Origin of the sequence: Bacillus sp. A01H, assembly GCF_045277205.1 — a bacterium.
Taxonomy (GTDB): Bacteria; Bacillota; Bacilli; order Bacillales; family Bacillaceae_G; genus Bacillus_A; species Bacillus_A paranthracis.
Genome location: NZ_CP117702.1, coordinates 3537920 through 3768605 on the forward strand (window position 1 = coordinate 3537920; position 230686 = coordinate 3768605).

Consider the following 230686-nt stretch of genomic DNA (forward strand, 5'->3'; position numbering starts at 1 on the left):
CGCACACTTAAATTAATGGGACAACAGCAACAAATTATGAAGGATGTTTCTAAACAATTAAACAGTAGCGAAGCTGATATTCCAGTAAAGGTAGCACAGCTTCTAACTTCTCAAAAAGAAACCGAAAAAGCTATGCAAACAATGAATGAAAAATTATTATATGCAGAGGCAAACGAACTACTTCAACAACCTACCAAAATACATGCTGGCATACTTATTTCTAAAGTGTTTACAAATCGTTCTATGCAAGAAATCGCAAAGCTATCCACTATTATTACAGAACAACAAGAGCATGCCATTACATATTTCGTTATTGAAAACGAGGACAAATTACAATGTATTCTTGCTTGTGGAAAAACAGTCACGCTTGATATGAATGCTCTTTTAAAAGATGCACTTCCTGCAATTGAAGGAAAAGGTGGCGGAAATAAAAAAAGTGCTCGTGGCGGTGGGAAAGCGATTATGACTGGGGATGAGTTTTTAAATCAACTTGTTTCTTCTTTACAGTCAGCAGTGTAAAACATGTTATGAAGGATAGCGAACGGCTATCCTTCCACTATATTTACAGACCTATATTTTGTTTCAAACCTTGATAACTCCCTGCATTTACAAAACCTTCACTTATAAGATTGATAAAAGTTTCCGAAAAACCATAATAACTTAAATCTTTAATTGGCACCATTTGCACATCATGAATCGGATTATGATCAAACTCGTTAGAAGGTAGCATAATTTCACCTTCAATCCTTTCAAGCAAAAACGTTATATGTAATAAAGACGGGCGTGCATCTGGTTTATCACAAACATAGAGTAGCTTCTGAATGTTAACTTCTAACCCTGTCTCTTCTCTCTTCTCTCATTTCTCGAATCATTGCTTCCTCTAACATTTCACCATTCTCCACTCTTCCTCCAGGTAAAGACCAATTCCGATTAGCAATTTTTTGCTTTACTAGCAATACTTTTTCATCTTCAATTAAAATTCCAGTAACACGAACTTGCATTACATTTTCCATATGTAATCTCCTCTTCCCATTATATTTACAAATTAATCCTTCCATAAAAAGAACGTACGTTTTATAATTAAAGAAAAATATGGAAGAAAGAAGTTGTTACATTCATGCGTCCACCTTTAACAAAGTCTATATCACTTGAAGATTTCCAAAACTATTATTGGTTAAAAGAAGAACTGCAAACATTTTGTCGTGAGCATGGGTTGCCAGCTAGTGGCTCTAAGATTGAAATAGCCAATCGTATCTCCCATTATTTACATACTGGTAAAATATTAAAAAACAGCTCTGGTCCAAAAGCGAGTAAAACTTCCCTCTCTTATAAAGACCTTTCTCTTCAAACGATTATTACTAACAATCACCGCTGTAGCGAAGATGTTCGTGCTTTTTTTAAAGAAAAAATCGGAACAAAATTCCGCTTTACAGTAGCTCTTCAAAAGTTTTTTAAAGAGAATATTGGAAAAACATATGAAGATGCGATAACGTTTTGGTATGAAGAAAACGAACGAAAAAAAGACCCTACATATAAAACAACTATCAGCGCGCAGTTTGAATACAATCGCTTTACTCGTGACTTTTTCGAAGATCCAAATAACAAAGGAAAATCAAAAGCTGATGCTATCGCTGCTTGGAACGAAATAAAAGCAAAGCCTGGTAGCAATGCTTATGTTCCTCAAAAAGTAGAGAACTAGTTCCTTGCTAGTCTTCTACTTTCTCAAATAATAGTGCAAGCCCTATTCCGCCCCCTATTCCTAACGTCGCGATTCCGTATTTCATACGTTCTCGTTTCGCCTGATAAAACAAGCGCGTTACAAGCATAGCCCCAGATGCACCGTACGGATGACCGAGCGCAATTGCACCACCATTTACATTTAATTTTTCATACGGAATTTGTAATTCCTTTGCACAAGCTACAACTTTTGAAGCAAATGCTTCATTTATTTCAAAATAATCAATGTCCTCTACTTTCATATTCCTTTCGTTTAGTAATTTGTTCACCGCAAATATTGGACCAGTCCCCGGAAGGTTGGGATCCACTCCAACTACAGCACTACAAACAAAACGAAGAATAGGCTTGTATCCTAATTTTCGAGCTTGCCGCTCTTCCATTACAAGAACTGCACACGCCCCGTCGTTTACACCACATGAATTCCCTGCCGTTACTGTACCATTTTGTAGAAATGCGGGTTTAGTTCTTTTAATCATTCGTTCATAATTCATTTCTGGCTTTATAGACTCATCTAACAATCCATTAAAAGACAATATTTCATCATGTATATATCCTTTTTCTAACGCTTGCAGTGTTCGTTTGTAGCTGAGGCAAGCATACTCGTCTTGCATTTCTCTCGTGATGTTATAACGTTCTGCAACATATTCAGCCGCTACTCCCATATTAGGATCACCAATTGTTTCTGGTGAAAATCGCGCTCTATTTTGAAATGGTGATGTACTTGTACTCTCTACTCCTCCTGCAATATAACAATTACCGGCCCCGCCTTGAATAAAATGACATGCGGTGCGGATCGCTTCCAATCCGGCACCACATTGCCGGTCAATCGTTACACCAGGAATACGATATCCAAGTCCTGCTTCTAAAGCAGATAATCTTGCAACATTCCCTCCTGGCCCAACAACATTCCCTAATATGACCTCGTCTATTTCTCTCTCAATTCCTTTACTTAAAAATGTAAGAAGAGGTGCTGCTAATTGCTGAACTTCATACCCTTTTAACATCCCATTCTTCTTACCAATAGGTGTCCTTTTTGCTTCTACAATAACTGCTCTATTCATATATTTTCTCCTGGTTTTCAATCATATCTTTTGCTTCCATACGAGCGATTTTCCCGCTATTTGTATAAGGTATTTCATCTACAAAATACCATTCTTTCGGTATTTTAAAAGAGGATAATCGTTGTAAGCAAAAACTTTTTAATTGTTGCTTCGTAGCACTTCCTTTTACGATGGCGACAGGTTTTTCACCCCAGTAACTATCTTCCACACCAATTACAACTATTTCATCAACAGCTGGATGTTCATGTAATACGCTTTCTATTTCTTCTGGGAAAATATTAATTCCTCCAAATAAAATCATATTCTTCTCTCTACCGACAATATAAATAAATCCTTCTTCATCTTCATAACCTACATCTCGCACTGTCATCCAGCCATCTGCATTCAACTCCCGTGCTAAAACCCCATCTATTATGTATCCCATAAAAAACTGATCACTTTTCACATAAACAGTTCCTATCTCACCTTTCTGTACTTCTTTTCCTGCCTCATTACATACTCGAACTTGCACATTGTGACAAGGTTTCCCTACTGAATTTGGCCTTCTTTCGCTCTCTTCATCAACTAATGCTGTTACAAAACTCAGTTCCGATGCACCGTAAAATTCATATCTTTTCGCATAAGGAAATATACTCTTTATTTTTTCTTTCGCTTCAGCTTCCCACTTCGCTCCTGACGAAATTATTTTCATTTCATTTTCTATTACTCTATTTTCTTTATATAAAGATTCCAGCATTGTTGGTACGGTGTACATGACCGAAATATTTTCAGTTTCTAACTTATCTAACACTTGATTTGGAATAAACTTCCTCATAATATGTACGGTTTGACCTATATATAATGCACTTATTGCACCGTATAAGAAAAGAGAGTGAACGAGCGCTCCAGCTATTAAAATAGAGTCTTCTTTTTTCATATGAAAGTCATGTATATTACAATTAAAACTATGAACCCACGATTGTTGCGCACGTAAAAATGCCTTTGCCTTTCCTGTTGATCCTGATGTAAATCCCATATAAAAAGGAGCATCTTGTAAACTTTCTACAATGTGCTCTGTAGGAAGATAGTTCTCTATTATTTGTTTCCATTTATCAATTTCAATTATTCTTCCTTCTTCATCGGAAATATCATTTAATTTATATCGTTCCGCAATAATCATATCTGAATTACTGATTGCTAGTCTTTCCTTTAGCTCATCCTTTTTCCATTTTATATCTAATGGCACACAAACCCATCCGGCCATAGCGGCACCTGCAAATAGTTGTAAAAACTCCATGCGATTTTCTAATACAATTGCTACTCTTTTACTCTTCGATTCTGTTGCGTGCAACCAATTCGCTACTTTACATACTGACTCGTACCAATCTTCATATGTTAAAACTCTATCATTTTCCTTAATTGCTATTTTATTTGGTTGTAAAGAGGCATGCTTTTTATATTCTTTTGTAATACCCATATGAGACGTCCTTTCTTTCCAAAATAATAAAAAGAAACACGCAACGAACGTGTTTCTTCTCTTTCTTATCCCGCATTTGTATATTTGCTTCTCTTTAGAGTAGGCGTAATAATATATTTCAATGAACGGTGTAATTTTGTTACAAGAACTGCTGCTATAATCGCTTTTATGCAATCACCTGGTAAAAACACAACACTCACTTTCATCGTTTCCCATACAGAAATATCCATTACGAAAGCTTGCACAAGGATACCAAATACATAAACTACGAAAATACCACCAATTATATTAATACATAATACTTTTATAATAGAAACTTCACGTAAACGCTCAATTAAATAGCCAATGACAAACGCTCCAACGATATAACCAAGTAAATATCCTGCACTTGGCCCAACAAATACACTAAGGCCACCGCGTCCACCAGCAAGTAATGGTGCTCCTACTCCTACAATAAGTAAGAAAATAAGCTGACTTAATGCACCTAGACGTGATCCTAACAACCCACCGGCAAGCATAACACCGAGTGATTGCAATGTAATTGGAACTGGTGTAATAGAAAGAGCAATCGGAGGTATTAACCCTAACACTCCCATAATAGAACTAAATAAAGCGACGAAAACTAAGTTTTTTGTATTCATATTTGCTTCTCCCATTTGTAAACTTAAAATATTTTTTAGGTAACATATTATAGGAGTTATATTATCTTTCTATCTAGCATTTGTCAACTTATTTTTAAATTAGGTTTACAAATATAAATTCCATTATTTCTCTTTATGCAAATGCTCAAGTTCTTTCCGAAGCGCTTGTTTTAAAAACTTCCCAACAGATGTTTTCGGTATTTCTTCCATAAATACAATATCGTCTGGTAACCACCACTTCGCAAACTGTGGTTTTAAAAACTCATATATTTCCTCTTTCGTAACTGTACTATTTTTCTTTTGAACGACGCAGGCAACAGGGCGCTCTTGCCACTGCGGATGAGGAACAGCAACGACAGCTGCTTCAAATATAGCATCATGTGCCATTAAAGCATTTTCAAGGTCTACTGAAGAAATCCACTCGCCTCCGCTTTTAATCACATCTTTCGTACGGTCAACAATTTTTACGCAGCCTTCCTCGTCCACTGTGACAACATCACCAGTATATAACCAACCATCACGAAAACCTTCGACCGTACGCTCATCGTTATAATAGCTTGCAGCGATCCATGGTGCTCGTAAACATAGCTCGCCCATCTCCGTACTATCCCACTTCACTTCACCATTTGTACCGACTACTTTCATTTCTACACCAGGGACAAGATACCCTTGCTTTGATCTAATTTCTAATTGCTCTTCATACGATAATTCTGTTTCATAACTTTTTAAACGTGCAAGTGTTACGAGTGGGCTTGTTTCGGTCATACCATATGCATGGATGAAAGGAACATTGTGTTTCTGTTCAAATGCTTTAATAACACTTTTCGGTGCGGCTGCACCACCACATAGTATTCTCGTCATACTAGATAAATCATAACTATTATTTTCTAACTCTTGTAATACACCAAGCCAAATTGTCGGCACACCGGCAGCTAACGTCACTTTTTCAGATTGAATCATTTCTAATAAAATTTTCGGCGTAAACATCGGTCCTGGAAGAACTTGTTTTGATCCAAACCAAGTAGCAGCGAAAGGAAGTCCCCAAGCATTCACATGGAACATCGGTACAATTGCCATCGCCGCGTCACTTTCCGATAAAGCAGCTGTATCCGCTAAACCGAGTGCCATACAATGCAGTACAGTACTACGATGCGTATATACAACACCTTTTGGATTTCCTGTAGTCGCTGACGTATAGCACATACCAGCAGGTGTATTTTCATCAATATCTTTTACAAATTGGAAATTTGGATCGCCTTCTTCTAATAGCTTTTCATAATGATATACAGGTTCTAGCGTAGTATTTGGAAGTCCATCTTTATCAGTCATAATAATGTAGGCTTGTACAGTTGATAATTCAGATTGAATTTTTTCAACAAGTGGTACAAGATCTTCATCAATAAGTAGAATTCGATCTTCTGCGTGCTGAATAATGTATGAAATATGTTGAGGAGATAAACGAATATTAATTGTGTGTAAAACGGAAGCAATACCAGGAATAGCAAAATACGCTTCCACATGTCGATGATGATTCCACGCTAACGTTCCTATACGCTCGCCTTCTTTAATTCCTAATTTTTTTAACGCACTGGAAAGCCTTCTCGTTCTTTCACCTAACTGCTTATACGTTAATGTCGTAACTGTGTCATGTGTCCGTGAAACAATTTCTTTCTTCGAAAACAGTTTTTCTGCTCTTTCCATCATAGAACTAATTGTTAGCGGTACATTCATCATCATATTGGTTACATCCCCCTTTAAAGCGTTTTCATTTTTTGTTTATTATAACAGACTTCCACAAATAATCACGATATTTTTCTGTATTTTCTGAATTATTTCTTTGGAAATAATTCAGAAAATACTAAGAGAAAACACATTAAAACTCCTTCTTACGATATATAAATACCGAAATAACAAAAGAAAAGATATATATAATAACGCCAAATATTGTATATAGAATGGAAACGTATACAGATAAATTTAAATTTGATATTGGAAATTGTTCTATTAGATAGCCAATTACACTTTGTAATCCAAAATAAGTTACAAGTCCCCCGCATGCGCCTCCAATTGTAATAGCATCAGATTTTTCTGCTCCAAAAATATAGAGGAGTGGATAGGCTATTGCTCCGGCATTAAGGATGATAAACGTCCCTAAAGAAACACTCTTAAATATCCCATCATCAATTGGTGTATCTGAAACGAAACTATGTATATAAAATATGCCATACGACAATAAAGTACCAATAATTACAACTAAAAAATAGAAAAGGTAATGACTTTGTACAATGTTATTTCTAGTAACCGGTAAAGTAAGTACATATTTTTCATAACCTGACTTACTCTCATATTTAATAACTTCAAGTGCAGGAATTGCAGCAAAAAAGATAATAAACGTAGCAATTAAACGGTACATTGAAGCATTACCAAAATAAAAAACAAATCCCGATCCTAATATCGCTATTCCCATGAACGTAAAGAAAGTTCGATACACTAGATAATAGTTTGTCAATAATAAACCTCTCATTTATTTTTCACTCCTCGTTAATAAGACACTCATTTCTTCTATCGAAATGGTTCTATGTGCAATCCCATTTGGTAGTTTATGCACATCTGATACAAGTACATTGAAATAAGAGCCATTATTCTTTTTCACCACAACTATATCTTTGTTGATTAAAGTTAGTTGTTCCTCATCAACATCTGCAATGGCATAATTGTTCAAAACCTTATTCTTTTCTTCATTCAATAAAATTTCTCCATCTTTTATAATGATAAGATGGCTAGCTATTTTTTCTACATCACTCATAATATGAGAAGAAAGTAGTATACCACCATTACTTTTACTCACAAAACTTTTTAATTCCTCTAACACCTCTTCTCTAGATGAAGGATCGAGACCACCCGTCGCTTCATCTAGGATTAATAATTTTGCATTATGCGATAACGCAACAGCTATAGTTAGTTTCATTGACATTCCACGCGAGAATTTACCTACTTTCTCATTAGTAGGTAAAGAAAAAGTATGAACTAATCGATAAAAATTATCTTGATCCCAAGATTCAAACATCTTTTCAAAAACTTTGTTTAGTTGCTTTATCGTAAGATGAGCCGGTAGATTCATAGCATCAAATACGACTCCTATCTTTTCCTTAATCTTGGCATCTTTATTTATATTTTCTTCACCAAATATTTTTACTGTACCACTATCTTTAGAAATTAATTCTAGTACTGTTTTAAAGGTTGTTGATTTCCCAGCTCCATTGTTACCAATGAATCCAACAATTGATCCAGACGGCACATTGAAAGAAACATCTCTTAAAACAACTTTGTTTCCAAATGATTTACTTAAATTTTCAATTTCTAGAAGATTTGACATCATTACACTCCTATCTTAACTTTTCATAAAAATATGTTTTCTCCTATTAAAAATTATCCACTTTTTCTCTCACTTTCTTTTTCAGTTTAAAAATAAGACGATTACTATATTCTTTATTTTCTACTAAAATTCGATACGCCTCTAATACTCCTAACACACGAACAAAAAGATAAACTCCGATAGCAATAAGTACAACACAGTAAGGGTAATACTGCACTAATTCCCCTGAAGTGATATGCTTTTTCTCAAACAAAAACGGGATTGCGCCTGCAGCTATAAAACAAAATCCAACGATCATTACTGCAGCATACTTTTTCTTAATAATCGCATATCTCTTTGTGAATTCTTTTAGAAAGTTTTGATCAAATAATAGTTCTTCCTTTTTCAATACATTGTATCGACTCTCTTCTATCGTTACAGGTACCATCATCGCTCCAATTCCAAGAACAGCAACAATAATGACAAGGAATGTCGACATTGTTGCATTTTCTTTAAATAATAAATACGGTATTGTAGATAAAATGAGTAAACTAAATCCTAGCGCTATATATTTAGAAATTTTTTGTCCATACGCTATATACCCTTCTGCCATTTCCTTGCTTACGTAATAACCATTTTCCTTTTCGTTACTTTGTTCAGCATTTTCTTTTAATAAGTAATCAAGAGATACTTCGAATACATTTCCAATCATTATTAATTTTTCAGTTTCAGGAAACCCTTGACCATTTTCCCATTTACTAACTGCTTGCCTTGTTGTGTTTAATTTCTCAGCTAATGCTTCTTGAGAAAGACCCTTTTCTTTTCTTAATTTAAAAAGCTTCTCACCAAATCCCATATGTGTGTCCCCCTTCGTTTTCTTAACTAAATTGTATGTAAACATAGCCCTTATCTCTATCTTCCTGCGGTTGCACTTTGTCAACTTACGGTTGCGATTATGTTATATAGCGGTTTTCTATAAGATTTAGCTAGTTTTCTTCTATGATTATAGCGTTTATAAAACACCCCACCTCAATAACCAATTATAACAATCAAAGGTAATTATTGTTATAAAAAATAAAAAACTCCTTTATTTATAAAGGAGTTTTCGATATGAAATATTCTAAGATGAGCTAATTTTTCTTTCTCATACTAATTCACAATTTCTTCTATACATTTTTGTACGTTGTGCAACGATTCATAAGCATCCCACACAGTATATGTTGTCATCTCTTTATATAAGGCATATTCATATATATGTAAATATTTCTCCTATTAACTTCCCTAATAAAAACACTTTTTAATAATCATAACGGCTTCTGCTTAAACTTTTCATAATGTCGTACTTTTAATAAAAGGACATTTCCGCAATCTGTACAAATATAAGCATCTACTGGTGAAGATGTGAACATCGTCTCCTTTTTCCGTATTTGTGCATAACCGACAAACTCACCTTCTCCTATGTTATGAGAACCACAATTAGAGCATGTCTGCACATTTTTCTGTTTCATGAGAGCACCACCTTTAATCTGTTTCCACTCCCTTCGACAGTCCACTTCCATTTCCCTTCCAAAAAACTTCATATTCTCTTACATTTCAACAGGAATATCAGAACAAACATCGTATATGTACTATGAAATATATTTACTGACGGAGGAATTATATGAGTACAATTATGACGCCCCATACAGCACAAGAAATAGAAAACGCAGAAATAAATATGCTTTCTTCTAGATTAGAGGCACTACAAGCGATAAAAGAAAATCCAATGCAAGTACAAATAGAACAATTCGGAAGTGCCACCGCCTTTTCATCAAAAGTAATTGCTGGTCCTGCTTTTAATACGATAAAAGGTATTACAAATACAACTCAGATAGATGAAATCATCTCTTATTATCAATCACTACAAATCCCTTGTCGTTTTGAAATTACGCCAGCGCAAGGTACAGCTGAACTATTTCAATACTTATCTGAAAAAGGTTTTTATCAATCTAGCTTCCATACCGCTTTATATAGTACACCACGAGAAGATCCGTCCCTTCTTCCTTCTAACATTTCAGTTCGCAAATTAAAAGAAAATGAGTTTGATGTTTTTGCAGACATATATGTACGTGGATTTAACATGCCATCCTTTACAAAAGATGGTGTGCGCCAAAATAACGAAATTCTCTACGATAAACCAGGATGGCATTTTTTCATAGCTGAAGTTCAAAACATTCCTGCTGGCATTGGTGTCCTGTATATAAATAAGGGTGTCGCATCATTAGCTGCTTCTGCTACTTTGCCAGAATTTCAGCGTAAAGGCTGTCATACTGCCTTAATTCAAAAACGAATTGAGACAGCTATTGAATCCAATTGTCATTTAATAGTCGGACAAGCAAGATTCGGTAGCAGCAGTCAAAATAATATGGAACGTGCCCATATGAAGATCGCTTATACAAAATCAATCTGGACCGCCAAAAACATATAATTAACATTCTTTCTCTTCTCATTACAACTTTATACACTTTATGACAATTCCTTTTCAACTCTATTAATCATTTGAATATTCAAACTAAATCTGTTACGCTATTGCTAGATACATCATTCAACTTGCAATATGAAAAGAGCATTCTAATCAAACTACAAGGAGGAGAAATGTATGACTAAACATGATCATGGTTTAAAAGAAAAAGTAGAAGGTGCTATTGATAAAGTAAAAGGTGAAGTAAAAGAAGTTGTCGGGAAAGTAACTGATAATAAGAAATTACAAGCTGAAGGAAAATGGGATAAGGTAAAAGGCACTGCTAAAGATACTGTCGGTAATGTAAAAAAGAAAGTTAATGAATATAAAGAGAATAAAGAAAATAAATAAAAAACGAAAATGTAGGGTTGTGCAAGTAGTAAGTTACTAGATTTGAGAAAAGAGAAATTGCACCCATAAAAAATCATTTTAAAACGACAAATAGATGCCTCAAGGCATCTATTTGTCTATAAATAACTATTTTAATTACCCAACCCTTAAGCTTTTCCTTACTAACATTTTCTAACATAATGCTTTGCTACAGTAAAGGCTTACTTTGTGAAATTTGGTTTTAGATCACCTGTATACGGTTCATGCTCAACAAAGATTTTTATATCTTTTCCATTCGCATCTTTCCCCATTCTTGTATACGTAAATTTTTCTTTATTTAATTCTGTAAGTTCAAGAACTGCACCGTATTTATTATTTCCTAACGAAACGTGAGCTCTTATTTTATTACCATGTACAACATCAAAGAAACCGTAGTCTCCACGACTTTCTCCAGTATTCACATTGAAAAATTCGTATTTATTTGTATTTTTATCGTATTTTGCTAGACTGATTAAGTTTGAGTTATATTTTGTTACATCATTACCTTGGTCGTCTAATACCACCGTTCCGTTCCATAGTGTACTAGATAAAATTTCATCTCCATCAACATCTTTAACTATTTTACCTGTCGAACTTTCTAAATTTTTATCAGGCCGCGTGAAAGAAAGTTCTTTTTCATGGTACGGAATATGTTCAACAAACACCTCTACATCGTTCCCTTTTGTATCTTTCCCCATTCTTTTATATGTAAATTTCTCCTTATCTAATTGCGTTAATTCAACAACTGCTTGATAATTTTGCGTCTCAGAAATTAGTACTCTTTTCTTTCCATCATTCGTTATAAAAAAGGTACCGCTATCATTACGACTCTCTCCTGTACTTGCATTAAAAAATTCATACCTTGCCGTTTTAGCATCATACTTTGCAAGCCCGATGAAATTTTGATTTTCTTTCGTTACATCATTATGATCTTTGTCATAGACTTTTGTCCCTTGCCAGTTTGTTTCACCAAGTATACTAGCTAGTTGTTGCCCCTTCGTCTTTTGAGTTTGCTTAGTTTCTTGTATTGCATTGTATAAAAATTGTGCATACTGTTCACGCGTCACATCCATATTTGGAGCAAAATTTCCTCCGCCTACTCCTTTTGCAATATTATTTGTTTGAACAGCACTAATTGCATTGCTTGCCCATGAGTTCGTTGAAACGTCATTAAAAGTGTGATCACTCTTTGCCTTTAAATGAAAAGCATTTGTAAGAACTTGTGCCATTTCTGCACGCGTTAAGGAAGCCTTCGGTCTAAAATTCCCATGCTCGTCACCCTTAAAAACGCCCATTTCTGTTAAAGACAAAATCTCCTTTATATAACTTGTCGAATCTTCACTTACGTCTCCATATGGGTTCTGATAATTTTTGTCTTCTGCCAAATTAAAATAACGATATAGTAAAGCTGCAACTTGTTCGCGTGTCACGTTATCTCCAAAACCAAATCTTCCATCATCATAGCCGAAAATGATTTTCTCGTCTGTTAATTGCTGAATCGCCTCATATGCCCAGTGCCCCTTTGGAACATCTTTGAATACCCCAGTATGATTCGTGTTTGGTGTAACTACTTCTGCTTTCACCTCTCCAGTCGTTTCACTTAATAGACTTCCACCTAAAACTGCTGATATGATACATGTTTTTAAAATTGTTTTATTCATAGCTTCCCAATCCCTTCCTTCATTTAACAAATAATTACACCACTTTTCTTTCAAAAGAAGATTCTATGTGCGCAATTTATGTTATAAATTTTGATTACAGCTAATGGAATACAAAGTGTTACACATCCAAATTTCTTATTTGTAGTATCAATAGCTGCTATATATAGGAATTATAAATAGGAACTATAAATTGCCCATAAACAAATTATTAAAAAAAGATAAAATTAAGATAATATATTTTTAATCTCAATTTTTTTATAAAAAACGTTCCTTTTGGCAAAAAAGATGGCTTGAAATTAAAAGTTCATTCTATTTTTTTGTTTATGTTATCATGATAAAAGAAAGAATATTCCGAAATAAAAAACCCTGAATTTGGGCAGAAATGAGGAAAAGAAATTGAATATTGAGCAACAATTATATGATGTGGTGAAACAGTTAATTGAACAAAGATATCCAAACGATTGGGGTGGAGCCGCAGCGATTCGTGTAGAAGATGGAACAATTTATACAAGCGTTGCTCCGGATGTAATAAATGCTTCAACTGAACTTTGTATGGAAACAGGTGCAATTTTAGAAGCTCATAAATTTCAAAAGAAAGTTACACATTCTATTTGTCTTGCGAGAGAAAATGAGCATTCTGAATTAAAGGTACTCTCGCCTTGTGGTGTATGCCAAGAACGTTTATTTTATTGGGGACCAAAAGTACAGTGTGCGATTACAAATGCTAAACAAGATATTATTTTTAAACCTTTAAAAGAGTTGCAACCATATCATTGGACAGAAGCATATCATGATGAAATGGCAAAAGAATGGAGTACGAGATAGAGGAATAAGTTTCATTATTTCCCTGATGACAATAAAAAAATGTCACGGCCTTTTCCAAATAAAACATCGAAAAAGGCCGTGACATAACACTTATTTTATAATTGACGAAAGCTTACTTCCCTTCATTTTTCTCTAACACATACAAATCTTCTTCAATATTAGATAGTTTCTCTGTTACAAGCTTTCTTGCCTCTCCAATTGCTTGATTGTATGCAAATGGTCCAACTAATTTAATCATTTCTTCTATTAAACGCTCTGCTTGGAAACGTCCAATTTCATCTAAATCTTCTTCAACGAAAAATTGCTGAATTTGTGCTACAAGCTCTTCTTTTTTATCATTTGGTATTTTTATATTCATCATCGTTTATTACTCCTCTATATGTAAGATAGTATGTTTCTTAACTCTACCATAGAAAAACGCTTTCCAGGACAACTTTTTGTAACGCCTTCTAGCTCCCTATGACCGAGTATATTTTCTTTCTTTATAGCAAACCGATTCATAAACATTTTACATAAAGAATATAATGCATTCATTTGTGCGGTAGTTGGATCATATTTATCAAAATTACCCGTCATACATATTCCAATTGTATCTCTATTATGATCTTTCGCATGTGCTCCAATATGTAAACCACGTCCTTCGACTACAGTTCCATCTTCTTCAATAAAATAATTGTAACCGATCCCGCTCCACCCTCTTACTTTTTGATGAAATTCATGTGTTTTATACACATCCCATCCATCTTCGGATGTATGGTGAATAATCAGTTTGTTTACTTTTTCTAAAGGAACTAATTCATCTTGAAATGCTAAATTTACACATTTAATTTCCATTTGAATATCCCCCTTAAAAATCAATCATCATAATTGTTTTATCATCTGGTCGTATTCTCTTTTCCCCTTCTAACTCTTCAATAATTGCTACATATTCATTTATACTATTCTTTCTTATATATGCAACAGTTTGTTCGAGTGGCCAATCTGGGTGGAATAATCCGTCTGAACAAATAAAAATCCCACTCACTTCATCTACATGTAATTCCCCATGCTGCAAATAATGAATTGCTTCTTTCATTCCATTCGCAACGGAATATCCCCCCTTCACATTTGCAAGATAACGATTGTATTTTAACTGTTCTCGCACATCTTGAAAAACATGTTCTTCTGGTACAGATAACCCTTTTTTACGATCTTCTTCTCTTTTCTTTTTTGCTCGTTTACTAATTCCTTCAACCGTATCTTTCGTTAATACTTGCATCGTTCCTTTTCGAAATATTGCGACAATCATACAGTCCCCTAACTGTGCGTATTCAATTTTCTCACCAACTATTTGGACTGCCGCGATACATGTGCACCACAAATGCTCTTTCTTTCTCGTATCTACTCCATATGCTAACATTTTTCTTTGCAATGCTTCATTTGCTTTTGCAACTGCAACTTGTAAACTATGATTTTCGCGGAATGAATTAAAATAACTTGCAAATAAATGTGAAGCGATGTATGCTCCATTATGTCCCTTTTCATCACGAAATGGGACAAGTGGTGTTGCACCGTCACATACACCATAAATCTTTTTTTCTTCATTACAAAAATAAGAATCCTCACATTCTTGCTTCAACGGGCTTTTCTGTTGATATGTTTTTATCTTCACAACTGTATCCCCTTTCAAATGGTAAAATACTCAAATTCTTTTGATTAATCTAATTTTCCGAAATAAACTGTTTTTACCCAAAACTTTCAATATCATATATAATCTTGAAATAATATGAATTTTTCAGTGAAGGACGGGAAAGAGATGGTCAGATTTCTTGGTGTTATTATTGGTTCTATTATTATTGCGATTGCCTTTAATCTTTTCCTTATCCCCCACAAAATTTTAAGTAGTGGAATTGGCGGAATTGCTATTATTTTAGGGATTGTAACTCCTGTAAACACAGGTATTATTAACTTTGTATTAAACTTACCTATCCTTATTTTAGGATACATAGGTCTTGGAAAAAAAGTCATTTTTAACACGATTGTCTCTGTTATTGTATTATCTGTTGCATTATACTATGTTCCAGTGAAAGTCGTAGCAACAGATCCACTTTTATCATCTATCTTTGGTGGTGTTATTGCCGGAGCTGGTATCGGTCTTGTTTTTAACTGTAATGGATCAACTGGTGGATTTGATATTATCGGTATGTTGTTATCTCGCAAAAGAGATATTAAACTTGGCGGATTCCTTATTATTTTAAATGCAGTCGTTGTAATCATTGCAGGATTCTTCTTCACTTGGGATGTTGCTCTTACAAGCTTACTTTCGATTTATGTAACTGGTAAAGTTATTGATGCTATTCATACGAAACATCGGAAGGTTACACTTATGATTGTAACAAATGAAGCAGAAAAAATGAAAAAACAACTTCTTTCAACTGTTGTACGTGGCATTACATTACTTGATGGCGAAGGTGCTTATTCTAGCGAAAAGAAACGTGTACTTATGACAGTCATTTCTCGTGAAGAATTAGCAAGTATGAAATTAACAATTTCTGAAATTGACCCTCATGCATTTGTTAACATTACAGAAACGGTTGAAGTATTAGGATTGTTTAGAAAAGGTTAAAAAACTAGGTGGATTTCCACCTAGTTTTTATTTTCCATAAATTCAATTCGATTTCCGAACGGATCTGACACATAAAATCGAATTACATCTGGTCGTGCATGATCATCTATTACTTCAATGCCTTGCTGTATTAACGCTTGTTTAAATTCATCTATGTTTAAAACATAAAAAGCCGGATGTGCCTTTTTAGCTGGGGTAAAGTTTTGCTCAACTCCGATATGAATCTCTTGATTTCCACACTTAAACCAGCACCCACCGCGCTTCTTTAATTCCTCTGGCTTTGGGATTTCCTCCATACCAATTTTATTACTATAAAACTCTCGCGCTTCTTCTTCACACCCTACAGGCGCAGCTACTTGTACATGATCGATCCCTTGAATATAAGTTCTCATTTTCTCTCCCCCTCTTCTACCCTAATGTTATAAGGAAAACCTACTCCTGTAACTTACAAATGATTTATAAAACAATATAAGCTCCCCTTATTACCACCCTATACGTACTTTTCCAAAATAAAGAAAACAAAATTTATTATATAACTTCCATTTTTTATAGAAATACACGTTACATCTATATTATAGTTATGAATAGACAAATCTTTTTAGATGCTATTTGTACGGAGGAACTATTATGAGTCGTAAAAAATATTCATCAACTCAAAAAAAACGTCATCCGAACATTTCTAGACGTTTGCGAAACCATATACAAGATCGTTCATTAGCAGAAATGTACGCATCTCTGTTCGAACACAACCCTGATGGTATTATTTCATTAAATTTAGAGGGAATTATTATACACACTAATCCTTCTGCTGAAAGAATACTAGGTTACACTTCTTCAGAATTAGAGCGAAAAAGCATTACCTCGATTTTAGAAGCTCATATTTCTGAGCAAGTATTACAAAATATAAAGAATACGGAAGCGGATAATCAACAAGAGTATATTTTATCTATTTATCATAAAGATGGATTCTTATTAGATGTCGTGACAAAACTAGTTCCTATTTTTGTCCAAAATCGTCTAACTGGCGTATATGCCATTATGAAGCCTCTTGAAAAATCAGAAAGAATTGAGAAAAAGCTGAAAGAAAGTGAGAAGAGATTACGCACATTAGTAAACTCCATGCCTGCGTTTGTTATATTTAAAGATCATGAAGGGCGCTGGCTTGAGGCAAATGACTACGCACTTTCTTGCTTCAATTTCCATCATGTACCTTACCACGGAAAAAAAGATAGTGAACTCATTCAATATAATGAAGCGTACCGAGAAGCTTTTTTACATTGTGAAGAAGTCGATGAATTAGCATGGCAACAAAGACAAATTCTTCATGGTGAAGAATTTATTATTCATAGAGATGATTTCGACCTAATCTTAAGTATATCGAAAGTTCCTCTCTATCACCCTGACGGCTCCCGTAAAGGTCTTATCGTAATGGGAAGAGATATTACTGAGCTAAAGGAAACGGAAAAGTTATTACGAAAATCTGAAAAGCTCGCAGTAGTCGGACAACTGACAGCTGGAATTGCTCATGAAATTCGAAATCCACTCACTTCTCTAAAAGGTTTTCTAACATTGCTACTCCCTGAAATAAATGAGGAGCAGAAGTGGTATATCGATGTTATGTTAAGTGAAATTTCACAGATGGAATCTATCACGAGTCAATTTATGGCGATGTCTAAACCACAAGTATTAGCAATCCAAACTTGTAACATACAAACTTTAATTGAAGAGGTAGTTACATTTATTTTACCAACCGCAATTATGCATAGCGTTCATATCATTATGGATCATTTTGATTACGTATATGACATTCAATGTGACGGTAACCAATTAAAACAAGTTTTTATAAATATATTAAAAAATGCGATTGAAGCAATGCCAAATGGCGGAAATATTTTCATCCAAACAAAACCATTAGAGGGTAATTTCATCTTAATACGGATCATCGATGAAGGTTGCGGTATCCCAGAAGATCGTATCTCCCGTTTAGGCGAACCTTTTTATAGTTTAAAAGAAAAAGGCACAGGGCTAGGATTAATGATGTGTTACAAAATAATTGAAGAACATCATGGTAAATTACACATTTCAAGTGAATTAAATAAAGGTACGGTCGTTGATATTCACCTACCACTTTCTTCACCTCACCTTGCAATCCAGTCTTAAATAATAAAAGAAGCATCTGCTAACGATTAGCAGATGCTTCTTTTATTATTTATACTTATAGAACTGTTTTTCCATACCATTCTTTTGCTTTTTCTACTTCACCCATCGTTAATTGATGTCCTCTATTTTCCCAATGCATTGTTACATTAGCGTTTGCATTTTCTAATAGTAGCTTCAATTCCTCTGACTCAGAAGATGAACAAATTGGATCATTTGTCCCAGCAGCAATAAACACGGATTTCCCAGCTAAATTAGGCAATTGTGTTCCTCTTCTAGGCACCATTGGGTGATGAAGCACAGCACCTTTTAACGCATTTTCGTAGTGGAATAATAAGCTTGCCGCAATGTTTGCTCCATTTGAATAACCGATAGCTACAATGTTATTTCTATCAAATTCATATGTTTTTGCAGCTTCGTCTAAAAACTCATTTAATTCCTTCGTACGGAAAATAAGATCCTCTTCATCAAAAATACCTTCTGCTAATCGACGGAAGAAACGTGGCATCCCATTCTCTAATACATTTCCACGGACACTTAATACTGAAGCTTCCGGATCCATTATTTCTGCAAGTGGTAATAAATCTAATTCATTACCTCCTGTACCATGAAGTAATAGCAATACTGGTTTTGACGTATCTTTTCCTTTTTGAAAAACATGTTTCATCATAATCCTTTTCCCCTTTCAATCACTTTAATCTAAATTTCTCACTTCAAATGGTAAAAGCGTTTGTTCAATCTGTTTTCTATGTTTTTCATATTGTTCCGGTAACTTTAATTCCTCACCCATCGTCTCTAACGATTCATCATGAGCGAAACCAGGGGGATCTGTTGCAATTTCAAATAAAATTTCACCGTGTTCTCTAAAATAAATTGCGTTAAAATAATTTCGATCTTGTACAGGAGTTACGTGGTATCCAAAACGGGACACATGCTCTTTCCAGTCTAGCTGATCAGCATCGTCACTCGCTCTCCAAGCAATATGATGAACTGTACCAACACCCATTTGACCGCGTCCGATTGTCGATAATTTCAAATCAATAATATTGCCAATATTAGCAGAAGAACGGAATCGAACAAATTCACCCTCTTCTCCAATTTTCTCAAGACCCATGATATGTTCTAACAGTTCAGCAGTTTTTTGAGGCTGCGCTGATAAAAGAACTGCACCGCCAAATCCTTTAATTGCTACTTCTGGCGTAACTTCCCCAAAAGTCCAATTATTTAATTCGCCTTCTTCTCTTTCTACTAATTCTATATGCAAACCATGTGGATCATCAAATTCTAAGTACTGTTCCCCAAATCGAGTCATTTTTGTATACGAAACATCGAATTTTTCTAATCTATTTTCCCAAAACTCCATTGCCCCTTTTGGTACAACATAAGAAGTGATTCCTACTTGACCGTCACCAATAACTCCTTGACGAGCACCTGCCCATGGGAAAAACGTAATAATTGTTCCCGGTTTTCCTCCTTCATTACCAAAATAAAGATGGTACGTACCTGGATCATCAAAATTCACTGTTTGTTTCACTAAACGTAAACCTAACACACCAGCGTAAAAATCTACATTTTCTTGTGGATGCCCTACAATCGCTGTAATATGGTGGATGCCCATTGTTTTCTTTTCCATTTCTTCCACTCCTTTTTTATTCCATTATAAAAATTGCTTTACATTAAGATTCATTATTCATTTTGTCCATACTGACTAGTAAAATCCGTCATGATAATTTTATCTCGAATTCGAGATATTGATTTTAAAATTACACATTAACTTCCAGTTCCTTAAATTATCTCAAATTCGAGATAATTATTAAAAAAATATTTAATCCATTTGAAATCTTTATTCAAAGTACAAATTAACTCGAACTCAAATTTATTATAAGTTACTTACTTTTAGTTGTCAACAAGTTCCTTATTTTCATTTTAAATAAAAAGAGAGTAAACGCCAGTTTCGTTTACTCTCTTCGCTGATCATTTCGTTTCTTCTTCCAGCACTGCTTCCATCTCATTAAATTCACGATGAATTGCTTTAACTGGTTCTTTCGTTAATAAACTTATAACAATCACAGCTAATAAGCTACAGAAGAATCCAGGTACCATTTCATACATAGTCGCTTTTAAACTTGGAATTTGTACCCAAGTAATTACAACTACTGCACCAACAATCATTCCAGCAAGAACGCCCCATTTGTTCGTTCTCTTCCAATATAAACTTAATAAAATGGCAGGTCCGAATGCTGAACCAAATCCTGCCCAAGCATAACCGACGAGTGTTAAAATTGTATCACTTGGATGATACGCTAAAACAACTGCGATCATAGCTACTACTAAAACTGACAGTCTACCGATAAATACAAGTTCTTTATCACTTGCGTTACGACGGAAAAATGTTTTATAGAAATCTTCCGTTACTGCACTTGAAATAACAAGTAATTGCGAGGAAATACTACTCATAATCGAAGCCAAAATAGCTGATAATAAAAATCCAGTAATGTACGGATGGAATAAAATATTTGAGAATGTTACAAAGACCATTTCCGGATCTTGTAATGTCGCATTATTTTTAGCGTAATAAGCAATACCAACTAGACCAGTAAGCATTGCACCTATAATTGAAATCGTCATCCAACCGATACCGATTCTACGAGAAGTTTTCAAATCTTTAATAGAGGTAATTGCCATAAAGCGGACAATAATATGTGGTTGACCAAAATACCCAAGACCCCATGCTAAAAAGGAAATAATACCAAGAATTGTGGTCCCTTTAAACATATCTAAATGCGATGCATCAACTTGCTTAATCGTATTGAATGTTTCTGTTACACCACCGACATCTGTAAAAGCAACAATTGGTACTAATACGAGAGCAATAAACATAATACACCCTTGCACAAAGTCGGTCCAACTTACTGCTAAAAAACCACCGAATAGTGTATAAGCAACTACGACACCAACAGTTACAAATAAACCAATTTTATAATCAAGGTTAAAAGAATTTTCAAACAAACGTCCACCTGATACTAAACCAGCCGACGCATAAAATGTGAAAAATACTAAAATAACGATAGCGGAGACAAAACGAAGTATTTTCGTACGATCTTTAAATCGATTCTCTAAAAAGTCTGGAATCGTAATTGAATCATTAGCCACTTCTGTATACGTTCGCAAACGCGGGGCAAGAATTAAATAGTTTACATAAGCACCTATTAATAAACCTATCGCAATCCACACACTTGATAACCCTGTCGCATACATCGCACCAGGTAATCCCATTAGCATCCAACCACTCATGTCAGAAGCACCAGCTGATAAAGCTGTAACTGCTGGACCGAGTCCCCTTCCGCCTAACATATAATCTGATAAATCGGATGTCTTCTTATAAGACCAATAACCGATATACAACATACCTGCCATATAAATAGCAAGCGAAACCATAATCTCAATCTTCACCAAATCTCTCCCTTAGTTACATAAGCCATTCAAAATTTCGAAAAATGACTTTTTCTATTTTCTTGTTTTCGCTTATGGTTCCCTACCTTAACAAACATTTTTTGTTCTTTCAAGTGAACAGGTGTTTTTTACTGCATGTGAAAACCTTCATAAACGCCTTTATCCCAGTGGATTACCCGGTTTTTAAAAGAAATTAAAGTAAAAATATTCAGAAAACAAAAACACTTTTCCACTTCTTATTTTCATTTATTTATCCGACAAATTTCCAAAAGAAAAAGCCATACAAATGCATGGCTTTTAGCTTATTGGCATCGTAATTTTCTCTTTCTCTACGTAAACTTTACGAAATTTTATATAGCAGCCAATACGCCAAGGTACTATATAACAAACCGCAAGAGTGTAGAAAAGAATGCCGATTGACTTTGGATCTAAACCTTGTAAATGTCTTCTAAAATAAGCACGTAAAAGAACGATAACTAAAAATGTAGCAATAAAAGCAATACTTTTTTTCGCATAAATTTGACCATCTTCTCTCACTTCATACCCACTTAAAATAATAAGTGGAATTGACAATAACAGTCCAATCCCAGCAGCTATCCCAATTTGCCAACCAGCAAGTTGTATCGGTGCAGCATATAAAGAAAAACCTGGTAATAAAAAGAATAATGGCAATAATAGTCGTCTTCCTTTATTTTTAATTGGCCGATTCATAGAACGCATACGTCTAAATATAACGAGCCCTATGACGAGTAAAAAAATTGTAATACTGTACGAACCTTGCTGCAAGTGAATCTCTCCCTAAAAATAGTCATTTTTAAAATCTTTTCCCATTATACTCCTAATATTTCCTAAATAATATGATTATCCCTTCGAAAAATCTTACATTTTCAATATACTTTTAGGTTTGATTTATTATAGGAAATAATTCCAAAAGAGGCACCACCCGCCCCACCTCATCTTTAAATACAATATGCTCCCTCGTTAAATGACGCGGACTCTTTACTCCCGCTGCTGCTGCTAACGAAAACAAACTATATCTCATACTAATAATATAATTCATAACTCGCCACTTCTTCTCATACGGATCTAACGCTTTTTGATAGTGCGGATTCGTCGTGGCCACACCAGATGGACATTGGCCAGAGTTACATTGAAGCGCCATAATACAACCGCTTGCCATCATAAAACCACGTGCCGAGTTTACAGCATCTGCACCAATCGCTAAAGCAATTGCCACTTTATCTGGTGTAATTAATTTCCCCGAGGCAAACACTTTGAATTTATCACGAACACCATACTGATTCGCTGTATCAATACATGTCAGTAACGCTGGAATAAGCGGCATCCCCATACTATCTGCCATCGATTTATATGTTGCTCCTGATCCACCTTCTGAACCGTCAATTGTAATAAAATCCGGATAGATATTTAACTCTTTCATCGTTTTAAATAAATCTTCCAACGGCTCCTGCTGTCCAATTACAATTTTCATACCGATTGGTTTCCCGCCAGTTTCTTGCAAACGCTGAATAAAATAAAGTGTATCTGCCGCATTGTTCAAAAATGAAAATCGATTCGGAGAATTAATCGTTTCTCCTACTCGTACATTCCGAACAGAAGCAATTTTCTCATTTACTTTTTGCCCCTCTAAATGACCACCACGTATTTTCGCACCTTGCCCAAATTTCAATTCAAATGCTTTAATATTACTTTCTTTCACTTTCTCCATAAATTTCTCCATTGAAAAATTCCCGTCCTCATCACGGTATCCAAATAGTCCTGGACCAATTTGCGCAACGATATTCGCCCCTGTATGTAAATGTTCTGGAATAACGCCACCTTCACCAGTATTAATCCACGATCCGCCTGCCATTTTCGCTCCAAAGCCGCTCGCTAAAATATAATTTTCGCCAATCGCACCGTAAGAAGTTGCTGATGCCCCAAACATGCCATACAGTTTCCACGGATATTTACGATTTTCGCCGACGATAATTGCATCGTCTTCTTCGTATAACCAAAGATTCGTTGTATCCGCTGTCAATTTTTCTCTCCTTGAAAATAATCCTTCTTTATGAATCACATACTTTTTCCCTTCACGTTCTTGCGTTACGTTCACACTTAATTCTTCTGTTAATACCGGAAACAACGTATTAGCAATATAATAACCAGATGCTTCAAAATCTCGTTTCGACCCAAAACCAAGTATTTCAGAGCGATACTTCGCTAAAAACATAACACTTTGAAAGTCGTAACGTGAAAAAGGTTTTCCATCTGTATCGTGATCAAACCAATATTGCCGGAATTCCGGCCCTATCTTTTCCAGTAAGTAACGCATTCTTCCTAAGTATGGATGTAGTTTTAAAATAGAATGATGCGTCCGTTTTTTTATAAAAAATGTGATAATAAAAAAGACGATTAAAAGCAACATTAATAATATTAATATACTAATAATAACGAGTAGCGTTTCACTCATCTCGCTTCCCCCTATGAAATTCCATAATAAAAGGAGAACACTCCATGTGTTCTCCTTTTATCTTTATTCAAATTAATGTAGCAAGATGCTCTTTCGCGTCATATTCAACTAAACTTTCAGCATGTTTAATTCGATGAACAAAATCTGGATTAGCAATTAACGGTCTTCCGAATGCAGCTACGTCAATTGTTCCTTCTTGCAACGCTTCTTCAGCTTCTTTCGGATTCAAATTACCAACCCCAACAATCGTACCATCCCAATATTTTCTTACTAATTGATGAAAATTCTTTCCGTCAGCAATCACTTGCGTATAATTCATCGTTGAAGGATGAATCATCGTTAATCCAACTTCTTTAAACATATTTACAAATGTTTCAATTGCCAGCTCAGGGTTTTCCCACATATAAGTAGGATTATCCCCTTTAAAAGCAGAGAAACGAAGAAGTGTTTTATCAGCTCCAACTGCTTCTATTACAGCCTCAGTTACTTCTTTCATAAACGTTAATCTTTGCTTTAAGTCACCGCCATATTTATCAGTACGCTTATTAGCAAACTCATAAGTAAATTGATCAATTAAATATCCGTGTGCACCGTGAATTTCTACCCCATCAAACCCAGCTTCAATCGCATTTTTTGCAGCTTGTGCGTATTGACTGATAACTTCTTGTATTTCTTCTAATGTCATTGCTTCTGGTGTATCGAATGGTTTGCGAAAACGTGGAACATTCCCTTCTGCAGCGATGGCAGAAGGCGCTTGGGGCATTTGCCCACCAATTATTTCATGATGACTCATACGACCAACATGCCATATTTGAGCAATAATTGTCCCGCCTTCTTTATGTACTGCCTCTGTAACAGGTTTCCATGAATCAATTTGTTCTTGCGTATAAATCCCTGGTACTCCTGGGTTTCCTTTTGCTCTTGCGCTAATAACGATTCCTTCTGTAATAATTAATCCAACTCCGTCAGCAGCACGCTTTCTATAGTACTCCACTACATCAGCACCAACTACTCCAGTTTCATTGTCTGCAAAGCATCTTGTCATCGGTGCCATTGCTATGCGATTACGAAGAGACCAAGCTCCGACTTGAATCTGATCAAACAACTTCGTTTCTTCAATATTTTCAAAAGATCCCCAAGCGTTTACATTTGTTCCTTCATAAATACTTGCCGCTTTCTTGTTCGAACTTGTCATGTTTCTTCCCCCTAAAAAAATTCTTACTACAATCGCATCATACTTACTTTTAGATAGTAACGTCAATTTATACGACTTTTCTATAAAACATTCGAATATCCCAAAAACAGAATGCTATAAATAAACTAAAAAGGTTTCCTTAGTAGGAAACCTTTTTTAGTTGATCATATATGGCTGTCAATTTCTTCATCTCTTTAATATAAAGAATCCCTTATCAATAGAAGTGAAAATGGTTCAGTATTCTTCTAAAAATAATAACTTATATACCTAAAACAATGAAAGCCCTACCTCTCTTTCATCCTTACGGCTCCTCGTCCGTGCCAGTGTGAATCAGGATTGCAAAAATCAAGTAACTATTTTATCGAAGTATTGAATTAAACTTCGAACATTCGTAAAAGAATTAAAAAATAAAAATGGATTTGATTGTAGTAATAACAAAAGAGGTTAATGCTCTAAAAGTGGTTTGAAAGAGTTGAATGTCTTTGAAATGATTGATTGTCTATAATTATGTTCCCAAAAAATTCAAAACCTTTTTTGGGATACCATATATTATTTGTAATGAACCTTAACAAAAGCTTTTTATTTGATTTTCTGTGATACCTTCAATTAATCCCAGTTCACTAATCAAAAATTCATGTGCGTTATCTAACATTTTCTTTTCGCTTGCATTAAGTGCCTTTTCTTTCTGTATACGCATTAAATCACGCACAACTTCAGCACCTTCTTGCATTTTACCCGTTTTTATTTTATCAGTGTTCAATTTATATCTTTGTTTTCCACGTAAGTAATCTATCTGATTCTCCATGTTGAAAAATATTTATTATGTGTATTAATGCCGTGATATCCGTTACTGGTCGTATATTTGAACTCAATATTTTCCCTTCAGGAATCATTATTTCCATATTACTAGCCGACATTTTTATAACATAATACTGTTGTTTTTTTCCTGCGATTTCCTTCTCTTCTATGGCTTTAATTATACCTGCTCCTTGCATTGGATAAACAATGTTATCGCCAATTTGAAACAAATAATCCACCTCCATATATGGTAACCTTCTCAAATTTAACACACTTTTAGTTTTTTAGAAAAGTTTTTATTTTATCACAAAAATATTTTACACGTCAACACTTCAGAAGCAAGAAATTAAATTCACACAATACACTATAAAAACCGCAATTTTATTAACGGTTCCACACACATTCATTCTCTTTTAACATAAAAACACATCACTACATTTGAGTAGTAATGTGTTTTTGATAAAGCGTAAATAAAAATCTACTTTTCCGTCTATATACTAACCTGCTTACTAACTGTCTCCCTCGCCAAAAGAAAACTCATAATCACTTGCGCAGCTACTCGGCTCGTCATATCTCTGAAATCAAGGGTTGGATCAATTTCTACAATATCCATCCCTTGAACGAGAGGTTCTTTACCAAGAAATTCAATCGCATCCAGTAAAGTCGCACTATCCATTCCGCCAGGACCAATCGCTGGACAACCTGGCGCAAATGCTTGATCTAGTACATCCATATCAAGAGAAATATAAATAGAAGTCACGCCTTGCTTTCTTAATACTTCGATACTTTTCGTCATAATATCTTTTATTTCTCGCTCTCGTACATCTTTCATTGTATACACTGTCACGCCATGTCCTTTTGCATATTCATGGTACGCTCGTGCATTTGAAAAATTACGAATACCGATTTGAACGAGTTGTTTTCCTGTAATAACACCATTTTCTAGTAAACTACGGAACGGTGTACCATTTGACGGACCACCATCTTCTAAATTGCGCAAATCATGATGGGCATCAAATTGAATAATACCGACCTTCCCTTTACTATTTGCAAATCCTGTTATACTCGGAAAACTAATCGAGTGATCCCCACCAAGAACGATTGGTATCATGTTCGGATTTACTTTCGTTACATGACCAACTGTTTTCGCAATTCGGTTATGACTTTCTTTTATATCCGTCACATGCATCGTAATATCGCCGCAATCATATAAGACACTTTCTTTCATATCATGTTCTTCTGTAATTGCGTACGTGCTATATGCATCTAACATCGCACGAATTGTTTTTGGAGCAAAACTTGCTCCTGAATGACTAATAGACGGTTTAGAAAGGGGTGCTCCAATTAAGGCCGCACCGAATATTTCCACGCCTTCCTCCCAATCTTTGATCATTTCACTCCATTTTGTCACTTCACGATCGATAAACTTGGCATTTTTCTTTAAATAGTGGCCGTGCTCCACGATTGTTCACCTCTTGTATATGCGATATTACCATTCTTCCATACTGTATTTACATGACTTACGCCGTAATGATACGGTACGTAAGCATAATTGTAAGCATCCCATAGCACTAGATCTGCCTTGCGACCTACTCTAATTTTCCCAGCTACGTCACCACGATTAATTGCGTAAGAAGAGTTAACTGTTACGGCATTCCAAACTTCTTCTGGTGTCATTTTCAACTTCAGCATTGCGATGCTCATAATAAGCTGAATGTTTTCCGTTGGACAGCTGCCTGGGTTAAAGTCTGTAGCTAAAGCTACCGCAACACCTTCATCGATCATTTTACGACCGCGAGCAAAGCTTTCTTTATTTAAATAGAAAGTTGTTCCTGGTAATAAAGTGGCTACTGTATTAGAGTTTGCAAGCATTTCAATTCCTTTATCAGAAGCACCAACTAAATGGTCCGCTGATGCTGCACCAATTTCAGCTGCCGCTTCCGCACCACCAAGAGGATCAATTTCATCCGCATGAATTTTCACATCAAAGCCAAGCTCTTTCGCTTTTAATAAAAACTCTTTCGACTCTTCAACAGAGAACACGCCTGTTTCGCAGAAAATATCAACAAATTCAGCTAATTGCTTCTCTTTCATTTCTGGCAGTAAGTCTAACATCCATTGTAAAAATTCTTTCGATCTACCTTTATACTCTTTCGGAACTGCATGAGCACCTAAAAATGTAGAAACTAAATCGATTGGATGCTCTTTTTGTAATTGTGCAGTTGCCTCTAATTGTTTCCATTCCGTCTCATCATCCAATCCGTAACCACTCTTCGCTTCTACAGTTGTAACTCCGAAAGATAGCATACGGTCTAAATGAAATTTCGCTTTTTGAACAAGTTCTTCCTTCGACGCTTTTTTCGTTGCATTTACAGTTGAAAGAATACCTCCGCCTTGTTCTAAAATTTCTAAGTACGGCACTCCTTGCAATTTTAATGCGATTTCATTTTCACGAGATCCACCAAATACAAGGTGAGTATGCGGATCAACAAGACCAGGAGAAACCATTTTCCCGCCGCAATCAATTACTTCTTTCGCTTGTAATCCTTTCGCTTCTTCTGCTGTTCCAACGAAAGTAATTACGCCGTTTTCAATCCCAACCACACCGTTTTCGATAACAGGAAGCGTGTTCATCGCTTCCCGTCTTAACAAGCCATCTTCTTGATCCATTGTTAGTAATTGACCGATATTGATTAGTAAAGTGTCCAGCATGTTTTCTCCTCCTTATTTCATCATTGGAATGTTAACGCCTTTTTCTTTCGCAGTTTCCACAGCTAAGTCATATCCTGCATCCACGTGACGAACAACACCCATACCAGGGTCAGAAGTTAATACGCGCTCAATACGTTTTGCCGCTGCTTCTGTTCCATCTGCAACGATAACCATTCCAGCGTGAAGTGAATAACCCATACCAACGCCGCCACCGTGGTGAACAGATACCCAGCTTGCACCGTTTACACTGTTAATTAATGCATTCAAAATTGGCCAGTCAGCTACTGCATCACTACCATCTTTCATCGCTTCTGTTTCACGGTTTGGAGATGCTACTGATCCGCAATCTAAATGGTCACGACCGATAACGATTGGTGCTGATAATTCACCATTTGCAACCATTTCATTAATGATGCGACCAAATTTCGCGCGCTCACCGTAACCAAGCCAACAAATACGTGACGGAAGACCTTGGAACTCAACTTGCTGACGAGCCATACGGATCCAGTTACATAAATGCTCATTATCAGCAAACTCACGTAAAATTACTTCGTCTGTTTTATAAATATCTTCTGGGTCACCAGAAAGCGCTACCCAGCGGAATGGTCCTTTTCCTTCGCAGAATAATGGACGGATAAATGCTGGAACGAATCCTGGGAAATCGAATGCATTTTTCAAACCTTCATCAAAAGCAACTTGGCGAATGTTATTTCCGTAATCAAATGTAATTGCGCCTTTTGCTTGCATAGCAAGCATTGCTTCTACATGTTTTGTCATGCTTTCTTTTGATAATTGTACGTAGCGCTCCGGATCTTCTTCACGAAGTTTTGCTGCTTCTTCTAATGTGTAACCTACTGGAATATAACCGTTTAATGGATCATGAGCAGATGTTTGATCTGTAACTAAATCTGGCGTAATATTACGCTTCACTAGCTCTGGTAAAATCTCTGCCGCATTTCCTAATAAACCAATAGAAATCGGTTCTTTCTTCTCTTTATACTCGTTCGCAACCGTTAATGCTTCTTCTAATGATTCTGTATACATATCACAGTATCTCTTTTCAATACGGCGATCGATACTGCGCTTATCAACATCAATAGCGATAACAACACCGCCATTCATCGTTACAGCAAGAGGTTGTGCACCGCCCATACCACCTAAACCAGCAGTAAGTGTTAATGTACCTTTTAATGAACCACCGAAATGTTGGCGTGCCGCTTCACCAAACGTTTCATATGTCCCTTGTAAAATACCTTGTGTTCCAATGTAAATCCAGCTACCTGCTGTCATTTGTCCATACATCATAAGACCTTTTTTCTCTAGTTCACGGAAGTGATCCCAGTTCGCCCACTTCGGTACTAAGTTTGAGTTCGCTAAAAGAACGCGAGGTGCATCTTCATGTGATTTAAAGATTGCAACTGGTTTTCCTGATTGAACAAGTAATGTTTCATCGCTTTCTAACGTTTTTAATGAATCTACAATTGCATTGTAGCTTTCCCAGTTACGAGCTGCACGGCCGATTCCACCATATACAACTAATTCTTCTGGCTTTTCAGCAACTTCCGGATCTAAATTGTTCATTAACATACGAAGTGCAGCTTCTTGCACCCACCCTTTCGTTTGTAACTCAGTACCTCTTGGTGCGCGAATTGTTTGTTTAACTTTTTCCATTTCACTCTCTCCCTTTTCTCATTTTATAGTGCTGCGTTTACATCTAATCTTTCTTTTATCGAATAATTCGTTTTTAACCAATACGCAATATTTTCAATATCCGTTGAGAATATACGGTCATTAGTAATAGAAGGTACTTGTTGACGACCTTGATGATAGAAGCTCTTCGTCACTGTACTCATGTTTTCAATACCGCGATATTCTGCTGCTTGCATCGCACAAATCATCTCAATTGAAAGAACACGTCTTACATTTTGAATAATTTGATGTGCATGGCGTGAAGCAATTGTTCCCATACTTACGTGATCTTCTTGGTTAGCTGATGACGGGATTGAATCAACACTCGCCGGATGTGCTAACGTTTTATTTTCAGAAACTAGTGACGCTGCAGCATATTGCATAATCATTGCACCAGACTGAAGTCCTGGTTCTGGACTTAAAAATGGTGGTAAATCGTTTAACTGTGGATTTACTAAGCGTTCAATACGGCGCTCTGAAATATTTGCAAGTTCTGCCATTCCAACTTTTAAGAAGTCCATCGCAAATGCAATTGGTTGACCGTGGAAATTACCACCTGAAATTACTTTTTCTCCGCCATCAAAAATAAGTGGATTATCTGTCGCGGCATTCATTTCAATTTCTAATTTTTCTTTCACATAATTTAAAACTTGCCAAGAAGCACCGTGTACTTGCGGAATACAGCGAAGTGAATAGGCATCCTGCACACGTAGTTCTCCTTGTTTCGTTGTTAATTTACTATCATGAAGGATGTCACGAATTCTGCTTGCTACTTCTACTTGCTCTTTATAACCACGTGCTTTATGAACATTTTCATCAAATGCATCAATAATGCCTTGTAAACCTTCAATTGTCATAGATGCAATTAATTCAGCTTGATAAGCCGTTGCTTCTGCTTCTATATAAGAAAGAACTCCTTGCGCTGTCATCGCCTGCGTACCATTAATTAACGCCAGACCTTCTTTCGCTTCAAGTTCAATTGGCTCAAGACCTTCTTCTGTAAGAGCGACCATTGCATGAACGCGTTTTCCTTTATAGAACACTTCACCTTCGCCTAATAATACGAGCGCAAGATGAGATAAAGGTGCTAAATCGCCACTCGCACCAAGTGAGCCTTGTTGTGGAACAACTGGGTGAATTTTACGATTTACAAACTCAAGAAGCATATTTACAACGAGCGGTCTAACACCAGATACTCCTTTAAGCATCGTGTTTGCTCGTAAAATTAACATACCGCGTGATACTTCTTCAGGGAATGGCTCGCCTATCCCACATGCATGTGACTGAATTAAATTATGTTGAAGTGCCTTTACATCATCTTTTTGAATTAGCACATCACTAAACTTTCCAAATCCAGTTGTAATACCGTAAACAACTTTTCCGTCCTCTACAATTTTCTCAACTACTTCGCGGCACTCCGCCACCTTTTGCATACTAGTTGGACAAGCTGTTACACCTTCTCCTTCAAGTAACAACCTCTTCATTTCTTCAATTGTCAATGTGTGTCCTGTTAACGTAATCATTGTTTTTCCTCCTTAAAAAGGCAAAAGGGGACCTTATCTTTTTAAGACAGACTTCTGTCCTAAAAAAGTAAGGCCCCCTTCTAACTAATAGACTATGGGCAAATCATATGTGATTAATTCCTAAACCAATCGCCTCATGCTCAGATCCTTTTACAGGTGCACCAATCGTTCCATATAATGCAACAGCAACCCATTCGCCCTCTTTTTTTCCGTCGTACGGTGTACCGCGCACAATCGCAAAGCGAAGTCCTACTGTACGAAGAACGTCTGCTAACTGAATTTGACCTCTCGTCACTCCGTACAAAGCTTCCATAATTGCGTGATAAAGTGCATGTGTTTCTCTGTAAACGTCTGTTTCAATAACTTGGTTGCTCTTAGCCGCTGTTTCCATTGCTGCGACAACCTTTTGCGAATTCATCGAACCCACTTTCCCCGTACAATACTTCCACCCTTTTGGGATAGATAATACAGGGCTTTCATTCTCATCCGCAAGTGCCAACAGCATGGCCATACGACCAATTCGATGTGTTCCTTGAAGAAGCATGTGACTCTCTCATTTCTTTTAATTATTTGAATATTTCTTAATTTAAGAATATATGAAAACGGTTAAATCGTCAATAGTTTAAACTCACATTCAAACAATTTTTTCATCCCCTCCATTTGTGTACACAAATGATTTACACAAATTTTTCAGGCGTGTTATAGTCTCACTAACCGATACAAAGGGGAGAGATTTCAGTGACAAAGCGAAAAAACATTCATTTTCGAATTGAAGAAAAATTACTTGAAAGGTTTGAAGCTGCACTCCATTACGAAGGCTTAAAGAAAACCGACGTATTAACGCACGCAATTCAGCAATTTTGCACGAAGGTGGAATGCGAAAAGATGAATGATGTAAAACGCCAGTACAATGTAAGCCACCATTTACAAATACGTATTGATACGCATAAACATTACGAAGAAAAACAAGTGAATTTAGATGAAGTCGTCATGGATCATTTACAACTTCAAGGAGACGAGAAAATATTAGAGGTTGGGTGCGCTAACGGAAAATTTCTTTCCTTTTTGCAAGCGAATGGCCATAAAGGTCAATTAACAGGTTTTGATCAATCAGAAGCCATGCTCTCTGAAGCCACTAAAACAAATACTTTAATTGAATGGAGACTAGGTGACGCTGAAAAACTTCCTTTTGAAGCCAATTGCTACGACTGGATCGTCGCAAGACATATGTTATATCATATGAAAGATGTTGAAAGAACTATCCAAGGGTTCCATAAAGTAATACGTCCTGGTGGCTCACTTTTAGCTACTACAAATTCTGACGTTACATTACCTCGTATAGTTGAAATGTGTAATCGCATGTTAGACGCATTTGATTTACCGAAAACAACATCTTCAGTCACGCCATTTTGTTTGGAAAATGGTAAAGAGATATTACAGTCTGTTTTTTCAACTGTTGAAGAAGCAGTTATTCATAATGCTCTCGTTTTTCATCATGCTACTCCAATTGTAAACTATATTTCTAGCATGTTTCCGTCGCTAAATATACCTGATAATACACATCTTCACGCCGAAATGAAGGAATGGCTAAAAGAAGAAGTAGAAAATGAATTGGCAATTCATAACGGTATATGGCGCGATCCGAAAACGTTAGCCATTTATCGATGTCAAAAAGAAAAAAGCTAGCAAATGCTAGCTTTTATACATTCTCAGGCAAAAGCTCCTCCATCATCACATTCCCCTTACCACTGTAAAAATTTATATTGTGTTCGTTCGCTATCCCAAAATAAGAGGCAATCGCTATTCCAAATGGTACAAATGCATGCCCCTGCGCTGTAATAATGTTTGAATGTTCCACAACTTCTTCATACACAAAATTTTCTACTGGAAAACAATCTAATTTTCTATAATCCATAGTTACTGTATACGAGTTTTCTTTGAATAAGCCTGCTTTTGCTAGTGCATACGGTCCCGCACAAATAGCAGCTACTAATTTTTCTTGTTCGTGAAACTGACGGATGACTGAAAAGAGTCCTTCTGCATCCTTCATATGTATCGCATCTCCGCCTGGAATAATAATCCCCTCATATTCTTCTACACGTACTTCACTTAATTCTATATGCGGTTGCACTTGCAAACCTGTTTCACTTATAATCAATTCTTTCGTTAAACTCGCTGTAATAATTTCATATTTATTTTTCAACAATGCCGTTGCTACTGTTATTTCAAACTCCGCAAATGTTGGGTATACAAATAAAAGTATTTTTTTCATATCCCTCTCTCCTTTAACCAATCCATAAAATATCCCTCTAATTCTTCCGCTGTTAATCTATTCGTGTCCACATAAGTTACAGGAAATTGTTTATACCAGTCTTTTTCAGTTTCTACTAATTTAAATTGCTCCTCAAATGTACTTCTGTTTCTTGTTCTATCATTATTTTTTCTATTATATAAATTACTTTCCGAGCCATCTAAATAAAAAATAGCATCTGAACGACATTCTCTTAATTTATATAATTCATCTCTTAATGCAGTTTCTATATCCCACTCTTCTCCTATAATCTTTGGATAAAAGAGCGTAAAAAACTCAATATCTTCTGGCCCGCGATCAAAAATTACAACTGAATCTTTTACATTTTGAAACTCCTTTATTTTTGCTTCCATAAACATTTTTTGATTTAGAATAAACCCTTCTTTTAAATTTATATCCAAATTTAATACTCTTCGCTTTTCTACAATTGGATAAGGGTTTTCATATATAACTGAAAACCCACATTACTCTAACCTTTTAGCCAATGTCGTTTTTCCGCTTGCCATCGGTCCTTGGAGTGAAATTACATATGCCATTCCTCTCATTCCCTTGCGCTTTAGTAAAACTATAATATACAGAATCTTGAAAACTATCAACAAAATATATATCATCTTGTTTCTTATTCTTATCTAACATATAATAAAAAATAGAGATTATGACGGACGCATTAATAATGTAAGCTTGGAAATCCAAGCTTACATTATTTTTTGCTTTCCCTTTTCAAATAAAAAGAGTATACTAGATTAGAACGTATGTTCTTAATGATTACATACAGTAAGGAGATAAGACAATGGTATACGATACAAAAGCAATTTCTTGGAACGAGTCTTTAAAACAACTTCAACGCCGCTATACAAACAAACAAGTTGACCGAAAAGAATTTGAGGATATTGAACTGATGGAATTCTTCCGCGATAACGACTACATTTCTTTACCTACACATATAAGCGGCCTATCAACAGCACGTTTTACTTCTTACTCTATTTTCACAACTGAAGATAAAGATCGTAAAGTTGGCACATTAATCATTGAATATGTAGAAGATGATAATAATAATTTATGTGTGGAACAACTATACTTCGTTTAAATGATAACGCTTGGTCAAAATGACCAAGCGTTCTTGCTTTCTATCAATCTCACTGTTTATAATATAAATAAAAGAAAACCGCAATCATTAAGGGGGGATACTCTTGCTCGAAGGATGGTTCAGTTGGTTTATTGTACTGTGGACTGTTATTTTATTAGGACTTATGTCTATCGGTGGATACTTTATGTTCAGAAAATTTTTAAAACGACTACCAAAAGAAGATGGTATGTCCATTTTAGATTGGGAAGAGCACTATATTAATAAAACGAGGCATTTATGGGATGACGAACAAAAACAATTGTTAGAAGAGCTCGTAAGTCCTGTTCCAGAGCTATTTCGCGATGTTGCTAAATCAAAAATTGCTGGCAAAATCGGTGAACTAGCCTTACAAGAAAAAGCCTCTCAAATTACACAAGATTTAATTATTAAAGGGTATATTATTGCTACACCGAAGCGTGATCATAAATTTTTAGTAAAAAAACTACAAGAAAAAAAGATTGATTATTCTCATTATCAATCTTTACTAACAAAATCTACCTCATAAAAAAAGATTGCTAACTTATAGCAATCTTTTTTAACTTACAGTTACTGATTTTACTGCTGTTAATTTAGCCTCCGCCAAGTCTATTTGTAATCCAACCGCACTTGTATAAATTGTATCTCCAGTACCTGTAATATTTACTTGTGTAGATGTCGTATTTGGTGCAATAGAACCTGTTGCATTTACATTTGTAATATCAAACTCAGCTCTTGCATTTGCAGTTGTAGTCGTTCCAGAAAAATTCCGATCTGCAAAACTACCAATTGTATTTAAATTTCCATTAATATCATTTACTTGCCCTCTAAAAAAGTTCCCTATTGGATTATTTGGTCCTGTTAATGTCACAGAGTTCAATTGAAAATTATCACCTGTAAAATTCGGATCACCATTTACCGCCATTACAAAAGCTCTTGCTGTCACCGTCCCTGTAGCTGGTGTAAAAAATCCTGAAATGGTTTGTGGTGTACCGGATAATAAAAAACCTGGAAATAAACTCACATTTCTCATCGGATATGAGGAATCACGATATACAACAATCAACGACCATCCTGCACCATAACCAACTGGCTGACGCGTAGGTAATCTTGTCACACTATATCTTCCTGCTGCTCGATTCGGTAAACCTTGCAGTAAAGGTGTAACGTCTGCTGCTCGATTATAAACATTGGCTATAAAAGGGAGATTTGTCCCTTCTGATGACCATGCTGAATTAATTGTCACTTGTGTACTCGTTCCATCAGGCGTAACTAAATTTGGAGGATTCGCATCAACAACAGCAGTTGTAACAGCCGTATCCAATCCACCTGACCAAACAAGTAACGCAAAATCTACAACCGCCGTAGCTGGAACGATAGTAGTTGATGGATTTAATTCAGCCCATGAGCCATCTAATGTCCAATCATTTGTTGTACCTCCAAATGTATTCGGGTCCGTCGATGAAGGAACTCCTCCAAAAGTAGAATCTGTATTTAATGTTATAAGTGCATTGTAAGCAAAGTTTGTATTTGCAGTACCGCGCATTCCCATCGTATTACCCGTATGCATCATAAATAAGTTATCGTTTTTACCGTAAGCTTGAACAAAAGCCAATAGAATTCACTCCTATTAGGATAAAAAATTTTATTAAAGTTTTCAATTTTTTAACTCACTATTACTGATTTTGTAGCAGTTAAACGTGCCTCCGCTAAATCTATTTGTAAACCGACAGCACCAGCGTAAAGATAATCAAATGTATTTGGGATATTCACGGTAGTAGAAGTAGAACCGGCTGTTAACACGCCATTTGCGGGTACATTTGTCACATCAAACTCTGCACGCCGATTAGTCGCAGAAGTACCAATTGGCATATTTCTATCCCCAAAACTTCCGACTGTATTTAAATTTCCCAAATAATTATTTACTTGTGAAGCAAAAAAGTTATTTATTAAATTATTAGGTCCTGAAAGTCCCGTACCGTTTAAGTTAAATCTATCACCTGTCGCATCAGTATCACCATTAATTGCCATTGTAAATACACGAGCATTAACCGGCGCTACAGCTGGAGTGATAAAATTTGAAATCGTTGCTGTCTCACCCAATGTAGAAATGAGTAAACCAGTATATAAACTAACATTCCTAATAGGATATGAATTATCGCGATATACAACAACCAATGCCCATCCTACGCCTGTCCCTTGCGTCGGAGGATTTGCCGTGGGAACCCTTTCTACAAAATAATCCCCCGCTGCTCGATTTGAAAGCCCTTGTAGAATATTTGTTACATTTGCAGCACGTGTATAAATGGTACCTTGAAATGTTCCGCTTGATCTCGTCTCTCCCCATGCAGGAACACTCGTAATTGTATGAGTGACCCCATCCGGTGTTTGTAAAGTAGGTATATTGTTATTTACCACCGTTTCTGTCACAGTTGCACTCAATGTTCCTTGCCATACTAGCATTGCAAAGTCTACAGTTGCTGTTGCTGGTACATCTGTTACTGAAGGATTAAGTCTTGCCCAAGAACCATTTAATGTCCAATCATTTGTCGTTCCCGCAAAAGTTAATGGATCTACCGAAGAAGGAACTCCTGCAAAACTTAAATTTGTATCTCTTGTTATTAATGCATTGTATTGATACGCCGTCGCTGTTGTAATACCACGCATGCCAACTGTATTCCCTGTGTGTACCATAAATAAAGAGTCCGTTTTCGTATATGTTTGTACAAAAGCCAACAATTCCACTCCCCTTCCATATAAGATAAATATTTATTCGCTATTTCATTTAATGCAAACAAGTAAAAAAAGTTCCATTTGTATATGCACAGACTAATTTGGGCAAAAAAAAAGCCTTTGCCTATTCCTATTCATTTAAATTTGAATAGGATGCAATGACGAGCTCATTTTATACTAATATTTACACATAGTATTGTTTCTAGATTATTAAATAATGCTATTTGTAAATATTCCATGCCTTGACCGGATTTAAATTTATACAGAAAGGACGAATCTAATGGCAATAGCAACAATAGGAAGTCGTTTAACCTATACAATCGTTGTCCAAAATACCGGAACACTTCCTGCCCAAAACGTTACATTTACAGACCCCATACCCGCTGGCACTACTTTCGTTCCAAACAGCGTTACAGTTGATGGCGTTGCAACAGCTGGAAATCCTGCTACTGGTATTCCCATTAGCAACATTCCTGTTGGCGGCTCTGTTACAATTACCTTTCAAGTAGATGTTACAAGTGTCCCTACCCCACCAGTTGCAAGTAACGTAGCATCATTTGGATACGAATTTCAACCTGCACCTAACGCACCCACTATCACACGTACGACAACAAGCAATATTGTTAATACAGATATTTTCACAGCTAATGTCGCATTAACAAAAGCAGTAGATAAAACAATTGCTACTATCGGTGATACGATTACGTATACAATTACGGCCACAAATCAAGCCACATTAGCTGCTAATAATGTTATCATTACAGACACGCCTCCTGCCGGCACATCGTTCGTACCGGGTAGCGTTACAGTTAATGGTACTTCTACTACAGATAATCCTGCTACTGGAATAAATGTAGGAACGATTGCTGCAAACGGGAATGCTACAATTACGTTTCAAGTTCAAGTTCAAGTTAATACTCTCCCTACACCTAACCCTATTCCAAATAGTGCAACTTCAAGCTTTCAATATAATCCACCAAACCAACCACCAATTAACAGAAACTCTACAAGTAATATAGTTGAAACACAAATTAATGCTACTATCATAAATCCAACTAAAAGTGCAAACCAACAAATTGTGAATATTGGTGACATCATTACGTATACGATTACTGTTCCAAATAACGGTAATATTTCAGCGACAAATGTTTCCATCACCGACCCTATCCCTACTGGCACTACTTTTATTCCAAACAGTGTTACAGTTAATGGAACGGCACAATCTGGCGTAACTCCAACAAATATTCCGCTAGGTACAATTCCTGCTGGTCAAACTACAACTGTCACATTTCAAGTCCAAGTCACTTCCCTCCCAGCTAACGGAACGATTACTAACGAAGCAAATGTAACATTTACGTCGCAACCGAATCCGGCTGAACCCTCAACAACCACTACGATAACACCACCTCCAACAACTACTTCTGTACGAACTGCAATTGTAAATCCAACAAAAACTGCTAGTCCACAAATTGCTGATATCGGTGATATTATTACGTATACGATTACTGTACCAAATACAGGAAACATCGCTGCAACGAACGTTATTGTAACTGATCCAATTCCAAGTAGCACTACATTTATTCCGAATAGCGTCACAATTAACGGTACTTCACAACCTGGCGTAAACCCTTCTGGTGGTATACAAATTGGAACAATCGCAGCTGGTAATACTGTCACTGTCACTTTCCAAGTTCAAGTTACCGCTCTCCCAGAGAATGGCCTAATCCGAAATATCGGAACCACAACATTTACGTATCAACCAGATCCTACAAAACCAGCTATTACAACAACAAACCCTACACCACCTACTACTACTCCTGTTAACACCGCTATTACAAACCCTGTTAAAACGGCGGATAAAACTACTGTTGATATTGGTGATGTTATTACGTATACGATTACTTTCACTAATGATGGTACGATCCCTGCTACAAATGTAGTTTTTACTGATACCATTCCTACTGGTACAACATTCATTCCGAATAGCGTAATCTTAAATAATGTACCGGTTCCAAATTCAAATCCCGCACTAGGAATCCCGGTTGGAACAATTAATCCCGGTGAAACCAAAACACTATCTTTCCAAGTTCTTGTTACACAAATTCCAGCTGGCGGTGTTATTGCAAACGAAGCTTCAACGACATATACGTACCAGCCAGATCCAACAAGACCGCCGGTTACCACAACCGAACCGACAGCACCTACTACAGTCTCTGTTAATACCGCTACAGTTAACCCTACAAAATCTGCTAATCGTACTTTCGTTGATATTGGTGATGTTATTACGTATACAATTAGTTTACAAAATAACGGCACTGTTCCCTCAACAAATATTGTACTAACAGATCCAATTCCAAACGGTACAACATTTATTCCAAATAGCGTCACGATTGATGGTATCTCACAACCTAACAGTAATCCTGAAAACGGTATATCGATTGGTACTTTAAATCCAAATCAAGCAAAAACAATTACATTCCAAGTTCAAGTTACAAGTGTCCCGCCAAATGGAATTATAGAAAACCAAGGCAGTGTGTTATTTAATTATATTGTTAATCCAAATGAGCCTCCTGTTACAACAACTACCCCAACTCCTAAAACAGAAACTCAAGTTGGGACCGTTATTACAGCGCCTACAAAATCTGCCGACAAACAAGTTGCTGATTTAGGAGATACGATTACCTACACGGTCACATTTACAAATAACGGGACCGTTCCGGCTACAAATGTAGTCGTTACAGACCCTACACCTAACGGAACTATTTTCGTTCCAAATAGTGTTACAATCGATGGCATTACAACGCCAGGAGCAGCCCCATCACTTGGTATACCACTTGGTACCATTTCTGTCGGAGAAACGAAAACAATCACGTATCAAGTTGTCGTTACAAACTTACCACCTGATGGAATAATTAGAAACCAAGCATCCTTCACTTACCAATATCAACCGAACCCAAGTGAGCCTCCTGTCACAACAACTACCACCACTCCAAGTGTAAACATTCCAATTAATAATCCTAATCCAACGACTACAAAATCTGCTGATCGACAAGTTGTTGATATAGGGGATACGATTACTTTTACTGTAACATTCCAAAATAGAGGGACCGTCCCCGCTACAAATGTTATTATAAAAGATACACTTCCATCTGGTGTTTCTTTCGTTCCAGGTAGCGTTGTCGTAAATGGCACATCACAACTTGGAGAAAACCCTGAAATTGGTATACCCGTCGGCACTGTAAATCCCGGTCAAAGTATTACAGTTACGTTCCAAGGTGTAGTAAATAGTATCCCGCCCGGAGGAGTTATTAGAAATCAAGCAAATGTTACATTCACATACGAGCCAAATCCAAATGAACCTCCCGTTACGACAACTATTACAACTCCTGAAACAGAAACAGCAGTTAATACCGCTACACTAAATCCACAAAAAACAGCAGATCGCTCCTTCGTTGCATTAAATGATGTCATTACCTATACTCTCTCATTTCAAAACACCGGTACTGTTCCTGCTACGAATATAACAGTAATAGATTCTATCCCTGCCGGTACTGTATTTATTCCAGATAGTGTTACGATTAATGGGATTCCTCAAGCAGGAACAAATCCATCATCAGGAATTTCACTTGGAACTTTAGCGCCATCCGAACGCGCAACGATTACTTTCCAAGTACGAGTAATAAACATCCCTGCTAGCGGCGAAATCCGAAATCAAGGTAGTGCAACATTTAATTATCAACCGGATCCAAATTTACCTCCAGTCACAAAAACAGAAACAACTCCTGAAACAACAACTCCTATCCAAACTGTAGTCATAAGTCCAACAAAAACAGCAAACCTTACGTTTGCAGAAATTGGCGATATTGTAACTTATACTGTCACATTTACAAACCAAGGAACTATACCTGCTACTGGTGTAACAATTACAGATTCTTTACCACCGGGTACAACTTTTATTACGAATAGTGTTACTGTAAACAATGTCGCTCAACCCGGCGTAAGTCCAGTCACAGGAATTCCTGTTGGAACAGTTAATACCGGCGAGACAGTTACTGTTACATTCCAGATTCAAATAAACGCTATTCCTCCTAATGGAAAAATAGAAAATACAGCAAGTGTTACCTACACTTCTCAGCCTAATCCTAGCGAACCTCCTATTACAACAACAGAAACGACTCCTACCGTAACTTTACCTGTTCGTACCGCTAACCCGAACCCGCAAAAAACAGTGGATCGTGAGTTTGCAAGTATTGGTGATACGCTCACTTATACAATCACCCTTCAAAATACTGGTAATATACCTGCAACTAATGTCATTATTACAGATTCTATCCCTACTGGAACTACATTTATCCCTGGTAGCGTTACGATTAATGGCATTCCACAACCTAATTTGCCCCCTGAAACAGGAATCCCAGTTGGCACATTAAACCCTAGACAAGTAGTGACTGTTACTTTAGAAGTACAAATAACAGCTTTACCACCAAATGGCATTATCTCAAATGAAGCAAATGTCACTTACACATCTCAACCAGATCCGACACTCCCGCCTATTACAACAACCACACCGACTCCAATCGCAGAAACAATTGTACAAAATGCAGAATTAGAGTCAACAAAAACAGTAGATTTGCCAATCGCTAACATTGGCGATGCACTCACTTATACAATTACCCTTGAAAACACTGGAAATATTCCTATGACAAATGTATCTGTCATTGATCAACCACCAGTAGGCACACAATTTATTGTAGATTCTGTTACAGTAAATGGCCTTTCACAACCAGGTGTTGATCCAAGCATTGGGATACTCATTGGTACAATACAACCAAATCAAATAATAACCATTACGTTCCAAGTAACGATTACGAATATACCGCCTAACGGGGTTGTTACAAATGTCGGTTCAGTCAGCTTTACATCTCAGCCTAATCCAAATGAACCTCCTATTACGGAAACAGAGACAACACCACCAGTTAATACTGAAATCATTAATAGTATTATTAATCCATCGAAAACGGCTGATCGAAACAACGTTGATATAGACGATATCATTACGTACACCGTTACATTCCAAAACTTACAAACTGTTCAACTAACAAATATCATTTTTACAGATTCGATTCCAGTTGGTACGACTTTCATTCCAAATAGTGTAACAATTAATGGTATCCCAACTAGTGATGTTGATCCAGCTCTTGGCATTCCTCTTGGCACATTAAATCCTAGTCAATCAGTTGTTGTAACTTTTCAAGTTCGCGTTGTTTCCATACCACCTAACGGAATTATTATAAATGAAGCTACTATCACCTACACATTCCAACCTAATCCTGGAGAACCTCCAGTAACAGTGACTACTCCAACGCCTCCTACTACTACCAATGTCAACACGGCAACAACAAACCCTACAAAATCCGCTGATAAAGTATTTGCTTTATTAGGTGACACAATCACCTATACAATCTCCTTACAAAATACAGGAACTGTCCCTGCAACAAATGTACTTGTAACCGATCCTATTCCAGCTGGTACTACTTTCATTCCGAATAGTGTTACGATAAACGGCGTCACGCAACCAGGTATCGTTCCTAGTTCCGGAATTCTTATCGGTACATTAGAACCTAACACTTCAGCCGTCGTAACTTTCCAAGTTCAAGTAACTTCGATACCACCGACAGGCTTTATCGAAAATGAAGGGATCGTTTCATTCCAATATCAGCCAGATCCTACTAGACCACCTGTATCTGTTACTACGCCTACACCTACTACAAAGACGCAAGTAAGTGAAGTTACTATTAATCCTAACAAACAAGGTAACCCTCAAACTATTAATCTTGGTGATACTGTCACATATACAATTACGTTCCAAAATGTCGGGAATATTAATGCGACAGATGTTATTATTACAGACCCTACTCCATCTGGTACTACTTTCATTCCGAATAGCGTTACGATTAATGGCGTCACGCAACCTGGAACAAATCCAAATAATGGTGTAAACGTTGGGACTGTAACTCCAGGACAAATTGTTACATTAACTTATCAAGTTACTGTAACTGAACTCCCACCAGACGGTATTATTAAAAACACTGCAACTGTCACTTACACATTCCAGCCAAACCCTAGCGAACCCCCTATTACTATTACAGATCCTACTCCAACTGTTGAAGTATCCGTTATTACACCTACACCTAACCCAAATAAACTAGCCGACAAACAAATTGTAGATATAAATGAAATCATAACGTATACTGTAACCTTCCAAAATCGCGGATCAGTCCCTGCAACTTCCGTTATCATTACTGATCCGTTAGCAAATGGGTTAACGTTTCTTCCAGGTACTGTTGTAATAAATGGCATTTCAGATCTTGGAGCAAATCCTGTTGTAGGTATACCTGTTGGAACAGTCAATCCAAACGATACAATTACTGTTCAATTCCAAGCAAGAGTCACAAGTGTACCACCTGGTGGTATTATTCGAAATCAAGCAACTGTTACTTTCACATATGAACCAGGTCCTGGTGAACCTCCTATTACAATTACAGACCCTACTCCAATTAACACAACGAATGTAACTACAGCTATATTAAATCCGAAAAAAACAGCCACGCCGGAAACAGTTACTTTAGGTGATATCATTACGTATACGATTTCTCTCCAAAATACAGGTACCATTCCTGCTAATCATATACTTGTAACTGATACAATTCCTATCGGTACTTCGTTCATCCAAAATAGTGTAACAATTAACAACGTGCCGCAACCAACTGCAAATCCATCAGCAGGCATCCCAATTTCAACACTTGCTCCTTCTGAATCCGCAACGATTTCTTTCCGTGTCCTAGTTACTTCAATTCCACCAAGCGGAGAAATTCAAAACCAAGGTAACGTTTCCTTCCAGTACCAACCCGATCCTACTAAACCACCTGTATCCGTTACTACGCCTACACCTACTACAATTACTCCTGTAAACGTTAGGACTATTAACCCGATAAAAACCGCTGATAAATCCATCGTTTCAGTAGGTGATACGATTACATTTACTATCACATTCCAAAATGAAGGTACGATTCCTGTCACTGACATTTCTGTTACAGACTCACTTCCTGTCGGCACATCATTCGTTCCAAATAGTGTCACAATTAATAACATTCCCGTTCCAAACGCAAATCCATCCACAGGCATTCCAGTCGGAACTCTTAATCCAACAGAATCCGTAACTATTTCATTCAAAGTACAGGTTATTACACTTCCAGCTAATAGAATGATTACAAATATCGCATCCATTACGTATACTTCTCAACCCGACCCTACTAGACCACCTATCACAACAACGACTACAACACCACCAATTACGATAGAAGTAAACCCTAATGAGCCAAACACATTTATTAAGACCGCAAATGTAAATAGCGCCCATCTCGGTGATTTCATCACATATACACTTACCTTTACTAACAATGGCACCATCCCAGTAAATAACGTACTCATTACCGACCCACTTCCTCCTGAAGTTACTTTCTATCCAAATTCAGTAACAGTAAATGGAGTAGCACGTCCCGGAACTAGCCCAACTATCGGTATTCTTATCAATACTGTTAATCCAAGTGAATCCGTTGTTGTTCGTTTTATCGTTCAAGTAACAGCAGAGCCACGAAATGGTCTCATTCAAAATACCGCCCGCATTCGCTATACACTCAGACCAGATCCTACTAAACCACCGACTTTCGTTGATGAAACTTCAGAGCCAAACATTATTCCGTTTATCGGTCCGTTCGTCTCACCAAATTTAAATTGTTTCTTTAATGGGGAACGTTTTATCCGGCGCGGTTGGAATAGAAGATGTTAGCAATATAAAATAAAAAGACAGCGTCAAAAAACGCTGTCTTTTTATTTTATACATATACAGTTTTTAAGTTAATTTCATATCTTTTTCATTATAAAAACCATCTTCTTTTTCCATTTCCTTCTGTAATTTCGTAAAGGAACGGTACATGGCAATTCTCCATGACACAATCATCGCAAATGCCAGCAAGAAGAACATCCCACTAAGTTGTCCCAAATCAAGCGATTGGCTTAAATATGTTTTAAATACAATACGCACGACAAGTAATCCGATTAAAATAAAGACAAATGCTTTCGAACGCTTCAAATAAATCTCTTGTCCTCTAATCTCAAATTTAGATGTTTTAATAAGAAAAATAGAGAAAAACAAACCGACGCCAATTGCTTCTAACATTTCTGCTGGAGTTAATCGAAATTCAGGAAAAACATACATCAACGCTCCCGTACTCATAAAAAATGGTGGAAGTATAATTTTTTTCAATGTTGCAGGTTTCTTAGCTGCTTTTAAACGAATAAACATCGCACCAACAGCCATACAAACAGCAACGATACTGGATAAAACAACTATGTTCATATTTTCTCATCCTTTTTTGTGGCTATATGCAAAATATACTTTCATTATATGCTTTTCCGTTAGTATTTCCAACATTTTCACAGAATAATACTAAAAACCCGTAAAACCACCAAATAAACTTGAGAAATATACGATAATTTTTGTCATCCAGTTAAAGTATAAGAAGATACCCATGATAATCATAATGTATCCCCCGATTTTCATGAACTTCATACTGTTTCTTTTAATCCAAGACATTTTCGTAATAAAGAATGATAGTACGAAGAACGGGATAGCGAATCCAAGTATGTATGCAATCATATAAATCATTGCTGATTCTGGATTTGTTGCTGCTAATCCGATTACAGACACTAAAATAGGTCCTGTACAAGGCGTCCACCCTGCAGCAAATGCCAACCCAATTAAAACAGATCCAAAATAACCACTCGGACGATTTTTAAACGTAAATTTACGATCTTGCATTAAAAACTTCGGCTTAAACACACCGACAATAATAAGACCGAACACGATGATAAATATACCACCTAACTGTCTAATTAAATCTTTATAATTTGTAAAGATGCCTCCAATAAAACTTGTACCAAATCCAATTGCAATAAATATAATTGAAAATCCAAGTAAGAAAAACGCTGTATGTATCATACTTCTTTTGCGAAGCATTGCATTTTCTTCTTTCAACTCAGAAACCGACATACCTGTTATGTACGATAAAAATGCCGGATAAAGCGGTAAGCAACATGGGGAAATAAATGATAAAAACCCAGCACCAAACGCTAAAAAAATACTAATATCTTGCATTATTCCACTCCTCTCCTTACATATTGTAGCAAAAACATATAAAAATACTATGAACAATTCGTGAAATCACTTTTCCAACGTGATAATAAGAAAAACTACCCTTTCACACTTTTTCTGAAAAAACGTTTTCATTTCCTTCTATTTATATAGAAAAATCTCAATTACACTACAAAACCTCTCTAATGTTATTAACATAACAAAGGTAATATAGTTTCTCAAATGATTAGCATGTTATTCGTACGTTTATATACATATTGATTAAAAAATATTTTTTTCAAATGCTGTCTTTATACAATACAAACTTGATTTTACAATACTTCTATTATTACTAATTTCAAGATTATGCATAAATATCATACTTTTATTATTATTCTATAAAATGTCACACTTTTCTTTTATTTGACCCTTCATTTTTAATTTTGTATACTTCCCTCTAGTTATATATGTCCGTTACGGAACAATTTCATATAGATGGGAGGAATATTTCATGCTTCGTTATTCTCTTTTAGTTTTATTAGGAGCGTGTAGTTATGGAATTTTAGCTATTTTCGTTAAACTTGCATATGCAGAAGGATTTTCACTTGGAGAGGTAATTGGCAGCCAATATTTGTTCGGTTGGATTATTTTGCTTGCTATTACACTTCTATTTTCTAGACATCGTGTTCCATTAAAACAAGCTTTAATTTTATTCGTTGCAGGTACATCTGCAAGTTTCACTGGAATTTTTTATTATGCTTCATTAAAAACTGTACCAGCATCTATCGCCATTATACTTTTATTCCAATTCGTTTGGGTCGGAATTATTATTGAAGCAGTCGCAACAAAAACTTTACCTTCAAGAGAAAAAGTTATTTCTGTTATTTTCTTACTTGCAGGTACATTTTTATCAAGTGGTTTACTAGAAAAATCAGCAGGTGATTTCGATACGACTGGAATTATATTAGGCCTATTATCTGCTGTTACATTTGCAACATACATTTTCGTGAGCGGAAAAGTTGCTGTTGAAGTACCTTCATTACCACGCGGTGTTCTTTTAATGGCTGGTGCTTTAACTTTAGTAATGATCGTATTCCCTCCAACATTTATTTTTAACGGTGCAATTTCTGAAGGACTTTGGAAATACGGTTTAGGTTTAGGAACATTCAGTATCGTCATTCCTTCTATCGCCTTTACAATTGGTATTCCAAAGATTGGTTCTGGCTTAGCGACTATTCTTGGCGCTGCGGAACTACCAGTTACAACAATTATGTCTGTATTCGTTTTAAAAGAAGCTGTACTATCTTCACAATGGTTCGGTGTATCACTTATTTTAATCGGGATTGCAATCCCGCAAATTGCTTATGCAATGCGTGGACGTTATCGTAAACATCATACACACAAAAAATTGGCAGCATAAACGAGAGGGGATTTTCATTTGAGAATCCTCTCTTTTAATATTGTATACTTAATGTAAATACTTTATTTAAGAAAGAAGGCATTATAAGTGGCAGCAAATCTAGAGCAATTAACTGAGACGCTAATTTCTATTCGTCGAAATTTACATGAGCATCCAGAACTATCATACGAAGAATTTGAAACGACGAAAGCTATAAAGAATTGGTTGGAAGAGAAAAACATTACGATTATAAATTCTAATTTAGAAACGGGCGTTATTGCTGAAATTTCGGGGAATCGTAACGGACCGCTTATAGCAATCCGTGCTGATATTGATGCCCTTCCTATTCAGGAAGAAACAAATTTATCCTACGCTTCAAAAATCCATGGAAAAATGCACGCTTGTGGGCATGATTTTCATACAGCTGCTATTATAGGGGCTGCTTATTTGCTAAAAGAAAAAGAATCTTCTCTTAGCGGAACTGTACGCTTTATATTCCAGCCAGCTGAAGAAAGTAGTAATGGTGCTTGCAACGTCATCGAAGCCGGGCATTTACGTGGTGTACAAGCTATTTTCGGTATGCATAATAAACCTGATTTACCAGTAGGTACAATCGGTATTAAAGATGGTCCACTGATGGCCGGAGTTGATCGATTTGAAATTGAAATTCACGGAGTTGGTACACATGCAGCTGTACCAGATGCTGGGGTAGACCCTATTGTCGCATCTTCTCAAATTGTGATGGCACTACAAACTATTGTAAGCCGAAATATAAGTTCTTCACATAATGCCGTCGTTAGTGTCACAAACATCCACTCAGGAAATACGTGGAACGTTATTCCTGAAAAAGCAATATTAGAAGGTACTGTTCGTACTTTCCAAGCTGAAACACGCGAAAAAATTCCAGCCTTAATGGAACGTATCATTAAGGGCGTTTCTGATGCACTAGGTGTAAAAACAGAATTCCATTTTCATTCAGGTCCTCCTGCTGTCCATAATGATGAAAGTCTTACTCATTTATGTACACAAACTGCACAGGAAATGTCACTAGACGTGATTACCCCTACTCCTTCCATGGCTGGCGAAGATTTCTCTTTTTATCAACAACACATACCAGGATCATTCGTCTTTATGGGAACGAGTGGTACACATGAATGGCATCATCCAAGCTTTACAGTAGATGAGCGAGCGTTACCTATAAGTGCAGAATACTTCGCTTTGTTAGCTGAAAGGGCACTTAAACATTTTTCCTAAAAAAGGAGCCGTTAAGAAATGCTGAACTGTATCCCGAATCATGGACACTAAAAAAAAGCCCCATGATTCGGGGTTTTTGTGTATTTTTATCAAAAAACCTCGTTATAATGGAATCAACGATAGAAATGAGGTACGGAGAATGAGTAAAATTATTTTTAACGAGATTCAAATGAAACAGCTAGAAAAAAATAAAAATGTATTAAAAGCGTCGGAACGTTCGATTAGCTATTGTCCTGATTTCAAAATAAGAGCGGTAAAAGAAAATCAACAAGGAAAAGGTCCTAGCCAAATCTTTTTAGAGAATGGGTTTGACTTAGCTGTGATTGGTGAGAAGAAACCAAAACAATGCTTGAAACGCTGGCGAAGAACCTTTGAACAATTTGGTGAAGAGGGCTTTTATACAGAACGCCGCGGGAAAGGAAGTACGGGACGCCCTTCGGAAAAAGCTCTCTCTTCTGATGAAAAATTAAAAAAAGCGGAAGCACGTATTGCGTTTTTAGAAGCGGAATTGACATTCCTAAAAAAGTTAGACGAACTCGAAAGGCAGGCGTTACAGAAGAAGCGTTAACACCACGAGAAACATACGCACTGATTGAACAAACCATACGTCGCTTCCAATTCCCACGTATGGTGCGTTACCTTTGTACACTGGCTGGGGTAAGTCGGAGTGGATACTATGCGTGGCTTCATCAGTCAGATAAACATCTAGAAAAAGAACGTAATGATGAAACAGATTATGAATGGATCCAAGAAATTTTTAATCGAAAAGGAAAAATATGTGGTGGTCGTTCTATCAAAATGATGTTGGAAAAGACAAAAGGAATTTGTATGAATCTCAAGCGTATTTACCGTATTATGCGTAAATATAATCTTGTGACAAAGATTCGCCGAGCAAACCCTTATAAACACATCGCAAAAGCGACACAAGAACATAAAACATGTCCGAACCTTTTAAATCGCCAATTCAATCAAGAAGAGCCTGAAAAAAGTATGTTAACCGATATTACCTATTTATTTTATGGACAAGGAAAGAAGGCTTATTTATCATGTGTAAAAGACAGTACAACACGAGAGATTTTAGCCTATCATGTCTCCTCTTCTTTACAAATGGATATCGTCTATCAAACATTAGATAACTTGAAAGAGAGATTAGGAGAAGTCATCCATCCTGAAGCGCTTCTACATTCAGACCAAGGTATTCATTATACACACCCTGAATTTCAGAAACGTGTAAGAGAAATGGGGATCAAACAATCTATGTCCCGTAGGGGCAATTGTTTAGACAACGCACCAATGGAATCCTTCTTTGGTCATATGAAAGATGAATTAGATTACAAAGATTGTCAAACCTTTGAATCCCTTGAGCTCAACATAAAGGATTATATGGAGGAGTATAATTATAATCGTTATCAGTGGACATTAAAAAAGATGGCTCCGATCGAATATCGGAACCATCTTTTAAGTGCTTGATTTTTCAGGGCTTTTTTATTAAACTGTCCATTTTATAGGGTACAGTTCATGCTTAACGGCTCCTTTTTTTAAGTTAAATCACGTTTTAAAAATACTGTATAGGAAATGATTAAAAATACAAATAAATACAGTAATAACATACATGATGCAAACGGGAACGTTACTCCATCAATAAAGCTTCCATTCTTTGCAATACTATATAAATCTGTGTTTGCTGGCAATAAATATTTCGCCCAATCATATCTAGTTGCTGCTAGTAATGCGATGTTTCCTGATAAAGCGAGAAATAGTGAAATACCAATCGCGCCTCCGCTAGATCTTGTTAGCACAGAAATCATAAATGCAAACGCTGCGTACACAATCGTCGGCAACCACGATAAAATATAATACTTACTAGCTTCTACAAAAATATTTTGTTTTATAATATTTCCATCTTGGAAAATAAACTCGCTCCATGCAGGCTGCTGGAATTTATAAATAACAAGCCCACATAAAATGGAAAAAATCATATTAAATATAAACAATAACGCTGCAAATATGACAATTGCTAAAAACTTAGCTGTCAAAATTTTAAAGCGACTCGCTGGTCGTATTGTTAAAAATTTATATGTTCCCCAGCTATATTCATTCGCAAAAATTGTACTTGCATACACGAGGATAAACGGAAGTAATATTGGAAATACGATAAAGCCTGTATCTCTCATGAAAGAAATTGGAGAACTACTTGCCGGTGCTGTATCTGTATCTAAATGCTTCATCTTAAGCTGATATTCCTTTACAAGCTCATCCCCAGATCGTTCCGCTAAAATTGCTCCTTTTTCCATGCCTAGCTTTTTCTCAATTTCTACAGTTCGTTCTGTATAATCAGCTTTCCATCCTTTTGTTTCCGGCTCCAAATACTTTACAGTAACCCATCCTAATCCGATTATTAATACTGCAATAACTGCAAATGGAATAATCGTTCGCTTTCGCTTAAATATTTTATACAATTCGTTATACACTAAATTAAACAATATCTTTTCCCCCTGTTAATTCTAAAAATTGCTCTTCTAACGTTTTTCTCTCTTCATATACACGATACACTTGAATGTTTTTCTCAAGCAATGTACGAATAACATTTGGGATTTCTTCATCTTTTACATGAATAAGTAAATCATTACCTTTTATTAAAACATCTTGGTCTAACATTTCTGCCGCTTTATTCGCATCATCTACGCGTATACGGATTGTCTCCATCTCTTCACTTTGATTATGCTGAATATTTTGCGTCGCGACATATTCTCCGTGCTGAATAATGATAACTCTATCACACATTAATTCAACTTCCGAAAGTAAGTGACTAGATACCAGTACCGCTTTTCCTTGTTCATGTGCAATTTTCTTTATGTACATTCTCATTTCATGTATTCCACTAGGGTCTAATCCATTCGTTGGTTCGTCTAATATTAATACATCTGGATCATGAATAAGCGCTTGGGCAATTCCTAAACGTTGTCTCATGCCGAGTGAATATGCTTTTACTTTGCGATCAATGACTTGTCCCATACCTAGCAGTTTCACTACTTCATCGATACGTTCTTCTGTAACGTTACCATTCATGCGTCCGAAATATGTTAAATTCTCATAGCCACTCAAAAACGGATAAAATTCCGGTGTCTCAATTACCGCTCCAATTTTCGAGGCAGTACTTTCAAATTGCTGTTTTACAGATTGACCATCAATCCAAACTTCGCCCTCTGTCATACGAATCATGCCGACCATCATTCTCATTAAAGTCGTTTTTCCAGCACCATTTGGTCCAAGCAAACCAACTACTTCACCTTTTTTAACTTCGAAACTAATATTTTCTACAAGTGTCTTTGAACCGATTCGCTTCGTTAACTGCTCAACCTTTACAATCGATTGTTCATTTGTCATGCTATACAACCTTTCCTTCCCATTCTTTGTCAGGTCTTTACACTGTAACATGATTATTTTTATGTGTAAAATGGAAAAAGGCATGATTTCTCATACCTTTTCTTTAAACTGAAATGAATTTTCACCTTGTAAACTTTGAACAAATCGAATACATTGCACCATCGATAATAGAAGAATAACAATCATAATTATACTCACTACTACTATTGCATATATTGTAATCGGTGCACTATTTATCCTTTGTATTCCTGTTATTTTCATAAAGATAATCGTAAATAATTTTAAAAATAACATCCCATTAACTAATCCAAAAACAAACGCTGCTCCATAAATAAATAATTGCTCCTGACATAATAAACATAGTACATCATTTCTCTTCCTATTCTCTGCTACATAAGATTTAATTTCTTCTTTCCTCGCTTGCAAAAGAGAATAAGTCATTTTATATGTAATAAACGTACATATGAAAATGACTACGATAAACAACGTGTAAAAACACATTTGAAATAAAAGTGTAGTCCCTAATTCCCCAGCAACTACTTCATTAAATTGTAGCGATATCATAAAAAACAAAATCATAATACTCATAGCAATCCACATAAATTGCTTCATCCTTTTGGTAGCAAATGTTCTTATATTTTTTCTCGCTAACCGACATAAAGACATAAAATTCTTCCCCTACCTTATTACATACGCATTCTATACTACTAGTGTATAAAAATATGACATTTTAAACATCGCACTACAATCGGAATTTTCTCTAAGTCTTTAGTCCTAGAAAACAAAAATGAACATGTTTATCTCTTTCGTATAGAACTAAAAAAACACTAAAGCGGAAATGCAATTACATTTCCGCTTTAGTGTTTAACGAGGTGTATTTTTCAATAACTTAATTAATCTCATCCTCAACTTCTATTCTTTTCTTCTCTCTTGCAATTTTTAAAAACTCTAAAAGCTCTGGATTGCTATTCATTTTTTTGTAAGCGACTGACATTTCTGCAACAAAATTAGAATCATATAGCTCTTTATATACAACTTCCGTTTTATATAATTTATTTGCCGATACCGGTATGACTGTAATTCCAATCCCTGCTGCTACAAGTCCCATAACTGTTTGATATTCCGTTGCTTCTTGCACAATACGCGGGCTAAATCCAACTTCTCTACAAAGGGATAAAATTGTATCATACAAAGCTGGCCATACTGGTCTCGTAATAAATACAAACGGTTCATCCCGTAAATCTTCTATATGTATTTCATCTTTCTCTGCAAGTGGATGAGCCTTCGGTAAACATAACGTACAAGATAGTTTTTGAATTGGCTCTAATTCTAATAATTGTGTCGGGATTGGTGGACGCAAAAATCCAATATCAATACGATTATCATGAAGTGCATGCACTTGATCTGGAGTAGATAATTCATGTAATGCAACAGACACCCTCGGAAATTTCTTTCTATACTCCCTTACGATAGATGGTAAAATATCATATATCGCCGCACCTACAAAACCAATTGAAAGTGAGCCCACTTCTCCCCTTTGGGCACTTTGTGCAATTTCTACAGCTTTTTCAATTTGTTCAAACGCTTTTTTTACTTCTTTCAAAAACATTTCTCCAGCTTCTGTTAATTCAACCTTTCTCTTCGTTCTTGAAAATAACATAACTCCCATTTCTTTTTCTAATTGCTGAATTTGTTGACTAAGCGGTGGTTGTGTCATTTGTAAACGAGCAGCTGCTCGTCCAAAGTGTAACTCCTCTGCCACTACAACAAAATATTGCAAATGCCGTAATTCCATTTTGGACACCCTTTTCCATTTCAATTAATACGTCTAATATATTAATAACATATAATTTATATATTAGACAAATTTTTTGAATGAACGTATAGTAGAAATTGTTAATTCTTTTTTACAATTTTTATGTAAAAAAAGAAAGAGGTGGTTACTGTATGAAATGGTGGAAATTAAGCGGACAAATTTTACTATTATTTTGTTTCGCTTGGACAGGTGAATGGATTGCAAAACAGGCACACCTCCCAGTTCCAGGAAGTATTATCGGTATTTTTTTATTATTAATCTCATTAAAATTTAACCTAGTGAAAAAAGAGTGGATACAAGACGGTGCAGACTTTTTATTAAAAGAACTTATTTTATTTTTCATTCCTTCTGCAGTCGCTGTCATACGCTACAAAGATACACTATCACAATATGGAATCGATCTCATCTTAATTATTATGATTAGTACACTTTGTGTCACTCTCGTTACAGGACTCTTAACAGAATTGCTACTAAAGCGGAAAGGATCCGTGCAATGATCGGCTTTCTTTGTTTACTATTAACACTATTCACATATTGGATATCGAAGAAAATGTATCAACGCTGGAATTGGAGCTTACTTTCTCCTCTTCTCGTATGTCCTATTATTTTAATCGCGTTATTACTCGGACTAGACACATCTTATGAAACGTATGAAACTGGAGGCCACTGGTTAACAGAATTATTAAAACCTGCAACAGTTGCTTTTGCATGGCCAATCTATAAATACTTTGATTTACTTAAGAAACATGGAATGGCTATTTTACTTAATGTCATTGTCGGTTCGTTTCTATCAGTTATTACTTCAGCACTACTAGCAAATTATTTTCAAATTGATTCATCGTTAGAGCATAGTTTAGCACCTCATATTGTAACGACGCCAATTGCAATGGCCATTTCAGAAATGATTGGTGGTATGTCACAATTAACAGCAGTATTTGTTGTTTTAACTGCGTTAACAGGAGCATTGCTCGGACCTTCTCTCATTCGTATATGCCGTATTAAAACAGCAATTGCAAAAGGTATTATGTTAGGAACGAGCGCAAATGGAACTGGTACATCAAAAGCATTCGAAATCGGTCCTGTAGAAGGAACGATTGCAAGTTTATCTATGCTTTTAACTGCAGGAGCTAGTTTAGTTATCGTTCCGCTTTTCTTATCGTGGATACATTGAAAAAGCAAGTGTTTACACACTTGCTTTTTTATTTATGTATTTGTTTAAAATCTCATAATCCTCCGGGAAAGATAACGTTAATTCCTTCATTTCATCTATCCTCTTCCAAGCAATTTCATGTATTAACTCATCAGGATCTTGGATTTTCATACTACCGCCTATTCTTTTTACGACATAATAATGAACGTATACAGGAACCCCATATGTAATCGCTTCTTTTTCGTATATTTTACTTACAACTTCCACATTGTAGCCTGTTTCTTCCCAAACCTCTCGGATACAACATTCCTCTAATGTTTCTCCTTTTTCAAGTCCTCCACTTGGGACGGACCACCTTTTTTCTTCATCCTTTTGTCCTTGTAATAACATTAAAACTTCATTTCTTTCATTTACACATACTGCTGCGCAACCTATCCATCTTTCCATATACACCCCTCCCCTACTACTATTCGTCTCCTTTTGTATTTTCTCCTTGAAAAAAAGGAAAAAAGGAAAACAATGACGAAATTTTACATCAACTTCATAGGCAGTTCCTTCTTAGAAATTAAAAACGGAAGGATGAAAGCATGATTTTTAAATATGTTGTGGAATGTGTCTTTTGTGAAGAAAATCGAAAACCTCGCCAAGCTATCGTCACAGTTCCTGCTACTACTCAGCTACTAGCCATTGAAAAAGTGCGTGCAGAATGTAAACGTCGTTTCGGAAAAGCTTTATTATTACAAACTGAAATTAAAGAAGAAATAGTTTTTGAACAAAAAGAAAGCTGACCATAAATTGGTCAGCTTTCATATCCGATCATATTTTCACATGAAGATTAGGGGCATCCTCTTTAAGGATCGGGATTTTCCCATTATGTACGTTCCATAATGGTCATCGAACAATATATTTCTATACAATTAAATATTGAATAGAATAGGGCAAAACTTGTTCGCATTTTTAGAAAAGGGATAGGGATATAATTCAAGTAGTACTTCGAATACTCGAACTTTACACTCATTATATTAAAGCAAATCCTTTTATATGGGAAATATGAATTACTTACATAATTCATTCGTAAAACATATTAGTTTGCTATATTATTTTTATCCCATTAATAACATACATCCAGCGAAAACTGGTGTCATAATCATTGAAAACTTCAAAAGCATACGTGGTGCATAATTTGTAAACTTCGCACCGATATAAGCTCCTAGCATCGTCCCAATTAATACTTGCAATAATAATATATAATCTAGATACCCTTCTGAACTATACCCTAACCCACCCCCAATCGCAATGGGCAATATAACAAGCATTGTTGTTCCTACAGATTGCTGAATCGTCAATCCTAATAGAACCATTAATCCAAGTTGAATAAATGGTGCAGAACCAATCCCAAATGAACCAGCCATCATTCCAGTGACTAATCCAAGACATATACATTTCATTATGTTCTCTTTCGAAAAATCTTTAATCTCTGCTAAAAGTAACTCTTCCCTATTTTGAAACTTAATTAATTTAATAAACATAAAAATTGCAGATAAAAATAGCATCCCAGCTGTAAACCAATGAAGAAGATGTCCTGGTATAAGTGAACCAATTTTTGAACCGATATAAGAACCAAGCGCTCCACATCCCCCAACAATCCCGCCTATAGTAAGTACTACATTTCCTTCACGATAATGACTTATAACCCCAGATAATGTCGTAAATGCCATAGCAGTTAAAGACGTTGCAAGTGCAACGTGAATAGGAATATGGAATACTAAAGTGAGTATCGCGATAATAAACCCGGCTCCCCCAGCTCCAACAAACCCTAATAAAATCCCCATTACTAACATCGTTATAATAATTGCCACATACTCTCCCTCCAGTAAGGCAATTATCCACCATATTCTTTCTTCTACACAAATAAAAAGCATCCATCTAGGATACTTTTTATTTCAATACTATGTACTTAATCTTGATTAATCAAAATAACCGCGGGACCAGCGACTACTACTCCAGCTACTTCGATTTTTTCAAATTCCTTTACTGTAATAGATATAACGCCTTCTCTTTCCATCAATTCTTTACTCAGGACATCAGTCGGTATAGCTTTCACCGTCTTACCTCCTTTTCATTTATACAATATGCAAAAAACAACTTAACGCATCTATATATATGCATCACCTCCGCTTTCATTCCTTATTCCCTTCAAAACCCTTCTCTCCCTTCCATAACGTATTGAAAAATAAAAAAAGCACTCGCAATCGCGAATGCTTTTTCATTATTTACTTTCTATTACTTTTAACATTCTATTAATAAATGCTGCCGATTCTCCACGCGTTGCAGAACCTTTCGGCATAAATTCATTATTTTCATTTCCTTTTACAATACCTAATCCATAAACACGTTGTACAGCTTGTTTATCATATGCTAAATCTTGATCTGAAAATGGTAACGAGACTAAGTTACCTTTAATTTTTTTATATTGCAGTGCACGGTCAATCATGATAACAGCTTCATCTCGTTTAATCGTATCGTTTGGAGCAAATATACCATTTCCTCTACCACTTATTATCCCAGCACTTGCTGCACGATTAATACCATCTATTAGCGATGGATGTGCTGTATTTAAGTCATTAAAATTCGATGATCCTTCAGGTAGCTGCAATGATCTTGATATTAAATTTGCAAATTCACCACGTGTCACAAGGCGCTCTGGCCAATAAGAACCTTTTCCATCTCCAACCATAATACCGCGCTTATCTAATTCACGAATGTCTGCTTCATACCAACCACCCGTTATATCATCTTTATGGTTCGCATCATAATAAACTTTCGTTCCTTGCAAGAATGGTTCCCACCCATTATTTTTAATCATAATGGCTGGACAAATCTTCCCACTCCAAAATTGATGTTTTTTCACATTTTCTAAAGGAATATTTAATTCTCCCATTAAATAAGCTGCTAGTTTACGAGCATTTTCAACAGCTTTATTATAATCACCATCTTCGTTTACAGCAATTTCAATCGCAATTGATTCTCGATTCCCAGTTCCTTCAGCTCCATCTCCAGCATGCCAAGCATTTTCATTTAGTGGGAGATGCTGATAAATCTCTTTATCATCTACCGTAAAGTGCCACGACGCTGAACGATCTTCCGTTCCCGTTGCTTGGTTATATAAATATATCGCATGGTTTCTAGCATTTGCCCCAACATTATAATTATCGGTCTCATGAATCGTAATATACTTCGGGTTCATCGCATAACCTGGACGAATATTTTCATTTCCTTTTGGTACAATCATTTCTTTTAAAGGTACACCATAAATATCCGTTGTTTTCTCTTCTATTGGCGCAGCATACATAGCTGCTGCACGTTTTGTACGTGTTGGTGCTGCATCTTGTATAAGTGAAGCTTTTGTTCCTTCAAATTTTGCTGAAGGTGAATGAATCCATTTCATCTCATTATTTATTTTTACTTGAAACCATTCTCCCGCCTGTCCAATTGCTTGAATAGTTTGCGGCTCCAGTACATTTTCTTCTTTGTATGAAGTAAATGGTTGAGAGTAAGTAGAGCTTTCTTCATTAATAACTAACTTTTCACTTAATAACGGGTGAATTTCTTTAACCTCTACATTTCCATCACTATTTTGTATCCATCCCGTTCCCGATGAAGTTTGAACATAGTAAGCGTTTCCTTTTCTCTTCTCAGCTTTTACGACTTGATTCGAAATACGAATCCCTGTCTCTTTTTGAAAATTACTAGAATCGTATAAAGGTACTTCTCTCACTATATGTACAAGAAACTCACCTTGCACTTCACTTCTTACTCCTTTATCTTCCCCTCGACCATCTTCATCTTTCATATGGTTTTCAATACTTTTTAAAGCTTGTTCTTCAGATGAAACTGTAACAGTTTTTCCAAGTTCATTAGCATAGGAATAATTTGGAATCGTTACCATACTAAATACAATTGATGCAGCTAAAACATTATGAAATCCTTTTTTCATCATACTACTTAACACGCATATCATTAAATTCGTGTTAAAATTCCCCTCCTCAACCAAAATATAGATTATCTACTAAACTATTAAGCAACATAACCATTTACAATATAACAGACTCATTCCAATTCGTATAGATAGGAATGACTACTATTTGCCTACATTTACTATATTGGAATATAAAAAAGAAGCTATAATATATAGCTTCTCTCTACGGTTCTTTAATCGGTATGCACCTTATATTCCAAAACTTTACCATCTCTATCAAATTGTAAAACAAGATGTTCACTATCTATGGGAATAAAGCCACGTTCAGTTCCAAGATAGTACGAAGTGATAACCCCGTTTTCTTCATTTCTCGTTTCAGTAGGCATTCCTAATAATTGTGTAATTTCTTCATTTGATTTTCCTGTTAATTTATATTTTTGCAATAGATCATCTACCATATGTACCCGTTTATCTTCAGCGTGTAACCACCGATCTTGGTTAAACTTGGAAGTGTACGTATTCATACTTAATTGTGCAGTACATACTACTAACGGAATAAGTGCTACTATTAATACTCCCGACATTTGCTTCTTTTCTTCATTACGATTTTTAGCAACATATAAGATCGACTTTTGAATCATAACTAATAAAACAAATGGCATGACTATTATAAAAATGCTCGTTACACTTAATGACGTATGAGCCATACCAATAATAAACATAAGAGCAAGATACATGAGTATATACAAACAAATATAAACATACAAAATACCCCTTAATATAGCACTCAGAAAGCCCACCTCTTTTTAATTCATTATATAATTCATTCGATTAATGGTTTCTCGAAGTTTTTCTAACTCTTGACCTGTATATATTACTTTCCCCGTTAAGAATTCATTTCTGAAAAACGATACAAGTTGCTCTCTATCTTTTAATCTCGCCGTTTTTTCTTCAGAAAGATCTAACACTTCTTTCCCATTCTCATTATAAAAATATACAATCGGATTTATGTTTTCCTTTACAATATCAACTTGCATTTCTTTCAAACAATTGTATAGAATATGAGATAGTTTCTTCGCTCTATATACTGGGTTCCCTTCATTTTTCACTTGTATCGTTAATGAATCTTCACCTGTAATATATTCAAACGTCTCTTCTTTCTCTATCTCTTGTTGATACTTGCCAATTTCATCAATCATAAATGAATATGTACTAGCATTTTCTTTCGTTAAGCCATGAATTAATTTCCCTGTCCATTCTTTCGTTTCAAGTACATACATACCCGTTTTACTTAAAACAAGATGATGAATTCGAAAATCATTTCTTCCATGCTGATTTCTCATAAAAACATTCGGCATAATATGAAATTCATTATCTAGTATTATGCCTTGCTCTACGAAGCCACGCTTCATATACTGTAATGTTTCGTGTGTACTCACTTCGGCTCCATTTTTCGTATACTCTCGCAAATCTGCAATTAACTTTTGAAACATATGTATTTCGTTACTATGTTTTTCTTGCATTTCACTGCGTTCTTTACTATGTTGCACAGCTAATTGATTTTTCATCATGCGCATATTTTCAAGTTCTCTCGCTGCACTTATTTGTAAATCATTGTATTTTTTCTGTTCTATATTTTTTAATGTATTTTGCTGCTCTTTATGTTCTGTAACCGTAGCTGCAATTTCATTTTCGTACGTTTCAATTGCTTGTTTTTTTTCAAATTCCGCTTGCTGACTCTCTGATTCTAACTGTTTATTTTTATAAAACAGCACGAATACTGCAGCTAATAATAATAAAATTACACCTATTAGCACATATTCCATATTTTTTCTCCTTTATTGCATTTTCAATTATTTTTATAAACATCCATTATATTATACTATGCTTTTAATATACACTTTGTAAAAATTACATATTTATAATAAAAGGCATCTCAAGCGAGATACCTTTTACGTTCATTTTATTGTACACTATACTGAATATAACTCGGATCATAGTATATCCATTCGCTTTCACCTAAAGCAAGCCAACTATCTTGTTCGTCCAAAACTTCATATGATTCTCCTCTATTTAGCTGACGGATTACATTTGACTGTAAAGATGGTCCACCCCATAACTTTACATTATCGCCATTAATTACAGTAACACCATAGACTGCAGTAGCACTACTGGGCCGGTAAACATTTCCACCACCATTTGTTCCATTTCCTTGCAAAGCTTCTAATGAAACCGCTTCTGTGACGACGTTTATACTATAGACATAAAGAGCAAACATATTTTATAACCAAAGTAAAAAAGCCTTGTAATTACAAGGCTTTTTGTAAACTTCCTTTATTTTGTAGTAAGTACATATTATAATACAATCCTTGTTCACTCAGTAATTCTTGATGTGTCCCTCTCTCTACTATCTCTCCATCGTGCATAACAAAAATTTGATCTGCATCTTGTATGGTAGATAATCTGTGTGCAATCGCTATCGTAGTCCGTCCTTTTCGCATTTGCTGTAACGCTGTTTGGATTGCATCTTCAGTTTCTGTATCAATATTTGCTGTTGCTTCATCTAATACTAACACTTTCGGATTCGTTGCTATCGTTCTAGCGAAAGCAATTAATTGTCGTTGACCACTAGAAAATGCAGCTCCTCTTTCTACTACTTCCGTTTCATACTGCTCTGGTAATTTTTCAATAAACGTATTCGCTTGCACAAATTGTGCCGCTTCTTTTACTTCTTCATCCGTAATTTCTTCATTATACATACGAATATTTTGCTTTACATTTCCCGCAAATAAAAATGCATCTTGCAATACAAGTCCTATTTTCTTTCTAATTTCTTGTTCTTCAAATTTCTCTAACTCTACACCATCTATTACAATATTTCCGGACTTAATATTATAGAATCTCAGTAATAAATTCATAATGGTACTCTTTCCGCTACCAGTGTGCCCAACGAAAGCAACCGTTTGCCCTTGTTTCACGTGAAAAGATACATTTTTTAAAACATCACGTTTTCCATCGTACGAAAAAGTAACATTTTTAAATTCAATATCTCCATTAATAACTTGAGGATTTCCATCCCCTTTTTGAACTGGCGCTAAATCTTTCTCATCCATTAAATGAAATACACGTGATGATGAAACCAGTGCCTGTTGGAAAAATGATAATTTCATCATCATCTCATTTACAGGCTGGAAGAAACGATGGATATAGTTAACAAACGCATATAAAACGCCTACTTCAACAGGACTCTTCAAAGCATCAATTCCAAATAAACCAAGTACTAACGCAATAGCTACAATATGAACTAAATCAGTTGCTGGACGTAAAAGCAATGCATCTAACTTTAATGTACGTCGCCCTGCACTATAATGTTTATTATTCACTTCTTCAAATTCTTTTCTCATGCGCTTTTCTTGTCTGAACACTTGAACAATATTCATCCCTTGAATGGACTCGTTTAACTTTGCATTTAACACACTTAATTGATTACGGACTTCTAAATAAAAAGCTGCACTTTTCCGGCGATATAATACCATAATCGCAAACATGATCGGAATTAATACGAGAGAAAATAGCGCTAATTTTACATTTAATAAAAACATCGCTACTAAAATCCCTACTAAAAATACGATATTTTTAACAAATGTTGATAATACACTGACATAAAAGTCTTTAATTGCTTCTGTATCATTCGTTATGCGCGATACAAGCGTACCAATCGGCGTACGATCAAAGAAACTTAATGACAACTTTTGAACATGCTCATATACTTCAACACGCATATCTTGAACAATTTTAAAAGCGATATTTTGAAAATATAACAAGTCTAAATAAGTAAATAATACTTTTAATAAGTGAGCAACAATATACACTACAAATAGAGTAACAAGTGCTGATTGATCAAAGTTACGTGGTACTAAGTGTTCATCAAGGAATTGTTTAATTAAAAAAGGACCCATCATTTCTGTTACAGTTGCACCAACTAGAAATAAAAATGCTAATGCTAACAGTCCTTTATATGGCCTCATATAAGACAGTAATCTTCTTAAATCGCTCTGTTTTTTCTCAGCCATCATACGCCTCCTTTCTCGACTAATGCTTCTAACTGCTGGCTCTCATACATTTCTTTATACCAACCATGTTCTTTCATTAGTTGTTCATGTGTACCTCGTTGTACAATTTTACCTTCATCCACAACAAGAATAAGATTGGCATGCTGAATTGCACTTAAACGATGGGCAGTAATAATTGTCGTTTTCCCTGCTCTCTCCCTCTTTAAAGCATTTAAAATCGTTTCTTCTGTTTTTGCATCTACCGCTGATAAACAATCATCTAAAATTAATATTTCAGCATCCGTTAATAAAGCACGCGCAATAGAAATTCTCTGTTTTTGACCTCCAGATAAAGAAACGCCTCTTTCCCCAACTACTGTTTCATACCCCTCTGAAAATTGAAGGATGTCATTGTGAATACAAGCAATCTCTGCAGCACGGGTAATTTCATTATATGTAGCATCCGCCTTTCCAAAGGCAATATTCTCCCCAATACTCGCTGAAAATAAAAAATGATCTTGCGGCACATATGAAATAGCAGAACGGACACCGTAAAGTGTTACATCGCGAATATCCCGCTCTCCAACTTTTAATTCACCATTAAAATGATCATACTCACGAATTAAACATTTTAATAAAGTCGTTTTCCCTGCACCTGTACGTCCTACAATCCCTAACGTTTCCCCTTTCTTCAAATCAAAATGAATATCTGTTAAATGTAACAGTTCATTTTTCTTATACGAAAACGAATCGACCGCAAATGAAACATCACCGCTCGCTACTGTATGCACAGCATTTTCTCTATTTACTACATCTGATTTTTGTGAGAGAATTTTTTCTACACGGTCATACGAAGCACGCCCACGCTCCATAATATTAAACAGCCATCCAAACGCTAACATCGGCCAAACGAGGGTACCTAAATACGTCGTAAATGTAACGAGATTACCTACTGTTAATTCACCTCTCACAACTAATACTGACCCGTAACATACTGCGATTAAAAATGAAAATCCTACGATAAGAGCGATTGTTGGATCAAATAACGAATCGATACGTGCAACTAACATATTTTTATGTACGACATCTTCTGATTTTTTTCGGAACGCTTGCAAATCTTCTTTTTCTTGTCCAAGCGATCGAATTACCTTCATCCCACTCATACTCTCTTGCACTTTATCATTGATTTCCGAAAACGATTGCTGTGCTTTATGAAACCTTTTATGTAATAAAGTGCCGTAATAATTTGTCGATATTGCTACAATCGGCATTGGAATTAAGCTTAACAATGTTAACTTCCAACTAATTGTAAAACCCATTGCTACGAGTACACATCCTCCAACAGCCAATGAATCAACAAGTGTTAAAACACCCGCCCCAGCAGTTTGCTGAATTGCTTGAATATCGTTGGTCGCGTGCGCCATTAAATCACCTGTGCGATTTGACTGATAGAAAGATGGACTCATCTTTGTAAAATGTTCATACAAATTTTTCCGTAATTGGCGAGCTAATTTTAATGAAGATCCGAAAATCATAATACGCCACACGTAACGTAATATGTACATCGTAATACCTACGAGTACTAAGAGTACAACCCATTTTAGTAACTTATCAGTCGTTAATGTTCCCTCATTAATTTCATCTACAACAATCCCAATCACTTTTGGTGCTACAAGTTCTAAAAGTGCAACGCCAAATAATAAAATAATTCCGGTTATGTACGCTCGTTTTTCTTGTTTAAAAAACCACGCTAAATTCATAAACACTTTCATATTTTTCCCCCTCTCTTAAAATGAGCGATGTTTTCAGTTTACCAAAAATACAGAATTTTTAAAAGTTTTAAACTCTGTCCATATCAAAAAGAAAAGACACTCTTAGCGAGTGTCTTTTAGCGCTTATTTCATTTGTTGCTTATTCATCGCGCTCATCATTTGATTGATTTTCTTTTGGGAAGGTTTTTGTCCCATTTGCATCATCATCATTTTTAACATTTGTTCGTTAATTGGTGGATTTTTTTGTAAGTAATTCATCATGTATTTGCGGGCAATGAAAAATCCTAACGCCACGCCTGCTACTAGTGCTACTACGCCCACTAGAATACCTAACCAAATTGGCATATATTTTCCTCCTTCATGTTGTCTACCTTACAGTGTACTAAAACCTTTTCAATAAGACAAGATACAATTCGACATTTTTACACATATGTTCGTACTTGTTTTAGAGGATTCAGCCATCCGTACTTTGTATTTTCATAATCCATAGCTAAAAATGTTAATTCACACTTCCGAAGCACCTCAAAGAAAGTCGTTTCCATAGAAACATTTCCAGAGGTATTCATGCGAATATAGTGTGGTTTCACCATTATTTCGCCATATTCCGCCCCTGTATAAAGTGTATGTGTATGATGTGTTCGATCATATTTACCAAGAACGCGCAAAGCTTGTTCTAATTTATGATGAATTTTCATTACTTGTAATGGCATCGTTATATACATCATTTGTTTATATAACACTTTTTTCTCCGAAAGGGACCCAGATTCTGAAAATCGAGCAAATAAATCAAAAAACAAATATTCACGACCAAAGTAAGCTTTCGCAATATCCTCTTGAATTAAATACAATTCATACGTTTTCATCTTTCGCCTCCCAATCTGGACAACCTTTTCTCTTCATTATATAGAAGAAATTTTGCAATGATTGTCTGACTGCGGAGAGAGAAAAAACTTTTTCTGTCGAAAAAACTCATTTACATAGAAAAACCTCTCCATGCCGGAGAGATTTTTCTAAAATCATTAAAGCATTTCTTTTACTTTACGAACAACGTTCTCTACAGTAAATCCATACTCTTCCATAATCTTCTCACCAGGAGCAGAAGCACCGAATGTATCGATACCTAACACATCTCCTTCAAGACCTACGTAACGGTGCCATCCGAATGTAGCACCCATTTCGATTGCGAAACGTTTTGTTACTGCTTTTGGTAATACAGATTCTTTGTACTCAGCAGTTTGAGCTTCAAAGCGATCCATAGATGGCATGCTGACAACAGATGCGTCAACACCGTCTACTGCTAATGCTTTTTGAGCTTCAACAGCTAGACTTACTTCTGATCCAGTTGCAAGTAAGATTACATCAGCTGTTTCTTTCTTGCTTGCAGAAACTACATATGCACCTTTTGCTACTTTTTCATACGTATCGTCTTTTGCACCTTCTAATGTTGGAAGATCTTGACGAGTTAATACTAAAGCAGTTGGTTTGTTTGTAGATTCAAGAGCTAGTCTCCAAGCTGCAACAGATTCGTTACCATCAGCTGGACGGATAACAGATACATTTGGCATCGCACGTAGCGCTGCTAATTGCTCGATTGGTTCATGTGTTGGACCATCTTCACCAACAGCGATACTGTCGTGTGTGAATACATATGTTACCGGCAATTGCATTAATGCTGCAAGACGAATTGCTGGACGTAAGTAGTCAGAGAATACGAAGAACGTACCACCGTAAGTTTTTAAACCACCATGTAGTGCAATACCGTTCATTGCTGCACCCATTGCGAACTCACGTACACCGTACCAAATGTTCTTACCGCTGTAATCATCTCTTGTAAAGTCTTTTTCGTTATTCATGTATGTTTTGTTAGAACCAGCAAGGTCAGCTGATCCACCGAAGAATGATGGTACAGATTCTGCAATTGCATTAATTACAGCACCAGAAGAATTACGAGTTGCTGCTTTTGATCCTAATTCATAAGTTGGTAAGTTTTGCTCCCAACCTTCTGGAAGTTGACCGTTCATTGCTGCTTGCAGTTCGTTTGCTAATTCTGGGTATGCTTGTGCATATTCACCTAGCATCGTGTTCCACTCAGCTTGCGCAGTTTCACCAACATCTTGTACTGTTTTACGGAAGTTGTCATATACTTCTTCTGCTACATGGAAGTCTTGCTCAGCAGTCCAAGCGTATGCTTCTTTCGTTAACTTTGTTTCTTCTACACCAAGTGGAGAACCATGTGAAGCTGATTTTCCTGATTTGTTTGGAGAACCGAAACCAATTGTCGTTCTTACTTCAATTAGCGTTGGGCGTTTTTCGTCAGCTTTCGCTTCTTCGATTGCTTTCGCGATAGCTTCAATATCGTTTCCATCCTCAACACGGATTACTTGCCATCCGTATGCTTTGTAACGATCTTCTACACTTTCAGAGAATGAACGATTTAAATCGCCATCTAATGAAATATCGTTTGAATCGTAAAGCACAACAAGACGACCTAATTGTAAATGAGCAGCTAATGAAGATGCTTCAGCAGAAACGCCTTCCATTAAATCTCCATCACCACAAATAGCGTATGTATAATGATCTACTACATTATACGCATCACGGTTATATTTAGCAGCTAAATGTCTTTCTGCCATTGCCATACCTACAGCAGTTGCAATACCTTGTCCAAGTGGACCAGTCGTTGCATCTACACCAGCTGTATGACCGTACTCAGGATGTCCTGGAGTTTTGCTTCCCCATTGACGGAAGTTCTTTAAGTCATCCATTGTTACATCATAACCAGATAGGTGAAGTAGGCTGTATAATAACATTGAACCATGACCTGCAGATAATACGAAACGATCACGGTTAAACCACGTTGGGTTATTTGGATTGTGTTTCATAAATTGAGTCCATAATGTATAAGCCATTGGTGCTGCACCCATTGGCATTCCTGGGTGACCAGAGTTTGCTTTTTCAATCGCATCGATGGATAATGTGCGAATCGTGTTGATAGAAAGTTGTTCGATTGAATGTGACATGCTATTCTTCCCTTCGCTTATATTAGTAAACGTTTTATACATTTATATGATAGCTTCCCACGCAAGATTATACAACATGTATCGACAAATATGTTGATGTTTTTTTGATTTTTTATAAAAAAATCAATGTTTTCGGGAATGTATGGGTATTCAATATGACATACTTTTTCATTATTTTTATTTTGAAAAGAAAGGGAATTATCTGTATATTTATACAGATATACAAAATTCTTCAATACTAACTTTTTTAACCCACTTGTGAACTACCCCCACTTAACATGATTATTATCTACTTTCATTGTTAACCAAACTTTACCTCTTATAAGACTGATTATATCAGGAGTCAAATAAATAGGAAAACCAAATGTTTGGCTACGCCAAACCGAAATTCATCTTTCACACGCCCCAGGAAGGAGATTTCTTTCGGATAATGCGTTAAAAATACAAAAAAGCATCTAAATTCGATGCTTTTCAAATCAGTTAAACAATCCGTTTCCGAATCGAACTTGAAATAAAATCAATGATAATGACCATTAAAATGATGCCCAATAAAATAATTCCCACACGAGACCAATTACGTGAACTCAGTGCAAAAATTAGGGGCGTACCAATACCACCTGCTCCAATAACACCTAAAATGGCAGCGGATCGTACATTAATTTCGAACCTGTATAATGTATACGATAGAAAATCTGGTAATACTTGTGGCAATACTGCATACCAAAGTATTTGGAACCGGTTTGCGCCTGTAGCTATTAACGCCTCTGTCGGCCCCTTATCTATATTTTCAATTCCTTCTGAATATAATTTCCCTAACATTCCAATAGAGTGTAATCCTAAAGCTAGGACGCCGGCAAAAGAGCCTGGTCCAACAGCCTTTATAAATAAAAGGGCCATAACTAATTCAGGAAATGTACGTACAAAACTAAGTACAAATTTCCCAGTTCCTGAAGTTAGTTTTCCACTGCTCATATTCGTCGCCGCCCAAAAAGCAAATGGAACAGATAAAAAGGCAGAAATAAATGTACCTAATATTGCTATTGCCAACGTATCAATTAAACCATGTAATAAATCTTCACCATCTGGCAAAGATACATACGCCCAATCTGGATTCAATACACCTGTCATAATTGCTTTTGTAATTTCTCCTGCCGTATCCTTAATTCCTTCTAGCGGTACTCCTGAAAAAGCCCATACGTAAACAAATATAAGTGCTATAAAAATAAACAAGCGATACACACTCGGTTTCTTCGGTTTTGGTACGATTATCGTCGTTTTACTCATTATAATTTCTCCCGCAACAATGTACTTACATGATCAATTAACAATACAACAACAAGGGTATAGATAATAATAGATGCAGTTTGCTGATATTGTAAAAATCCAAGTGTACGATCATAGTATAATCCAATACCACCTGCTCCTACTAAACCTAAAACAGCTGCTGCACGTACGTTCACCTCAAATGTATACAGAACATAAGAGACAAAATGCGCTTTCACTTGCGGAATTACTCCATAAACAATCCATTGCACTTTATTTGCTCCTACTGCTGTCATCGCCTCTAAAGGACCTGGATCAATTGATTCAATTGACTCATACAACAATTTCGCCACGAGCCCCATCGAGAAAAAAGTAAGAGCCAGAATACCTGGAAGTGGCCCGATTCCAAAAATCGCTACGAAAATTGCCGCTAATAATAAATCTGGTATCGTTCGGATAAAATTTAAAATCAATCGAGCTGGACTGTACAAAAATGCACTAGTAAACACATTGCTTGCCGCAAACAGTGCCAGTGGAATAGCTAAAATCGCTCCTAAAGTCGTCCCGATAATCGCCATACGTATTGTATCTAACATTGCTGTTGTAATAACTTGAAAATAACTCCAATCTGGCGGCACCATCCCTTTTAACAAATCCATCATATTAGGAAAACCAACTACTAGTTTTGACAATGATGCATCGACCTGTACACTACTTCCCCACAACAGTAAAATGACTAGAACAGCCGTTAACATATGTTTCAACTTACTCGGTGGCTTCGGTATCGATTTCGAATATATCGTCACGTCATTCATTTAACTGCCACCTCTAACAATTCACTTTTCTGTACTACGTCACCATAAATTTCAGCAAACTTTTCATCCGTTGCCTCTTCTACTAAACCATCAAAAACAATTTCTCCTGCATGTAATCCAATAATGCGCGTCGCATATTGCCTAGCTAAATCAATAGAATGTAAGTTTACAATTGTTGTAATTCCAAAATCTTCATTAATTTTCTTCAAATCATCTAATACTTGCTTTGTTGTTAGCGGATCTAACGATGCAACAGGTTCATCTGCCAATATGATTTTTGCTTCTTGCGCCAACGCTCTAGCAATCGATACACGTTGCTGTTGTCCTCCTGATAATTCATCAGCACGCGCATATGCTTTTTCTAAAATATTTACTCTTTTTAACGATTGAAAAGCAAGCTCCAAATCTTCTTTCGGAAATAGACCTAACGTTGTACGCAACGTCGAATGATACCCAACACGGCCAGCTAATACGTTCTTTAATACTGTTGATCGCTTTACAAGGTTAAAACTTTGAAAAATCATACCAATATCCCGGCGCATGCGGCGTAATCCTTTTCCTTTCGCAGCCGTAATAGACTCACCTTCAATCATGATTTCTCCTTCTGTAATCTCATGAAGACGATTTACCGATCTTAGAAGTGTAGACTTTCCAGCTCCGGAAAGCCCTACCATTACAACAAACTCACCTTTTTGAATTTTCAAGTTTATATTATTCAATCCTTTTGTACCATTTGGATACACTTTGGAAACATTTCGAAACTCTATCACACATCTTACCTACCTTCTATGTATTCAAAACGGCAAACTAACTGAAAACATACCTTTCCAGCTAGTTGCCATTTCCATATGTATTATTGCGTTTTTACTTTCTTTCCATATTCACGAACGATATCAAATTTACTATCATCAGATTTAACATATCCTTCATGTGAATATACTTCTTTAATGATTTTGTGACCTTCCTCATTCTTTCCAATTTCAATGAAAGCATCCTGTAATTTCTTGCTCCACTCTTCATCTAAATCAGAACGTACCGAAATCGTATCGTTTGGAATTTTCTCCGTAAATTTCACTATTTTCGTTTGATCGAATATATTCGGATAATCTTTTTTTACAATATTACGAGCATCTTGGAATACAACAGCTGCATCTACGTCACCATTTAAAAGAGCAATAAGCGACTGATCGTGACCTTTTAATGTAACAGGTTTCACATCTTTTAACGGATCAACGCCCTCTTTTAATAGTACAGCCGCAGGCCACACATATCCCGCTGATGACGTTACATCTTGATAGCCAATTTTTTTACCTTTTAAATCTTTTACACTATTAATATTTGAATCTTTCTTAACAACAAACTCAGATTTATAAAAGTCTACTAAGTCCTTTGTAGGAGCTCCCGTTTCATCATCTACGCCAAAACGTTGCGCTTGTAAAATTACGTTTGCTGCCTTTTTCTCATGTGCTAACACATACGCTGTTGGGGGTAAAAATCCCACATCTACTTGCTTAGATGCCATCGCTTCTACAATTGTATTATAATTCGTTGAAATACTAACTTTTACTGGAATATTTAACTTATCACTTAATAGCTTCTCAAGTGGTTTTGCCTTCGCCTCTAACGTATCTGCATTTTGAGAAGGAACAAATTGAACATTTAAAGTCTTCGGTACATACCCTTTTTTCGTATCTTCATTTTTACTTGCGCTTGATTCCTTCGTTCCACAGCCACTTAACAAACCCGCTGCTAATACAACTGTTGTGCTCATTGCAAAAACTTTTTTCAACATGTTAATGCCTCCATTTTTCATTGTTATAAAATAACCTTTCATAAACATGAAGAAATATATCACACATTTTTACAAATAATTGATTATTTACAGAATCTTTACACATTCTATACACTCACATTAAAATTCTCTCCATATATTTGATATGCTTAATCAGTAGATAATAATAGAAAAGGTGAATGATATTGAATCAAAATCAAATTGTAACTTTAAACATCCTATTAACAAGTGATATACATGGTACTGTTTATCCAATTCACTACCAAGATAACTCTCCAGCAGAAATTGGTTTAGCTAAGATTTCTACTCTTATAAAAAAAGAACGGTCCCAAAATAAAAACGTTCTTTTAATTGATAACGGTGACTTCATACAAGGAACACCATTTACTTACCATTACGCTACATATGAAAAAGATAAGAAAAACCCAATGTCATTAATAGCAAACTATTTACGTTATGACGCTGCAGTGATTGGGAATCATGAATTTAATTATGGAATGGATGTATTAAACAATGCTATTTCTACTGCAAACTCCCCATATTTATCAGCAAATATTTTAGACAAAAGCAGTAAAAAACCTTATTTCGGGAAACCATATATAATAAAACATATTGAAGCAAATATAAAAATTGCTATTTTAGGGGTGACAACGCATTATATTCCAAATTGGGAACAACCCCATCACATTAAAGACTTGCAATTTGAAGATGCGTTAGAAACAACAAAAAATTGGGTTTCTTACATTCACGAACATGAGAAACCAGATTTACTAGTCGTAGCGTATCATGGGGGATTTGAACGCGATTTACAAACTGGAGAACCGACTGAAGTTTTAACAGGCGAAAACCAAGGGTATGCTATGTGTCATGAAATTGAGGGCATAGATATTTTATTAACAGGCCATCAGCACCGAGAAATGGCTCAAACAGTGGGTAATGATGTAACAATTTTACAGACTGGATGTAACGGACATTCAGTTGGAAAAGTAACTGTAACATTTGAAAAAATGAAACAAGAGTGGGTAAAAAAAGAGAGTTATTCCGAACTATTGACTGTGCAAGAAATCGAGGCAGATCCAGATGTTCTTTACTTGGTAACTGATTATGAAGAGAAAACACAAAAATGGCTTGATCAACCTATTGGAACCATCCACGGTGACATGCAAATTTCAGATGCTATGCAAACTCGTTTGCAAGACCATCCTTTTATTGAATTCATAAATAAAATACAGATGGATATGGCTAATGTTTCTATTTCTTGTACAAGCTTATTCCATAATACATCTCCAGGTTTCCCGACATATGTAACAATGCGTGACATCGTTTCTAATTATATTTATCCAAATACATTAAAAGTAATTAGAATAACTGGAGCTGATATAAAAGATGCTCTCGAACTCTCTGCTTCTTATTTCACATTAAAAGAAGATGGAACCATCATCGTAAACCCTAGCTACATAGAACCAAAACCGCAACACTATAATTACGATATGTGGGAAGGAATTTCGTACGTATTAAACATTTCCAAACCAATTGGCGACAGAGTAGAATCTTTACAGCATAAAGGCACTCCTCTTAATATGAGTGAAGAATATGATGTCGTTATGAATAATTATCGCGCGAGCGGCGGAGGGAACTTCTTTATGTTTCAAAATAAGCCCGTAATAAAAGATATACCAACAGATATGTCTGAACTTATCGCTAACTATATATTGAAGCATAAAAAGATAGAAGCAACAGTTAATAACAACTGGAAAGTTATTAAATAAATAAAAAAAGATGGGCTTCGCCCATCTTTTAGTTTAATTTTGCATTATCTTGCTTTTTTAAAGCTTTTAATTTCGCCGGTGTAACATCAGTACCTTGTTCGTTAACGACTTTAATTCCTTTTAGTTCGTTTAACATATTTTGACGAAATCCTTTTAAATATTGTTCACGTAGCGATTGACGCTCACGTTGTTCTTCTTCAGTTAAACCTTCAGCTTTTGCTTTTTTCGCTAAGAAGTTAATGCGTTCAACGAGTTCGTGACTAAGCATCTCGAATCCCCCTTCTACTCAAAACTGATTATTATCATACAATAGTTACTCTTCTTTATCAAGCAATTGCTTTGTATACTCTACATATCTACGATGTACCGTCGCTTTTGAAACATTATGACCAAAGCCACGTAGTGTTGCTGCAATTTCTTCGAAAGTAAGTTCACTCTTACGCAAACGTACAATTTCCTCAATTGGCACTTCTTTCTTCTCTCGTCCTACACTTAAATGACGATTCTTTAAATTATTTTCTGGACGATAGCCTTTTTCTACTGCTCGTTGCATACCACGTTTAATTTTTAAATTATGAATCTTTCTTTGATACTCTTCAACAATACCAATAATATCTAATACCATTGAATCAGAATCCGACAATTGCAATTCACCATTATGTGTATGCGTATATACTTTTATTCCTTCTTTATGTAAACAGTGCATTAACGCAATCTTTGCATTCCCCCTACCAAGGCGCGTTTCATCTTGTATAAGTAGCACATCAATTTGTTCGTCTCGAATTGTATCTAGCACTTCTAATATGCCATCACGTTCAATTGTATAGCCACTAGCCTGCTCTTCAATCACCTTAGTAACATTCATTTGATAGCGCTCCGCTAAATGCAATAATTCATCTTTTTGACGTAATAATGATGTTTCTTGCGCTTCTTTTGTTGTACTCACACGCGCATAAATAATTGCATTCATTATGAACCCCTCTTTCTCACTATAATTTCCCTTTAGTGTAACATAAATTCGCCTTTTGTTCGAACTTATGTTTGTAGAATGTTTTTTCACATGTTATACTTATTAATAAGAAAAATGAAAGAAAACGAGGTGTTAGAAAACATGGAAAAGTTAACGAAACGCCAGCAAGACATTCTCGACTTTATTAAGCTAAAAGTACAAGAAAAAGGATATCCACCTTCCGTACGTGAAATTGGCCAAGCAGTCGGCCTCGCTTCTAGTTCTACAGTGCACGGACATTTATCAAGATTAGAAGAAAAAGGATACATTCGACGCGATCCAACAAAACCACGCGCAATTGAAATTTTAGGTGAAGACCGAATGGATACAGAAACACAATCTGTTATTCAAGTTCCAATTGTCGGGAAAGTTACTGCTGGATTACCAATTACAGCAGTCGAAAGCGTTGAGGAACACTTCCCTCTTCCAGCTAGTATTGTCGCAGGAGCAGATCAAGTGTTTATGTTACGTATTTCTGGAGATAGTATGATTGAAGCTGGTATTTTCGATGGAGATTTAGTTGTTGTTCGCCAACAACAGTCTGCATATAATGGTGAAATTGTAGTCGCTTTAACAGAAGATAATGAAGCAACTGTTAAACGTTTCTATAAAGAAAAAGACCATTTCCGTCTACAACCGGAAAACTCTTCATTAGAACCTATTATTTTAAAGCAAGTGTCAGTTATCGGTAAAGTAATTGGCGTATATCGTGATTTACATTAAGAATAAAAAAGAAGATAATTACCTTATTTATATAAGGTAATTATCTTCTTTTTTGTATTTTGATAGATTTTCACACATTCTATTTCTTACGAACGCGTTTCAATCGTCACATCGCCCGCAGCTGTTTTACCGCTAATCTTTTTACTCCCATTACCAATCGTTACGTCTTTATTTTCTTCATTAAAAATTGTTACATCCCCGGCAGCACTTTGCCCAGTAATTACCGCATCTTTTGGTTTTTCCGATAAAGTAATATTTACATCTCCCGCAGTTGAACTTGCTTCTAGATTGTACTTAGAATCATGATCTAGAATATTTATTTCCCCACTGGTCGTTTTTGCAGTCACTTTCCCTATTACTTTTTTAAAGTTTACTTCACCAGCTTTTGTAGATCCCTCCACATTCTTAGCCGTTACATGTTTCAAATCCACTTCTCCAGTAAGTGTTCTAGCACTTACACGGTCACTTTTCACATCACTTATTTCAATTTGTCCAGCAGATGAATTTACTTTTACATCTTGGTAAGAGCGTTCAGGCACAAGGAGAGTCAATGTAGACGTTTGAAACCTAAAATCGTAAAAAGAAAAATCAAATGAAGCACCTTTTTCTCTTTCCCCAATGATTTTTAATGTGTCACCATCTTCAGTAATATGAATCTCTTGTTTACGCGCATCTCCTAATTGCTTTACATAAAAAGAAGCGTCAGGAGATTTTTGGACAACAATATCCCCGACATCTAACTTAACTTCTATATTTTTTAGTGTTTCGTTTTTAATTATATCTTCTTTGTTTCCTTTTTCTGCAGTTTGCACTGCTTTTTCATATGTTTGTGAAATTCCTATTACTCCAATAATGATACAAGCGATCGCTACTAACAATATTTTTTTCATCATCTACTCCCCTTTTATCATTTTGAAGTTCCATATGACATAACGTACACATAACCTTTTAAACCACTTCGTACTATAATAAGCGATAATACATAACAACAAACCTATCCCAACAAATGTTATACTTACGAATACATCTAACCATATAAATGTACCCATAAATACTTTTCCAATAACGAAAAATGGTGTCACTACACTAACAATCCCACCGACCCAAAAAGAGAATATAAAAGCGATAATTGCAACTAACGGGCCTAATACAATAATGAAATTAAACAAACTAAGTCCAATCGCTGCCATGACAGCTCTTGTCACATTTGAAGTTGACGGATCTTTTTTCATTTCATCAAATCGATACATCGCAAGTAATTCTTTTGCAATTACTTTCGGAGAGCCAAGACCCTTTATTATTTCCGATTCAGTTTTCCCCTCTTCTATCCCAAACTGAAAATGCTCTTCATAATCAAATAAAATATCTTTCCTCTCTTCGTCCGGTAACTTTCTAAGATGACTTGATAATTCATTAAGAAACTGTTCTTTACTCATCCCATTCCACCCCTTCAATAATTTCTTGTACACCTTTCGCAAAATCACGCCACTCTGTTACTAACAAATTCAGTTGCGTTTCCCCTTGCTCAGTTAGTTGATAATATTTGCGAGGTGGTCCTTCCGTAGATTCTTTTAAATACGTTTGAAAATATCCTTCCTTCGTTAAACGGCGTAATAAAGGATATACTGACCCTTCCGATATTAAAAATTTATTTGAGATTTGCTGAACAAGTTCATAGCCGTAACAATCCTTACGTTTCACAAGTGCCAGTACACATAGTTCTAACACACCTTTTTTAAACTGAACGTTCAAGGACAATCCCCCTTTCTCATTTCAGTACTGTTCAATACACAGTACCTTCCTTATCCATAATATACCACTTAGTATTGTTTATTGCAAGGTACTATATTTTTAAACACTCCAACTTTAGTATGAAACATATCCAATACCGAACACAACATATCATTCAATTTTTTATATCCATAGATATTACGCATGTTACTTTTACTTATCCACCCTTTTGGAACACAAAACAATTCGAATTTCACCACGTTACATTAAAGATATGGAATAGAAATTTAAATACCGTCATAATTTTTTCAGACATCTATTCAATTCATTTCAACTAACACCTATATTGCCAACAAATAAAAAAGCCCTGATACCGTAGTATCAGGGCTCCTCACCTCTTAGTAAAGAGACATATATTGATCGCGTTCCCATTGGTGAACTTGCGTACGGAAGATATCCCACTCAATTTCTTTCGCTTCGATGAAGTGCTCAAGTAAGTGATCTCCTAATGCGTTACTAATTACTTCGTTAGATTGTAATGTAACTAAAGCTTGCGCTAATGTTGCTGGTAAGTCAACGATACCTGCTTCTTCGCGCTCTTCTTTTGTCATTACGTAGATGTTACGATCTACTGCAGCTGGTGGAGTTAATTTGTTTTTAATTCCATCAAGACCTGCTGCTAATAATGTAGCCATTACTAAATATGGGTTTGCAGCTGGGTCAACACTACGTACTTCTACGCGTGTACTAATACCACGAGATGCAGGGATACGTACTAATGGACTACGGTTTTGTGCAGACCATGCTACGTAACAAGGAGCTTCGTATCCAGGTACTAAACGCTTGTAAGAGTTTACAGTTGGATTTGCCACCGCTGTAAATGCTGGTGCGTGTTTTAAAATACCTGCGATGAAGTGACGAGCATCATCACTTAATTGTAAGTCACCGTTTTGATCATAGAATACGTTCTCACCATTTTTGAATAGTGATAAGTTACAGTGCATACCTGAACCGTTCACACCGTATAATGGTTTTGGCATAAATGTTGCGTGTAAACCGTGTTTACGAGCAATTGTTTTTACAACAAGTTTGAATGTTTGAATGTCATCACATGAACGAATTGCATTTGCATATTTGAAGTCAATTTCGTGCTGCCCTGGAGCAACCTCATGGTGAGACGCTTCAATTTCAAAGCCCATTTCTTCAAGTTCAAGAACGATATCACGACGACAGTTTTCCCCTAGATCCATCGGCGCAAGGTCGAAGTATCCACCGTTATCGTTTAATTCTAATGTTGGATTTCCTTTTTCATCTACTTTGAATAGGAAGAATTCTGGCTCTGGTCCAAGATTGAAATCTGAGAATCCTAAAGCTTCCATTTCTTTTAATACACGTTTTAAGTTGTTACGTGGATCCCCTTCAAATGGAGTGCCATCTGCATTGTAAATATCACAGATCAATCGAGCTACTTTACCTTTTTCAGCTGTCCAAGGGAAAATCACCCAAGTATCTAAGTCTGGATATAAGTACATATCAGATTCTTCAATACGTACGAAACCTTCAATAGAAGATCCATCAAACATCATTTTGTTATCAAGAGCTTTTGTTAATTGGCTCACTGGAATTTCTACGTTTTTAATTACCCCTAAAAGGTCCGTAAATTGTAAACGTATATACTTTACATTCTCTTCTTTCGCCAAACGGAAAATATCTTCTTTTGTGTACCTAGCCATTATAAATTCCTCCTTAGTCCCTCTAAACACCTTCAGAATCAGTTCTCTTTAGTGAAAAAACCTTGAAATATCACCTTGTCGCAATGAAGTTCGATTAAATCTACCTGTATGTTGTAGTTCGTCTCGAAGTATTTTGCGAAGCTCAGTTTTTGAAATTTCTTTCGTTTCTTCTTTTACTTTCACTGCTTCTGTTTGATTTTCTTTCATTAGTAACACTTGTTTAATACCAGCCATATTCAAGCCTTGATCTAATAAATCTTTAATCTCTAACAACTTATCTACATCGTTAAATGAAAATAATCTACGATTCCCCTTTGTACGGGTTGGAGAAACAAGATTATGCTCTTCATAGTAGCGAATTTGACGTGCAGATAATTGTGTTAAATCCATAACAATACCAATAGGAAACAGCGGGGCAGAACGTCTATCTTCTTTCATCGTTTCAGTTCCTCCTTCGCCTTAACTGCTTCTCATTTTATACCATGTTATGTTTGATGTCAATAGATGTTAGCTTTTCTTACATGATTTTTTTAAAAGTTTTTTCATTCTTTTTTCTAATGAAATAAATCATTACTTTCACGCGAAAAAAGCTGTCGAAATCGACAGCTTCCCTTTAAGAAATTGTTAATAATTCTTTTTCAATTAATGCATCAATTGCAGAACAAATCGCAATCTTCACATGCGAATAAGTTAGCCCACCTTGTACGTAAGCAACATAAGGCGGACGAATTGGACCATCAGCCGACAATTCAATACTTGCACCTTGAATAAACGTTCCCGCAGCCATAATTACATCATCTTCATACCCCGGCATATAGTTGGCATATGGAGTGAAGTGAGAGTTAATCGGGGATGCATATTGAATTGCTTGGCAGAATGCAATCATGCGATCTTTGTCATCAAATTGAACAGATTGAATTAAATCTGTTCTTGGTGCATTCCACGCTGGTGATGTATTCATTCCTAACTTTTCTAAAAATGCAGCTGTAAAAATCGCACCTTTTAGCGCTTGTCCTGCTACATGCGGCGCTAAGAAGAAACCTTGATACATTTCTTGCAGACTGTATAAAGATGCCCCTGCTTCCGCACCGATTCCTGGAGATGTTAAACGATAGGCGCACGCTTCAACATACTGTTCTTTACCAACAATATAACCACCAGTTTTAACAATTCCCCCGCCCGGGTTTTTAATAAGCGAACCTGCCATTAAATCTGCACCAACATGACATGGCTCTTGTTCTTCAATAAATTCGCCATAACAGTTATCTACAAACACGACAACATCCGGTTTAATTTCTTTAACAAACGCTATCATTTCTTTAATTTGAGAAATAGTAAAAGACGGACGAGTAGCATAACCTTTTGAGCGCTGAATACCGATCATTTTCGTATTACTATGAATGGCAGCCGCAACAGCTCCTAAATCAACAAGCCCCTCTTCAGTAAGCGGAACTGCATTATAACCAATATTATATTCTTTGAATGATCCTACACCTTTTCCGCGTACACCAACGATTTCTTCTAACGTATCATACGGCTTACCAGTGATGTACAATAACTCATCTCCTGGACGTAAAATACCGAATAGCGCTGTAGAAATAGCGTGAGTACCTGAAATGATTTGCGGACGAACTAGGCCCGCTTCCGCTCCAAATACATCTGCATACACTTTCTCTAACGTATCACGACCAATATCGTCATAACCGTAACCTGTCGTTGGAATAAAATGTGAATCGCTAATTTTATGTTTACGAAAACTTTCTAACACACGAAACTGATTACTTTCAATTACTTCATCCGCACGTTTATGTACTTCTGTAATTTGGCTCTCTACTTCTTTTACGATTGGAGCAATTTTTTCTCCATTTTTCAAACGATCAAACATTTTTATTTTCTCCTTCTTCCACTAAAAATCTCTTTAATTGTACATTAAGCGATGAATGAGCAAAAATATACCCCGCGCAATCATATACAAATTTATCTTCCAAAAACTCCATTTTTGTTAATAGCGTCTCCGTCTTTAATAGAGTTAATAACTTACCTTCACTCGGAGGAATCTCCACTTGATAACGATTCATTTCTTCCTTCATTTTCGTTTCTATCGCTTCTTTTATATGTAATAGATCCTTTTCTTCAAAAGCACTAGTCATTAAGAAGTCATTTTTCGGAAACGGAATAAAGTTTTGATGTAATTCATCTTTTTTATTATATAACGTAATAATAGGAATATGATTTATTTCGAGTTCTGACAATAATTGTTTTACTGTTTTCTCATGCCCTACATAATTAGGATCTGCAGAATCCACAACATGTAAAATAACATCCGCTTCACCAGCTTCTTCTAACGTCGAACGGAATGCAGCAATTAATGACGTAGGTAAATCTTGTATAAAACCAACTGTATCAGTTAGTAATACTGTATAACCAGAAGGTAGCGGCATCTTCCTTGTTGTCGGGTCTAGTGTTGCAAACAACAAGTTTTCTTCAAACGTATCAGCTTCCGTTAATCTATTAAACAGTGTAGATTTTCCCGCATTCGTATATCCTATTAACGAAACTTGAAATACTTTATTATCTTTTCTTCTCTCACGATATCTTTTTCGATGTTCCACAACAACTGCAAGTTGCTTCTTTATTTCATCAACGCGCGCTCGAATATGACGACGATCAGTCTCAAGTTTCGTTTCACCTGGCCCTCTCGTTCCAATACCACCACCAAGACGTGATAAAGACAATCCTTGCCCCATAAGACGCGGCATTGTATATTGCAACTGAGCTAATTCTACTTGAAGCTTCCCTTCTCTCGACTTCGCACGTTGCGCAAAAATATCTAATATGAGTTGCGTTCGATCAATTACCCTCGCATCTAATACTGCGGATAAATTCCGAATTTGACTCGGTGTTAATTCGTTATTAAATACGATAACATCCGGTTCTAGTTCTTCAGTTAACATTGTAAGCTCTTCTAATTTACCTTTACCTATATAAGTCGCCGGATGAAACTTCGGTCGTTTTTGCGTTGTAGACACTAACAATTCTGCTCGTGCAGTTTTCGCTAATGATGCAAGTTCTTTCATGGAATGCATAAATTTTTCATCATCATCTTGCGGCAATTGACAGCCCACTAATATGACTTTCTCTTTTTCTTCCATCAAATATGTTCACTCATCCTTTTCGAAATTTAAACCTTCTAATATAATAGCAGAGGAAGCACATTTCATCTAGTTAGCGGGGGAGAAAATTCATGGCATGGGAGATTTTTAGCATCATAGGCACAATTGCTTTCGCATTAAGCGGGGCTATTGTTGCAATGGAAGAGGATTATGATATTTTCGGGGTGTATATTTTAGGAATGGCAACCGCATTTGGGGGAGGTGCCCTTCGTAATTTATTAATCGGTTATCCGATTGTCGCGTTTTGGCAACAAGACATGTTATTCCAAATCGCACTTTTATCAATGACGATTATTTTTCTTTTTCCAAATAAATTAATTAGACACTGGAAAAAGTGGGAAAACATCACTGATGCTATCGGCTTATCAGCATTTGCCGTACAAGGGGCATTATACGCTCAAAAATTAAATTTACCAATTAGCGCTACAATCGTAGCAGCCGTTTTAACTGGCATTGGAGGCGGTATTATCCGCGATCTTTTAGCCCGTAGAAAACCTCTCGTTCTTCGAGCTGATGTATATGCTTTTTGGACGATTCTGGCAGGTTTCTTAATCGGCGCTCAAATTATTGTTAGCGATTGGGCTCTATACACCTTATTCATTTTAATTGTTTGCTTCCGCATGGTTTCTATTCATTACAAATGGCATTTACCGCATAGACGCATCGACACAAACGAACGTTCAATGCATAAATAGCAATCCAACCTCTTTACAGATCGTAAAGAGGTTTTTCTTTTCTAACGAGTTTTTCCTTACATAATGTTTATACTAATTCTCAAAGCGAGGTGAACACAAATGACAAACCATGTGAATAAAGGGGCTCAAAAAAGCTCAGTAGGTCAAATTGGACATGATCCTAATTCTGCACACGAAAAAAGCGCTAAAATGGAACGTTTCCATAAATCTTATCAAGAAAAAGCAAAAAAATAGTAGAGCACTTATATAAAAAAACAGACGCACAGTTTACGTACTGTGCGTCTCCTCTTCAAGCATCAAATCACTACTTGATATTCCAATCAAATCATATTTATCATACGCATCCTCTTGTAACAACCGCATAGCTTGTGTACGAATTGATTTTTCAACAATATTCCGGACATATCGTCCATTACTAAAGGATGTAATTTGCGATGAGTACTTTACAGCATGTAAATGATCTCTAAATTTCCATTCAGCCTCTTTCGATAACTGATATTCACGTTCTTCATACATCCTCTTCCCTATTTCTAACAGCTGATTTACTGAGTAATCCGCAAACTCAATTATAAACGGAAAACGAGATTGCAGTCCTGGATTCAATGAAAGAAAGTGATTCATCTCTCTGGAATATCCAGCTAAAATCAATACAAAACCGTGTTGCTTATCTTCCATATGTTTTACGAGCGTATCAATTGCTTCTTTTCCAAAATCTTTTTCTCCCCCTCGTGCTAATGAATAAGCCTCATCAATAAACAAAATTCCCCCCATTGCTTTTTTTATTAAATCTCTTGTTTTTTGAGCCGTATGACCGATGTACTCTCCTACAAGATCTGCACGTTCAGCTTCAACTAGGTGCCCTTTTGATAGAATATTCATCTCAAATAACAATTTTCCTATCATTCTAGCAACAGTTGTCTTCCCTGTACCCGGATTGCCTTTAAACAACATATGGAGTACTTGCTTCTCAGACTTCAATCCTATTTCTTGTCTTTTTTTATTCACATAAATCCAAGCATATATTTCTTTTATTATCTTTTTTATATCATCCATCCCAACGAATTTTCCCATCTCTTCTTCAATTCTTTGCAGCATCTCATGTTTCGTAGTAGTTTCATTTGAAATTACTGTTTTATTTTCTGCAGCCGGTAAAGAAATTTTCTTTCGATGATTTAACACAATGTTAATTTGATTATTATTTTTCTTTCGCATCGATTGTTCCATACAATCACCTCATTTTATCCACTCACCAAATATTATTATTCTTGTCTCCTTTGCAAATGACTATTTTCAGAAAAGTTTGCTATAATAAAAGAAATAATGAAGGTGGTGGGACTATGGAGACAACGGAATTCCATGATACAATACAAGCCTTTTCTATTTTTTTATTGAATAAAGGCCGAAAACCTTCAACCATTAAACGTTATGTTTATGACATTGAAGATTTCGGACATTGGTTAGAAAAAAACAAAAAGCTCCCTTCCAGTAATATATGGGCTACACTTTGTACAAAAGACTACGAAGATTACTTTTCCGACTTAAAAAAGAATCGACATTACTCAGAGAAAACGATGCACCGTGTATTCATTGTATTAAATCGAATGCATCACTTTCTAAATATTCCCAACCCATTAAAGAACATGGAAATTTCTATTCAACCAGACCGCACACTCCGCAATGAAGATTTCATTTCATCTGATGAAGAAAAAAGATTAAAACATATAGTCACTTCATTAGAAGGACTTTCAGAAAAACAACGTCCTGTACGCCCTTTATTGATGGATCGTAATATCGCTATTTTAAATTTATTAATTGACTATGGATTATCCTTACAGGAACTTACAGCATTAACTATGCATCACGTCCACTTTGAAACTAACACATTATCTATACCTGCAACCGCAGGAGTAGAAAGAACAATTACTTTAACTAGCGAAGACAAAAAACAACTATATACTTATTACAAAAGCATCCCCGAACCCGTTCGTCCAAAATATCATAGTAATGACCCATTATTTGTCGCATTCGATTTTAATCGCGGAACATATAGATGGGTATACGAAAATGATGCACCGAAGGGATTAACAGAAATCGCTATCCAAAAAATGATTCGCCTTGAAGTATCCAGAGCTAATTTACGCAAAGGAATCTCAGGACAACACTTTCGTAACACCTATATTTTAAACTTAATAAAAAAAGAAACTCCGGAGTCAGAAATTATAAAGCTAGCTGGCTTCAAATCAAAGATTTCACTAAAACGATATTATCAATACGCAGAAAATAGAAAAAACGCCTTATTATAAGGCGTTTTTTCTATTTTTTCTTCAAACAAACGATTTTACTATGACCATTTAACTAATTTTTGCATCTACTATGATGAGTTTCGTTCATATCCTCATTAGAAAGGAGAGATTTAATGTCTCATTATAACGACAGTCAGAACAAATTCTCCAAACCATGCTTTCCAAGTAGCGCTGGACGAATTCCAAATACTCCATCAATCCCAGTTACTAAGGCACAACTTAGAACATTCCGCGCAATCATTATCGATTTAACAAAAATAATCCCAAAACTTTTCGCAAATCCATCTCCCCAAAATATTGAAGATCTAATTGATACATTGAACCTACTAAGTAAATTTATTTGTTCACTAGATGCTACTTCCTCCCTGAAAGCACAAGGGTTAGCTATTATTAAAAACTTAATAACTATATTAAAAAATCCAACTTTCGTAGCAAGCGCTGTATTTATCGAGCTTCAAAATCTAATTAATTATTTACTATCCATTACAAAACTATTCCGAATTGACCCTTGCACACTTCAAGAGCTTCTTAAATTAATCGCAGCATTACAAACCGCTCTAGTTAATTCTGCTTCATTCATTCAAGGCCCTACTGGACCTACTGGGCCAGCAGGGGCTACCGGTGCTACTGGTGCTACCGGTGCCACTGGACCTCAAGGGCCTCAAGGTAACACGGGTGCTACTGGCGCTACCGGACCTCGAGGTAACACGGGTGCTACTGGTGCTACCGGTGCCACTGGACCTCAAGGGCCTCAAGGCAACACGGGTGCTACCGGACCTCAAGGTGTTCAAGGTAACACAGGTGCTACCGGCGCTACTGGACCTCAAGGTGCTCAAGGTAACACAGGTGCTACCGGCGCTACTGGACCTCAGGGTGCTCAAGGTAACACGGGTGCTACTGGTGCTACCGGTATAGGAGTTACCGGACCTACCGGACCTTCCGGCGGGCCTCCTGGACCTACTGGACCTCAGGGACCTCAAGGTATTCAAGGGCCGGCGGGTGCTACCGGCGCTACTGGCCCTCAAGGCGTTCAAGGTAATACAGGTGCTACTGGTGCTACTGGACCTCAAGGCGTTCAAGGTAACACAGGTGCTACCGGCGCTACTGGACCTCAAGGTATTCAAGGACCGGCGGGTGCTACCGGCGCTACTGGACCTCAAGGCGTTCAAGGCAATACAGGTGCTACTGGTGCTACTGGACCTCAAGGCGTTCAAGGTAACACAGGTGCTACCGGCGCTACTGGACCTCAAGGTATTCAAGGACCGGCGGGTGCTACTGGTGCCACTGGACCTCAAGGTATTCAAGGACCGGCGGGTGCTACTGGTGCCACTGGGCCTCAAGGCGTTCAAGGACCGGCAGGTGCTACTGGTGCCACTGGACCTCAAGGCATTCAAGGTAACACAGGTGCTACTGGTGCTACTGGACCTCAAGGCGTTCAAGGTAACACAGGTGCTACTGGTGCCACTGGACCTCAAGGCGTTCAAGGTAACACAGGTGCTACCGGCGCTACTGGACCTCAGGGTGCTCAAGGGCCGGCGGGTGCTACCGGCGCTACTGGACCTCAAGGCATTCAAGGTAACACAGGTGCTACCGGCGCTACTGGACCTCAAGGTATTCAAGGACCGGCGGGTGCTACTGGTGCCACTGGGCCTCAAGGCGTTCAAGGACCGGCAGGTGCTACTGGTGCCACTGGACCTCAAGGTGTTCAAGGTAACACAGGTGCTACTGGTGCCACTGGACCTCAAGGTGTTCAAGGGCCAACGGGTGCTACTGGTATAGGAGTTACCGGACCTACTGGACCTTCTGGTGGGCCTCCTGGACCTACTGGACCTCAGGGACCTCAAGGTAATACAGGTGCTACCGGACCTCAAGGTATTCAAGGACCGGCGGGTGCTACTGGTGCCACTGGGCCTCAAGGCGTTCAAGGACCGGCGGGTGCTACTGGTGCCACTGGGCCTCAAGGCGTTCAAGGACCGGCAGGTGCTACTGGTGCCACTGGGCCTCAAGGCGTTCAAGGACCGGCAGGTGCTACTGGTGCCACTGGGCCTCAAGGTATTCAAGGACCGGCGGGTGCTACTGGTGCCACTGGGCCTCAAGGCGTTCAAGGACCGGCAGGTGCTACTGGTGCCACTGGACCTCAAGGTGCTCAAGGACCGGCGGGTGCTACTGGTGCCACTGGGCCTCAAGGCGTTCAAGGACCGGCAGGTGCTACTGGTGCCACTGGACCTCAAGGTGCTCAAGGACCGGCGGGTGCTACTGGTGCCACTGGACCTCAAGGCGTTCAAGGGCCAACGGGCGCTACTGGTATAGGAGTTACCGGACCTACTGGGCCTACTGGACCTAGCTTCCCTATAGCAACAATTGTTGTAACAAACAACATTCAACAAACAGTACTACAATTTAATAACTTTATCTTCAGTACTGCAATTAACGTAAATAATATTATCTTTAATGGCACAGACACAGTTACAGTTATCAACGGTGGTATTTATGTAATTAGCGTATCCATCTCTACAACTGCACCAGGATGTGCGCCACTCGGAGTAGGAATTTCAATAAATGGAGCAGTCGCAACTGACAACTTCTCTTCAAATTTAATAGGCGACTCACTTTCATTTACTACAATCGAAACATTAGCTGCCGGAGCAAACATTTCTGTCCAATCTACTCTTAACGAGATTACGATCCCTGCAACAGGAAATACTAACATTCGTCTAACTGTATTTAGAATCGCTTAAATTTCACTATTTATCGTTTATGGCAAATAAAAAAAGAGCGAGAAACTCGCTCTTTTTTTGTTATGTACAATAATTCATTACTATTCTAATTCAATTGAAACATTTTTTTGTGGTACAAATGTAGAAATTGCGTGTTTATAAATAAGCTGTTGCTTACCTTCTGTTTCCAGTAGGACTGTAAAATTATCAAATCCTTTAATTAATCCACGAAGCTGGAAACCATTTAATAAGTACAGCGTAACAAACGTATTCTCTTTACGGAGTTGATTTAAAAACTGATCTTGAATATTGATTGATTGCTTCATGTCGAATCCTCCTCTTTTTCTCTACTTACTATTATTCGACTTTAGTTGTAGCTTTCCTTCTATGTATCGTAAAATTTCTGACGTTTTTTCACCGTCTGTAACATCAAACCATGTGACATCCATCTTATTACGGAACCACGTTAATTGACGTTTTGCATAACGACGTGAATTCGTCTTTAATTGTGATACCGCTTCTTCTAAAGAGACACGATCCTCAAAATAATCATATATCTCTTTATACCCAATCGCTTGAATAGATTGACAATCTCGTATCCCTCGATTATACAACCCTTCTACTTCTTCTAATAAACCTTGGTCCATCATTATATCAACTCGTAAGTTAATGCGATCGTATAGCATTTCACGATCCATTGTCAAGCCAATTAAGGAAACATCGTATAATAACTCGTTTTCTTGTTTTTCAAGTTGATCACTCATTTTTTCACCCGTCGTGTGGAAAATTTCTAACGCCCTAATGACACGGCGTACATTATTTGCATGAATACGCTCAGCGCTTTCTGGGTCTACTTCCTGTAATTTCTTATGTACATATTCCACACCACGTTCTAATGCTAACTTTTCCATTTGTTCTCGGTATATAGCATCACCAGCATCATCCGTAAACTGATAATCGAATAAAACAGATTGTATATACAGACCAGTTCCACCAACGATAATCGGCAATTTACCACGCTCTGTAATCTCGCGAATATGCTTACGAACACGTTCTTGAAATTCGGCAACCGAAAATGATTCTTCTGGATTTTTTATATCAACCATATAATGTGGAATTCCGTCCATCTCTTCTTTCGTCACCTTTGCGGTTCCAATATCCATCGTACGATAAATCTGCATGGAATCTCCACTTATAATTTCACCATTTAACGCTTTGGCAAGATCAATACTTAACTTCGTCTTCCCAACAGCAGTTGGTCCAATGATGACAGCAACTTTTTCACGTTGCACTTCTCCCATATCATTCAACTCTCTTTATGTAATGTACTCCATCTATTGATTATATCCAATCTTACCAATTTTAACGGCATGATTGCAAGTTCTTTCATTACGGTACATGAAATTATAAATAAAAAAGAACATAGTTTGTCCAATTCCGCATATACATGATTAAAAATACCTTCGAGAGGATGAGTTAACTATGAAACAATCCACTATCAATTTTTCATCTTTGACAAAAGACCTCATTTTAGCTACTGCTACAAAAGAACACAATTGTTCACAAGAAGAATTATACTTCGCCTTAAATTGTTTACTACGTTCTTTTCATTCTGCTCTCCAAGAAACAACATTACATCTAGAAAATAAAGATACAGAGTATATACAAAACCAATTTTGCAGCGCATATAAAATTATTACAGGTAAAACTATTTATCCTTTTCAATAATCCATAAAAGGCGATTGCTTACATACTTTCAAGCAACCGCCTTTTATATTAATACACATATACTACTCTATAACTTTCACTTTTACAGATTTGCGCCCCCAGCTATTCGCACTACCATCTGAGCCAACTAAAACATCAATACGATTTCCTTTAATCGCACCACCAGTATCTCCAGCAATCGCTTCTCCATATCCTTCTACCCATACTTTTGATCCAAGTGGAATTACTTTAGGATCAACAGCAATTACTTTCATATTTGGATTCGCTGTTAAGTCATGCCCCATTGCAGTTAATACACGACCACCATACGAACCATTTTCACTCGGATCTGCTGTATATGCTGTCGCTTCTACCGTTATTTCACGTCCACTAGTCGGTGCACTTGTTTCATTAGATTTCGCAACTTGTTTCGTAGTTGACTGCTGTTTTGCCACAGGTTTACTTGATTCTACATTCTTAACAGATTCTTTACTCTTAACTACTTTATTACTTTTAACCGGCGTATTTACTCTTTCCGGCGCTTCTTCTTTCGTTGCAACTTCTTTCTTTTCAATCACTGGTGCCGTTCCTGTTAAAAATGGCACATGAACATATCCTGTTTTTCCATTATAGTCAAATTGCAACCATTCATTTTGAACTTGATTTGTCGTTTCAATTACATCATTTTTATTCAGTTTTCCAAGAATTTCTGAGTCAGTATTCGCTCCAGCGCGAACATTTAACACACCCGCCGTCACATAATATGTACTTTTTGTAAATTCAGCACTTACAAATGCTTCTTGACCATTTAATTTAATTTTTGTCCATCCGTTTTCTGTATTTACAACATCTAATTTATTTCCACTTAACATTTTACCTACAAGCTTAGACTCTACAGTTGGGTTTTCTCTAACATTTAATACGTCTGTTGTTACAATCGTTTCCGCTTTCGCAGAACCTGCAAAAATCCCAAGACCAAAAACTGCCGCCGTTGCTATACCTAATAATTTTTTCATGAATAGCCTCCATTTGCTTTGTTTTCGTATTTTTATTATAGCAACGGATTTTTAAGATTTTTAGAAAACACACAATTACAAACCATTCGTAATATACGATTAATGAGCTGTAACATAAATTTCCATATTAATGAATTACATTTCCAATAGAATTCCCAATAGTTTTCATATATTTTCCACATACAAGCACCAGAATTTTTTTCCAGAAAAAATTACAGTATTACTTTTTTGTTACAAAAAAAGCATATTTCATTACATCTTTTACCAAAATTCATCATTATCCAATTATCAACCTCCTTTTTTGTAATAAAAAGGAGCAGCTAATAAAAGCTACTCCCTTTACACGTATTATTTAACTTTCTTTTTCCAAATTCCCATCATAAGAGCAGAAACAACTGCCCCTATCAATATCGAGAAAATATATAACACTGGTTTATTTACTAAAGCGATAACAAACAATCCACCATGCGGTGCTGGTAATGTAATTTGGAATAACATTGATAATGCACCTGCAATACTTGAACCGACAACACAACTGACAATTACCCGAACCGGATCTGCTGCTGCAAATGGAATCGCACCTTCTGTAATAAACGATGCCCCCATAATATAATTTGTTAAACCAGACTTACGTTCCGCTTCTGTAAACTTCGATTTAAAGAAGGTAGTTGCTAACGCAATTGCAAGCGGTGGCACCATACCACCAGCCATAACCGCTGAATGCACCCCAAAGTTCTTCGCTTCTATCGCAGCAATACCAAACGTAAATGCTGCTTTATTAATTGGACCACCCATATCAATTGCCATCATCGCACCTAAAATAAGACCTAGTAATATAGCATTTGTACCGTTCAAACCATTTAACCATCCTGTTAACATTTCATTCAATGCTACTACAGGCGGAATTACTACTTTTTGCATAACAACTCCTGTAATCAATAATCCAAAGACTGGATATAACAAAACAGGCTTAATTCCTTCTAACTGTACTGGTAACCCTGAAAATAATTTTTTCAATCCTAAAACAACATATCCGGCTAAGAAACCAGCAATTAATCCACCTAAAAATCCAGCATTCGCATGTGCCGCTAAAAATCCTCCGACAACACCAGGCATAAAACCAGGACGATCAGCAATAGAACTAGCAATAAATCCTGCTAAAATTGGTACAAGGAATAAAAATGCCCCTGTTCCCCCTCCTCCAATAGACATGAACAATTCAGCTAAAGGACCTTCTGCTTTTATACCACCAAACGAAAACGCTAGCGCAATTAAAATCCCGCCACCAACAACGAATGGAAGCATATTACTTACGCCGTTCATTAAATGCTTATAAATTCCTAATCCATTTTCTTTCTCCGTATTTTCTGCCTTTCCATCCTCTTTTACACCTTTAAAGATTGGTGCATCTTGTTTTACAGCCCGATTAAGAAGCGTCTCCGTTTTTCTAATCCCATCAGCGACTGGCACTTGAATAACATGTTTACCAGCAAAACGATTCATTTCTACTTGTTTATCTGCCGCAACAATTATAGCTGTTGCGCGTTCAATATCCTCTTTCGTTAAACCGTTTTTTATACCTGTTGATCCGTTCGTTTCAACTTTAATTGCAATTCCTAGCTCTGCTGCTTTTGCCTTCAAGCTATCTGCAGCCATATATGTGTGAGCGATTCCAGTCGGGCAAGCTGTAACAGCTAATACGTACGGTTCATTCCCTTCTGGTTTTGCAACTTCAACCTCTTCTTCTTCTTTTTCATTTTCTTTTTCATCAAATAAACAAAGAAGTTCTTCTTCATCCTTCGCTTCTAACAATTGCTTACGAAACCCTTCATCCATTAATAGTGTAGATAGGCGTGATAACGTTTCTAAATGCGTATTATTCGCTCCTTCACTTGCAGCAATCATAAAAAATAAATGCGCAGGTTGTCCGTCAAGCGATTCATAGTTGATACCGCTTACACTTCTACCAAAACAAATCGCTGGTTGCTTAACAGCTTTTGTTTTCGCATGAGGTATAGCAATCCCTTCACCAATGCCGGTTGTACTTTGTGACTCCCTCTTTAAAATAGCTTCTTTAAATTCAGCTTTGCTATTTAAACGATTTGCCCCGTTTAATTTCTCAACTAACTCATCTATGACAGCTTCTTTATTTGAAGCTGTCAAATTCATAATAACTGTATCCCTTTTTAATAGTTCTGTAATTTTCATATGTTGCTTCCCCCTATCGCTTAGTTACAATTACTTGCGACAATAATTCTTCTACTTTTTCCTTTTCACATAAATCGGCTGAAAATGCTGTTGCACTCCCTGTTGCAACGCCATATTGAAATGCCTTTTCAATATCTTTTGTCTGTTCATATCTTCCTACAAATCCCGCAACGAGAGAATCTCCAGCCCCAACCGAATTAATTACAACGCCTTTTGGAATAGTTGCTTCATATATACCTTCTGCCGTAAATAATAAAGCTCCATCTCCGGCCATTGATACAATAACGTGCTCTACACCTTGTTCAACTAATTTTCTTCCATATGGTAAAACATCTTCTACTGTGGAAATCTCTACTCCGAATAACTCACCAAGTTCATGATGATTAGGCTTTATTAAAAATGGTTTATTTTTAACTACATGTTGCAAGGCACTACCACTTGCATCTACTACTACACGAATGCCTTTTTCAGCTCCGAACGCTGCGATTGATTCATAAAAAGTAGTTGGGATAGACGCTGGTACACTTCCAGCTAGTACAACACAATCTCCCTTTTGCATACTTTCAATTTGTTTCATTAATTGTTCAAATTGTTCCTTAGTCACACTAGGTCCTTGCCCATTTAATTCTGTTTCTTCTTTCCCTTTTATTTTCACATTAATTCGAGTATCTTCATTTACTTGGATGAAGTTTGTTGTTACACCTTCCGTCTGTAATACATCTTTAATAAATCGACCGGTAAATCCACCAGTAAATCCTAGCGCTACATTTTCCACACCTAAACGATGAAGAACGCGAGAAACATTAATCCCTTTCCCTCCAGGAAACTTCATATCTTTTTCCGCTCGATTTACTGCGCCTAACTCTAAGGAATTAACTTGTACTATATAATCAATAGATGGGTTTAAAGTTACTGTATAGATCATTGTTTATCAGCCTCAATTACATTGGTTTGTCTTTTATATTTTTCTAAATCAATTTCTAAATGGTTTGTAATAATATTCGCCTCTTCCACATTGGCAATTTTCGCAAACGCAACTTCCGAAAACTTACTTTCATCAATTAAGAAATATCCTTCATTTGCTAATGTTAATGCCATTTGCTTTAAAAGTGCCTCTTCCGGATCTGGTGTTGTAAAACCAAGTTGTTCATGTACACCATTCGCTCCTAAAAAACATTTATCAAAACGATACTTCTGCATGCTTTCCTGTGCCATAGCACCGATTAAAGCTTTCGTCCTACTCTTCATCATTCCGCCTAGTAAATATGCACGAATATGATTTTCAACTAAAGCTTCAATATGCATAAGTCCATTCGTAACAACGGTAACATCCTTATTTATTAAAAATGGAATCATTTCAAATGTTGTACTTCCTGCATCTAAATAAATGCAATCACCTTGTTCCACAACGTTAGCCGCATACTTCGCAATTTGTTGTTTTATTTGAATGTTTTTGGATGATTTTTCAACCATCGTCGGCTCCTGTCCTTTTCCTGTTAAAACAGCTGCACCACCGTGAACTCTTTTTAATAACCGTTGTTTTTCCAATTGCGCTAAATCACGACGAATTGTTGATTCAGAGCTTTCTGTTCTTTCCACTAATTGTTGTAATTTAACAACCTTCTGCTCTTTTACAAGTTGCAATATCATTTGATGACGTTCAGGAGTTAACATTTTATTCACCTCTTCTTTGATTACAGTATAATGAAAACGATCACAAAAATCAACCATAAACATTCACAAATAACCAAAAACAATCACAAACAGTTATAAACAACAAAAAAGAAACCCATTGGATTGTTATATCAAATGGGTTCCTTTACTCGCTTCACTTATAAGGAAGCTTTATATATGCTTAAAACATCGTCTTTATTTAATTTTTTAAAGTTACCAAATTCGCCATAAGCCATCGCTTTATCCGCCATTACATCAATTTCATTTTCTCCAATAGCATAATCAGATAACGTTACTGGTGCTTCAATTGAAGTCCAAAATTGACGTAACGCCTCAATTCCTTCTAACGCAATTTCTCGATCAGTCTTTCCATCTGTTTCTACATCGAATACACGAATAGCGAACTGTTTAAAACGACTTACATTTTCATCTACAACATGCTTCATCCAGTTCGGGAATAAAATCGCAAGGCCACCTCCGTGTGGTATATCATGAACCGCTGAAACCGCGTGCTCAATATTGTGTGTTGCCCAGTCTCCTTTTACTCCCATCGCTAAAATACCGTTTAGCGCCATAGTACCGCAGTATAAAATCGTTTCTCTATGCTCATAATTTTCTAGATCATTTAAAAGCTTAGGAGCTGTCTCAATGACTGTTTTTAAAACAGATTCACAATAACGATCTTGTAATTCTGTATTTGTTCCATGATGGAAATATTGTTCTAATACGTGTGACATAATATCTACCATACCGTAAATTGTTTGATCCCTCGGTACAGACGCAGTATGAGCTGGATCTAAAATTGAAAACTGAGGGAAGGTAACTGGGCTACCCCAGCCATATTTTTCATTCGTTTCCCAGTTTGTAATGACAGAACCAGCATTCATTTCAGATCCTGTTGCCGCAAGAGTAAGCACAGTACCAAATGGTAATGCCTCACTGGCAAATGTTTTTTTCGTTACAATATCCCACACATCTCCATCGTACTTACTACCAGCTGCAATTGCCTTCGTACAGTCGATTACACTACCTCCACCAACTGCTAAAATAAATTCAACACCATTATCTTTACAAATTTGAATCCCTTTCTTTACAGTTGATACACGTGGATTCGGTTCAACACCTGTCAATTCAAATACTTCTGCATTTATTTCCTTTAAAATAGAAATTACATTATCATAAATACCGTTTCTTTTAATGCTGCCTCCCCCGTATACGAGAAGAACTTTTTTACCGAACTGTGGAATTTCAGTTTTCAATTGCTCTAATTGACCTTTACCGAAAATAAGTTTCGTTGGATTACGAAATACAAAATTTTGCATATCCCTTTACCATCCCTTCTATATGAAAAGCAACTATACTTTTGTATACCATATTTTTTTCATTTTACAAAAACATTTGCCTAACAAAAAAATCCCAGCCTATAGGCTGAGATTTTTTATTGATAATAAGGTGAGATCATTAAGTAAACAATAACACCAGATAAACTTACATATAACCAAATCGGCATTGTCCAACGTACAATTTTACGATGACGTGTTAATTGATTTGTAAAACCAAATACAAGTGCAAACAATGCAAGTGGTACGATAATTGCTGCTAGGATAATATGTGTAATTAAAATGATGAAATACACATATTTAATGAATCCTTCGCCACCAAAATGTGTTGCTGGTGCCAAGTAATGATACGATAAATAAGAAACACAAAATAGCAACGTCGTTGTAAATGCTGCTAGGATGAAGCCACGATGCATTTTCACATTCTTCTTAATAATAGAGAATAACGCTGCTAATAAAAATACGAACGTAAAGCTATTAAAAATTGCGTTTAACATTGGTAAAATCGTTACATCAAAATGTACTTCTCCTTCATAGCCAACAGGTCCAAAGAACAAAAATAAAATAATCGCATTTACAATTACAGAAAGCGTTATCACAATAGGAGCATAGCTTTTCTGATTTGTTGATTGATCCACCAAAATGGTCACTCCCTCTTCCTTCAAATATGTATACGTAACCTCACTATTTTAACATACTATTCACAGTGTAAATGTGACAATAGTTTGACACAGCAAGACAAAACAAAGAAAAAATCCTTCTTAATAAAACTTCTTAAGAAGGATTTTATCGCTTTATTATTCAAATAGCAATGCGATTAGTTTTTGTTAAAAAATGCATCGCTATATGCTTGAAAAATTTCAGACACTTGATATCCCATTAAAGAAATTGCTGTTAATGAAAAGAAACCAATCATAAGAAATCGAAACCACATATAAATCTCCTCCTTGTATTTAGCTTAAAGAACATTCGCTATATTACAAGTTGAGTGGCACTCTTCATCGTCACTTTCCTTTTTCTTTACAATTGCTGTAATAAATCGAATCATAAAGAAAAATACAAAAGGAAATTGTTCGTAATTTACCTTGGCATAGTTCAGCAACGGCTCGCGTTGCATATCGAACGGGGATGAGAAGGAATAGAACATACCTTGCTCTTCCATATATACAATTACAATTTTCATACAAAATACGATTCCTAGAAACGAAACAATATCTTGCCATTCTGTCGTATATAACAGGTTATACAGCTCTAATACATACTCTTCCATCGTCATCCCCCCTTCCTTTTTTACCATTCTGCTCGCCTTCGTATAAAAAGTCAAGAAAAAAGTTTATATTCACTATGACAATAGAAATTACTCATTTTTATGATTATATATGATTCTTTTATAGCAATGATTGGGTGTAACTCTCTTCGAAAACAAGAAATTAGAATCGCACAGATTCCTCATTCTTACTTGTAGTATTCGATACTGTACTATTTTTATTTCTATTAAAAATAAAATAAGAAAGTATTATAAGAACAGTAACAAGCATCGTCAAAAGTGCTTGTGAACGTAAAGATTCAATTGCAAGCATCGCAACTAAAACAGCTATAATAGCGGCAATTGTAACATACGTTACATACGGGAAAAACCACATTTTCACTTTCAAATTTTGTTGTTCTACTTTCCCCATTTTTTTACGGATCTTTAAATGCGAAACAGCTATAACGAGATAAACGAGTAACGCAATTCCGCCAGATGCATTGACTAAAAATAAAAAGACTTTATCTGGAGATATATAACTAAAAACAACTCCAATATAAGCGAAGAACGTTCCGAATAAAACGGCCCGAACTGGAACACCACTACTATTCAATTTCAAAAATGCCTTTGGAGCATCTCCTCTTTCTGCCATTGAAAAAAGCATTCTTGAGTTCGTATATAAACCAGAATTTAAACAAGAAAGTACAGCTGTTAAAACGATAAAATTCATAATTTGTGCTGCCGCTGGTATCCCTATATGTTCCAGTACCGCTACAAACGGACTTTTTAATATGTTCGCTGAATTCCATGGAAGAAGTGTAACAACTACAGCAATCGATCCAATGAAAAATACGAGAATACGCCAAATTACACTATTTGTTGCTGTTTTTACTGCTTTTACAGGTTCAGCAGATTCTCCAGCAGCTACTGCAACAATCTCAGATCCCATAAATGAAAATATAACGACAGTAATTCCAAGTAGCACCGAACTTATACCGTTTGGCATAAATCCTCCTTGTCCTACTAAATTCGAAGTGCCAGGTGCTTCCGTTCCTGGTACAAATCCTAAAATAACAGCTAGTCCAAGACAAAGGAACAAAATAATACTTATTACTTTAATAAAAGAAAACCAATATTCAAACTCTCCAAATGATTTCACCGAAAAAACATTCGTCAATGTTAATAAAATCGTTAATATTAGGCTTAATAACCAAAGTGGGATTTCTGGAATCCAGTATTGAATAATACCAGCACCTGCTGTGGCTTCTATCGCAATAACAATTACCCAGAAAAACCAATATAGCCACCCAATTGTATAACCGGCCCATGGACCAATTGCTTCTCTTGCATATGTTGCAAATGACCCACTTGTCGGGTTAATAGCTGCCATTTCCCCAAGCATTCTCATAACGAAAACGACTAGAAGTCCTGCTAATGCATATGAAACGATAGAACCTGGCCCTGCTGAATGCACAACTGCCCCACTTCCAACAAACAAACCAGCTCCTATTACGCCGCCAATTGAGATCATTGTAATGTGGCGTATTTTGAGGTCTTTCTTAAGATTTTTATCCAACTCTTATACATCCCCTTCCAAACGTAATTTTGAAATTTATGTAAGAGTATTATGTGAAAACCTTGCCTACACTTTAAAATATATCAAAATATTCTGAATTTAACAATTGTAATGCAAGCTCCTATAAAAATTATTACATTAGGTTTAATAATTTTCCATATACAATTGTTGAGAAAATTATAGCTACCTTACGAAAGAACGAATTTTCAGATATCATTAAATAAACAAGATTATACATCTAGACAACTTTTTGTATAGGAGTGTTGATATGTTAAACAAGTTCAAATTCATTTGTTGTACGTTAGTAATTTTTTTACTGCTACCACTAGCCCCCTTTCAAGCACAAGCAGCAAACAATTTAGGATCAAAACTACTCGTTGGATACTGGCATAACTTTGATAACGGTACTGGCATTATTAAATTAAGAGACGTTTCACCAAAATGGGATGTAATTAATGTATCTTTCGGGGAAACTGGTGGTGATCGTTCTACTGTTGAATTTTCTCCTGTGTATGGTACAGATGCAGAATTCAAATCAGATATTTCTTATTTAAAGAGTAAAGGAAAAAAAGTAGTTCTTTCAATTGGTGGACAAAATGGAGTCGTTTTACTTCCTGACAATGCCGCTAAGCAACGCTTTATTAATTCCATACAATCTCTCATTGATAAATACGGTTTTGATGGAATAGATATTGACCTTGAATCAGGTATTTACTTAAACGGAAATGACACTAATTTCAAAAACCCAACTACTCCTCAAATCGTAAATCTTATTTCGGCTATTCGAACAATCTCAGATCATTACGGTCCCGACTTTCTATTAAGCATGGCTCCTGAAACAGCTTATGTTCAAGGCGGTTATAGTGCATACGGAAGCATCTGGGGTGCATATTTACCGATTATTTACGGAGTGAAAGACAAACTGACATACATTCACGTTCAACACTACAACGCTGGCAGCGGGGTTGGAATGGACGGTAATAACTACAATCAAGGTACTGCAGACTACGAGGTCGCTATGGCAGATATGCTCTTACATGGTTTTCCTGTAGGTGGTAATGCAAATAACATGTTCCCAGCTCTTCGTTCGGATCAAGTAATGATTGGACTTCCTGCAGCACCAGCGGCCGCTCCAAGTGGTGGGTATATTTCTCCAACTGAAATGAAAAAAGCTTTAGATTATATCATTAAGGGAATTCCTTTCGGAGGAAAGTATAAACTTTCAAATGAGAGTGGCTATCCTGCATTCCGCGGCCTAATGTCTTGGTCTATTAATTGGGATGCAAAAAACAACTTTGAATTCTCTAGTAACTATAGAACATATTTCGATGCGATTCCCTTGCAAAAATAATGAAAACAACAATAGGTTTTATATGACCTATTGTTGTTTTTTATTTACCACCAATTAACATCGCTCGTTCATCAAAATCAAATTGAGAATGATGATGTGGAATTGAATACATTAGTTACTCTTTTGCTTCAATACAAATACTGAAAGTTCAGGTACACTCCAAAATCTAACAGGCATTCGGGTTGTCCCAATACCACGATTTACATATAAATATAACGGCTTACTCTTCCCCTCTACTTCATACATACCTTCAACATGACTCTCAGCTAGTTTTGTCGTAATGAATGGACCGATAAAAGGAATTTGAACTTGTCCTCCGTGACTATGGCCTGACATTTGAAAATCAACTGGGTAACGTGCTACTTTGTCTACAACATCCGGCTCATGTACTAATAACATATTGAAATCTTGTTGCCTTACATGTTTTAAAGTTGAGTCTATTTGCGGCTTACCTAATAAAAAATCATCCAAACCTGATATTGTAATATATTTGCCGTTTTCCGCTTTAATTTTCTGCACTTCATTGACTAACACAGCGAAACCAGCTTCCTCCATATATTTTTTATAAAATAAACTACCTCCGCCGCCCCTATCATGATTCCCAAACACTGCATATTTCCCTAAGGGTGCATGTATTTGCTGTAATATGCCTTTTGCTTCTTCTTTTTCGGCTTGATACGATCCAAATTTATCTATTAAATCCCCTGTAAAAACTACTACATCCGGACGTAACGCATTCATCTTCTCCACCAATTTTTCTAGTTGTTTCAGTGTGAATTCTGGTCCTAAATGTACATCTGAGAACTGCAATATTTTTTTATTATGAAACTCTTTAGGAATTGTAGAAGATTCTATTTCATTCCACGTAACTGTTACTAGTTTTCGTTCTATTTCTGTCGCATAGAAATACAAACTTATAGAAATCATTACTACACTTACAAAACTGATTATAGATACCTTGACGATTGATTTTTTTTGTTCTTCTTTTACGTGATACGTATTCATGTTCTCACCTCTAGAAGTACTTTAAAACCTTATTGTTACATGAATGTGACAACACGAACAATGTTAGTTATATTTAATTCCAGCCCTGCTCACTTTGACAAATTTATACAGAAGTCATAACATATTTTTATAATACATAGATTCTTAAAAATGTTCCATTTATTCTTTTATCATTTTATTAAGGAGAGATTATTCATGTCTGTATTTACACCAGAAGAAATTACGGAACTTGCTGCTAATTCCGGAAGAAAAAAAGCTCATTTATCATTACTCCCTATGCTAATTCTCGGTTTTTTTGGCGGTGCTTTCATAGCATTAGGGTATTTACTCGATATTCATGTTATTGGAACAATGCCAAAGGCTTGGGGATCATTTACTAGTTTTCTAGGCGCTGCTGTATTCCCTATCGGTCTTATTCTCGTTATTCTTGCAGGCGGTGAACTAGTAACTGGTAACATGATGACAGTTTCCATGGCCTGGCTTCAAAAGAAAATTACTTTATTTTATTTCATACGAAATTTAATTATTGTTACATTGAGCAATTTCATAGGTGCTGTATTCGTTGCTTATTTTTTCGGTCATATCGTCGGATTAACAGAGGGAGCTTTTTTAGCAAAAACAGTTTCTATTGCGCAAGCTAAACTACAAGATACACCACTACAAGCCTTCATTTCTGCAATCGGATGTAATTGGCTCGTTTGTTTAGCTGTTTGGCTTAGTATGGGAAGTAAAGAATTTATCGGAAAGATTATCGGCATTTGGTTCCCAGTTATGACTTTTGTTGAATTGGATTTCAACACGTTGTAGCCAATATGTTTGTCATCCCAGCTATAATTTTTGCAGGTCATTTAACTTGGTTTGAATATTTTCCAAACTTCATTTTTGTTTTCTTCGGAAACTTAGTAGGAGGTATGTTATTTGTAGCGTTACCTTATTTCATATCTTATAATAAGAAACTACCTTCTACTAAAGAACAAACGGAATTAAAGAAAAAATCTGTATCCGCTTAAATGGAACGACTATACAGCAATCCTGAAAAATATTACAAATTCCATTTTTTTTATGAATATATGTGCGTACACTTGTTCTCGAATGTTTTATACGTTATAATAACAACTTAAATAGCATTATTTACATATGAGGTGAAAAACATGAACAAAACAGAATTAATCAAAAACGTAGCACAAAATGCTGAGATTTCTCAAAAAGAAGCTACTGTAGTTGTACAAACTGTAGTAGAATCAATCACTAACACTTTAGCTGCTGGTGAAAAAGTACAACTTATCGGATTCGGTACATTCGAAGTTCGCGAAAGAGCTGCTCGTACAGGCCGTAACCCACAAACTGGTGAAGAAATGCAAATCGCAGCTTCTAAAGTACCTGCTTTCAAAGCTGGTAAAGAACTAAAAGAAGCTGTAAAATAATGAAAAATAGCCTTCTCGTTTACGAGAGGGCTATTTTTTTCATTACATAATTAATAAAAATCTGACCATTATGCTCTTTCTTTTGTTCCTTTATGCAAATAAAGCCTTTACTTTCAAAAAAAGGTTTTGCTGTAATACTCGCTTCTGTATATATCTCCCTATGCCCCAAGTTCACTGCTTCTTGTTCTAACTTTTGTAGTATGTATGAAGCTATCCTTTTCCCTTGATAATCTTTATGCGTGAATAGACGATCTACGTAATGCTCATCATTATAATCCCCAAATCCGACTATCACACCGTTATGCTCCGCTACATAACTAATATTCTTTTCTAAAGACTTTAACCAGCTTTCCCTATCTAGTTGATCTGGTGCCCATGCCTGTAGCTGTAACACGTTATAATCTTTTGCATTAATTGTATGAACTGTTTCATAGAACAACTGTAATACTTGACCTAAATCATCTTTATGGAAGGCCCTAATGATTGTATCTTTTAACATATTTGAATCTCCTTACTACACTATCATTTAACTTTTCTACCATTTATGATTCAATATTTTTGCTTTATTATATCTTTTTTCTTTCTATATAAACAAAAAACAATACTTGTTTCAAAGTATTGTTTTTTGTTTAAAAGCATATGCAATTACTCTATAGATTTAAAGTTTTATTATTTTAACTTCACTCTTTGCAATCGTAATGCATTTAATACGACCGATACAGAACTAAATGCCATCGCTGCTCCTGCAACCCAAGGTGCTAAGAAACCGAACGCTGCAATCGGGATTCCTAAACCGTTATAAGCTAGTGCCCAGAATAAATTTTGCTTAATATTTCTTATCGTCATCTTACTCATAAAGATTGCATCAGCAATACTATTTAAATCGCCACGAATTAACGTAATATCTGCCGCTTCCATCGCTACATCCGTTCCTGTTCCAATTGCCATACCGATATCCGCCGTAGCAAGTGCTGGAGCATCATTTATTCCGTCTCCAACCATTGCTACTTTCTTACCTTGCGCTTGAAGTTTTTTCACTTCTTCTGCTTTTCCTTCTGGTAATACTTCTGCAATTACATGTTCAATACCAACTTGCCCCGCAATCGCCTGAGCAGTTTGCGTATTATCTCCTGTAATCATCACAACGTCTAGACCCATTTTCTTAAGCCTTGTAATAGCTGCTTTTGAAGTATCTTTTACAGTATCTGCAACAGCCACTATACCAGCATATTCTTTATTAATTGCAATAAGCATTGCTGTTTTACCTTCTCGTTCTAACTCTTCCATCGATTTAGAAACTTCTTCAATATCAATATTGAATTTCTTCATTAATCGGCGTGTACCAATTAATAATTGTTTTCCTTCTACGACTGATTCAATACCGAATCCAGGAATCGCTTCAAACGTTTCTGAACTTGGAATATCAATTTTCTTTTCTTTAATTCCTTCTACAATCGCTTCTGCAAGTGGGTGTTCAGAATTTTTTTCTGCCGCACCTACTAAACGTAATATTTCTTCTTCATTGAATCCATCTGCGACAATTACATCCGTTAACACTGGCTTTCCATTTGTCACAGTACCTGTTTTATCTAGAATAACTGTATCCAATCGATACGTTGCTTCTAAATGCTCTCCGCCTTTAAATAAAATACCATACTCAGCTGATCTTCCTGATCCAGCCATAATAGATGTAGGTGTCGCAAGACCTAATGCACATGGACAAGCGATAACAAGTACTGCTATCATTTTCTCAAGTGCTCCGCCAAAATCACCTGGTGTAACAAATATCATCCACACTGCAAATGTAATAATAGCAATCACAACTACAACCGGTACGAAAATACCTGAAATTTGATCTGCTACCCTTTGAATAGGAGCTTTTGAACCTTGAGCCTCTTCTACTACTTTAATAATTTGAGCTAATGCAGTATCTCTTCCTACCTTAGTTGCTTTCACTTTTAAAAATCCATTTTTATTCATTGTAGAACCGATTACTACATCCCCAATTGTTTTATCAACTGGAATACTTTCACCTGTTAACATCGATTCATCTATTGCTGACTTTCCTTCTACAATCTCACCATCTACCGGAATTTTTTCACCAGGCTTTACATAAACGATATCACCAGCTACTACTTCTTCGATTAAAATTTTCATTTCTGTTCCATCTCGCACAACTGTAGCTGTCTTTGCTTGTAAACCCATCAACTTTTTAATTGCTTCTGATGAACGTCCCTTTGCTTTTGCTTCAAATAATTTACCTAAAATAATTAGTGTAATAAGTACCGCGCTCGTTTCAAAATATAAATCTGTCATGTGTTCCGAAGAACCGATAGATTGAATGCTTAAATATACACTATAGAAATAGGCGGCCGACGTTCCAAGTGCCACAAGAACATCCATGTTAGCACTTTTATTACGTAACGCTTTATAAGCCCCAACATAAAACTGTCCACCAATGATAAATTGAACTGGCGTTGCAAGAGCTAGCTGCACCCAAGGGTTCATAAGCATATCAGGTAAATAAATAAACGATGTAAATGAGAAGTGACTTACCATTGCCCACAGTAACGGGAATGATAAAATAAACGAAATAATAAACTTCTTCTTTTGTCGCTCAATTTCTTGTAAGCGATGATCAGTTGATCCATCTTGCTCATCTGATTTCACTTCCAATTTATATCCTAATTTCGTAATTGCACTCTTCATTTCATTTACATTAATTTCATCAGGATTAAAATCTACTGTAGCTGATTCCAAAGCGAAATTTACTGTCGCCCCGTTCACACCTTCTAACTTATTTAAACGCTTTTCTACTCTATTGGCACATGCTGCGCATGTCATTCCTGAAACAGTAAATTCAGCTTTATCACTTACAATTCCATATCCTAACGATTCAACTTTTTCCTTAAATTGTTGCGGATTTGTTTTTTGGGGATCATATATTATTTTCGTTTTTTCAAGTGCAAAATTTACATTTGCATCATGAACACCTTCTACTTTTTTTAGGCCTTTTTCAATTCTATTTGCACATGCGGCACATGTCATTCCTGATATTTGAAGATTGGCCTCTTTTTGTTCATTCATGTCTCTCACCTCTACATACCCTTATGAGGTATAATTATTAGCAAAATAAATCGTACTTCCTATAAAGTACGATTTATTTCCATATCTAAAAATAATTATTGAACATCGTATCCTTGATCTTCAATTACAGCAACGATATCTTTTAATGTTACAACTGACGAGTCGATAGTAACTTCAACAGTTCCTTCTGCTAATTGAACTTTCACTTGTTCAACACCGTTTAGCTCTTTCACACTGCTTTCGATAGCATTTACACAATGTCCACAAGACATACCTTCAACTTGTAATGTTAACTGTTCCATTTAAAATCCTCCTCTTGTTTATTCATTGTTTGTTAATCACAGTTACATCTTACCATACCCCCCTAAGGTAATCAATGGTTTTTTATCATGATTTTTCAATTATTTTCTAAAAGTTTATTTTACACACACTTTTTCACACCAATACAAGGATAAACAAAAAACAAGCTAGTTACACACTAGCTTGTTTTTACGCTTTTGAAAAACGTTCAAATACTGTCATTAATTCTTCGATTGCTTCGTCACCATTACCATTTTTAATTGCACCTGAAACACAATGACTCGTATGGTTTTTTAATACACCCATTCCTACTTTTTTCATCGCTGCATTAATCGCTGAAATTTGCACTAAAATATCCACGCAATACCGATCATTTTCAATCATATTTTGAATACCCCGAACTTGCCCTTCAATTCTCTTCAATCTATTTATAATTTGCTCTTTTTCTTTTTCTGATCTATGTGTTACTGCTTCATGCTCTTTATGCCCCATATTATCACCTTCTTAAAGTTTCTCTTCATCCAATAAAACAATTACTTTTACGAGTATACCAATTATAGCATTAAATATCTATGCATGATACCCCATATGAGTATATTTCCACTTTATGATTATTCTTAACACATTGTTAGCTTCTCAGTCTTAATTTTCATTATACCCTTTCCTTTTTTCAAAAAACAATAATAAGCGAGGGTTGTCCATCCCCGCTTATTATTCATTCCCAAATATAAAAGCCTCAATCTTCACACATGTAAATTGAGACTTTTTCTTCCTATATATAATTATTGCTGATCACATACTTTTGTATCATTCACTACTGAAGTTCCTTCAACGGTTACCGTATGAAAACAGTCATTTACACGAACTGTCACAACATTATCTTGCCGATCAATGATATGATATTCATTAAAATTTTTATTTAGAGCACTGCGAATTTGTTCTCCTTCATAAATTGGGATACCATGCGATAAAACCCAAATAAGTCCAGCGATAGCGAGAATAGTTTTCATACGATCTACCTCCTTGAGAATATAGTGAACTTTTCATCCGTGCTTTTTCAGCTCTACGAATCATAATTGGAATGAACCAAGCCTTTTCGGAAATAAGTTCATTTCGTCTATTTTATGTTTATGCTAATTGTGAACGAATTGTGACAACTTTTTGTCTCTTTAGACGAAAAATTGAAACAAAACTTTCAAAAAGGACAATTCTACTTACGCAAACAAAAGGCTATGGAGAATTTCCCCATAGACTTTTGCTTACATTTAATTAGACGATCATTTCATTATGTTTAATAGTAAGTGTTTCAATTTGAATGGTAGCATGTTCAATATGAAACTCTTGTTTTAACATATCAATAATATTTTGAAGTACTTCTTGATCATCCTGTTTTTTATCAATCATTACATGGACGCTTAATGCGTCTAATCCAGATGTAATTGTCCAAATATGAAGATCATGTAAATCACGTACACCTTCTACTCCTCTAATCGCTTGCTTCACTTTCTCTAGTTCAATTGCAACGGGTGTACCCTCCATAAGTATATGAATGGAATGTTTTGTTACTCCCCACGCGCTCTTTAAAATTAATAAAGCAACAACTACTGAAATAATTGGATCTGCTATATACCATGAGAATAACGACATAAGTACCCCAGCTACTAATGCTCCCACTGACCCTAAAGCATCTCCAAGAACATGTAAATACGCGCTACGTAAATTTACATTATTTTTCACATCACCTTGTCTCATCAGTGCCCATGCACTAATTAAATTTGCTAGTAAACCAATTGATGCGATTAACATCATTGGACCACTTGAAACAGTTGGTGGTTCAAAAAACCGACCAATTGCTTCCCATACAATAAGCCCTGCTACAACAAATAACGTAATTCCATTAATTAATGCCGCCAAAATCTCAAAACGATAATATCCATACGTTTTTTTAGAAGTAACCGTTCTAGCTGCTAATCCAATAGCAATTAAACTTAATAATAAGGAACTTGTATCGCTTAACATATGTCCTGAATCAGATAATAAAGCCAAACTATTTGTAACTAGTCCCCCGAAAAATTCAAGGAACATGATAGTTGCTGTAATCACTAAGGCTGTAATTAATCCTTTTCTGTTACCTTTCCTACTTTCCTCAAAATGATGATGGCCATGGGAATGCCCGTGAGCATGCCCATGATGTTGGTGACCGTGATGATGTCCCATATAAATACCTCCTTTTAATTTTGTTTGTCTTTCATAATTCCACTATTAAATTTTTATTTTATTTACAAATGGCTCTTTTCTTATTTGAATCGAACTTGTTGGACAGCCGTCACTTGCCGCCAACATTGCTTGCAAGAAAGTTTTTGGAATACCCATTATTCCTTGGTTATTATCTAATACACCAAATGATTTTCCTCTTCCGTCTACCTGATATATATCAGGTGCTATAGAAATACATAGTCCACATGCCTCACAATTCTTTTTATTTACAACCGTATAATATAACACTATAAATCACCTCCGATATAAATATACAATACGTAGGTAGGGTATATTTATACCAAACTTCCTTCTAAAGTTTCTATTTCTCTAGTTAAATAATAATAGCATATCGGTTTTAAATCGCTATCTAATTCATAAACCAATGGTGTTCCTGTTGGAATGTTCACATTTTCTATATCTTTATCTGAAATTTGATCTAAATGTTTTACTAAAGCACGTATTGTATTGCCGTGTGCTGCTATAATTACTTGTTTACCAGCTTTTACGTTAGGAGCTATCTCTTCATTCCAATAGGAAACAACTCGTTTTTCTGTATCTTCTAGATCTTCTGTAAGAGGAAACTCATAATCTTTTACATCTCTATATTTCGGATGTGCTGCTTCATATCTTTCGTCATCTTTTGTAAGTGCTGGTGGGCGTACATTTGTTGAACGTCTCCATAATGTTACTTGTTCATCGCCATATTTTCTCGCTGTTTCTTCCTTATTTAATCCTTGAAGCGCACCGTAATGTCGCTCATTTAATTTCCATGTTTTATGAACAGGTATCCACATCAAATCCATTTCTTCGAGAGTAATCCATAAAGTACGCATCGCTCTTCTCAAAACAGATGTATATGCGATATCAAACGAGAAACCATTAGCTTTCAGCATTATTCCAGCTTCTCTTGCTTCTTTCATACCTTTCATTGATAAATCAACATCTGTCCAACCTGTAAACCGATTTTCAACATTCCATTCACTTTGTCCATGTCTTATTAATACAAGTTTAACCATACTTATTATCTCCTCTCCTTTGAAAGTTGCATTTTCATAAAGAAGTATCTTTATGAAAATGCATTGTTACATATTTAGTTCTTTTTTCTTTATTTCACTACTATGACTAAACGCTAATTCAATTAATCCATTTACGTGAGAGTCATCTAATGAATAAAAAACAAGTTTCCCCTCTTTACGCTTTTTCGCCAATCCTATCGTTTGTAATAGTCTTAAGTGATGTGAAGCTGTTGCAATACTACTATGAATAATACTTGCGACATCACGTACGCAAAGTTCCTTTTCTGTATACAACGCATAAGCAATTTTTAAACGTGTTTCATCTGCAAGTGCCTTAAACATCTTCGCTACACTACTTATCTTCTCTTTCTCTAGCATATCACTTGCATGTTTTACTTTTTGCTCATCATGATAACAAAGTTCACAATACTCTTCACTCATATGTAACACCTCTTATTCAAATATATATTTGATTATGTATGTAGTATACCTTATAAACGAGAAACATTCAAATGTTTATTTGAATGTTTCTCGTTTATATTAAATTACTCGCTTTCTCACTAGCTTTTTAATTGATGGATACGTTGCTTTTAAACAATAATGAAAAAGGTAAGCAATCGCTCACCTTTTCCCTCTTCTATATGTGACTAACAAACCTCAATCCTTTACTTAAAGAAGTCGGTACAACAGATGCATGGTTCTCCCCTTCCGCCTCATAAAACGTAAATCGAAACTGATCGTGTTTTACTTTGAAAAGGCGCTCTGATAATTCGTTTGCCCCTACAACCATATGCTCTCGTTCAAGTGAACCAACTGTAAGAAATACTCCTGTTTTAACCTTTGCATTGTTTAATTCATTTATAAGATTCCCTTCTTTTTCAAGCACAGATTGGTTATTCCACCAAATAGATGGACTACTAATAAAATAATTTTGAAAGGCATTTATGTTTGTAAATAATATATGTAAAGCAAATAGACCACCTAGTGAATGCCCAAATATTGTTTGCTTTCCTTTATCAATTTCAAAATTCTTTTCAATTTGCGGCTTTAATTCTTCTTCAATAAAAGTAAAGAAATGATGTGCTCCTCCTGTTTTAGGCCAAGGTTTACCATCTGGTTTTAAAGCCGCATCTTTTGAAATTACGCTAGGCGTAAAATCATAACATCTTTCTTCACCTGAAAATGCCCCTTCGATTGGATAACCAATACCTACTATAATGGCTGGTGAAACACCTGTTTTTTCTGCTCTAACTGATTGTATTTTAACCGCTTCATGGAATGTTTGAAAAAAGGCATTACCATCTAATACGTAAATGACAGGATATCCTGAATCCAGTGCTGGTTGCCTCGGCTTTGAAATATGAATTTGATATTCCTTACCATCTAATTTTGAATACATGTTCCACTGTTCAGTATTAGATGTTACAATCTGCTGTTTTTCAATCGTAGTGTTCATCTTATATCCCCCCTTCTTAACTCGTTACATATATTTCTACTTTTTCTTCTTGAAATACAACGCTATCATAACCGAAGCAAACAGGAGACCCATTATACGGATCAATCATGACACGTGCATCAATATGAAATACTTCTTTTAACACTTCATTTGTAATGATTTCTTCTGGGCTACCAGTTGTAACGATTTCTCCTTCCTTCATTGCAATAATTTCATCTGAAAACCTTGCTGCATGGTTAATATCATGTAATACCATAACGACCGTACAATTATGGTCTTTATTTAATTTCTCCACAATTTGTAATACATCTAATTGATGAGACATATCAAGATATGTAGTTGGCTCATCTAATAACAACACTTCTGTCTCTTGTGCCAAAGCCATCGCTAGCCATACCTTTTGTCGTTGACCACCTGATAGATTTGCAATTTGTCTCGTTCGAAATGCAGAAGTTTTCGTTATATCTAATGCCCAGTCAATCATCTCTTTATCTTTTGAAGTTAACTTATTTACATTATTTCGATGTGGATAACGTCCATAAGAAATTAATTCTTCTACCTTAAGCTCTCCTGGTGCAATTGGAGTTTGCGGAAGTAGAGCTAACTGCTTCGCAATTTCTTTCGTTGGAATTGTATGTAAATCCTGTCCTTGCAAATATACTTTACCACTCTTTTGCTTTAAAATTCTTCCCATCGTTTTTAACAGTGTCGATTTACCGCACCCGTTTGGTCCTATAATTGTCGTTACTTTTCCTTCTTGTATTTCCACATTTAAATCGCGAAACACTGTAAGCTTTTCATAACTTGTTTCTAAATTTTTCGCACTTAAAATACTCACTTTTATTCCTCCTCTTACGCTTTCGCCTTATAAAGTAAATATAAGAAATAAGGTACACCGACAATAGAAATAACAATTCCAACTGGTAACTCTACAGGTGTGAAAACTGTTTTTGCGATAAAGTCTGAAGCAATTACAAGAAACATTCCAATTACTCCGCACGTAGGAATGATATGCTTATGCTGAATACCGACAAGTCTTTTCGCTATATGCGGTGCCATTAATCCGATGAAACCAATACTTCCTGAAACTGCAACACATGCGCTTACAAGTCCGATACTACTTAGTAGTAAAATTGATTTCTCTCTTTCTACTGAAACACCTAAACTTGTAATACTCGTTTCTTCCAATTGAAATAAATCTAATAAATAAGCTTTCTTTTGTATAAGTGGAATCAGTATGATAAGCCACGGTAACATTGCAATAATATACTTCCAGTTTGCACTATATATACTGCCTGACACCCAAACTGCAGCCATCTCGAAATCGGTTGACTTCATTTTGAGTGATAAATACATAGAAAAGGCTCCAAATCCTGATCCAATCGCAATCCCTGTTAATAAAAGACGCTGCGAATCTAACTTACCATTTTTCCAAGAAAACAGATAAATGATGATAGCTGCACCTAATCCGCCTACTAAACCAAACATTGGCATCATCATAATAGAAACCCAGTCTGTGCTTTTTAATTGCCCTTGGAAGAAAAACATAAAAATGACGATTGCTGTTCCTGCTCCTGCATTAACTCCTAAAATACCTGGGTCTGCCAATCCATTTCTCGTAATTCCTTGAATAACAGCACCTGCAACACCGAGACCTACCCCTACTAATCCCGCAATTATGATGCGCGGGAGACGAAACTCAAAAATAACTAAATCATGGTCTGGTACTGGATCTATTCTAAGGAGTGTTTTACATACATCTGTAATCGTAATATCAAACGTACCATTCGTTAAACTAATATAAATAGCACATAGTATTAAAAATATACTAATCCCCATCGTCATTCCAAAACGTTGACTTGAACTTTTAAGCATGTCTCTCTCCTCCTCTTGTACGGATTAAATAAAGGAAGAAAGGAATTCCAATTAAGGAGGTAACGACTCCAATCGGTGTTTCAAATGGATAGTTTACAAACCTACTTAAAATATCACATAACGCTAGAAAAACGCCGCCAATAACGCCTGCGCATGGCAAAATCCACTTATAATCTACCCCAATTATAAAGCGAGTAATGTGCGGAATAATTAAACCTACAAAACCAACTTTCCCCACTAAAGCAACTGCCGTTCCTGTTAAAAAGATAACTGATAAAATAGCCATCGCTTTAACTAGTTTTGTACGCTGCCCTAGGTTAATAGAAACTTCTTCTCCTAAAGAAAGAATCGTAATAGATTTTGATATTAACAGCGCTAAAACTATTCCAATTATCCCAAACGGTATCGTAATTTTAATGATATTAGGGTCTACTTGGTCTAATTTTGCATTAAACCAAAAACTAACATTTTGAGAAATTTGGAAGTATGAAGCCATTGCAGCAGACACACTGCTTAAAAATGTTCCAATAACTGTCCCAATAATCGCTAAACGAACTGGCGATAAACCATTTTGAAGGAGCGAACCAAAACCAAATACGATACCGGCTCCTAATGCAGAACCAATCATTGAACATACAACCATACCAATCGATGACATTCCCGGAAGAAAAATCATACAAAGTGTAATAACAAAAGCTGCCCCATCCGTCACACCCATAATAGAAGGGGATGCAAGATAGTTTCTTGTCATCCCCTGCATAAGTGCTCCTGATATGGCTAGAAATGCTCCAACTAAAAGAGCTGCAACTACCCTTGGTAAACGTGAAGTAATAATGATATTATGATTTACATCACTTGAATCAAAATGAAATAACGCGTTCCACACCGTTTCAGCATCAATACTTTTCGCCCCATACAAAATAGAAAGTATAACTGTAAATAAGATGAGTATGGGTGCTATACATAATATAGTTACTGGTACTGCATTTGTTTTCTGCATATCATTCAACGCACCTTACTTATTGTATTATTTAGATAATTTTTTCACTGCTTCTTTTAAGAACGCTGTTTTACTCCAAGCAGTACCACCTTGTGCCATTGGATCAACAACGTTTACAAATACTTTCTTTTCTTTCGCAGCATTCATACTTTGCCAAATTGGATTACTTTCAATTTCTTCTAGCACTTTCGGGTTTTTATTTTCAGTTGTTTCATATTGTAAGAAAATATAATCTGGGTTTAGTTCAGCAAGTTTTTCAAATGAAATTTTCTCTTGTGCTTTTACAGTTTTCAATTGTTCTGGAACAGTTAATCCAAGATCTTTATAAATTACAGGGTTGAAGTATACTCCTTCTGGGTATAGGAATAATTCGTTTGCTCTTAGTCTAATTACAAGGACTTTTTTGTCTTTTAACTTATCTCCTAGTTTTGCTTTTGCTTTTTCAGCGTCCGCATTGTAATCTTTAATAATTTTTTCAGCTTTATCTTTTTTACCAGTTAATTCTCCCATTAACTTTAAGTTATCCTCCCAATTTGTTGAAACATGTGATACCGGGAATGTAGGAGCTACTTTCGTAAACTTTTCAGCTGTTTCTGCTGGGAATTTCGTACTAGATGTAATAACGTCTGGTTTTAATTGAAGTAATGTTTCGAAATTTGGTTGCATTTTCTCACCAACAGATTTCGCACCTTCTAAATCTTTCTCCAGATACTTTGGTAATTTACCACCAACCGTAATCGCACCAACTGGTTTAATTCCAAGTACTGCTGCATCTTCCATTGACTCTAAACTAGCTGTTGCAATTTTATCTACTTTTGCTGGCACTGTATATTCTTTACCTAAATATGTAATTTTTCGTTTTTCGTCTTTTTTCGTCTCACTAGCCTTTGTCTGTTGAGTTTTTTCTCCTGAAGTTTTATCCGCACTATTACATGCTGCTAGTCCTACACTTAAAACTGTTACCATACCTAATGTAAATAACTTCTTATTCATCTTTAAATATCTCCTCTCGAATTTCCAAACTATATTCTCAATAAAATTTAACTATATGAAACTTGTCCTACATATATATTTTATTAGATTAATAATTCTATCCAGAACTCATTCTCGTTCACTTCCCCTAAGCTATAATTCTTTTATACCTCACCCATTGATAATCCTTTTCATTGATAATGATTATCGTTACTAATTATATATTTAATATGCAATTATTTCAAGAAAGATTTGAAAAATTTTAACAAACTGAATTAAAAAAGAAGTATCCGCCTCATGTTAGGTAGATACTTCTTTTTTTAGAAATTTATATGTAATTCAACTGGGCAATGGTCTGACCCCATTACTTCACTATTAATTTTCGCCGCTGTTATTTGGTCTTTCATTCTCTCGGAAACAACAAAATAATCTAAACGCCATCCAATATTTTCACCTTTGTAATCTTGCTCTTACATTTATGAATACATACATACACACTTTATTCAGGTTATACTAATTTCAGAGGTGATGTTCTTTGCACAATGAAGGAGTTAAGTTAACAAATGAACATTGGCAAGCAATTATTCATAATGATTCTTCCTATGATAGCAAATTCTTTTATGCCGTGAAATCAACCGGGTTTTTTTGCCGACCGTCATGCAAATCAAGAATACCGAATAAAAACAATGTACGAATTTTTCATCATGCAGAGCAAGCATTAAGTGAAAACTTTCGTCCGTGCAAACGTTGTAAACCAAATGGGCTCACTTTACCTAATGAAGAGTGGGTAGAACAAATTAAAGAGTATATCGAAAAACACTTTGATGAATTATTAACTCTAGACATACTTGCGGAAATGTGCCATGGTAGCCCCTTTCATTTACAACGCACTTTCAAAAAAATGACAGGAATAAGTCCGATAGAATATATACAGCAGTTCAGAATTGTTAAAGCAGCAGAACACCTTTTACACACAAATCAACCCATTAAAGAAATTAGTACTGCCGTCGGGATAGAAAACCCAGAATATTTCGCAACTTTATTTAAAAAGAAAACTGGATTTACCCCTACTGAATATCGAAAAAAGAATGAAATAAAAGAGGGATACAATAATGAATTCTTACAAAAATAATTATATATATTGGACGCTACTTACACATGCAAATTGGAAGTTTCATATTGCTGCAACTGAAACTGGACTATGTTTCATTGGATCACAAAACGAAACCTTTGAAGAAGTAAATATATGGGCTAGAAAAAAACTGCCTCAACATATATTGATCCATAGTCCAGATTACTTACAAGTATATACAAAAGAAATGATCGAGTATTTAGAAAACAAGAGAGAAACCTTTACATCCCCTATCGCTGCTTACGGAACTGCATTTCAATTATCTGTTTGGAGTACGGTACGTGAAATTCCTTATGGAAAAACATATTCTTATACAGAAATTGCAGATAGAATTCAAAAACCTACAGCGGTACGTGCCGTTGCGTCTGCTATTGCTGCCAACCCAATTCTCATTATGATTCCTTGCCACCGTGTTATCGGAAAGAATGGTAAACTAACTGGTTTTAGAGGAGGATTAGAAATGAAGAAAGAATTGCTTGCATTAGAAAAATTACAGGTGGAATTCATATGACAGCCGAATATAGTAACGCATTAACTTTAACAGTTCCAACAGAATTTAGTTTTCAAGAAAATTTACGCTATCTATCCCGTTCTAACAATGAATGTATGTTCCACATTGAAGATAACAAAATTTATAAAGTTATCCCTGTTCACGATGTAAATCCTTTAGTTGAAATTAGTATGAATGCGGATGATACTATTCAAATACGTTTTTTAGGAGAAGCCTATATCTCTGCAAAACCGATACGCGATGCTGTAGCTAACTATGTAACTGAATGGTTTGATTTAACTACTGATTTAGCTCCCTTTTATACATTAGCTAAACATGATGTACTCCTTCAAAGACCAATTGAACAATATTTTGGCCTTCGTACTTTAGGTATTCCAGACTTATTTGAGGCACTTTCCTGGGGAATTATCGGGCAACAAATTAACCTCACTTATGCTTATACACTAAAAAGAAGATTAGTCGAGACATTTGGAAGTTATGTAGAATGGAACGATAGAAAGCATTGGATATTCCCATCACATGAAACAATTGCCAATTTACACGTAGAGGATCTCAAAAATTTAAAAATGACGACTAGAAAATGTGAATATTTAATCGGTATTGCAAAGCTTATTACAGAAGGAAAACTATCAAAAGAATCTTTACTACAAACACAAGATGTAAAGATTGCTGAAAAACAATTAACTGCTATACATGGTATAGGTCCGTGGACTGCTCACTATGTTTTAATGCGCTGTTTACGATTCCCTTCCGCTTTTCCAATTGACGATGTTGGTTTGCACAATGCAATTAAATATATAACAGGTTCTAAAAGTAAACCGACTAAACAGGAAATAAAAGATTTTGCGGCAAATTGGATCAACTGGGAGTCTTACGCAACTTTTTATTTGTGGCGAGTATTATACTAAAAAACCAAGTAGCGTTTTTGCACTACTTGGTTCTTTTTTAAGCTTGTTCTTCAAATCGTCTTGCAATTTCTATAATAACTTGAACAGCTTTTTCCATAACATCTACCGAAACATACTCAAATTTACCGTGATAGTTTTCACCACCTGTGAAAATATTTGGGGTTGGTAATCCCATATACGATAATTGTGATCCATCTGTTCCACCGCGAATCGGATGAATATTTGGTTCGATATTTAAACTTTTCATTGCCTCATATGCAATATCAACAATTTCTCTCACTGGTTCAATCTTTTCAAGCATGTTATAGTATTGATCATTCATTTCTAAAACGACTGCATCTCGTCCATACTTCTCTTGCATTTGCTTCACAATATTTTCAACGTTATGTTTACGCGTTTCAAAATTTTCACGATCAAAATCTCGAATAATATAATACGCTTTACTTTGCTCAACATCACCATTTAAAGAAAGTAAATGATAGAATCCTTCATACCCCTCTGTATATTCTGGTGCCTCTTCTACTGGTAAATAGCTATTAAACTCCATAGCAAGTTTAGTTGCGTTACGCATTTTATTTTTCGCTGTTCCAGGATGTGTATTCGTTCCGTTAAACGTTAACTTAGCACCTGCAGCATTAAAGCTTTCATACTCTAAACCACCTAATGGACCTCCATCCATCGTATAAGCAAATGAAGCGCCAAACGCTTCTACATCAAAATGCGCTGGGCCGCGGCCAATTTCTTCATCCGGCGTAAACGCAACTCTAATTTTCCCATGTTTAATTTGCGGATTATGTATTAAATAATTCATTGCAACCATAATTTCTGTAAGACCAGCTTTATCATCTGCTCCTAACAGTGTTGTACCGTCCGTTGTAATAATCGTATGTCCTTTATAAGACGGTAATTCTGGGAACTGTTCTGGCGTTAATACAACATTAAGCTCTTCATTTAATGTAATTGCGTTCCCGTCAAAGTTTTCATGAATTTGTGGTTTTACATTTTTTCCAGTAAAGTCTGTTGCTGTATCTAAATGTGCTAAAAAGCCGATTACAGGAACATCCTTATCCGTATTAGCCGGAAGTGTTGCCATTACATATCCGTTATCATCCATCGTTACTTCTGTTAACCCAATTTCTTTTAACTCTTCAACTAATAACTTACCAAACTCAATTTGTCCTGGTGTTGTTGGCACTGTATGACTGTCTTCATTTGATTGCGTATCAATCTTTACATATCTCGTAAATCTTTCAATAAGTTCTTGTTTCAAATTCATTCACTCCCTTTTATACTTCTTTCTCTATTATAATCCTTGAGACGAAATATTTTAACTTTTTTGACTGTGAATACATATATTTCATTTGTATTTTAGCTATTTTAAATACCGGCTGAAAAGTCGTAAAATTTGTACATTAAAACCCTTACATGTAATATACATAATTATACAATATGGGAGGTTTTAAAAATGAGGCTAACTCTCTTTCGCTATTTTCTTTTTTTCTTAGGGTTAATCTTCTTTGGGCTTGGAAATGCTCTTGCAGTCAAAGTAAAATTTCTCGGTTTACATCCTTGGGAAGTTTTAAATATGGCTCTCTACCAAAGGTTTGGATGGACGATTGGTACGTGGAGTGTCATATGTGGGTTATGTCTCGTTCTCATTTCTTTACTAGTAGATCGAAAATATATAAATGTGGGAACATTTTTAAATGCACTACTTATCGGTCCCATTATGGACTTTTTCTTACAATCAAATATTCTTCCAAACGCTAGTGATTATTTATGGATAAACTTACTCATTTTATTTTCTGGTATTGCCATTACAGGTATCGGTGGAGGTATGTATGTTGCGGCTGGAATTGGTGCTGGACCTCGTGATGGATTCATGCTTACTATTTCCGACAAAACAGGTCTATCTATTAGCCGTGCTCGAATCATTGTAGAATGCATTGTACTAGTTATTGGATTTATGCTAGGTGGTCCTGTTTTTATCGTAACTTTTCTGTATACCTTTATTCAAAGTCCAATCTTTCAGCAATCATTTAAGGTATTTCAAACACTTTTACATACTCTACATAACAAAAAGAAAATTAGTGAACATGTTTAAAGTACAATTTAATACAAATAAATTCACCCTATTTACGATTCTCACCGCAAATAGGGCGTTTCTTTTTTATTCCATAATTTAAGAAGATATACTAACCATTCACAATAAAAGTATATACATCGTTATAAATACAACCATTTACCCTAATAATGTACTTCCCGGGTTTACTAAAACGAATTGTGTATTTATTTAGCTGAATTGCTTCTTTATCTCCAGAAAGAATATCAATGCTTCTGCCACTTAATACATATAATTCATTTAGATTCATCGATACATCAATTGCATTGAAATTCTCCTCTTTCACTTGCTGTGATTCCGCAGCGCTTATACTTGGTTCTAAAAACAGTAGTCCACTTAATCCAATCGTCCCCGCTAAAGCAACTCCCGCAAACTTTTTAATTTGTTTCATTACAATGACCTCCTTATAGATTTTGCGTAAAGGTGATGTCCTCCCTTACACCACAAAGCCTATATGTAATGAAATAAAAAGTAAACGAGGACAGTAAGACAAACTTCTACATCTTTTTCTCCTATTGAATATAAATCCAACGTTTGGAGTTTTGTCACATTTAAAATTGTTTGCTTAAACCAATTTTTAATTATATTATTCAGAAACTGAATAATTACTTATTGATTTAACATTCTAAAAATAGTTGATAAAAATGCTTTCTATTGAAATAAAAAAGATTTTGCTATAAAAGTAACTTTTACAACAAAATCCATACAACCAACTTTATTCCGCTTTCCATAATCTCTCTACATTCATTAAATTCCATCTTATATATATCTGGTTTTGACGTATTCATTAAAAATTCAAAATCATATTGTTCATCAAAATAGTTCATCATTAATGTCATGACAAGCCCATGTGTACCAATTACAATTTTTTGTCCTTGAAAATCCATTAAGATTTCTCTTAATACTTTCACTACTCTTCTCTGGCAATCCGTATATGACTCTCCTTCCGTTCGTGCAAAATCCGGATTAGAGAACATCTTCTTTACAAGTGGATACACTTCTTTATCTGATATAACCTGATCCTCACTTAAAAACATACACTCTTTGAGATTTTCATATATTAATACTTCTTTTTCATAGAAATTGGCTGCTTTTTCTATCGTTAACACAGCCCTTTTATACGGACTTGAAATAAAAGTATCAATTGCCTCTGCTTTTAATATGTCCGTTACTCTATGAGCGTCTAAACTTCCCTTTTCAGTTAATCCCCGTGTTCTTTCACTCCCTTCTAATTTTGGTGATTCACCATGCCTAACCATATAAATATATGTATTCATACTTCCTCCTTGAAAATATTCATTCGTTTTTTATAAACTTTGCTGATTTGTTCGTCTAATCCATTCTCCTACTAAACTCTCAAATAATTCAGGCTGTTCAATTTGCAAATTATGCCCTGCCATATCTAACACCGCTAATGTCGCTCTTGGGTAATCATCAATAATTTCTATAATATCTTGATAACCTACCGATATATCTTGTCTTCCGGCTAATAACAGAACAGGTTTCTCATATTTCTTACGGTGAAAATCTATAGTAAGAGAGTAATTTTTTTGCAACCTTTCAATAAACTCATAATTAGCAACATCTAACCCCGGCTTAATTTCCTCTTGAAATCGCTTATATGTATATTCATTTGCTACTACTGCTAACTCGCTAAATTCTTCTCTTTCGGTAGAAGTTAACGTATTTAAAAACTCCTTATCTTGTACAATTATCTGTTTATCCGGTAAACATCTTTCTTTTTGCATCGCAACAACCACAGGACATATTAATAATAGTCCATTGACTCTCTCAAACATTTTTGAAAGTATCCCTCTAGCTAAATATCCACCGAAAGACTCTCCTACTAGTAAAAAATCTTCCTTTGGAATGATTTCTTCAATAAACATAGTTAACACTTCTAATATATGATCTGAACTATTTATCCAATCTGGAGCGTTCGACTTTCCCATTCCAGGTAAATCAATATATATTCGCTTATAACCTTCATCTTTTTGAAATACTGATTCCATACATTTCATCATTAACCTATGGTCAGGAGCACAGCCATGTATGATAATGACTGGTTTTCCTTCTCCAACAATTTCATAGTATATTTCTGCATCTTCAATTCGAAATAACATAAAAAATCCTCCCTATTTAATCGAAACGCTATATACTCTATAAGAATACACGTTCTTATTTTATATAGCCCACTAATATTTTTACAAGAGTTAATTTTCAGATTACAAATAAAATCCTTACTTAAAATAGCCTATAACAATCAAAAGATCACCTAAGAAGAAGATCCTCATCATTTTATATGCAATTTTGCATCTCCACTTCCAAATCAATAAAAAACCTTTACAATTCAAAAGATGACTAAATATACAATTTCTATTTAAAATCTTGATGCAGTATATACTATCAAACTCAATATCTTTAAAACTTAAGAATAATTATACTTTTCGATACTTTCCTTATAAACATGATTTTTATAAGGAAATCTGATACAATTCTTAAATAATATTATTATGTATAGATATTACGAACATAGTGCATAATTAAAGAAGGTGATTTCACTGAAATTCAATAAAAATTTACAAATATGTATATTAATTGGAACATTAATATGTTATTCAATCTATTTTATGTTTTTCTATCTGTTCCCCACTCATTTTTCAAATTCGGATGTACGCTTTGCTTCCCTTATTGTTGAAGCCATTACATTTGTATCACTCATTTATTCTATATATTCTAAAAAAGTTAGTTCAAATCCGTTTTGGATATGTATCACGATAGCAATTGGTAGTTTTTTATTAGGAAAAATAGTATATACATATCAAGAGAGTTTCTTCAAAATTCCAATACATCGTTTTACTATTTCTGATGTGTTTTATATGCTTTTTCTACTCTTCTGTCTTATCGCTTTCTGCTATAAAATCCTAAAAGAATGCGATAAATGGGAAAAAGCGTTCTTTATTTGTGATATATGCATAGTACTTACTTCCATATTCACATTGGAGTGGTATTTATTTAATCAACCAAATTTAAATATATTCTCTCTTTCACTAGGAGATGTTTTCCTTTCATTTCTATATCCAATTGCAGATTTATTATTTCTTCTACTAGGTGTTAGTCTCTTTTTCCGTCCAACAATTTTTAATTCTAAACGGAAAATTTATATCTTTATTTTTGTATTAATAAGTTCTGCAACTTTTAACTATATTTATTTTTACTTACATAACCATTTATCAACTGAAACGATAACACTATTACGTCTTTTATATAGAATACCTATATTACTTATTGCAATAGCTGGATCTATTTCAGAAGATCGTAATAGTCATAAAAATTATTTCATTGTAAACCCTATAATAGGAAAAAAGGCTTTAGTTGTATTTCCCTATCTTGCTGTTGCAATACTAATCGGGTTTACGTTAAAAGAACAAACAGCATCTTCCATTCTCATTACGGGAAATTGTATTGCTTTTATTTTCGTACTCATTCGTCATTCTATTGTACGTATGCAAAACAATTCTCTAACCAAACGTTTACAAGTATTCAATGCCCAATTGGAAGAAAAAGTTAGATTACGAACTTCAGATTTAGTTCATAAATCAGAGGCTCTATCTCAAAAGCAACAAAAATTCAAATCATTATATGAATATCATCCTGACCCTATTTTTACAATTGATTTAAATGGCGTATTCTTAAATGTAAATAAAGCTGGAAGTATACTACTCGGTGCACCAACGGATGAGTTACTTGGTGAAACTTGTTTTTCGATTATTTTAGATGAAGATAAACATAAACTAGCATCAGCATTAGAAAAAGTGAAACAACAAGAATCGGCATCCATACAACTTAGTTCTCAATATAAAGATGGCTTTACTTATTTTTTATACGTTACCATCGTCCCTATTATGATAGACGGTCAAATTTCAGGAAGCTATATTATGGTGAAAGATATTACTGCACTAAAAAAACAGCAAGAAGAAATTAAATATTTAGCATTCCATGATACTGTAACGAAAATTGGGAACCGTGCCTTTTTCCATAAGAAATTAAAAAAAGTTATAAAAAGTGCTAAAAAAACAGAAAACGAGTTTGCATTATTATATTTAGACTTCGATCGCTTTAAAGCAATCAACGATACACTTGGACATTCGGCCGGAGATTACATATTAGAAGAAGTTGCAAAGCGATTCCAATCATGTCTTCCATCACATACTCATCTGTCAAGAATTGGTGGTGATGAGTTTACAATCTTAATTGAAAATTATACTGACGAATATGCCTTATTCGAGTTATGTAACCAATTATTTGAAAGCATAGAAAAGCCGTTTGTCATACATGAATATACATTAACTTTATCACTGAGTATCGGCATCGCTATTTATCCACATTCTGGAATCGATACCGCTACACTTTTGAAAAACGCTAATGTTGCAATGTATGATGCAAAGGCAAAAGAGCTTAACGCTGTCTCTATTTATGACGATGTAATCGCTAAAAAAATTGAAAGACGATTACGATTAGAGAAAGATTTACCAAATGCAATACAAAATGAAGAATTATTCCTTTTGTATCAACCTCAAGTTAATAGTGAATCTAATAAAATTATCGGTGCAGAAGCTCTAATCAGGTGGAATCATCCCGAATTAGGCGTTATTTCTCCATACGAGTTTATTCCGATTGCAGAAGAAACACTACAAATCATTCCAATAGGAAAATGGACATTAGAGCAGGCTTGTGAGCAAATGAAACGTTGGCACTCACTCGGATATTCACATTTAAAAATAGGTGTGAATTTATCTGCTAAAGAATTTGAACAAGAGGATTTTGTAAAGTCTATTTCTTCTACTTTAGCAAATACAGGTTTACCAGCAAGTTCTCTCGATCTTGAGTTAACAGAGCGAATTGCAATGATGGATGAGCGAGAAACATTGATAAAACTGCGTACACTAAAAAGTTTAGGGATTCACATTTCAATCGACGACTTTGGTACAGGCTATTCTTCGCTAGCTTACTTACCTTTATATCCAATCGATACGTTAAAAATCCCAAGAGAATTTATTACAATGTCTGAAACATGTGACGATGGAATGGAAATTATTAAGACAATCATCACATTAGCAAATACATTAGGAATGTCTGTCATTGCTGAAGGTGTAGAAACGAAAGAACACGTGAGTTTCCTTCAAAAAAATAAATGTCAGTTTATTCAAGGGTACTACTACAGCAAGCCTATTCATGCTGATTCATTTTCTACTCTTCTCAAAAAAGGTGTTCGTTATAACCATTAGCGCAAATACATACAAGAAAAAGGAAGAAGAGCCCGTCTCCTCTTTCTTTTTTTGTGCTTTGCAACTTTTCATTTCCTTCACATATCATTTATGTAAGTAGTTACTAATATATTTATGATAACAGACTTGAATTGGAGGGAATTACATGCAGCACAACAATCCAAATCATAAACTTTACAAAAACATTCCCCTATCCCTCTTCTCAATAAAAAATGAGCTAAAACAAAAATGCACCAACGCAAATAACTTTCTTTACCCCTTTTCGAAAGAAGAAGAAATATTAATACATACAATTAAAGAAAGAACAAAATTATTAAATCAAAATAATGTGACAAGAACTCGCGCTTACTATCAATTTTACAAAAGGTATCCTGAAATACATTGGGCATTACTTGGACATATGGTTTCGCGTAACGGCGGTTGGAACATGACAGATTTAAAGGGGGATTTATATACGAAGTTGTTATCTGAGAAAGATCAATTTACTTTCTTTTCTTTTTTAGAACGGGGGAATTGGCTTATCTTTCAAGATGTGTATCCACAATTTTTGTTATATGAACAGAGTGTAAAAAAATCCAAAAATCTTTTTTATCTCCTCCCTCATCTCAATGTGTCAACATTTATGGAAACGATATGGAACTTTTTTTGGAAAACCGGAAACAAACAAATATTAGCTATTTCCACTATTATTAATGAACAAAACTACTTAGAAAAAAGAGTAATTCAAAATAAACACTTCAAAAAAAATGTACTAAATAGTATTGGATTCAAACTTTTTGATTTCTTTCAATTTAATCATATCCTCTTCCCTTTCTGCGAAGAAAAGCCTATACAGAAAACAAAATTAATTGGTGATACAATGAAACACTTCACTTCCTTACACGAACGAATTTTGCTCGGAAAAAGATTATATGCACTATTATTTCATGATGAGCATGTTTTAGCTCGTATACTACAATGGGCTGACACTCATCCACACACTGGATCACGAAAAGATTATTGGCCACATTTATTTTCAAGCGTAAATGAATCCTTTTCAAGAGAGTTTTATAAACGAAGAATAAAGAAATGCCAATTAAAAAGTGATACCTACCGTATATATAGCCCTGCACTTATGTATGCATGGAAAAATATGAAACATGAAGAAGCAGAATATGAAGATTGGTTTAACGACTGGCAAGTCATACATTATTTAACTGATAAGGAGGAAAGGATACATGGACAAATCACAGAAGACTACTGTAAAACACTCGAAAAGATTGAACTGGCCATTCTTGCAAAGAAAAATGTTCTTCTTCGAGAAGAAGAATAACCTTTTCGCATTAGTCGTTACAATCTTACTATCTTCTATTATCGGCACTTGCTTAGATGCTTTCTTTGTTGCGAAACAAATATATTCCTTTCCGGTTAGACCATTCTCATCCATATTTTCAGTTAACATAGGCTTTACTTTGTTTGTACTACCGATTTTAACAACAATTTTCATACACATTTCAAAAAACCTATCTGTATTTTCTAGGATTCTATTTATTCTTACAATAGGTATTTGTGCTAGCATTTTTGAACAGATTGCTGAAAGATTAGGTTTCTTTACTCATAGTGTAGATTGGAATCATACATACTCTTTATTTGGCTATATGATATTCTTTTTTTTTATTTGGAAAGTATATCATTGTATAAAAAAATAAAGAGATCATTATAGATCTCTTCTTAAGCATAATCTTTAGTTATTGCTAATGGTGCACGGGTTTGAAGGCTTTTAGATCGTAAACGATAGGCAACGACTTTCTTCTTATATTGCTTTATTACGTCAACGTGTTCCTCATAGCTGTATAGAGAAAATCTAATCTCTTTATTCCCTTTTTTCGTATCAATGACGATTGGTATTCCTTCTCCGCGCGGTGGAAAATAATGTTTATCTAAAAATAAAGCTTCATTAAATTCATGAATAACTTGTAGTTTCATTTCCCCCTCTATATTTTTTCCATCTATCGATATAGAGGTATTCTCCTCATCAAGTTTTTGATGTAATTCAAATCTACTAATAATAGATTCTACAACTGAAGTTGGCATACTAGAAACGAGTACTTTAAGGGCACCAAAAATAAATAATGTAACTATAAACCATGTTGTCACTTTCATCATCTCCATTACAATTTAAAATATAAATTTCGTTCCATATGGTCTAAATATACTGATGAGTATCCCTGTTACAATCATAGTCACCGAACCGATTGTCGCTTCTTCAAACCACTTTAATGGTAAAATACGAATAGAAAGGAGTAGAAAAAGCATTAACATCCCTATTAAACTTCCTGGCATTGATAGATGGAATACCCCTTGAATCCACGTACCAACTAAGCTAAATACATATAGCACGCCTACTTGAAGTAAAAGCATCACGTACTTCATTTCTTTCCCTCATTTCAATATTACGCATTACTATTATGAAATTTCATTTAACGTTTCCGCAAATCTCGTCATTCCCAGCTGAATTTGTTCGACATTTACTCTCCCAAAAGTAAAACGAACATATTCACTTTTAGTACCTAAAACACTCCCCGGGACAAACGCTACACCATTTCGTATAGATTCACCTAATAAATGATATTCATCAAACGTTCCTTGCACTTTGCACCACAAATGTATTCCACCCTCTGGAACAAAGAATTCAACCTGGTCCCCTAATATTTCTTCAAGCTTTCTAATTAACGCATCTCTTCTTTCCTTCAATTGTCCACGGAGCATTGTAATATGTGCATGAAAATCTTCTGATTCTAAAAATTGATTTGCCACCCACTGCGTAAATACGCTATGGCCAAAATCAACTTGCTGCTTTGCATCCGCTAAACGTTCTATTACACGCATTGGGCCAATTATCCAACCAATACGTAATCCTGATGCAACAATTTTTGATAATGAACTTATATAAAGAACATTGCCGTTTTGATCCATTGATTTTAATGTTGGATTCACTTCTCCATTAAATGAAGTTAAGCTATACGGATCATCTTCTACAATCGGTATACCAAATTCAGAAGACAGTTCTAAAATCTTTTTACGTCTTGCTAATGAAAGCACAGTTCCAGTTGGATTTTGATAATCCGGATTTAAAAATACCATACGAATACGATGCTTTTTATGCAAATCAATTAAGTCTTCTGGATTCATTCCATGCTGATCAACAGGTAAATGGAATATTTTTAAGCCAGCAGATTTAAACATCGGCAGTGAAAAACAATACGAAGGGTCCTCAATTGCAATCGCATCGCCAGGTTTTAATAAGCATTGAACGATAAGATTAAGTGCCTGCTGTGCTCCTGATGTAATAAGGATAGAATTCGAATCTGCTTCAATTTGTTTATATTGCTGAACATGTGCCGCAATTGTTTTTCTCAACATTTCATTTCCAAGTGGATGGTCATAACCGAGGTTTTCCATAAATGTTTTCTCCGACAAAATTGTTCGGAATCTATCACTCGGAATTAATTCTGGTGACAATTCACCACTCGCTAAATTAATTAAGTCTTCTTTTTGTGTTTCCGTTCTAATTTGTTGAACAAGTGGTACGTTAGGTAAGAACGATCCATCCTCAACGTACCTACCCCAGTTCGGTATTCGTTTATGTGAAACACCCCATATGTCTGTATTCACCCGTGTTCCGCTTCCTTTTTGCCGTTCTACTACTCCAATTGATTTTAATTCTTCATATGCAGCTACTATCGTACTCCTATTCACCTGTAATTCTTTTGCTAACATGCGCTCAGAAGGTAACTTACTGTCAGAAGGAAACTCACCTGAAGAAATACCTCTTTCAATATAATCCGCTATTTGTTTATATACAGGCGTCTTATCTGCACGATTTGGTTTCCATTCCATATAGTTGCCTCCTTTCAAAGCTAACTATCCTCAATTTATTACTAACAGTATTTACCGTAAAAATAGTATTAATTAGTCACATTTTCTCATCCTAAAATGGATATATTAAAATAGCCCCGTTTCTGATTACTCGATAGCTTCTGAAATTCCAGCTTCATACTCTCGTTGCAGTTCTGTTACAAACTATCAAATTATTACCGCATACCACGTTACCCCAACAAGTAGTACGAAAAGAAGGATAATATAAATAGTTGATAAGTTTTTCACATTTCTCTTTGTAGACTTGCCGTAATTCTCCTCCACATTTCGCGCAACTAGCACGGTCCCAAACAGCGATCCAACTACAATAATAACGACTAGTGAAATTGCAAAAATCATTGTATTTTCACCTCTCTAAAGACAATCTATTTGAATAAAGAATTTCCTCTTTAAAATGTTAATAACATACTACCTTTCTTCTCTTATCATAATGGATGTTTGCCAAAAACGGACCAACCACTTTCATGTTTTTTTGCTCATCCACTTTAAAAATAAAAAGCAACTGATCACTTATAATCAGTTGCTTTTTCGTAAAGTTAATTACATTCATTTTTCACTTAAAATTGATCCGATTTAAAAGTTTGGCCTTTTCATAATGAAACATCGATTGAGATAATTCGAAAATTGTCCCGTTTACAAGACAAACTGTATTTTTAATAAGAAGCGCCGTATTTTATCGCTTCTTACTCTCATCATCTTTATTCTTTTATAAGTGACTCATTCACTCTTATAACTTCTTGATACAGTAATGGTGACCACTTTTCATTTATATAATCTTGAATGATCCAACCTACTCTTGTAGGATTCTTTTGTTTTATATAGTTTGCAATTTCAGGATTTATATAAGAGGCATAGTAATATGGACTATTCCATGCTGTACCACCAGAAGACAAGCTTGTAAAATTAATATATAGATGATGTAAGTCCTCACTATCGTTCATCGTTTCATTGATCGTATCTTTAATAGATTTTACTTTCTCATCATAACTCACTTTATATTTATCTTGTACTGTTACATGTACATTTTGATTTACAGTTGTGGTAAACGTCTCATTATCTGGCCAATAGAAATTATTATATCCTCCAGATTCATTACTACCACCATATCTTTTTAGTAGTACAATTTTCCCACGAGCATCTCCCAATTTTATATTTCCTTCTGTTTTTAAAAAGATAGGATCCACAAAATAACTTTTTTCAAACGTATTACTAAAGGAACTTTCTGCTCCTTTCATATCCTCATACTCTTTTTTTAAAGACATAATAATCGTTTCACTTGGGTTATCTTTTAAAAATTGTTTCGCTTCGTTTATGAATTCATGCAGGGTTACATAAAGATATAATGGCCCATGATGAAGGACTATCGTATTATCATCTGTTAAACGTCCTCTTATATCAAAAATACGAGCTCCATGATCCATTTGGTAACGAAAATCATATTCTTGCGTCATTCCCCATACTTGCTTTATTGGATTTTGTAATTTGAACGTCCCACTATCATGTGTTCCTGGAATTGAAATTCGTGCTAATGGGATATTATCAGGTATAGGTTGCATCCACTTTGACCAATTTTCAAACTCATTAACAGAGCTTGCTGCAACTACTTGCTTATCATGTAAAGCAAATACAAAGGTGATAAATATCGTACTACATATGAATAATTTCAAAATAAATTTCTTACTGCTCATTATTATTCCTCCTTTTTCTGTGTTATATCAAACTTATTGAATATAATATAATCTGGTGAGTAAAAAATAAATAACATTTCATAAATATGAAATATTACATAGAAGTAAAGTTAAAAAATCATTCACATATCCTAAATTAGAAAAATTTAAAGGAACTTCACCTGAAGTTCCTTTCGTTTACTTTATATTCAATACATATGAACCATCTTTATTCTCATATTTATAGACGTATAAATAATATTTACCTGGCTTTGCATTATAAGTACCTTTAACTACATTTCCTTCATTTTCACCATATGCTACATAGTTATTTAAATCTAATTCATGATGAAGCACCCATGTCATCCCAATGTTTTGTTCATTTAATAGAGAAATAGTAATATTTTCTGGCGAGTCAATTTGGAAAGTAAATACATCTACTCTATCACTATTATATAGTGTCCCTTTCATCGGTGTATGAAAGTTAACTTTATTTGCCTGTATACGTTCATTATTTGGTTCATTTTCTGTTACTTGTAACTCATTTCCACCGTTTGGTTTTCTTTGTCCATACCCTAAGTTTACTAGTATAGACTTCAAATCTGGTAAAACACCAATTCTATCTGAATATGGATCTTTAGATTTTGTTCCTGTATTCTGGTTGCTTAATATTGCTCTTAGTTCACTCGGTCTATATGGTTGTCCTAAGTTTTCTTTAGCAATGCTTTGTACTAAAGTCGCTGCTCCGGCAATAATAGGTGAAGCACTTGACGTGCCACTAAAGCTAGATGTATAAAGATTTACAGCACTTCGACTTTGCTCAGCTGTAGTTGTATCTACGTTTTCTCCCCAACCATACACATCAATACGGCTTCCATAATTCGAAAACCACATACGTTCATGAGGGAGAGATGAAGAGCCCGCTCCTACCATAATTGCACCTGAATCTTTAAAATCTTTACTATTACGATTTAAAATTTGTTTACCATTTCTATCTTTAAATTGATCTAAATCATTCCAACCATTTGCTCCAGCTTCTATAATGACAACACCTTTATCTGTACCAGCACGGATCGCATCAAAGATATCTGGTTGTACTTCAACAGGTAAATATTTATCACCATATCCATCGAAAGATGCTTGTGCCTCTAACAATAAAACATCCCCAGCTTCTAACTGATTTACAGCACTTAATATTGCATCAGCTGTATTATACTGTCCGTTATCTCTTATTTGAGAAATCACCTTTGCTTTCGCTTTTGGCGCAATCCCAATATTCCCAACTTCATTGTCCTCAGAGGATACAATTCCTAGTACAGACGTCCCATGACCGACATGTTGATCTATATTTATTCCAGACATTAACTCAATATTTTGATGTACTAAATCCTCATGATTTAATAACCATCCATATTCCATATCAACAAAGGTTACATCACTTCCATTACCGCCTCGGACTCCCCAGGCGAAGGGCGCATTAATACCGTATGGTGCTGCTTCTAAATAACCTTGTTGTTTAAATCTAGGATTGTTATTAGGATTAAGAGATACACTTGATGGTTGCACTTCTGGTGGCGTTATTTTTTCTTGTTTCTTCATATACACATCTTCTATTAAAGAAGATTTCTTTAACCTATCTACTAGTTCTTCCTCTTGTTCACCATTTTGAGTTTGAAGAATATAGTAGTTTAATAAACTTGTAGATACATTATTGGGCGCTTTCACTTCAAGGTCTTCTATTTCCTCTGGACTTACAGATGTGAATAAACGCATGAATGTTACATCTGGATATTCTACCAAAAGATCTTCTAGTACTTTATCGTTCGTTTGAGATTGTATTTGTTTTTCAATACCATCTTCATATGGTAATTTCAAATCCGCATTGAATTTTACAATGATTTGCTTATCTGTTTCTTGGTCTATTCCTAATTTACTCTGCTGTTCTATAGAATCAGCATTTACAATATTGACAGTGCCTCCTATTCCTAAAAACATTGAAATGATTACAGCTGAAACAAATATTCTTTTAAATATATTCATTACATCACTTCTCCTATTAATAATATTTAATCATTATATTAATCTATAATAATTTCATTTATATAACATATCCCCCTTCTACTAAATAGATTATAGTAATCAGCAATATGAACTTCAACGGATTTTCATATGCAATATTTCATATTCGGACTCTACACTACATAAATAAGAAACTTATAATGATTATTTATTTTATATGTGCTAATATACTTACATTAAAATATTATATATAGACATTTTGAACTACAGTACTTAACCGTTTCACCTTATTTTTCCTAGGAGGATTTACAATGAAATTATTAAAAACAAAACATATAATCCCTTTATCTGCAGCTGCAATTACATTCGTATGTAATCAAAGTACAGCTGAAGCTTCTACCATTCACACAGTAAAAAAGAATGATACATTTTGGAGCATCAGTAAACAATACGGCGTTTCAATACAATCCATTAAACAGGCTAATAATAAAGGAAACGATCAAACTTTCATTGGCGAACAGTTACATATCCCGAGTTCCGTCAACTCAAATGAAATCACTGTTCACCAAAACGCCAAGCCTGCGAACATTTCTGGACAAATTATTTATCAAGTACAACCGGGAGATTCATTAGAAACGATAGCAAAGCGTTACAATGTTACCGTTCAATCTATAAAACAAATTAACAATACAGTCGGAAACAAGCTTTATACAGGACAACATATAAAAATAAGCTCAAGCATTTCAGAAAAAGAAAAAGACTTAATGGCACGCTTAGTTACCGCTGAAGCAGGTGGCGAATCATATAAAGGAAAAGTAGCAGTAGCGAAAGTTATACTAAACCGTGTAAACGCAAAAGGTTTTCCAAATACAATAACAGGCGTTATTTATGAACCTATTAAATACGGATATGCATTTACTCCTGTTACAGATGGAAGAATTAATCAACCTGCAAGCGCAGAAGCAAAAATGGCTGTAGAAGAGGCTATCTCCACAAATGGAATACATTCTGATTGGCTTTATTTCTATAATCCGAAAACATCAACAGACAAATGGATTACGACACGTCAAACAGTAGCAGTAATTGGTAACCACGTCTTCGCTAAATAACATTTAAAATCATTAACAGACCTCTTCACTTAAAAGGTCTGTTTTTTATATGGAAGATTTTACTAATCATATGACATAGTGATTTTTTAAAACTATCTCTTCTTTCAAATAAAAAATTTGTATTTACTCCACCACTCTGAAAAATTAAAAAAGAATCAAGTTCAAAAACTCTCTTTATTAATAAAAGCTATTTCTTAACTTCATAAAATTGTTATACACTAGAAAAATAAAAAACAAACTATTCGTTAGCATGTGAAAGAATATGTATGATGTTACAATTATCGGCGCTGGAGTAAGTAGCATTTTTATGGCTTATTTACTAGCTAAAAGTAACAAAAAGGTTTTAATTGTGGATAAAGCTCAATAACCATTTTGAAACGAGTATACATGGCCTATTTTTAGTTGGGGATTGTTCCGGCGTCACTCATTCATTATCTCAAGCTGCTGCAAATGGGTTATATGTTGGAAAATATTTATCTATGGTTTAAATTTCACAACGCTTTATTTATGTACCTTATCCTTCCCCCGCTAACGACTCCCCCGTAAAAAATCGGAATTTTACGAGATACATATGTAATATAACTATGTATGTAAAACGATTGACATTCAATTTATTAGAATTGAATGTCAATCGTTTTACAAGCCTCTATTCATTTCTACTTTCATTTGTTCGATATTTTGTAACATCATCATAGTGTTTAATATGTTAGGATGTCTATAAGTATTTTTTACTACAACTATGACTTTTTCTGCTCTGTTCTAAAAAATAGATTTATGCTTTAAAATTCCCCATTGTACGTATATGAATACTTCATATTATTACCGTTAGAAACCATTGGCTAAATGTTTTATTACACTCTAATAGTTATAAAAATATAATATATAACACAAGTTAAATAAATTGTATAAAGAAGGAGTCAAAATGAAAAATAAAATCAATTTACAAATGCAAAATATAAGCTTTGTTTTAATAATTGCTTTAGCAGTATGGTTAAAAACATATCTTATTACAAGATTCAGTTTTGATTTAAAAATTGAATCTTCTACACAAGAGCTTATTTTGTTTATTAGCCCGCTCGCTGCATCATTAGCTTTTGTCGGATTCGCATTATTTGCAACCGGTGAAAAGCGAAATTATATCGCGCTGTGTATTAATTTTTTATTAACAATCATACTTGTTGGAAATGTAATGTTCTATGATTTTTATAGTGATTTCGTTACGTTACCAGTACTTGGACAAACATCAAACTTTGGCCAACTAGGCGGTAGTATTATAGAAATATTGAACTACAAAATTATACTCGCATTCGTAGACATTATTTTCTTCTTTATTTTATTAAAGAAGAAAGCACTAGTCTTTCAAACAGGACGTGTAACGCATCCGGCACGCTTCGTATATTTTCTCTTAACGGTTGGTGTATTTTTTGCAAATCTACATCTTGCAGAAAAAGAACGACCTGAACTATTAACGAGATCATTCGACCGGGTCATGCTTGTTAAAAATTTAGGACTATACACGCATCAAGTTTATGATTTAACACTGCAAGTAAAAGCAGGATCACAAAAGGCACTTGCTGATAGTAGCAAATTACAAGAAACAGAAAACTACGTGAAGGCAAACGAAAGTGAGCCAAATCCTCACATGTTTGGTGTAGCGAAAGGAAAAAACGTAATTGTTGTCACTCTTGAATCCCTGCAAACCTTTTTAATCGGCGCAACAGTTAACGGACAAGAAGTTACACCATTTTTGAATGAATTCATAAATAAAAGCTATTACTTTGATAACTTTTTCCACCAAACTGGGCAAGGAAAAACATCCGATTCTGAATTTCTAATCGATACGTCGTTATATCCATTAAATCGAGGAGCTGTATTTTTCACACACGGTAACAATGATTATACTGCGACGCCAGAAATTTTACGTCAGCAAGGTTATTTCACTTCTGTATTCCATGCGAATAATGCAACATTTTGGAATCGTAACATTATGTATTCTGCTCTCGGTTATGACCGTTACTATAATGAACTTGATTACAAAATTACGCCCGAAACAAATTTAAATTGGGGATTAAAAGATATCGAATACTTCGATCAATCAGTAGATATATTAAAAACTGTTGATCAACCATTTTATGCTCGTTTCCTTACTTTAACGAATCATTATCCATTTACGTATGATGAAGATACAAAATTCATTGAACCATATAACTCTGGTAATGGCGTATTTGATCGTTATATCGTAACAGCACGTTACTTAGACGAATCAATTAAAAAATTTATTGAGCGTTTAAAAGCCGAGGGAATGTATGATGATTCTATTATTGTATTATACGGTGATCATTATGGCATTTCTGAAAAACATAATCGTGCAATGGCACAGTTTTTAGAAAAAGATCAAATAACAGAATTTGATACTTTAAATTTACAACGTACACCTTTATATATTCATGTCCCTGGACAAACAGAAGGTCAAACGATTTCAAAGCCTACGGGACAAATCGATATGAAACCTACTATTCTCAATTTATTAGGGATTGATACTACGAACGATATTCGTTTTGGTCATGATATGTTTTCAGATGAATATACCGGTTTTGTTGTTTTACGTGATGGTAGCTTCATTACAGACAAATATGCATACAAAAACAACACTTTCTATGACCGCATAACAGGTGAAATTGTAGATTTACCAAAAAAAGAAGCTCAAGCACTCATTAACCGTGCACAAAATGAATTACGAATGTCTGACAAAATTATTGAAGGAGATTTACTACGTTTCTCAGAAAGTAATAAAATTAAAACTGGCGAAGTGCAAACTAAAATTAAAGAAACTGAAAAATAATGTGAATATGCAAAGGGAGCAACTCATTACAGTTGCTCCCTTTTACTCTCTTATAACATGTGATGCAATTTCACATAAAAAATCTTAAATATTTTACTTTTATTCTGCACTTGTTTCTAACATTACATCTGTATAAGTATGATCATCACCCATATGTAAAATTACTTCACATTGACGTAATCTCAATTCAAAGAGCATGATAGAATCATGATAAACTTCAGGATTTGATTTCATTTTATGTAACATCTCTTGTTTTTCTTGTATTTCTAATTGCATATTTTCTACAGCTTGTTTCAAGGAGTTAAATGGATTCCTAAAGAAGATATGAATATCTCGCTCTTGTGTGTTTTCGAATAGCTCAAATGGCAAGAAAAATTTCTTCATAATAGAATCCGTTACCTCAGTATAATCTTCATTTTCTACATACTGTTTGTATTTGTTATATAACATAGTTTTATTTTTAGGAAGAACTCCAAATAATTTACCGGCACTTTTCAGTAAAAATTGTGCTGGCGTAAATCGACGTAAAATATTTACTTCATCCATTTGTATTCTAGTCGTCATTCTGTCAGTATCTCTGCGCCAGTCATCCAACACTTTAAAGTCACATTCTAACTGTATTCGATTTTCTCCAAATAAAGAATTAAGTCCTTCACTAAGTTCTTCTAAGTACGATTGACTTTGAAGGAGCTCATTATGAGAAGTTGCAATCCAATTTTGCATAGAAAGAGCAAGATGAGGTAATACCGTTTGTTCTAAATATTTATGCACTCTTTCATTCATTGCTTTATTTAGTTGCGTATCCATGTGACCGAAATCGCTTTCTTCACTTATTAAATCAGAACAACTCTGTAATACCTTCGGTATATTTTCAGTAAGATCATTCGTAATTTCCGTTTTCATTGTACGATATGACTCTGTAATGAAATGAATTTTTTCCCTCTCAAATGCAGTAAGGTTATTCATGCTACCGTTTAGTTTCACTAGCATATCTTCATTCCACTTAATCGCATCCACTAGATTGTTTTCTTTCTCAACGCGTTTAGCTAAAAGATATGTAATTGTTTTTCGGATGAAGAACAATAGCTTTTCAGTACGTTCTGCATCAATATTTTTATAATTAAAGTTAAAATGAATAAACTCAGTTAACTCATTCAATTGTTGATTACTCGTATATAACGAAGAATAAGGGAAAATCCTCGCATGCGGGAAATATGTGTTTATTCTCGCTGCCGTATCATGTAATACTCTTTTCACTTCTGCTTCACTATAAATGTTATCGATTTTATTTAATAAGAAATGCACTTGTAAATTTGGTGTATGCTCTTGAATGCTTAATAGAATATCACGCTCTTTATCAGTAAAAGGTGAATCCGCATTCAATACAAACAATAATTCATCCACAGAATTTAGATATTCAAATACCTCATCCCTAGTGTCGTTATTCCTATTAAAGCCAGGTGTAACTACAAATGTAAGTTTATTTTCACTTAAAAATTTGCATGGTAATTTAAATTCAACACATGCTCTATCTCTATACGTTTGATGGTGTTGAGACATCATATTATGATAATCAGAGATATCTTCCGTTGTTGTAATTGCAGCATCTGTTATGGCGTTAATTTCTGTATGAGCATCATTTTTTAAAACTACTACATTTGAAATTGATTTTTCTAATAGATTTTCTCCTAATATAGAGTTGATAAATGTAGTTTTTCCGTTCCCTGAAGTTCCTGTTACTAAAATACGATTTGTTCTTAAATCTGCAAGTTCGTCAACTAACCATCTAAATCGTTGACCTATTTCTATATTGTTCTTTTGTGCCCACTGTGTAATAGATTCAAAAAGATGTAGACTGTACTCTAAACCATTCACATGATTCATAGAATATAACAGTAGCTTTTCCGCATGTTGTATATCGCCTGAATCTATTTTAGATGGAAAAATCTCATCCCATGCCAATACAGCTGCTGATGGAAATACAGCATAAGACGGATTGACTACTTTTAACCAATTTGTTAAAAGACTTGGAATGATATCGTGTAATTGTTTAAGCATATATTGCCCTTGAATTAATGCAAAGTATGTTTCTTCGTAAAGAGAAGAAATTTTGTCCCATATATCGGACGACTCTATTTCAATATGTAAGAAAAATTCATTTATTGTGTTAAGCCACAATAAGTAATTTTGTTCATTTTTATAACTGTTCCAAAGTGATGAAACCATTTGCGTAAATTGTACTTGATCTACATTATTTAATGTAACTAATGCATCATAAAAATAATCTGGTGAAATATGTTTAGTAAATCCTTTATCGATATATCCTTTTAACACCTCAAACCAAGGATAAGATTCTATTCGAATTAACTCATTCACAGCAAGCTCTACTGCACTATCAAAATCTTGTTGTTCCTCATAAAAGGAACGGGCAATTTTTGTGACATTCGGATAATCCGGATTTAAAGAAACCGCTTCTTTAATAACAGCGAAAGCTGCTTCAAAATTATTTTGCTCTATGTAAAGAGAAAGTAATTGTAATCTAATTTCTGTCATCAATATTATATTATCAGTAGCAATGGAAGTATAAACATTTTCAGCAACTGCTAATTGATTCAGTTCGAAATAAGCATCCGCAATATTTTTTTGTGCCCATGGTGCTAATTCATTACTAACCTTCTCCCATTTAAAAATAGCTGCTTCAAAATCTTGATGCTGATAATAAAATTCACCTTGCGCAAAACGAATATAAGATCCATCAGAAATCTCATTTTTTTCTTCGCTTATATAAGCTTCTCCAAGCACGTCAAGAGGTGGTTTTGTTACATTCTCCATTAGAAATGTTTCATAATACATCTTTTTTATTAATTGTTTTTCTATTCTCATCTTTTCCCCCACTATATCTTGAAAATACATTTTTAAGATATGTCAACACTTTATTTATGTATGTTTTTTATCTTAACAAAGAATATCTTTTGGAAAATTTCATTTTCCTTTCATTTTTCAAGTTAGATTGAATTTTTATGAGAAAAGTTTCAGTTTTTTTTCAATTCCCTTTCAGTTATGAAACAGCATTAAATGTTCCTAATAACATAATAACACTATAATATTCCGCATTATATTATCAGGAAAAACCTATATGAATCATATTATAAAAACAATTTATAACGAATACATATGCAAAAAACACCTCCCCAAACAAATAACAAAAATCAATATCATATATTTCACAAATTATTTTCCTTTAAAATATTTCAGTAGTTTCGTAATTAAATTCCATTAACCTCTATAAATAACTAGTCCAAAAAAAATCTATATGCATATCATGTTATAGTAAAGAATTCAGGAAATCCTAAAAGGAGGCATTTTCATGTTTGAAGATAAATCTAAAATAAACTACCCATATGAATTTACCGAAACTACAACAATCCCGCTAAAAAACCCTATCAATAAAAATTTCAAAAACGGCTCTGGTACACATACTTTCCCAATTAAGAAGCATTATAAAGAGCAGGTGCTATATACGGAAAAAATTAATAATAATAAAAATAAATAAGCGTATAGGCTCTTATAACAATTAATCAAATAAGAATCTATATTAGACCTTGTATAGTTATAGGTAATATATAAGTTTTTCTTATACAACTCATGTACTTTTAAAAAGTGCTGATATACAGCGCTTTTTTATACATAGATAATAGAAGAACCAAAAAGGTATGGATATGTTCCACACCTTTTTGGTTCTTTACTATTTATAAATAAATTCCACCTTCACTGCTCCTTAGCCAATGCTCCTAGCAGCAAATTTCTACTCGTTGGAGTCATTGAAGAAAGGAGTAGATTTATGATAAATCCCAAAGTTAAAGAAGTAGCCAAGAATGATATAGGTCATTATTGCCCTATTATATATATTTAAAAATTTACCAAATGTTGCTTCAAAGCTACTTAGTTTTCATAAAATATTTTTTGTTTCCGTTGGAACGGATAGGCTTTAATCTCATCTGTATCTAAATTTTCATGAAATAAATGAACAGCTATAATTTGTCTACAATCGTAAGTATGATAATAATATGTTCCGGATTCCATACACATTACGCTTGTATATATGGTATTATCTAATGCACCTTCTTCTGTTATTACTCCACCTTTAGGAACCTCACAATTTGATAAGATATGAAAAAGGGCTGATACTCCCTCTTCTTCGCTATCTATACCTTGAATGTTTTGTTTGCCATATGCTGCCCGCACAAATCTTGAGGGTGGAGTGAAATCCCCTGGAAGTCCCATTGAGCCCGATCCCTGACCAAAAGCACTTAATGGTAAGTTACTCCACTCTGTTGGCGCGAATGGCTGCGATTTAAGACCTATGTATTGTCTTAAATTTTGCAAATGCCAATTAAACTCCGGACTATTCGTCATCACTCCTAGTGGGTTGTCATACATTTTTAATCCTTCATTTGTCGGCTCCAGTACAATACAATCTCCCCATTTATCTGCCAAAATCCAATGTAGTGGTGGCGTAAGTCCTAAATCCGGTAACGGTATATCCAAAAAGGTAAGGCTATCTACAGATTTCTTTAACTCTTTGACAGAATTGAATTGTGTAAGACTCCAAGTCACAAAATCAAATGGAGCTAAATTCGTTTTATTGTCATCTATGCTTTGACTATACGTAGCGAATCCTGGAAAATAGAGTGTTGCACATGTCATACCTGCTTCATTTACTCCGTCCGCCATAATGATCCTTCCTTGATGATTAATTCCCATTCCGACCGTAGCATGTTTCGTATTAATGATTTCACCAGTTATATTATTCCACTGGTAATGTCGAGGAATGATTATTACTTCTTGATTCATATCTAATGTGAAGTCCATCGTTCTTGCAAAAAGATGCTGACCGTTTTTTGTCTCTAATGTCAAACTAGTACACATAAAGAACACCCCATTTTATGGTTTTATCTACACTTTACATAATTCCGATAAGTCTGTAAATTAAAAACCTCTTTCCTTACAAACAAATTAAGAACGTACATATAAATTACAAATAGGTTGAGGTTATCTCTAGTTTATAAATGAATTTTTAACATATAGTTGTAAAAGAAGTATATTAAAAAGGAGCGAATTGTTATAATCTGCCCCCCTCCCTCTACTTCGCTGATATTTCCAAAACAACTTTTGCACCGTACAGCTTTTTCGAATTACTTAAGTAAAGATTTCCACCGTGTTGCTTTGCAAAGCTTTTAGCAATGTATAACCCCATTCCATGATGATCTTTGGAGTTTCTACTTTTATCTCCCCTATAAAACTGCTCTGTAGCTGAATGCATTTCCTCTTCTGTAAACCCTCTTCCCGAGTCCTCTACAATAAATTGCAGTTTTTCACTAATCATTTCCACTGAGAACATCAAGTCACCCTTTGTCGGAGAATATTCAATTGCATTCATCATTATATTCATAATTGCTCTTTTCAAAGCGGTCTCGTCAATAGGAATAAAATTTGGTATGTCCTGAACATTTTCAATTAGATTTAACTGTTTGCCTAAAACACAAATTGCACTTTCTTCTATAATATTATGAATAAAGTCTCGGAGATCTGTTTGCTTGAATTGAAGTGGAGCGCCTTCCTCACATTTCGTAATATCGAGTAAAGATTTCATATATATTTCCATCTCATCAATACTTTTCAAAATATGCTCATTACATTTCTTCTGATTTGAATCTAGCATTGATTCATTTAATAGCTCTGCATTCCCTCTCAATATCGTTAACGGCGTTTTAATGTCATGTGCCAAAGCAGCAATCTGCTCTCTTCTATTTGTTTCCATATTCCACTGTGTACGTAACGAATGATTTAATTCATCTTTCATTTTTACTAAAGAAGTTAATACTTCATTCACTTCTTTTATTTTAGATTGTTCCACTTGAAAATCTAAATCTTCCTTTTGAATTTTATCTGTTACCTTTCTCAAAATCATCATTTCCTTTGACAATGATTTACCAAAAGAGCGAGATAGAAATATCACTTCGGCAACAAATAGTAGAATAAAAAGAACAATTTCACAAACTTCCGGACTCGGTAAATACTTCTGCAAAATAGGATTTTTAAAAGTAGCGTGTAACGTATATAGAATGACACAAATATCTTTATCGCGTTCTATAATTGCATAGTAGTACGTACTGTCACCTTTTTCATCATTATGTATGTTATTCCATATTTGTCCTGCATAATCTTTATTAATACTCCCTTGTATAACGTTTCCTGAAAAATCATACAGAGCATATTTATATTGTTTTAAAATTTGATCATCTTCCTGTTCCGCTTTAACTATAGCATCTCTTTGCGACTCAATCTGTTTTTCATAATAATTTGCTGGTAAGATTATTTCTGCGTTAACTCCAACTTGGAATAGAATCATAAAAAAAGTCACTAAAGCAATCGTCCCTATTGAAAATGCAAAAATATACTGTATTAAAATCTTACTAAGGTTGACTTGCTTTTTCATTTTCTCCATTTATAACCAATTCCCCATACTGTTTCTATTGGATTCATGCCATACTTAGATAATTTATGACGGATATTTTTAATATGTTCCACAATTACTTGGTTATCACTTTCTCCCTCATAACCAAAAACATTTTCGTAAATCTTTTCTCTTGAAAATACTTGTCCATGATTCAAAGCTAGATATTCGCAAATTCCATACTCACTTTTCGTAAATGCGATAGATGTATCGTCATACCATATTTCTTTACATGACAGATGAAATGTAAGACCTGACAGGAAAAATGCATTTTGCTTTTCTCTATGCTCACGCCTTACATGCGCGGATACCCTCGCACGCAGTTCTCCAATTCCAAAAGGTTTTGTAATATAGTCATCTCCACCGAGACTAAGCCCTGTGATTAGATCCTTCTCCATTGTTTTGGCTGTTAGAAATACAATTGGACTATCAACCAAATCCCGTATTTCCTTACAAAGTGTAAAACCATCTATTTCTGGCATCATGACATCTAACAGAATTAAATCAAAATGACAAAATTTTCCCTTTGGTATAGTAAGAGGATTACTAACGGCTGTTACCTCATGACCTTCTTTCTCTAGAGCACTTTTTATAATGTAAAGGATGCCGTCTTCATCATCAATTGCTAATATTCTTGCCATATAGAATCCCTCCCCACTCTTCCATTATAATAAAATTACACTTACATTTCTTTGCGTCCTTCATAAAAGGAAAACCACATAAGAGAAATAACAAATGCAATGATCGTGAAACAAACACAAATCACTGCTCCAGTTGCTGCCTCTACTGCTAAGACACGAATAGAACTAGGACTTAATTTGTATCCCAAAAAATAATTGCATAATCTCGCGCCCCATGCACACGGTATGTATTTCCAAATTACATCCCCCATCCCTGTAAGCATTAAAGCTGCCAACAAGCTTTCTATAATTCCAATCCCAATGGAAACACCTTTACTAAAGCGAAAATTTAAGAACAGATGCCATATATACATAAAGATTTGACAACTAAAAAGAATGAATGAAATTTCAACATACAAAGCAAATGGAATTTCATTTTGTCCTAACAGAAAATGAAAACCTGTCGCAAACCCAACGACTGCCAACATAGTGGAACAAAACCCACATATTAAAAGTAAACATACTTTACTAATTAACGCTTTACGTCTTCCGTATTCCGTTGATAAAAGTTCTTTAAAATTTCCTGCCAAAGCTTCCTGTTCCACGACAGAAGAACACACTATGCTAATTAGCAACGGAAAAGATATCGATAATACTTGTATATAGCCTGAAACTTTATTTATAGAATCAAATTTTGAAAAGGAATAATAACTTAAAAAAAGAGCAATACCGATGATTGGCATCGCTACATGTATCCAGAAAAAAATCGTGTGTTTCATTTTTATAAAATCAGCTCTTAATATCCTCGACAAAACCGCCATATTATTTTGCCTCCTGCTTTTCAAACCACTTTGCCGTCACATAAGTGAATAACAGGAACAACACAACAGAAATTACTATGCCTGGCAAAATCACATCGTAGGAAAGTAGTTCTGGTTTAAACGTTACACTTCCGGTTTCTGCATACAAACCATTTGGTAGTATTTTCAAAATAGGGATCATCAGTCTACTTGGATATGTGTATGGACTAATCATCCAAATATTTTTTGTTGCCAATACAACTCCAAAAATTCCATTTGCCCCTACATTCAACAGAAGCGTCGGAAATAGACCTATTTTGTTACCTAAAAACAAGCAGATTGGAATTTGCCACATAAAAGTAACGATTAAAAGAACGCTTCCTAATAGTGCATTTACCGTAGGAATGATGCGGAAATTCTCTTTATTTACTAGTAAACTAGATAACTCGATTCCACAGAAAAACAGTATGCATGAAAAACTCAAAATCCCTAAAATTAGTAATACTTTAGAAATCCACACTCGTTTTAATGAAACTGGTAACGATAAAATGGAACGATTATTCATTTTTTTATCTTTCTCCGCAAGAAGTACACAACTTAAAGAAACCATTCCCGGAAGCATCGTAATGTACCACCAGTTGTAACTAGATAATTGAAAATAATCCGCCGATAATAAAAAGGCAATTAGTATTGTAGCAAATGGAACTAGCCATATAAGTTTATTCAAAAAAGTATGTCTAATTTTAATTTTTTCAGATGCAATATATAGATTCATTTCTTATGCCTCCCTTCTATACTTTCCAGCCACTTGTACAAATAAATCTTCCAAGTCATCATTCTTATTCAATTTCCCCTGATACCCCAATACACCACCTGATATAATCCCAACATGATCTGCAATTTGACTTACTTCGCTTAAAATATGACTCGATAAAATGACCGTAATTCCTTTTCCAGGAAAGGATAGAATGAGTTTTCTTAATTCCTGAATTCCAAAAGGATCCAGTCCATTCATCGGCTCATCTAATATTAAAAATTTCGGATGGTTCAGCAATGCAATCGCAATTCCCAGTCGTTGCTTCATCCCCATAGAAAAATCCTTCGCTTTTTTCTTATCTGTATTCTCTAGCTCCACAATATGCAATACTTCATCAATCCTTGATTTAGGCAAACCTAAAACAGTCGTACGAACCTGCAGGTTTTCTCTTGCTGTTAAATTTTCATAAAGCGGAGGAGACTCAATTAAAGCACCAATAGAATGTAGATCGTGCCGCGTCCATTTATGACCATCAAAGTAAATCTCACCAGAAGTAGGTGTAAGCATGCCTGTTATCATTTTTAAAGTGGTCGATTTCCCCGCTCCATTAGGACCTAACAATCCATAGATTGAATATTTCGGTACAGAAAGCGAAATATTTTGTACGACACTTTGCTTTCTAAATGTTTTACAAAGATTTTTTGTTTCTAACATAATCTCATTCATCCTAAACTTCCTCCTCGTATATTGTAATTCTAGAATAAATGATAATTATAAGGATTCTATAAGGAAAAGAAAAAACATTGAGAGAAAAAGAAGTTTTTACATGCAACCTGTATGAAAACTATGGATTCATATAATTTTTCTATAATTGGTTACAGATGAAGAATTTATAAAAAAAGAATATCTAAACAAAAAAGAAGCGATTTATTTCATCGCTTCTTTTTATTAAATCATATTATCCCTACATAACCCTCTTAAACATCTTCTCCAACTCATAAGTAGAATGATGCACAAGAATTGGTCTTCCGTGCGGGCATGTGTATGGGTTTGTTGTTGTACGAAGTTCTTCCAGTAAAGCAAATATTTGATCGTTCGTTAAATATTGATTTGCTTTAATTGAAGCTTTACAGCTCATCATGATGGCTGCTTCTTCACGTAATTTTTTAATATCAACTTTTTTTAGTTTAACGACCTGCTCCATCATTTCATCGATAATTTCTGTTTCTTGCCCTTTTGGGAACCACGTTGGATGCGAGCGAACGATAAAGGATTGATGGCCGAATTGCTCCAAAAATAGTCCAACTTTTTTTAGTTCTTCTAGTTGCTCTTCGACACGTAAAAATTCGGTAAGAGATAAATCGATACGGTATGGTACGAGTAGTTCTTGTACTTCTTGTGCTACTCGTCCTACTTTATCACGGAAGTATTCATAATTAATACGTTCCTGCGCGGCATGTTGGTCAATCATATATAAGCCTTTATCATTTTGAGCGAAAATATATGTTCCATGCATTTGTCCAATTGGATAAAGCGGCGGTAAATCATTACCGTTCATTTCGATTTCTTCTATTTCCTGAACTTCTTCTTCTAATTCCTCTAGTTCAAAATCCTCTTCGTTACTGTCCCACGATTTCTCTTCTCGAATCGGTTCTTCCATTATCGGTTTAGTAGATGGCTGCCAACTTTGTTCTTCTCTTACGAGCGATTGTGGTGGTTGCCATTCTTGTTTTGGCGGTTGCCAAAGCTGCGCTGGCTGTTTCACAGCCTGCGGTTCTTCTTGTTTTTCATCCATGCCCGTCGGTAAAACGATCTCCGGCATGGATGGTTCTTTCGGCTTCGCATGCTCAAACTGAAACTGTTCTTGCACACTTTCATCTTTTTCTTTTTTCTTCGTTGTTACACCTGCATCTGGAATGAGCTGTATTTTTTTGAATGCTGCTTGCAATGTTTCTTCGATAAGCTTTAGTAATTCTTGTTCTTTACTAAAACGAACTTCTAATTTCGCAGGATGTACGTTAACGTCAACTAGCATTGGATCCATTTCAATCGATAAGAAGCCGATTGGATATCGTCCGACTGGCAATAATGTATGGTATCCTTGCTGAATAGCTTTCATTAATACGAAATTTCGAACGTAACGACCATTTACGATTGTTGACATATAATTTCGAGATGCTCTCGTTACTTCTGGTAATGTTACATAGCCTTTAATTGTGAAATCTAAAGATTCCGCTTCAATTGGAACAAGCTTCTTTGCAACTTGAATGCTATAAATCGATGCAAGTACTTGTCTTACATCACCATTTCCTGATGTATGAAGCAATTTCTTTTCATTATGAAATAGCTTTAACGATACTTCTGGGTGTGACATTGCAATACGATACACGATATCTGTAATATTCCCAAGCTCTGTATGAATGGTTTTCATATATTTAAGACGCGCTGGTGTATTAAAGAATAAGTTTTGTACTGTAATATCTGTTCCTTTTCGGCTCGCTGTTTTCTCCTGCTTTATAATGTCTCCACCTTTAATAATAAGGTGCGTACCAGGTGCATCACCTGTGCTAGTGATTAATTCTAATTCACTAACTGAGGCAATACTCGGTAATGCCTCGCCGCGGAAACCGAGTGTTCTTATGCGAAACAGATCGTTTTCATCTTTAATTTTGCTCGTCGCATGTCGTTCAAAAGCGACGATACAATCTTCTTCTGCAATGCCGTCCCCATTATCAATGATGCGAATTTTCGATAAACCAGCTTCTTCTAAGTGGATTTCAATAGATGTACTATTCGCATCGATAGAATTTTCCACAAGTTCTTTTACGACTGAGGCAGGGCGCTCTACTACTTCCCCTGCCGCAATTAAGTTAGAGAGTTGATTATCTAGTTTGCGAATTTTACCCATCTACTTACTCATCCTTTCTTTAACTTTTTTTGTAAGCGATACAGTTCGTTCATCGCTTCTAAAGGTGTCATATCAAGTAAATCAATTTTTTTAATTTGCGTCAGTACTGCCGTTTCTTTTGCATCTAAAACTGGCTTGTCTTGTTTTTTCGAAGATTGTTCTCCACCAAAGAATGATAGTTGTGATTCTTCTTCAGTCTCTGCTTTCGTCTCTTCTATTTCTACTGGTTCTTCTTTTACAACTACAGGCTCTGGAATAACTTCTTGCGCCTGCGCTTTCACTTCTACACGCTTTGGAATAATAATTTCTTCCTGTCCTTCAAGTTGCGCTAATACTTCTTTCGCTCGAGCGATTAAGCTATCTGGAAGCTCTGCAAGTTGCGCAACGTGAATTCCGTAACTTTTATCTGCTGCCCCGTCTTGAATTTTATGAAGGAATACTACTTTTCCGTTCTCTTCAATAGCTGAAACGTGTACATTCTTCAGTTGATCTAAACTGTCTTCTAGCACTGTCAATTCATGATAATGTGTAGAGAATAACGTTTTTGCACCAATTTGGTCGTGAATATGTTCAATGATTGCTTGTGCAAGTGCCATACCATCATACGTAGATGTACCGCGTCCAATTTCATCGAATAAAATTAAACTTCTTTCTGATGCATTTGCAATGGCATTTTTCGCTTCTAACATTTCGACCATAAATGTACTTTGACCTGAAATTAAATCATCCGCCGCGCCAATTCTCGTAAAGATTTGGTCAAATACAGGTAATACTGCTTCTGTTGCTGGTACGAAACAACCAATTTGCGACATAACCGTTACAAGTGCTAATTGTCTCATATACGTACTTTTACCAGACATGTTCGGTCCTGTAATTAAAAATACATCCATATTCTCTGGCATAATACAATCATTCGGTACATACAATTTCCCGTTCAATACTTTTTCAACGACAGGATGACGACCATCTTTAATAAAGATTTCGCGCTTCGTTGTTAGTACAGGTTTTACAAACTGTTCTTCTTCACTAACTGTTGCAAAACTTTGCAGTACGTCTAATTCACTAATTACTTTCGCTAAATGCTGTAATTTCGGAATAAATACTTTTACTTCTTCACGAAGCGCTGTAAATAAATCGTATTCTAGTTGTACAATTTTTTCTTCAGCTTCTAAGATTAATGTTTCTTTTTCTTTTAGTTCATCTGTAATGAAACGTTCCGCATTAGCAAGCGTTTGTTTACGCTCGTAGCGGCCTTCTGGTAATGCTCCAAGGTTCGCTTTCGTTACTTCAATGTAGTAACCGAAAATACGGTTGTATCCAATTTTCAACGATTTAATTCCTGTAATATCACGCTCTCGTTTTTCAAGCTCAGCAATCCACGTTTTTCCGTTTTTACTCACATAGCGATATTGATCAAGCTTGTCATTATAACCATCTTTAATAATATCTCCATCTTTAATAGAAAGCGGTGGATTTTCTTGAATACTTCTTCCTAGTAATTCTGTTAAGCTCTCACATGGATCTGCACCTTGAATTAATCTCGCTGCATACGCGTTATCTAACAAACTAATCGCTTCTAAAATAGCTGGCACTTGTAGTAACGAGCGTCTTAACTGTAATAAGTCCCGTGCATTCACATTACCGAATGCAACTTTCCCTGCTAAACGTTCTAAATCATATACTTCTTTTAACTTTTCTTTTAAATCTTCACGCAAGAAGTAATCATTTACAAACGTTTCAACCATTTCTAAACGCTCTTCGATTCGTTCTTTCTGTATAAGTGGACGTTCCATCCACTGTTTTAACATACGACCACCCATAGCCGTTTTCGTCTTATCTAATAGCCATAATAATGATCCTGTTTTTTCTTTCGTTCGAAGTGTTTCTGTCAGCTCTAAATTTCGCTTTGAATGCACATCAATTTTCATAAATTGATTCGTATAATAAATTTCCACAGGCTGTAAATGATCTAATGAACGTTTTTGCGTTCTTATTACATAGTTAAATAAGCGTCCAACTGCTTTAATTAACTTTGCTTGTGAAACATTTTTCACAAGATGTTCTAACCCTTCAGGGATTGCCGTTGCATCTTCATATGAAATCGTCATTTTTAACGTTTCCGTTAACTTGTTTAGTTCATCTTTAGAAAAGGAAGAATCTACAACAATTTCTTTCGAACCAGTTGCATACACTTCTAATAAAATATCCTCTACTGAACCAGTCAATAACGTTACTGTATTTTGCCCAGTCGTTAAATCGTTACAAGCTAACGCATATGATCCATCTTCAAAATGTGTTAATGCGGCTAAAAAGTTATTTTCTTTCTCATCAATCGTACGCCCTTCCATCATCGTTCCTGGCGTAATTAATTGTACGACTTCACGGCGCACTACACCTTTAGCTGTTTTTGGGTCTTCTACTTGCTCACAAACCGCTACTTTATATCCTTTTTCAACAAGTTGTTCAATATAGTTTTTAGCCGCATGATACGGTACACCGCACATCGGTATACGTTCACTACTACCACCGTCTCGGCTCGTTAATGTAATTTCAAGTTCGTGGGCTGCTTTAACCGCATCCTCAAAGAACATTTCATAAAAATCACCTAAGCGGAAAAATAAAAAGGCATCTTGATAGTCTGCCTTAACTTTTAAATATTGCTGTATCATAGGCGTATATTGCGTCATACTTATCCTCCATAATTCTTACATAATAATCTATATTCATATATGTCACATTTCACGGACACTCTTATCTCCTATTTCAGGAGTCTTTCTTCATTATAGCACATTTCATTAGCAATCATGTTCATCTAAGCACCACTTATGTAAAGTAAAAAGCTAGGAAGAACTTCTCCCTAGCTTTCTATTACTCTTCTTCTGCATCAACGATAAAGTTCGGATCTAACTCTTCAAACTCATCATCTTCAATTTGGAAAGCATCATCTGATTCTACACAACCTTCAGGGTTTACACTTACACAAATTTTCGTTTCGCCAACTACTTCTGTTACAAATTCACGTTCTACCGTTACAACAATTTTATTACCATTTGGTGATACAAGAGCTTCTAAACAATTTGGTGGCTGAATGACACGAGCAATAATTTCTAAATCATCACCAGAAAAGTTTTTATCACGATATCCAATGCTTACTTCATCTGTGTAGTTTACACGTTCTGTTACAACTTCTGTCTTTGTATTGCCATCGAATGAATACCAAGTGTTCACATCATAGAAACCTTCAATTTCCACATGTTTTCCATTCTTTCTTGCTTCGTACGAGTGGTTAATTACCCAGCACCCTAAAATACTTGTTGGCTCATTATTCGATTCACATGTATGCGTTGACTTTGTATACTTACGTCCTTTTCCAACCACTGCTTTTGTAATAATCTCTCTAAATTCGGACATTCGTAACCCTCCTCAATCACTATTCACTTAATCATATGCGTGACAATAGCGGAATGTGTCATTCTTTTTTTCAGAAGAACTTACGTTTAATCCACTAAAAAAAGAGATGTCAATTCGACATCTCTTTAACAACCACAATTTCCTTTTTTACTTTCTACCGCTGCGCCCGTTTCACCCTTCAATACATCGCCATTAGTTGAAATTAATATTTCATCTGTTACGTTGTTAGAAATCGTACTTGCAACTAGCTGTAGTAAGTCATTTACATATGTTTGTGAAGATTTAAATTCTTGTACAACTGGGATGCTATCTAACTTATCTTGCAGGGCATCAATTTCAGCTTCTACTTTTTTCAAAGCTTCCCATTTCCCGTAATGTTGCAAGTTTACTGCTTGTTTTTGCAGTGCTTTAATTTCATCAATTGCGCGCTTCACATTTTCATTTTTATGAATTTGTGCCTCTGCTTTCTTAAAGAAATCAACTTCTTCTGTTTCAGAAATCATTTTTGCTAATTCTTTCGCTTGCTCAACAATTTCATCTTTCGAATATACTTTCATCTATTATTCCACCTCAATCGGCTCTTCAACTAATTCTCCGTTAAGAGACCAAGTTTTTGCATCCGTTACTTTTACTTTCACAAGCTGACCAATTAAAGACTTTGGAGCAACAAAGTTTACAAGTTTATTTGTACGAGTATAACCTGCAAGTACTTCTGGATTATTTTTACTCTCTCCATCAACTAACACTTCTACAATTTGACCTTTATAACGATTATTCTTTTCAATTGCCAATTTATTTACTAATGCATTTAAGCGTTGAAGACGTTCTTTCTTTACTTCCATCGGTACATTGTCTTTCATTTTTGCAGCTGGTGTACCTTCACGCGGAGAATAAATAAAGGTAAAGGCAGTATCAAACCCTACTTCACGATATAACGACATTGTTTCTTCAAATTGCTCATCTGTTTCATTCGGGAAACCGACAATAATATCAGTTGTTAATACCGCGTTTGGAATTGCTTCTTTAATTTTTCTTACAAGCTCTAAATAATGCTCACGTGAATATTTACGCGCCATAATTTTTAACATTTCTGTGCTTCCAGATTGAACTGGTAAGTGAATATGTTCTACTAAGTTGCCACCTTTTCCAAGCACTTCAATTAAGTGATCATCGAAATCGCGTGGATGGCTCGTTGTAAAACGAATACGGGCAATATCAACTTTACGGAGCTCGTCCATTAAATCGCCAAGACCGTATTCTATATCTTCAAAGTCTTTACCATATGCATTTACGTTCTGTCCAAGTAACGTAATTTCTTTATAACCATTCGCAGCTAAATGACGAATCTCTTGGATAATGTCTTCTGGACGTCTGCTTCGCTCTTTTCCGCGTGTATACGGTACGATACAATATGTACAGAACTTATCACAGCCATACATAATATTTACCCAAGCTTTAATATCACCACGACGTACTTTCGGAAGATTTTCAATTACGTCTCCTTCTTTGGACCAAACTTCAACTACCGTCTCCTTCGAGAACATTGCATCTTTTAGAATGTACGGTAATCTATGAATATTATGCGTTCCAAACACCATATCTACATGCTGATTTTTTTGCATAATTTTATTTACAACAGATTCCTCTTGGGACATACAACCACATACACCAATTAAAAGATCAGGATTTCTTCGTTTTAGTGCCTTTAAATGCCCTAGTTCACCGAACACTTTATTTTCAGCATTTTCACGAATAGCACAAGTATTTAATAATACTACATCTGCTTCTTCAGTTGAAAAGGTTGGTTCATATCCAAGTGCAGTGAAAATACCCGCCATTACTTCTGTATCGTGCTCATTCATTTGACAACCATATGTACGAATATAAAACTTTCTTCCTGTACCGAAATTGCGAAACTCTTCAGGTAAGCCAAAATCCCGTTCAATTTTAACTTCTTCTTTCCCTCGCTTTTTCGCGTCTTTTAAGGAAGGTGGTTGGTATACACTTTCAAAGTATTTGCTATAATCTTTCTCTTCTTTTTTCGTAGAGGAATTCACTTGTTGACTTGCTAATCGTTGTTGCTCGTTCATCGGTAATCTCCTTTCACCCTTAACTATACACACTTTGTAGTCCATTTTAATGCGCTTAGACCCACCTCAAAAATGGTTAGATAGCTTGAGAGATACTTGTCCTTTGAAACTTGAGTAATCAATCTAATCATCTATAAGAATGAAGTCTTCCCCACACAAATAGACATTCCCTTTTTGTATTTCTTTTGTCCTACTCAAAAGCATATTGCTTTATCCCTATACACATTACCATAGTATGAAGTGTTTCGCCAATTTTTACAAAGAAGAAGGCTTATCCTATTATTACATTTCCTAGTTAATGAACATGCAATTTTCATACAACGATTTATATATTATTTTACCATTCTGAATTTTCCAAGTAAATAAGACTGCTTTATATTTTTACTCATTAAAAAAGGCTGCCAAATGGCAACCTCCTCTTCTTACATTACATAAATTCAGCAACAAGCTCATCAAACATTTTCTGATCCATGTTTAAATCAGATTGCACTAAAGGCTTCTCACTATAGCCTTTTACTAGTTCTTGGTATGAAGGCTGCGCTGTATTTTGATAAATTAACCCTGTTACTAATCCGTTGTTTTCCATTAATGTTTGCATAGCCATCATGCGATTAGACGGATCATATCCCTCTACTGTACTTAGTTTTGTTAAATTCTCTTTAAACCAATCATAAGTATTTACTTTATTGTAAGTAACACATGGGCTGAATACGTTAATTAATGAAAATCCTTTATGGTTAATACCAGCTTCAATAATTTGTGTTAATTCTTTTAAATCACTTGAAAAGCTTTGTGCCACAAATGTTGCACCAGCTGTTAAAGCCATTTCCATAACATTTAGTGACGGTTCAATTGAACCTTGTGGTGTACTTTTCGTTTTAAATCCAGCTTCACTACGTGGTGAAGTTTGCCCTTTTGTTAATCCGTAAATTTGGTTATCCATTACGATGTACGTAATGTCAATGTTACGACGAATAGAATGGATCGTATGTCCCATACCAATCGCAAATCCATCACCGTCACCACCTGATGCGATAACTGTTAAATCACGGTTTGCCATTTTTACACCTTGTGCAATTGGAAGGGCACGACCATGAATACTATGCACACCATATGAATTAATATAACCTGAAATACGACCTGAACAGCCGATACCAGAAATAACAGCAAGTTCATCTGGATTTAAGCCAACGTTAGCTGCCGCACGTTGAATTGCAGCTTGCACCGAGAAGTCTCCGCAACCTGGGCACCAGTTTGGTTTTACACTGTTACGAAAGTCCTTAAATGTTGCCATTTAATACAACCCCTTTTTTGCATTCGTTGTAAATCTCTTTCGGCAAGAATGGGTTCCCATCATATTTTAAAAGACTAGAAATTTTCTCACCGTTACCAAGATTCATTTTCATAATGTTAGCAAGTTGACCTGTTGCATTGTTTTCTACCACTACAACACGCTTCGCATTTTTCACAAGTGGATCGATTTCAGCTGTTGGGAACGGGTGAATTAAACGCACATGAGCATGGTTTACTTTCATACCCTCTTGTTCTAAGCGCTCCATTGCTTCTTCGATCGCACCACGAGTTGAGTTAAATCCAACAAGCAATACGTCTGCTTCTTCATGCTTAACATTTTTATAAACAGGGGTATTAAACTTCAAGTTCTCCATTTTACGGAAACGTTTGTCCATTTGATCTTTACGGTTTAATGCTGATTCAGATGGTTTACCAGTTTCATCATGTTCTACACCTGTAACATGGTGAACACCATTTTTCATACCAGGTAAAACACGTGGTGAAACGCCATCTTCTGTTACTTCATAACGCTTGAAGTATGCTTTATTTTCACGTTCTGGTAATTCCGCTTCTAAATCAAGCTTACCACGACGAATTTCCACTTTATCTAACTTAAGTGGTTCTACTGTCTGTTTCCCTAAAGAAAGCTGTAAATCTGTTAAGAAAATAACAGGTACTTGATATTCTTCAGATAAGTTAAACGCTTCTACAATATCATAGAAAGCTTCTTCCACTGTACTTGGCGCCATTACGATTTTTGGAATTTCACCGTGCGTACCGTAAATCATTGCCATTAAATCAGACTGCTCTTGTTTCGTTGGTAATCCTGTACTTGGACCACCACGTTGTGTATCAACAATTACTAATGGCGTTTCTGTAATACCTGCTAAACCAATCGCTTCCATCATTAAAGATAGACCTGGACCAGCAGATGCAGTTAATGTACGAACACCAGCATAGTTTGCACCGATTGCCATTGTACAAGCTGCAATTTCATCCTCAGTTTGGATTACTGTTCCGCCGACTTTTGGCAATTTTTTAATTAAGTATTCCATAATTTCAGATGCAGGTGTAATTGGATATGCAGACATAAAGCGAGCACCACCAGCTACTGCACCAAATGCGATCGCATCGTTCCCAATCATAAACATGCGCTTCTGACCATCAGCTTTTTCAAGCTGCATCATGTTTACTTTCTCACCTAGTAACTCTTTCATATATTGAGAGCCGCGCTTAATTGCGTCCATGTTCTTTTGAACGACTTGCTCTCCTTTACGACCAAAGATCTCTTCAACAACATCTAAATAAGCTGTTTCATCTAATCCTAATACCGCACTTGATGCTCCAACAGCAACCATGTTTTTCATTAATGATGTGCCTAATTCTGATGCAATATCTGTAAACGGTATCACATATAGATTTACATCTGTATTGTCAGGTATTGTCGGATTAAATTTCGCATCTGCAACTACAATCCCGCCCGGACGTAGTTCGTGGAAGTTAAAATCAATTGTTTCTTGATCAAAAGCAATTAAAATATCTAAATCATCTGAGATCGCGCGTACTTCTGTTGTACTTACACGAATTTTATTATTTGTATGGCCGCCTTTTATACGTGATGAGAAGTGGCGGTAACCGTATAGGTAATATCCTAATCGGTTTAATGCAATACAGAAGATTTCTCCTGTACTTTCAATTCCTTCACCTTGTTGGCCTCCAACTTTCCATGAAAGTTGACTAATCATCTCCTACACCCCTTTTGGCTGCATTCATTGTAGTGTATTTTTTTACAGTAATAGTTTAGCATTTTTTATGCAAATAAACTACAATGGACGCAAATTATGCCTCTTCTGATTTCCCTGAATCTTTAGTATAAAGCTATTTTGTTTTTCATTCTAGTATTAGGTCTTAAAAAAAGCAATAATATCAAATGAATTAATTCTAATTTTTCTGGATTTTTAAAACAAAAATTTTAAAAGCTTATATGTTCAACAAAATTATCATATAAAAATCGCTCTACAGTAGATGCAGCATAGTGTTTACAAAGCTCGTTCATTACATTTTCATAATCTCGATACGCTGATACATTTACAACTGTTTCTACTATCCCATCAAAATCCGAACCAAACCCTATATTGTTCTCTCCACCTAATGAACAAATATATTCGATATGTCTTACTATATCTGCTACATTCGCTTGTTTTTCATTTGTTAGAAACTGCGGTACAAAAGTGACACCGATCATGCCATTTCGCTTTATAAGAGCTTTAAGTTGTTCATCGTTTAAATTACGTGGGTGCTGACAAAGTTTCATACAATTTGAGTGGGAAGCAATAGGATTTTTTGCAATTTCAATCACATCCCAAAAACTTCTTTCATTCAAATGAGACACATCAGTCCATACATGTAACGCATTCAGTTCTTGTACAACATGTTTACCAGAAGTCGTTAAACCTGCCCCACGTGTCTCTAGCGCACCATCAGCTAATAGATTGGCATAATTCCATGTTAGTCCAAAAGAACGTACTCCTAGGCGATACAACAACCGTAATTTCATTGCATCTTTTCCAATTGCTTCGCATCCTTCTAATGTTAATATCGCTCCAATCTCGTCCTGTTTTAACATGTTCATATCATCTTTTGTCTGAATAAACTTCACACCTGGTAAGGATAAAATTTCATTATAAAAAATATCTACCATTTGCAATGCTACTTCAAATCGGTTTTCATATGCCACTGTTTCTGGCACATATATAGCAAAACATTGTATACTTCCTTTTCTGTTCTTTAACTGTTCAAATGTAATATGTAATTGCGAATCATGTTTAAAATCCTTTTTCCCTTGTGCACTCCATAACTGAAGAAGCACATCACAATGAGCATCAAAAATTTTCATTTTCATTCCTCCATTATAAAAACAACCTGTTTGCATACTGCAAACAGGTTGTTTAAACTTAACGAGGTTCTACAATTAATTTTATTGCTGTACGTTCTTCCCCATCAATCATGATATCCGTAAACGCTGGGATACAAATCAGGTCCAAACCACTAGGCGCTACAAATCCTCTTGCAATTGCTACTGCCTTTACCGCTTGGTTCAATGCACCTGCACCAATGGCTTGAATTTCTGCTGTTCCGCGTTCGCGAATAACACCTGCAAGTGCACCAGCTACAGAATTAGGGACCGACGTTGCTTTAACTTTTAATATTTCCATTCCGCGTTTCCTCCTCGTTTCTATAAAAAGTATTAGCAATTATTTCACTTTAACTTATATTCACGAGGAATGACACGTATTCCTGCTAAATTTCTGTAATTTTTCTAAAAAATTAAAAAATAATAATTTATCTAAATTTTAATAGGAATTACTCAAAAAATGGCTGATCATCATTAATTAAGATACGCTCAATTTTCTTAGCTTTTCCCGTATTAGGGTCCACATCAATTAGCACTGCACTTAATTGTGTTCTACCATTTGTCACTTCAAATCGTACTGGTAAGTTTGTTAAAAACTTCTTCAATACTGCTTCTCGGTCCATACCTAAAATTCCATCGTACGGCCCTGTCATACCAACATCTGTGATATATGCCGTTCCGCTTGGTAAAATGCGATTATCTGCTGTAGGAACATGCGTATGTGTACCTACTACCGCTGTAGCACGACCATCTACATACCAACCTAACGCTTGTTTTTCGCTTGTAGTTTCCGCATGGAAATCAACAAAAATAATATTCGTACGTTTTTTCGCAATGTTAATTAATTCATCCACTTTACGGAATGGACAATCAATTGGAGGAAGGAACGTACGTCCTTGTAAGTTAATAACTGCAACTTCTGTTCCATTACAGTTCACAAAAATAAGCCCTTTTCCTGGAGTGCCTTCTGGGAAGTTAGCTGGTCTTGCAAGATATTTTGCATCATCAATAAATTCAAATACTTCACGGTTATCCCAAGCGTGATTTCCAAGTGTAACCGCTTGTGCTCCGCATTCTAAAAAGTTTCGGTATATTTTTTCCGTAATTCCACGTCCACCTGCTGCATTTTCCCCATTAATAATGGTTACTGTAGGTGTATATTTCTTCTTTAATGCCGGTACGTATTGTTGAATCATACCTCTACCAGGAGATCCTACTACATCCCCAACAAATAATATTCTCATATGTCTTACCCTTCCTATGTACTACATTTTTTATTACTATAGCTTCAAGTAATTATCTTACAATATATTTATTATAAGTTTGTTTCACTTGTATGCTAGATATAACTAATTTCCTTTATTTTAACCAATTCCAACACAAAAAAATAAAGTGGTGTTTCACCACTTTATTTTGCGTATTCCACTGCACGTGTTTCACGAATAACAGTTACTTTAATATGCCCTGGGTAATCCAGTTCATTTTCAATACGTTTTCGAATATCACGAGCTAAACGATGAGCTTCTAAATCATCAATTGTATCTGGTTTTACCAGAATACGAACTTCTCGTCCTGCTTGAATTGCGAAAGATTTTTCTACGCCTTCATAAGACTCTGAAATCTCTTCTAACTTTTCGAGACGACGAATATAGTTCTCAAGTGTTTCACTACGAGCTCCAGGTCTTGCAGCTGATAATGCATCTGCTGCTGCAACTAAAACTGCAATGATAGAAGTTGGTTCTGTGTCCCCATGGTGAGATGCAATACTGTTTATAACTACAGGATGCTCTTTATATTTCGTTGCGAGTTCAACACCAATTTCAACGTGGCTACCTTCTACTTCATGGTCAATCGCTTTACCGATATCATGTAATAGACCAGCACGTCTTGCTAGTTTTTCATCCTCACCAAGCTCTGCTGCCATAAGTCCAGTTAAATATGCAACTTCCATAGAGTGTTTTAAGACGTTTTGCCCGTAACTTGTACGGTATTTTAAACGACCTAAAATCTTAATTAAATCTGGATGTAAACCGTGAACACCCACTTCAAACGTTGTTTGCTCTCCGACTTCACGAATATACTCGTCCACTTCACGTCTTGATTTTTCGACCATCTCTTCAATACGCGCTGGGTGAATACGTCCGTCCTGTACTAGTTTATCAAGAGCGATACGAGCTGTTTCACGACGAATTGGGTCGAATCCAGAAAGGATAACCGCTTCTGGTGTATCATCGATAATTAGGTCAATACCTGTTAACGTTTCTAACGTACGAATATTTCGACCTTCACGTCCGATAATACGTCCCTTCATTTCGTCATTTGGAAGATTTACAACCGAAACGGTTGTTTCAGCAACATGATCAGCTGCACATCTCTGCATTGCAAGAGATAAAATCTCTTTTGCTTTCTTATCTGCTTCTTCTTTCGCACGAACTTCACTTTCTTTTACCATTACGGCAATTTCATGAGAAACTTCACTTTCTACTTTACCAAGAATAATTGCTTTCGCTTGTTCGCGTGTCAGATTGGAAATGCGCTCTAATTCTGTTTGTTGCTTTTGAACTAACTCTCCCACTTTGCTTTCCAACTCTTCAATCTGTTGTTGTCTCGCTACAAGAGAATCCTCTTTCTTTTCTAACTGTTGCTCGCGTTTATCGAGCGTTTCGTCTTTACGATCAAGGTTCTCTTCTTTTTGCATTAAACGATTTTCTTGTTTTTGTAATTCGCTTCTACGGTCACGAATTTCTAATTCAGCTTCTGTACGAAGTGTATGAATTTCATCCTTTGCTTCTAAAAGCGCTTCTTTCTTAAGTGCTTCAGCTTCACGATTCGCTTCATCTATAATACGTTTCGCTTCATTAGCTGCACCATTAATCTTCGCTTCAGCAATAGACTTTCGAACAAAAAAGCCAACAACTGCACCGACTGTTGCAAGCAAAATGGAGATGAGTATCCAAACTGCAGTACTACTCATGATTTCACCTCCCCTTGCTATGAATGAAAAAAGACTGTCGGCATGTACATTGAATAACAACATACAGCAAAGACCGTCGTCCCGCTTTTTTAAGGGACTTTCTTCATTTCACAATTAAAATGTCATATTATTATTTCGGCAAGATTTAAGTCTTACTCCGAATATTACTTCTCTTCTTGAGAAGAGTGTTTCGTATATAAGAAAAAATATACATTCTCATTGTATCTATCGCAATTTTCATTGTCAAGCGTTGTCTACTTTTACTTTCTTTACCTTCAGCTCTAATTTATATAGGAATTTAAAAAGCAGAGAGCATATTATCCTGGAAAACCTTAGTAAATTCCAGTTTATTCATGTAAAACACGCATATATCCCTCTGTACACATACTGTTTTAGATGGATTAAATATTTTATCTCCGACGATATACAACGCTTTCATAATGATACAAAAATAAAAGACACGAAGCCGTGTCTTTTATCCCACTTTAATCAAGAAGACTTGGATCTTCCATATCTTCAGCACCTGAATCTTCGCTAATTCCGTGATGCTCACGAATAAAGAAGGCAATTTCTTCTCTTAAATCCGTATTTTCTTTTAAGAACTGCTTCGAATTTTCACGACCTTGCCCTAAGCGTTCTTCATTATAAGAGTACCAAGCACCGCTCTTTTGAACGATATCAAGTTCAGAAGCCATATCTAAGATTTCACCTTCTCTTGAAATACCTTCTCCGTACATAATATCAACTTCCGCAACACGGAATGGTGGTGCCACTTTATTTTTAACTACTTTTACTTTTGTTTTATTACCAACAATGTCGTTACCTTGTTTTAATTGCTCCGCACGACGTACTTCAAGACGAACAGTTGAATAGAATTTTAACGCACGACCACCTGGAGTTGTTTCTGGCACTATCTATAGATTTTCCATCTCTATAGTCCGGACTATCTCTTCATCTCTTTACAGAGAGCCTTGCACTTCCAGCAGTAGCCTATCATCTGCCGTACCCTACTCAGTTAACTAAAAGTTCTTTTCGGTAGTCTCTACACCTTCCCCATATCACTATGGAGCTTGGCACGGTATTACCCTAAATAATGGTGGGCTTCACCGTTAGCAACTATATGGATAGTTACACCCTTAGGCAATAAGGTTCACAAGGTTTTTAACATGCTATCACTAGCAAGGGAAACCCATGGTAAACTCCTTAATCTTTACGATTAAGCAACTTGTAGTTGATTTCCGAACATAACCCCAACTTTTTCACGAATTTGGTTAATAAAGATTGCGATTGTTTTTGATTTATTGATTGCACCTGAAAGTTTACGAAGTGCTTGAGACATTAGACGAGCTTGTAAACCTACGTGTGAGTCACCCATGTCTCCTTCAATCTCAGCTTTTGGTACAAGAGCTGCTACAGAGTCAATTACGATAATATCAACCGCACCACTTCGTACAAGTGCTTCTGCGATTTCTAAACCTTGCTCCCCTGTATCAGGTTGTGATAATAGTAATTCATCGATATTAACACCTAATTTTTGTGCATATACAGGATCCATTGCATGCTCCGCATCGATGAATGCTGCTTGTCCACCTTGACGCTGTACCTCTGCAATTGCATGTAATGAAACTGTTGTTTTACCTGAACTCTCAGGTCCATAAATCTCGATAATACGGCCACGTGGGTATCCGCCTACCCCTAATGCCACATCAAGTGCTAAAGAACCACTAGAAACTGTAGAAACTCTACGCTCCGCTTGTTCTCCTAATTTCATAATTGAACCTTTACCGAATTGCTTCTCTATTTGTTTTAACGCCATATCTAATGCCGCTTGACGATCACTCATTCAAAATTCCTCCTTAACTGAATTGCTAATCTTATTATACCTATTTTCAATTCAATTTGCCAACAAAAAATCGAACATTTATTCGATTTTTTTATTTTTCATTAAATATAACCACATTTAACCATTAAAAAAAGCTAAAAGAGACTTATATCTCTTCTAGCTTTTTATACAAATGATAAAATCCATATTTTGCTGAGCGTTCCCTAATTTGTTGACGACTTCCGCTTAAATTTAGAGGAAAGACTACAGTTGGTTCATCTTTAATCGCCAATCCAACAAATACAGTTCCCGGCTCTTTATGTTCTGAAGCATCTGGTCCTGCTACCCCAGTGAAACTAATTCCGATATCCGCTTTTAATAATTCTCTAACATTTTCAGCAAGATAACGAGCACATTCTTTACTAACTGCACCGTCAGTAGACAAGACTTCCTCAGGTACATGTAATACATGTTGCTTCACATCATTATGGTAACAAATGACACCGCCTTTAAATACGGAAGACACACCAGCGTTTTCTGTTACTTGATTACCAAAGAGACCACCTGTTAAACTTTCCGCACACGCTAAAGTTAATCCTTTTTTCTTCAATAACTCTATCGCCTTATAATGTAGAAACTCTTGGTCATACCCGTAGAAAAATTCTCCAACTCTTTCTAAAATCAAATCTTCCACATGCTGAATGAGTTTCTCCGCTTCATGAGCATTTTGATGTTTAGCCGTTAAACGTAATGTCACTTCTCCATCATTGGCAAGCGGGGCGATTGTCGGATTCGTTTGTCCATCAATTAAATCTTGAACTTTCACCTCTAATTGAGATTCCCCAATTCCGAAAAAGCGAAGCACGCGAGAATAAATGTTTTCTCCTGTTGTAAAGTTACGTAAAAAAGGCTCCACATAACTTACATACATCGGCTTCATTTCTTTCGGTGGTCCTGGTAATAAAATATAAACTTTTCCGTTCTTATTTAATCCCATACCAGGTGCCATACCGTGATCATTTGCAAATACAGTCGCTCCATCCAAAACGAGCGCCTGCTTTTTATTATTCTCCGTGAACTCTCGACCTGTTCGCTTAAAGTAATCGCTTATTGATGCCAATGCCTTTTCATCATATACAAGCTCTTCCGCTAAGCTAGACGCAATTGTTTCCTTCGTCAAATCATCTTTTGTCGGTCCTAATCCACCTGTAAAAATAAGCATGTCCGCACGTTCTTCTGCAACTTCAATCGCCTGCTGTAATCGTTTGTTATTATCTCCAACTACAGTATGGTAGTACACATTAATGCCAATTGAAGCTAACTTTTCAGATAAAAACTGGGCGTTCGTATTTGCAATTTGTCCAAGTAATAATTCCGTTCCAACCGCAATAATTTCAGCATTCATCCCAATTCCCCCATAAACTTCTATTTTGAGTTTACAAAAGCAGCTCTATTTTTCCAGAAATAATCCCATCCTGAAATAACAGTAAAAATTAATGCAATCCATATAAAGATATCAGCAACTGGAATATGGATTAAATTTAAAGGTACATCGTGTAATAAGTATGCCGCAATCGCGATAATTTGTGTCCATGTCTTAATTTTCCCTAGCTGATTTGCCGCAACTACTTCCCCTGTTCCAGCAAGTACAAGACGTAAACCAGTTACCGCAAACTCACGGCTTATAATAACAATAACGATCCAAGCAGGTACATATTGCATCTCAACTAACGTGATAAGTGCCGCTGAAACAAGTAATTTATCCGCTAACGGGTCAAGGAACTTCCCTAAATTCGTTACAAGATTATACTTTCTTGCGTAGTGTCCATCAATCCAATCTGTAGCCGAAGCAACAATAAAGATAAGCGCTCCTACTAAATGTTGAATTGGTAAATCAACATCACCAATTGTGTATGAACCCCAATCAAAGGGTGCTAACATAATTACCATAAAAATTGGAATTAAGCAGATTCTAGATATTGTAATTTTATTTGGTAAATTCACAGCTATTCCTCCATCATATCAAAAACATTTGTTCATTGAAAAAAGTCATCGAAGCGATGACTGTTATTGTGCAGGTTGCTCTACCCCTTGGTTTTTTATCACCAATCTTTGGTGAAGTTCTTTTTCTGGATCCAATGGGTAAGCGACCACTTGGCCATTCAGTTTAACTTCAACATTCGTTGCATTTCCAATATTAAGTCGCACTTCTTTTGCTGTTGATAAATCTCGTTTTTCTGTTTGACCATTTTGTACTGTAGTGTTTAAAATTTCGTTACCCGCATCATCTTTAACATCTACATAACTCGCACCTTTACCCGATATTTCCAGTTCTAATGTTTTATTATTATGAATTTCCAAAGTAGATACTTTACCAGTTGTCCCAACCACTTTTACTTCTTGTTGTCCAGTTGGCTGTGCTGGTTGTTCCTCTTTCTTCGGTTCTTCTTTCTTTGGTTCCTCTTTTTTTGGCTCTTCCGCTTTCACTTCATCTTTCTTCGTATCTAACGGAGAGTTTTCCGCTTTTTTAACTTCAATTTTCTCACTTTGAGCATTCGGAACCTTCTCATCACCTTTTCCAGTTAACGCTTGGAAAATAAACCAAATTACCACTCCAACTGCAATTACTAGCAGCGCAACTAAGATTTTCGGCATATGATCTGCAATTGGCCATGATGAAGATTTCTGCATTGTTTCTTGTGTTTTTTGTCCGGTTGACACTTGTGGAACGTCGCGTTTTTCAGATTGTGGTATCGTACTCTGATATTCTACAAGCAGTTCCTCTCCATTTAATCCAACCGCATCTGCGTATTGTTTAATGAATGCACGCGCATAAAAAGCTCCTGGCAATACATCATAATTGCCTTCCTCAATTGCTACTAAATGGCGTTTTTGAATTTTTGTAATCTCATGCAGCTGATCAATAGACAAGCCTTTCGTTCCTCTTGCTTCTTTCAGCTTTTGTCCTAATTCTGTCACTACTAACACCTCAATATTTCTTTAAAAGTCAAACATAGAGAAATTATTTTGCGTACCTTGCTCAATTTCATCTACTAAATTATATTGAATTTCTTCATCATAATCGTTACGCAACTCGATAATATAATCAAAATCATCCAATGTGTATTCTGACTGACTCACAAATACGTCAGGATGTTCCACAACTTTCGTTGCAGGCAATCTCATAATTTCACGAACAAGCTGCCAATGCCTTTCGTTAGCACGCTTTGTTGACACGATTCCATCTAAGATGAAAATATTGTCGTCGCTATACTCATCTTCAATCAATTGACTACGAACAGTTTGCTTAATAAGAGTAGACGATACAAATAACCATCTTTTATTTGCACAAACACTTGCGGCAACAATGGATTCTGTTTTCCCAACACGAGGCATTCCTCGTATACCAATTAGCTTATGGCCTTCTTTTTTCATTATTTCAGCCATAAAGTCTACAAGTAACCCTAATTCATCACGCACAAACCGAAATGTCTTCTTATCATCTGCATCTCGTTGTATGTACCTACCATGTCTAACCGCTAGCTTATCTCTTAGCTTTGGCGGACGATATTTCGTTACCGTTATGTTATCCATCGTATTTAAAATTGATTCTAGTCTAGAGATTTGCTCTTGATTATCACACATAAGGAGTAATCCACGCCTTGCATTATCTACACCATTAATTGTGACAATATTAATGCCGAGCATACCGATTAACGAAGAAACGTCACCAAGCAAGCCAGGTCGGTTTTTATGTATTTCATATTCAAAATACCATTCAATCATCCAAGATCACTCCCCTTGCTTACTTTACACCTACGTACTATATTATATGATTTCACCTTAATAGGGAAGCTAAATGTATAATCTATCCCTTTCAATTATTATACAAAAAAAATAGAGAGGAGAATCCCCTCTCTATTTTTTACTTATGTTGTACAAACTTTACCATTAAGTTTGCGATTGTATGTTGCTCTTGTTCGTCAGCAACTTTCCAAAGTTCAGCTAATAATTTCTCTTGATCGTTGCGTGCTTCTACTTCATTTGCTAAATAATCACCAACACGAAATGCCATATCTGATACAGCACCACCATCAAGACCTTTTCCTTGCGCTTGTTCTAAACGTTCTCCTAAAAAGCTCTTCCATTGATCAAAGTTATCTAAAACTGACATGTGTAAGCACCTCACTACTTAGTAATAGAATCATGCTTAATTTGTACAGTTTTTCATTTTTTATGTAAGAAATTTTTAGCAATGCCACCCGCCATTTACTCCAATAATTTGTCCAGTTATATAAGATGCACCTGGTGATACGAGAAATGACACAGTTTTTGCTACTTCTTCCGGTAATCCTAATCGTCCTAACGGAATCTCTTCCGCAATTTCATTCTTATCCTCTTCTGAAAATACGTTTAACATTTCCGTTTCAATTGCACCTGGCGCCACCGCGTTCACTCTTATTCCACTTAATGAAACCTCTTTTGCTAAAGCTTTCACATATGAATTTTGCGCACCTTTTACCATCGAGTAAAGAACTTCACATGACGCGCCAATTTGTCCCCATATAGACGAAACAAGTACAATATTACCGCTTCTGCGTTGAATCATAGATGGCAATGCCATCGATAATAATTTATAGATACTCTTCACTTGAAGTTCTACCATATCATTCAATTCATCGTTCGTTACATCTGTTACGAGTCCAAAAATACTCTTCCCAGCTGCATATACGATAACATCAAGAGGATGTTCAATTTGTTTCCACAATTGCTCTGCTCCATCAGTAGAAGCTAAATTTGCTTGAACAGGAATTACTTCACCCCATTCTTTCTGCAACTCATTCACTTTCTCTTCACTGTTATTATAATGAACATATACTGTATATCCATCTTGAATTAATTGTTTCGAAATAGCAGAGCCAATCCCTCCGCTCCCTCCAGTTACTAATGCATACTTTTTCATACAATTCCTCTCTTATCTCAACAAAATCTTTTTTCTACAAATAAATAATACCCTCATCTTACAATTTATCAATGATAAGATGAAGGTATTATTATAAAATCTTTTATTTTTTCGGTAAAACCTGGCAAACACTCATTTTTTCTTCTGATAATAGTAATTTGGCTACTTCTTGTAAATCTTGAACAGTTAAACTTTCTAATACAGTCAATGCATCAAACAGACTCGACTCATTAAACGCATATCGTGTAAATTGATTTGCAATATATTCCGGTGAATTCAAGGAACGTAAAAAGCCGCCTATTTTCTTTTTCTTTACTCGTTCTAATGCCGCCTCATCTAATTGATCATAATTTGTATTTAATAAAATACCTTTCAAACGCTCTTCCAGCTCATCAGGTTGCTTCGTATCGCCGCCAACCATTGCAAAACCGAAGTTATTCTCTTCCGTATAATCATATGAGAACGAATCATCAATGAGTCCTTCGTTATATAAAGATTCGTAATGAACGGAGCTTTTTCCAAATAAATAATCTAGAAGTAACGTAAGCGCAATTTCTTGTTTTAAAAGGGCTTCCCCTTTTTCTTTTAAGTTTGTCGCTTTAATACCAACTAAACATTTCGGAGTTTGTACAGGCATTGAAATAATTTTCTTCTTTTCATTTACCGCATCTGGTTCTTCTTCAAATGAACGTACTATTTCTGGTTGGTTTTTGTAATCTTTTTTTGCTTGATTTTCACGTATCAAATCCATCGTTTTCTCTGGATCAATTGCACCTACAACAAACATCAACATATTACTTGGATGATAAAATGTTTCATAACATTCATATAGTAGGTCTTTCGTAATTTTACTAATAGACTCGATTGTACCTGCAATATCAATTTTAATCGGGTGCTTTACAAACAAGCTATCAATTAATCCAAAGTATAAGCGCCAATCTGGATTATCTTGATACATTTGAATTTCTTGCCCAATAATACCCTTCTCTTTTTCAACTGTTTTTTCAGAGAAGTAAGGCTCTTGTACGAAATTTAACAATGTATTTAAATTTTGTTCTACATTTGATGTACACGAAAAAAGGTAAGCTGTTCTTGTGAAAGATGTGAAAGCATTTGCCGATGCCCCTTGTTTACTAAACAATTGGAACGCATCATGATCTTCTTTTTCAAATAGTTTATGCTCAAGAAAATGAGCAATCCCATCCGGCACACGAATCATTTCTTCTTTACCTAGTGGTACGAATGTATTATCCACAGAACCATATTTTGTCGTAAACGTTGCAAATGTTTTATTAAATCCTTGCTTCGGTAAAATATATACATCTAATCCATTAGGAAGTTTTTCATAATAGAGTGTCTCTTTTAATTGCTCATAAACAATTTTCTCCATTTATTCTCCCTCCGTTCCGTGTAAAAAGTAAATTGTATCTAATTCAATATTTTTAGCAACTTTCACAATCTCTTCTTTCGTCACACTTTCAATACCTGTAAGCCATTCTTCAACCGGACGCGTACGATCTGAAATAATACCATGATACAGCATTTCCACAAATCCACGCGGTGTATCAATTGCTTCTAATATTTGATTTCGAATAACACTTTTCGTTTGATGCATCTCTTCTTCAGAAAAATCACCATTTTGCATTGCAAGCATTTGCTCTTTAATAATCTCAACCGCTTTTTCATAATTTTTCGCTTCGATTCCTGACATGACAAATAATAAACCTTTATGACTTTCAAAGCGAGATGCTGCATAGTACGCTAAACTATTTTTTTCACGAACATTAACGAATAACTTCGAATGAGAAAATCCTCCAAACAATCCATTAAACAATTGCAGCGCAAAATAATCTTCGTCTTTATACGTAATAAATGTACGATATCCGATGTGTAATTTACTTTGTTTTAATTCTTGTTTTTCCACAACTTCTTTTTCTTCATTATTTCTCTTATGAAGAAGTACATTTCTTTCCCTCACAGGACGTGCTGAAATAGAAAAATACTTACTTACAAGATCAACTGCGTTTTCTGAAATATCACCAATAATGTATAGGTCCATTTCATCTTCCGCTAACACTTTTTGATAATATTGATACAAACTTTCATTTGTAATAGAAGAAACACTCTCTTTTTTCCCATTTGCGCTTAAACGATACGGTTCTACTTTGCACATTTCTTCAATTAAACGCTCGTTTGCATAACGCATTTTATCATCATACGTCGCTTCAATTCGTTGTAAGAGCGCTCTCTTTTCACTTTCTACAATAGAAGGCAGAAAACCATTCCCCTCTTTCGCTGGATGTAAAACGATATCCGATAACATAGAAAGCGCTTTTTCAAATAACGGTGGTGCATCATGTAAATATACTTCATTTGCAATGTCTACATAAATAGAGATGATATGATCTTCTCCTTTTTTACTTACATCTACTGCCAAAGAAGATCCGTATAATTCTTCTAAATATTGACGAAGACGAATTACAGAAGGAAGCTTTTCTGTCGCACTTTGCAATACGTATGGCAATAGGGCACGTTCTGTCACCGTCTCCTCATTTAAAGGTGCTTTCAAACGAAATACAAATGTATTTGTTTTATATTTATCAGTTGGAATAATATGTACTCGTAAACCACCTAACTCATGTAACTGTTGTTCCATCAGTTTCATTTATAGCCCTCCTTTACGTATATAGGAATATTCCTCTTCAATATACAGTTTTTAGAAATGAAAAATCAACTTTTCTTCCTCACTATACTTACATTAGGCCCTTTCTAAAAACTGTAATATGTAAGGAACATAGTAAAATTCCGTATTAAATATAGTCTATGTAAAAAAGCCCGCACTAATGTGCGAGCTTTTTTTATACTTATCGTTTTCCTTTTTCATAAGGAGTTCCTAATGCTTTTGGAGCTTCAGAACGACCTACAAAACCAACAAGCGCTAATATTGTGAATACATACGGCAATATCGTTAAGAATACACTTGGAATTTCTTTTAGTACTGGAATTGTACCGCCTGTTATTCCTAATGATTGAGCAAATCCGAAGAACAGAGCCGCTCCAAGAGCACCGAGTGGATTCCATTTACCGAAAATCATTGCTGCTAACGCCAAGAAACCTTGTCCAGTAATTGTAGCACCTGAGAAGTTACCAGAAATCGACATAGCGAAGACCGCTCCACCAACTCCTGCAAACATTCCAGATATAGCAACTGCAATATAACGCATTTTATATACGTTAATCCCCATCGTATCCGCTGCCATTGGATGCTCACCAACCGCACGAAGACGAAGACCGAACGGCGTTTTATAAATGATATACCAAACGACAAACGCTAAAATAATAGCAATATATGATGTTAACGGTACATTAGAGAAAAAGATTTTTCCGATTACCGGAATATCCGAAAGACCCGGAACATCGATTTTTTCAATGCGGTATTGAATGAAATCAGTTTGTCCTTTGCCAAAGATTTTCTTAATCGCAAATACTGTTAAACCAAGTGCTAAGAAGTTAATTGCTACTCCGCTCACTACTTGATCTGCACGGAATGTAATGGATGCTACTGCGTGAAGAAGTGCAAACAATCCACTACCAATTGCTGCAAATAATAATGCAATCCAAGGAGTCATCGATCCCCACGTATCACCCATTAATAACGTTGTAACAATACCAATAAATGCACCAAATAACATTAAACCTTCTAACGCTATATTTACAACTCCAGAACGTTCACTGAACACTCCACCTAACGCCGTAAAAATAAGTGGCGCTGCCGTATATAACGTACCCGTCACAAGAATGGCTAAAATATCTAAAAAACTCATTTATTTCCCCTCCTTGCTCATGCGTGTAAGTGCCCAGCGTAAAACATAACTGCACGCTACAAAGAAAATAATACATGCAATAATAACGTTAATTAACTCCGAAGGTACATCTGCTTCGAAATTCATTTGTGGTGCTGCACTTTTCAAACCACCAAACAGTAAAGCTGCTAATAGTATACCAAATGGATTATTTCCGCCTAAAAGTGCTACCGCAATCCCATCAAATCCAATACCAGTAAACGAAGACATTGCTGTCATACTTTGGAATGTCCCTAATCCTTCCATAGCTCCACCAATTCCTGCAAAAGCACCAGCAATTGTCATTGATAATACAACATTACGCGATACTTTCATTCCTGCGTATTGAGAGGCATTTTGGTTAAAACCAACCGATTTTAATTCATACCCTAACGTTGTTCTATCTAATAAGAACCACATTACAATCGCAATGATAATAGCCACAACAATTCCCCAGTGTAAACGAGATCCATCTGTCAATGAAGATAACCAATCAGAAGCTAACGAAGCACTTGCTTGTACGTCATAAGATTTTTCATTACCTTCGTGGATAAAACGTTTAATAAGATCATACGTAACATAAAGTGCAATGTAGTTCATCATAATTGTAACAATTACTTCATTTACTTTAAGTTTCCCTTTTAAATATCCAGGTATAAAGCCCCATAAACCGCCGACAATTGCCGCCACTAAAATAGATAACGGAATATGCAAAATTGCTGGTAACGACACTGCATATCCAAACCAAACAGCAGCGAGCCACCCAACTAATAACTGTCCTTCCACCCCAATATTGAAAAGACCTGTACGAAATGCAAATGCTACTGAAAGACCAGCTAATACAAGCGGAATCATCGTACGCAACGTCTCACCGATAGCTTGTGGATTGCCAACCATCCCTTCCCAAAGCGCGGCATATCCAACAATTGGATCATATCCACTAACTAACATTACAATGGCACCAACAAGTAAACCGAAAACTACGGATAACACAGGTACTAAAATATTAATTGTTCGTTCTGTTAAAAATTTTTTAGCCATTTGTGTTCACCTTCTCTTTCCCTGTCCCGCCGGCCATTAATAATCCAAGCTGTTGTTCATTTGTTTCTTTCGCATCCACAATTGCTACAATTTTCCCTTCATATATAACAGCCACTCGATCGCTTACATTTAAAATTTCATCCAGTTCTAAAGATAAAAGCAATACTGCCTTACCATTATCTCTCTGCTCAATTAATTTTTTATGAATAAATTCAATCGCACCTACATCTAAACCACGTGTCGGCTGTGCTGCAATTAGTAAATCTGGATTACGATCTACCTCACGTGCAATAATTGCCTTTTGTTGGTTTCCACCAGATAGAGCGCGAGCTAACGTTTGTTCACTAGGTGTACGTACATCAAACTGTTCAATAAGTGCTTTCGCTTTTTCTGTAATTTTACTAAAGTTTAAAATCCCTTTCTTTGAAAATGGATTTTTATAGTATGTTTGTAAAACAATATTGTCCCGAACAGAAAAATCGAGAACAAGCCCGTGTTTATGACGGTCTTCAGGAATATGACCAATCCCCTCTTCTGTTATTCTTCGAACAGGCCAATTCGTTATTTCTTTTCCTTTAATTGCAATAGAACCTGACTCAACTTTTCGTAAACCAGTAATCGCCTCTATTAATTCACTTTGACCATTTCCATCAATCCCTGCAATCCCAACGATTTCTCCTGCACGAACAGTTAAGTCAAGGCCTTTTACAGCAGGTAACTTGCGCGTATCATGAACAATTAGGTTTGCAATAGATAGTACTTCTTCCATTGGTTTAGCTTCTATTTTTTCTGTTTTAAAATTCACTTGACGTCCGACCATTAACTCTGCAAGTTTATGCTCATCCGTTTCCGCTACATCAACAGTACCAATCCCCTTACCTTTACGAATAATTGTACAACGATCGCAAACTTCCATAATTTCTTTTAACTTATGTGTAATAAGAATGATAGATTTCCCCTCTTGCACAAGCTTTTTCATAATTTGAATCAACTCATGAATTTCTTGAGGAGTTAACACCGCAGTTGGTTCATCAAATATTAAAATCTCTGCACCACGATAAAGAGTCTTTAATATTTCAACCCTTTGCTGCATCCCAACAGAAATATCTTCAATTTTCGCATGTGGATCAACAGCCAAACCATACTGTTCAGATAATTGCTTAATTTCTTTTGCCGCTTCTTCAACAGCAATTTTCCCGTTTTTCTTCGGCTCATTTCCAAGAATAATATTCTCTGTAACTGTAAAATTATGAACAAGCATAAAATGCTGATGGACCATCCCAATACCAAGGTCATTTGCTATATTCGGATTTGTAATTTTTACAGGTTTTCCTTTAATTTTAATTTCACCTTGTTCTGGTTGGTACAAACCAAATAGTACATTCATCAATGTGGATTTCCCTGCACCATTTTCTCCAAGTAAAGCATGTATTTCTCCCTGTTTTACTTGCAGCGTAATATCGTCATTCGCTACAATGCCTGGGAATACTTTTGTAATATTGTTCATCTCAATTACGTATTCCATTTTGTTCCTCCTTTTAGCAGGGAACACTCCCTAATTACACTCTATTAAAAGTATTTTTATATATGCAAAGGTTAGTTCTACGAACTAACCTTTGCTATTTCTCTATTATTATTTCTTTAGAGAAGCTTCATATGTTTTATATTCTTCATCAGTTGCAGGGACTTTAATTTCACCGTCAGTGATTTTCTTCTCAAGCTCTTCTACTTTTGTTAAGATTTCTGGATTTACTTTTTTCACATTGTCAGTAGTTTTCGCAATACCAACACCGTCATCTTTTAATCCGAATTCTTCTACTTTACCGCCTTTTAATTTACCGTCTTTCGCTTCTTGTGCTACTTTTGCTACTGCAATATCAACACGTTTTACCATTGATGTTAAAGTTACGTTTTCAGGCATACCTTCTTGATTTTGGTCACGGTCAACACCGATTACCCAAACGTTTTCACCTTTTTTCTTACGGTTTTTCGCTTCTGTGAATACACCGTTACCAGTTGCACCTGAAGCATGATAAATTACGTCAACTCCACCACCGTACATTGCTGAAGCTAATACAGAGCCTTTTTCTGGTTTATCAAATGCATCAGCATATTGTGATACGATTTCGATATTTGGATTTACTGCTTTTGCACCAGCTTTAAAGCCTGATTCAAATTTTGTAATTAATGGGCTTTTTACACCACCAACAAACCCAACTTTATTTGATTTTGTCGTCATCGCTGCTACAGCACCAACTAGGAATGAACCTTCATGGTCTTTAAATGTAATACTTGTTACGTTTGGCTTCTCTACAACTGTATCTACAATCGCAAATTGCTCTTTTGGATATTGTTCAGCTACCTTTGCAATTGATTTTTCCATTAAGTAACCAATACCAAATGTTGTGTTATAATGATCTTTCGCAAACTTCGTTAAGTTCGGGATATAATCAGCATCTTTACTTGATTGAAGATAACGATATCCTTCATTTTTCTTTAAATTATTGTCTTTACCGAATTTCGTTAAACCTTCCCAAGCTGATTGGTTAAATGATTTGTCATCAACGCCCCCAACATCCGTAACCATACCAACTTTAAACTCTTTTTTGTCGCTACTCGCTTTATCCGAGTTACCACATGCACCTAACACCGCACTTGCTGCTAATGTTAATGATAATAAAAGACCTGTTTTTTTCTTCATACTAGAAACCCCTCCTGAAATGATTTGTCTATTTTTTATACGCTGCTGTCCCTAACTTCTTGCTGTCACCTCCCTAAAAAGGAACCTACCTACATACGTTTTCTTAATACGTGGAAGCTAAACTTATCAGCTCTAAAGTAATTGATAGAATATAAGATTGGCTCATCATTTTGATCATAGTGCATTTGTTTTAATACTAGCAGTGCCGTTTCCGGTTCACATTCCAAAATCGGTGAGATTTTCGGATGATAGCCAATTGGCTCAATATGAGCAACTGCGTATGTGATACGTTTGTGCGTATTGTTATGTATCACTGTAAGCAATGATTCTTCGTTGTATCCCGATAAATCTGGCAAGATTTCTTTTGCAAGTTTATCGATACAATATACAACAGGTTCCCCATCTGCTGTACGCACACGCTCAATCATCACTGCATTAAAACCATCTTCACTATTAAACTTCTCTTTTTCTTCTTCTGTTAAACTTGTTGTAGATGATGATAAAAAGATAGTTCCTGGTGTTTTCCCCACACTAGAAATCATATCTGTAATACTAGAAAGTTGTTCAATCCCAGAAGAAAATAGCGGTTTTGCATTTACAAATGTTCCTACACCATGTCTACGAATGACAACATTTTCTTCTTCTAAAATACGCAGCGCTTCCCTTAAAGTCGCTCTACTTACGCCAAGTTCTTTCGCTAAATCAAACTCTGATGGCAACTTTTGTCTTTCTTTGTAAGCCCCATCTTTAATCTTTTCTTTGATGTGATCAATCACCCGTAAATATAGGTGACGACTATCGGATTTTACTGACATAAGACTCCCCCGCATTTCAATTATTCGACCTCTGATGTAAGACTTCTTTTCTCTTTTTTCAACTTACAACATAATAAAAATTGCTAAATACTAAAAATAAGCATAATTGTCGAATAAATATTAATAATTTTTTTAAAAAAAATTTTCACTCTTTACTGCATAAAAAAAACTTTGCACCATAAACATTCCTCATAGCGAGAAAAAGTTCGGCACAAAGATCTCTTACATCCTTTGTTACACACTTTTCCCCTCATAGTCTAGCAATTCATGGTTGCCAGGTAGAAACTTATGGACCTTATCTCCAAGATTATATGAGGCAGTGATTCTTTTCGAAGTAATCTTACCACTTGCTCCCATACGTGTCAACAAAATTTAACATTTTTCTACATGAAATATCGAACATTCACAAAAAACCACACCAAAGTATTCGTATTCTAAAGAACCACCTTAAATGTAAGCCCTTTCTTTATCGCTGAATATAGTATATAACAAAACCAGCATATAAAAAAGCCTAATTGTAAAAACAATTAGGCTTTTTTTATGAACTTTTTTCTTGTACATCATTAATGAGCACTTCTCGTGGTTTACTACCTTCATACGGACCTACTACACCATTCATTTCCATTGCATCAATTAAACGGGCAGCACGGGTATAACCAACTCTAAACCTACGTTGCAACATAGAAACAGAGGCTGTTTGCATTTCCACTACGAGCTGAACTGCTTCATCGTATAATTCATCTTCTACTTCCTGCTTCGTATCAGGAACATCTTGCGGGATCATATCTTCTTGATATTGCGCTTTTTGCTGACCAATAACATATTCTACAACTCTCTCAACTTCATCATCTGATAAAAACGCACCTTGTACACGTACAGGCTTCGATGCACCAATTGGTATAAATAGCATATCTCCACGACCTAGCAGTTTCTCTGCACCACCGCCGTCAAGAATTGTACGAGAATCTGTTTGAGAAGATACAGCGAATGCAATACGTGACGGAATATTCGCTTTAATAACTCCCGTAATGACATCAACTGACGGACGTTGCGTTGCAATAATTAAATGAATACCGGCAGCACGAGCCATTTGCGCTAGACGCATAATCGCATCCTCTACATCCGACGAAGCAACCATCATTAAATCTGCTAACTCGTCCACAATTACGACAATATAAGGTAATTCCGGTTGTTTCGCTTCTGATTGATTATTATGCTCTTTTATATAATCATTATATCCTTCAATATTTCGCGTGCCACTATGAGCAAATAACTCATAACGACGCTCCATTTCACTTACAACTTTTTTCAATGCTTGCGATGCCTTTTTCGGATCCGTTACAACTGGTGTTAACAAATGAGGCACACCGTTATATACATTTAACTCTACCATTTTCGGATCAATCATCATTAATTTTACTTCATGTGGTTTTGCACGCATTAAAATACTAACAATAATACCGTTAATACATACACTTTTCCCGCTACCTGTCGCACCCGCCACTAGCAAATGGGGCATTTTATTTAAGCGGGCTAATACAGCTTCACCTGTAATATCTCGTCCAAGGCCTATTAACAACTTCTCTTCCGGATGATTGTTAGCTTTAGAATCAAGAACTTCTCTAAGCGTTACCATGGAGACTTCTGAGTTCGGAACTTCAATTCCTACAGCTGATTTCCCGGGAATAGGCGCTTCAATACGAATGTCTTTCGCCGCTAACGCAAGTGCTAAATCATCACTTAAACCGACGATTTTGCTTACCTTTACTCCCATATCAGGATACACTTCATATTTTGTAACTGCAGGACCTCTATGTACTTTTGTTACTTTCGCTTTCACTCCAAAACTTTGGAAAGTACGTTCTAATTTACGAGCATTCTCATAAATTTCCGCATTTTCATTTGTAACTTGCTTATTCTTTGGAAATTTCAATATATCAAGCGCAGGAAGCTTGTAATCTTTATTTTCTACATTTGAAAATTGCATAGGAGGTGCTTGGGTTTCCCCCTCTAGCGATTCAACGATTTTTTCTCCACGCTTTTTCTTCGGCTCTTCAACTGGTGGAGCCTCTTCAATAAACGGTGAAGTGATTAACTCTTCTTCCTCTACTTCAATTCGTTTATCCTCTTCTTCATTTACAGGATAATTCTCAGTGAAATTCGAAATAATCGGAGGATCAATTGAGATTTCTTCCATCGGCTCAATAATTTCTTCATGTTCTGCAGCACGTTTGCTCCTTGTGCTTCTTGTTGTTTTTTTCTTTTCTGTTTGTTCAGCCGTTCTTTTGGCTCTCCAATCTTTATAGTCCCCTTGCATCACTTGAAATTGACTTCTAAGAATTCTACCAACTGGAGCTAACACTTCTCCAATATGCTTATTTGTTATACAAAGTATACCGAGAATAACTAAAATAATACCAATAATATAAGCTCCTACTTCGTCAAATAAGAAGTAACAAGTGGCGAACATAAGTGCACCAAACATGCCACCACCTAAATGAACGCTATCTGGCCCTTTTTTCATTTCAAGAAAGAAATTATCTTTCGTACTTACAATAACAGAAGTATTTTGCACTGCTCCATCTTTCGTAAGAAGGTTAAATAATGTAATATGACTAAACATTAATATCGCCAATACTATTAAATAAAAACCGATTAACCGTTTATTTAAAAGGTTCGGCCATCCACGTTTTATAACGAATGAAACGGATAAAGCTATTACACCTAACACACCAATTATGTACCACTCACCAAAGAAGAAGCGAAAAAATAACACAAACGATTTTCCTACAACGCCTAGCTGTAAAATCGTAATGATTGAAAGTGCAAAAAGAGTTAAACCGACGATTTCATAATACAAAGTTGGCTTTATCGTACGTCTTGCCTTTGCCTTCGTCCCTCTTTGCTTTTGTTTTGCCATTTCTTCACCTCGTGATCTACATATAAGTAAAAATTCCTAAAAAACTCTGCTTATATGTTTGTTTTCTCTATTTTTTCAGGTCTTTATATCTTCTATTTTTACACTTCTTGTAAAATGTTAAATAAACAGAAGAAAGCAGCCCTCTCATGGCTGCTCAACCGTCTTGTTTTTTATATTATACCATAGCTTCTAAACAAAATCCTTCTTTTTGCTAAAAGGTTATTTTCTGTCCCGGCTCAAACTCTAAGTAGTGAAGCGGATCCGTACTTAACACGCGTACAATAGAATAATACCCATGTTCTTCTTCTGAAACCATTAATTCAACACCATTTATATTTACGACTTTTTGACTTTCACATTGCGAATAATCGGCTGGATACACGAGTTGCTCTGGCATAATTGTATATAAAATCATTGTAACATTGTCCCTTCTGCATGATCATCCGCGCGATTATCTATTAATTCGTTTAATTTTCGAATCGCATTTCCGATACCACCGACATCATCTATAAGACCATACTTCACTGCATCTCCACCAATTACATTCGTACCAATATCTCGCGTCAAATTCCCTTTCGCAAACATAAGCTCTTTAAAACGATCTTCCGTTACTTTCGAATGCTTCGTCACAAAGCGAATGACTCTTTCTTGCATTTTATCTAAATACTCAAATGTTTGCGGCACACCTATAACAAGACCTGTTAGACGAATCGGATGAATTGTCATCGTCGCAGTTTCTGCAATAAATGAATAGTCTGTAGAAACTGCAATCGGTACACCGATAGAATGCCCTCCGCCTAAAACTAAAGATACTGTCGGTTTTGAAAGTGAAGCGACCATCTCAGAAATTGCTAGCCCAGCTTCAACGTCACCTCCAACTGTATTTAACACTAAAAGCAAGCCTTCAATTTTCGGATTTTGTTCAATCGCAACAATTTGTGGAATAATATGCTCATATTTTGTTGTTTTATTTTGCGGCGGCAACTGAACATGACCTTCCACCTGTCCAACAATTGTTAAACAATGAATACGTGATTCATTCATTTGCGGTACATTCGTTTGTCCAAGCTGCTGAATTTTTTCCACTATTGAAGCTTCTTTTCCGGTTTCTTTCGGCTCAGCCTCTTTCTCTTCATTTGTATAACGATCACGTTCTGTCATATCGCATCCCCTTTCACTCGTATATAATTAGTATTTCTTAAGTTATAAATTTCATTCGATAGAGTGAAAAAAGAAAAAAGATCACCCGTAAAGGTGATCTTTTTTATACTTCCATAATAATCGGTAAAATCATAGGTTTTCTCTTCGTCTCTTCGTACAAGAACTGCCCTAATAATTCACGAATATTTTGTTTTAACATAGACCATTCAATTGAATATTCTTTAATTGATTGCTCAACAATCATACGTACAATCTCTGTAGAGCGGTCAATTAACGCTTCTGATTCACGTACATATACAAATCCACGTGAGATGATTTCTGGACCAGAGATAATTTTCTTTTCATCTTTACCCAGTGTTACAACAACTACTAATATTCCATCTTGAGATAACATTTTTCTATCTCGAAGAACGATATTACCAACGTCACCTACACCTAATCCATCAATTAACACATTACCAGCTTGCACTTTGCCAACTAAGTTTGCTTCATCGTCACCAAAAGCAATTACATCGCCTTTTTCTACAATAAAGATATTTTCTCTTGCAATACCTACATCTTCAGCTAAGTATGCATGTGCTTTTTGCATACGGAACTCACCATGTACGGGTACAAAATATTTCGGTTTCATTAAATTTAACATTAATTTTAATTCTTCTTGGCTACCGTGACCTGAAACGTGAACTTTTCTTTCACCGTAATAAACAACTTCAGCTCCCGCTCTAAATAACAAGTCAATAATTTTTGATACAGATATTTCATTACCTGGAATTGGAGATGCCGCGATAATAACCGTATCACCTTTACGAATTGAAATTTGTTTATGAGCTTGCTTTGCCATTCTAGAAAGGGCTGCCATCGGTTCACCTTGGCTACCTGTCGTTAAAATAGCTACCTTTTTCTCTGGGAAATTGTCTACTTCTTGTAGTGAAATAACCATACCTTCTGGAACATCTAAATAACCAAGACGTCTTGCGATATCTACCACTTTCACCATACTACGTCCTACAACCGCTACTTTTCGTCCTGTTTCAGCAGCTGCATCAAATACTTGTTGAATACGATGTACATTCGATGCAAATGAAGCAACGATAATACGTCCTTCTGCGCCGTAGAACACTTTAGAAATTTCTACACCAACTTCTTTTTCAGAACCTGTATAGCCTGGACGCTCAGCATTTGTACTATCAGATAATAAGCATAGAACGCCTTCATTTCCGATTTGAGCCATTTTCCCAAGGTCTGCTCCACTATTTCCAATTGGAGTTTGATCGAATTTAAAGTCTCCCGTATATACGATCGCACCTTTTGATGTATGGAAACAAACACCAACAGAATCTGGAATACTATGTGTCGTTCCAAAGAATGACACCGTTGTAGTATTGAACTCTACTGTTGAATTTGAATCGATTGTTTTTAAATCTACACGGCCTAACATACCCGCTTCGCCCAGTTTTTCTTGTATAAGTCCTACCGTTAATTTCGTTGCATACACTGGAATTGATAATTTACGAAGTACGTAAACAATGCCACCAATATGATCTTCATGACCGTGAGTAATAAATAAACCTTTTACTCGCTCTTGGTTTTCTACTAAATATGTAATATCAGGAATAACGATATCAATTCCAAACATTTCATCTCCCGGGAACATTAACCCTGCATCTACAATAAAGATTTCAGAATCAATTTCAACACAGTACATGTTTTTCCCGATTTCACCTACTCCACCAAGAGCAAATACTTTAACAGACTCATTCTCTTTTCTCTTCATGTTGTTGCCTGGTTTAAAAATCTTTCAAACACTGATTTCACTAAAATTGCAGAGACACCAGGGGAAACTCTACAACCACCATATATTCACCGTCCAAGACGAATGTCCTTACCGTTATGCGATATCATGTCCTTGTTTATTTTTTAAACCAGGTTTCACCTCTCTTTCATTATATAAATCAAATATCTTATTCGATATGATATGAAAATGTAATCAAATTATAATTTTTACCAATTTTGCTAAGCATACCCGTACTAAGCTACTTAGCCATATTATACCTGATACAAGAAATAGAACACAAGTTAAATCGTGCGAAAGAAAAAGGAAAAGAACGCATTCCCAACAAACTTATCGAACTGATGTCCTTTATATTTACTCCGATTTCGTACCCCATATCGTTTTAAAGAAATAGCTATAAATACTCTAAATTTATTTCATAATATAGATTTTAAAGACTTATTTTTCTAGAATTGGACAAAAATACTTATAAAATGGAGTTTTTTTATGAATTACGTCATATTTGAAGTAATTACTCTCAAAAATAGAATTGGTACTTTATTACGTTTATATAAGCGTTCATTCTATAAATAACTATGACTTTTTAATTCCTTTAAAGGGTTAAGATTATTTTCTTTTACATGTTGCAATATATAATGAAAAACCAGTTAATGATCTTATAAAAACATATATAGGCAAGATAAGAAAAGAGAGGGAAAGACTTTCATACAAATAAAAAATGACCTAGTTCTATACTAGGTCATTTTTTATTAACGAGGGATAGATTGCATAACAGATTGTAACGTTACTCTTTCTTCTTCTGTTAATGGAAGAAGTGGTAAACGTACAGAACCTACATCTAATCCAACCATTTGTAACGCTGTTTTTACTGGTGTTGGACTTGGCGCCATAAATAATGAATCCGTTACTCTTACAAGTAATTGATGTAATTTTTGCGCCTTCTTAAATTCACCTGCTTGGAACGCTGCAATCATTTCTTGCATTTCATTTCCGATAACATGAGATGCTACAGAAACGATACCTTTCGCTCCAACTGCCATAGCTGGTAGCGTTAAACCGTCATCACCGCTGTATACCGCAAAGTCGTCCGCTGTTTTTTCAATGATTTCTGTCATTGTTAACACATCGCCGCCTGCATCTTTAATCGCAACAATGTTTTCTATTTCTGATAAACGAACAACTGTATCAACGGAGATTTGTACAATAGATCGTCCTGGAACATTATATAGCATAACCGGAAGCGGCGTGCTTTCAGCAATTGCTTTAAAGTGCTGATACATTCCTTCTTGACTCGGTTTGTTATAATACGGTGCTACTAGCATTACTGCATCAACACCAACCTCTGTTGCTTTTTTCGTTAAGTCAATAGAAGCATGCGTATTATTGCTACCTGTTCCAGCGATTACGGGCACCCTTTTATCGACAACAGATACGACATGGCGATATAACGCTACTTTTTCTTCTGAAGTTAATGTAGGAGATTCTCCTGTCGTTCCTCCTACCACGATTGCTGTTGTACCGTTATCAATTAAATAATTTACCAATTTCGTTGTCTTTGCAAAATCGATATTGCCGTTTATATCAAACGGTGTTACCATCGCGGTTGCAATTGTCCCAAAATCTATCATGGTCTCACTCCTTATTGTTCCAGTTGCTTTTCTTTTGAAAGCTCAAACGCACTATGTAATGCATTTACAGCCTCCACTAAATCAGTTTCTTTTACAAGAACCCAAATAGTTGTATGACTATCTGCTGATTGCAGAATTTGAATACCTTTTTCAGCTAAAGCTGTAACGATTTTCGCAGTAACCCCTGGGTATCCTGCCATTCCAGCTCCTACAATAGATACTTTCGCACAATGCTCTGTCACAATTGGCTCATATCCAAGGTTTTGTAATAGTTCAACTGCACGATTTGATACATTATCACTCACCGTATAAGCTACCCCAGTAGGTGAAATGTTAATTAAATCGACACTGATTCCTTCATTCGCCATTTCTTTAAACACATGCTGCTGCAAATCATATGCTGTTTCTTTTGCAAGTACTTTAATTTGCGTCACATTTGATACATGTGCAATACCTGTAACAAGACGTTCTTCTACATCACGGCCTTTTGTAGCGCCGTCAGATGCTGAAATAAGCGTACCTTCACTATCAGAGTACGTAGAACGTACACGAAGCGGTACTTTTGCATGCATCGCAATTTCAACTGCACGTGGATGAACGACTTTTGCACCTTGGTACGCCATGTTACAAATTTCGTTATACGTTACAGTTTGAAGATGACGTGCATCTTTTACAATGCGAGGATCCGCAGTCATCACACCTTCTACATCTGTGAAGATATCGATATATTCAGCATGAAGCGCAACACCTAAAGCTGAAGCTGAAGTATCACTACCTCCGCGTCCAAGTGTTGTCGTATCACCTTTTTTCGTTTGTCCTTGGAATCCTGTCACAACGATTACATCTACATTTTCTAGCTCTTCGTGTATACGATCACAATTCATTTCAATAATCTTAGCATTTGTAAAATCATCATTTGTTACAAAACCAGCTTGTGCACCATTTAATGCCGCCGCTTTTATACCGTTCTCATTTAACATGTTAGAGAAAACGATTGCTGAGATTAATTCTCCGCATGATAATAATAAATCTTGCTCACGATTAGAAATGTGAGATTCCTCTTGATTTACAAGACTTAACAACGTATCAGTTGCATATGGTTCACCTTTACGACCCATAGCAGATACGACAGTCACTACTTTATAACCCGCATCTAGCGATTTTTTTATATGATGAAGCGCATGCTTACGTCCATTTTCATCACGTACAGATGTGCCACCAAATTTTTGAACAATAATTTTCATATTTTGCACCTTCTCTTAGCCGTTTACACTAATTGTAATTTTACTAAGCGCTCTGCAATTTGAACAGAATTCCATGCAGCGCCTTTTAATAAGTTATCAGATACGACCCAAAGATGGAATCCTTTATCGTTATTTAAATCTTTACGGATTCTTCCAACGAATACTTCGTTTTTACCTACTGCAGTAGCTGGCATTGGATATAATTGCTCTTCTGGGTTATCTTGCAGAACGATACCTTCCGCATTTGCAAGTAAGTTCTTTAATTCCTCTACTGTTACACCCTCTTTTTCTACTTCAATGTAAACAGACTCAGAGTGACCTGATACAACTGGTAAACGTACACATGTTGCCGCTACTTCTAGCTCTGGCATATGCATAATTTTTTTCGTTTCATTAATCATTTTCATTTCTTCAAATGTAAATCCATTATCTTGGAACTTATCAATCTGTGGAATCGCGTTGAAAGCAATCGGGAAATGTTTCTTATCACCTGATACAGGTAAAACATTCGCCTTCACTTCTTCACCATTTAAGATTGCTTGTGATTGTTCATGAAGTTCTTCAATCGCTGCCGCACCAGCACCTGATACAGCTTGATATGTGGAAACGATTACTCGTTTTAAACCATATTGCTGACGAACTGGCTCAAGAGCTACTACCATTTGAATTGTAGAACAGTTTGGATTTGCAATAATACCGTTATGTTCTTTTAAGTCGTTTTCATTTACTTCAGGTACAACAAGTGGCACGTTTTCTGTCATACGGAATGCACTTGTATTATCAACAACAATCGCACCGCGCTTTGCTGCTTCTGGCGCTAATTGTTTTGATACAGATCCACCAGCACTAAATAGTGCGATATCTACTCCTTCAAAACTTTCAGGAGTTGCCTCTTGAACTGTAAATTCTTCGCCTTTAAATACAAGTTTCTTACCTGCAGATCGTTTAGATGAAAGTAACGTTAACTTCCCGATTGGAAATTCTCGTTTCTCTAAAGTATTTAACATTTGTTCACCAACTGCGCCGGTTGCTCCAACTACAGCGACATGAAAAGTTTTTTGCTTTTCCATCACTATGCCCCTTTCTAGATACCAATCCTTCTATAACTTAGAATGAGAAGGAGTATAGAATACCCCTTCTAATCTTAATAACGTTAATTTTATCATATTCTACAGTAAGAATGATGGTTTCATCAAAAATTGTCCGTTTTTTTTCGTTTTTTAATTCATATATCTGAATTTTTCTACGACAACCGGTTGCAATTGCTTCCCTTGCAGTGCTTCTAATACTGTATCTTCAAGCAGCTCCATGCGTGCTACCATTGAGTTCGGTTTTTTCTCTGGTGCGTCTTGACCGAATGGGACGAAGTAGATGTTTTTTGTGGCCATTAGGCGCATGAGATTTACTCCATTAAGCCCTAAAGCATCATTCGTCGAAACGGCTAATACGACAGGCTTGCCATTTCTTAGCGTCGCTTTTGCTGCCATTAATACTGGAGAGTCTGTCATTGCATTCGCAAATTTACTCATAGAATTTCCTGTTAAAGGAGCAATTACCATACAATCTAATGGGATTTTAGGTCCAAGTGGTTCTGCGCCAACGATTGAATTAATCGCTTTAAAACCTGTTACTTCTTCAATCTTTTTAATCCATTCTGCCCCTTCGCCAAATCTCGTATTTGTTGATTGAACAGTGTAAGAAACAACTGGACGCACTTCAGCTCCCTCAGCAATTAACTTTTCTAAATGAGGCATTACTTCTTCGTACGTACAATGTGAACCCGTAAAACCAAACCCTATTCTTTTCCCTTTTAAATTCATTCCCCATTCTCCTTTCTTGCGATTACATCTTCTGCTAATAACTGAGAAAGAACGTTCGCTAAAATTTGTCCTGCTGTTTTTGGAGCAACAATACCTGGTAATCCAGGTGCTAACAGCGCTTTGACTCCTCTTTTTTCTGCATATCTAAAGTCGGTACCGCCTGGTTTAGAAGCTAAATCAATTACTAACGTATGAGCCGGCATTTTTGAAATGACATTCGCTGTCACAACGAGATGTGGAATTGTATTAATGACAATATCGATATCCCCTACTTCTTTCTCAATGTTCTGCATATGAAAAGGAGAAAACATCATTTCTGTAATACGTGCAATATGTTCCGATCGTCTTGCTCCAACTTTGACATGGGCTCCTAATGATTGAAATGCTCTGGCAACGCTCATCCCTGTTCTACCAAATCCTAAAACCATTACATTAGAACCATGAATTGTATAGTCGGTATGTTGAATTACCATCATTAATGTACCTTCTACAGTTGGTATAGAATTGTAGATTGCCACATCATCACGATCAAATAATTTAATTAGTTTACGGTTTGTAGTAGATACGAGATTTTCCAAGTAAGGCGTACCAATACCTGAATATATAGTAAAATGTTCTGGTGTATTTTCAATTTGTTCTTTCGTTATAGAAACTTTTTCATTTGAAAAAATAGTATCTACTTCTCCCTTGGCATTTGTACCTGCAACTGGCAAAATAATTGCATCTAAAGAAGTGAAATCTAAATTTTGTATACTTTCTTTTGCTGCCCCTGTGAAGCCATGGTCTAACTGATCAAACCCTATCAATGAAAGTTTCGCATCCAATTCAACGAGCTTGCGAATTACTTCTAGCTGTCTTGCATCTCCTCCTATGACAGCAATATGCATCTCAGTCAACATTCCCTAATTCACCTTCTTTTTCTGTCATTTATAAGAAAAGTGCCTACTTTTTCTTTTTCCTCCACATCATATGTAATGTACGAGTTTTAGGTGATTGAAAAACAAAAAGCACCTATCATGTATCCCGCTATTTGTATGTAGGAAGGCCCTACCTCAAAATTCGGCATAGGAAAGATATTCTGTTGGATTTTGCTCTGAGTAAAATGAACAAAAAAAGATGACCAAAATGGCCATCTTTCACTTCGAATTTGAACGATCTGTAATATCACAAAGAATCATATCATGCCCCACTTTTTTAATTTGCCTCCATGCTACTCTTATTTCTTGTGGTTCCTTTTTGAAACCTCCCCATTTCCCAGCAGGTATAATAAGAGCCTGTATTTGTCCATCCTTCTCATCAACCTCTAAATCCACATAACCTAAAACCCCCATTTTTTCTGCTCTTTCTAAATTAACAATTTCTTTCCCGCTTAGTTCACTTAATCGCATACTCTCACCCCTATCCAAATTATTCATTTAAGTTATCCATAATTAGTACCTATTCTATATACCCACAAAAAATAACCGTATCTCATTTAAAAGAGATACGGTTATTTTTAAATCATATATAGTAATTACAGTTTTATTCCTTTTGGAAGTTTTCCATCTGGACTAATTAATGCTGCAGAAAATTCATCTGTAAACATGTTACGAATTAACTCATCTACATTTTCTTTTGTTACCGTGTTTACACTTTCAATAATCTCATCAAGTGAACGGTGCTTACGAAGTAGCAATTCATTTTTACCATTACGGCTCATACGACTATTCGTACTTTCTAAACTTAACATTAAGTTTCCTTTTAATTGTTCTTTACTATTCATAAGCTCTTTTTCTGTAATACCTGTATTTTTCAATGTTTCTAATGTTTCTTGCATTGTTTCATACAGTGTATCCAATTGTTGGCTACCTGTTCCACCATACAGCGTTAACATGCCTGTATCTTCATAAGAAGAATGGTAAGAGAATACTGAGTAAGCTAACCCGCGTTGCTCACGTACTTCTTGGAATAAACGGCTACTCATACTACCGCCTAAAACGTTATTTAATACAATTAAGTTATAAATATCTTCGTGTCCCATTTGTAAGCCTTTATATCCTAAACATAAATGAGCTTGTTCTGTTTCCTTTTTACGTGCTACCTTATTAAAATGGAAAATTGGGCTATGTACTTGTTCACGGTTTGTCGTTCCTTCATAACTACCGAAATATTGCTCTACTGTTTGTAAAAAGGCTTCATCAATATTTCCTGCAATTGATACAACTACATTTTCAGGTGTGTAATGATCCTTAATATATTGACGTAGCGTATCACCTGTAAACGTATTAAGCGTTTCTTCTGTTCCTAAAATAGGATATCCAAGCGGATGCGTTTCATATGTTGCTTTCGTTAACATATCATGCACAATATCATCTGGAGCATCTTCGTACATTTTAATTTCTTCACATACGACATTCTTCTCTTTTTTCAGTTCTTCTTCATCAAATGTTGAATTAAAGAACATATCTGCTAATACATCTAAAGCATATTTAGCATGCTCATCTAGCACTTTTGCATAGTAACAAGTGTATTCTTTTGAAGTAAAAGCATTCACTTGCCCACCAATGCTATCAAATGATTCTGCAATTTCACGTGCACTACGTGTTTCTGTTCCTTTAAAGAACATATGCTCTAAAAAGTGAGAAATCCCGTTATTTTTTTCATTTTCATTTCTTGATCCTGCATGGATCCAAATACCAATCGCAACCGATCTTACAGTTGGTATATTCTCCATAACTATTCTTACACCATTTTTACAAGTATATTTTTTAATCAAAAACTTTCCTCCTACTGCCAGTTTCTCTAAATAAGTGCTATTATTTAATGATAACAAGTTTAAGGATGAATGTCATGCAAATGTATTTAATCTACACGTTTTTCATCCAGTAATTCTGTTATATTCCCTACTTTATATCCTTGTTCCTTCAATTTTGTAATCATTGTATCTAATGCTTCTGTTGTGGACGAAGTAGGATGCATTAATACGATAGCACCTGGATGTATTTTTCTCATTACTCTCTGCAATAGTACACCTGGCTCAGGTCGCTTCCAATCAATTGTATCAACAGTCCACATAATCGTTCCCATTTGAAAATCATCTGCAATTTTCACGACTTCATCCCGAAAACTTCCACTCGGCGGTGCAAACCATCTTACCTTTTGATTCGTAGCTGCTTCGATCATTCGATTTGTTTTTTGTAACTGATCTCTTATTTCATCAGACGATAACGTTTTCATATTAGGGTGTGTATAAGAATGATTTCCAACTTCTTGATTTGCATCGACAATCATTTTTGCAAATCGTAAATTTTCTTTCACCCAACGTCCTTCTAAAAAGAAAGTCGCCTTCACATCATGCTTTTTCAATATTTCTAATATACGAGGCAAATATTCATTTCCCCATGCCACATTTATTGTTAACCCGACCATCTTTTTATCCGGATGACCTCTATAAATTGGTGCTGGTGATAAATCTTCTAAGTGGACACTCGGTGATACTTCCTTGAATTCAAGATGTTTTTGATCAAACTGCTTTAATTTCTTCATATTGTTATAGGATGCTTCCATATCAACTTGTCTTCCATTATATCCTGGTGTTGCTTTCCATATCTTATCAATCATCGCATTTTGCGGTGCAATCTCATATTGTTTTGCATGCTTTTGAATTTCTTCATATAAGTGATCCTGTGCAAAAACAGAATAAGAACCTGCACTGACATATAAAAAGAATATACATATGTATGCCAATATACGAGTTTTCATATAAACCCTCCCATTAACTATATAAAAAACCATTTTTCTTCTTATCTTTGTTAATTTGAGCGTTATAATGAAAACTATACCTATACTGACATAAAAATATATGCAAATCATATTTTTACATAACAAAAAAAGCCAGTTAAACTGGCTTTTGCTTATTGCTGCTCTTGTTTGTTTTCTTCTTTAGCAGCTTCTTTTTCTTGCTCTTCTTTTAGCAATACTTTTCTAGATAAATTCACGCGACCTTGCTTGTCAATCTCGATAACTTTAACTGTAATTACATCACCGATTTTCACAACGTCTTCTACTTTACCTACACGCTCAAGTGCAAGTTCAGAAATGTGAACTAATCCATCTTTACCGCTGAATAATTCAACGAAAGCACCGAATTTCTCAACACGTTTCACTTTTCCTTCGTAGATTTCACCTACTTGTACTTCGCGAACGATATCCTCGATAATTTTCTTAGCTTTGTCGTTCATTTCTTGATTTATTGAAGAAATGAATACTGTACCATCTTGCTCGATGTCAATTTTAACGCCAGTTTCTTCAATAATTTTATTGATTTGTTTACCGCTTGGTCCGATAACGTCACGGATTTTATCCGGGTTAATTGTCATTGTAATAATCTTTGGAGCGTACGCTGATAATTCAGTGCGTGGCTCTGCAATTACAGATAACATATGATCTAGAATGTGCATACGACCAACTTTCGCTTGTTGTAATGCCTCTTCTAAAATTTCACGAGATAGACCATCGATTTTAATGTCCATTTGTAGTGCAGTTACACCGTGTGCTGTACCTGCTACTTTAAAGTCCATATCACCTAAATGATCTTCCATACCTTGAATATCAGTTAAAATTGTGTAATGCTCACCTGATTTAACTAGACCCATTGCAATACCTGCAACTGGAGCTTTAAGTGGAACACCAGCATCCATCATTGCTAAAGTACTACCACAAATACTCGCTTGTGAAGTAGAACCATTTGATTCTAATACTTCAGATACAAGACGTACTGTGTATGGGAAATCTTTTTCAGACGGAATTACAGGCTCAAGAGCACGTTCTCCTAGTGCACCGTGACCAATTTCGCGACGACCTGGTCCACGCATTGGTCTTGTTTCACCAACACTAAATGATGGGAAATTGTAATGGTGCATAAAGCGTTTTGATTCTTCTACTCCAAGGCCATCTAAAATTTGCACATCGCCTAATGCGCCTAATGTACAAATACTTAATGCTTGTGTTTGTCCACGTGTGAATAAACCAGAACCGTGTGTACGAGATAAAATGCCAACCTCTGATGCTAATGGACGAATTTCGTCACCTTTACGGCCATCTGGGCGGATTTTCTCAACTGTAATAAGACGACGTACTTCTTCTTTTACAATTTTATATAAAATCTCATTTACTTGTCCTAATGTATCAGCATCAGCTTCTTGCGCTTCGTAATGCTCAATTACACGCTTTTTCACTTCGTTAATTGCATCTTCACGTGCATGTTTCTCATGTACTTGAATTGCAGAATGCATATCCTTCTCAGCCATTTCACGTACAGCTTGGTTAAGATCAGCGTCAACTTCATAAAGTTTCACTTCTGATTTCTCTTTACCTACAGCTTGTACAATCTCTTCTTGGAATGCAATTAGACGTTTAATTTCGTCATGACCAAACATAATTGCTTCTAACATTGTTTCCTCAGGCACTTGATCTGCTCCTGCTTCAACCATGTTAATTGCATCTTTCGTACCAGCTACAACAAGGTGAATATCACTTTGTTCTTGCTGTTCTACTGTTGGGTTGATAACGAATTCGCCGTTAATACGACCAACTGTTGCACCCGCGATCGGACCTTCAAATGGAATGTCTGAAATCGATAACGCTAATGAAGAACCAAGCATAGCTGCCATTTCAGAAGAACAATCTTGATCAACACTCATTACGATGCTGACAACTTGTACTTCGTTACGGAATCCATCTGCGAAAAGTGGACGAATTGGACGGTCGATTAAACGACTTGCCAAAATTGCTTTTTCACTTGGACGACCTTCACGTTTAATGAAACCGCCAGGAATTTTTCCGACTGCATATAAACGCTCTTCATAGTTTACTGTAAGTGGGAAGAAATCTACATTTTTTGCTTCTTTTGATGCAGTTGCTGTAGATAGAACCGCTGTATCGCCATATCTTACTAATACTGCTCCGTTCGCTTGCTTTGCAAGCTGACCTGTTTCAACTGTTAGCTGGCGACCAGCTAAATCTATCGAGAAGACTTGCTTTTCTTGACTCATTTAAGTACCCCTCTCAATTTAAAGTATTCAATTCTTCTATGTAAATGGATAGTATATCACAATATTCTACCTCTAGTATTACCGAAAATGAAGTAAGCTATAAAGAGTAGAAGATATATTTTTACCTAACAAAAAAGCGGGAATATTCCCGCTTCTTTGACTATCGACGTAAGCCAAGCTTTGTGATTAATTCACGGTAACGTGTGATATCGCTATTACGAAGGTAAGTTAGTAAGTTACGACGTTTACCAACCATCTTTAATAGACCACGACGTGAATGATGATCTTTCTTGTGAGTACGTAAGTGCTCGTTTAGAGTGTTAATTTGCTCCGTTAGGACAGCAATTTGAACCTCTGGAGAACCAGTATCAGTCTCATGAGTTCTAAATTGTGCAATGATTTCATTTTTACGCTCTTGTGTTAAAGCCATCCTATTTCACCTCCTATTAATTAAACCCCCGATTACCTAGCAAGCGTCGGTGAGTCGCAATGCCAAGCAATGGTTGTCATAAAGTACATAACATAGAATACTACTTTTCATTTGAAAAAGCAAGTATATTATTTTCGTTCGCAAAATATTCTTGTGCTGTTTTCTTATCTTTTGCGATTTGTTCAACTAACTCATCGATGCCATTGAATTTCTTCTCTTCTCTTATACGCATATGCCACTCTACTGTAACATTTTGATCATATATGTCTTTGTTAAATTCAAATAAGTGCACTTCAATAGATAGTTGGCGCTCATCTTCTTTAAAGGTTGGTTTATATCCAATATTACATACACCATCGTACCATTCATCGTGAACTTTTAATCTCACTGCATAAACACCTACAGGTGGTAATAGATACTCATCACTTAAACCTACATTAGCTGTTGGGAAACCAATTTGACGTCCACGTTTATCACCGTGTACAACCGTTCCTCCTACTGTATATGCTCTACCTAAAATAGATGGAATTTGCTCCATTTCGCCATTTCGAATTAACTTTCGTAATGCCGTAGAACTTACTTTCTCTTCTTGAAATTCAACTTTTTCAATCACAGTCTGTGTAAACTCCCCTCTTGCATGAAATGGTAAAGTCTCCATCTTTCCTTTTCCTAAACGTCCATATGAATAATCAAACCCTGCTACTACATGCTTTACATTTAAACCAATAATATAATCATCTACAAATTGTTGTGGCAATAAGCCTGCAAATGATTCATCGAATTTAACAACATATAATATATCGATTCCTAAACTCTCGACTATTTTTTCTTTATCACACATTGGTGTAATATACTCCGCATGCGCTTCCTTTTTACCTAAAACAACAGATGGATGCGGATAAAATGTCATCACTGCACTTTTATATCCCTTTTCATCCGCTATTTGTTTCGCAGTTCGAATCACACATTGATGTCCTAAATGAATGCCATCAAAAAATCCTAATGCCATTACAGTAGGTGGTAATTCTAATTTATTTTGTTCATGTGGATGAGTTAAATGAATAAGTTTCACGCTTGAATTCACCTTTTTCTGTAATAATCCTTCCAATAATTCATTATAGCTTTAGTTCTTGATTATTCACAAGTACTTTCATCGGCTTTAGCATACCAGGGTGCTTTGGATGGTGCTCATAAATTGCAAGGCAGCGATCGTTTTTATCAAACACTGTTATAAATGGCGCCGTTATTTGCAATTCATTTTTTAAGAACATACCATTTTTTATTTTTTCTGCTTGCTTTTCATCTACAACCATTTTCGGGAACTTACTTAATGCTTCATCAATTGAAATGAAGATAGACTCTACTGTTCCATTTTGCACGTTTTCTTCAATTTCTTCAAATGATATGCAATCTTCTAATACAAATTCACCTGAAGCCGTTCTTACAAGGTGAGACATATGTGATGGAAAACCAAGTTTTTCACCAATCATTACCGCTAATGTTCTTACATATGTTCCTTTACTACACGTTACACGGAAACGGAATGAAATATTTTCTCCTTCAAACACTTCACGATCATCTAGTAATACAAATTCATGAATTGTAATTGTACGAACTGGACGTTCAACCTCTTGTCCTGCTCTTGCATATTCATATAATTTTTTTCCGTTAACTTTTACAGCCGAAAACATCGGAGGCATTTGCTCAATCGTACCTGTTAATGCGGCAAGAACCTCCTCCACTTCTTTACGAGTAATAACACGATCTACATGTTTCGTTTCCACAACTTCACCTGAAGCATCTTCAGTTGTTGTTGAAAACCCTAATGTTACTTCCCCTTCATATGTTTTCGTTTCACTTGTTAAAAATTGTGCAATCTTCGTTGCTCGTCCAACACAAATAGGCAATACTCCTGTTACATCTGGATCTAATGTTCCTGTATGACCAATTCGTTTTTCACGCAATATCTTTCTTAATTTAAATACACAATCATGTGATGTCATGCCTTTTGGCTTATGTAATAATACTACACCTTCCATATATGCTCACCTCATCGTAATTCTTTCATAATACTTATTCAAAACTTATTTTACATTGAAAAAATGGATAGACAAATGTCTATCCATTATTCTTCACGTTTACCTTCTTTATTAATTTCATGTAAAAGTGTATCAATTCGATGACCATATCCGATAGATTCATCAAATTCAAAGGAAATTTCAGGTGTTTTACGAAGACGAATACGTTGGCCAATTTCTGAACGAATGAAGCCTTTTGCCTTCGCTAAACCTTTTAGTGTACTTTCTTTCTGTTCTTCATCACCTAAAACAGAAATATACACTGTAGCAATTTGTAAATCTCCACTCACTTGTACATCTGTTACAGTAACAAATCCGACACGTGGATCTTTAATTTTACGACTGATGATGTCGCCTAATTCTTTTTTCATTTGCTCGCCTACACGGTTTGCACGTAATTTCATAACTCTTCACCTCATTCAATACCATTCCAATTGTGTTATCGTACGTTCAATTTCAGGAAATGAATCGATATACTCAAGTACACGATTCATTTCTTTTTCACAAATAACACGATTTGAGGATACGGAAACAATCGCAATTTCTGTACGTTGCCATACATCTTGATGCCCTACTTCTGAAACAGCTACGTTATAACGCTGTTTCACACGAGTTAACACCCGTTGCAAAATTGCTCGTTTCTCTTTTAAAGAATGCACATCGTAAATCATACACTCAAATGAGAGAGAAGCGATAATCATCGCTTCACTTCTTCCATAATGTACGCTTCAATGATGTCCCCTTCTTTAAGATCGTTGTATTTCTCAATTGTAATACCACACTCATAGTTTTGAGCAACTTCTTTTACGTCGTCTTTGAAACGTTTTAACGTATCAAGTTGACCTTCATAGATTACCACACCATCACGGATAATACGCACGCCGCTATCACGTGTAATTTTACCATCTGTTACGTAACAACCTGCGATTGTTCCAACTTTTGTTACTTTAAACGTTTGACGTACTTCTGCTTGACCGATTACTTTTTCTTCAAATTCTGGATCTAGCATACCTTGCATCGCTGCTTCGATCTCTTCGATTACTTTATAAATAATGCGGTGTAAACGAATATCAACGTTCTCTAATTCAGCTGTACGCTTCGCATTTACATCTGGGCGTACGTTAAATCCAATTACAATTGCATTAGATGCAGAAGCTAAAATGATATCAGATTCTGTAATCGCACCTACGCCTGTATGGATAATTTTAACTTTAACACCTTCAACATCAATTTTACGAAGTGATGCTGCCATTGCTTCTACAGAACCTTGTACGTCCGCTTTCACAATTAAGTTAATTTCTTTTACATCGCCCTCTTGGATTTGTTGGAATAAATCTTCAAGGCTTAATTTAGATTTCTCACCACGTTGAGCAAGTAACGCTTCTTGTGCACGTGATTCACCGATTTGACGAGCTTTCTTCTCATCAGCGAATGCCATGAAACGATCTCCTGCTTGTGGTACTTCGTTTAAACCTGTAATTTCAACAGGAGTTGATGGACCAGCAACTTTTACACGACGACCAATATCACTTACCATTGCACGAACACGACCGAATGTAGTTCCAACAACGATTGGATCTCCTACTCGAAGCGTACCGTTTTGAACAAGTAATGTCGCAATAGTTCCTTTACCTTTATCAAGCTGGGCTTCGATTACAGTACCAGTTGCATAGCGGTTTGGATTTGCTTTATACTCTTCTACTTCACTTACAAGAAGAATCATTTCTAGTAAGTTGTCAATTCCTTCGCCTTGAATCGCAGAAATTGGTACGAAAATTGTGTCTCCGCCCCATGCTTCTGGAACTAATTCATATTCTGTTAGTTCTTGCATTACGCGATCAGGGTTCGCAGCTGGTTTATCCATTTTATTCACAGCAACAATAATTGGTACTCCTGCTGCTTTCGCATGGTTAATTGCTTCAACTGTTTGTGGCATAACACCGTCATCAGCTGCAACAACAAGGATTGTAATATCCGTTACTTGTGCACCACGAGCACGCATCGTTGTAAACGCCGCGTGACCAGGTGTATCTAAGAATGTAATTTTCTTGTCATTTACTTCAACTTGGTATGCACCAATATGCTGAGTAATTCCACCCGCTTCACCAGCAGTTACTTTAGAGTTACGGATAGAGTCAAGCAATGTTGTTTTACCATGGTCAACGTGTCCCATGATTGTAACTACAGCTGGACGCTCTTTTAAGTTCTCTTCATCATCTTGCTCATCGATGAATGTTTCAAACTCAGTTTCGCTTACAATTACTTCTTCTTCTACTTCAATACCGTAGTCGTTAGCAATTAACTCAATTGTATCTTTATCTAAATCTTGGTTAATTGTTGCCATAATTCCAAGCATGAAGAGCTTTTTAATAATTTCAGATGGCTCTTTGCTTAATTTCTTAGCAAGATCACCTACTGTAAGACTTCCAGAGAAAGTAATTTTATCTGGTGTTTCTACAGTTTGTGTTTGTTGTCTTCCAGCAAAGTTCTCTTGACGCTTATCTTCATTTCCTTTGCCTTTTTTCTTTTTCTTATTGCTGTTCTTTTTACTACGAACAACTTTTTCTTCTACTTCAAACTCATCTGCAACAGAAGGTTTTTCAGCTTGATACTCATTATCTAATTTGTTTACTACTTCATCGTCTAACATTGTCATATGATTCGAAACCTCGATATTCATTTCTTTTAGTTTTGTCATAAGATCTTTACTTGAGATATTATGTTTTTTCGCATATTCATGCACTCGAATTTTACTCATACCTTCACCCCCGGTAATTTGTATCGAGCATGCTACGCAGCTTTTTCGCAAAGCCTTCATCTAACACAGCTACAACGACTCGCTCATCTCTCCCAATCGCATGCCCTAATTGTTGTCGATTTTCGACCTTTCTCATTGGTACGTTGTAGTACGTCGTTTTATCCGTGATACGCTTTGTAGTATTTACTGACGCATCCTCAGATAGCAACACAAGTTTTGCCTTGCCACTTCGTACTTCCTTTAAAACGAGTTCTTCACCCGAAATAATTTTTCGAGCCCGGTTTGCTAGTCCTAAAAACGATTTCCAATCGGACACTTATTTCGACTCCTTCTCAACAAGCTCAAGAAGTTCTTCATAAAGAGAACTGTCGATTTTCGCTTTTAGATGATGTTCCAAAACATTTTTCTTTTGAGCTTGAAGAATGCTTTCTTTATCTTTTGATAAATAAGCACCTCGTCCTGATTTCTTTCCAGTTAAATCAATAGACACTTCTCCCTCTTTGGAACGAACAATGCGAACGAGCTCTCGTTTTGATTTCATTTCTTGCGTTGCAACACATTTTCGTAACGGAACTTTTCGATTGCTCATACTCATCACCTCTATTCGATTTCGTCTTCAACAGAATCGAATCCGAATGCGACTACGCTATCTTCTTCTGTTACAATACCAAGTTGTTTCGCATCAGACTCACTCTTAATATCAATTTTCCAACCTGTTAATTTAGCTGCAAGACGTGCATTTTGTCCACGTTTACCGATAGCTAATGACAGTTGGTGGTCTGGAACAACAACTGTTGTTGCTTTTTCTTCTTCATCTACAAGTACTTTCACAACTTGTGATGGGCTTAAAGCATTGGCAACATATTCTACTGGATCATTTGACCAGCGAACGATGTCAATCTTTTCACCTTTTAGTTCGTCTACAATGCGTTGTACACGTTGTCCTTTCGGTCCTACACAAGAACCTACTGGATCCACATCAATGTTCTCTGCATGTACAGAGATTTTAGAACGATCTCCTGCCTCACGTGCTACAGAACGAATTTCAACCGTTCCATCATAGATTTCAGGAACTTCCATTTCGAATAAACGTTTTAAAAGACCAGGATGTGTACGTGATACGTAAATTTGTGGTCCTTTTGTTGTTTTTTCTACTTTCGTAATGAATACGCGAATACGATCATGTGGTTTGTATTGTTCGTTTGGCATTTGCTCACTTACAGGTAATAAAGCTTCTACTTTTCCTAAGCTTACATAGATGAAACGAGCATCTTGACGTTGTACGATACCAACCATGATATCTTCTTCACGGTCACTAAACTCAGAGTAAATAACACCACGCTCAGCTTCACGCACTCGTTGTGTTACAACTTGTTTTGCAGTTTGTGCTGCAATACGACCGAAATCTTTTGGTGTTACTTCAATTTCTAGTACGTCACCATCTTGATAGTTTGGATTAATTTGTCTTGCTTCTTCAACAGAAATTTCAAGACGTGGATCAAACACATTATCAACAACGTCTTTACGTGCTAAAACTTGGATTGTTCCCACTTGTGGGTTAAAGCTCACACGAACGTTTTGTGCTTGGTTAAAATTGCGTTTATAAGCAGAGATTAACGCTGCTTCAATCGCATCAATAATAATATCTTTGCTAATTCCTTTTTCTGACTCTAATACGAGCAAGGCATCTAACAACTCAGTGCTCATGAAGATCCCCCTTCTAACTAAAACGTAACAGCAAGTCGCGCATTTGCAACTTTGTCCATTGGAATTTGGATTTCTTTTTTACGTGTTTTAATTGTTAATAATAGTGTAATTGTAGTACCATCGTAGGAAAGCATTTTTCCTTCAAACATCTTTTCACCATCAATCGGCTCATATGTTTTAATTGCCACTTGTTTTCCTACCGCTTGCTGGAAGTCTTTCTCTTTCTTTAATGGACGTTCTGCTCCAGGAGATGACACATCCAAAAAGTAAAGATGAGGAATTGGATCCTCTTTATCTAAAGCTTCGCTTAAACGTTCACTCACCGCACCGCATTCTTCAATGTCGACTCCCTTTTCAGAATCGATGAATACGCGTAAGAACCAGTCTTGTCCTTCTTTCACATACTCTACATCTACAAGTTCAAGATTTAACTCTTCAACAATTGGCTGCGCAAATGCTTCTACAACTTCTGTGACTTTCTTATCCATAAACAGCCTCCTTCCTGCCGCCATGTACCATTCACAAGAAAAGACCCCGTCCATAGAACGGTCTATCTTATTCTTTCTCGTTAGCTAACAAAAGCCCCTGCCGTTAAGCAGGGAATATCTGTCTTAGTATTACCAAATTTAAGAAGTAAAACTTGTAACAAAATATGTATATACGACAGAAATTTCTTACCTCTCCACATCAATAAAATGTAGATAGTAACACGAAAGAGTGGGTTTCCCCACTCTTCTTTTCACACAATATACATGACATGGTTATCTCGGTTAATAGTATACCATACCAAATGTTGATTTGCAAAGACTTTTCCTACCTATCAGAACAGCGATAACTGGTTTTGATCCGGCAAATCACCTAAACAACCTTGACTATCTAAATACTCAATAATTGTTTTCGAAACCTTACTACGCTGCTGCAAGTCTTCTTTTGATAAGAATTCTCCATTTTTGCGTGCTTCCACAATACTTAAAGCTGCGTTTGTACCAAGACCAGGCACCGCATTAAATGGAGGGATTAATGAGTCTCCATCAATAATAAAGTCTGTTGCATGTGAGCGATATAAATCCACCTTTTGGAATGAGTATCCACGCTCACACATTTCAAGTGTCATTTCTAGTACAGTCAATAAACTCTTCTCTTTCGGTGCTGCATCTAAACCTTTTTGCGCAATTTCATCAATTCTTGCACGTATAGATGCTGAACCTTTTGCCATCGCTTCTACGTCAAAGTCATCTGCACGAACCGTAAAGTATGCCGCATAGAATAAAAGCGCGAAATGTACTTTAAAGTATGCGATACGCACAGCCATAAGTACGTAAGCAGCCGCATGGGCTTTCGGGAACATGTACTTAATCTTCTTACATGAATCAATATACCAACCTGGTACATTATTACTTTTCATGTCCTCTTCCCATTCTTCTGGTACACCTTTACCTTTACGTACTGACTCCATGATTTTGAAGGCTAATGATGGGTCTAAACCTTGATAGATTAAATATACCATGATGTCATCACGACAACCGATAACTTCACTCAGCGTACATGTACCGTTATAAATTAACTCGTTTGCATTACCAAGCCATACGTCCGTACCATGTGATAATCCAGAAATTTGGACTAACTCTGAGAACGTCGTCGGTTTCGTCTCTTCTAACATCTGTCTTACGAATTTCGTACCAAACTCTGGTATACCAAGTGTACCTGTTTTACAGTTAATTTGTTCTTCCGTTACGCCTAACGATTCTGGCCCTGAGAAAATTTTCATTACTTCTGGATCGTCCGTTGGGATTGTTTTTGGATCAATACCACTTAAATCTTGTAACATACGAATAACTGTCGGATCATCGTGTCCTAGTATATCAAGCTTCAGTAAATTATCATGAATAGAGTGGAAGTCAAAGTGTGTTGTTCTCCACTCAGCACCTATTGAATCTGCTGGATACTGTATTGGTGAGAAATCAAAAATGTCCATATAATCTGGCACAACGATAATACCACCTGGATGCTGCCCTGTTGTACGTTTTACACCGGTACATCCTGCTACTAAGCGGTCAATTTCTGCATTTCGAATTGTTAAGTTATGATCATTTGCATAACCTTTTACATATCCATAAGCAGTTTTTTCCGCAACTGTACCAATCGTTCCTGCACGATATACATAATCTTCACCGAATAGTACTTTCGTATAGTTATGGGCACGTGGTTGGTATTCCCCGGAGAAATTCAAATCGATATCGGGTACCTTATCTCCTTTAAATCCAAGGAACGTTTCGAACGGAATGTCATGTCCATCTTTTACATATGGAATATTACAAGTTGGACATTCTTTATCTGGCAAGTCAAAACCAGAACCTACAGAACCATCATTAAAGAATTCTGATTGCTTACATTTCGGACATACATAGTGTGGTGGTAATGGATTTACTTCTGTAATTTCCATCATCGTTGCAACGAATGATGAACCTACCGATCCACGCGAACCTACTAGATATCCGTCTACTAACGATTTTTTCACAAGCTTATGTGAAATTAAATAAATTACGGCGAATCCATGCCCGATGATACTTTTTAATTCTTTTTCTAAACGCGCTTCTACAATTTCAGGTAACTCTTCACCATAAATGCTACGCGCCATTTTATAACTCATATCACGCGTTTCATCATCTGCACCTTCAATTTTCGGTGTATATAGATCATCTTTTACTGGATGAACATCACCAATTAATGATGCAATCTTTTGTGTATTCGTTACGACTATTTCTTTCGCTACGTCTTCACCTAAAAATGAGAAACACTCTAACATTTCATCCGTTGTACGGAAATGTACAGGTGGTAATGAATGTCGGTTTAACGGATTCGCTCCACCCTGTGAACTTACTAAAATTTTACGATACATTGCATCTTCTGGATTTAAGTAATGCACGTTTCCTGTAGCCACAACTGGTTTATCTAACGTCTCACCTAGTTTTACTAAGTTAGAAATAATTGTTTTTAATTGTCCCTCATCTCGAACGAGTTCACGCTCTACTAAATGACGTAACACTTCTGGTGGCATTACTTCAATGTAATCGTAGAACTGCGCAATTTCTTCTACCTCTTCAGGAGCTTTTTGCATCATCGCCTCAAACACTTCACCTTTATCACAAGCCGTTCCTACTAAAATACCTTCACGATACTTTTTTAATAGTGATCTTGGTACTCGTGGTACACGGTAAAAGTAATTTAAATGAGAATATGAAACAAGTTTATATAAATTTTTCAATCCAACATCCGATGTAGCAAGTAATGTCATATGACTTGGACGCCCGCGCTTATATGCATCCCCTTGTCCCATACTATCGTTTAATTGATCGTGATATTCAAAACCTTTTTCAATTACATCTTTTAACATTTTCACTAGTAAGTATCCCGTTGCTTCTGTATCATAAATCGCACGGTGATGCTGAGTTAATTCAATGTCCATCTTTTTACACAACGTATTTAAACGGTGATTTTTCATTTCTGGGAATAAGAATCGTGCAAGCTCTAACGTATCTATTACTGGATTTTTTGTTTTTTCTAAACCAGCTTTTTTAAATCCTACGTTAATAAAGCCCATATCGAAGCTTGCGTTATGAGCAACAAGTGTATGGTCGCCCATCCATTCTTCAAACTTTTTAAACACTTCGTCCACTTCTGGTGCGTCGGTTAACATATCATCTGTAATACCTGTTAATTCAATGATCGTTGCCGATAATGGTTGGTGCGGATTTGCAAAAGATTCAAAGCGGTCAATAATTTCGCCGCCTTTTACTTTTACAGCAGCTAACTCAATAACTGTATCATATACAGCTGATAAACCTGTCGTCTCAACGTCGAAAACAACATACGTTTCCTCTGCAAGTAAACGATGCGCTTCGTTATACGCTATTGGTACACCGTCATTCACTAAGTTTGCTTCCACACCATATATAACTTTAATTCCGGCTTTTTTCCCAGCTGAATATGCTTCTGGGAATGACTGTGCAACAGCATGGTCTGTAATGGCAATAGCCTCATGCCCCCATTTACCAGCCTGAGCAACAAGCTTAGAAACTGGAGTAACAGCATCCATTTGACTCATTGGCGTGTGAAGATGGAGCTCTACTCGTTTTTCGCCTTCTGGTGCTTTATCTTTACGAGACGGTCCTGTTATTTCATTAATATCATTTGCAATCATTACTAAATCTCGAACAAATGTATCATTTTGAACAGAACCACGAGCCTTCACCCACATTCCTTTTTTCAAGGATTGTAGCATTGGAATATCTTCTTTATCACGTGAGAACATTTTGATCATAATCGAATCTGTATAATCCGTTATTTTTAAAGTTAATAACGTACGTCCACTACGAAGCTCTTTCGTTTCCACATGGAAGACATATCCTTGAACTGTTTTTCTTCTTTCTTCATCTTGAATTTCTCGCATTGGTGTAATCTCTTCATCTGGCTTAATAAGATACCCGAGTGTGATCGGCCCTTCATGCACAACGCTGCTTTCTTCAGCTTGCTTCTTCGCCATTTCTTCCATAGCTTGTATAACACGCTCGCGGTCTTCTTGCTGCGTTTGCTCACGAAACTTTTGCATTTCTTCTGTATTTTGCTGTATATGTGTGTCTAACTGGAAACGCGGGAATCCAAAAGCCTCGTATTGATCCCCTACTGGTTTCGCAACGTTTTTCTTTAAAGCAGTAGATTCCAGCTCATTATTCACATTTATAAGTAACTTCACTCCATTGACCTGCGGAAGCTGCTTCTTTAAATAAGCAAACATAGGTGAAAATGTAATTCGTTCCGTACAAAGTGGCCAATACGCCCTCACTTCTTCTTCAGTAAATTGTTTGTTCTCTGTTTCTAATGCAAATGTTGTTCTTGCAATATGAGAAAATGATTGCTTAAGCTTTGTTTCTAGCAATTCATATAATTCTGTAGGCAAAATACGTGGCACTTGTAAATTAAAATGCCAACTTTTATTCGCTTTATCGATAACGAGCCTTTCAATACCACCGCCTTGTAAATATTGATTTATAAGGTCGTCTGGTATTTGCAACTGCTGGAGCAAAATTTGAAATCGCTCTTTTTGTTCATTTGTTAAAGACATAAGCACTCTCCTTCCATTTGCTATTATAAATTGAAACGTACTACAAAGAAAGATTTCTCCCTTCTTCTTTTACAAAATACGTTTACAAAGAAAGAGAAGGTACCTCATTACGAGGTACCTCTTCCTATTTTAAAATATTAGCAATATATGTTTGAAGTTCTTCTACTTTTACTTCTTCAGACTCACCTGTAGCACGTACTTTCACTTCTACAATACCTTCGTCTGCTTTTTTACCAACTGTCACGCGAACTGGAAGGCCGAATAAATCAGCATCAGCAAATTTAACACCTGCACGTTCTGCACGATCATCTAGTAATACTTCATATCCTTGCTCTTGTAATGAGTTGTAGATGTTTTCACCCATTTCACGTTGTGCATCAGACTTCATATTCACTGGAATTACATGCACATGGAACGGTGCAACAGCTTTTGGCCAAACTAAACCGTTCTCATCATTAAACTGCTCTGCAATTGCTGCCACTGTACGAGACACACCAATGCCGTAACAACCCATAATAAGTGGTTGTGTTTTTCCGTTTTCATCTAGGAATGTTGCGTTCATTGCTTCACTATAACGAGTTCCTAATTTAAATACATGACCAACTTCAATTCCGCGTGCGAAAAGAATTGTTCCGTTTCCGTCTGGAGATTGGTCTCCTTCTTGAATGAATCGTAAATCCGTATATTGACTTACTTTAAAGTCACGTTCTGGATTTACATTTACATAATGGAATCCTTCTTCGTTCGCTCCTGAACATCCGTTGACAATTGATGCTACAGCGTGATCAGCAATAATTTCGATATCACCTGTTACACCAATTGGACCTAATGAACCAATTTCACAATTTAATAATTCTTTTACTTCTTCATGAGAGGCAAGCTCAACAACGGAAGCACCGTATACATTTTTCACTTTTACATCGTTTACTTCATGATCACCACGAACAAGTACCACTACTAATTTCTCATCTACTTTAAATACCATAGACTTAATGCACTTTTCAGCTTCGATGTTTAAGAATGCAGATACTTCTTCAATTGCTTTTTGGTCTGGTGTTGCTACTTTTTCAAGCTCTTTTTCTGCTTCGTCACTCTTCGTATACGTAGCTACAACAGGAGCCATTTCGATGTTCGCTGCATAATCAGATGTATCAGAGTATGCAATTGTATCTTCACCAACATCAGATAATACCATAAATTCATGTGTATCTTTTCCACCCATTGCTCCAGAATCAGCAATAACCGCACGGAAATTCAAGCCACAACGAGCAAAGATGTTAGAGTATGCTTTGTATAAGCGATCGTACACTTCATCTAAGCTCTCTTGCGTAGCATGGAAAGAGTATGCATCTTTCATTAGAAACTCTCTTCCACGTAATAAACCGAAACGAGGTCTTTGTTCATCACGGAATTTTGTTTGAATTTGATATAATGTTAACGGTAATTTTTTATACGATTTCACTTCATCACGTACAAGATCCGTAATTACTTCTTCATGTGTCGCTCCTAATGCAAATTCACGAGCGTTACGATCTTTCATACGCATTAATTCAGATCCGTAAGAATACCAACGACCTGACTCTTGCCATAATTCTGCAGCTTGCATCGCTGGCATTAATAATTCTACAGCACCTGCGCGCTCCATTTCTTCTCGAACGATACGTTCTACTTTGTGTAGTACTTTTAATCCAAATGGTAGAAAACTATAAATACCAGAAGCATTTTGACGCATAAAACCTGCACGAAGTAATAACTGATGACTCTTAATCTCCGCATCAGCTGGAACTTCACGTAATGTAGGACTGAATACCATACTTTGTTTCATTTATTCGCACCTCTTCATTTTACTCTTACACGCAGGAAAACCCCTCACCTCGAGTTAGGTGAGGGATTTTATTCTACGAGCTCTATTTCATTATAAGTTTCACTTTATTTTACAAGAAAAACTTACGAATGTCATTCCAAGTTACAACTAACATAAGTAACATTAATAATGCAAAACCAATAAAGTGAACCATTCCTTCTTTTTGGCGATCAATTGGTTTCCCGCGTAACGCTTCAATTAAGAAGAAGAACAAACGTCCACCGTCTAAAGCAGGAACTGGTAGTAAATTAAATAAACCAAGGTTAATACTTAAAACGGCTGCTAAATTTAATACACGCGTAAATCCATAATCTACCACTTGATCTGTAAGATTATAAATTCCTACTGGACCTGACAACTCATTAATAGAGAATTGACCCGTTACTAATTTCACAAGAGATTCAAAAATTAGTTTCGTCCAATAATATGTTTGTTCAAAACCTGATTTAATCGAACCCATTACTGTTTTCTCTACTGGAGTGTAAACACCAATTCTACCAATTTCTTCTTTACCTTCTTTATCAAGCGTTGGCGTTACTTTCACATTAAACTGTTCACTATCACGCTTTACTTGTAACGTAAGTTCTTTATTCGGGTTTTCACGTACAATGGTAACAACATCTTTCCATGTACTTGTGTTTTTCCCATCAATAGCTTGAATTGTATCATTTTCTTTTAATCCAGCTTGCTCTGCTGCACTATTCTCCATCACTTTTCCGACCATTGGTTTGTCAACAGGAACACCTTGTACAAATCCAAGAATCACAAAAATAACAAATGCTAAAATGAAGTTCATTGCAGGACCCGCAAAGATCGTTAAAGCACGTTGACCTAATTTCTTAGAGCCAAACTGTCTATTATACGGAGCAATTTGAATTTCTTCACCGGCAGTAATAATACGAGCCTTCTCATTCACTCGGAATGTTTGAAGCTCTTCCTCGTACTCTTCATAACCCGAAATTGTTAAATTATGCTCTAAATCAGATTGTTCGACTTCAATAACGCGAACATTTGGATACTTTTCATATCCATCAAAAACTAATTTTACAACTTCGTCTTTTTCGTTTAATACAAGGCCAACCTTTTTCCCTGGCTTTAACTCAACTGTATCTGCATCCTCGCCAGCCATTCTTACATAGCCGCCAAGGGGCAGTAATCGAATCGTATACACCGTTTCATTCTTTTCAAATGAGAATATTTTCGGACCAAAACCAATCGCAAACTCACGGCATAAAATACCTGCTCGTTTTGCGAAATATAGATGCCCTAGCTCATGGAAAAATACAAGTGCACCGAAAATTAATATAAAGGCAATCGCTGTATTCAATTCCATACCACCTTTGCTAAATTTGTTCCATCACAAACCGTCTTGTGGCTGCATCAATTTCCAGAATTTCCTCTAAGCTTGGACGTGCAATGACATTGTGATGGTTCATTGCTTTTTCAATGAGGTCTTCCACTGTTAAGAAACCAATTCTCTTTTGTAAAAAAGCTTCAACAGCTACTTCATTCGCTGCATTCATTACAGCTGGCATACTTCCACCTGTTTTTCCAGCTTCATACGCAAAGCGCAAGCAACGGAAACGTTCTTGATTCATTTTCTCAAAATGCAATGTACCCATTTCCCATAAATTTAACTGCTTTGTGTCTGAAAGAGGCAATCGATCAGGATATGTAAGTGCGTATTGAATTGGCACTCGCATATCAGGTGAGCCAAGCTGTGCCATCACACTACGATCTTCAAATTCAACCATAGAATGAATAATACTTTCTTTATGTAAAACAACATCGATTTGCTCATAAGGGATACCGAAAAGCCAATGTGCTTCAATTACTTCTAGCCCCTTATTCATCATTGTAGCAGAATCAATTGTAATTTTCGAACCCATTGACCAGTTTGGATGTCGAAGCGCATCTTCTACGGTCACATGATGCAATTCATCTCTCGTTTTATCACGGAAACTTCCACCAGAAGCCGTTATAATTAGTCGAGAAATTCTTTTTTCATTTTCACCATTCAAGCATTGAAAAATAGCTGAATGTTCACTGTCTACTGGAAGTAACGAAACATTATGTTTTCGCGCTGCTTCCATTACAAGATGCCCTGCAGTTACTAACGTTTCTTTGTTTGCAATTCCAATTGTTTTTTTCGCCTCAATTGCACGAAGTGTCGGTAACAACCCTACGCTACCTACAACAGCATTTACTACTATCTCCGCATCTGGATGTAATGCTACTTCTAAAAGTCCTTCACTACCATATACAATTTTTGTATTACCAGAGACAGCTTGTAATTTTAAAACATCTTCCTCTCTTTGCACAGAGACAATTTGCGGAGAAAATTCTTGAATGACCTTTACTGCGTAGTCAATATTTTTCCCTACAGAAAAAGCAACGAGACGGAATTGGTCTGGGTGCGAGCGTAATACATCTAAAGTTTGTGTACCAATTGATCCGCTTGCACCTAATAAACTAATGTTTTTCATGACTCCAACCCCTCGTTCATTTATTAATTGTATTGTAATAAGAAGTAGAGAATTGGTAAAACGAATAACCAACTATCTGTTCGATCTAATATACCACCATGTCCAGGTAAAATTGTACCTGAATCTTTTACGCCATAATGACGTTTAAATGCAGATTGTACTAAATCACCAATTTGTCCAAAAATAGAAATGATAATTGTCAGCACAATTAAAATTACTACATTCGATTCCACTGGGAAGAACATGTTGTAAACAAGCGCCACAATAATTCCACAAACGATGCCGCCTAATGAACCTTCAATCGTTTTATTTGGACTAATTTCTGGCCATAATTTTCTTTTTCCTAATGCTTTTCCTACGAAATATGCACCTGAATCAGTAGCCCATATAACAAATAATGCGCAAAACACATATTTAATTCCTAAAATTCTTGTTTCATTCAAATATAAGAATCCCATTGCAACATATGTTGTCGCCATTAGTAAAAATGAAGCATTATCAAAAGTAAATGTATTCTTAGAAAGGACTGTATATGATAAAAGTAATAGAACAATCACAAATGTGATTTCTAATTTACCTAATCCAATCCAAGTAAACAGTTCTGATGCACTACTTGGAATTAAAATAATCCATAATAATACTGCAGCTAAAACTGTTGGTACTGAAATAAGCGTAAGCTTATTCATACGAATTAATTCATATAAACCTATAGAAGCAAGTGCATACACTAAAACCGTAAAAGGCACGCCACCGTAAATTACGATGGGAATGAATAGCGCGGCAGCAACCACTCCAGTAATAATTCTCTGTTTCACTACCAAACCCTCTCTTTCTACACGCCTCCGAATCTGCGCCCTCTATGCTGAAAGTCTGTAATCGCATTTAGCAAATGTTCCTCGGTAAAATCTGGCCAATACACATCTGTAAACCAAAATTCCGAATATGCAATTTGCCATAACATGAAATTACTAATACGTAGCTCTCCGCTCGTACGGATTAACAATTCTGGGTCAGGTAAAGAACTCGTCATTAGGTAGGAAGAAAGCATTTCTTCGCTTACATCTTCAACACGAACTTTTCCTTCCTCACTATCTTTCATCATATGTTGCACAGCAGAAACGATTTCATCTCGACTTCCATAGTTTAACGCGAAATTCAGAATTAATCCCGTATTCTCTTTCGTCTCTTCCATGGCCTTCTCCATCGCTCTGCGTGTATGCGTAGGAAGACGATCTTGTTGCCCTATTACACGGACTTGTACGTTCTCTTCAATCAATTCTGGTAAAAATGTACCTAAAAATTCTTCTGGAAGCTTCATTAAATAATCAACTTCCTTTTTTGGTCTTTTCCAGTTCTCAGTTGAAAAAGCATAAAGAGTTAATACTTTCACATTAAGTTTGCTTGCAAATTTTGTGATTTTCTTTACAACTTGCATGCCTTCATGATGTCCCGCAATACGAGGCATCGCTCTCCTCTTTGCCCACCTTCCATTACCATCCATAATAATGGCAATATGTTCTGGGATGTATCCTTTTTTCACTTCTTCAACGAGATGATCAAACGATGTGTCCTTTTTACCTTTAAAAAAAGGAAAGTTTTTAAACATCATTCATACCCTCCAACAAGCAGACGTATGCCTAAAAGTGTAAAAAGACCCCCTTAAGAAGAGGGTCATATTTGCGAAAGTATCGCTATTACACTTCCATGATTTCTTTTTCTTTGTTTTTTGCGATTTCGTCAACTTTTGCAATATATTTATCTGTTTCTTTTTGGATATCTTCAGTATATCCTCTTAAATCGTCTTCTGTAATCTCGCCAGCTTTTTCAAGCTTCTTAAGATCATCGTTACCGTCACGACGTACGTTACGAACAGCAACTTTTGCTTCTTCAGCATATTTTTTCACAACTTTTACAAGATCACGACGACGCTCTTCTGTTAATGCAGGGAATGCAATACGAATTACAGTTCCATCATTAGAAGGGTTTAAGCCTAAATCTGCTTTTAAAATTGCTTTTTCGATATCACCGATAGAAGTTTTATCATACGGTTGAATTACAAGTAAACGTGCTTCTGGAACTGTAATGTTCGCTAATTGCACAACTGGTGTTGGTGCACCATAGTAATCAACTTGTACTTTATCTAATACAGACGCGTTTGCACGACCAGCGCGAACTGTTGCTAATTCGCGTGAATAAGCAGCAACCGCTTTTTCCATTTTTTCATTTGCAGACTTCAATACTTGTTGTCCCATATTTATTTCCCCCTTACAACTGTTCCGATATTTTCGCCTAACACGGCACGTTTAATATTCCCTTTTTCCATAACTGAGAATACAATTAATGGAATATCATTATCCATACATAGAGAAGAAGCTGTAGAATCCATTACACCTAAACCTTCTTTTAATACATCTAAGTAAGTAAGTGTTTCGTATTTCGTAGCTGTTGGGTCAATAGATGGATCTGCATTATATACGCCATCCACATTGTTTTTCGCCATTAAAATTACGTCAGCTTCAATTTCCGCTGCACGTAATGCTGCCGTTGTATCTGTAGAGAAGTATGGGTTACCAGTACCTGCTGCAAAGATAACAACACGTTTTTTCTCTAAGTGACGAACTGCTTTACGACGAATGTAAGGCTCTGCCACTTGACGCATTTCAATTGAAGTTTGTACGCGAGTTTGAATTCCGATGTTCTCCAAGCTATCTTGAAGAGCTAATGAATTCATAACTGTCGCTAACATGCCCATGTAATCCGCTCCTGCACGATCCATGCCCATCTCACTTCCAATTTTTCCACGCCAAATGTTACCGCCGCCAACAACAACAGCAACCTCTACATCTAGTTCTGCAATTTCTTTCACTTGTTCCGCAACTGACTTAATAACAGCTGGGTTGATTCCAAATCCTTGCTCGCCAGCTAAAGCTTCTCCACTCAGCTTTAAAACGACACGATTATATTTCGGTTTACTCATAATGAACCTCCAATTGCTTACATCTTTATTTTAAAAAAGGGAACACAATGTGTTCCCTAATCTGTATTAGTTACTACCTTTTACTTGGTTCATTACTTCTTCAGCAAAGTTGTCTTCGCGTTTTTCGATACCTTCACCAACAGCGTAGCGAACGAATCCTTTTAATGTTGCGCCTTTAGACTCAACGAATTGACGAACTTTCATATCAGGGTTTTTAACGAATGCTTGGTCAAGTAAGCAAATCTCTTCGAAGAATTTGCCTAGACGGCCTTCAACCATTTTTGCAACGATTTTTTCAGGCTTGCCTTCGTTTAATGCTTGTTGTGTTAATACTTGACGCTCATGCTCAACTTCTTCAGCTGTTACAGCATCACGATCGATGTATTTTGGGTTAACTGCAGCGATGTGCATTGCTACGTCTTTAGCAGCCGCTTCATCAGTAGAACCTTCAAGAACTGTTAGAACACCAATGCGTCCACCCATGTGTAGGTAAGCACCGAATGCATCTGCATCAGTTTTTGATACGATTTCGAAACGACGAAGTGTAAGCTTTTCACCAATTTTAGCGATTGCTTCGTTGATGTGCTCTTCAACTTTTTTACCGTTTTCCATTGTTTGAGCCATAGCTTCTTCAACGTTAGCAGGCTTCTTAGCTAATAGGTGAGCAGCTAATTCTTTAATTAATGTTTGGAAACCTTCGTTTTTCGCAACGAAATCAGTTTCAGAGTTTAATTCTAAGATTAAACCGTCGTTACCGTTTGTTTCGATGAAAGTTAAACCTTCAGCAGCGATGCGGTCTGCTTTTTTAGCAGCTTTCGCGATACCTTTTTCACGTAAGAAGTCAATTGCCTTCTCCATGTCGCCGTTAGTTTCTGTTAAAGCTTTTTTGCAGTCCATCATACCTGCGCCAGTTTTTTCACGTAATTCTTTTACCATTTGTGCAGTGATTGCCATACTTTTCATCCTCCTAAAATATGTATTTATACCTTTTATAAAGGTGTTTATACCTTAAAAAAGGTGATAAAAGGCCGAACCCCTTATCACCTTTCCAACTTTGTTACGCAGTAACAGTTTCTTCACCTTGTTTTGCTTCAAGGATCGCGTCTGCCATTTTAGATGTAAGAAGTTTTACAGCACGAATTGCATCATCGTTCGCTGGGATAACGTGATCGATTTCGTCTGGATCACAGTTTGTATCAACGATACCGATGATTGGAATGTGTAATTTGCGTGCTTCAGCAACTGCAATACGCTCTTTACGAGGGTCTACTACGAATAATGCACTTGGAAGACCTTTCATATCTTTAATACCGCCTAAGAATTTCTCAAGACGCTCTAACTCTTTTTTAAGTTGAACAACTTCTTTCTTAGGTAGTACTTCGAAAGTACCATCTTCTTGCATTCTTTCGATGTCTTTAAGACGCTTGATACGCTTTTGGATTGTTTGGAAGTTAGTTAAAGTTCCACCTAACCAACGTTGGTTAACGAAGTACATACCAGCACGAGTTGCTTCTTCTTTAATAGCTTCTTGTGCTTGTTTTTTAGTACCTACGAATAAGATGTCTCCGCCTTCAGCAGCGATGTCACGCATAACTTTGAAAGCTTCCTCAACTTTTTTCACAGTTTTTTGTAAGTCGATGATGTAGATACCGTTACGCTCTGTGAAAATGTAACGCTTCATTTTTGGGTTCCAACGACGAGTTTGATGTCCGAAATGAACACCAGCTTCAAGCAATTGCTTCATAGAAATTACTGACATAATATAGTTCCTCCTAAATGGTTTTTGATATCCTCCGTTTACTTCATCTCTAAGCGAAACTACAAACGTAGCACCAACACTTAAATCAGTAAACGTGTGTACTTTGTACTGACACCACTGCTTACTATATCATACTGAAATATTACAATCAAGTCGAAAATGCGAACAATGTAAAACTTTCTTTGTTCATACTCGAATTCTAGTATTACCAACCTACATTTCTTTTAAGCAAAAAAAGTGAAATGCAATTCATGGCCTTTCAAAAAAATGCGATTATGACGCTATGTACGAACAACATCAATCTGTTATACAAAAAACTCTCCTCAAAAAATGAGAAGAGTTTTATAAATTAGTTTGTTTTTAATTTAGCAAGTTCATGTAAGAATTTGTCGTTTAGTACTTTAATGTATGTTCCTTTCATACCTAAAGAACGCGACTCAATTACACCAGCACTTTCTAATTTACGAAGTGCATTTACGATTACCGAACGAGTGATTCCTACGCGGTCAGCAATTTTACTTGCAACAAGTAAACCTTCTGTTCCGTTTAATTCTTCGAAGATGTGCTCGATTGCTTCTAACTCACTGTAAGATAATGAGCTGATCGCCATTTGAACAACAGCTTTGCTACGTGCTTCTTCTTCAATTTCTTCTGCTTTTTCACGTAAAATTTCCATACCTACAACAGTTGAGCTGTACTCAGCAAGAATTAAATCATCATCTAAGAACTCTTGACCAAGACGAGCTAAAACTAATGTACCTAGACGCTCACCGCCACCAACGATCGGTACGATTGTAGTTAAGCCTTGACCAAATAATTCTTTATTTTCTACTGGGAATGCTGTGTAAGCACTGTTTACATCTAAGTTTGAAGATGTTTCTGTAATGTTGAATAAGCTTTGTGTATACTCTTCTGGGAATTGACGCTCTGCAAGCATTTGTTTCATACGCTCATTCTCGATTTGTTGGTGAATTGCATAACCTAGTAATTTACCACGACGGCTTACTACGAATACGTTCGCTTCGATTACTTCACACATTGTGTCAGACATTTCTCTAAAGTTTACAGGCTTTCCTGCTGCGCTCTGTAATAACGCATTTAATTTTCTTGTTTTTGCTAATAATTCCATTTCAAAAGTTCCTCCTACATGTTACTCACATATTTTTTCATCACTTGGAAACTAGGGCGAGTCACCTGATGACACTATTACAAAATAAACTGGCTCACATCTTTATTTTTAGCAATCGTTGCTAATTTTTCCTCAACGTATTGAGGCGTTATCGTTATTTTCTCTAACGTAATTTCAGATGCTTCAAACGATAAATCTTCAAGGAGCTTCTCCATAATCGTATGAAGTCTTCTTGCTCCAATATTATCTGTATCCTGATTAACTTGATAAGCAATCTCAGCAATCTTACGAATAGCTTCGTCTGAAAATTCAATTTCTATACCTTCAGTCGCTAATAAAGCAATATATTGTTTAATTAACGCATTATCAGGCTCGATTAATATTTTAACAAAATCATCCGTCGATAATTTTGTTAATTCTACTCGAATCGGAAATCTCCCTTGTAATTCCGGAATCAAATCTGACGGTTTAGACATATGAAACGCTCCAGCTGCAACGAATAAAATATAATCCGTTTTTACTGATCCGTATTTTGTCGCAACATTTGATCCTTCTACAATTGGTAAAATGTCACGTTGCACACCTTCACGTGATACATCTACACTATTCGACTGCTTACCAGCAATTTTGTCAATTTCATCGATAAAAATAATCCCGAGCTGTTCAGCACGATAAACAGCCTCTTGTGTAACTTCATCCATATCAATTAAGCGCTGTGCTTCCTCATTTGTCAAGACTTTTCTTGCTTCTTTTACAGAAAGTTTACGTTTTTTTGTTTTTTTCGGCATAAAACTTCCTAATGCATCTTGAAAATTCATCCCCATTTGTTCCATGCCAGTTCCTTGCAGCATATCGAACATGGAAGACTGTTGTTCAGTCACTTCAATCGATACAATTTCATCTTCAAGAAGTCCTGCAGCAAGCTTTCTTTCCACATCTTGACGTTTCTTTTCGATTTCAACATCTTCCTGTGAATCTGTTGTTTGGTTCGAATTTTGAGCGCCACCAAATAGCATTTCTAATGGGTTTTTAAATCCAGATTGCTTCTCCGGACTCGGCACTAAAATTTCAACAAGACGTTGGTTCGCTTGTTCTTCTGCTTTGTCTTGTACTTTTACTACCATTTCTTCTTTCACAATGCGAACTGACGTTTCCACAAGGTCACGTACCATCGATTCTACATCTCTACCTACATATCCAACTTCTGTAAATTTCGTAGCTTCAACCTTAATAAAAGGTGCTCCAACGAGTTTCGCCATTCGTCGTGCTACCTCTGTTTTACCAACACCTGTCGGTCCAATCATTAAAATATTTTTAGGTGCAATTTCATCACGTAGATTTTCAGCTAATTTACTTCGGCGGTATCGATTTCTTAAAGCTACAGCAACCGCTTTCTTCGCATCCTTTTGACCGATAATGTATTGATCTAATTTTTCCACAATTTGACGCGGAGTAAAATGTAAATGCATATAAAATGCCTCCCTTACGATTCTACAATTCTTCCACAATTATATTGTGGTTTGTATACACACAAATATCGCCTGCAATGTCTAAACTCGCTTTCGCAATTTGCTTCGCTGTTAAATGTTCACTTGCATATTGTTTTAAAGCACGACCTGCTGAAAGCGCATAATTTCCGCCAGATCCAATTGCTAAAATACCATCATCCGGTTCAATCACTTCTCCCGTACCTGAAACAAGGAGCATCGTTGTTTTATCCATGACAATGAGCATCGCTTCTAGCTGACGTAACATTTTGTCACCGCGCCATTGCTTCGCCATCTCAACAGCAGCACGCTGCAAGTTTCCATTATACTCTTCTAATTTCCCTTCAAACATTTCAAAAAGAGTAAATGCATCAGCAACTGAACCTGCAAAACCAGCTAAAACTTTCCCTTGAAAAAGTTTACGAACCTTACGAGCTGTATGTTTCATTACAACAGCATTTCCCATTGTCACCTGGCCATCTCCAGCCATTGCACATTCTCCATTATGATGAACTGCAAATATCGTTGTAGCGTGGAAATTTCCCATAGAAAAAACTCCTTTATATGTTTTTATAGCTTTAAAAGCAATTTATGCCCGTGGGTGATGCTTCATGTAGACAGAACGCAATCTTTCTTTAGAGACATGCGTATAAATTTGTGTCGTAGACAAATTTTCATGACCGAGTAGCTCCTGTACAGTACGTAAATCTGCCCCTTCATCTAACATATGTGTAGCAAATGTATGCCTTAACATATGAGGACTTATACGCATTGTCAGTGAAGCTTTCTTAATGAGTTCATTTAATACATAGCGTACTCCTCGACTTGTCAGCGGCGTGCCTTTCGCATTTAAAAATACCATATGAGATTGTTCTTCAGTTTTCTTGGCTAACTGTTTTCTCCCGTTCTCTATATAAGTAATTAAAGCATCTTGTGCATAGCTCCCGAACGGAATATACCTTTGTTTTTTTCCTTTTCCCATTACTAAAATTGTTCCCACCGCAAAGTCAATATCGGTAAGTTGTAAATTGACACATTCACTTACACGGATCCCGGTCGCATACATCAACTCTAATAAAGCTTGATTCCTTTGACCTAACGGGGTTTCCGTATCAGAAACTTCAAATAATTCCTCTAATTCTTCAGCATATAAAAACTTTGGGATTGACAATTCTTTTTTGGGGAGTGACGCAAGTGCAAACGGATTATCCTTCCGATAACCTTCACGCATCAAAAAACGATATAAACTTCGTAAGCTTGATACTTTTCTTGCGACAGATTTACGGGCTAACTTTTCATCGTGCAACGTCGTTAAGTACAAACGAACATCCGCGTATGTAATATCTAAAAAAGAGGATATGCCTTCTCGCTCCATAAATTGCACAAAATGTTCTAAATCATTTTGATAACTTGCAATTGTATATTTTGAATAATTTCTTTCAATTTGTAAATATCCAACGAATAATTGTAACAATTTCTTCACATTCACACAATTCACCTCAATAAAGGCTACTAAATCGTATCACAACTTAGTAGCCTTTGCAAGAAATTTAACTAAATATTTACAAAATTTCGAATCGTTTCTAAAGCGCGTGTTGCATAGGCTTCATTACGTTCTGCTTTCTTCTTAATTTTCTTCTCTAACGGTGCAAACAGACCGAAGTTTGCATTCATTGGCTGGAAGTTTTTCGCGTTTGTCGCAGTAATATAATTCGCCATACTTCCCATCGCAGTTACAGGTGGTAATACAACCGGCTCTTCACCTTTTACAAGTCGAGCAGCGTTGATACCTGCTAGCAATCCTGAAGCCGCTGATTCAACATATCCCTCCACTCCAGTCATTTGACCAGCGAAGAATAAATCATCACGTTGTTTATATTGGTATGTTGGACGAAGCAAGTTAGGTGAATTAATAAACGTATTACGATGCATTACACCATAACGTACAATCTCTGCGTTTTCCAGTCCCGGAATCAACTGTAACACTTCTTTTTGCGGTCCCCATTTTAAATGCGTTTGGAAACCTACGATATTGTATAACGTTCCCGCTGCATCATCTTGGCGTAACTGAACAACAGCATATGGCGTTTTCCCTGTTTTCGGATCTTCTAATCCAACAGGTTTCATCGGTCCAAATACTAGTGTTTGTCTTCCTCTACTTGCCATAACTTCTACCGGCATACAACCTTCAAAGAAAATTTCTTTTTCAAATTCTTTTAAAGGTACTGTTTCAGCAGCGATTAAAGCCTCGTAAAAACGGTCAAATTCCTCTTCCGTCATTGGACAGTTTAAATATGCCGCTTCACCTTTATCGTAACGAGATTTTAAATACACTTTATTCATATCAATGCTGTCTTTCTCAACAATCGGTGCTGCTGCATCATAGAAATAAAAGTAGTCTTCACCCGTTAATTCTTTTAATTGCGCAGAAAGATCAGGCGACGTAAGTGGACCTGTCGCGATAACAGTAGGACCTTCTGGAATTTCAGTGATTTCTTCATTCACCACAGTTACGTTCGGATGATTTTTCACATATTCCGTTACTTTTGCCGCAAATTCATGACGATCTACCGCTAAAGCCCCTCCTGCTGGTACAGAACACTCATCAGCTGCACGAATAATAACAGAATCCATTAAACGCATTTCTTCTTTAATAACACCAACAGCATTTGTTAATGTGTTTGCGCGAAGCGAGTTACTACATACTAATTCTGCAAATTTATCTGTGTGATGAGCTGGCGTTTGCCTTACCGGTCTCATTTCGTATAATCTTACTTGGACACCACGTTTTGCAATTTGGTAAGCTGCTTCACTTCCTGCAAGACCTGCGCCAATGACGTTTACTACTTGTGTTGTCATATATTTATCACCTTTCCTTTTCTTCCCGAAAAAAATGTGAGCAGTTACGCTCACATTTGTTGTTCTTCTTCATAATCACACGAAATACATTGTACTTGTACGCCTTTTTTCAACTTCTTCTCTACTAGCATACCTTCACACTTCGGACATTTACGGCCAATCGGCTTATCCCAAGATACAAAGTCACACTCTGGATACGTACCGCACCCATAGAAAAGACGTTTCTTTTTATTACTACGACGTTCAATAATTTGACCTTTATCACATTTCGGACAAGTAACACCGATTTCTTTCACAATCGGTTTTGTATTACGACAATCTGGGAAATTCGAGCAAGCCATAAATTTCCCATATTTACCCATTTTAAAGACCATTGGGTGATTACATAATTCACAATCTTCCCCAGCTGGTTCATCTTTAATTTCCACTTCACGCATTTCTTTTTCCGCTTTTTCTAAACGCGGTTCAAATCCTACGTAGAAATCATCAACAATTTTTACCCAATTCGCATTTCCTTCTTCTACTTCATCGAGGCTTTGCTCCATGTTAGCAGTAAATTCAATGTTAATAATTTCCGGGAAAAACTCTAAAATAAGTTCAATTACTATTTCACCTAGTTCAGTTGGAACGAAGCGTTTATTATCCAAACCTACATATCCACGTTTTTGAATCGTTTCAAGTGTCGGTACGTAAGTCGACGGTCTTCCAATTCCAAGCTCTTCAAGTGTTCTTACTAAACGAGCCTCTGTATAGCGCGGCGGAGGTTGTGTAAAGTGTTGCTTCGGTTCTAAATCCTTCGAAAATACGGTTTCCCCTACTTCTAAAGGTGGCAACATCTTATCCTTTTCTTCAGCCCCATCATCTTTCGACTCTACATACACTTTCATAAATCCTGGGAACTTTACAACCGATCCACTTGAACGGAACTGAACATTATTATTAATGAGTCTCGCTGTCACAGTATCCATTATAGCAGACGCCATTTGACTTGCAACAAATCGCTCCCAAATCAATTTATACAATCGAAGTTGGTCACGACTTAAGAAACTCTTTAGTTCCTCTGGCTTTCTCATTACCGAAGTAGGACGAATTGCCTCATGCGCATCTTGTGCGTTCGACTTCTTCGTTTCTTTCTTCTTTTCTGTTCCTATGTATTCCGTACCAAACGCCTCAGTAATGTACGTACGTGCCTCTGTTTGAGCTGTTTCTGAGATACGTGTTGAATCAGTTCTCATATACGTAATAAGACCTACAGTTCCTTGTTTTCCAAGATCAATTCCTTCATACAATTGCTGCGCAAGCATCATCGTTTTCTTTGCTCGCATGTTTAACTTACGCGCCGCCTCTTGTTGCAAGGAAGATGTTGTAAATGGTAATGCTGGATTACGTTTTCGCTCTTTTCTCGTTACATTTTCAACTGAGAACGCATTATCTTTCAGCCGTTCAATTATTTCATTCACTTGTGTTTCATTCGTTAATTGAACTTTTTCACCATCTACACCGTAAAAGCTTGCTTCAAATGTGTCTTTCCCTTTCACAAATTCTGTCTTAATTGTCCAGAATTCTTCAGGCTCGAAACTTTGTATTTCTCTTTCACGTTCGATAATTAAACGAACTGCTACAGATTGTACGCGTCCTGCACTTAATCCTTTTTTTACTTTCTTCCATAATAAAGGACTAATATTGTAACCAACAAGACGATCTAGTATACGTCTTGCTTGTTGTGCATCTACTAAATTCATGTTAATCGCGCGAGGATGTTTGAATGATTCTTTTATTGCATCTTTTGTAATCTCATTAAACACAACTCGGCAATCTGATTCAACGTCCACATTTAACGTATTGGCTAAATGCCAAGCAATAGCTTCCCCTTCGCGGTCTGGATCGGCCGCGAGATAGACTTTCTTTGCTTTTTTTGCTGCTGATTTTAAGTCTTTTAAGACGGGACCTTTACCACGAATGGTAATATACTTCGGGGTGAAGTTGTTCTTTACTTCTATCCCCATTTGGCTTTTAGGTAAATCGCGAACGTGTCCCATAGACGCGACAACTTTGTATTTTTTCCCTAAATATTTCTCAATGGTCTTCGCCTTAGAAGGCGACTCCACGATTACGAGGTAATCTGACATGCTAGTGCCTCCTTAAGAGGTGGATTCAAGTCTTCATTAATCTTATTGATTTCTCTTGTTTTTGTCAATCAAGAATGAATATACCATACAGTGCCTATCTACCATTTGTCAATAATTGTTTAATAAAAACATAAAAATATAAGGTTAATTTAAAATCTCTTCCAGTATATCTTCTGCATTTCTTACTAGTTTCGCTCCTTGTTGAATGAGATGATTTGTTCCTGATGCACTATCTATAAATATAGGTCCAGGCAGTGCAAATACCTCTCTATTTTGCTCTAGAGCAAGGTCTGCGGTAATAAGTGTTCCACTTCTTGATTTCGCTTCTACAACTAAAACACCTTTACTTATGCCACTAATAATTCGATTCCTTTTTGGAAAATACCATTTTTTCGGTGCATAGTGCGGAGGATACTCTGTTAATAACAATATATATTCATTCCACACTTCATATAAATATCGATTCTCTCTTGGATATATATACGATAATCCATGTCCTAGTATCGCAATTGTTGGGCAATGCCGTCTTACTGTAATTTCATGAGACATCGCATCTATCCCTCTTGCAAATCCACTGACAATAAGCCATTCTTTTTCTAATAATGGATGTAAAATAAATTTCAAACTTTCATATCCATATAAAGTCGGCTCTCTCGTTCCAACAACCGCTAATTTATTCACTTTATCGAGAAAATCTTTTTCTCCTTTTCCATATAATACAAAGGGAGGATCTTGTATTTCACGTAATAATTTTGGATAATCTTCATCCCATATTGTCATATAAAAGAATCGATTTTTCTCTAAATAAGATATATATTGTGGGAGATTTGAACTTTGAAGAAAATTTACTAATTCTGAAGATTTTTTCGAGGATATTCCAGTGTAACATTCAATTTGTTTTGCATTAAAATTGTATATTTCCTTCAATTCTGGATCGACATGTAATAGCCTCTCTATCGCCTTCCAATGGTCTGCTAACAAGTAATGAAGATGTAATAATCGTTCTCTTTTCATCCCAATTCTCCTTACCCATAATTTTTATTATGTTAACAAGAAGTTTGTAAAAAGACACCTTCAAGCAAGAAGGTGTCTTTCAACAGATTAGTAGTTTTTACAAGTCTCAAATAGACCTTTTTCTTTTAAGACAGAGATTAGCGTTTCACCCATAACTGCTGGAGTTTCCGCTACTTTAATACCACAAGCTTCCATCGTTTTAATCTTTTCTGCAGCAGTTCCTTTACCGCCAGAAATGATTGCACCAGCATGACCCATACGTTTGCCAGCAGGCGCTGTTTGGCCGCCAATGAAGCCTACAACCGGTTTTGTCATATTAGCTTTCACCCATTCAGCTGCCTCTTCTTCCGCTGTACCACCGATTTCACCAATCATAATTACAGCATGTGTTTCTTCATCTTCATTAAATGCTTTTAACGCATCAATAAAGTCTGTACCGTTAACAGGGTCTCCGCCGATACCTACAGCCGTAGATTGACCAATACCTTCTTGTGTTAACTGATGTACAGCCTCATACGTTAATGTACCAGAGCGAGATACGATACCTACATGACCTTTTTTATGAATGTACCCTGGCATAATACCAATTTTACATTCATCAGGTGTGATAACACCTGGGCAGTTCGGTCCAAGTAAACGTGTATGTTTACCAGCCATATATCTCTTTACATTTACCATATCTAATACAGGAATTCCTTCAGTAATACATACTACTAAATCAATTTCTGCATCAACTGCTTCCATAATTGCATCAGCCGCAAAAGCGGGTGGAACGTATACAACTGAAGCGTTTGCGCCTGTTGCTTTCACTGCATCTTCTACAGTATCAAATACTGGTACACCTTCAATATCAGTGCCACCTTTACCTGGCGTTACACCACCGACAATTTTCGTACCGTATTCTATCATTTGCTTTGTGTGGAATAACCCTTGAGAACCTGTAATACCTTGAACAATAACTTTTGTATCTTTATTAACTAATACGCTCATTTTTCTCCCCCGCTTTCTATTAGCCCACTAGTGAAACAATTTTTTGTGCACCGTCTGCCATAGATTCTGCTGCAACAATATTTAAGCCAGACTCATTTAAAATTTTCTTACCTAACTCTACGTTTGTACCTTCAAGACGTACAACTAAAGGCAATTCAAGACCTACTTGTTTCGTTGCTTCAATAACACCTTCTGCAATAACATCACACTTCATAATGCCACCAAAAATGTTAACGAAGATACCTTTTACATTTTTGTCAGAAAGGATAATTTTGAATGCTTCTGTAACCTTTTCAGCTGTCGCACCGCCACCAACATCTAAAAAGTTAGCTGGATCGCCATGGTAATGTTTAATGATATCCATCGTAGCCATCGCTAAACCTGCACCATTAACCATACAACCGATATTTCCATCTAAAGGAATGTAGTTTAAGTCATATTTAGAAGCTTCGATTTCTTTTGCATCTTCTTCATCAAGGTCACGAAGTTCTAAAATATCCTTATGGCGATATAAAGCATTAGAATCAAAGTTTAATTTCGCATCTAATGCCATAACTTTACCATCACCTGTTGTAACAAGTGGGTTAATCTCTGCGATAGAGCAATCTTTTTCGATAAAAGCACGGTATAAGCCCATCATAAACTTCACAGCTTGTCCTACAAGCTCTTTTGGAATATTGATGTTAAATGCAATTCGGCGTGCTTGGAAGCCTTGTAAGCCTACTGCTGGATCAATATATTCTTTAAAGATTTTTTCAGGTGTTTTTTCTGCTACTTCTTCAATTTCTGTTCCGCCTTCTTCAGAAGCCATTAAAACAACTTGAGAAGTTGCACGGTCTAAAACAAGACCTACATAATATTCTTTTTTAATATCGCAACCTTCTTCGATAAGTAAGCGTTTTACTTCCTTACCTTCAGGACCTGTTTGATGTGTCACAAGTGTAGTTCCTAAAATGCTCTCTGCATATGTACGAACTTCATCTAAATTTTTTGCAACTTTTACTCCGCCAGCTTTGCCGCGTCCACCAGCGTGAATTTGTGCTTTCACTACACATACATCCGTTCCTAATTCTTTCGCCGCTTCTACAGCTTCTTCTACTGTAAATGCAACCTTCCCGTTCGGAACGCTAACCCCATAGCTTCTAAGGACTGCCTTACCTTGGTACTCATGGATATTCATGGTCCCATCCTCCCCTGTTTTCCTGTTTTACTCGAAAAGTTTTTTAATGTTTAAAAAACATTACATTGCCATTGTATAAGATGATTGGCACGCTGTCTACAATAAAGTGTCAGAAAACTGAAATCGCTTTATTCTTTTTGGAAAATAGTAATGTTTATATGTCAAAATACAAAATAAGCTGCGTTTTCGCAGCTTATTTTTGAATCATATCTTTAATTGGCGCAAACGATTTTCGATGTTCTTCTAATATGCCATGCGCTTCAATCGCTTCTAAATGTTGTTTTGTGCCATATCCCATATGTTGTTCAAATCCATATGCAGGATACTTTTCTCCAAGCTCTTTCATCATACGATCTCTCGTTACTTTCGCAATAATGGATGCAGCTGAAATAGAAATACTTTTTGCATCACCTTTAATAATAGATGTTTGCGGAATTGGTGTAGGGAGTTTCATCGCATCAATTAATAAATATTGTGGTGTACAAGATAAATTCGCAACAGCATCTAACATCGCTTGTTTCGTCGCTTGATAAATATTTATTTCATCAATAACTTGCGGTGATACAATTCCAACTCCAATTGCAATTGCTTGCGCTTTAATTTCATCATAAAAACGCTCACGTTTCGCTTCACTCAACTTTTTCGAGTCATTTAACCCCGGAATATAAAAATCCTTAGGAAGAACGACAGCTGCCGTCACAACAGGCCCAGCTAACGGTCCACGACCTACTTCATCTATACCTGCGATATATGTGAGACCTTTTTCACGTAATGCATTTTCATATTTAGACATTTCTAGAAATTTTTCTTTTTCCTTTTGTGCTAACTCTTTTTGTTTATACCACTTCGAAATGAGCTTTTGTACCCCTTTTCGCTCATCTTTCATTAATATCTGAAAGCGGTCGTCCTCTTCACTCATAATTTCTTGTAGTAAATGTTCCGCCTCTTGAATCGTCACTTTTTGCATTCATGCCACTCCCTTTATATACAAAAAAGAAAAGACGTACAAACGCACGTCTTATACTTCTTCTACTTTTTCTGCATCTTCTGTCTGCTCTGCAAACTCTTCTGGTGTTTCAAACGTCATTTTTCCAAGTTTGCCACCACGAAGCTCACGAAGTACAAGTTCAGATGTTTTATCATAATCAATCATTCCGCCGCCCATTAAACAGCCTCTATTTTTTCCAATCGCATCAAATAACTCCACGATATCTTCTGGAATGTCATTTAAATTATAGCGCTCTTTTAATCGCTCTGGGTAATGTTTCTCCATAAAACGTAGCGCATAAACAGCTACGTCTTGTAGATTTAAAATAGAATCTTTAATTGCACCAGTCGTAGCTAGACGTAATCCAACTAATTGGTCCTCAAATTTAGGCCATAGTATACCTGGTGTATCAAGTAATTCCATTTCCTTCCCAACTTTAATCCATTGCTGAGCTGTTGTCACACCAGGACGATCTCCTGTTTTAGCAATATTTTTCTTCGCTAACTTATTAATCAACGTAGATTTACCAACATTCGGTATCCCCACAATTAATGCACGAATCGCTCTCGGTCTAATACCTTTTGCAACCATTTTATCAAATTTCTCTTTCACTAACACTTTACAAGCCGCCGCAATTTCCTTCATGCCTTGTCCAGCCTGTGCGTTAATTGAAATTGCCATATGGCCTTTTTCTTTAAAATATGCGATCCATTGCTTTGTTAAACGATCATCTGCCATATCCGCTTTATTTAAAACAACAAGCCTCGGTTTATGTGTAATAATCTCATCGATCATCGGATTTCGAGAAGATAAAGGTAATCGAGCATCTACAAGCTCAATTACAACATCAATTAACTTTAATTTTTCTGTTACTTGGCGTCTAGCCTTTGCCATATGTCCCGGGAACCATTGAATTACCATGTTGCCACCTTCTTTTTCTTTTATTTCACAATACGAGCATCTTTTAACGGCCAATATAGTATATTTGCCTTTCCAATCACTTGGTCCATTGAAATTGTACCAATCGAACGGCTATCTTTACTAAAACGACGATTATCGCCTAAAACAAATAATTGACCTTCTGGAACAGTTTTCTTCCCTGTCATTTCTTCAAGAGTGAAATCATATGTAAGCGGTCCGTCAGCAATTTGTTTTTTCTGCTTGTCTAAATACGGCTCCTCATAAGCCTTTCCGTTAACATATAGTTTATCATTACGATACTCTATTTCATCGCCTGGCAGGCCGATAATACGCTTAATATAATCTTTATCTTCCGTTGCTCGGAATACAATAATATCAAATCGTTTCGGATCTCCTATGTGATAACCAATTTTATTAACAATCATTCGATCGCGATCATGTAATGTAGACGCCATCGATACTCCATCTACGAGAATTGGCGCAAAGAAAAACTGTCTAATAACACCTGCTAATACAACAGCTATCAAAATTGCCTTGATCCATTCCCAAAGTGAACTCTTTTCTTTCTTCATGCTTTTCCCCTCCACGATTATGTAAGCTGATCGTATTATATCAAAATTTTATATAGATTGGAAAAAGGGAGCTTGTGCATTTACAAGCTCCCATACATGTCTTATCGAATTTCTTTAATACGTGCTTTTTTACCGCGAAGGTTACGTAAGTAGTATAACTTAGCACGACGTACTTTACCACGGCGAAGTACTTCGATTTTCGCGATTCTTGGCGTGTGAACTGGGAATGTACGCTCTACACCTACACCGTAAGAAATCTTACGAACTGTGAATGTTTCACTGATTCCGCCACCACGACGTTTAATTACAACACCTTCGAAAAGCTGAATTCTTTCACGAGTTCCCTCAACTACTTTTACGTGTACACGTAAAGTGTCTCCAGGACGGAATGAAGGAAGGTCAGTTTTTAATTGGCCTTTTGTAATTTCTGCGATTAATTGTTGCATATTAAATTCTCTCCTTTAAACAGATGCTCTTATAAAGTCTAAATAAATTACAGCGGAACATCGTTAATACGGCTACTGATTTCAGCAGCACAAGTGTTATAATAGCATATTGCTAAGGCTGTTGCAATAGAAAATATATCAAGCACTTATTTGCCTTCTTTAATCTGTTCTAGCCACTTCTTTTCTTGCTTAGACAATTCTCGTTCTTCTAGTAAATCCGGTCTACGCGTGTACGTACGACGCAACGATTCTTTATGTCGCCATTCATCAATATTTTTATGATTTCCCGACATTAATACATCTGGCACTTTCATACCACGAAAATCAGCTGGACGTGTATAATGAGGATGCTCTAATAAACCTGTACTAAACGAATCCTCGACTTGTGAAGCATGATTTCCTAGTACTCCTGGAAGGAGACGTACGACACTATCAGTTATAACCATAGAGGCTAACTCTCCACCCGTTAATACATAGTCACCGATAGAAATCTCATCTGTTACGAGATGTTCACGAATTCGTTCGTCATATCCTTCATAATGCCCACATACAAAGATTAAATGTTCTTCCTCTGCAAGCTCTTCCGCCTTCTTCTGAGTAAACCTTTCACCTTGCGGACACATTAAGACAACTCGCGGCTTCCGCTCTGTCTCTTTCGTTAAATCTTCTACAGCATCAAAAATAGGCTGAGGAGTTAACACCATCCCAGCGCCGCCACCATACGGATAATCATCCACACTATTATGCTTACTCGTTGTATAATCGCGGAAATTGACAACACGAAGCTCTACCGCTTCTTTTTCTTGTGCTTTCTTTAAAATTGAAGATCCAAACACACCTGTAAACATATCTGGAAACAAAGTTAAAATGTCAATTTTCATTATAGTAGCCCTTCCATTACATGAATGGTTACTAATTTATTCTCAATGTTAACTTGAAGCACAACATCATCAATATAAGGAATTAACAAATCTTGACCTTTTGGACGTTTAATTACCCAAACATCATTTGCACCAGGAGATAGAACTTCTTTTATTGTCCCTAGCGCTTCTCCTTCTTCCGTTACAACGTTGCAACCAATAATTTCATGATAGTAGTATTCACCTTCAGCTAGTTCGCCTAATTGATCTTCAGGCACTTTTAAAAGAGAACCTTTAAACTGTTCTACTTCATTTACATTCCCATATCCTTCAAATGTCAATAAATCAAATGTTTTATGTTGACGATGAGAAGTAATCTTTACTGGGAAAGGCTCTCCACCTTTTTCATTCGATATGTATAACGTATTCCCTACTTTATATCGCTCTTCTGGAAAATCCGTACGAGAAACCACACGAATTTCTCCTTTTACGCCATGAGTATTTACAATTTTTCCTACGTTAAACCATTTTGTCATAAACAGTATGTCACCCCTGGTTTCTATATAAATTAAGCATCCCCATTTCACATATGGAACATGCAACTTCTCTTTAAATGTTAAAAAAGGGAGAGGAATAACTCCTCGCCCTTTTTACGTTTATTGAATTTCCAGTGTTACTTTTTCACTATTGTGATGTCCCACTGAATACAAGAGCATTCGAATTGCTTTCGCAACTTTCCCTTGTTTTCCAATGACTTTTCCAACATCCTCAGGATGTACAGTTAATCGATACTTTATCTCTCCGTTGTAAAGTTCCTGTGTAACTTTTACATCTTCAGGATAATCGACAAGAGGCTTGACAATCGTCTCGACTAACTTCTTCATAGTCATTGCCTCAATTACTTACCTTGTTTAGATAAGTGGAATTTCTCCATGATACCTTGGTTAGAGAATAAGTTACGAACTGTATCAGATGGTTTAGCACCATTTCCTAACCATTTTAATGCTGCTTCTTCGTTGATCTTAACTTCAGCTGGTTGAGCAACCGGATTGTAAGTACCGATTTCCTCAATGAAACGTCCGTCACGAGGAGAACGAGAATCTGCAACAACTACACGATAGAAAGGAGTTTTTTTAGCTCCCATACGTTTTAAACGAATTTTAACTGCCATTTATAAAGCACCTCCGAATTTATTTCACACAGATAATTATATTAGCAAAAAGACTATTGCTTTGTAAAGTATTTTTTCTTAACAGAGCCATCTTTTTTCCTTACATGAATGGAAACTTCAATCCACCTAGTCCTTTTTTCTTACCTTTTTGCATTCCAGTCATCGTTTTCATCATTTTTTTCATATCATCAAATTGCTTGATTAAACGATTGATTTCTTGTACCGTTGTACCGCTACCTTTGGCAATGCGTTTTTTGCGACTAGCATTGATTATTTCCGGTTGTTCTCGCTCTAATTTAGTCATAGAACGAATAATTGCCTCAATATGCCCAATTTGTTTTTCATCAACTTGTGCATTTTTCAGCCCTTTAATTTTATTTGCACCAGGAAGCATTCCTAACAATTCATCAAGCGGTCCAAGTTGACGCACTTGTCCAAGTTGTTCTAGGAAATCGTCAAGTGTAAACGAAAGCGTACGCATCTTTTGCTCAAGTTCTTTTGCTTTCTCTTCATCAACTGTAGCTTGCGCTTTTTCAATTAATGTTAAGACGTCTCCCATCCC

The 230686-nt window shown here is 35.9% G+C and carries 210 protein-coding genes, 14 pseudogenes and 1 riboswitch (2 of these 225 cut by a window edge); of the genes and pseudogenes, 39 read left to right on the forward strand and 185 right to left on the reverse strand.

Annotation, left to right across the window (positions count from 1 at the left end; genetic code table 11):
- A protein-coding gene (locus tag PSR14_RS18675) for a DHHA1 domain-containing protein (protein WP_154400940.1) crosses the window boundary here: on the forward strand, nucleotides 1–519 show its 3' end. Its footprint begins 684 nt before the window's first position; only the last 519 of its 1203 coding nucleotides appear in the window; its start codon lies off the left edge, out of view; its stop codon occupies nucleotides 517–519.
- A gap of 43 nt (nucleotides 520–562) precedes the next feature.
- Here the strand turns inward: PSR14_RS18675 and PSR14_RS18680 are convergent.
- Nucleotides 563–1013 (reverse strand): annotated as a pseudogene (locus PSR14_RS18680) (NUDIX hydrolase).
- Nucleotides 1014–1117: 104 nt separating this feature from the next.
- Here PSR14_RS18680 and PSR14_RS18685 point away from each other — a divergent pair.
- The gene (locus PSR14_RS18685) at nucleotides 1118–1699 is read left to right on the forward strand and encodes a DUF6434 domain-containing protein (RefSeq protein WP_001247754.1); all 582 of its coding nucleotides are present in this window, start codon (nucleotides 1118–1120) and stop codon (nucleotides 1697–1699) included.
- Nucleotides 1700–1706: 7 nt separating this feature from the next.
- Here the strand turns inward: PSR14_RS18685 and PSR14_RS18690 are convergent, their stop codons facing one another.
- The 9 genes and pseudogenes from PSR14_RS18690 to PSR14_RS18730 form a co-directional block, all read right to left on the reverse strand.
- Nucleotides 1707–2798 carry an acetyl-CoA C-acyltransferase gene (locus PSR14_RS18690; RefSeq protein WP_001078015.1) on the reverse strand — a complete coding sequence of 364 codons (1092 nt, stop codon included), beginning with the start codon at nucleotides 2796–2798 and terminating at the stop codon, nucleotides 1707–1709.
- Nucleotides 2791–4254 (reverse strand): acyl-CoA synthetase, encoded by a 1464-nt coding sequence (locus PSR14_RS18695; protein WP_000513141.1) that lies wholly within the window; start codon nucleotides 4252–4254, stop codon nucleotides 2791–2793. The genes PSR14_RS18690 and PSR14_RS18695 overlap by 8 nt, the downstream gene beginning before the upstream one ends.
- A gap of 65 nt (nucleotides 4255–4319) precedes the next feature.
- Nucleotides 4320–4895 (reverse strand): biotin transporter BioY, encoded by a 576-nt coding sequence (locus PSR14_RS18700; protein ID WP_001093337.1) that lies wholly within the window; start codon nucleotides 4893–4895, stop codon nucleotides 4320–4322.
- Nucleotides 4896–5018: 123 nt separating this feature from the next.
- Complete coding sequence (locus PSR14_RS18705; protein WP_000980191.1) at nucleotides 5019–6632, reverse strand: long-chain fatty acid--CoA ligase; 1614 nt, start codon at nucleotides 6630–6632, stop codon at nucleotides 5019–5021.
- A gap of 136 nt (nucleotides 6633–6768) precedes the next feature.
- Nucleotides 6769–7419, reverse strand: coding sequence for an ABC-2 transporter permease (locus PSR14_RS18710; protein ID WP_001214697.1), 651 nt, complete (start codon nucleotides 7417–7419; stop codon nucleotides 6769–6771).
- Nucleotides 7420–8271 carry an ABC transporter ATP-binding protein gene (locus tag PSR14_RS18715; RefSeq protein WP_098487058.1) on the reverse strand — a complete coding sequence of 284 codons (852 nt, stop codon included), beginning with the start codon at nucleotides 8269–8271 and terminating at the stop codon, nucleotides 7420–7422. It abuts the gene before it with no gap.
- A 46-nt stretch (nucleotides 8272–8317) separates the two neighbouring features.
- Nucleotides 8318–9106: a helix-turn-helix domain-containing protein gene (locus tag PSR14_RS18720; RefSeq protein WP_000505599.1), complete on the reverse strand. Its 789-nt coding sequence runs from the start codon at nucleotides 9104–9106 to the stop codon at nucleotides 8318–8320.
- Nucleotides 9107–9402: 296 nt separating this feature from the next.
- Nucleotides 9403–9536 (reverse strand): annotated as a pseudogene (locus PSR14_RS18725) (N-acetyltransferase); the annotation flags it as partial.
- 18 nt (nucleotides 9537–9554) lie between these two features.
- Entirely contained in the window at nucleotides 9555–9758 is a 204-nt protein-coding gene (locus PSR14_RS18730; RefSeq protein ID WP_074570728.1) for a hypothetical protein, read from the reverse strand.
- Between the two features lie 152 nt (nucleotides 9759–9910).
- On the opposite strand from PSR14_RS18730, the gene PSR14_RS18735 reads away from it, so the two are divergent.
- A complete protein-coding gene (locus tag PSR14_RS18735) occupies nucleotides 9911–10717 on the forward strand; it encodes a GNAT family N-acetyltransferase (RefSeq protein ID WP_098487059.1) in 807 nt (268 codons plus the stop codon).
- A gap of 171 nt (nucleotides 10718–10888) precedes the next feature.
- Nucleotides 10889–11101 carry a CsbD family protein gene (locus PSR14_RS18740; RefSeq protein ID WP_000160413.1) on the forward strand — a complete coding sequence of 71 codons (213 nt, stop codon included), beginning with the start codon at nucleotides 10889–10891 and terminating at the stop codon, nucleotides 11099–11101.
- 200 nt (nucleotides 11102–11301) lie between these two features.
- Here PSR14_RS18740 and PSR14_RS18745 read toward each other — a convergent pair whose 3' ends face one another.
- Nucleotides 11302–12780, reverse strand: coding sequence for a DUF4822 domain-containing protein (locus PSR14_RS18745; RefSeq protein ID WP_002170180.1), 1479 nt, complete (start codon nucleotides 12778–12780; stop codon nucleotides 11302–11304).
- A gap of 396 nt (nucleotides 12781–13176) precedes the next feature.
- Here PSR14_RS18745 and PSR14_RS18750 point away from each other — a divergent pair, with 396 nt between their 5' ends.
- The gene (locus PSR14_RS18750) at nucleotides 13177–13605 is read left to right on the forward strand and encodes a cytidine deaminase (RefSeq protein WP_001019672.1); all 429 of its coding nucleotides are present in this window, start codon (nucleotides 13177–13179) and stop codon (nucleotides 13603–13605) included.
- A 112-nt stretch (nucleotides 13606–13717) separates the two neighbouring features.
- Here the strand turns inward: PSR14_RS18750 and PSR14_RS18755 are convergent, their stop codons facing one another.
- Genes PSR14_RS18755 through PSR14_RS18765 form a run of 3 tightly spaced genes read right to left on the reverse strand, consistent with a single transcriptional unit; the run spans nucleotide 13718 to nucleotide 15274 of the window.
- Entirely contained in the window at nucleotides 13718–13966 is a 249-nt protein-coding gene (locus PSR14_RS18755; protein ID WP_000981073.1) for a DUF2164 domain-containing protein, read from the reverse strand.
- Between the two features lie 14 nt (nucleotides 13967–13980).
- On the reverse strand, nucleotides 13981–14439 hold the full coding sequence (locus PSR14_RS18760; RefSeq protein ID WP_000402952.1) for a peptidoglycan recognition family protein: 459 nt from the start codon (nucleotides 14437–14439) through the stop codon (nucleotides 13981–13983).
- Between the two features lie 13 nt (nucleotides 14440–14452).
- Nucleotides 14453–15274 (reverse strand): protein phosphatase 2C domain-containing protein, encoded by an 822-nt coding sequence (locus tag PSR14_RS18765; RefSeq protein WP_046198971.1) that lies wholly within the window; start codon nucleotides 15272–15274, stop codon nucleotides 14453–14455.
- A 126-nt stretch (nucleotides 15275–15400) separates the two neighbouring features.
- On the opposite strand from PSR14_RS18765, the gene PSR14_RS18770 reads away from it, so the two are divergent.
- Nucleotides 15401–16210, forward strand: a complete 810-nt coding sequence (locus PSR14_RS18770) for a YitT family protein (protein WP_000251335.1) — start codon at nucleotides 15401–15403, stop codon at nucleotides 16208–16210.
- A 20-nt stretch (nucleotides 16211–16230) separates the two neighbouring features.
- Here the strand turns inward: PSR14_RS18770 and PSR14_RS18775 are convergent, their stop codons facing one another.
- A complete protein-coding gene (locus PSR14_RS18775; RefSeq protein ID WP_001261472.1) occupies nucleotides 16231–16602 on the reverse strand; it encodes a VOC family protein in 372 nt (123 codons plus the stop codon).
- A gap of 235 nt (nucleotides 16603–16837) precedes the next feature.
- On the opposite strand from PSR14_RS18775, the gene PSR14_RS18780 reads away from it, so the two are divergent.
- A complete protein-coding gene (locus PSR14_RS18780) occupies nucleotides 16838–18370 on the forward strand; it encodes a BA3702 family sensor histidine kinase (protein WP_000087671.1) in 1533 nt (510 codons plus the stop codon).
- Between the two features lie 55 nt (nucleotides 18371–18425).
- Here the strand turns inward: PSR14_RS18780 and PSR14_RS18785 are convergent, their stop codons facing one another.
- The 12 genes and pseudogenes from PSR14_RS18785 to hutP form a co-directional block, all read right to left on the reverse strand.
- On the reverse strand, nucleotides 18426–19037 hold the full coding sequence (locus PSR14_RS18785; protein ID WP_000975470.1) for an alpha/beta hydrolase: 612 nt from the start codon (nucleotides 19035–19037) through the stop codon (nucleotides 18426–18428).
- 24 nt (nucleotides 19038–19061) lie between these two features.
- Entirely contained in the window at nucleotides 19062–20000 is a 939-nt protein-coding gene (locus tag PSR14_RS18790; RefSeq protein ID WP_098487060.1) for a ring-cleaving dioxygenase, read from the reverse strand.
- A 341-nt stretch (nucleotides 20001–20341) separates the two neighbouring features.
- Nucleotides 20342–21820: a sodium/proline symporter PutP gene (putP, locus tag PSR14_RS18795; RefSeq protein WP_000687615.1), complete on the reverse strand. Its 1479-nt coding sequence runs from the start codon at nucleotides 21818–21820 to the stop codon at nucleotides 20342–20344.
- 297 nt (nucleotides 21821–22117) lie between these two features.
- Nucleotides 22118–22606 (reverse strand): cytochrome c biogenesis protein CcdC, encoded by a 489-nt coding sequence (locus PSR14_RS18800; protein ID WP_001183914.1) that lies wholly within the window; start codon nucleotides 22604–22606, stop codon nucleotides 22118–22120.
- A 112-nt stretch (nucleotides 22607–22718) separates the two neighbouring features.
- Nucleotides 22719–24293: an FMN-binding glutamate synthase family protein gene (locus PSR14_RS18805; RefSeq protein WP_098487061.1), complete on the reverse strand. Its 1575-nt coding sequence runs from the start codon at nucleotides 24291–24293 to the stop codon at nucleotides 22719–22721.
- A 67-nt stretch (nucleotides 24294–24360) separates the two neighbouring features.
- Nucleotides 24361–25488, reverse strand: coding sequence for an alkene reductase (locus PSR14_RS18810; protein ID WP_000204380.1), 1128 nt, complete (start codon nucleotides 25486–25488; stop codon nucleotides 24361–24363).
- 565 nt (nucleotides 25489–26053) lie between these two features.
- Nucleotides 26054–26516: pseudogene (locus tag PSR14_RS18815) on the reverse strand (CarD family transcriptional regulator).
- Between the two features lie 260 nt (nucleotides 26517–26776).
- Nucleotides 26777–27748 carry a formimidoylglutamase gene (gene hutG, locus PSR14_RS18820; RefSeq protein WP_098487062.1) on the reverse strand — a complete coding sequence of 324 codons (972 nt, stop codon included), beginning with the start codon at nucleotides 27746–27748 and terminating at the stop codon, nucleotides 26777–26779.
- Nucleotides 27727–28998 (reverse strand): imidazolonepropionase, encoded by a 1272-nt coding sequence (gene hutI / locus PSR14_RS18825; RefSeq protein ID WP_000887556.1) that lies wholly within the window; start codon nucleotides 28996–28998, stop codon nucleotides 27727–27729. Before hutI ends, hutG begins: the two co-directional genes overlap by 22 nt.
- Nucleotides 28999–29010: 12 nt before the next feature.
- Entirely contained in the window at nucleotides 29011–30669 is a 1659-nt protein-coding gene (hutU, locus tag PSR14_RS18830) for a urocanate hydratase (RefSeq protein WP_000416706.1), read from the reverse strand.
- Nucleotides 30670–30692: 23 nt separating this feature from the next.
- A complete protein-coding gene (gene hutH, locus PSR14_RS18835) occupies nucleotides 30693–32210 on the reverse strand; it encodes a histidine ammonia-lyase (protein WP_000631850.1) in 1518 nt (505 codons plus the stop codon).
- A 103-nt stretch (nucleotides 32211–32313) separates the two neighbouring features.
- A complete protein-coding gene (gene hutP / locus PSR14_RS18840) occupies nucleotides 32314–32754 on the reverse strand; it encodes a hut operon transcriptional regulator HutP (RefSeq protein ID WP_000926516.1) in 441 nt (146 codons plus the stop codon).
- Nucleotides 32755–32948: 194 nt separating this feature from the next.
- Between hutP and PSR14_RS18845 the strand changes: the two genes are divergently transcribed.
- Nucleotides 32949–33896, forward strand: coding sequence for a class I SAM-dependent methyltransferase (locus PSR14_RS18845; protein ID WP_113732606.1), 948 nt, complete (start codon nucleotides 32949–32951; stop codon nucleotides 33894–33896).
- A 13-nt stretch (nucleotides 33897–33909) separates the two neighbouring features.
- On the opposite strand, the gene PSR14_RS18850 is transcribed toward PSR14_RS18845, so the two are convergent.
- Both PSR14_RS18850 and PSR14_RS18855 read right to left on the reverse strand, forming a co-directional pair.
- Nucleotides 33910–34482 (reverse strand): DJ-1/PfpI family protein, encoded by a 573-nt coding sequence (locus PSR14_RS18850; RefSeq protein ID WP_000722213.1) that lies wholly within the window; start codon nucleotides 34480–34482, stop codon nucleotides 33910–33912.
- Nucleotides 34479–35066, reverse strand: a pseudogene (locus tag PSR14_RS18855) (AAA family ATPase). The gene PSR14_RS18850 and the pseudogene PSR14_RS18855 overlap by 4 nt, the downstream one beginning before the upstream one ends.
- A 245-nt stretch (nucleotides 35067–35311) precedes the next feature.
- Here PSR14_RS18855 and PSR14_RS18860 point away from each other — a divergent pair.
- Both PSR14_RS18860 and PSR14_RS18865 read left to right on the forward strand, forming a co-directional pair.
- A complete protein-coding gene (locus PSR14_RS18860; RefSeq protein ID WP_000262403.1) occupies nucleotides 35312–35608 on the forward strand; it encodes a hypothetical protein in 297 nt (98 codons plus the stop codon).
- Nucleotides 35609–35711: 103 nt separating this feature from the next.
- Nucleotides 35712–36152, forward strand: a complete 441-nt coding sequence (locus PSR14_RS18865; RefSeq protein WP_000889384.1) for a DUF2621 domain-containing protein — start codon at nucleotides 35712–35714, stop codon at nucleotides 36150–36152.
- Between the two features lie 30 nt (nucleotides 36153–36182).
- Here PSR14_RS18865 and PSR14_RS18870 read toward each other — a convergent pair whose 3' ends face one another.
- Together PSR14_RS18870 and PSR14_RS18875 are read right to left on the reverse strand one after the other, a co-directional pair.
- Nucleotides 36183–37238 carry a hypothetical protein gene (locus PSR14_RS18870; protein ID WP_000896225.1) on the reverse strand — a complete coding sequence of 352 codons (1056 nt, stop codon included), beginning with the start codon at nucleotides 37236–37238 and terminating at the stop codon, nucleotides 36183–36185.
- Nucleotides 37239–37288: 50 nt separating this feature from the next.
- Complete coding sequence (locus tag PSR14_RS18875) at nucleotides 37289–38359, reverse strand: hypothetical protein (protein ID WP_000896247.1); 1071 nt, start codon at nucleotides 38357–38359, stop codon at nucleotides 37289–37291.
- Nucleotides 38360–38636: 277 nt separating this feature from the next.
- Between PSR14_RS18875 and PSR14_RS18880 the strand changes: the two genes are divergently transcribed.
- On the forward strand, nucleotides 38637–46205 hold the full coding sequence (locus tag PSR14_RS18880; protein ID WP_406644046.1) for a hypothetical protein: 7569 nt from the start codon (nucleotides 38637–38639) through the stop codon (nucleotides 46203–46205).
- A 63-nt stretch (nucleotides 46206–46268) separates the two neighbouring features.
- Here the strand turns inward: PSR14_RS18880 and PSR14_RS18885 are convergent, their stop codons facing one another.
- The 3 genes and pseudogenes from PSR14_RS18885 to PSR14_RS18895 all read right to left on the reverse strand — a co-directional run bounded on the left by PSR14_RS18885 (nucleotide 46269) and on the right by PSR14_RS18895 (nucleotide 47734).
- Nucleotides 46269–46775, reverse strand: coding sequence for a CcdC family protein (locus PSR14_RS18885; protein WP_001028639.1), 507 nt, complete (start codon nucleotides 46773–46775; stop codon nucleotides 46269–46271).
- A 90-nt stretch (nucleotides 46776–46865) separates the two neighbouring features.
- Entirely contained in the window at nucleotides 46866–47573 is a 708-nt protein-coding gene (gene ccdA, locus PSR14_RS18890) for a cytochrome c-type biogenesis protein CcdA (protein WP_001152681.1), read from the reverse strand.
- 16 nt (nucleotides 47574–47589) lie between these two features.
- A pseudogene (locus PSR14_RS18895) lies at nucleotides 47590–47734 on the reverse strand (peptidase T).
- Between the two features lie 326 nt (nucleotides 47735–48060).
- Here PSR14_RS18895 and PSR14_RS18900 point away from each other — a divergent pair.
- From PSR14_RS18900 to PSR14_RS18910, 3 genes are all read left to right on the forward strand, one after another.
- The gene (locus PSR14_RS18900) at nucleotides 48061–48969 is read left to right on the forward strand and encodes a DMT family transporter (RefSeq protein ID WP_000947030.1); all 909 of its coding nucleotides are present in this window, start codon (nucleotides 48061–48063) and stop codon (nucleotides 48967–48969) included.
- A gap of 87 nt (nucleotides 48970–49056) precedes the next feature.
- Entirely contained in the window at nucleotides 49057–50202 is a 1146-nt protein-coding gene (locus PSR14_RS18905) for a M20 peptidase aminoacylase family protein (RefSeq protein WP_000729800.1), read from the forward strand.
- 139 nt (nucleotides 50203–50341) lie between these two features.
- Nucleotides 50342–51672, forward strand: a protein-coding gene (locus PSR14_RS18910; RefSeq protein WP_098487847.1) for an IS3 family transposase whose coding sequence is annotated in 2 segments (ribosomal slippage) — nucleotides 50342–50729 and nucleotides 50729–51672 — 1332 coding nt in all. Because the reading frame shifts where the segments join, the coding sequence is not laid out codon by codon here.
- A gap of 68 nt (nucleotides 51673–51740) precedes the next feature.
- On the opposite strand, the gene PSR14_RS18915 is transcribed toward PSR14_RS18910, so the two are convergent.
- From PSR14_RS18915 to alsR, 4 genes are all read right to left on the reverse strand, one after another.
- Nucleotides 51741–52685 (reverse strand): ABC transporter permease, encoded by a 945-nt coding sequence (locus tag PSR14_RS18915; RefSeq protein WP_000482767.1) that lies wholly within the window; start codon nucleotides 52683–52685, stop codon nucleotides 51741–51743.
- Nucleotides 52678–53589, reverse strand: coding sequence for an ABC transporter ATP-binding protein (locus PSR14_RS18920; RefSeq protein WP_000180629.1), 912 nt, complete (start codon nucleotides 53587–53589; stop codon nucleotides 52678–52680). The genes PSR14_RS18915 and PSR14_RS18920 overlap by 8 nt, the downstream gene beginning before the upstream one ends.
- Nucleotides 53590–53679: 90 nt before the next feature.
- Complete coding sequence (locus PSR14_RS18925) at nucleotides 53680–54255, reverse strand: FtsX-like permease family protein (protein ID WP_098487065.1); 576 nt, start codon at nucleotides 54253–54255, stop codon at nucleotides 53680–53682.
- A gap of 223 nt (nucleotides 54256–54478) precedes the next feature.
- Nucleotides 54479–55384 (reverse strand): acetoin biosynthesis transcriptional regulator AlsR, encoded by a 906-nt coding sequence (gene alsR, locus PSR14_RS18930; protein WP_000423226.1) that lies wholly within the window; start codon nucleotides 55382–55384, stop codon nucleotides 54479–54481.
- Between the two features lie 152 nt (nucleotides 55385–55536).
- Between alsR and PSR14_RS18935 the strand changes: the two genes are divergently transcribed.
- Both PSR14_RS18935 and PSR14_RS18940 read left to right on the forward strand, forming a co-directional pair.
- A complete protein-coding gene (locus PSR14_RS18935; RefSeq protein ID WP_000872364.1) occupies nucleotides 55537–55902 on the forward strand; it encodes a CidA/LrgA family holin-like protein in 366 nt (121 codons plus the stop codon).
- Nucleotides 55899–56576: an LrgB family protein gene (locus PSR14_RS18940; protein WP_000578958.1), complete on the forward strand. Its 678-nt coding sequence runs from the start codon at nucleotides 55899–55901 to the stop codon at nucleotides 56574–56576. Before PSR14_RS18935 ends, PSR14_RS18940 begins: the two co-directional genes overlap by 4 nt.
- A 12-nt stretch (nucleotides 56577–56588) precedes the next feature.
- Here PSR14_RS18940 and PSR14_RS18945 read toward each other — a convergent pair whose 3' ends face one another.
- On the reverse strand, nucleotides 56589–57002 hold the full coding sequence (locus tag PSR14_RS18945) for an NUDIX hydrolase (RefSeq protein ID WP_073541924.1): 414 nt from the start codon (nucleotides 57000–57002) through the stop codon (nucleotides 56589–56591).
- Between the two features lie 140 nt (nucleotides 57003–57142).
- Between PSR14_RS18945 and PSR14_RS18950 the strand changes: the two genes are divergently transcribed.
- Nucleotides 57143–57343, forward strand: coding sequence for a DUF3903 domain-containing protein (locus tag PSR14_RS18950; RefSeq protein WP_000576449.1), 201 nt, complete (start codon nucleotides 57143–57145; stop codon nucleotides 57341–57343).
- A 315-nt stretch (nucleotides 57344–57658) separates the two neighbouring features.
- On the opposite strand, the gene PSR14_RS18955 is transcribed toward PSR14_RS18950, so the two are convergent.
- The 15 genes and pseudogenes from PSR14_RS18955 to PSR14_RS19025 all read right to left on the reverse strand — a co-directional run bounded on the left by PSR14_RS18955 (nucleotide 57659) and on the right by PSR14_RS19025 (nucleotide 73248).
- Nucleotides 57659–58414: a sulfite exporter TauE/SafE family protein gene (locus PSR14_RS18955; RefSeq protein ID WP_000974648.1), complete on the reverse strand. Its 756-nt coding sequence runs from the start codon at nucleotides 58412–58414 to the stop codon at nucleotides 57659–57661.
- 98 nt (nucleotides 58415–58512) lie between these two features.
- Nucleotides 58513–58659 carry a BC1881 family protein gene (locus PSR14_RS18960; protein WP_000644411.1) on the reverse strand — a complete coding sequence of 49 codons (147 nt, stop codon included), beginning with the start codon at nucleotides 58657–58659 and terminating at the stop codon, nucleotides 58513–58515.
- Between the two features lie 165 nt (nucleotides 58660–58824).
- Nucleotides 58825–60552 (reverse strand): S-layer homology domain-containing protein, encoded by a 1728-nt coding sequence (locus tag PSR14_RS18965; RefSeq protein WP_073541925.1) that lies wholly within the window; start codon nucleotides 60550–60552, stop codon nucleotides 58825–58827.
- A gap of 215 nt (nucleotides 60553–60767) precedes the next feature.
- On the reverse strand, nucleotides 60768–61334 hold the full coding sequence (locus PSR14_RS18970; RefSeq protein ID WP_014297940.1) for a hypothetical protein: 567 nt from the start codon (nucleotides 61332–61334) through the stop codon (nucleotides 60768–60770).
- A 6-nt stretch (nucleotides 61335–61340) separates the two neighbouring features.
- A complete protein-coding gene (locus tag PSR14_RS18975; protein ID WP_073541923.1) occupies nucleotides 61341–62360 on the reverse strand; it encodes a nuclease-related domain-containing protein in 1020 nt (339 codons plus the stop codon).
- A 149-nt stretch (nucleotides 62361–62509) separates the two neighbouring features.
- Nucleotides 62510–62779, reverse strand: a pseudogene (locus PSR14_RS18980) (N-acetylmuramoyl-L-alanine amidase); the annotation flags it as partial.
- Between the two features lie 64 nt (nucleotides 62780–62843).
- Nucleotides 62844–64607 (reverse strand): ABC transporter ATP-binding protein, encoded by a 1764-nt coding sequence (locus tag PSR14_RS18985; RefSeq protein WP_000818391.1) that lies wholly within the window; start codon nucleotides 64605–64607, stop codon nucleotides 62844–62846.
- A complete protein-coding gene (locus PSR14_RS18990; protein ID WP_073541921.1) occupies nucleotides 64607–66358 on the reverse strand; it encodes an ABC transporter transmembrane domain-containing protein in 1752 nt (583 codons plus the stop codon). Before PSR14_RS18990 ends, PSR14_RS18985 begins: the two co-directional genes overlap by 1 nt.
- A 123-nt stretch (nucleotides 66359–66481) precedes the next feature.
- Complete coding sequence (locus PSR14_RS18995; RefSeq protein ID WP_001123317.1) at nucleotides 66482–66703, reverse strand: YneF family protein; 222 nt, start codon at nucleotides 66701–66703, stop codon at nucleotides 66482–66484.
- Nucleotides 66704–66780: 77 nt separating this feature from the next.
- The gene (gene sirA / locus PSR14_RS19000; protein ID WP_000860645.1) at nucleotides 66781–67221 is read right to left on the reverse strand and encodes a sporulation inhibitor of replication protein SirA; all 441 of its coding nucleotides are present in this window, start codon (nucleotides 67219–67221) and stop codon (nucleotides 66781–66783) included.
- Between the two features lie 156 nt (nucleotides 67222–67377).
- Nucleotides 67378–69378 carry a transketolase gene (gene tkt, locus PSR14_RS19005; protein WP_000019772.1) on the reverse strand — a complete coding sequence of 667 codons (2001 nt, stop codon included), beginning with the start codon at nucleotides 69376–69378 and terminating at the stop codon, nucleotides 67378–67380.
- 480 nt (nucleotides 69379–69858) lie between these two features.
- Entirely contained in the window at nucleotides 69859–70662 is an 804-nt protein-coding gene (phnE, locus tag PSR14_RS19010) for a phosphonate ABC transporter, permease protein PhnE (RefSeq protein ID WP_000047888.1), read from the reverse strand.
- Nucleotides 70662–71456, reverse strand: coding sequence for a phosphonate ABC transporter, permease protein PhnE (gene phnE / locus PSR14_RS19015; protein WP_073541920.1), 795 nt, complete (start codon nucleotides 71454–71456; stop codon nucleotides 70662–70664). Before phnE (PSR14_RS19015) ends, phnE (PSR14_RS19010) begins: the two co-directional genes overlap by 1 nt.
- Nucleotides 71453–72226, reverse strand: coding sequence for a phosphonate ABC transporter ATP-binding protein (phnC, locus tag PSR14_RS19020; RefSeq protein ID WP_000569254.1), 774 nt, complete (start codon nucleotides 72224–72226; stop codon nucleotides 71453–71455). The genes phnE (PSR14_RS19015) and phnC overlap by 4 nt, the downstream gene beginning before the upstream one ends.
- A gap of 83 nt (nucleotides 72227–72309) precedes the next feature.
- Nucleotides 72310–73248 carry a phosphate/phosphite/phosphonate ABC transporter substrate-binding protein gene (locus tag PSR14_RS19025; RefSeq protein ID WP_000915052.1) on the reverse strand — a complete coding sequence of 313 codons (939 nt, stop codon included), beginning with the start codon at nucleotides 73246–73248 and terminating at the stop codon, nucleotides 72310–72312.
- A 185-nt stretch (nucleotides 73249–73433) separates the two neighbouring features.
- On the opposite strand from PSR14_RS19025, the gene PSR14_RS19030 reads away from it, so the two are divergent.
- Entirely contained in the window at nucleotides 73434–75017 is a 1584-nt protein-coding gene (locus PSR14_RS19030) for a bifunctional UDP-sugar hydrolase/5'-nucleotidase (protein ID WP_001075245.1), read from the forward strand.
- 28 nt (nucleotides 75018–75045) lie between these two features.
- Here the strand turns inward: PSR14_RS19030 and PSR14_RS19035 are convergent, their stop codons facing one another.
- Nucleotides 75046–75285, reverse strand: a complete 240-nt coding sequence (locus PSR14_RS19035; RefSeq protein ID WP_000948565.1) for a DUF896 domain-containing protein — start codon at nucleotides 75283–75285, stop codon at nucleotides 75046–75048.
- 45 nt (nucleotides 75286–75330) lie between these two features.
- Nucleotides 75331–75987, reverse strand: a complete 657-nt coding sequence (locus tag PSR14_RS19040) for a recombinase family protein (RefSeq protein ID WP_000991471.1) — start codon at nucleotides 75985–75987, stop codon at nucleotides 75331–75333.
- Nucleotides 75988–76128: 141 nt separating this feature from the next.
- Here PSR14_RS19040 and lexA point away from each other — a divergent pair, with 141 nt between their 5' ends.
- Nucleotides 76129–76749, forward strand: a complete 621-nt coding sequence (gene lexA / locus PSR14_RS19045) for a transcriptional repressor LexA (RefSeq protein ID WP_000413738.1) — start codon at nucleotides 76129–76131, stop codon at nucleotides 76747–76749.
- An 86-nt stretch (nucleotides 76750–76835) separates the two neighbouring features.
- On the opposite strand, the gene PSR14_RS19050 is transcribed toward lexA, so the two are convergent.
- The 7 genes from PSR14_RS19050 to hflX form a co-directional block, all read right to left on the reverse strand.
- On the reverse strand, nucleotides 76836–77642 hold the full coding sequence (locus PSR14_RS19050; RefSeq protein WP_000976123.1) for a DUF4097 family beta strand repeat-containing protein: 807 nt from the start codon (nucleotides 77640–77642) through the stop codon (nucleotides 76836–76838).
- Entirely contained in the window at nucleotides 77643–78185 is a 543-nt protein-coding gene (locus tag PSR14_RS19055) for a DUF1700 domain-containing protein (protein WP_000032410.1), read from the reverse strand.
- The gene (locus tag PSR14_RS19060; protein WP_001102620.1) at nucleotides 78178–78501 is read right to left on the reverse strand and encodes a PadR family transcriptional regulator; all 324 of its coding nucleotides are present in this window, start codon (nucleotides 78499–78501) and stop codon (nucleotides 78178–78180) included. The genes PSR14_RS19055 and PSR14_RS19060 overlap by 8 nt, the downstream gene beginning before the upstream one ends.
- A 377-nt stretch (nucleotides 78502–78878) precedes the next feature.
- On the reverse strand, nucleotides 78879–80213 hold the full coding sequence (gene glnA, locus PSR14_RS19065; RefSeq protein ID WP_000135330.1) for a type I glutamate--ammonia ligase: 1335 nt from the start codon (nucleotides 80211–80213) through the stop codon (nucleotides 78879–78881).
- Between the two features lie 48 nt (nucleotides 80214–80261).
- On the reverse strand, nucleotides 80262–80651 hold the full coding sequence (gene glnR, locus PSR14_RS19070) for a transcriptional repressor GlnR (protein WP_000656783.1): 390 nt from the start codon (nucleotides 80649–80651) through the stop codon (nucleotides 80262–80264).
- A gap of 175 nt (nucleotides 80652–80826) precedes the next feature.
- Nucleotides 80827–82098, reverse strand: coding sequence for a methionine gamma-lyase family protein (locus tag PSR14_RS19075; RefSeq protein WP_000460300.1), 1272 nt, complete (start codon nucleotides 82096–82098; stop codon nucleotides 80827–80829).
- On the reverse strand, nucleotides 82091–83365 hold the full coding sequence (gene hflX, locus PSR14_RS19080; protein ID WP_000391389.1) for a GTPase HflX: 1275 nt from the start codon (nucleotides 83363–83365) through the stop codon (nucleotides 82091–82093). The genes PSR14_RS19075 and hflX overlap by 8 nt, the downstream gene beginning before the upstream one ends.
- Before the next feature lie 92 nt (nucleotides 83366–83457).
- On the opposite strand from hflX, the gene PSR14_RS19085 reads away from it, so the two are divergent.
- Nucleotides 83458–84081 carry a trimeric intracellular cation channel family protein gene (locus PSR14_RS19085; RefSeq protein ID WP_000312265.1) on the forward strand — a complete coding sequence of 208 codons (624 nt, stop codon included), beginning with the start codon at nucleotides 83458–83460 and terminating at the stop codon, nucleotides 84079–84081.
- A gap of 99 nt (nucleotides 84082–84180) precedes the next feature.
- Nucleotides 84181–84315 carry a hypothetical protein gene (locus PSR14_RS19090; protein WP_000181496.1) on the forward strand — a complete coding sequence of 45 codons (135 nt, stop codon included), beginning with the start codon at nucleotides 84181–84183 and terminating at the stop codon, nucleotides 84313–84315.
- A gap of 33 nt (nucleotides 84316–84348) precedes the next feature.
- Here the strand turns inward: PSR14_RS19090 and spoVK are convergent, their stop codons facing one another.
- Nucleotides 84349–85305: a stage V sporulation protein K gene (gene spoVK / locus PSR14_RS19095; protein ID WP_073541919.1), complete on the reverse strand. Its 957-nt coding sequence runs from the start codon at nucleotides 85303–85305 to the stop codon at nucleotides 84349–84351.
- A 113-nt stretch (nucleotides 85306–85418) separates the two neighbouring features.
- On the opposite strand from spoVK, the gene PSR14_RS19100 reads away from it, so the two are divergent.
- Together PSR14_RS19100 and PSR14_RS19105 are read left to right on the forward strand one after the other, a co-directional pair.
- Nucleotides 85419–86384, forward strand: a complete 966-nt coding sequence (locus PSR14_RS19100; RefSeq protein WP_000450313.1) for a tyrosine-type recombinase/integrase — start codon at nucleotides 85419–85421, stop codon at nucleotides 86382–86384.
- 113 nt (nucleotides 86385–86497) lie between these two features.
- The gene (locus PSR14_RS19105) at nucleotides 86498–89122 is read left to right on the forward strand and encodes a Gly-Xaa-Xaa repeat protein (protein WP_406644047.1); all 2625 of its coding nucleotides are present in this window, start codon (nucleotides 86498–86500) and stop codon (nucleotides 89120–89122) included.
- An 80-nt stretch (nucleotides 89123–89202) separates the two neighbouring features.
- Here the strand turns inward: PSR14_RS19105 and hfq are convergent, their stop codons facing one another.
- Nucleotides 89203–89427: an RNA chaperone Hfq gene (gene hfq / locus PSR14_RS19110; RefSeq protein WP_000813896.1), complete on the reverse strand. Its 225-nt coding sequence runs from the start codon at nucleotides 89425–89427 to the stop codon at nucleotides 89203–89205.
- A gap of 21 nt (nucleotides 89428–89448) precedes the next feature.
- On the reverse strand, nucleotides 89449–90402 hold the full coding sequence (gene miaA, locus PSR14_RS19115; protein ID WP_000504941.1) for a tRNA (adenosine(37)-N6)-dimethylallyltransferase MiaA: 954 nt from the start codon (nucleotides 90400–90402) through the stop codon (nucleotides 89449–89451).
- A gap of 181 nt (nucleotides 90403–90583) precedes the next feature.
- On the opposite strand from miaA, the gene PSR14_RS19120 reads away from it, so the two are divergent.
- Nucleotides 90584–90829 (forward strand): hypothetical protein, encoded by a 246-nt coding sequence (locus PSR14_RS19120; protein ID WP_000814415.1) that lies wholly within the window; start codon nucleotides 90584–90586, stop codon nucleotides 90827–90829.
- 62 nt (nucleotides 90830–90891) lie between these two features.
- Here the strand turns inward: PSR14_RS19120 and entD are convergent, their stop codons facing one another.
- The 8 genes from entD to gabP all read right to left on the reverse strand — a co-directional run bounded on the left by entD (nucleotide 90892) and on the right by gabP (nucleotide 99871).
- Entirely contained in the window at nucleotides 90892–91824 is a 933-nt protein-coding gene (gene entD, locus PSR14_RS19125) for a cell wall-binding protein EntD (protein WP_000734633.1), read from the reverse strand.
- Between the two features lie 348 nt (nucleotides 91825–92172).
- Nucleotides 92173–94032: a PTS fructose transporter subunit IIABC gene (locus tag PSR14_RS19130; protein ID WP_073541616.1), complete on the reverse strand. Its 1860-nt coding sequence runs from the start codon at nucleotides 94030–94032 to the stop codon at nucleotides 92173–92175.
- 13 nt (nucleotides 94033–94045) lie between these two features.
- Nucleotides 94046–94957, reverse strand: coding sequence for a 1-phosphofructokinase (gene pfkB / locus PSR14_RS19135; protein ID WP_073541614.1), 912 nt, complete (start codon nucleotides 94955–94957; stop codon nucleotides 94046–94048).
- Nucleotides 94954–95706: a DeoR/GlpR family DNA-binding transcription regulator gene (locus PSR14_RS19140; RefSeq protein WP_000957275.1), complete on the reverse strand. Its 753-nt coding sequence runs from the start codon at nucleotides 95704–95706 to the stop codon at nucleotides 94954–94956. The genes pfkB and PSR14_RS19140 overlap by 4 nt, the downstream gene beginning before the upstream one ends.
- A 158-nt stretch (nucleotides 95707–95864) precedes the next feature.
- Nucleotides 95865–97028 carry an iron-containing alcohol dehydrogenase gene (locus PSR14_RS19145; RefSeq protein WP_001179105.1) on the reverse strand — a complete coding sequence of 388 codons (1164 nt, stop codon included), beginning with the start codon at nucleotides 97026–97028 and terminating at the stop codon, nucleotides 95865–95867.
- Between the two features lie 116 nt (nucleotides 97029–97144).
- On the reverse strand, nucleotides 97145–97687 hold the full coding sequence (locus PSR14_RS19150; protein WP_000228315.1) for a DUF420 domain-containing protein: 543 nt from the start codon (nucleotides 97685–97687) through the stop codon (nucleotides 97145–97147).
- A gap of 317 nt (nucleotides 97688–98004) precedes the next feature.
- Nucleotides 98005–98343 carry a hypothetical protein gene (locus tag PSR14_RS19155; protein WP_001998080.1) on the reverse strand — a complete coding sequence of 113 codons (339 nt, stop codon included), beginning with the start codon at nucleotides 98341–98343 and terminating at the stop codon, nucleotides 98005–98007.
- Between the two features lie 133 nt (nucleotides 98344–98476).
- Nucleotides 98477–99871 carry a GABA permease gene (gene gabP, locus PSR14_RS19160; RefSeq protein ID WP_000360117.1) on the reverse strand — a complete coding sequence of 465 codons (1395 nt, stop codon included), beginning with the start codon at nucleotides 99869–99871 and terminating at the stop codon, nucleotides 98477–98479.
- 268 nt (nucleotides 99872–100139) lie between these two features.
- On the opposite strand from gabP, the gene PSR14_RS19165 reads away from it, so the two are divergent.
- Nucleotides 100140–101222: a chitinase gene (locus tag PSR14_RS19165; protein WP_000932461.1), complete on the forward strand. Its 1083-nt coding sequence runs from the start codon at nucleotides 100140–100142 to the stop codon at nucleotides 101220–101222.
- A 111-nt stretch (nucleotides 101223–101333) separates the two neighbouring features.
- On the opposite strand, the gene PSR14_RS19170 is transcribed toward PSR14_RS19165, so the two are convergent.
- On the reverse strand, nucleotides 101334–102227 hold the full coding sequence (locus PSR14_RS19170; protein ID WP_098487605.1) for a metallophosphoesterase: 894 nt from the start codon (nucleotides 102225–102227) through the stop codon (nucleotides 101334–101336).
- Between the two features lie 195 nt (nucleotides 102228–102422).
- Here PSR14_RS19170 and PSR14_RS19175 point away from each other — a divergent pair.
- Nucleotides 102423–103237, forward strand: a pseudogene (locus PSR14_RS19175) (formate/nitrite transporter family protein).
- A gap of 141 nt (nucleotides 103238–103378) precedes the next feature.
- Nucleotides 103379–103651 carry an HU family DNA-binding protein gene (locus tag PSR14_RS19180; protein ID WP_001043904.1) on the forward strand — a complete coding sequence of 91 codons (273 nt, stop codon included), beginning with the start codon at nucleotides 103379–103381 and terminating at the stop codon, nucleotides 103649–103651.
- Between the two features lie 19 nt (nucleotides 103652–103670).
- On the opposite strand, the gene PSR14_RS19185 is transcribed toward PSR14_RS19180, so the two are convergent.
- From PSR14_RS19185 to PSR14_RS19255, 15 genes and pseudogenes are all read right to left on the reverse strand, one after another.
- On the reverse strand, nucleotides 103671–104150 hold the full coding sequence (locus PSR14_RS19185) for a GNAT family N-acetyltransferase (protein WP_061184852.1): 480 nt from the start codon (nucleotides 104148–104150) through the stop codon (nucleotides 103671–103673).
- Between the two features lie 170 nt (nucleotides 104151–104320).
- Nucleotides 104321–106738 carry a heavy metal translocating P-type ATPase gene (locus tag PSR14_RS19190; protein WP_076868380.1) on the reverse strand — a complete coding sequence of 806 codons (2418 nt, stop codon included), beginning with the start codon at nucleotides 106736–106738 and terminating at the stop codon, nucleotides 104321–104323.
- 95 nt (nucleotides 106739–106833) lie between these two features.
- The gene (copZ, locus tag PSR14_RS19195) at nucleotides 106834–107040 is read right to left on the reverse strand and encodes a copper chaperone CopZ (RefSeq protein WP_000436976.1); all 207 of its coding nucleotides are present in this window, start codon (nucleotides 107038–107040) and stop codon (nucleotides 106834–106836) included.
- Nucleotides 107041–107227: 187 nt separating this feature from the next.
- Nucleotides 107228–107530, reverse strand: coding sequence for a metal-sensing transcriptional repressor (locus tag PSR14_RS19200; protein ID WP_000509877.1), 303 nt, complete (start codon nucleotides 107528–107530; stop codon nucleotides 107228–107230).
- Between the two features lie 290 nt (nucleotides 107531–107820).
- The gene (locus PSR14_RS19205) at nucleotides 107821–108048 is read right to left on the reverse strand and encodes a hypothetical protein (protein WP_000849103.1); all 228 of its coding nucleotides are present in this window, start codon (nucleotides 108046–108048) and stop codon (nucleotides 107821–107823) included.
- A 259-nt stretch (nucleotides 108049–108307) separates the two neighbouring features.
- The gene (locus PSR14_RS19210) at nucleotides 108308–109255 is read right to left on the reverse strand and encodes a cation diffusion facilitator family transporter (protein ID WP_074544018.1); all 948 of its coding nucleotides are present in this window, start codon (nucleotides 109253–109255) and stop codon (nucleotides 108308–108310) included.
- 45 nt (nucleotides 109256–109300) lie between these two features.
- Nucleotides 109301–109543, reverse strand: a complete 243-nt coding sequence (locus tag PSR14_RS19215; RefSeq protein ID WP_000967685.1) for a ferredoxin — start codon at nucleotides 109541–109543, stop codon at nucleotides 109301–109303.
- A gap of 47 nt (nucleotides 109544–109590) precedes the next feature.
- Nucleotides 109591–110313 (reverse strand): 2,3-diphosphoglycerate-dependent phosphoglycerate mutase, encoded by a 723-nt coding sequence (gpmA, locus tag PSR14_RS19220; RefSeq protein WP_000240140.1) that lies wholly within the window; start codon nucleotides 110311–110313, stop codon nucleotides 109591–109593.
- A gap of 66 nt (nucleotides 110314–110379) precedes the next feature.
- On the reverse strand, nucleotides 110380–110754 hold the full coding sequence (locus PSR14_RS19225; protein ID WP_001288310.1) for a helix-turn-helix transcriptional regulator: 375 nt from the start codon (nucleotides 110752–110754) through the stop codon (nucleotides 110380–110382).
- A 196-nt stretch (nucleotides 110755–110950) separates the two neighbouring features.
- On the reverse strand, nucleotides 110951–111769 hold the full coding sequence (locus PSR14_RS19230; RefSeq protein WP_074544020.1) for an alpha/beta hydrolase: 819 nt from the start codon (nucleotides 111767–111769) through the stop codon (nucleotides 110951–110953).
- Between the two features lie 16 nt (nucleotides 111770–111785).
- Nucleotides 111786–112607, reverse strand: a complete 822-nt coding sequence (locus PSR14_RS19235; RefSeq protein WP_000025757.1) for an ABC transporter ATP-binding protein — start codon at nucleotides 112605–112607, stop codon at nucleotides 111786–111788.
- 14 nt (nucleotides 112608–112621) lie between these two features.
- Nucleotides 112622–113644, reverse strand: a complete 1023-nt coding sequence (locus PSR14_RS19240) for an iron ABC transporter permease (protein WP_000920465.1) — start codon at nucleotides 113642–113644, stop codon at nucleotides 112622–112624.
- Entirely contained in the window at nucleotides 113637–114644 is a 1008-nt protein-coding gene (locus PSR14_RS19245; RefSeq protein WP_001173060.1) for an iron ABC transporter permease, read from the reverse strand. Before PSR14_RS19245 ends, PSR14_RS19240 begins: the two co-directional genes overlap by 8 nt.
- Before the next feature lie 27 nt (nucleotides 114645–114671).
- Complete coding sequence (locus tag PSR14_RS19250) at nucleotides 114672–115637, reverse strand: iron-hydroxamate ABC transporter substrate-binding protein (protein WP_074544022.1); 966 nt, start codon at nucleotides 115635–115637, stop codon at nucleotides 114672–114674.
- A gap of 299 nt (nucleotides 115638–115936) precedes the next feature.
- Nucleotides 115937–116074 (reverse strand): annotated as a pseudogene (locus PSR14_RS19255) (exodeoxyribonuclease III); the annotation flags it as partial.
- 77 nt (nucleotides 116075–116151) lie between these two features.
- On the opposite strand from PSR14_RS19255, the gene adaA reads away from it, so the two are divergent.
- Genes adaA through alkA form a run of 3 tightly spaced genes read left to right on the forward strand, consistent with a single transcriptional unit; the run spans nucleotide 116152 to nucleotide 118167 of the window.
- Nucleotides 116152–116748: a bifunctional transcriptional activator/DNA repair enzyme AdaA gene (gene adaA, locus PSR14_RS19260; protein ID WP_098487603.1), complete on the forward strand. Its 597-nt coding sequence runs from the start codon at nucleotides 116152–116154 to the stop codon at nucleotides 116746–116748.
- The gene (locus tag PSR14_RS19265) at nucleotides 116729–117259 is read left to right on the forward strand and encodes a methylated-DNA--[protein]-cysteine S-methyltransferase (protein WP_001089830.1); all 531 of its coding nucleotides are present in this window, start codon (nucleotides 116729–116731) and stop codon (nucleotides 117257–117259) included. The genes adaA and PSR14_RS19265 overlap by 20 nt, the downstream gene beginning before the upstream one ends.
- Nucleotides 117256–118167 (forward strand): DNA-3-methyladenine glycosidase II, encoded by a 912-nt coding sequence (alkA, locus tag PSR14_RS19270; RefSeq protein WP_000123534.1) that lies wholly within the window; start codon nucleotides 117256–117258, stop codon nucleotides 118165–118167. The genes PSR14_RS19265 and alkA overlap by 4 nt, the downstream gene beginning before the upstream one ends.
- 37 nt (nucleotides 118168–118204) lie before the next feature.
- On the opposite strand, the gene pepT is transcribed toward alkA, so the two are convergent.
- Nucleotides 118205–119437, reverse strand: a complete 1233-nt coding sequence (gene pepT / locus PSR14_RS19275) for a peptidase T (RefSeq protein WP_098487602.1) — start codon at nucleotides 119435–119437, stop codon at nucleotides 118205–118207.
- A gap of 195 nt (nucleotides 119438–119632) precedes the next feature.
- Between pepT and PSR14_RS19280 the strand changes: the two genes are divergently transcribed.
- Nucleotides 119633–120271, forward strand: a complete 639-nt coding sequence (locus tag PSR14_RS19280; protein ID WP_001241263.1) for a YitT family protein — start codon at nucleotides 119633–119635, stop codon at nucleotides 120269–120271.
- A 91-nt stretch (nucleotides 120272–120362) separates the two neighbouring features.
- Here PSR14_RS19280 and PSR14_RS19285 read toward each other — a convergent pair whose 3' ends face one another.
- The 3 genes and pseudogenes from PSR14_RS19285 to PSR14_RS19295 form a co-directional block, all read right to left on the reverse strand.
- Entirely contained in the window at nucleotides 120363–120680 is a 318-nt protein-coding gene (locus tag PSR14_RS19285; RefSeq protein WP_000809486.1) for a hypothetical protein, read from the reverse strand.
- Nucleotides 120681–121004: 324 nt separating this feature from the next.
- A pseudogene (locus PSR14_RS19290) lies at nucleotides 121005–121566 on the reverse strand (histidine phosphatase family protein).
- A 30-nt stretch (nucleotides 121567–121596) separates the two neighbouring features.
- Nucleotides 121597–122412, reverse strand: coding sequence for an alpha/beta fold hydrolase (locus PSR14_RS19295; RefSeq protein WP_061131622.1), 816 nt, complete (start codon nucleotides 122410–122412; stop codon nucleotides 121597–121599).
- Between the two features lie 438 nt (nucleotides 122413–122850).
- Here PSR14_RS19295 and PSR14_RS19300 point away from each other — a divergent pair, with 438 nt between their 5' ends.
- The 3 genes from PSR14_RS19300 (at nucleotide 122851) to PSR14_RS19310 (ending at nucleotide 127265) form a co-directional block, all read left to right on the forward strand.
- The gene (locus PSR14_RS19300; RefSeq protein WP_130776783.1) at nucleotides 122851–125577 is read left to right on the forward strand and encodes a bifunctional diguanylate cyclase/phosphodiesterase; all 2727 of its coding nucleotides are present in this window, start codon (nucleotides 122851–122853) and stop codon (nucleotides 125575–125577) included.
- 145 nt (nucleotides 125578–125722) lie between these two features.
- The gene (locus tag PSR14_RS19305; RefSeq protein ID WP_098487600.1) at nucleotides 125723–126889 is read left to right on the forward strand and encodes a DUF2515 domain-containing protein; all 1167 of its coding nucleotides are present in this window, start codon (nucleotides 125723–125725) and stop codon (nucleotides 126887–126889) included.
- Complete coding sequence (locus PSR14_RS19310) at nucleotides 126795–127265, forward strand: CBO0543 family protein (RefSeq protein ID WP_113732388.1); 471 nt, start codon at nucleotides 126795–126797, stop codon at nucleotides 127263–127265. The genes PSR14_RS19305 and PSR14_RS19310 overlap by 95 nt, the downstream gene beginning before the upstream one ends.
- A 22-nt stretch (nucleotides 127266–127287) precedes the next feature.
- Here PSR14_RS19310 and PSR14_RS19315 read toward each other — a convergent pair whose 3' ends face one another.
- The 7 genes and pseudogenes from PSR14_RS19315 to PSR14_RS19345 form a co-directional block, all read right to left on the reverse strand.
- Nucleotides 127288–127713: a YfmQ family protein gene (locus PSR14_RS19315; RefSeq protein ID WP_000214617.1), complete on the reverse strand. Its 426-nt coding sequence runs from the start codon at nucleotides 127711–127713 to the stop codon at nucleotides 127288–127290.
- A gap of 75 nt (nucleotides 127714–127788) precedes the next feature.
- A pseudogene (locus tag PSR14_RS19320) lies at nucleotides 127789–127989 on the reverse strand (CidA/LrgA family protein); the annotation flags it as partial.
- A 33-nt stretch (nucleotides 127990–128022) separates the two neighbouring features.
- Nucleotides 128023–129456, reverse strand: coding sequence for a PLP-dependent aminotransferase family protein (locus PSR14_RS19325; RefSeq protein ID WP_098487599.1), 1434 nt, complete (start codon nucleotides 129454–129456; stop codon nucleotides 128023–128025).
- 186 nt (nucleotides 129457–129642) lie between these two features.
- Complete coding sequence (locus tag PSR14_RS19330; protein ID WP_074542349.1) at nucleotides 129643–129834, reverse strand: hypothetical protein; 192 nt, start codon at nucleotides 129832–129834, stop codon at nucleotides 129643–129645.
- 214 nt (nucleotides 129835–130048) lie between these two features.
- Nucleotides 130049–130162 (reverse strand): annotated as a pseudogene (locus PSR14_RS19335) (GntR family transcriptional regulator); the annotation flags it as partial.
- 31 nt (nucleotides 130163–130193) lie between these two features.
- Complete coding sequence (gene plcA / locus PSR14_RS19340) at nucleotides 130194–131183, reverse strand: phosphatidylinositol diacylglycerol-lyase (RefSeq protein WP_098486986.1); 990 nt, start codon at nucleotides 131181–131183, stop codon at nucleotides 130194–130196.
- A 177-nt stretch (nucleotides 131184–131360) separates the two neighbouring features.
- On the reverse strand, nucleotides 131361–133202 hold the full coding sequence (locus PSR14_RS19345) for a S8 family serine peptidase (protein WP_098486985.1): 1842 nt from the start codon (nucleotides 133200–133202) through the stop codon (nucleotides 131361–131363).
- Nucleotides 133203–133492: 290 nt separating this feature from the next.
- Here PSR14_RS19345 and PSR14_RS19350 point away from each other — a divergent pair, with 290 nt between their 5' ends.
- The 4 genes and pseudogenes from PSR14_RS19350 (at nucleotide 133493) to PSR14_RS19365 (ending at nucleotide 137132) form a co-directional block, all read left to right on the forward strand.
- Nucleotides 133493–134290 (forward strand): cell wall hydrolase, encoded by a 798-nt coding sequence (locus tag PSR14_RS19350; RefSeq protein ID WP_098486984.1) that lies wholly within the window; start codon nucleotides 133493–133495, stop codon nucleotides 134288–134290.
- A 307-nt stretch (nucleotides 134291–134597) separates the two neighbouring features.
- Nucleotides 134598–134657, forward strand: coding sequence for a hypothetical protein (locus tag PSR14_RS19355; protein ID WP_232788856.1), 60 nt, complete (start codon nucleotides 134598–134600; stop codon nucleotides 134655–134657).
- Nucleotides 134644–134778, forward strand: a pseudogene (locus PSR14_RS19360) (NAD(FAD)-utilizing dehydrogenase); the annotation flags it as partial. The gene PSR14_RS19355 and the pseudogene PSR14_RS19360, both read left to right, overlap by 14 nt.
- Before the next feature lie 434 nt (nucleotides 134779–135212).
- Nucleotides 135213–137132 (forward strand): LTA synthase family protein, encoded by a 1920-nt coding sequence (locus PSR14_RS19365; protein ID WP_098486982.1) that lies wholly within the window; start codon nucleotides 135213–135215, stop codon nucleotides 137130–137132.
- 99 nt (nucleotides 137133–137231) lie between these two features.
- On the opposite strand, the gene PSR14_RS19370 is transcribed toward PSR14_RS19365, so the two are convergent.
- Complete coding sequence (locus PSR14_RS19370) at nucleotides 137232–140045, reverse strand: dynamin family protein (RefSeq protein WP_113732387.1); 2814 nt, start codon at nucleotides 140043–140045, stop codon at nucleotides 137232–137234.
- A 454-nt stretch (nucleotides 140046–140499) separates the two neighbouring features.
- Here PSR14_RS19370 and PSR14_RS19375 point away from each other — a divergent pair, with 454 nt between their 5' ends.
- A complete protein-coding gene (locus PSR14_RS19375) occupies nucleotides 140500–140685 on the forward strand; it encodes a hypothetical protein (protein ID WP_000461128.1) in 186 nt (61 codons plus the stop codon).
- A gap of 389 nt (nucleotides 140686–141074) precedes the next feature.
- Here PSR14_RS19375 and PSR14_RS19380 read toward each other — a convergent pair whose 3' ends face one another.
- From PSR14_RS19380 to ffh, 83 genes and pseudogenes are all read right to left on the reverse strand, one after another.
- Nucleotides 141075–142061: a choloylglycine hydrolase family protein gene (locus PSR14_RS19380; RefSeq protein ID WP_061131611.1), complete on the reverse strand. Its 987-nt coding sequence runs from the start codon at nucleotides 142059–142061 to the stop codon at nucleotides 141075–141077.
- A gap of 214 nt (nucleotides 142062–142275) precedes the next feature.
- Entirely contained in the window at nucleotides 142276–143640 is a 1365-nt protein-coding gene (locus PSR14_RS19385) for a sensor histidine kinase KdpD (protein ID WP_000413918.1), read from the reverse strand.
- Entirely contained in the window at nucleotides 143628–144290 is a 663-nt protein-coding gene (locus PSR14_RS19390) for a response regulator transcription factor (RefSeq protein ID WP_098486980.1), read from the reverse strand. Before PSR14_RS19390 ends, PSR14_RS19385 begins: the two co-directional genes overlap by 13 nt.
- A gap of 41 nt (nucleotides 144291–144331) precedes the next feature.
- The gene (locus tag PSR14_RS19395) at nucleotides 144332–145090 is read right to left on the reverse strand and encodes a lantibiotic immunity ABC transporter MutG family permease subunit (protein WP_000279845.1); all 759 of its coding nucleotides are present in this window, start codon (nucleotides 145088–145090) and stop codon (nucleotides 144332–144334) included.
- A 1-nt stretch (nucleotide 145091) separates the two neighbouring features.
- A complete protein-coding gene (locus PSR14_RS19400; protein ID WP_001055399.1) occupies nucleotides 145092–145844 on the reverse strand; it encodes a lantibiotic immunity ABC transporter MutE/EpiE family permease subunit in 753 nt (250 codons plus the stop codon).
- 3 nt (nucleotides 145845–145847) lie between these two features.
- Entirely contained in the window at nucleotides 145848–146552 is a 705-nt protein-coding gene (locus PSR14_RS19405; RefSeq protein ID WP_001002802.1) for a lantibiotic protection ABC transporter ATP-binding protein, read from the reverse strand.
- A 238-nt stretch (nucleotides 146553–146790) separates the two neighbouring features.
- Nucleotides 146791–148734 (reverse strand): DNA mismatch repair endonuclease MutL, encoded by a 1944-nt coding sequence (gene mutL / locus PSR14_RS19410; RefSeq protein ID WP_098486979.1) that lies wholly within the window; start codon nucleotides 148732–148734, stop codon nucleotides 146791–146793.
- An 8-nt stretch (nucleotides 148735–148742) separates the two neighbouring features.
- Nucleotides 148743–151421, reverse strand: a complete 2679-nt coding sequence (gene mutS, locus PSR14_RS19415; protein ID WP_061131610.1) for a DNA mismatch repair protein MutS — start codon at nucleotides 151419–151421, stop codon at nucleotides 148743–148745.
- A 181-nt stretch (nucleotides 151422–151602) separates the two neighbouring features.
- The gene (gene cotE / locus PSR14_RS19420; protein ID WP_001288798.1) at nucleotides 151603–152145 is read right to left on the reverse strand and encodes an outer spore coat protein CotE; all 543 of its coding nucleotides are present in this window, start codon (nucleotides 152143–152145) and stop codon (nucleotides 151603–151605) included.
- Nucleotides 152146–152270: 125 nt separating this feature from the next.
- Nucleotides 152271–152702, reverse strand: coding sequence for a RicAFT regulatory complex protein RicA family protein (locus PSR14_RS19425; protein ID WP_000870462.1), 432 nt, complete (start codon nucleotides 152700–152702; stop codon nucleotides 152271–152273).
- Nucleotides 152703–152705: 3 nt separating this feature from the next.
- Nucleotides 152706–154235, reverse strand: coding sequence for a tRNA (N6-isopentenyl adenosine(37)-C2)-methylthiotransferase MiaB (gene miaB / locus PSR14_RS19430; RefSeq protein WP_001005403.1), 1530 nt, complete (start codon nucleotides 154233–154235; stop codon nucleotides 152706–152708).
- A gap of 427 nt (nucleotides 154236–154662) precedes the next feature.
- A complete protein-coding gene (locus tag PSR14_RS19435; protein ID WP_000190154.1) occupies nucleotides 154663–155529 on the reverse strand; it encodes a 2-oxoacid:ferredoxin oxidoreductase subunit beta in 867 nt (288 codons plus the stop codon).
- A complete protein-coding gene (locus PSR14_RS19440; RefSeq protein ID WP_000625425.1) occupies nucleotides 155516–157273 on the reverse strand; it encodes a 2-oxoacid:acceptor oxidoreductase subunit alpha in 1758 nt (585 codons plus the stop codon). The genes PSR14_RS19435 and PSR14_RS19440 overlap by 14 nt, the downstream gene beginning before the upstream one ends.
- A gap of 227 nt (nucleotides 157274–157500) precedes the next feature.
- On the reverse strand, nucleotides 157501–158424 hold the full coding sequence (locus PSR14_RS19445; protein WP_000688035.1) for a dipeptidase: 924 nt from the start codon (nucleotides 158422–158424) through the stop codon (nucleotides 157501–157503).
- 58 nt (nucleotides 158425–158482) lie between these two features.
- Nucleotides 158483–158743, reverse strand: a complete 261-nt coding sequence (spoVS, locus tag PSR14_RS19450; RefSeq protein WP_000404341.1) for a stage V sporulation protein SpoVS — start codon at nucleotides 158741–158743, stop codon at nucleotides 158483–158485.
- Between the two features lie 148 nt (nucleotides 158744–158891).
- Entirely contained in the window at nucleotides 158892–159686 is a 795-nt protein-coding gene (locus PSR14_RS19455) for a TIGR00282 family metallophosphoesterase (RefSeq protein ID WP_001221095.1), read from the reverse strand.
- A gap of 164 nt (nucleotides 159687–159850) precedes the next feature.
- A complete protein-coding gene (rny, locus tag PSR14_RS19460; protein WP_000099355.1) occupies nucleotides 159851–161416 on the reverse strand; it encodes a ribonuclease Y in 1566 nt (521 codons plus the stop codon).
- Nucleotides 161417–161901: 485 nt separating this feature from the next.
- Nucleotides 161902–162324 (reverse strand): annotated as a pseudogene (locus PSR14_RS19465) (recombinase RecA); the annotation flags it as partial.
- Between the two features lie 326 nt (nucleotides 162325–162650).
- Nucleotides 162651–163259, reverse strand: a pseudogene (gene recA / locus PSR14_RS19470) (recombinase RecA); the annotation flags it as partial.
- Between the two features lie 145 nt (nucleotides 163260–163404).
- Nucleotides 163405–164643 carry a competence/damage-inducible protein CinA gene (gene cinA, locus PSR14_RS19475; RefSeq protein ID WP_061131608.1) on the reverse strand — a complete coding sequence of 413 codons (1239 nt, stop codon included), beginning with the start codon at nucleotides 164641–164643 and terminating at the stop codon, nucleotides 163405–163407.
- A gap of 20 nt (nucleotides 164644–164663) precedes the next feature.
- Complete coding sequence (gene pgsA / locus PSR14_RS19480) at nucleotides 164664–165242, reverse strand: CDP-diacylglycerol--glycerol-3-phosphate 3-phosphatidyltransferase (protein WP_001052965.1); 579 nt, start codon at nucleotides 165240–165242, stop codon at nucleotides 164664–164666.
- A 63-nt stretch (nucleotides 165243–165305) separates the two neighbouring features.
- On the reverse strand, nucleotides 165306–166217 hold the full coding sequence (locus PSR14_RS19485; RefSeq protein WP_098486976.1) for a helix-turn-helix domain-containing protein: 912 nt from the start codon (nucleotides 166215–166217) through the stop codon (nucleotides 165306–165308).
- A gap of 21 nt (nucleotides 166218–166238) precedes the next feature.
- Nucleotides 166239–167024: a DUF3388 domain-containing protein gene (locus PSR14_RS19490; RefSeq protein WP_000574107.1), complete on the reverse strand. Its 786-nt coding sequence runs from the start codon at nucleotides 167022–167024 to the stop codon at nucleotides 166239–166241.
- A 139-nt stretch (nucleotides 167025–167163) separates the two neighbouring features.
- On the reverse strand, nucleotides 167164–167412 hold the full coding sequence (locus PSR14_RS19495) for a DUF3243 domain-containing protein (RefSeq protein WP_000114454.1): 249 nt from the start codon (nucleotides 167410–167412) through the stop codon (nucleotides 167164–167166).
- A gap of 75 nt (nucleotides 167413–167487) precedes the next feature.
- A complete protein-coding gene (gene ymfI / locus PSR14_RS19500) occupies nucleotides 167488–168201 on the reverse strand; it encodes an elongation factor P 5-aminopentanone reductase (RefSeq protein ID WP_000759622.1) in 714 nt (237 codons plus the stop codon).
- Nucleotides 168202–168304: 103 nt separating this feature from the next.
- The gene (yfmH, locus tag PSR14_RS19505) at nucleotides 168305–169591 is read right to left on the reverse strand and encodes an EF-P 5-aminopentanol modification-associated protein YfmH (RefSeq protein WP_000411945.1); all 1287 of its coding nucleotides are present in this window, start codon (nucleotides 169589–169591) and stop codon (nucleotides 168305–168307) included.
- Nucleotides 169592–170866: an EF-P 5-aminopentanol modification-associated protein YfmF gene (gene yfmF, locus PSR14_RS19510; protein WP_000772430.1), complete on the reverse strand. Its 1275-nt coding sequence runs from the start codon at nucleotides 170864–170866 to the stop codon at nucleotides 169592–169594.
- 199 nt (nucleotides 170867–171065) lie between these two features.
- Complete coding sequence (locus PSR14_RS19515) at nucleotides 171066–172025, reverse strand: ABC transporter permease (protein ID WP_000008842.1); 960 nt, start codon at nucleotides 172023–172025, stop codon at nucleotides 171066–171068.
- A complete protein-coding gene (locus tag PSR14_RS19520; RefSeq protein WP_001074499.1) occupies nucleotides 172026–173084 on the reverse strand; it encodes an ABC transporter permease in 1059 nt (352 codons plus the stop codon). It abuts the gene before it with no gap.
- Nucleotides 173077–174609, reverse strand: a complete 1533-nt coding sequence (locus tag PSR14_RS19525) for an ABC transporter ATP-binding protein (protein WP_000456919.1) — start codon at nucleotides 174607–174609, stop codon at nucleotides 173077–173079. The genes PSR14_RS19520 and PSR14_RS19525 overlap by 8 nt, the downstream gene beginning before the upstream one ends.
- A 108-nt stretch (nucleotides 174610–174717) precedes the next feature.
- Nucleotides 174718–175785, reverse strand: coding sequence for a BMP family protein (locus PSR14_RS19530; protein WP_000730594.1), 1068 nt, complete (start codon nucleotides 175783–175785; stop codon nucleotides 174718–174720).
- Nucleotides 175786–175874: 89 nt separating this feature from the next.
- Nucleotides 175875–176600 carry a GntR family transcriptional regulator gene (locus PSR14_RS19535; RefSeq protein WP_000114176.1) on the reverse strand — a complete coding sequence of 242 codons (726 nt, stop codon included), beginning with the start codon at nucleotides 176598–176600 and terminating at the stop codon, nucleotides 175875–175877.
- A 233-nt stretch (nucleotides 176601–176833) separates the two neighbouring features.
- Nucleotides 176834–176935, reverse strand: a riboswitch (purine riboswitch).
- A 203-nt stretch (nucleotides 176936–177138) separates the two neighbouring features.
- Nucleotides 177139–179520: a DNA translocase FtsK gene (locus PSR14_RS19540; RefSeq protein ID WP_001118775.1), complete on the reverse strand. Its 2382-nt coding sequence runs from the start codon at nucleotides 179518–179520 to the stop codon at nucleotides 177139–177141.
- Between the two features lie 211 nt (nucleotides 179521–179731).
- Entirely contained in the window at nucleotides 179732–179935 is a 204-nt protein-coding gene (locus tag PSR14_RS19545; protein ID WP_000605027.1) for a YlzJ-like family protein, read from the reverse strand.
- Nucleotides 179932–180681, reverse strand: a complete 750-nt coding sequence (gene tepA / locus PSR14_RS19550; RefSeq protein ID WP_000139815.1) for a translocation-enhancing protein TepA — start codon at nucleotides 180679–180681, stop codon at nucleotides 179932–179934. Before tepA ends, PSR14_RS19545 begins: the two co-directional genes overlap by 4 nt.
- Nucleotides 180682–180784: 103 nt before the next feature.
- Nucleotides 180785–182455 carry a ribonuclease J gene (locus tag PSR14_RS19555; RefSeq protein WP_000823084.1) on the reverse strand — a complete coding sequence of 557 codons (1671 nt, stop codon included), beginning with the start codon at nucleotides 182453–182455 and terminating at the stop codon, nucleotides 180785–180787.
- Nucleotides 182456–183222: 767 nt separating this feature from the next.
- Nucleotides 183223–184101 (reverse strand): 4-hydroxy-tetrahydrodipicolinate synthase, encoded by an 879-nt coding sequence (gene dapA, locus PSR14_RS19560; protein ID WP_000564761.1) that lies wholly within the window; start codon nucleotides 184099–184101, stop codon nucleotides 183223–183225.
- Nucleotides 184102–184112: 11 nt separating this feature from the next.
- Nucleotides 184113–185345 carry an aspartate kinase gene (dapG, locus tag PSR14_RS19565; RefSeq protein WP_061185436.1) on the reverse strand — a complete coding sequence of 411 codons (1233 nt, stop codon included), beginning with the start codon at nucleotides 185343–185345 and terminating at the stop codon, nucleotides 184113–184115.
- A 23-nt stretch (nucleotides 185346–185368) separates the two neighbouring features.
- The gene (asd, locus tag PSR14_RS19570) at nucleotides 185369–186415 is read right to left on the reverse strand and encodes an aspartate-semialdehyde dehydrogenase (protein WP_000414848.1); all 1047 of its coding nucleotides are present in this window, start codon (nucleotides 186413–186415) and stop codon (nucleotides 185369–185371) included.
- Between the two features lie 150 nt (nucleotides 186416–186565).
- Complete coding sequence (dpaB, locus tag PSR14_RS19575; protein WP_001049480.1) at nucleotides 186566–187165, reverse strand: dipicolinate synthase subunit B; 600 nt, start codon at nucleotides 187163–187165, stop codon at nucleotides 186566–186568.
- Entirely contained in the window at nucleotides 187162–188064 is a 903-nt protein-coding gene (gene dpaA / locus PSR14_RS19580) for a dipicolinic acid synthetase subunit A (protein ID WP_000954725.1), read from the reverse strand. Before dpaA ends, dpaB begins: the two co-directional genes overlap by 4 nt.
- A gap of 237 nt (nucleotides 188065–188301) precedes the next feature.
- Nucleotides 188302–188553, reverse strand: coding sequence for a YlmC/YmxH family sporulation protein (locus tag PSR14_RS19585; RefSeq protein WP_001239753.1), 252 nt, complete (start codon nucleotides 188551–188553; stop codon nucleotides 188302–188304).
- A 125-nt stretch (nucleotides 188554–188678) separates the two neighbouring features.
- The gene (locus PSR14_RS19590) at nucleotides 188679–189920 is read right to left on the reverse strand and encodes a pitrilysin family protein (RefSeq protein ID WP_000592994.1); all 1242 of its coding nucleotides are present in this window, start codon (nucleotides 189918–189920) and stop codon (nucleotides 188679–188681) included.
- A gap of 86 nt (nucleotides 189921–190006) precedes the next feature.
- Nucleotides 190007–190906, reverse strand: a complete 900-nt coding sequence (locus tag PSR14_RS19595; protein ID WP_000857421.1) for a polysaccharide deacetylase family protein — start codon at nucleotides 190904–190906, stop codon at nucleotides 190007–190009.
- A gap of 152 nt (nucleotides 190907–191058) precedes the next feature.
- Entirely contained in the window at nucleotides 191059–193197 is a 2139-nt protein-coding gene (pnp, locus tag PSR14_RS19600) for a polyribonucleotide nucleotidyltransferase (RefSeq protein WP_000076746.1), read from the reverse strand.
- Nucleotides 193198–193357: 160 nt separating this feature from the next.
- Nucleotides 193358–193627, reverse strand: coding sequence for a 30S ribosomal protein S15 (gene rpsO / locus PSR14_RS19605; RefSeq protein WP_001229392.1), 270 nt, complete (start codon nucleotides 193625–193627; stop codon nucleotides 193358–193360).
- A 100-nt stretch (nucleotides 193628–193727) separates the two neighbouring features.
- Nucleotides 193728–194699: a bifunctional riboflavin kinase/FAD synthetase gene (gene ribF, locus PSR14_RS19610; protein ID WP_000766710.1), complete on the reverse strand. Its 972-nt coding sequence runs from the start codon at nucleotides 194697–194699 to the stop codon at nucleotides 193728–193730.
- A 43-nt stretch (nucleotides 194700–194742) separates the two neighbouring features.
- Nucleotides 194743–195666 carry a tRNA pseudouridine(55) synthase TruB gene (truB, locus tag PSR14_RS19615; protein WP_000399341.1) on the reverse strand — a complete coding sequence of 308 codons (924 nt, stop codon included), beginning with the start codon at nucleotides 195664–195666 and terminating at the stop codon, nucleotides 194743–194745.
- Nucleotides 195667–195752: 86 nt separating this feature from the next.
- The gene (rbfA, locus tag PSR14_RS19620) at nucleotides 195753–196109 is read right to left on the reverse strand and encodes a 30S ribosome-binding factor RbfA (RefSeq protein ID WP_000776443.1); all 357 of its coding nucleotides are present in this window, start codon (nucleotides 196107–196109) and stop codon (nucleotides 195753–195755) included.
- Between the two features lie 15 nt (nucleotides 196110–196124).
- A complete protein-coding gene (locus PSR14_RS19625; protein WP_000582364.1) occupies nucleotides 196125–196406 on the reverse strand; it encodes a DUF503 domain-containing protein in 282 nt (93 codons plus the stop codon).
- Nucleotides 196403–198463 (reverse strand): translation initiation factor IF-2, encoded by a 2061-nt coding sequence (infB, locus tag PSR14_RS19630; RefSeq protein ID WP_000036342.1) that lies wholly within the window; start codon nucleotides 198461–198463, stop codon nucleotides 196403–196405. Before infB ends, PSR14_RS19625 begins: the two co-directional genes overlap by 4 nt.
- Before the next feature lie 4 nt (nucleotides 198464–198467).
- The gene (locus PSR14_RS19635; RefSeq protein ID WP_001286523.1) at nucleotides 198468–198779 is read right to left on the reverse strand and encodes a YlxQ family RNA-binding protein; all 312 of its coding nucleotides are present in this window, start codon (nucleotides 198777–198779) and stop codon (nucleotides 198468–198470) included.
- Nucleotides 198780–199052, reverse strand: coding sequence for an RNase P modulator RnpM (gene rnpM / locus PSR14_RS19640; RefSeq protein WP_000071128.1), 273 nt, complete (start codon nucleotides 199050–199052; stop codon nucleotides 198780–198782).
- A gap of 11 nt (nucleotides 199053–199063) precedes the next feature.
- Nucleotides 199064–200170 carry a transcription termination factor NusA gene (nusA, locus tag PSR14_RS19645; protein ID WP_000102609.1) on the reverse strand — a complete coding sequence of 369 codons (1107 nt, stop codon included), beginning with the start codon at nucleotides 200168–200170 and terminating at the stop codon, nucleotides 199064–199066.
- A gap of 17 nt (nucleotides 200171–200187) precedes the next feature.
- Nucleotides 200188–200658: a ribosome maturation factor RimP gene (gene rimP, locus PSR14_RS19650; RefSeq protein WP_000359097.1), complete on the reverse strand. Its 471-nt coding sequence runs from the start codon at nucleotides 200656–200658 to the stop codon at nucleotides 200188–200190.
- Nucleotides 200659–200990: 332 nt separating this feature from the next.
- Entirely contained in the window at nucleotides 200991–205292 is a 4302-nt protein-coding gene (locus PSR14_RS19655) for a PolC-type DNA polymerase III (RefSeq protein WP_000059980.1), read from the reverse strand.
- Nucleotides 205293–205416: 124 nt separating this feature from the next.
- A complete protein-coding gene (locus PSR14_RS19660; protein WP_098486974.1) occupies nucleotides 205417–207117 on the reverse strand; it encodes a proline--tRNA ligase in 1701 nt (566 codons plus the stop codon).
- 109 nt (nucleotides 207118–207226) lie between these two features.
- A complete protein-coding gene (gene rseP, locus PSR14_RS19665) occupies nucleotides 207227–208483 on the reverse strand; it encodes an RIP metalloprotease RseP (protein ID WP_001090249.1) in 1257 nt (418 codons plus the stop codon).
- Nucleotides 208484–208499: 16 nt separating this feature from the next.
- Nucleotides 208500–209642, reverse strand: a complete 1143-nt coding sequence (gene dxr, locus PSR14_RS19670) for a 1-deoxy-D-xylulose-5-phosphate reductoisomerase (RefSeq protein WP_000790362.1) — start codon at nucleotides 209640–209642, stop codon at nucleotides 208500–208502.
- A 23-nt stretch (nucleotides 209643–209665) separates the two neighbouring features.
- The gene (gene cdsA / locus PSR14_RS19675; RefSeq protein WP_000813584.1) at nucleotides 209666–210457 is read right to left on the reverse strand and encodes a phosphatidate cytidylyltransferase; all 792 of its coding nucleotides are present in this window, start codon (nucleotides 210455–210457) and stop codon (nucleotides 209666–209668) included.
- Nucleotides 210458–210474: 17 nt separating this feature from the next.
- Complete coding sequence (gene uppS / locus PSR14_RS19680; protein WP_000971301.1) at nucleotides 210475–211251, reverse strand: isoprenyl transferase; 777 nt, start codon at nucleotides 211249–211251, stop codon at nucleotides 210475–210477.
- Nucleotides 211252–211336: 85 nt separating this feature from the next.
- Nucleotides 211337–211894 (reverse strand): ribosome recycling factor, encoded by a 558-nt coding sequence (gene frr, locus PSR14_RS19685; protein WP_000531500.1) that lies wholly within the window; start codon nucleotides 211892–211894, stop codon nucleotides 211337–211339.
- 2 nt (nucleotides 211895–211896) lie between these two features.
- Complete coding sequence (gene pyrH, locus PSR14_RS19690; RefSeq protein WP_000042663.1) at nucleotides 211897–212619, reverse strand: UMP kinase; 723 nt, start codon at nucleotides 212617–212619, stop codon at nucleotides 211897–211899.
- A 66-nt stretch (nucleotides 212620–212685) separates the two neighbouring features.
- Entirely contained in the window at nucleotides 212686–213573 is an 888-nt protein-coding gene (gene tsf / locus PSR14_RS19695) for a translation elongation factor Ts (RefSeq protein WP_001018580.1), read from the reverse strand.
- A 103-nt stretch (nucleotides 213574–213676) separates the two neighbouring features.
- Nucleotides 213677–214378, reverse strand: a complete 702-nt coding sequence (gene rpsB, locus PSR14_RS19700) for a 30S ribosomal protein S2 (protein ID WP_000111483.1) — start codon at nucleotides 214376–214378, stop codon at nucleotides 213677–213679.
- Nucleotides 214379–214727: 349 nt separating this feature from the next.
- Nucleotides 214728–215507, reverse strand: a complete 780-nt coding sequence (gene codY, locus PSR14_RS19705) for a GTP-sensing pleiotropic transcriptional regulator CodY (RefSeq protein WP_000421288.1) — start codon at nucleotides 215505–215507, stop codon at nucleotides 214728–214730.
- 77 nt (nucleotides 215508–215584) lie between these two features.
- Nucleotides 215585–216976, reverse strand: a complete 1392-nt coding sequence (hslU, locus tag PSR14_RS19710) for an ATP-dependent protease ATPase subunit HslU (protein WP_000550081.1) — start codon at nucleotides 216974–216976, stop codon at nucleotides 215585–215587.
- A gap of 22 nt (nucleotides 216977–216998) precedes the next feature.
- Nucleotides 216999–217541, reverse strand: a complete 543-nt coding sequence (gene hslV, locus PSR14_RS19715) for an ATP-dependent protease proteolytic subunit HslV (protein WP_000526271.1) — start codon at nucleotides 217539–217541, stop codon at nucleotides 216999–217001.
- Nucleotides 217542–217583: 42 nt separating this feature from the next.
- Nucleotides 217584–218483: a tyrosine recombinase XerC gene (gene xerC / locus PSR14_RS19720; RefSeq protein ID WP_001101228.1), complete on the reverse strand. Its 900-nt coding sequence runs from the start codon at nucleotides 218481–218483 to the stop codon at nucleotides 217584–217586.
- Nucleotides 218484–218548: 65 nt separating this feature from the next.
- On the reverse strand, nucleotides 218549–219853 hold the full coding sequence (trmFO, locus tag PSR14_RS19725) for an FADH(2)-oxidizing methylenetetrahydrofolate--tRNA-(uracil(54)-C(5))-methyltransferase TrmFO (protein WP_002028254.1): 1305 nt from the start codon (nucleotides 219851–219853) through the stop codon (nucleotides 218549–218551).
- 50 nt (nucleotides 219854–219903) lie between these two features.
- The gene (gene topA / locus PSR14_RS19730) at nucleotides 219904–221982 is read right to left on the reverse strand and encodes a type I DNA topoisomerase (protein ID WP_001286973.1); all 2079 of its coding nucleotides are present in this window, start codon (nucleotides 221980–221982) and stop codon (nucleotides 219904–219906) included.
- A gap of 144 nt (nucleotides 221983–222126) precedes the next feature.
- A complete protein-coding gene (gene dprA / locus PSR14_RS19735) occupies nucleotides 222127–222996 on the reverse strand; it encodes a DNA-processing protein DprA (RefSeq protein ID WP_000818026.1) in 870 nt (289 codons plus the stop codon).
- 87 nt (nucleotides 222997–223083) lie between these two features.
- Complete coding sequence (gene sucD, locus PSR14_RS19740) at nucleotides 223084–223986, reverse strand: succinate--CoA ligase subunit alpha (protein ID WP_000115178.1); 903 nt, start codon at nucleotides 223984–223986, stop codon at nucleotides 223084–223086.
- A 19-nt stretch (nucleotides 223987–224005) separates the two neighbouring features.
- Complete coding sequence (sucC, locus tag PSR14_RS19745; RefSeq protein WP_001020785.1) at nucleotides 224006–225166, reverse strand: ADP-forming succinate--CoA ligase subunit beta; 1161 nt, start codon at nucleotides 225164–225166, stop codon at nucleotides 224006–224008.
- A gap of 193 nt (nucleotides 225167–225359) precedes the next feature.
- Nucleotides 225360–226133, reverse strand: coding sequence for a ribonuclease HII (gene rnhB, locus PSR14_RS19750; protein ID WP_001174725.1), 774 nt, complete (start codon nucleotides 226131–226133; stop codon nucleotides 225360–225362).
- Nucleotides 226134–226184: 51 nt separating this feature from the next.
- On the reverse strand, nucleotides 226185–227075 hold the full coding sequence (ylqF, locus tag PSR14_RS19755) for a ribosome biogenesis GTPase YlqF (RefSeq protein ID WP_000236700.1): 891 nt from the start codon (nucleotides 227073–227075) through the stop codon (nucleotides 226185–226187).
- Between the two features lie 20 nt (nucleotides 227076–227095).
- On the reverse strand, nucleotides 227096–227647 hold the full coding sequence (gene lepB / locus PSR14_RS19760; protein WP_000711857.1) for a signal peptidase I: 552 nt from the start codon (nucleotides 227645–227647) through the stop codon (nucleotides 227096–227098).
- A gap of 101 nt (nucleotides 227648–227748) precedes the next feature.
- A complete protein-coding gene (rplS, locus tag PSR14_RS19765) occupies nucleotides 227749–228093 on the reverse strand; it encodes a 50S ribosomal protein L19 (protein WP_001186516.1) in 345 nt (114 codons plus the stop codon).
- A gap of 146 nt (nucleotides 228094–228239) precedes the next feature.
- Nucleotides 228240–228974, reverse strand: coding sequence for a tRNA (guanosine(37)-N1)-methyltransferase TrmD (gene trmD / locus PSR14_RS19770; protein WP_000686892.1), 735 nt, complete (start codon nucleotides 228972–228974; stop codon nucleotides 228240–228242).
- Nucleotides 228974–229489 (reverse strand): ribosome maturation factor RimM, encoded by a 516-nt coding sequence (gene rimM / locus PSR14_RS19775; protein WP_000170268.1) that lies wholly within the window; start codon nucleotides 229487–229489, stop codon nucleotides 228974–228976. The genes trmD and rimM overlap by 1 nt, the downstream gene beginning before the upstream one ends.
- Nucleotides 229490–229609: 120 nt before the next feature.
- Nucleotides 229610–229837: a KH domain-containing protein gene (locus tag PSR14_RS19780; RefSeq protein ID WP_000737403.1), complete on the reverse strand. Its 228-nt coding sequence runs from the start codon at nucleotides 229835–229837 to the stop codon at nucleotides 229610–229612.
- A 14-nt stretch (nucleotides 229838–229851) separates the two neighbouring features.
- Entirely contained in the window at nucleotides 229852–230124 is a 273-nt protein-coding gene (gene rpsP, locus PSR14_RS19785) for a 30S ribosomal protein S16 (protein ID WP_000268750.1), read from the reverse strand.
- 100 nt (nucleotides 230125–230224) lie between these two features.
- Nucleotides 230225–230686 carry the 3' end of a signal recognition particle protein gene (ffh, locus tag PSR14_RS19790; RefSeq protein ID WP_000863461.1) on the reverse strand. 888 nt of this gene lie beyond the right edge of the window, so only the last 462 of its 1350 coding nucleotides appear in the window; its start codon lies beyond the right edge, outside the window; it ends in the stop codon at nucleotides 230225–230227.

What these genes read in the sequence shown, in the direction of transcription:
- PSR14_RS18685 (WP_001247754.1), top strand. Translation starts at nt 1,118, where the DNA reads ATGCGTCCACCTTTAACAAAGTCTATATCACTTGAAGATTTCCAAAAC.
- PSR14_RS18690 (WP_001078015.1), bottom strand. Translation starts at nt 2,798, where the DNA reads ATGAATAGAGCAGTTATTGTAGAAGCAAAAAGGACACCTATTGGTAAG.
- PSR14_RS18695 (WP_000513141.1), bottom strand. Translation starts at nt 4,254, where the DNA reads ATGGGTATTACAAAAGAATATAAAAAGCATGCCTCTTTACAACCAAAT.
- PSR14_RS18700 (WP_001093337.1), bottom strand. Translation starts at nt 4,895, where the DNA reads ATGAATACAAAAAACTTAGTTTTCGTCGCTTTATTTAGTTCTATTATG.
- PSR14_RS18705 (WP_000980191.1), bottom strand. Translation starts at nt 6,632, where the DNA reads ATGATGATGAATGTACCGCTAACAATTAGTTCTATGATGGAAAGAGCA.
- PSR14_RS18710 (WP_001214697.1), bottom strand. Translation starts at nt 7,419, where the DNA reads ATGAGAGGTTTATTATTGACAAACTATTATCTAGTGTATCGAACTTTC.
- PSR14_RS18715 (WP_098487058.1), bottom strand. Translation starts at nt 8,271, where the DNA reads ATGTCAAATCTTCTAGAAATTGAAAATTTAAGTAAATCATTTGGAAAC.
- PSR14_RS18720 (WP_000505599.1), bottom strand. Translation starts at nt 9,106, where the DNA reads ATGGGATTTGGTGAGAAGCTTTTTAAATTAAGAAAAGAAAAGGGTCTT.
- PSR14_RS18730 (WP_074570728.1), bottom strand. Translation starts at nt 9,758, where the DNA reads ATGAAACAGAAAAATGTGCAGACATGCTCTAATTGTGGTTCTCATAAC.
- PSR14_RS18735 (WP_098487059.1), top strand. Translation starts at nt 9,911, where the DNA reads ATGAGTACAATTATGACGCCCCATACAGCACAAGAAATAGAAAACGCA.
- PSR14_RS18740 (WP_000160413.1), top strand. Translation starts at nt 10,889, where the DNA reads ATGACTAAACATGATCATGGTTTAAAAGAAAAAGTAGAAGGTGCTATT.
- PSR14_RS18745 (WP_002170180.1), bottom strand. Translation starts at nt 12,780, where the DNA reads ATGAATAAAACAATTTTAAAAACATGTATCATATCAGCAGTTTTAGGT.
- PSR14_RS18755 (WP_000981073.1), bottom strand. Translation starts at nt 13,966, where the DNA reads ATGATGAATATAAAAATACCAAATGATAAAAAAGAAGAGCTTGTAGCA.
- PSR14_RS18760 (WP_000402952.1), bottom strand. Translation starts at nt 14,439, where the DNA reads ATGGAAATTAAATGTGTAAATTTAGCATTTCAAGATGAATTAGTTCCT.
- PSR14_RS18770 (WP_000251335.1), top strand. Translation starts at nt 15,401, where the DNA reads ATGGTCAGATTTCTTGGTGTTATTATTGGTTCTATTATTATTGCGATT.
- PSR14_RS18775 (WP_001261472.1), bottom strand. Translation starts at nt 16,602, where the DNA reads ATGAGAACTTATATTCAAGGGATCGATCATGTACAAGTAGCTGCGCCT.
- PSR14_RS18780 (WP_000087671.1), top strand. Translation starts at nt 16,838, where the DNA reads ATGAGTCGTAAAAAATATTCATCAACTCAAAAAAAACGTCATCCGAAC.
- PSR14_RS18785 (WP_000975470.1), bottom strand. Translation starts at nt 19,037, where the DNA reads ATGATGAAACATGTTTTTCAAAAAGGAAAAGATACGTCAAAACCAGTA.
- PSR14_RS18790 (WP_098487060.1), bottom strand. Translation starts at nt 20,000, where the DNA reads ATGGAAAAGAAAACAATGGGCATCCACCATATTACAGCGATTGTAGGG.
- PSR14_RS18805 (WP_098487061.1), bottom strand. Translation starts at nt 24,293, where the DNA reads ATGAGTGAAACGCTACTCGTTATTATTAGTATATTAATATTATTAATG.
- PSR14_RS18810 (WP_000204380.1), bottom strand. Translation starts at nt 25,488, where the DNA reads ATGACAAGTTCGAACAAGAAAGCGGCAAGTATTTATGAAGGAACAAAT.
- hutI (WP_000887556.1), bottom strand. Translation starts at nt 28,998, where the DNA reads ATGCTGGACACTTTACTAATCAATATCGGTCAATTACTAACAATGGAT.
- hutU (WP_000416706.1), bottom strand. Translation starts at nt 30,669, where the DNA reads ATGGAAAAAGTTAAACAAACAATTCGCGCACCAAGAGGTACTGAGTTA.
- hutH (WP_000631850.1), bottom strand. Translation starts at nt 32,210, where the DNA reads ATGATTACGTTAACAGGACACACATTGACAATTGAAGAAATGAAGAGG.
- hutP (WP_000926516.1), bottom strand. Translation starts at nt 32,754, where the DNA reads ATGCTTCTTCAAGGAACACATCGAATTGGTCGTATGGCCATGCTGTTG.
- PSR14_RS18850 (WP_000722213.1), bottom strand. Translation starts at nt 34,482, where the DNA reads ATGAAAAAAATACTTTTATTTGTATACCCAACATTTGCGGAGTTTGAA.
- PSR14_RS18860 (WP_000262403.1), top strand. Translation starts at nt 35,312, where the DNA reads ATGGTATACGATACAAAAGCAATTTCTTGGAACGAGTCTTTAAAACAA.
- PSR14_RS18880 (WP_406644046.1), top strand. Translation starts at nt 38,637, where the DNA reads ATGGCAATAGCAACAATAGGAAGTCGTTTAACCTATACAATCGTTGTC.
- PSR14_RS18885 (WP_001028639.1), bottom strand. Translation starts at nt 46,775, where the DNA reads ATGAACATAGTTGTTTTATCCAGTATCGTTGCTGTTTGTATGGCTGTT.
- ccdA (WP_001152681.1), bottom strand. Translation starts at nt 47,573, where the DNA reads ATGCAAGATATTAGTATTTTTTTAGCGTTTGGTGCTGGGTTTTTATCA.
- PSR14_RS18900 (WP_000947030.1), top strand. Translation starts at nt 48,061, where the DNA reads ATGCTTCGTTATTCTCTTTTAGTTTTATTAGGAGCGTGTAGTTATGGA.
- PSR14_RS18920 (WP_000180629.1), bottom strand. Translation starts at nt 53,589, where the DNA reads ATGACAAATGAACAATCGATTGTAAAGGTTGAGCAGTTAACGAAGCGA.
- PSR14_RS18925 (WP_098487065.1), bottom strand. Translation starts at nt 54,255, where the DNA reads ATGTCTTTATGTCGGTTAGCGAGAAAAAATATAAGAACATTTGCTACC.
- alsR (WP_000423226.1), bottom strand. Translation starts at nt 55,384, where the DNA reads ATGGAATTACGGCATTTGCAATATTTTGTTGTAGTGGCAGAGGAGTTA.
- PSR14_RS18935 (WP_000872364.1), top strand. Translation starts at nt 55,537, where the DNA reads ATGAAATGGTGGAAATTAAGCGGACAAATTTTACTATTATTTTGTTTC.
- PSR14_RS18940 (WP_000578958.1), top strand. Translation starts at nt 55,899, where the DNA reads ATGATCGGCTTTCTTTGTTTACTATTAACACTATTCACATATTGGATA.
- PSR14_RS18945 (WP_073541924.1), bottom strand. Translation starts at nt 57,002, where the DNA reads ATGGAAAGATGGATAGGTTGCGCAGCAGTATGTGTAAATGAAAGAAAT.
- PSR14_RS18950 (WP_000576449.1), top strand. Translation starts at nt 57,143, where the DNA reads ATGATTTTTAAATATGTTGTGGAATGTGTCTTTTGTGAAGAAAATCGA.
- PSR14_RS18965 (WP_073541925.1), bottom strand. Translation starts at nt 60,552, where the DNA reads ATGAAAAAAGGATTTCATAATGTTTTAGCTGCATCAATTGTATTTAGT.
- PSR14_RS18975 (WP_073541923.1), bottom strand. Translation starts at nt 62,360, where the DNA reads ATGGAATATGTGCTAATAGGTGTAATTTTATTATTATTAGCTGCAGTA.
- PSR14_RS18985 (WP_000818391.1), bottom strand. Translation starts at nt 64,607, where the DNA reads ATGGCTGAGAAAAAACAGAGCGATTTAAGAAGATTACTGTCTTATATG.
- PSR14_RS18990 (WP_073541921.1), bottom strand. Translation starts at nt 66,358, where the DNA reads ATGAAAGTGTTTATGAATTTAGCGTGGTTTTTTAAACAAGAAAAACGA.
- PSR14_RS18995 (WP_001123317.1), bottom strand. Translation starts at nt 66,703, where the DNA reads ATGCCAATTTGGTTAGGTATTCTAGTGGGCGTAGTAGCACTAGTAGCA.
- sirA (WP_000860645.1), bottom strand. Translation starts at nt 67,221, where the DNA reads ATGAAAACGTATGAATTGTATTTAATTCAAGAGGATATTGCGAAAGCT.
- tkt (WP_000019772.1), bottom strand. Translation starts at nt 69,378, where the DNA reads ATGTCACATTCAATCGAACAACTTTCTATCAACACGATTCGCACATTA.
- phnE (WP_000047888.1), bottom strand. Translation starts at nt 70,662, where the DNA reads ATGAGTAAAACGACGATAATCGTACCAAAACCGAAGAAACCGAGTGTG.
- phnE (WP_073541920.1), bottom strand. Translation starts at nt 71,456, where the DNA reads ATGAATGACGTGACGATATATTCGAAATCGATACCGAAGCCACCGAGT.
- PSR14_RS19025 (WP_000915052.1), bottom strand. Translation starts at nt 73,248, where the DNA reads ATGTTGAAAAAAGTTTTTGCAATGAGCACAACAGTTGTATTAGCAGCG.
- PSR14_RS19035 (WP_000948565.1), bottom strand. Translation starts at nt 75,285, where the DNA reads ATGCTTAGTCACGAACTCGTTGAACGCATTAACTTCTTAGCGAAAAAA.
- PSR14_RS19040 (WP_000991471.1), bottom strand. Translation starts at nt 75,987, where the DNA reads ATGAATGCAATTATTTATGCGCGTGTGAGTACAACAAAAGAAGCGCAA.
- lexA (WP_000413738.1), top strand. Translation starts at nt 76,129, where the DNA reads ATGGAAAAGTTAACGAAACGCCAGCAAGACATTCTCGACTTTATTAAG.
- PSR14_RS19050 (WP_000976123.1), bottom strand. Translation starts at nt 77,642, where the DNA reads ATGATGAAAAAAATATTGTTAGTAGCGATCGCTTGTATCATTATTGGA.
- PSR14_RS19055 (WP_000032410.1), bottom strand. Translation starts at nt 78,185, where the DNA reads ATGAGTAAAGAACAGTTTCTTAATGAATTATCAAGTCATCTTAGAAAG.
- glnA (WP_000135330.1), bottom strand. Translation starts at nt 80,213, where the DNA reads ATGGCTAGGTACACAAAAGAAGATATTTTCCGTTTGGCGAAAGAAGAG.
- glnR (WP_000656783.1), bottom strand. Translation starts at nt 80,651, where the DNA reads ATGAAAGAAGATAGACGTTCTGCCCCGCTGTTTCCTATTGGTATTGTT.
- PSR14_RS19075 (WP_000460300.1), bottom strand. Translation starts at nt 82,098, where the DNA reads ATGTTTGATCGTTTGAAAAATGGAGAAAAAATTGCTCCAATCGTAAAA.
- hflX (WP_000391389.1), bottom strand. Translation starts at nt 83,365, where the DNA reads ATGGAAGAAAAAGAGAAAGTCATATTAGTGGGCTGTCAATTGCCGCAA.
- PSR14_RS19085 (WP_000312265.1), top strand. Translation starts at nt 83,458, where the DNA reads ATGGCATGGGAGATTTTTAGCATCATAGGCACAATTGCTTTCGCATTA.
- PSR14_RS19090 (WP_000181496.1), top strand. Translation starts at nt 84,181, where the DNA reads ATGACAAACCATGTGAATAAAGGGGCTCAAAAAAGCTCAGTAGGTCAA.
- spoVK (WP_073541919.1), bottom strand. Translation starts at nt 85,305, where the DNA reads ATGGAACAATCGATGCGAAAGAAAAATAATAATCAAATTAACATTGTG.
- PSR14_RS19100 (WP_000450313.1), top strand. Translation starts at nt 85,419, where the DNA reads ATGGAGACAACGGAATTCCATGATACAATACAAGCCTTTTCTATTTTT.
- PSR14_RS19105 (WP_406644047.1), top strand. Translation starts at nt 86,498, where the DNA reads ATGTCTCATTATAACGACAGTCAGAACAAATTCTCCAAACCATGCTTT.
- hfq (WP_000813896.1), bottom strand. Translation starts at nt 89,427, where the DNA reads ATGAAGCAATCAATCAATATTCAAGATCAGTTTTTAAATCAACTCCGT.
- miaA (WP_000504941.1), bottom strand. Translation starts at nt 90,402, where the DNA reads ATGGGAGAAGTGCAACGTGAAAAAGTTGCTGTCATCATTGGACCAACT.
- PSR14_RS19120 (WP_000814415.1), top strand. Translation starts at nt 90,584, where the DNA reads ATGAAACAATCCACTATCAATTTTTCATCTTTGACAAAAGACCTCATT.
- entD (WP_000734633.1), bottom strand. Translation starts at nt 91,824, where the DNA reads ATGAAAAAATTATTAGGTATAGCAACGGCGGCAGTTTTTGGTCTTGGG.
- PSR14_RS19130 (WP_073541616.1), bottom strand. Translation starts at nt 94,032, where the DNA reads ATGAAAATTACAGAACTATTAAAAAGGGATACAGTTATTATGAATTTG.
- pfkB (WP_073541614.1), bottom strand. Translation starts at nt 94,957, where the DNA reads ATGATCTATACAGTAACTTTAAACCCATCTATTGATTATATAGTACAA.
- PSR14_RS19140 (WP_000957275.1), bottom strand. Translation starts at nt 95,706, where the DNA reads ATGTTAACTCCTGAACGTCATCAAATGATATTGCAACTTGTAAAAGAG.
- PSR14_RS19145 (WP_001179105.1), bottom strand. Translation starts at nt 97,028, where the DNA reads ATGCAAAATTTTGTATTTCGTAATCCAACGAAACTTATTTTCGGTAAA.
- PSR14_RS19155 (WP_001998080.1), bottom strand. Translation starts at nt 98,343, where the DNA reads ATGGTAAAAAAGGAAGGGGGGATGACGATGGAAGAGTATGTATTAGAG.
- PSR14_RS19165 (WP_000932461.1), top strand. Translation starts at nt 100,140, where the DNA reads ATGTTAAACAAGTTCAAATTCATTTGTTGTACGTTAGTAATTTTTTTA.
- PSR14_RS19170 (WP_098487605.1), bottom strand. Translation starts at nt 102,227, where the DNA reads ATGAATACGTATCACGTAAAAGAAGAACAAAAAAAATCAATCGTCAAG.
- PSR14_RS19180 (WP_001043904.1), top strand. Translation starts at nt 103,379, where the DNA reads ATGAACAAAACAGAATTAATCAAAAACGTAGCACAAAATGCTGAGATT.
- PSR14_RS19185 (WP_061184852.1), bottom strand. Translation starts at nt 104,150, where the DNA reads ATGTTAAAAGATACAATCATTAGGGCCTTCCATAAAGATGATTTAGGT.
- PSR14_RS19190 (WP_076868380.1), bottom strand. Translation starts at nt 106,738, where the DNA reads ATGAATGAACAAAAAGAGGCCAATCTTCAAATATCAGGAATGACATGT.
- copZ (WP_000436976.1), bottom strand. Translation starts at nt 107,040, where the DNA reads ATGGAACAGTTAACATTACAAGTTGAAGGTATGTCTTGTGGACATTGT.
- PSR14_RS19200 (WP_000509877.1), bottom strand. Translation starts at nt 107,530, where the DNA reads ATGGGGCATAAAGAGCATGAAGCAGTAACACATAGATCAGAAAAAGAA.
- PSR14_RS19205 (WP_000849103.1), bottom strand. Translation starts at nt 108,048, where the DNA reads ATGAAAACTATTCTCGCTATCGCTGGACTTATTTGGGTTTTATCGCAT.
- PSR14_RS19210 (WP_074544018.1), bottom strand. Translation starts at nt 109,255, where the DNA reads ATGGGACATCATCACGGTCACCAACATCATGGGCATGCTCACGGGCAT.
- gpmA (WP_000240140.1), bottom strand. Translation starts at nt 110,313, where the DNA reads ATGGTTAAACTTGTATTAATAAGACATGGACAAAGTGAATGGAATGTT.
- PSR14_RS19225 (WP_001288310.1), bottom strand. Translation starts at nt 110,754, where the DNA reads ATGAGTGAAGAGTATTGTGAACTTTGTTATCATGATGAGCAAAAAGTA.
- PSR14_RS19230 (WP_074544020.1), bottom strand. Translation starts at nt 111,769, where the DNA reads ATGAACACTACGATTGAAAAACAGCAGATTGTAACATCTAATACTGAA.
- PSR14_RS19240 (WP_000920465.1), bottom strand. Translation starts at nt 113,644, where the DNA reads ATGCTTAAAAGTTCAAGTCAACGTTTTGGAATGACGATGGGGATTAGT.
- PSR14_RS19245 (WP_001173060.1), bottom strand. Translation starts at nt 114,644, where the DNA reads ATGCAGAAAACAAATGCAGTACCAGTAACTATATTATGTATAGCACCC.
- PSR14_RS19250 (WP_074544022.1), bottom strand. Translation starts at nt 115,637, where the DNA reads ATGAATAAGAAGTTATTTACATTAGGTATGGTAACAGTTTTAAGTGTA.
- PSR14_RS19265 (WP_001089830.1), top strand. Translation starts at nt 116,729, where the DNA reads ATGAATTCTTACAAAAATAATTATATATATTGGACGCTACTTACACAT.
- alkA (WP_000123534.1), top strand. Translation starts at nt 117,256, where the DNA reads ATGACAGCCGAATATAGTAACGCATTAACTTTAACAGTTCCAACAGAA.
- PSR14_RS19280 (WP_001241263.1), top strand. Translation starts at nt 119,633, where the DNA reads ATGAGGCTAACTCTCTTTCGCTATTTTCTTTTTTTCTTAGGGTTAATC.
- PSR14_RS19285 (WP_000809486.1), bottom strand. Translation starts at nt 120,680, where the DNA reads ATGAAACAAATTAAAAAGTTTGCGGGAGTTGCTTTAGCGGGGACGATT.
- PSR14_RS19295 (WP_061131622.1), bottom strand. Translation starts at nt 122,412, where the DNA reads ATGTTATTTCGAATTGAAGATGCAGAAATATACTATGAAATTGTTGGA.
- PSR14_RS19305 (WP_098487600.1), top strand. Translation starts at nt 125,723, where the DNA reads ATGCAGCACAACAATCCAAATCATAAACTTTACAAAAACATTCCCCTA.
- PSR14_RS19310 (WP_113732388.1), top strand. Translation starts at nt 126,795, where the DNA reads ATGGACAAATCACAGAAGACTACTGTAAAACACTCGAAAAGATTGAAC.
- PSR14_RS19325 (WP_098487599.1), bottom strand. Translation starts at nt 129,456, where the DNA reads ATGGAATGGAAACCAAATCGTGCAGATAAGACGCCTGTATATAAACAA.
- PSR14_RS19330 (WP_074542349.1), bottom strand. Translation starts at nt 129,834, where the DNA reads ATGATTTTTGCAATTTCACTAGTCGTTATTATTGTAGTTGGATCGCTG.
- plcA (WP_098486986.1), bottom strand. Translation starts at nt 131,183, where the DNA reads ATGAGCAGTAAGAAATTTATTTTGAAATTATTCATATGTAGTACGATA.
- PSR14_RS19345 (WP_098486985.1), bottom strand. Translation starts at nt 133,202, where the DNA reads ATGAATATATTTAAAAGAATATTTGTTTCAGCTGTAATCATTTCAATG.
- PSR14_RS19350 (WP_098486984.1), top strand. Translation starts at nt 133,493, where the DNA reads ATGAAATTATTAAAAACAAAACATATAATCCCTTTATCTGCAGCTGCA.
- PSR14_RS19365 (WP_098486982.1), top strand. Translation starts at nt 135,213, where the DNA reads ATGAAAAATAAAATCAATTTACAAATGCAAAATATAAGCTTTGTTTTA.
- PSR14_RS19370 (WP_113732387.1), bottom strand. Translation starts at nt 140,045, where the DNA reads ATGTATTTTCAAGATATAGTGGGGGAAAAGATGAGAATAGAAAAACAA.
- PSR14_RS19375 (WP_000461128.1), top strand. Translation starts at nt 140,500, where the DNA reads ATGTTTGAAGATAAATCTAAAATAAACTACCCATATGAATTTACCGAA.
- PSR14_RS19380 (WP_061131611.1), bottom strand. Translation starts at nt 142,061, where the DNA reads ATGTGTACTAGTTTGACATTAGAGACAAAAAACGGTCAGCATCTTTTT.
- PSR14_RS19385 (WP_000413918.1), bottom strand. Translation starts at nt 143,640, where the DNA reads ATGGAGAAAATGAAAAAGCAAGTCAACCTTAGTAAGATTTTAATACAG.
- PSR14_RS19390 (WP_098486980.1), bottom strand. Translation starts at nt 144,290, where the DNA reads ATGGCAAGAATATTAGCAATTGATGATGAAGACGGCATCCTTTACATT.
- PSR14_RS19395 (WP_000279845.1), bottom strand. Translation starts at nt 145,090, where the DNA reads ATGGCGGTTTTGTCGAGGATATTAAGAGCTGATTTTATAAAAATGAAA.
- PSR14_RS19400 (WP_001055399.1), bottom strand. Translation starts at nt 145,844, where the DNA reads ATGAATCTATATATTGCATCTGAAAAAATTAAAATTAGACATACTTTT.
- PSR14_RS19405 (WP_001002802.1), bottom strand. Translation starts at nt 146,552, where the DNA reads ATGAATGAGATTATGTTAGAAACAAAAAATCTTTGTAAAACATTTAGA.
- mutL (WP_098486979.1), bottom strand. Translation starts at nt 148,734, where the DNA reads ATGGGTAAAATTCGCAAACTAGATAATCAACTCTCTAACTTAATTGCG.
- mutS (WP_061131610.1), bottom strand. Translation starts at nt 151,421, where the DNA reads ATGACGCAATATACGCCTATGATACAGCAATATTTAAAAGTTAAGGCA.
- cotE (WP_001288798.1), bottom strand. Translation starts at nt 152,145, where the DNA reads ATGTCCGAATTTAGAGAGATTATTACAAAAGCAGTGGTTGGAAAAGGA.
- PSR14_RS19425 (WP_000870462.1), bottom strand. Translation starts at nt 152,702, where the DNA reads ATGAAAGTATATTCGAAAGATGAAATTGTTGAGCAAGCGAAAGAATTA.
- miaB (WP_001005403.1), bottom strand. Translation starts at nt 154,235, where the DNA reads ATGAACGAGCAACAACGATTAGCAAGTCAACAAGTGAATTCCTCTACG.
- PSR14_RS19435 (WP_000190154.1), bottom strand. Translation starts at nt 155,529, where the DNA reads ATGGCAACATTTAAGGACTTTCGTAACAGTGTAAAACCAAACTGGTGC.
- PSR14_RS19440 (WP_000625425.1), bottom strand. Translation starts at nt 157,273, where the DNA reads ATGATTAGTCAACTTTCATGGAAAGTTGGAGGCCAACAAGGTGAAGGA.
- PSR14_RS19445 (WP_000688035.1), bottom strand. Translation starts at nt 158,424, where the DNA reads ATGAAAATTTTTGATGCTCATTGTGATGTGCTTCTTCAGTTATGGAGT.
- spoVS (WP_000404341.1), bottom strand. Translation starts at nt 158,743, where the DNA reads ATGGAAATATTAAAAGTTAAAGCAACGTCGGTCCCTAATTCTGTAGCT.
- PSR14_RS19455 (WP_001221095.1), bottom strand. Translation starts at nt 159,686, where the DNA reads ATGAGAATATTATTTGTTGGGGATGTAGTAGGATCTCCTGGTAGAGGT.
- rny (WP_000099355.1), bottom strand. Translation starts at nt 161,416, where the DNA reads ATGAGTAGTACTGCAGTTTGGATACTCATCTCCATTTTGCTTGCAACA.
- cinA (WP_061131608.1), bottom strand. Translation starts at nt 164,643, where the DNA reads ATGAATGCTGAAATTATTGCGGTTGGAACGGAATTATTACTTGGACAA.
- PSR14_RS19490 (WP_000574107.1), bottom strand. Translation starts at nt 167,024, where the DNA reads ATGATTGAATGGTATTTTGAATATGAAATACATAAAAACCGACCTGGC.
- PSR14_RS19495 (WP_000114454.1), bottom strand. Translation starts at nt 167,412, where the DNA reads ATGTCAGTTTTAGATAACTTTGATCAATGGAAGAGCTTTTTAGGAGAA.
- ymfI (WP_000759622.1), bottom strand. Translation starts at nt 168,201, where the DNA reads ATGAAAAAGTATGCATTAGTAACTGGAGGGAGCGGAGGGATTGGCTCT.
- yfmH (WP_000411945.1), bottom strand. Translation starts at nt 169,591, where the DNA reads ATGGAGAAAATTGTTTATGAGCAATTAAAAGAGACACTCTATTATGAA.
- yfmF (WP_000772430.1), bottom strand. Translation starts at nt 170,866, where the DNA reads ATGAAACTGATGGAACAACAGTTACATGAGTTAGGTGGTTTACGAGTA.
- PSR14_RS19515 (WP_000008842.1), bottom strand. Translation starts at nt 172,025, where the DNA reads ATGAGTTTTTTAGATATTTTAGCCATTCTTGTGACGGGTACGTTATAT.
- PSR14_RS19520 (WP_001074499.1), bottom strand. Translation starts at nt 173,084, where the DNA reads ATGGCTAAAAAATTTTTAACAGAACGAACAATTAATATTTTAGTACCT.
- PSR14_RS19525 (WP_000456919.1), bottom strand. Translation starts at nt 174,609, where the DNA reads ATGGAATACGTAATTGAGATGAACAATATTACAAAAGTATTCCCAGGC.
- PSR14_RS19530 (WP_000730594.1), bottom strand. Translation starts at nt 175,785, where the DNA reads ATGAAGAAAAAAACAGGTCTTTTATTATCATTAACATTAGCAGCAAGT.
- PSR14_RS19535 (WP_000114176.1), bottom strand. Translation starts at nt 176,600, where the DNA reads ATGTCAGTAAAATCCGATAGTCGTCACCTATATTTACGGGTGATTGAT.
- PSR14_RS19540 (WP_001118775.1), bottom strand. Translation starts at nt 179,520, where the DNA reads ATGGCAAAACAAAAGCAAAGAGGGACGAAGGCAAAGGCAAGACGTACG.
- PSR14_RS19545 (WP_000605027.1), bottom strand. Translation starts at nt 179,935, where the DNA reads ATGATTTTATATACAATTATGCCAGAGCAACTCGTGTATCCAGCCGAT.
- tepA (WP_000139815.1), bottom strand. Translation starts at nt 180,681, where the DNA reads ATGACAGAACGTGATCGTTATACAAATGAAGAGAAAGAGGCTGAGCCG.
- PSR14_RS19555 (WP_000823084.1), bottom strand. Translation starts at nt 182,455, where the DNA reads ATGAAGAGAAAAGAGAATGAGTCTGTTAAAGTATTTGCTCTTGGTGGA.
- dapA (WP_000564761.1), bottom strand. Translation starts at nt 184,101, where the DNA reads ATGATAGATTTTGGGACAATTGCAACCGCGATGGTAACACCGTTTGAT.
- dapG (WP_061185436.1), bottom strand. Translation starts at nt 185,345, where the DNA reads ATGAAAATTATTGTTCAAAAATTTGGTGGCACATCTGTACGTGATGAA.
- asd (WP_000414848.1), bottom strand. Translation starts at nt 186,415, where the DNA reads ATGGAAAAGCAAAAAACTTTTCATGTCGCTGTAGTTGGAGCAACCGGC.
- dpaB (WP_001049480.1), bottom strand. Translation starts at nt 187,165, where the DNA reads ATGAATTTAAAAGGGAAAAGAATAGGGTTTGGTTTTACGGGTTCACAT.
- dpaA (WP_000954725.1), bottom strand. Translation starts at nt 188,064, where the DNA reads ATGTTGACTGAGATGCATATTGCTGTCATAGGAGGAGATGCAAGACAG.
- PSR14_RS19585 (WP_001239753.1), bottom strand. Translation starts at nt 188,553, where the DNA reads ATGCGATTAAGTGAACTAAGCGGGAAAGAAATTGTTAATTTAGAAAGA.
- PSR14_RS19595 (WP_000857421.1), bottom strand. Translation starts at nt 190,906, where the DNA reads ATGAAAACTCGTATATTGGCATACATATGTATATTCTTTTTATATGTC.
- pnp (WP_000076746.1), bottom strand. Translation starts at nt 193,197, where the DNA reads ATGAGTCAAGAAAAGCAAGTCTTCTCGATAGATTTAGCTGGTCGCCAG.
- rpsO (WP_001229392.1), bottom strand. Translation starts at nt 193,627, where the DNA reads ATGGCTTTAACACAAGAGCGTAAAAATGAAATCATTGCACAATTTAGA.
- truB (WP_000399341.1), bottom strand. Translation starts at nt 195,666, where the DNA reads ATGGAAGGTGTAGTATTATTACATAAGCCAAAAGGCATGACATCACAT.
- rbfA (WP_000776443.1), bottom strand. Translation starts at nt 196,109, where the DNA reads ATGAAATTACGTGCAAACCGTGTAGGCGAGCAAATGAAAAAAGAATTA.
- PSR14_RS19625 (WP_000582364.1), bottom strand. Translation starts at nt 196,406, where the DNA reads ATGATTATCGCTTCTCTCTCATTTGAGTGTATGATTTACGATGTGCAT.
- infB (WP_000036342.1), bottom strand. Translation starts at nt 198,463, where the DNA reads ATGAGTAAAATTCGAGTGCATGAATATGCGAAAAAACATAATATCTCA.
- rnpM (WP_000071128.1), bottom strand. Translation starts at nt 199,052, where the DNA reads ATGAGCAATCGAAAAGTTCCGTTACGAAAATGTGTTGCAACGCAAGAA.
- nusA (WP_000102609.1), bottom strand. Translation starts at nt 200,170, where the DNA reads ATGAGCACTGAGTTGTTAGATGCCTTGCTCGTATTAGAGTCAGAAAAA.
- rimP (WP_000359097.1), bottom strand. Translation starts at nt 200,658, where the DNA reads ATGGATAAGAAAGTCACAGAAGTTGTAGAAGCATTTGCGCAGCCAATT.
- PSR14_RS19655 (WP_000059980.1), bottom strand. Translation starts at nt 205,292, where the DNA reads ATGTCTTTAACAAATGAACAAAAAGAGCGATTTCAAATTTTGCTCCAG.
- PSR14_RS19660 (WP_098486974.1), bottom strand. Translation starts at nt 207,117, where the DNA reads ATGAAACAAAGTATGGTATTCAGTCCTACATTACGTGAAGTTCCAGCT.
- dxr (WP_000790362.1), bottom strand. Translation starts at nt 209,642, where the DNA reads ATGAAAAACATTAGTTTATTAGGTGCAAGCGGATCAATTGGTACACAA.
- uppS (WP_000971301.1), bottom strand. Translation starts at nt 211,251, where the DNA reads ATGATGTTTAAAAACTTTCCTTTTTTTAAAGGTAAAAAGGACACATCG.
- frr (WP_000531500.1), bottom strand. Translation starts at nt 211,894, where the DNA reads ATGGGACAACAAGTATTGAAGTCTGCAAATGAAAAAATGGAAAAAGCG.
- pyrH (WP_000042663.1), bottom strand. Translation starts at nt 212,619, where the DNA reads ATGAGTAAACCGAAATATAATCGTGTCGTTTTAAAGCTGAGTGGAGAA.
- tsf (WP_001018580.1), bottom strand. Translation starts at nt 213,573, where the DNA reads ATGGCAATCACTGCACAAATGGTAAAAGAATTACGTGAAAAAACTGGC.
- rpsB (WP_000111483.1), bottom strand. Translation starts at nt 214,378, where the DNA reads ATGTCAGTAATTTCTATGAAGCAATTGCTTGAAGCTGGTGTTCATTTC.
- codY (WP_000421288.1), bottom strand. Translation starts at nt 215,507, where the DNA reads ATGGAATTATTAGCAAAAACAAGAAAATTAAATGCGTTATTACAGAGC.
- hslU (WP_000550081.1), bottom strand. Translation starts at nt 216,976, where the DNA reads ATGCATTTACATTTTACTCCGCGTCAAATTGTGGAAAAATTAGATCAA.
- hslV (WP_000526271.1), bottom strand. Translation starts at nt 217,541, where the DNA reads ATGGGAAATTTCCACGCTACAACGATATTTGCAGTTCATCATAATGGA.
- trmFO (WP_002028254.1), bottom strand. Translation starts at nt 219,853, where the DNA reads ATGACAACACAAGTAGTAAACGTCATTGGCGCAGGTCTTGCAGGAAGT.
- topA (WP_001286973.1), bottom strand. Translation starts at nt 221,982, where the DNA reads ATGTCAGATTACCTCGTAATCGTGGAGTCGCCTTCTAAGGCGAAGACC.
- dprA (WP_000818026.1), bottom strand. Translation starts at nt 222,996, where the DNA reads ATGAAAAGAGAACGATTATTACATCTTCATTACTTGTTAGCAGACCAT.
- sucD (WP_000115178.1), bottom strand. Translation starts at nt 223,986, where the DNA reads ATGAGCGTATTAGTTAATAAAGATACAAAAGTTATTGTTCAAGGTATT.
- sucC (WP_001020785.1), bottom strand. Translation starts at nt 225,166, where the DNA reads ATGAATATCCATGAGTACCAAGGTAAGGCAGTCCTTAGAAGCTATGGG.
- rnhB (WP_001174725.1), bottom strand. Translation starts at nt 226,133, where the DNA reads ATGCAAAAAGTGACGATTCAAGAGGCGGAACATTTACTACAAGAAATT.
- ylqF (WP_000236700.1), bottom strand. Translation starts at nt 227,075, where the DNA reads ATGGTAATTCAATGGTTCCCGGGACATATGGCAAAGGCTAGACGCCAA.
- lepB (WP_000711857.1), bottom strand. Translation starts at nt 227,647, where the DNA reads ATGAAGAAAGAAAAGAGTTCACTTTGGGAATGGATCAAGGCAATTTTG.
- rplS (WP_001186516.1), bottom strand. Translation starts at nt 228,093, where the DNA reads ATGCAACAATTAATCGCAGAAATTACAAAAGGCCAATTAAAAACTGAC.
- trmD (WP_000686892.1), bottom strand. Translation starts at nt 228,974, where the DNA reads ATGAAAATTGACATTTTAACTTTGTTTCCAGATATGTTTACAGGTGTG.
- rimM (WP_000170268.1), bottom strand. Translation starts at nt 229,489, where the DNA reads ATGACAAAATGGTTTAACGTAGGAAAAATTGTAAATACTCATGGCGTA.
- PSR14_RS19780 (WP_000737403.1), bottom strand. Translation starts at nt 229,837, where the DNA reads ATGAAGAAGTTAGTCGAGACGATTGTCAAGCCTCTTGTCGATTATCCT.
- rpsP (WP_000268750.1), bottom strand. Translation starts at nt 230,124, where the DNA reads ATGGCAGTTAAAATTCGTTTAAAACGTATGGGAGCTAAAAAAACTCCT.